We start from the raw sequence: 230,686 nt of genomic DNA, 5'->3' as shown, positions 1-230,686 counted from the left end.
TTTATTTCATTTCGAATTACTTTTACTTTTTTGGAATAATTCAACATTCCATTCCAAATAATTCCTTTATAAGAATTCATTTTTGAGTATCGCAAAGTAGAGGAATGGTATCTTTCGTTTTCTAATAATGCATTACCCTTATACACCGCATTATAAAATTCCAAAGTATATCGATTTGCCATTTGGTTAACATCTGGAAACTGATTTTCTAATTTATAGGTAAAATTCAAACTCTCTGATTTATTAAACTCGTAATCACTATTCCATTGTGGCTGGAGCAATGTTTTTGATACACTGTAATTACCATCAATTTGAGAAGTATTCAAATCATACCAATGCAAATACAGTCCTGGTTTGTTAACCCATTTCCCAATTTTAAATTTATATTCTAGGCCAATATAGGCATCATTTAATCTGTAATTAATAGCATTGCCAAAACCAGCTATGGCAAAATCATTAATAGATCCATCTGTTAAGATTTGTTTTTCGGAAGTATTAAAATTAGATTTTTCAAAATTGTTTCCAATATTGGTATACAAATGATTTGTGTTATTAATAATCCAGTAATGCTTAAAAAGGGCATCAATACTGTTTACTTCAGATTTTTTTACCTGATCAACCGTATAACTTTCATCTTCTATTAATGGAATTAGTCCTTGCAAAAACGGTTCATCAGTAAACCAATTATTTTTTGGTGTAAGTTTAGTATAAGCCTGATTTACGACAAAAGTTGTTGTATTGTGATCATTGTAACTTTTGTGCCATTCTATATATTGTTTGACTGATGCGTTATCAGCTTTATTTATGGTTTCAAAAACGCTTGATCCTAAATTTGTCAAGGAATTTAAAACGCTTTCTAAATCATTCGTATTAGACTGATATTGCCCATTGTAATACCATTTTTCTTTCTTTGTTGGTGAATAATCCAATTTTATATTTCCTAGTCCTAACACCGCAGTATTATCTGCAAGCCGAACCTTTTTTTCATAATCGACAGTACTATTGTTGTTCAAATATTCAACATTATTATCAATTCTGGCAGCAGTAAAAACTTTAGAAACAATTCCAAACCCAGACAGAGTCAGTTTTGATGAAAATTCATGACTAAAATTAAAAGCGCTAAACTGTGATTGAGATTTAAGCATGTCGGTATTGTCTTTAGAAAAAGAGTCTAAATCTGTCAACGCTTTTCTACCGGAAAGAAAACTGCTGAAACCGCCTCCAAACCGCGTTAAATCATCATAAGTAAAAGTGCTTTTTCCGATATTATTTGCATCACCAATAAAACTTAAATTGGTTTTGGGCGCAAAATAAAACAAAGCTGCATGTGCGAGATAAAAACCATTATCTCCTCCTCCAGCCTCTACACCTGCCTGTACATCTCCAAAAACAAATTTCTTTTTATCTTCTTTCAATTTTACATTCATTGCCAAATCATCACTGTCTGACACTTGTTTCATAAAACCAACTTCGTTAAAATGATCAATAACTTCAATTTTATCTAACGCATCGGCAGGAATATTTTCTACAGCTAACTTAGAACCTCCGCCAAAAAAAGATTTCCCCTCAACCAACATTTTGGTGACTTTTTTGCCTTGTACAGTAACGATTCCTTTTTTATCAACCTCAACTCCGGGTAACTTTTCAAGGATTTCTTTCATTTTGCGTTCGTTACCATTAGCAAAACTATTGACATCAAAAGTTAAGGTGTCTTTTTTAATAACAATTGGCTTAAACTCGTGTTTAATTACGATTTCTTTTAAGTTTTCTCCTGTAGATTTTAATTTAAAGTCATAAGAATTAATATTTGAATTAGGCTCCAAAATAAATACCTGATCAAGAAAACCAATATACGAAACCATAATTTCATACTTTACATTAACATCCAACTCTAGACGATATCGCCCTTTGTTATCTGCAATCGAAAATTTTAGACTCGCTTTTTCTTGTAAGGATTTTGCAATAACATTAGCCGATTCTAAGGGTTTATTAGCATCATCAGAAACTACCCCTTCAAATGTTTTGGTTTGGGCGTAAGAAAGTGTGGTTATTAAAAAAACGAGTAGGGTTTTGAGCATAAATTAAAGATAATTTGGAAAATATAAACAACTAACAATTATAATAAGTTTTATTCTTTTCCTTTCGTTTCCTCCCTTTTTTTTGCTAGCAAAACAGCTCCATCGCTGTATTGAAATTTTTTATCGTACTCTTCTTTAGTAACTGTTTTACCATTTGGAAACTTTATATTCTCTTTTTTATCTCTCAACTCAATAGTATTTGCCAAAAAAGTATTACCATGCGAATTAACATACTCCGTGACTTCTAAAATAAGTCCCGGCAAACCGTAAAAGTATTTAGGGCCCAGACTAAAAGGTAAACTTGGAGCAAACCAAGCTACTATTTTAGTACTTCTATTTTTACCAAAGCTATCGATAAAGTTTTCATTAAAAAGCGCTTTGTAACATAAATACCCACCTATGTTTTTAGACTCTGCGGTAATTTCCCAATCTAAAGGAGTAATTTTACTCTCTACTAAAGTACCATCATTTCTTACCGTAATTTGGGCTTTAGCTTCTAAATTAGTATAAACATCGAGTGAAGTAAACGCCATTCTGGATATATTTAGTAATTGAGGATCTGAATCAAGACCTAGCTGATCTATATATTTAAAACTAGCCTTATTTTCACTATACGATAATTGAAATTTTTGATTATTTGCCAATTCAACAGTATTTCCAAAAAGCTTTTTTGCATCTTCGTTTTTAAGCTCATTATTTGAGAAGGAGGTATGGAAATCATATGTAACGATAACAGTTTGCTGAGAGTAAACTATACTTGTGAAAAGTAAACTAAAAAAAAAATATTTCATAATTATATTAAATTAAAAGCTCCAAGTAATAAAACTTGGAGCTTATTATTAATTGGTCTTAATGACACATTGCAATTAAATAAGTAAAAAATGCTGGATCATTAGAACCAGTAGCTTCATAATAATCAATCGCCGCATTTTCGCAAGGGGTTGCTTGGTTCTCAACTTCAACTACTTTAATAACATTTTGTAAAGTTGTTGTTTCTTTCAACTCAGTAGAATTTGCCATTGCAACGCTGCTAAATACTACAACTGCAAAAGCAGTAAAAAATAATTTTTTCATAATAATTTATGGTTTAAATTTATTAAATGTTTTTTGGTTAACCGAAGTAAATTTGAAAAAAAAAAAAAAAAAAATGTAAACCTAAACTTATATAATTAACAAATTTTTAACAAGTATATTAAAAATTAAATCAGGCATATATCTTACAAAATACAGTAATAATAAGTGATGACTACAAATTATAATAAGATTGTTTGCAATATTAAAAATAAGAAAATTCTTAATTATAAACTTTAGACTTTTATTTAAAAATAATTTTAGAATTTCAAATTCAATCCGACAAAGAAATTAATTCCATAAATTATGGATAAACATACCACATATACCATTTTGAATTACATTTCTTATTTAAGATATTATTTGCTAAACTAATAATCATTAAAAACCCATATAGGAAACCATAATTTCATACTTTACGTTAACATCCGACTCTAGACGATATCGCCCTTTGTTATCTGCAATCGAAAATTTTAAACTCGCTTTTTTTCTTGTAAGGGTTTTGCAATGATATTGGTCGATTCTAATGGTTTATCTGCATCATTAGAAACCACCCTTCAAATGTTCTGGCCTGGGTAAGAAAGTGGGGTTATTAAAAAAACGAGTGGGGTTTTGAGCATAAATTAAACATAATTTGGAGTTTTTAAATATTGTAATAACAACTGTATTTTTTTTTATTTTTGTTCCTTCTTTTCCGCTTTCTTTCTTGTCAACAATACAGCTCCAGCACTAGATTGCAATCTACTATTATATTCATCCTCGGTAATTGTTCTCCCTTTTGGGAATTTTATATCCACTGTATCATCTTTCAGTTCTATTCTAGCAGCTAAGTAGGTGGTATTTTTATATTTAAGCTCCAAAATCAAGCCGGGTAATCCATAAAATTGAATAGGCCCATAACCATATGGTAAAATAGGCGCAAACCAAGCCACAATCTCTGTATATTCTTTTTTACCTGATTTTCTACTTATATAAGACTCCTGATAGGTAGCTTTATAGCATAAGTAATTATCAATTTTTTTCGACTCCGTACCAATAACCCAATCTACTCTTGCATTCGTTTTTTCTACTAATTGCCCATCATTTTTCTTTTGAATTTCTCTGTTTTCAATTCTGTCGTAATAAAAGTCAGAAGCAGTAGTCGCCGCAAATCTCGCAATAATATTTTCGCTTTCATTAAAACTTGGGTCAGAACTCAGACTTTCAATATATTCAAAACTAGATCGATTGGTATTAAAACTTAATTTAAACTTCTGGTTGCTGGCATATTCTTTCATTTTTTGTAATCTTTCTTTAAATTTTCCATTATCTTTAAATGAAAGTGAATCCAATTTTATGAGATAATCAATACGTCCAGACTGAGAAAAAAGAGCGTTTGAAACAAAAAGAATTAACAAAACAAAAACTATTTTTTTCATATTTGATATTCATAAGATTTATATAGAATACTACCAAAAAAAGACTGTTTTGGTAGAAATTAAATTCTAAACATTAAATTTATTTCGGAATGTAAGTCGAATTTTTCATAAACTCCTCCTCTGTTAAAACTTTGCCTTCAGGGAATTTAATTAGAATACTTTGCTCTTTCAATTCAATCTTTTTGATAAAATATGTTTTAACTTTTTCTCCTGTTTCAATTAATTCTAATACTAAACCTGGCAATCCATTATAGCTATTAGGGCCAAAAGGAAATGGCAAAGAGGGAGCAAACCAGGCAATTATTGTTTTACTCATTTCTCCATTATAACCTTTGTACTTTTTAATAAATTCAGCTTTATAGCATAGATAATTATCAATAACTTTTGTTTCGTTTGTAATTGTCCAGGATTTAACAGCGTTCTTGTCTTTGATAAGAATTCCATCAACATGTTTGTTAATACTTAGCTGCTTACCCTTATCATAATAATTTTCATGTCCCGATATAATATTGGCAACTCCGTTAATTAACACGTTAGCGCCCTCATTTTCCATCTCATTCGAAAGGTAAAAGTGAGATTGAGTTTCATTAAATTCCAAAATAAAATTATGACTTTCTGCTACTTTTTTGGCTTCAGAAAGGATATCACTTTTTTCACCATTCTTACCTTTATATTCTGGCAGCTGAATACCGTAATAAGCTATACCCGAAGTTTGTGAAAAACCAGCAAAAGAAAAAAAGAAAAGGAGAAAGATATTTCTCATAATTATATGGCTCTTTAAATTTATTTTTTCCATTGGCTAACCAAAGAAAATTTTTTAAAAAAATAAGCTTAAACTTATAAAATTAACAAATTTTTAACAAGTAAAAAACAAGTAAAACACAGAATATATCTTACAAAACATAGCAATACTTGGGGATAAAAACAAATACAATAAAATTGTTTCAAATTTAAAAATAAGAAATTTCTTAATCAAAAACCTGTTTCATTAGTAGTTCACTAAAGCATTTTCCAAAAACAAAAAAGCCTGAAAATTTAAAACTTTCAGGCTTTTTTTCTTTCAAAGATATTTTTTAGAATTTCAAAGTTAATCCGGCTAAGAAATTGATTCCTGCCTGTGGATAATAGTATGGATAGACATCCCACATATACCCGTTTGAAACATATTTCTTATCTAAAATATTATTTACCAATCCTGTAATCATTATTGATTTGAAGACAGATTTTGGTTTAATCTCATAAGACACATTAAGATCGTTTACAAAGTAATCAGCCAATTTTGCTGATGCCAATTCGATATTATTCATGTATTGCTCACCAACGTATTTCTGTAATAGCGAAATGTGCAAACTTTCAAGTGGGCTATAAACAATAATATTTCCTGCAATTACTTCTGGCGAATACGCAATTTTAGTTGTTCCGTAGTTTTGCCCTTCAACAGCCAAATCAACATTTTTATTACTGCTTAATGTGAAGTTTGGTCGCAATATAAATTTCTCTGATAATTTAATAGTTGCATCCACTTCAAAACCTAAACGGTAACTTTTATCAGTATTGGAACGAATTGGTGCACCAACATCGTCTAATGTTCCGGTTAAGATCAACTGATCTTTGTATGCCATATAATAGAAATTCGAATTCAACTGAAATTTCTCCGAATTGAATCTCCATCCCAATTCAAAATCATTTAGTTTTTCCGGTTTTACATTTCCACCTTCGTAATCCGTTCTGTTTGGTTCGCGATTGGCTCTGGCATACGAGAAATAAAGGGTATTCTTTTGATTGATTTCATAATTCAAACCTGCTTTTGGATTAAAGAAATTGAAATTATCATCAACCAAACCAGTGTCTGCACTATTGGATTTGTATTTTACATTTCTATATTGCAAATCACCATAAAAGCTTAATTTTTCTGTAACCTGATAATTGGCTTTCGCGAAAATATTTCCATCTGTTTTAGTTGAGAAATCATCGTAATAATGATCGCCTAACTCCGATTGAGCAGAATTTCTCGCCCAAATTACTTTCCCGAAATGGTCGCCTTCGTATTTATTCCAGCCTCCGCCAAAAATCACGTCCAGTTTTTCATCTTTATATTTTACAGAAAAAGTAGTTCCGTAGAAATCATTGTCCAACCATTTCTGACGAATTAAATCGGTACCCGGCACTAATTCTCCGTTATCATTCTCAACCATTTTGGTAGGTTCGATTGGCCCATATCCTGCAACCGGCTCATCATATTTATAATTTTCATAGTAGCCTTTTCCTTTGGTGTAATGAACTGCTAAGTTTGAGCTCCATTTATCTGAGAATGATTCACTCCAATGCAATTGATAATGATCTTGCTGATAGTTATCTGTTTCATTGTCATAAAAACGAATGTTTCCAGCTTCGTCCGTATACATTCCGGCAGAATTGAAAGTACGGTTTGAGTTTAGGGTTTCAGCATCGATTCCGTTCCAGGATTGGTATGTTTTTTCTGTTCCGCCAAAAACCAATGCCTTAATTAAGGTTGTTTTGCCAACATAAGTTCCCTGTAAAAAATACGATTTCAAATCAGAACTTGCTCTGTCTACATAACCATCTGATTTGATTCTTGACAAACGCCCTGCCAATTCAAAATGATCGTTTAATAAACCTGTACTAAATTTTACTGTGTTTTTTTGAGAATTGAAACTTCCATATGAACTTGAAATTTCACCATTTGCTTTTGAAGCATAATTGTCTGTCAGCATATTTAAACTGGCACCAAAAGCACCAGAGCCATTAGTTGAAGTTCCAACACCACGCTGTAATTGAAGACTTTCTACAGAGGAAGCAAAATCAGGCATATTAACCCAAAATGTTCCCTGACTTTCAGCATCATTGTATGGAATTCCGTTGATGGTAACATTAACACGCGTTGCATCGCTTCCGCGGACGCGAATTCCAGTGTAACCCATTCCGTTACCAGCATCAGAAGTTGTTACAACAGAAGGCATATAATTCATAAGAATTGGGATATCCTGCCCTAAGTTTCTGTATTTGATATCTTTTTTATCCAGATTACTAAACGTAACCGGCGTTTTTGTAGTAACACGAACAGCAGAGACCAAAACCTCATCAAGAGAATTTACTTTGGTAGAATCTTTTTCTTGCTCTTGAGCGAAAGAAAATAGAGAATAGAGTAAAGAAAATAGAGTAAAGAAAATAGATTTGGTTCGTCTAGTTTTTAAAAACTTAGAACCTTTGTAACTTAGTACCTTAATACCTTTAAGAGAAGTTTTCATCCGTAAAAAAATTACGAATAAAAGGGGGAATTATTCTTTTTGTTAAATTAATAAATGTGTTTCTTACGACAAGATATAGTGTGCACGCTAACCATTGTCATTTTTTCCCTTAGCAACATTACTCGCTCAGGTTCTTTGGGTATGATCTCAGCTCGTTATTTAGAGCACCCCTTTGAGACAGTACAAATGTAAACTTAAAAAAACCAAAAATCAAATTCCAAATCTCAAAAAATTAAATTCCAAAAAAAGCAAATTCCAAATTCCAAAAAACTTCATTATCTAGTTTTCAATTGGAATTTGGAATTTTATAAATTAGAATTTAATCTAAGTTTGGCCTTCTTCTTGATTGCTTTATCTCAGAAATATTCTTTTTGTCTTTAATTCGCTTTTTGATTACTGATTTTGGAATCTTAGTTGCTTTTCGAACCTTCGGAACATGCAATCCTTTTTTGATTATATCTAAAAAACGCTTTACAACAATGTCTTTATTTTTAAGCTGACTTCGGTCTTCATCACAATTTAAAATCACAATGTTTTCATTGGTTAAGCGCGGGGCAATATTCACCAATAAAAGTGCTTTTTCTTCTTCAGACAAGGCTTGAGATGTATTCAAATCAAAAGTTAGCACCACTTTTGATGATACTTTATTTACGTTTTGTCCACCGGCACCACTACTTCGAACGGCTTTAAAACTTAATTCTGATATGACTTTTTCAATATCCATTATTGTAGCTGGTGTGGTGCTTTTAATAAATCATTTACCGTTTTCACCGGATTAAAAGTTATTAACGGAACTGCCACAAAAATTGTTAACCAATTGGCCATTGCGCCATTCCATAAACCTGGTAATTCATAACTTTTAACTGCTTTTCCTTCTATACTTTTTTCAACTATAAAACCTGCTTTCTGATCTACAAACTGTAATAAATCAAATTTTTTATTTTTATAATTTTTGATACCACAGACTAAATCAACTGGATTAAAATGGGTAGCCTCTCCCATAATTGCCCGTTGCTTTTTATTTGAAGAATCTACCTGCGAAGCTTCAACGATCTGCAGTGAAATCTTTCCTTGATCATTCATAATCCAAAATGGTCCTCCACCTGGTTCTCCTTCATTTTTAACCATTCCACAAATTCTTATTGGCCTGTCGAGTAAATCCTTAATTTTGATGACTTTATTCTCAAACGTAAATTTGTGAAAATCACTTGTTATTTGGATATTTAATTTTTCAGTTAAAAAAGCAACGATTTCTTCGACATTTTCTTCTTTAACCTCCTGCTTTTCAATCGCTTTTAAATAGTCAAAAACCTTGTGTTGCATCTGAATTAAAACGCCTGCCAAAGCTTTCTTGTACAATGTAATTTTATCAATATGATTCTGAATCACATTATCAATATTTTTAATAAAAATAATATCAGAATTAAGCTTATTTAAATTTTCAATCAATGCACCATGTCCTCCGGGTCTAAAAACTAACATTCCATTTTTATCCCGCACAATTTTATTATTAGTATCAACAGTAATTGAATCTGTACTTTTATTTTGATAAGAATAACCTATATTAATTTGAATTTCCGAAGCTTTTTCTACCTTTCCTTTTAATATTTCAACTTCTTTTTCGAATAGCTGCTGATGTGCCTCAGTAACCGTAAAATGAAGATTAGAAACCTGATTTGATGAAGCATAGTGAAAACATTCATTTAAATGTTCCTCTATCGGATTGGCAATATGGTCTTTATACTTATGAAAAGGCAAAACTGCTTTTGGCTTATTTGCAAAATCAAAATGGTCAGAAGAAAGTAGAAGTTTTATAAAATAATAATTCTTGTAATCTCTCTCCAATGTTTCAAAATCAGGATAAAGTAGATTTAATTCTTTGTGTAATGCTTCAAAAAAAGGAAACTTTTCCATTGCTACAATAAACATAGACAATTCTTTATCTTTTTTCCTGTTGATGTAGGCATTGATAGTTTCTTTTTCAATATCAAAATCATTCAAAAAAGCTCTCAAAAATTTAAACATTCTTGTTGCTGCCCCTGAAGCCGGAACGAATTTTTTTATTTTCAGATTTTCTTTTTGATTGTCGAAGAATCTTGCTTTCTCTTCAAACTCAACTTCTGACAATGACAAAATCCCATTATCAATGGTTGCCGCACTAACTAAATTACATTTTGCTATTCCGTTTTCAAAAATTTCTAATTGCTTTAAAATAGTATCAAAAGAAATTCCATGATTATATATCTGAAGAAAATCTTCAGTTGAAAAACCACGTTCTTTCGCTAAAGCCAAATTAGCTACAATTGAAGTTGCTTTTGCTAAACGACTTTTCTTATTGCCAGAAAGAATAACAAAAGGTTTTTTAGTATCAATTAACGTTTGCTTAAAAACAGAAAACACTGTTTCCCGACCATCTGGTGTATCTCTAATATCATCCTTCTCCCACGGAACATCAATGTCCGTTAGAAAAAACAGATCGTATTCATGTTTTAGTGCTGCTTCGTTTAGCGAAGGATCGCAGAAACCATAATACATTTCAGAAAAAACTTTGGTAACCATTAAGTTGGTATCGCAAAAAAGATATTTTTTAGCAGATGAAAGATTTTTATTTTCCAATGCAACTTGTCCATAAGCGATTGGAAGCATATCATCAGCAACACAAATGTGCTGATTCTTCTCCCACTTTTCTTGTAGATAATCGCGTGCAAATTCAGGAACCCACTCGGTTTCATAGTAATCTGCCAATTGTTTCGCCAAAGTAGTTTTACCTGTACTTTCAGGCCCAAATAAAGCGATTTTTATGATATTTGTTTCTTGTTGTTTAAGATTTTTCTCCATTCTAAATAAGCTGAAATAGCTAAAATTGTAAAAATTAAATATTGAAGCGACAACATCCCTAAGCCACGATAGGCATAAAGAGGCACTACAATAATGTCACCAATAATCCAAAGTGTCCAGTTTTCGATTTTTTTTCTGGCCATGTACCACATTCCGGCAAAAAATATTCCCGATGAAATCATGTCAATATAATTGTCATTTTTAATTTCATAATCGAAATATTTATAAATACCGAAAACTACAAAAACAGTTACAAAAAATAGTACGATTCCGATTATTTTTTCATTAACATTTGTACGAGTAATTGGTAAATTATCTTCTTTAGACCCACCTTTTCCCCATAAATACCATCCGTAAATACTCATAATCGAGAAATATCCATTGATAATCATATCACCAATATAACCCGCAATATATAATAGATAAACTGAAATCACCGTAGCGATTAAACCTGTTGGATATACCCAGATATTCTCTTTTTTTGCAAACCAGACACTTAAAATTCCACAGACAAAAACTAAAAACTCTAGTGCAATATGCCACAACGGCGCATTTTTATAGCTGTCAACAAAAAAATTAATCATTTGGTTGGTTGTTTGGTTATGATTTAGGCTTCAAAAAAATGACTGTCGTTTTCAAAAGCAGTCCCAATAACTACTAAATCAGCACCCGCTTTATAGGCATTTTGAATTCCCTGCAAATCTACAATTCCTCCGCCAACAATTATAGGAATTTCAATATTTTGCGAAATTAACTGTATCATTTCCAGAGGCACTGCATTTTTAGCACCACTTCCAGCCTCTAAATACATTAATTTGTTACCCAACATTTCCCCTGCTTGTGCTGTTGCCAAAACCAAATCAAGGTTTTCACGTTTAAGCGGCTTTGTTTTACTTACGCGGGCTACTGCTGTTTCATTGCCACTTTCTATTAAAATATATCCTGTTGAAATAACTTCAAGATTTGTTCTCTTTAAAATTGGCGCCGCCTGAACCTGATATTCAATCAAATAATCCGGATTTCGCCCAGACAACAAAGACAAAAACAAAATTGCATCTGCCTGCGGAGAAATCTGCGACGGATCGCCCGGAAATATCACAACGGGCAAATTGGTTTTTTGTTTTAATTCAGTAAGTAAATCTTCTAAAATAGTAGCGTGAACTATACTTCCTCCCACAAAAATGTGTGTTGCCGGTGATTGCTTTATTTTAACTAATAAATGATCTAAATTTTCCCATACAATTTTGTCCGGATCTAAAAGTATGGCCAATAATTTTTGCCCCTTCTTTTTCGCTTCCAAAATCTGTTGGTGTATGTTGGATATTTTTTGTTTCATAACGGGCGTAAAAGTAAAAGTTTTTTAATGCAGAAGAACTATTTTGAATGAATTATATTTGTACAATTGCTTTTTAAAACTAAAAAAATGACGGCATGATCGCTCCTGAATTGTTAGAAAAATACGGCGCCTTAAAGAAATCTTTCGATAAAAATGAAATTATTTTTGAAGAAGGAAATTTGCCTACTCATTATTATCAGATTATTTCCGGACAAGTAAAAATGAGTAATTACAATGATGATGGCAGAGAATTTATTCAGGGGATTTTTTATAAAGAACAGTCCTTTGGTGAACCTCCCTTATTTTTAAATCAAAAGTATCCGGCAAATGCTATTGCAGTTGATGATTCAGAAGTTCTTCTTCTTCCTAAAAACAATTTCCTCAAATTACTGGAAGAAAACCCAGCAATAAGCTTGAAAATAATCGAAAATTTAGCACAGCGATTGTATTATAAATCGGTTATGGCGGCTGAAATGTCTACTCAGGAACCGGAGCACAGAGTTTTGAAATTAATTGACCACGGAATCGCCTATTTTAATTTTAAAAAAGATGCTAATGGTTACCATATTAATTTTACCAGACAACAAATTGGAGATTTAACTGGTCTGCGTGTCGAAACTGTAATTAGAACCATAAAAGCTTTAGAGAAAAAAGGTCTTTTGAAGATTATAAACAGAAAAGTATACAGATAAAATAGTTGCTGTTTTATGATTAAAGTCATAAAATGAAGATGTATTGTGCATGTACCTTTGTAGTATAAAAATCTCAATATCATGACACTATATCAAACAACATTCGAAAATTTCAATAAAAATTACATGGGTTCTGCAGCAATGGCTGTAATTGGCCAAAGCTGTTTAGGTGGCGCTGCTGCAATGTACATTCTTTCACACGGAACTTCTATTGGACAAATGATTCAGCTGGCTATTATTGTATTGGCTTGTGTTTTTGCTAATACTTCAATTTTAGCACAGATGAAACATAAAGTAGTTTTTAACCTTATTATTTTAAGCGCTGTATTAAGTGTTTTACTCATATTTCTGAATAGTTTTGTACTATGAAAAAGCAAATAGAAAATAGAACTGATGTCGAATTTTTAGTACATCAGTTCTATGCTAAAATAAGAACTGATAAAGAAATTGGTTTTTATTTTAATACCATGATTAAAGATTGGGATGCTCATCTCGATAAACTGACTGATTTTTGGGAAACCAATTTATTTGCAGTCAAAAAATACAAAGGCAATCCTAATGCCGTGCACAATGAGGTTGATGCTCGTTTTGATGGCAAAATCACTTCAAACGAATTCGGAATCTGGCTTAACTACTGGTTTCAGACTTTAGATGAACATTTTGAAGGCGAAAATGTGGAAACACTAAAGAGACGTGCCCGAAAAATGGGAACTTTTTTATTTGTGAGTATGTTTGAGCATCGAAAAAAAATCGGTGAAACTTCAACTGAAATTTAATTCTACTGATTACTGAGACTGTAACCTGCGACTAAATCTTACTTCTCAAAAGCATAAACCAAAGTAAATTTCCCTTCAAAATTATCAGATTTGATTTCCTCGTAATGCACATTGAAATCTTTAATCAGCTTATCAAAATGTAGACTGGCCTCCGTTTGTTCTTTATCCAAAGAAAAATCTCCAACTCTAATATGGTCTTTAAAGCTGATTCCTTTTTCGTTTCTGATTTTGAAGATCGCTTCTTTTGCACCCCAGATTACAGTAAGTTTTTTAATGTATTCTTCAGAAACATTCGGATTTAAATATTCGAATTCGGTATCAACAAATTTATCAGCGATTTTACGGATTTTTTCGCGCTGTAGTTCCATGTCAATTCCAACCGTTTCATGGCTAATGATAATGGCTGCAAAATGATAGGAATGTGTAATCGAAATATAATTATGACAATCGAAATAAGGTTTTCCGAATTCATCATAATGCAAGTCTTTATCTGTAAAACCCATTTCCTGAATCAGCATACGAACGCTTAAAAAAGCACGCTGATGCAATTGGGATTTCATTCCGTTTAACCTCAACTGTGTTTTTTCTTTCAAAACTACTTTGCTTAATAACTCCTCAAAAGATTCGGTTATTTCCCAAATTAAAAGTTTGGTCGTTTCGTTACACTGTATGGTTTTAAATAAAGGCATTACTTGTTTAATTGTAAATTATAAATGATTAATTGTGAATTATTCTTTCTTTTGGAAACTAAACTTGTAATTTAATGTCTCGTCTTTTTAGCCCTGATGGGAACGGCATCCTTTTTCTGGCTTCTTTAGCCAGGAAAAGATATAGTGGACAGCAGGATTAGCTTCTAAAAAACATTAATCAACTAATCTTCTAAAGATTAAGAAATTAAACATTTCACAAATCTTATAGAAATAGTAAAAATTCCAAAGGTATTCCGTAAATTTGCAAAAATTTTACAATATACAAATATACACTATAAATGAGTACTACAACTACGCCTTATGTGGCTTTCAAAGTAAAAGACATTTCTCTAGCGGCTTGGGGAAGAAAAGAAATTGAACTAGCTGAAGCTGAAATGCCAGGTTTAATGGCACTTCGTGCTGAATACAAAGACGAACAACCACTAAAGGGTGCTCGTATCGCTGGATGTTTGCACATGACGATTCAAACTGCTGTTTTGATCGAAACTTTAATTGCTCTTGGTGCTGAAGTTACTTGGTCTTCTTGTAATATTTTCTCTACTCAGGATCAGGCTGCTGCTGCTATTGCTGCTGCCGGAATTCAGGTTTATGCTTGGAAAGGTCTTGATGAGCAATCATTTGACTGGTGTATTGAGCAAACTTTATTCTTTGGTGAAGACAGAAAACCATTGAACATGATTTTGGATGATGGTGGAGATTTAACTAACATGGTTATTGACCGTTTCCCAGAATTGGTTCCTGGAATCAAAGGTTTATCTGAAGAAACTACAACTGGAGTTCACAGACTTTACGAAAGAGTAAAAGCCGGAACTTTACCAATGCCTGCAATCAACATTAATGACTCTGTTACTAAATCTAAATTTGATAACAAATACGGTTGTAAAGAATCTGCTGTAGATGCTGTACGTCGTGCAACTGACTTAATGTTAGCTGGAAAAAGAGTAATCGTTTGTGGATACGGTGACGTTGGAAAAGGAACTGCTGCTTCTTTTAGAGGTGCTGGATCTATCGTAACAGTTACTGAAATTGACCCAATTTGTGCTTTACAAGCTGCAATGGACGGTTATGAAGTTAAAAAATTAAACACTGTAATTGCTAATGCTGATATCATCATTACAACTACAGGAAATAAAGATATCGTTCTTGGAGAGCACTTCGAGCAAATGAAAGATAAAACTGTTGTTTGTAACATCGGACACTTTGATAACGAAATTGATATGGCCTGGTTGAACAAAAACCACGGTGCATCTAAAATCGAAATCAAACCTCAGGTTGACAAATATACAATCGCTGGAAAAGATATCATCATCTTGGCCGAAGGTCGTTTAGTAAACCTTGGTTGTGCTACAGGTCACCCAAGTTTTGTAATGAGTAACTCCTTTACAAACCAAACTTTGGCACAAATCGAATTATGGAAAAATAGTGCTGCTTACAACAATGACGTTTACATGTTACCAAAACATTTAGATGAAAAAGTTGCTGCTTTACACTTAGCTAAATTAGGAGTTGAATTGGAAACTTTACGTGACGATCAGGCTGCTTATATTGGTGTTCCGGTTGAAGGTCCATTCAAACCAGAATACTACAGATACTAAATTGATTTTAGATTAAAGATTTCTGATTTTAGATTTCTTTAATACCTATTTCAAACCCGACAGGTTTTTTAAACCTGTCGGGTTTTTTGTTTTTATACTCTACTAAAAAAACATTTCTCTCAAAAGATTGCACGTTTACAAATATCTGCTTACTTTTAATAATCAAAATAAGATTCTATTTCTCAAATACTTAAACAGTACAAACTTGAAAAAAACTACTTATTTAATCGTCTTCTTATTTTTACTAAGTCTCCCACAAATTATTTTTTCTCAGGAAAAGAAACCGAAAGTTGTATTAGTATTAAGTGGCGGCGGAGCAAAAGGAGTTGCACATATTCCGCTTTTGCAAAAACTCGATTCCTTACACATTGTTCCCGATCTTATTGTTGGAAACAGTATGGGAAGCATTATTGGAGGTTTGTATGCCATGGGATATTCCGGAGATAGTATCGATAAACTAACCAAAAGTATCCATTGGGATAAAGTACTTGGGGGCGGTCAATCTCTAAGAATGGTAAGCGTTGAAGAAAAACGAGAATTTCAAAGATATTTAGTTGGTATAGGTGTTAAAGATGGAAAACTTAATAGCATTGGTTCTCTTTTAAATGATCAAAATCTAAGAGAATACCTTTCTGAATTAACCTTTCCTGTATATAATGTTAGAGATTTTGACAGTCTTCCAATTCCCTTTCGAGCTATGGCAACCGATTTGGTTGAGGGAAAAGAAGTTATTTTAAGCAAAGGTAGTTTAGCCTATGCAATGCGGGCCAGTATGTCTTTGCCTGCTGTTTTTAAACCAATGGCTTACGAAAAAACAGTATTAGTTGACGGAGGAGTTTTAAATAATTTCCCGACAGATGTTGCCAAACAAATGGGTGCTGATATTATTATTGGGAGCGATGTAGGAGGAGGAATGGAACCAATGGATAAGCTGAATAATCTGATGACTATTTTGATGCAGACCAGTATGTTTCCGAGTAATATTAAGAATCCTGCAAATCGCGATCTTTGTACAATATTGGTTGATCATTTGCCCAACTTACGTTTCTCCACGGCTGATTTTGCAGATAGTGACGAAATCTACAAAGACGGTAAAATAGCAACAAATCAAAATCTTCCGGCTTTAATTGCCTTATCAGAAAAACTAAAAGCGTTTCCGCAACGAACGCACACGTTGCCTGAGATGCCAAAAGAATTTGTCCTGGACACAATTGTTTACAAAAATATAAGTCCTGAGAATATGCCTTTGGTCCTCGGAAGAGCAAACCTTAAAACACATGTAAAATACACCACCAAAGATTTAATAGCTGGAATTAACAGAGCCATGGGTACTAATCTTTTTGATCAGATTACATATAGCTATTTCATAAAAGATAAAGACAAATTAGGAATCACATTATTTGGATTTGAACGCGCCGAAAATCAACTCAACACTTCAATACATTATGACACTTACAGAGGTGTTGGAATAATTTTTAATTACACAGGCCGAAATGTTCTCGCCGATGCCTCCCGTCTTCTTGTAACAATAGATATTGCTGAACAGCCAAAAGCGAGAATCAATTATCAGAAGAATTTTGGGCAATACAGAGAATGGTGGTGGGTATCTGAAGCTTATGGCGCCTTGCTGCGACAAGAAATTTACATAAATGGAAAAGCGTCAGACAACATACTTTATAATGCTTTTGAACTCAATAATGAGGTGAACAAAAATTTAAATTCACTGAAAAGTTATGTAGGTTTTGGTTTAAATTATAGCTACTCTAATCTAAAACCAAAATATGACCGGGAATACAATCCAAACTCCGTCAACATAACCAACTACCACTCTAATAATATTGAATTCAACATGCATTATTCCTATAATGATATGGACAAAGTATTTTTTGCTACAAGCGGAACCATTATAAAAGCAAATGCAGCAAGATCATTTCTTAGTGATGTAGACACCTCTTTTTCTGACGCTGATTTGACAAGTATTTCAGGTTCAACAAATGGCTACACAAAATTGGGTTTTAGTTTTGAAAAGAGAGCACTCTTAAAAAAGAAAATTACAGGAATTGTAGGATTTGATTCTTATTTTATTTTTCAGGACAAACTTAAAGACGATCAAATTCCGTTTTCAGGTTTTGGTTATGCCGCAAAATATTTTTTAGGCGGCATTATTCCGAGCTCTGGCAGCAATCGTTTTTCATTTCCGGGCCTGCATGAAGACGAACTCAATGTTACACAGTACATGGGACTTAAACTCGGTTCTCAAATAAATTTAACCGGAAAAATTTATCTCACTCCACACTTTAATATTGCTAGTGTAGGTTTTGACACTTTTGATGAATATATCGGCCATGTATTTAGCCCAAAAGGAAAGTGGGATGAAAATGATACCCCTAGTCTTGTACTTTCAGGAGGAACAGCGATTTCTTATCAGTCCATTCTAGGCCCAATTCATTTTGACGCTTCCTGGATGAACAACATTAATAAAGTGAGACTATTTTTCAGCGTTGGACTGTCACTCAATCCATAATTAAAACCATTTTCTATTTTAATTAGATTTAAAAAACTATTGGGTTTTGTTTTTAATTTTAAGGCAGGAAACTTAAATTTAATCAGATAATAAACACAATTATTGATTTTAAGGTTTACTTTTGAAATTAAAATCCCCAATACCTAAATCAAATTATGAGAGCACGCCTAGTCTTAATACTACTTATCCTTTTACCCTTTTTTTCAGTAGCGCAATCCAGTATGCAAAGACAAATGCAGGCTAGCAATGCCATGTTCAGACAGCAAAATCAAATGTTTATGCAACAGCAGCAGCAACAGCGCGATATGGCACGTAATCTTAATAATATTCAAACAGCAGAAGAAAAGCTGGCTAATGAAGAAAGAAAACTAAAGAAATTACAAACCAAATCAACAGAAAAAGAAGCCGATTTAAAGGCTAATCTACAAGAATTAGCCAGTCTTGAAAGCAAAGCAAATAACAATACAGATATTAAAAAAGAGATTGAAAAATCTAAAAAGAGAGTTCAAAAATCTGAAGAAAAAGTAGCAAAATCAGAATCTGAATTAGAAAAAAGTTCAAATAAAATTCAAGATTTGCAAAACAAAATTCAGGCTGCAAAAATCCAAAAAGAAGAACTTATCAAAAAACACGAAGAAGAAAAAAGAGTTAAAGAAGAAGAAAAGGCAAAAAAAGAAAAAGAAAAACAGGAAAGAAAAAAATAGTCTTACTACTGATTACAATTTCACAACAATAAAAATATGATTGAAAAAATTTCATGTGAAAAACATGGCTCAAAAGATATGTCTTTTACCTGCATACATATTGCCATGGCTATTGACAATAAAGCAAAAGTTGGTTTTTTCTATTCCGAAGCCGAAGAAGACCTTCCGCAGATTGCCTGGTGTGGAGAATGTGAACAATGGCTTCTTGATAATGGCGAAGAATGGACAGATGTTTTTCAGGCCAACGCCGATTTTAAAATGTTATGCTCTGCTTGTTTTGACGAAGCAAAAAATAAGGAACCTGAAATTCATCTGCGATAAGTAAATTTTCATGAGAAAAAATATCATCTTTTTTATGTTCCTGCTTTTAAGTTGTTCTGTACTGGCTCAAAGTAATGATACCTGGATTTCATTTTGGGACAAAGACACAACCCACCTGGGATTTAAAGATCAAAACGGAAAAATTAAAATAACGCCAAAGTTTACTAGATTAACTTCTGCTCATAAATTTAACGCTATCATAGCTGTAAGCGAAGATGTAAATGATAGCTGGAAAAGTTATTACTTAACCAAATCCGGAAAAATTGTTGGACTTGACAGCTTGTATATTTTTGATAACGGACCAGATTGCGAAAATGAAGGTTTCATTCGTTTCAGAGACCCTAAAACAGATAAAATGGGCATGTTCAACAGCGAAGGAAAAATTGTAATTCCAGCAGCATACAGCAATTTAACAAAAGCCAGAAACGGACTGATTGTCGCGTTAAGAGGTGCTATCAAGAAAAAGTTTGACGACGAACATTACGGCTGGACTGGGGGAAAAGAATTTCTTATTGATACTAACAATAAAGTCTTAGTAGAAAACTTTGAATATGAAAACGATTATGATCTGAACTTTTATTCTTTAGAAAAATCAAAAGAGCGAAGCAAAGATCCTGCAAGAGAAAGTTTTCACGGAATTAACGGTCAGTATTATTCCTTTATTAATTATGATAAAGAATTTAAATTTTGGCTCAAAAACACTTTGCTTTCAGACCTATCCAAAGAGAATTTACTAAAGCATTCTTTTGAGCAAATTACCTATTGGAAAAATCCAAACGGATGGATAAACGAACCAAAAACTACATTTATCGATCAGAATTACACTCTTTTAAAATTAAAATTACAAGAACTAAATTCTGAAAAAACAGATTATTTTATTTCAACTGATGGTTTAAATCAATTTATATTTGAAGCAAAAGAATATGAGAATTATTTTAACAATTGTAATGAATCCAAAGAGTGGCAATATCCAGTTGAAAACATAGTAATAACGTCAAAAGACGGTGAGGATTTTGGTCAGGATCATTTCGAATTTTTAAGAACCGAAAATGGTTTTAAATTAATAAGTATTTCTATGTCAAAAGATAGTCTTAAATAATTCTTTTAGATCTCACTCAAAAACAAAGCTTAACTTTGTAAAAACGTGAAATATGAAAAACTTCTTCTTTCTAGGAATTGCCATACTATTCGAAATCATTGCTACTTCTGCCTTAAAAAAATCGGAGCAGTTTACACAATTAATTCCCAGCATTATTACAATTATAGGCTATCTGGCTGCGTTTTACTTTTTAAGTTTTGCCATGAGAACTATTCCGGTTGGAATTGCCTACGCCATTTGGTCCGGCGTCGGAATTGTTTTGATTACTATTATTGGTGCGGTTTTCTTTAAGCAAATTCCAGATTTACCAGCCATTATTGGATTGGCTTTAATTATGATTGGTGTTGTAGTCATCAATGTTTTTTCTAAAACAACGGTACATTAATTTCTAATTTATTGAAAAAATAGTTTCAAGTTTCAGGTTTCAAGTTAATACAAAACGTTAAACTTGAAACCTGAAACAAAAACAAAGCAAGTTTCGGATTTTATGACTGTCAAACCCTGTCGATATTTGCATTATAAAATTGAAAGAAATGAACACACAGGAAAACATCAATTATAACCGAATTGCCGATGCGATTGATTATATCAAAGCCAATTTTAAAGCGCAGCCTAATCTTGATGAGGTTGCCGAAAAAGTGCATTTAAGTCCGTTTCATTTTCAGCGTTTGTTTACGGAATGGGCTGGCACAAGTCCGAAGAAGTTTTTGCAATATATCAGTGTAGAACATGCTAAAAAAATTCTGAAAGAAGACAATCAGGCAACTTTGTTTGATGCCGCTTTTGATACCGGACTTTCCGGAACGAGCCGTTTACACGATTTATTCGTAAACATCGAAGGTATGACGCCAGCCGAATATAAAAACGGCGGGAAAAATTTAGAAATCAATTTCAGTTTTGCCGAAAGTCCGTTTGGGAATATAATTGTGGCTTCGACCCAAAAAGGGGTTTGTTTTATGGCTTTTGCTGAAAGCGAAGAAATCGGTTTTCACGATTTAAAACATAAATTTCCGAACGCCACATTCTCCCGAAAACTAGATTTAGTACAACAAAATGCCTTGTTTATTTTCCAAAATGACTGGAGTAAATTATCTGAAATCAAACTGCATTTAAAAGGCACCGATTTTCAATTGAAAGTTTGGGAAACGTTACTTAAAATTCCAATGGGACAATTGTCTACTTATGGTTCTATTGCACATCAAATCGAGAAACCAAATGCTTCACGAGCTGTAGGTACAGCCATTGGAAGCAATCCTGTAGCATTTTTAATTCCCTGTCATCGCGTGATTCAATCGTCTGGAACCTTTGGCGGTTATATGTGGGGAAATACTCGAAAAACAGCTATAATTGGCTGGGAAGGCGCACAACTAAATTCAGATCTCTAAACTTAATTCCATGCAAAATATACAATCCAAAATTGCTTCTCAAAATTGGGACAGCATCACCGAATCTATGCACGAAAATGGATTTGCCATCATTCCAAATTTACTTACTATCGAAGAATGCGAAGATTTAAAATTCGATTATGATAATCCAAATTTATATCGAAAAACAGTTGTTATGGAGCGATACCGTTTTGGTTTAGGTGAATACAAATACTTTAATTATCCACTTCCGGATTTAATTCAAAGCATTCGTTCAGCCATTTATCCAAAACTGGCGCCAATTGCAAATGCGTGGATGAAAGTATTAAACATCAATACTATTTTTCCGGAAACACATGAAAAATTGCTCGAACAATGCCACACTAATAATCAACTAAAAGCAACGGTTTTAATTTTAAAATATGGTAAAAGCGGTTTTAATACTTTGCATCAGGATTTATACGGAGCTATTTATTTTCCTATTCAAATCGTAGTTTTCCTAAACGAACCCGATGAAGATTTTACGGGAGGTGAATTTGTCTTAACACAACAAACGCCGAGAGCGCAATCGAAGGCAATTGTTTTGAAACCTAAAAAAGGTGACGTACTGGTTTTTACAACTAATTTCAGGCCCGTAAAAGGAACAAAAGGATATTATCGTGTGAATATGAAACATGGTGTGAGCGAGATTCATTCGGGTGAACGTTATACTTTGGGGATTATTTTTCATGATGCACTATCTTAATAATTTTAATCTCGCAAAGTCGCAGAGTCGCAAAGAATTAAAAAATTCATCGTATCGTTTTAAGTTTTAAAACAATTTGAATAGTGTACAAATACTTACTAATTCTTTAATAGAAACTTTGCGCCTCTGCGACTTTGCGCGATTAATTTTAGCGACCAGATTTTAAATGATTTAATCTGTGGCAAAACCAATCTTTGACGAGACGCACTGCTGTGCGCCTCTACTATAAAAAATGTGGTGAAAATGTGATGAAAAATTCGGGTAAAAAAATTAAAAAGATTATGATTCATCACGATAAAATTCCGGACTCTGATCTTCGAAATAAAATTAAAAATGCGGAAATTTGCTTCGGTGGAAACCGAAAACTAAAAATATACGGAACCTTAAAATGTGCTTCCGGAAAAAGAATGAAACGCGAAAACCGGGTTTTCTTTTTATCTGAAAATGAAGCGAAACAAAATGGTTTCAGGCCTTGCGGACATTGCATGAAAACCGAATATCAAAACTGGAAAAATGGACTTATTTAATCCGCATACAGACAAAAATACAAACCTGCTTCCGAAAGAAGGAACGGTGAATTATTACGGAAAATTATTTTCTCGGGAAGATTCAAATCATTATTTAGAGGTTCTTTTGAATACAATTGAATGGAAAAATGATGAAGCGATTATCTTCGGAAAATTAATTTTAACCAAACGAAAAGTAGCCTGGTATGGCGATTCCGGTTTTGAGTATACATACTCGAATACCACCAAAAAAGCACTTCCGTGGACGAAGGAATTATTAGAATTAAAAGCCATTATTGAAGATAAAACCGGAGAAACTTTCAATTCTTGTCTCCTAAATTTATATCATTCCGGTGAGGAAGGAATGGCCTGGCACAGTGACGCCGAAAAAGATTTAAAGAAAAATGGCGCAATTGGTTCTGTCAGTTTTGGAGCGGAACGTAAGTTTAGTTTCAAACACAAAGAAACCAAAGAAGTTGTTTCCTTAATTCTGGAGCACGGCAGTTTATTAGTAATGAAAGATGAAACACAAACACATTGGCTTCATCGTTTGCCGCCAACAAAAACAACATCAAAACCAAGAGTAAATTTGACTTTTAGAACGATTGTCAGATAGAAATTATTTCTTTTTTGAAATTACATTTTCATAAGATCGTATCAAAGCGTCTTCAAACATTTCGGGTCTTACTTCTGAAAGTTCAACTATCGTCCAGCCTTGTTTTCCCCATTTATTTGGAATTGGATAAAAAATCTTTTGACTAGAAGCACAAAAAACAGATTGATCGATTTCATTTAATTTTAAAACAGCTCTGTTGTTCTTTTCATCAAAAGTGGCAAAGATTTTCTTATTGACACGAAAAGAAGTTTTCTCGAAATGGGGTTCTTCTGTTGCATTCGGAAATGACATCGCTAATTTTCTAAATGTTTCAATTGATATCATAGTATAATCGTTTAACAGACCTAACAGGTTTTAAAAACCTGTTAGGTCTCAATTACCAACCTTGATTTAATCCATTTTTCAGAACTTCATCATATTTTTCTTTATCAAAAGTATACAAATTTGGTGCTTTGTGTGCAACGTTACTTTTCTTTTCGTCCAATTTTGTAAGGATTCCAATATTGGTTATTTTTCGAAGAAAATTTCTTCTGTCCAGTTTTTTATCCAATATCGTTTCATATAATTTTTGAAGTTCTGGAATAGTAAATTTCTCTGGCAATAAGTTGTATCCAACGGGCATTAAGTTCAATTCCATTCTCAAAGTATCTAAAGCTTTATCGAGAATTTCTTTGTGATCTAAAATCAATTCCGGCACTTCTTTATGATCAATCCATTCAATCACTTCGTCTTTATTGGCCGGTTTAGGAATGGTTTTTAAAAAGTCAACCAAGGCATAATAACCAATCGTCACAAAACGACGCATTAGCCATTTCCCTTTTTCTTCTTCAATTTTTAAATACTCCAATATCTTTTTATCAAAATGCTGATCGTTTCGTTTTACTTTTCCGAAAGTTGCAAATTGTCTTAAAAAGATACCCTCTACACCAGTTCTTTCATTTAAAACGGTAACAGCCGCCACATCAATATCCTGATCTACCGGAATAAATCCACCGGGTAAAGACCACATTTCACGATTCGGAATTTTAATCAAAAGAACCTTAAGCTGATTATCATGAAAGCCAAAAATCACACAGTCGATCGACAGTCCGGGCTGATAATTTTCATTATTTTCTATAATGTCTTTTAGCATTCGTTTTTCAATTAAATACCACTTTCTCAGTGTCAAATTATCTTGCAATGTAATTCATTTTTATAAAACGAAAACATTTTTGCTCTAATTCAAAAGAATTAGTACAGAAATAAAGCCCTAATAAAGAAGTGTATGGATCACAATTTTAACTTAAAATTAAAATGCAATATAAAAAAAATAAGTACATTGCGTCATAATAACACATTAATAAAAGCATTTGTTATTACTGAAACACAAAAGTAAGAATAATTCTATTTTTAGTTTCGTCACAAATAAGAAAGTTAATGCAAGAGATATGAATACCAATCCGTTAAAAAATATCAATGAAAAAATTAGAACCAAAATCTGGACCTCATTCGGATTTGTTTCTAAAACGTATCTTTTAGAAGAATCAATTAAATACAGTCAGCAACAGGAAAAGATTTTCAACCAAATGATTGTTGAAACTGAAGCGAAAGACAAAAAGGCAAAACGCGAAGCTTTTGATAAAGCATTATACGCATCTTATAAAGGAATTGGCGCTATGGATTTTATAAATACCGTTTTGAAATAATTCAAAACCTTTATAAAATCCATAACGCCAATTTTTAATTGACTTCTATTTATTGTACTAATTCAAAGTCAGATCTTAGTTTAATATCTGCTGATGAAGCTCCAATCATCACTTCGAAATCTCCTGGTTCAGCAACCCATTCTAATTTATTATTGTAGATAGAAAGTTTCTCTTTGTCAATTGTAAATTCAATTGTTTTAGATTCTCCTGCATTTAATTTTACTTTTTGGAAATCTTTCAATTCTAAAACTGGTCTTACAACAGATCCGAATTTATCTTTCAAATACAACTGCACTACTTCTTCTCCGGCAACTTTTCCAACATTTGATAATTGAAAAGAAACTTTAATCGTTTCGTTGCTTTTAATTTTTGTTGAAGATAATTTCAAGCCTAAATAATCAAATTTTGTATAGCTCAAACCATATCCAAAAGGAAATTTAGGAGAATTTTTTAAATCGATATAAGCTGAAACATAATTTTTTGAATCCTCGTCTTTAGCTGGTCTTCCTGTGCTGAAATGATTGTAATAAATGGGCACCTGACCTACTTCTCTTGGAAAAGTCATAGGCAATTTCCCAGATGGATTATAATCTCCAAATAAAACATTGGCGATTGCAGTTCCTGCTTCAGTTCCTAACCACCAGGTATAAACGATTGCCGGCACATTATCTGCAGTCCAGTTAAAAATAAGAGGTCTTCCTGCATTTACCAAAACCACAACTGGTTTTCCTGTTGCCTGAATCGCTTTTACTAAATCTTCCTGAACACCTGGCAAATGAAGGTCACTTCTGCTTTTTGCTTCACCGCTCATATCACGTCTTTCACCAATGCTCAAAATAACAACATCAGCTTGTTTTGCAGTTGCAACCGCTTCGGCAAAACCATCTTTATTGTCTCCGTCAACTTCACAACCTTTTGCGTATAATAATTTAGTGTTTTTACCCACTTTATTTTGTAAACCATCCCATTGCGAAACGACCCATTTATCATAATTTACTTCAGGTAATTCAACAGACCAAAATCCCATATTGGCTTTGTACTCTTTTACCATTGGTCCAATGAAAGCAATTGTTTTTACGCTTTTAGAAAGTGGTAAAGTTTGGTTTTCATTCTTCAATAAAACGATACTTTTCTCCGCTACTTCAAGTGCCGCCTTTCTGTTTTCAGGATTGCTAAGTGCTTTTTCAGCTCTTTTATCGTCTGAATATCGGTAAGGGTCTTCAAATAAACCTAATTCGAATTTCTTACGAAGAATGCGTTTCACCGCATCATCAACCAAATCAACAGAAACTCTTCCTTCTTTAATCAATTCTGCCAGATTATAACGGTAAGCATTACTTTCCATATCCATATCACTTCCAGCAGTAATTGCTGAATAAGCGGCTTCTTTAAGATCTTTTGAATAACCGTGCGCCACCATTTCTCCAATCGAGCCCCAATCAGAAACTACAAAACCCTGAAAGTTCCATTTTCCTTTTAAGATGTCACGTTGCAAATGAGCATTTCCAGTTGCAGGAACTCCATTTAAATCATTAAATGAATTCATAAACGTTGCTGCTCCAGCATCTAAAGCCGCTTTAAACGGAGGTAAATACGTTTCAAACAACATTCTTTCGCTCATATCAACAGAGTTGTAATCTCTTCCGCCAACAGCAGCGCCATAAGCCGCGAAGTGTTTTACGCAGGCCATAACTGAGTTTAAATCGCCTAGTTTATTTCCCTGAAAACCTTTTACTCTTGCGTATGCAATTTTAGATCCCAGATAAGTATCTTCTCCGGCACCTTCCATAACTCTTCCCCATCTTGGGTCACGCCCAATATCTACCATTGGAGCAAATGTCCAGTGAATACCGCTTGCAGCAGCTTCTGTAGCCGCAACTCTTGCAGCCAGTTCGATTGCTGCTAAATCCCAGCTTGCAGCTTCTGCTAACGGAATTGGGAATGTTGTTTTGTAACCGTGAATAACGTCTTGTCCAAACAGCAACGGAATTTTAAGACGGGACTGCATCGCCAATTCCTGATATTGTCTGGTATATTTTGTTCCGATGATGTTTAACATCGAACCCACTAAACCTGCCTTAATTTCGGCTTGTTTGTTTGGATTAATTGTGATTGGCCCTGTTGCTGAATTATCTCCTGTGTACTGATTAAGCTGTCCAATTTTTTCCTCAATCGTCATTTTTTTCAAGAGATCATTTACTTTCTGATCAATTGTTTGTTGTTGAGCGGCCGCAAAAAGGGACACCATCAACAAAGTAAAAGTGGTTATTTTCTTCATGAATTTAATTTTGATTACCAAACGTAAGTTGCTACTGCACCTGCATTTAAAGTAGTTGAAACTTGTTTTTGATTGTATTTGATATTGAATGTTTCTGTTGCAGTTCCGTCATTTTCAACAAGTAGAACAATTTGTCCTGACGGCGTTTTGAAAGCAACATTATAAAGATTTCCGCTTATATTACTTCCAATTCTAACCGATCCTTCCGGAACAAATTTAGAAGCGTGACCAATAATATAATATCCTACTTCTCTTTTAATATTCTGATTTTTATCAATCATTAAAGCTCCTTTGCAAGTAGAACATCCACCTGGTGTAAAAGGTTTGTAGAATTCATCATTTGCTAATCCCCAGGAAAGTGTAATTTTACTCCAGTTGCGCATGGAACCAATTACTACATTTTTTACACTCCATTTCAAATCAGTTTCAAAATTGGTTCCTGATCCTGTGTATTGTTCTGTAAAATATAAATCTTTGTTTGGATAAGCATCATGAACGGTAGACATCGCGCTGATATCTCCTTCATATAAATGAAATGCAGAACCTGCTATAAAAGGGTTTGCTTTTGCATCTTTTAAAATAGTCAGAGGATATTCTGGTTTATTGCAATTGTGATCATAAATCACAATTTTGGTTTTAATTTTTGCTTTCGCGAAAGCGGGACCTAAATGATTCCCAATGAAATCTGCCTGTTGTTCTGCAAGCATCAATAAACTTGGATTATTTCCCGGATGAAGAGGCTCATTTTGAGGTGTAATCGCATCAATTACAATTCCCTCCGCTTTCATTGCCTGAATATATTTTACAAAATACTCGGCGTAAACCTGATAATATTGAGGTTGCAAGCTTCCTCCTTTTGAACTTCCGTTATCTTTCATCCAAACTGGTGGAGACCATGGAGAACCCATAATTTTTATATCGGGATTTATCGCTAAAATTTCTTTTAAAACAGGTACCACATCTTTTAAATCCGGGCCAAGATTAAATTTTTCTAGTTTTAAATCGGTTTGACCCTCTGGCATATCATCATACGAAAAAACAGTTTCATTCAAATCAGAAGCACCAATGCTGATTCTTAAATAGCTCAAACCGATGGCGTCCTCTTTTCTCGAAAAAAGCTCCTGAAGCAATGCTTCTCTTTTAGCTTTATCCAATTTTAAAATTGCCTGGGCACTTCCTCCTGTCAAAGAAAATCCAAAACCTTCAATGGTTTGAAATTTCTGAGAAGCATCGACTATAATGGTTTGGTTCGAATTCGTTTCTGAATTAAAAACCAAATCATTTTGCTTTAGCAATTTTGATGATTCATCTGTAGTTGTGATCCACGATTGAGCTTTACCAGAATTGGCAGCTGCATTTTTTGAAGATCCACATTTTACCTGAACTGCAATAAGTGGCAGTAAAAGTAAAATTTGGAGTTTTTTCATGCTATTTTTCATATTTAATCAATTTCTATTAAGACAGGTAAGTGATCTGAAGGATATTTTAAATCTTTAGAATCGCTTAGCACTGCGTGTTTTTCTATTTTTAGTCCACTATTTTTAGACACAAAAATGTAATCTATTAATAATGTTACTGGTTGATCCTGTTTAAAACCGTTAAAAGTTCCTGATGGCCCGAATGGTTTTTCTTTAGAAACATCTCTGGTATCATCCATCACTTTTTTAATGGCTAAAATTTGTTTGGTATCAGGTTCCGAATTAAAATCTCCCATTAAAAAAACAGGGTATTTTTTACTGTTAATTGCTGCAATTTTCGAAAGTACCAACTGCACTCCCTTTACTCTTGCTTCTTCACCCATGTGATCCAGATGCAAATTAAAAACCCAAAATGTTTTTTTAGTTTTCAAATCTGTAAAAAGTCCATAGGTACAAACCCGGTTACAAGCTGCATCCCATCCTCTTGACACTACATTTGGTGTTTCTGACAACCAAAATGTATTAGAATCCTGAACTTTAAAACGATCTTTTTTATAATAAATCGTACATGCTTCTCCGGTTCCTGCTTCCTCTCTTCCTATTCCAAACTTGTTGTATTTTGGAAAAGCCGAAGCAATATCAATAACCTGATTTGGTAGTGCTTCCTGAACGCCAAAAATATCCGGACTATAAAATTGTATTTGAGAAGTAAAATAATCCTTTCGGTTTGGCCATGCATTTTCTCCATCTGAAGCCACATCTAAACGAATATTGTAGGTCATAATTTTTAAATTTTGACCATAAAATGAGCCACTTACCAAAAGCAGCATTACTACTAAAACAATTCTATTTATCTTTTTCATGTTTAAAAATTTTAATCTCGTAAAGCTAGGGCTTCCGAGGCTTTACTGAAAAAAATTAATTTAAAACTTATGTTAATTAAATAATTCTTCGCTGATGAAATTAATCAAGACATTTTTTTATCGACGTTTAAAAACCCGATTCTATAATCTTATTTTTTAGCTTCTGAAAAATCTAAATAATTTAGATTAAAACCTCCCTTTTCAAAAACCACCTTAATTTTATTGGTGCCTGCATTCAGCTTTACTCCAGATAACATAACCGTTTTCCATTTGTTATTATCGCCAGTTGCCGGAAGTGTGATGGTTTCTGATTTGTTTCCGTTTTCTGTTTCTAAATGAAGCTTACCTTCAGAACTTTCACTTGAATAACGAATAGCAACTTTGTAATTGTTTTGTTTTTTAACTTCCGAAGTAAACTGCAGCCATTCTCCATCTTCAATAAAAGAAACCTGATAACCGTTTGATCCAGAATCTTTACAAGGCAAAATATCAACACCATCATTTCTCATGATATTTCCTTTATTCCATTGATCAAAAGTTCCGGTTGCTACTTTGTAATTTACAAAATCTTTATCAGAATAGGCATGTCCATTTGTTCCCAGATCATATTGCGTTGCAATAATTTTCCCCGGAATTACATGTTTTTTATATGGTTTAGTGTCATTAGTCTGAACTTGTCTGAACATTGCATCAATAACATCTGGCTTAACCGTTACGTTTACCATTTTATAATTATCTGCCATTTTCATCAATGTTTTTTTGGCGAAATCTTCTGTCGGTTTTTGCCCTCCATCTTTCCAATATTTTAATAAAATATCATATTCAGGAATTTTTGTTACCGAAGTCACCCCAGCAATATTTTCTATTTTTTTCATTGGCCAAAAAGCCCATCCAATATTGTTGGTTTCCATTAGCGTAAGTGCATCTTTGAACCAAACATTAGAATTTTCTCCACTTTCTCCCAACCAAATCGGAATGTTGTATTGCGTTCTGTAATCCAACATTTTTTGGATGGATTCTTTGTCATTGTAATTCCAGTATTTATGGAAACTCAATGCCATATTTTCATCCCATAAAGGAAAAACTCCGTTGTAATTATTTCCCCAGCAATTCCCTTCGATAATTACCATATGATTGGTATCCACTTCACGAATTGCTTTTGTAACTGCAACCAGTAAATCTCTTAGTGGGCCGTTTGAGTTTTCATCACAACCGTTTTTATTGGTTCCGGTAAAATTCCAGTTGGGTTCATTGATAATGTCGTAAGCTCCAATCCATAGATTATCTCTATAACGAGCAGCGAGTTTTTTCCATAAAGCAATCATTTTTTTCTGATTAGCTTCACTATCCCAAAGTGATGGCTTAGTCGTATCATAATCAGAAATTGCCGCATCATTCCCTTGACCTCCCGGAGCTGCATGTAAATCTAAAATCAGATACATTTTGTTTTCGGCACACCATTTTAGTAAATTATCTGTCATGGTGAAACCTTCTTCAATCCAGGTAATTTCGCCATTTTTTTCTTCCTGAATTGATGGTGTGTACAAGTTGTAATGCATTGGCAAACGAACCGAATTGAAACCCCAGGCGGCTAATGAATCGATATCGCGTTTTGTGATACCGTTTGCTCTATATGCCGCATAGAATTCTTTTGTTCCTTTTTCTCCTGCAACTTCCTGAATTTTTTGTTTAATCTGATATTGAGGACTCGCAAAGGACTGTGTTTGTAACATATAGCCTTCCTGAACCATCCATCCGCCTAAGCCAAGACCTCTTAATATTATATTTTTCCCGTTTCCGTCTACGATATTTTGCCCTTCTCTATGCAAAAAACCCTGTCCGAAAGTAGCAACTGAAAGTAAAAGTTGTAATGTTATAAATATTTTTTTCATCTGAAAAATGATTTATTTTCTGTTAAAAATTATCTGATTATTTCCAGGTATAAGTTGCAACTGCTCCTGCATCTAAAGACGTTGTAACCCATTTATTATTGAATTTAATATTGAAGGTTTGAGTTGTTCCTCCATCATTTTCAACAATTAACACTTTTGATCCGGAAGGTGTAATAAAAGCAACGTTTTGAATATCTCCGCTTGAATTACTTCCAATTCTTACTGAACCCATTGGAACAAATTTTGAAGCATGGGCAATGATGTAATACGCAACATTACGCTGAAAAGCCTCACTTGAAGTTATTGTTAAGGCTCCTTTACACATAGAACATCCACCATCTGTATGAGGATTAAAAGCACCGTCATTGGCTAAATTCCACTCAAGCGCATTTTTACTATAATTTCTCATAGAACCAATGATTATATTTCTAAGATGCCATTTTAAATCGCCATCAAAACTGCCTGCAGAAGAAGTCCATTGTTCTGTAAAATATACATTTTTAGTTGGATAAGAATTGTAAACATTCGTAAGAGCGCTAATATCTCCCGCATAAAGGTGAAAGGCAGATCCGTCTACAAATGGATTAGCATCTACATCAGCCAAAATTGCTTTTGGGTAATTAGGATTATCACAGTTATGATCGTATGCAATAATTTTAACTTTAAGATTTGCAGCTTTAAAAGCAGGCCCTAAATTATTTTTAATAAAAGAAGCCTGATCTGCGGCAGACATATACATACTAGGATTATTTCCGTCATGCAAAGGCTCGTTTTGAGGCGTTATGGCATCAATTGTAATTCCCTCAGCCTTCATTTGCTGAATGTATTTTACAAAATACTTCGCATAAACATCATAATATTGAGTCTGTAATTTTCCTCCAATAAAACTGTCCTTGTCTTTCATCCAAACTGGAGCAGACCATGGTGTTGCCATAATCAAAATTTTAGGATTGATTACCAGAATTTCTTTCAACAGAGCAATTACTCCAGCTTTATCTTTAGCTAAACTAAATTTTGCCAAATCTAAATCAGTTTCGCCAGCTGGAAGATCATCATAAGTAAAAGGAACTGCATTTAAATCGGATGCACCAATACTGATCCTAAGATAACTTACGCCTATTGAATTTTCACCTGAACCAAATAATTCCTGTAATAAAGCACTCTTTTTTGATGGAGTTAATTGATTAATCATTTCAGCACTTCCTCCTGTTAAAGTGTAACCAAAACCATCAACAGTCTGATATTTTTGAGCTTCGTTTACTTCAATATTTGTATAAGCGTTAGCAACAGTTCCAAATCCTAAGGTTCCGGATTGCTTTGTTAATAAGACACTTTGATCACCTTTTGTCAACCAAAAATCAACATCGTTTGTTACAACAACTGGTGGTGTTACAGGAGGTGAGACTGGTGGCGGAACTGGATCGGTGGCATCGTTTGATGAAGAGCATTTAACCTGTGCGAATATGGCAATCGCAAAAAATAATGCTTTTATAGTGTTTTTAAAATTTAGTTTCATTTTTCTAGTTTTTAGTTAGTAGTGCTACTAGTATACAATAGTTTGTATAGCATGTGGCGGAATAGTTATAATGGTTTTTAAAGTGTTATTTATTACACTATAAACAACATCCTTATCGGATTGATTCATAACGATAGTTGCAATTTTTCCGTCAGAATTTTTAAAAGACGTACTTAAGAGGGTTTGATCACTGATAGTTTGATTTATTCTTTTGGCATTAGGCTGAATAAATTTTGAAAGATGACCGATATAATAATACATTGGAGTAAAGATCAATTCGTCTTTTGTGGTATCTGCATGGATTGGTGCAAAACAAAAATTCCCAACGTGATTAGGTCCTCCATTTTGGTCTAAAAGTATGTTCCAGTCTGTCCAGCCTACAGTTCCGTTATTGAAATCGTTAATCATGTTAAGGCCATAACGTTCTGCATTTCCCCAAAATTGAAATTTTGTAGGATCAAATCTTTCGACACATCCTTCTGTAAAAAGTAAATTTTTGTTTGGAAAAGCTTTGTGTACATTCCCTACAGATTGAAATTGAGGCGGCCCGCCATTCCAGGTTTCATACCAGTGAAATCCAATTCCCCAGGCATATTTTGAAACTTCAGGGTCTGAGAAAACAAGGTTTGCTCTGGTTTCTAACTGATCGCCGCGATTGTGATCCCAAATAATAATATTTTTAGAACCCAATCCTTCTTTTTCCAAAGTTGGCCCCAGGAAATTTTTCAGAAAATCTCGTTCAGCTTCCGGAGTATAGATACAAGATTCCCATCTTTGCTTGGCCATTGGTTCATTTTGAATCGTCAATCCCCAAACTGGTATACCTTCTTTTTCGTAGGCTTTTATAAATTTGGCATAATAATTTGCCCACGATTGTGCGAACTCAGGCAATAAAACGCCGCCGTGCAAAATATCATTATTGTCTTTCATGAAAGCTGGGGGACTCCAGGGACTTACAAATAAAGTTAATTTCCCGCCGGCAGTTTCAATTGCTTTTTTGAGTAGTGGAATTCTATATTTCCTGTCGTGATCTATATTGAAGGTTTTTAATTCTTTGTCACCCTCAGAAACATAAGTATAGCTGTCGCTGCTAAAATCGCAACTATGAATATTAGTCCTTGCTAAGGAATAACCAATCCCTTTATTTTTATCGTAATAAGCGGTTAAGAATTCCTGTTGTTTTTTAGGAGATAATTTGGCAAAAACTTCAGCACTTGCGTCTGTAATAGCGCCTCCAATTCCTAAAAAAGTCTGATCTGTTTTTTCAGTATCGATAACAATAGATACTGTTGAATTTGTTTGTTGTGAAGCTGAATTCGAAATTAAATTATTAGATAATGATAATCTCAAATTAGTATTTTCGGCCGTAGTATAAACCTGGATTTTTTTGTTTGCTTTGGATGCAGAAACAGTAGTGCTATCCACAACCTTTGATGAAGAACAACTTAATTGCAGAACTAGTATTGGAGCTATTAAAATTCTATTTATGGCTTTCATTGTTACTTTCAAAAAACTATTTAATTTAAAATTCAAGTAAGCGAGGGCCAAAATGGATGATTCAGATCAACCCTCTTACTCTTTATAAAATATTAATATACAAGTGTCTGTATAGCATGCGCCGGAATTTTAACTACTGTTTTTTCAGCAGCTATTATTAAATTATACGTAACTTCTTTGTCAGTTTGGTTCATAACAATAGTTGCCATGGTTCCGTCTGCATTCAAAAATGAAGTACTTAATAAAGCACTTCTGCTCACTGCAGAGCTAACTCTAACCGCATTTAAGTGAATGAATTTTGAAAAATGTCCGATATAATAATAAGAAGGTGTATAAATTAACTCACCGGTTGTAGTGTCGGCATGGATTGGTGAAAAACAAAAATTTCCAACATGATTAGGTCCACCGTTTTGATCCAAAAGAATATTCCAGTCTGTCCATCCGGCAGTTCCATTATTAAAATCATTAATCATAGAAATACCATATCTCTCGCCGTTACCCCAAAATTGATACTTTTTGGCATCAAACTTTTCAACACAACCTTCAGTAAAAAGCAAACCTTTGTCAGGATAAGCTTCATTTACTTTGGCTACATTATCAAACATCGAAGCTCCGCCTGACCAGTTTTCATACCAGTGAAAACCCATTCCCCAAACATATTTTGAAGCTTCAGGATCTGAGTAAATAACATTAGCTCTGTAATTCATTAAATCACGGTTATGATCCCATGCAATAATTTTTACGTCTCCTAATTTTTCTTTTTTCAATGTTGGTCCAAGGAAATTTTTAATAAAATCTCTTTCTGCTTCAGCGGTATATATACAAGATTCCCACGTTTGTACTGCCATTGGCTCATTTTGAGTTGAAGTTCCCCAAATTGGAATTCCTTCTTTCTCGTATGCTTTTATAAACTTGGCATAAAAATTTGCCCAAGTCTGATAATATTCTGGCAATAAAGTTCCGCCTTTTAAAACATTTTTGTTACTTTTCATGAAAGCATTGGGCGACCATGGCGCAACATAAGTTAACAATTTTCCTCCGGCAGTCTGAATCGCCTGTTTTATTAACGGAATGCGATATTGTCTGTCATGATCAATAGAAAAAGTTTTTAAATCTTTATCGCCTTCTTCGATATAAGAGTAGCTTCCACTGCTAAAATCAGAACTTTGTATCGTTGTTCTTAGCAAAGAATAGCCAATTCCTTTATTTTTATCGTAGTAGGCATTTAAGAATTCTGTTTGTTTTTCTTTTGAAAGTTTAGCAAAAATTTCGGCACTTGCGTCAGTAATAGCGCCACCAATTCCCATAAAAGTCTGAAATCTTTTTGATGGTTCTACAAAAACCGATGTTTCGATTTCAAGAGGTTGTTTTGCTGCTGAAAAAGTTAAATTATCTGTAGAAGTAATTCTTAGATTTGAATTTTCAGCGGTAGTATAAACCGTTATTTTTTTTCCATTGGTTGTAAACTCTTTTTTTGTTTTTGGTTGTTGGGCAAAGGCTGCCAACGAAAACAAAAAGCATAGAATTTTGAAACTATTTTTTTTCATTCTTTCCTTATTATTTAAATTCTAAATTGAAGTTTTTCAGAAACTGTTTTTCCGTTTCTATTTGCTTAAGTATTTAAAAAATAGCCCATACTCATAATGATTATGGGCTATTTACAACCAAACTTAAACTTAACTTAATCTTTTTATTTTCCTCTCATCTCAATTTTACTTACCGTAATTCCGTCTTTGGTAAAAGTATTACCACCAGAGCGAATTAGTAAGTAAACCTTTCCAGTTGCAGCAAATTTTACTGTATTTGAAACGGTACCTGTTTTATCATTTTTAACACAACCAACTACAGATAACATACCTGAAAATCCCGCTTTTGCGCAACCATCCCAAGTACTTAGACCCATTACTTTATTGTCTTTATATTCAACACCTGAAGCTGGCGCTGATGTTCCTGCATATACTTCAAACCAGGTTTCATCAGATCCACTTGGAGAAGAAACACGCATATCAATTGTATATTCTTTATCTTTTACAACATCTATTGCCTGATAAATTCCTTCTTGTGCCCAGCCACCTGGAGAATGAATAGTAGCGCTATTATTTTCATAAGACCAAAAAGCGGCACCTGTAGCACTTAAATTTAGTACAGTCCATTTTGCCTGATCTGCTGCAGTTGCAAAAGAACCTCCTTGCACCAAATTACCTTTTAAAGGGTCTGAAGTCGCAACTACAATTTCTTTTGAAGCAGAAGCCTTACCTCCACCGCTACCAATTGCGGTATGCACGATAGTATAAGTTCCAGCATCTGGCAAAGAAATTTCTTCCACCATTTTACCAGCATAATCTCCTGCTCCTGTATCCCATAGTGATTTAAGAACACCTTTTGTCTGAGCGACTAATTGGTATGTATTAACTTTTCCTTCTACGGGAATAATATCAAACGATGCGTCAACATTTGAATTTGTCAATCCATTATCAACAATGGAATCATCTGGCTGACAACTAGTAACTCCTAGTACTGCTGTCATAAAAAACAACAATAAAAATCCTTGTCTTTTCATTAAATTTATTTTCATATGATATTGTCTTAACTAATTAATAAAGTGGATTTTGAACAAGTTTAGTGTTTTCTAAATCTTTTTGCGGAATTGGCCAAACTTCATTTTTGCCTGCAACAAATCCAACATTTGCAAGAACAGTTGCTGCTTTTCCAGTTCTAACTAAATCGAACCAACGGTGTCCTTCACCTGCTAATTCCAAACGTCTCTCATTCATAATAGCATCAATAGAAACTGGCACAGAACCAAGTCCAACTCTAGCTCTTACTGCATCTAATAAAGCTTGTGCTCTTGCTCCTGTTCCGCCTAAAGCTTCTGCTTCCATAAGGTAAGTATCTGCTAAACGAATTGCATAAGTATCTTGTTTGTAATTTAAAGCTTGTGCTCCTCCACCTTGTGAAGTATCAGAGTTTAATGGCATAAACTTCTTTAAGAAATATCCTGTATCCTGATCACCAGGTGCATAATTAGCAGCTCCAGATGCTTTCAGAGCACGCAAATCAACAATTGTAGCATCAAAACGAGGATCTCCTTTTAAAGCATCATATAAACTTTGAGTTATTGGATTAAAGCTCCATCCTGAGATATAATCTGGTAATGATTGATCATTTCTACCATATCCTCTTGGGCCAACCATGATATTTACAGAGTTACCTTCGTCATTTCCGCCTCCCCAGAATCCCCAGTCTGCATTACTTTTGTCTGTATGCATAATTTCGATAATAGATTCTGAGTTTAGCTTGTTACTGATAACCCATAAATCTTCATAATTAGCAAGCAGTTTGTATCCGTACATACTCGTTCCTCCAGGTGTACCATTAACATCGGCAAATTCAGCTGCAGAAAGAGCATTCTTTCCTTCATATAAGTACACTTTACCTAATAAAGCCTGAACAGATCCTTTAGAAAAACGACCTCCTTCTGTTGCATTATTAACTGTGTTTGGCAAAGCAGCTTTTGCTTCAATCAAATCTTTCTCAATTTGAGCATATACTTCTTCTGGTGTCGATTGTGTAATAGTGTATGTCTCTGCTGGTGAAAGAGGAGCTGTAATTAATGGTAAGTTTTTAAAAGTTCTTACCAATTCAAAATAGTAATATCCTCTCATTGCTTTAGCTTCTGCAGCAAAACGAACCTTTTTAGCCTCGTCCATATTTACATCTGGCAATTTCTGCAATAATATATTTGCTCTTGCAATACCTTGAAAAAAGTCTCCCCAGAAACTTCTAGGCATATTAATTTTATCTAAAGTATAATTATCAAAAGCATGAATTCCTGCTCCATCTCCAGGTCCTCCACCTCCGGCATAAAAGTCATCTGAACCTGCATTTAGCATACAGACCATATTTTCAAACCCTTTAGATTGTTTTCCCATGATATCATAAGCCGCAATTAATGCTGAATAGGCTTCTGTTTCATCTTTATAATAGTTGTCTACTAATGGCAATCCTTTTGGATCTACTGTTAAAAAATCTTCACTACAAGAATAGCTAATAATCAGCAATCCAATTGCGATGAATGAATATCTTATATTTTTAATTTTCATGATTCTAAATTTTAAAATTGTAAATTAACCCCTAACATTATAGTTCTAGCTTGTGGATAATATCCTTTATCAATACCTAAAACACCTCCACCAATTTCTGGATCATAACCAGTGTATTTTGTAAATGTCAATAAATTTTCACCAGTCAAATAAAGTCTTGTTTTTGAAAGACCTGCTTTTGAAATAACATCACTAGGTAAGCTATATCCAATTTGAATAGTTTTAATTCTCCAATAATCTCCATCTTCTAAATAAAAATCTGATGGACGTGAGAAGTTTTTATTGTTATCAACTGATGATAAAATTGGGTAAGAATTAGTAGATCCTTCACCTGTCCAACGCCCTAATGCAGAAGTTTGATAGTTAGCATCTGTAATATCCAGACGACGCAATCCCTGGAAAATTTTATTTCCTATCGCTCCCTGAGTAAAGATTAATAAATCAAAGTTTTTATAATCTAAATTAATTGTAAAACCATATGTGTATTTTGGAAGAGGGCTTCCGATAAAAGTTTTATCATCATCGCTAATTTGTCCATCTCCATTAAGATCCTGCCATCTAAAATCACCTGGTCTCGCATCAGGCTGAATTAGACCTCCTGCAGCATTTGTGTAAGCGCTAACTTCTGCTTGATTTTGGAAAATTCCCTGTGTTTTAAATCCATAAAAAGAATTATACGATTGGCCCACTTGCGTTCTTGTAACAGCACCCATATTTTGGAAACTAGCATCTCCGGAAATAAACTGAATACCTTGTCCTAGATTTGTTACTTCGTTTTCTAAGTAAGAAATATTTCCGCTGAAACCAACATTTACCTGACCAATTTTTTTACGGTAAGACAATTCTATATCAATACCTTTATTTTCCATGTCTGCAATGTTTGCAGATGGTCTTCCCGGGCTACCAACGTGACCTGGCAAATCAATATCTTGAAGAATACCACTAGATTTTTTAACATAAAAATCTGTAGTTAAAGACAAATCATTAAAGAAGGTAATATCAAACGCTACGTTAGCCTGACTAGTTTCTTCCCATTTCAAATCCGGATTAGAAGGCGCATTTGGACTATTTCCAATTACAACAGAACCTTGATTTCCGATTGTATAGTTTCTACCTGATCCAATTGTAGGTAAGAATTTGAAATCTCCGATAGCGTCGCTACCTGTAATTCCGTAACCCCCTCTAAATTTCAACTGTGTTACTACTTTGTTTTCTGGCCAAAAATTTTCTTTGGTTGGTACCCATCCTAAAGAAAATGATGGAAAAGTTCCGTATTTATAATTTTGACCAAAACGAGAAGAACCATCACGACGTACAATACCTGTAAGAAGATATTTTTCCTTGTAATCATAATTTAACCTTGCGAATAATGAAGTTACTTTATGCTCGTAACCATCATAAGCAGAAGCAGTAATATCGTCTGTTACAGCACCTGAGTTGAAAGTAGCTTCATCAAAAGTAGTTGCTGGCAAGTTTTTATAAGTAACAGTAGAACCAGAAGTAATGTTATCTACGTAAGCTCCCTGTCCAACCAATACTGAAAAGTTATGATCGTCAATTTGTCTTGTATATGAAACAGTGTTTTCGATATTCCATCCGAAACCTTTGTTTGAATTACGTGTTAAACTATTATTTGGATTAATAGTAGAAGAGTTAAAATAAAATACTGGTGTAAAGCTTTCTGCACCCCAATAGGCTAACTTACCACCTAACGTACTTCTAATTTTTAAACCTTTTACGGCTTCAAGTTCTAAATATGCATTTCCAACAAAATTATCAGACCATCCATAATTTCCTAATCTTGTTTGAATATAAGCCAATGGATTACTCATTTCCTGAGTTACTACTTGAGATACTCCATAAGGATTTCCATTTGGATCTCTCAAAGTATAAGGCTGATTGTATGGATATCCCTTTGCAACATTAGGATCAGTAACGATCGCCGGTGTTGTAGGATCTAAATTAATCGCAGAACTTAATGGACCACCATATTCATTATTCGTATTACCAATTCCAACATTTTTTTCGTGAGAATATCCTAAAGTCTGACCAAAAGTTAATCCTTTCACAATTTTATGAGTCGAATTTAAACGGATGTTTTTTCTATTGTAATTAGAAATAGGAGTTGCCACAATACCTTGTTGATCCAATAAACCAAAAGAAACATAAAATGTAGACACATCATTTCCTCCTGACAAGCTGAATTCGTGACCAGTCTTTTGAGCACTGTCGTTAAAGATCGTACTTTGCCAATCAGTACCAGCACCAAAAGAAGATGGAGATTGATATGGTAATGAATATGGCTTCGTTGCATCAGGAACATATCCATTTGCATATCTTTCGTTCATCAAAGTAGCATATTCCGTTGCATTCAATAAATCTAATTTTCTTGCTGCTGCAGAGAAACCAGTATAACCATTATAGTTTACACTCATTTTACCTGATTTTCCTTTTTTTGTTGTTATAAGAATAACACCGGCAGCTGCCCTTGCACCATAAATTGCTTGTGATGCGGCATCTTTTAAAACCTCCATTGACGCGATATCAGATTGATTTAAATAACCAATTCCTCCTGAATCAACAATAACTCCATCAACAACCCATAGTGGTTCATTATTTCCAAAAGAAGTAATACCCCTTACGCGTATTGTAGAAGAAGACCCTGGTTGCCCTGCATTTGCTGCAATGGTAACCCCAGATACTCTACCTTGAAGAGACTGCTCAACTCTAGTTATAGGCAAATCTTCTAAATCGGAGGCTTTAACACTGGAGATCGCTCCCGTTACAACCGATTTCTTTTGAGTACCATATCCTACAACCACAACTTCGTTCAACGATTGCGATTCAGGTTTTAATTGAACTGTAATTTTTGTTCTTCCGTTTACAGCTTCTGTAACAGTTGCATATCCAATAAAAGTAACTGTTAAAACACCGTTTGAAGGCACTTGGATTTGGAATTTTCCGTCAAAATCTGATGCCGTTGACTTTGTAGTACCTTTCAATAAAATAGTAGCACCTGGAACTGGCATTCCACTCTCATCATTTATCATCCCATTTACTGTGACATCCTGAGCCACAGCTATAACCGAGAATAACAAAGACGAAACACAAAAAATAAGTAATTTTGTTAATTTCATTTTTCTAAAAATTTTGGTTAATTAATTAGTAATTTGATGCAATAATAATGTTATTTTTTTACTATCTACAATTAAAATTCCCTACAAAAACACATCAAAGCAAAATTTACAACATTACAAAAACACATCATTTTTTTTTTAATTTATTAATTTACAGTTAATTAAAAATAAAATTTAAGATGTTATGAAAATGTTAATTACAAAAATAAACACTACAGTTGCTTAAGAATGCTTATTTTTATCAATAAAATACTTTACTACCTCGTTGTAGTGTATTAAAAACAACTTCAATACACTGGAAAACAATTAATTACACGTAATAAATCGAAATAAATTAAAAAAATCATGAAATTGATAAAATCATATTTTATTATTATTTTTTTTACATTATTCACAACACCATTTTTTGGGCAAGTAAAAGGTATTGGCTTGCCTGATGTAAGAAATTACAAGCGAAATGAGTATAAAGGAGGAACTCAAAATTGGAATATTGGGCAGGATAAAAATGGAAACCTATATTTTGCTAACAATAATGGCCTTTTACAATTTGATGGCTCATCATGGAGGAAATATCCTTTGCCTAATTTAACATCTGTACGTTGCTTGAAAATTGATGATTCAGGGAAAATCTATGTAGGCGGTTATAATGAATTTGGCTATTTTCAGCCCAATGAAAAAGGAAAACTTAAATACACATCTTTAGCAAAGAGGGTTGATAAAAGCAAAATCAAAATAATCGACTTTATCTGGAAGATTCATACCTTAAATAACCAAACCATTTTTCAGTCTTTTGCAAGAGCATATATCTTTAAGGATGGAAAACTTACTATTTTAAAAGCTCCAAAACGATTTCAATTCTCATTTGTCGTTAGCAACAAACTCTATTTTCAGGATATAGAAAAGGGTATATTAGAATATCGAAATGGAAAATTATACGCTTTACCCAATACAACCAGTCTTAATAATACCGAGGTCTGGGGAATGTATGCCCTCAATAAAAACAAAACCTTAATTATAACGCTTGAAAAAGGATTATTCATCTACGAAAACAATACGGTAAAACCATGGAATACCGAGGCAAATAACTTTGTCAAAAAAAACAACTCTTTAGGCGGAGTAACAATAAAAAACAACTTTATTGTTTTAAACTCCGTGTTAGATGGTATTGCCATTTGTGATTTCGATGGTAAGATTATCCAACATATCAATCGAAAAAAAGGACTGCAAAACAATACAGTTTTAACATCCTTTATTGACAATAAGAACAACCTATGGCTTGGCCTTGATAATGGTATTGCATTTATAAACGAAGGATCTCCTTTTACCTATTTTGGCTTCAGCTATGACATTAGTACTGTTTACGCCTCAGTAATTCATCAAGGAAATTTATACGTAGCAACAAACCAGGGAGTTTTCTATCATGCCTGGAATGGTAGCTTCAAGGAAGATACTTTTAAGCTTGTCGAAGGGACAACTGCGCAATCCTGGAATGTTCAAATCATTGACAATGAATTAATCTGTTCAAACAACAGAGGTGCATTAGTTATAAAGGGAGGAAGAGTAACGAATACTATCGATTCTAAAGGTTATTTCGGTTTTAAAAATATTCCAAACCGACCTGGCTTTTTTATAGGCTCAAATTATGATGGATTTGCCATTTTTCAAAAAACATCTGCCGGATTAATCTATAAGAATCAGGTTATCGGCTTTGACAAATCATCCAATAGCTTTGAGCTTGATAAATCATTTTTATGGCTAAAAAAAGACGAGTCAATATACAGAATGTCTCTTAGTAATGATTTAACAACATTTTCATCTATCAAAAAAATTGACCGATTAACTCCTCAGTATAAAAACATTGGAAGTATTCAGAAAATTGACAATCAATTATACTTCCAGACGAATAACCATTTTTATAAATACTCTCAGGAGCAGGATTTATTTTATGAGGATAAGAACTTATCTAAATTATTCAAAAATATACCCAATATAAATGCATTGAGTGAAGATTCACAATCGAATTTATGGTATGCATTTGATGAATCTATTGGTGTATTAATGAAGAGAAACAAATACTATACTAATATTGTCGCTCCCTTTTCAAACTTAACAGGGAATTTGGTTAATAATTATTTATCGGTCAACACTATTGACTCTAAGAATATTTTTATCGGATTAACAGATGGATTAGCCCATTACGATTCTGAACTCCTGAACAACTATGTAACAAAACCAAAAGCATTTATTCGAAGCTTTTCTTTTCCGGGTGACACAATTGTGTTAGGAAACAACCAAAATAAAATTGAGAACATTCGAATTCCATATTCGTCAAATCACGTGCGTTTCACATTTTCATCACCTACTTATGAAAACCTTGAAAATGTAGAATTCTCTTATCAACTGGAGCCTTTTGATGACAAATGGAGCAACTGGTCAACTATCTCTATTAAAGAGTACACAAATCTTCGTGAAGGAGATTACAAAATGAACGTAAAAGTTAGAAACAGCTACGGAATTCAATCTGAACCGTCAACACTTTTATTTACCGTTTCTCCGCCTTGGTACAGACACTTTTTGGCACTTATAATTTACTTTGTTTTAATCATCATTGGGATTTATGTTATTTCGAACCGAATCAAAATGAAGATCAGAAAAAATAAATATTATGAAACGATAGAACAAAGAAGACTGTATCTTGAAAAAGAATCAAAAATTAGGCAAGAACAGTATGATCTTGAAAAAGAAATTGAGAAACTGAAAAACGATAAACTTCAGATCAAAATCCTGGCAAAAGACAAAGAATTAGTAAATAACTCTTTGCAGGTTGTAAAGAAAAATAAAATCTTAAACGGCATTATTCACAAACTAAAAGAAATTGACGTTGAGGCCCTCGACGATTCAACAAAATTCCAAGTCAGCAAACTAAATAAGAGCATTGTAAAAGAGGTAAATACAGACAAAAGCTGGAAAGATCTTGAGAAACACATCAAGAACGTTCACTTTGAGTTTTTGAAGCGTTTAAAGGAAAAATACCCAACTATTTCACCACGAGAACTTGACTTGTCAACTTATCTTTTAATGAACATGTCAACCAAAGAAATTGCAGAAATCATGAATATTTCGACTGGCGGAGTTGAGCTGGCAAGATACCGCCTAAGAAAAAAATTAGGATTAAATAAAAAAGAAAACCTAATAGGTTTTCTAATGAGTATATAAAAATCAAAAAGCCATTCGTTCCTACGAATGGCTTTTTATTATGAAATATATTCCAGAGTACGCTCGAGCGCCATTCCCCTGGAACCTTTTATTAAAATGGTACTATCTACAAAATGTATTGTTTTCAAATCGTTTGCAAAATCCTCGAATGTCTCAAAAAAATGAATATTTTCGCTTGCAATCTTATTTTCATAAAACGCCTTTCCAATCAAATAGCAAACTGATCTATTTTGATTTAATAAAGATTCAACGATAATTTTATGTTCTTGCCGACTTTCTTTTCCTAATTCAAACATATCTCCCAAAATCATCGCTTTATTATGACCATCTAATTGAAGGAAATTGGCAATAGCAACCGCCATACTACTCGGATTAGCATTGTAGGCATCAAGAATGATTTGGTTTGATCCCTTTTTTAATAATTGGGATCTGTTATTTTCCGGAATATAGTTTTCGATAGCCTCTTTTACAGCTTCATTATCCACTTTAAAATAACGACCAATGGAAACTGCAGCATTTATATTATTTGAATTATACAGGCCAATTAAATGCGATTCAACAGTAAAATTTTCATAATCTACCACCACAAAAGGATTTGCAGTAATATTTTCAATTTTCACATCAGCTTTATCATTTTTTAAGCCAAAAGTAAATGATTTGATACCTGTAGATTTTTCGACCTGAATTGAATCCTCAAGATTAACGAAAGCCAATTTATCATTCTTGGCTAAATATTGATACATTTCGCTTTTCCCTTCTATTACACCTTCTACACCTCCAAAACCCTCTAAATGCGCTTTCCCAAAATTGGTGATGTATCCATAATCAGGCTGAGCAATTTCACATAAAAATTCAATTTCTTTTTTATGATTCGCTCCCATCTCAACAATTCCAATTTCAGTTTCTGTATTAAAACTTAACAACGTCAATGGAACTCCAATATGATTGTTCAGATTTCCAACTGTCGCTTTCGTTTTGTACTTTTTAGATAAAACTACATTAATAAGCTCTTTTGTTGTTGTCTTTCCATTACTGCCGGTCAGGGCAATAATTGGTAATTTTAAATAAGCACGATGAAATTTTGCTAGTTCCTGTAAAGTCTCTAAACTATCCTGAACAAGAATAGTTCTTTCATCTATAAAATAAGATTCATTATCAATAATAACAAATAAAGCTCCTAACTCAAGTGCTTGTTTAGCAAAAGTGTTTGCATCAAAGTTTTCGCCTTTAATAGCAAAAAAAATGGAATCTTTTTCAATTTTCCTTGTGTCAATTGAAAGAGATTTACATTTTAAAAACAGATTATGAATTTCCTGAATATTCATTTATAAATTTTTTAATAGATCGTAAAAGTAGAAAAAAATAAATACAAAAAATTCCAAATTCCATACTGAAATGTTCAGCTTTTGGAATTTGGAATTTGTGTTATTGAATTCTAAAAAACTTAGTTTCTAGGTGATTTTCTTTTTTCAGCTTTTGAACCTACTCTAGACATTGCACATCTGAATCCAATGTAATCAGTTGCCATATCCTGAGGGAAATATCTTCTTTGAGCCGGATCTAACCAATACGCTCTGTCTCTCCAAGAACCACCTTTGTAAACTCTTACTTTATCATCGATCAAAGTAGTACGCTTACTTGAGTTATCATATTTTCTAGTCATCTGACCTAAACTATCAGTAGTGATATTATGTTTAGGAGAATTATACATTGTTTGATCTGCTTTTGGCCCTGACTCAGAATCTCCAAAGTCAAAATATCTAGAAGATTGTTTATCACCATCTCTATAATTAACATTGTCGCTTGTGCTGAAATTTGTTCTCAAATATGTTTCTTGTTCATCAACCGGAACCTGAGCAATTTCTCCTGGAAGATTTCTTGCTACAACTTTACCGTTACTTAAAGTATCATATTTAATGTTAGCTGTTGAAACGATTTCAATTTTACCGTCTTTACCAATTTTGTTTTTAGCATATTGATTTCCTCTATAGTAGTTAAAATCATTTGCTTCATTATCAATAATAGGTCTGTAAACATCGGCTACCCATTCTGCAACGTTACCAGCCATATCGTATAATCCGAAATCATTTGGCGCATAACTTTTTACAGAGTTTGTAATATCAGCTCCATCATCAGACCAACCTGCAATTCCACCGTAATCACCGTTTCCTTGTTTAAAGTTAGCCAATTGATCTCCTTTGTTTTTACGTTTTGATGAACGTGTATAATCTCCAGACCAAGGATATTTCTTTTGTCCTTTGTAGATATTATATTCTCTTTGTCCTACATCTGCCGCAGCTGCATACTCCCATTCTGCTTCAGTAGGAAGTCTGTACTCAGGTAAAATAACACCTGAAGAACGTTGTGCATACACATTTTTCTCTTCCGGAACTACACCATCTTTTCCAGCTTTAGGTCTTTTACCGCTAGGATTTTTCTTTAAAACCAATTCTTCATTTCCACCATAAGTTGTTGATGGAGAAGCAAGATAAGCTTCTGTATTGAATAAACTTTCAGCACTAACGTCTTGCGTTTTAGCACCTTTTTTAAGATACCCGTCTTTTTCAAGAACAGCTTCGTTTACACGGTCTGTTCTCCATTTACTAAATTCAACTGCCTGAATCCAGTTTACACCAACTACAGGATAGTTTGCATATGAAGGGTGTCTTAAGTAGTTATTAGTCATCGTTTCATTATATCCAAGACGATTTCTCCATACTAAAGTATCTGGCGATGCTCCCTCGTAAATATTCTTGTAATTTTCTTCTGTTGGAGGAAAAACTTTCTTCAACCACTCCAGGTATTCTAAGTACATACCGTTCGTAACTTCAGTTTCATCCATGTAGAATGATTGAACGTGTTGTTGAGTCGGCGTGTTATTCCAATCGTGCATAACATCATCCTGTACTTTACCCATAGTAAATGTACCTCCTTCAACAAAAACTAAACCAGGACCAGCCTGTTGTTTTTTCCCTGCATTTCTGGCAGAAGTTCCATTCTGACTATCTACGTCCCAACCTGTTGCTCGAGAAGCGTGACTGGAACTCGATTTTTTGCTACAACTAGCCGTGCCCAACATCAATACCATTGACATCATTAATTGCAAGGCTACAATTTTGTTTACTTTCATACTCATTCTTAGGTGATAAATTTAGGTGCTGCAATATAATAATTAACATTTAATTAGCAACATCTGTTCTAATAATTTTATTTCACTGTTTTTTTTACCAGAAAATAACCTATAGTTACGAACGCAAAAATATACTTTTTATTATTTACTGTAACATGAAATACTATATTTTTACTTAGTAAAATAATTTAAAAATAATATCTAGTTTTCAACTTATGAAACAGCGCCTAATCTTATCTCTTTTTCTTTTTCCAATTTTGGTATTTTCCCAAATAAATGGGGACTTCACAATAGATTGGAAAACTAAAAAAGAAATGAGTTTTGGAGATTTAAAAATAACCATACCCTATTTTTCAGGCAACAGTTTCAGGTATGATAATTCAAAAAAAAGCATCGCCTTACTACTCAATTTGAACCAAACGGATTATTCCAACTCTTCATCTGTTCAAATTTCCAACATTATTTATGAATCGGTCTTATTATCTGACTTAGGTGATTTATCTCTTGAAAATATCCCGACAAAACCAAATGAAACGTTAAAAATCGCTTCATCAAGAGACAAAAGACAACTTTTTCTTTCTCTTTCTCCTCTTATCAAAGAAGGAAATAGTATTAGACGTATTCGGTCATTCTCATATAATTTAAACAATAGCACATCCAAAAACAGTACTACTTCTATCACACAAAAATCAAATGCCATTCAAAATTCTATATTAGCAAGTGGAGACTGGTATCGTTTTTATGTCGAAAAATCAGGTGTTTATAAAATTTCAAAAGCTTTTTTACAAAGTTTGGGATTTGACGCTTCTAAAACCGACCCAAAAAGAATTAAAATCTATGGAAATGGAGGCAGAATGCTTCCTTTAACGAACAATACTTATTACCCAGATGATTTAACCGAGAATGCTATTCAAATTGTTGGCGAATCCGATGGCATTTTCAACAATGAGGATTATATACTTTTTTATGCCGAAGGAACTGACAACTGGAGCTCCGAAAACCAGACAAACCTCAATTTATTTGACACCAAATCTTATTATTATATAACCGTAAGTGGTGGCGATGGTAAAAGAATTCCTAACCTGAATCAACCTTCTGCAAATACAACACTTGAACTAAACACGTTTGATGACTATCAATTTCACGAAGTTGACCAAACAAACATTGCACACTTAGGACGTCAGTGGTTCGGAGAATCATTTGATATTAATCAGGAACAGGAATTTACATTCGCATTTCCAAACCTCGAAACCTCAGTGCCATTAAAAATTGAAGTCAACACCGCTTCAGCCGCTTACACCCCTACTTCATTTGCAATTACAGCTAACGGACAAAATATCGGCACCATTAACTTCAATGCCTTGGTACAAAGTTCAGAAACCAAATTTTATACCGGAAAACTGCCTGCAAACACTTCGTTTACCGGAGCCGAAAGCGTAAAAATAAAACTTACTTACAATAACAACGGTGTTCCGGGATCGAAAGGATACCTGGATTATATTAATATAATTGCGAAAAGAAAACTTCTGGGAACCGGAAAACAATTTAAGTTTCAATACGATTTAGCTGGCTCTACAGCTGGAATCGTAAATTATACTATTGGAAACGCTATAGGAATTTCTCAAATCTGGGACGTTACAGACCTATATAATGTATCAAAAATAGAAAACGCCAATCAGACTACTTTTAGTTTCAAAGCTTCTTTAGGAGAAATACGAAAATATATCGCCCTTGATCCGGCCGATTATTTTACTCCTTTAAAAGAAAGCCAATCAAAAATTGCCAATCAAAATTTAAAAGGAACCCTATTTAAAAACACACAAAATAGCTTTCAGGATATAGACTATATTATCATTACGCCCAAATCATTAGTTTCCCAAGCCGAAAAACTAGCTAATTTTCATCGCTCCTATTCTAATTTGAACACAAAAGTAATAGTACTAGAAAATATCTATCAGGAGTTTTCTTCTGGAAAGCAGGATATTGCTGCCATTCGAAATTGCATTAAATACATTTACGAAAATGCATCTGCTCCAGAAAAAAGAATAAAATACGTAAATCTTTTTGGCGACGCCTCCTATGATTATAAAGACCGAATTTCGAACAACACCAATGTTGTACCTATATATCACTCCTTAAATAGTAACACAATTGGAGAATCTTCGTTTGCCTCTGATGATTTTTACGGACTTATGGATCCGGACGAAGGAAACGTAATCTCGTTTTTTGGTGGCATTGACATAGCCGTTGGAAGAATGCTTGTTTCAGACAATGCTCAGGCTGGAGAAATGGTCAATAAAGTGTTGGAGTACCATGATACAAAATCGTATGGAAACTGGAGAAATAATTTTGTTTTGGTAAGTGATGACTCAGACCAGAGCTCAGATGCTTCTTTACAGTCCCGTCAAAACAGTTTAGCCGACAATATCGCAACGGAAAAACCATTTTTTAATATAGATAAAATTATTCTGGACTCCTATACACAAGAAGCTTCCGCAGGAGGATCAAGATACCCGAAAGCAAGAAGTGATTTTTTTGATGCTTTTGAAAAAGGAGCTTTAGTATTTAATTATTTAGGGCATGGCGGTGAAGATGGTTTGGCGAGTGAAAGAATTTGGGAAAAATCAGATGGTCAAAACTTAAATAATCAATATAAATATCCCTTATTTATAACTATTACATGTGAATTTTCCAGATTTGATGATCCAACAAGACCAACGGCCGGCGAATATACTTTTTGGAATCCAAAAGGAGGTGCAATTTCTATGCTAACTACCATTCGTGCAATCGGTCAGTTTAATGCCGAAAACTTCAATGATAATTTAAGTAAAAACCTGCTTTCCTACGGCTCAAACCAATACACGACAATTGCTGAAGCACTGCGAATTTCAAAAAACGAAAACCCAAGTTATTCTAGTAATGTGATTTTTTATATTGGAGATCCTGCTTTGATGTTAGCAATTCCGAAACCGAGAATAAATTTAACAAAAGTAAATGATGTTGTGATCTCACAACCAATTCCAGACCTCAAATCGTTGTCAAAAATTAAAATATCAGGCGAAATCACCGATGAAAACAACACTTTATTAAGCAATTATAATGGTGAATTAGCCACTGCGATTTTCGATAAATTAATCACAACTTCAACCTTAAATAACGATGGATATAGTCCTGCAATGTCATTTAAAACTCTTGGTGAGACTATTTTTAGAGGAAACGCAACTGTAAGCAACGGTCAGTTTGAATTTAGTTTTGTTGTTCCAAGGGATATTAGGATCGCTGTCGACTATGGAAAAATCAGCTTTTATTCGAAAAAAAATCAGCTTTTAGAAAACCAATCGGGCTATAGCAGCGTAATTAAAATAGGAGGAATAAATGAAAATGCACCTCAGGACAATATTAGTCCAAAAGTGAAGTTATATATGAACGACGAAACTTTTGTTTCGGGTGGTATTACAAATAGCTCCCCATTTCTTTTGGCGCTATTAGAAGATGAAAATGGAATAAATACTGCCAGTGGAATTGGTCATGATATTGTTGCAATTTTAGATGGAGATGTAAGCAATCCGTATATTTTGAATGATTATTATCAAACAAAATTAGACGATTACACCAACGGAAATCTACGTTTTCCATTACGAGATTTAGCACCGGGAATGCATACGATAAGTTTTACAGCCTGGGATGTTTACAACAATCCGGTAACAAGTGAAATACAATTTGTCGTAGTGGGAGATGAATCATTGACATTAACGCATGTTCTTAATTACCCAAATCCGTTTTCAACCTACACTCAGTTCTGGTTTTCACACAACAGACCTTACGAACCTTTAGATGTTCAGGTCCAGGTAATGACCATAACTGGAAAAGTAGTATGGACAAAAAATCAAATCATTACTACTGAGGGTTTTTTATCTAGAGAGATAACATGGGACGGAAAAGACGATTTTGGAGACCGAATCGGAAAGGGAGTTTACATTTACAAGCTTACAGTTAAATCTAATTTAACAAATAAAAAGGCAGAAAAATACGAAAAGCTTGTCATCTTATAATAATATATATATTTGTACAATAAATACCATTATTCCCATAAATGAAAAAAATATCACTTTTACTAATTTGCTTTTTAATTATTTCATACGCAAAAGCACAAGAACGAGCAATTACCACCGGAGTTCCTTTTTTGCTAGTAGCCGCTGACGCCAGAGCAGCAGGTTTGGCAGATCAGGGTGTAGCAACTTCTGCTGACGCCTTTTCTCAGCAATGGAATCCCGCAAAATATGCTTTTTCAGAAGACAAGCAAGGTCTATCGATCAGTTATACTCCTTATTTAACCGATTTGGCCAACGATATTTCACTTGGTCAGTTAACGTACTACAACAAAATCAACGACAAAAGTGCCTTTGCAGGAAGCTTTCGTTATTTTGGATTTGGAGATATTGAATTAAGAACAACTGGAGATCCAAATGAGGCCGCACGTATAGTATCACCGAATGAATTTGCTTTAGACGGTTCCTATTCTTTGAAATTAAGTGAAAAATTCTCCATGGCTGTTGCAGGGAGATATATTCGCTCCAATTTAAAAATTGCTTCAGAAGATGTTGATGCTTCTGCCGCAGGATCTTTCGCAGTAGATGTTGCCGGATTTTATCAATCAGAAGAAATTGCCTACACTGATTTTAACGGAAGATGGAGAGCAGGTTTTAATATGCAAAATCTGGGACCAAAAATCAGCTATGACAATGATGACATAAGTGCTAACTTTTTACCAGCTAATTTAAGACTTGGCGGAGGTTTTGATTTTATTTTAGACGATTATAACAAAGTAAACCTTAGTGTCGAATTTACCAAATTATTAGTTCCTACTCCTCCGGGGCCTGGAACTCCAGTAGATGCTAATGGAGATGGTGATTTTACTGATCCAGGTGACATTTCGCAAGAACAAGCGAATACTATTAATTACAATAATTATAATGACATAGGATGGGTTGAAGGTATTTTTAAATCTTTTACTGATGCACCAGACGGTTTTAGTGAAGAATTAAAAGAAGTTACCTATAGCGTTTCCGGAGAATACATGTATCAGGATGCTTTTGCAGTTCGTGCCGGTTATTTTCATGAGAGCCCTGAAAAGGGAGCGAGACAATTCTTTTCACTAGGAGCTGGCTTCAAATACAATATTGTAAAAATCGATGTTTCTTATTTATTCTCAACATCAAAAGTTAAAAATCCGTTAGAAAACACACTTCGTTTTTCTTTAACGTTTAACTTTGGCGACAAATACGAAACTTATTAAAGAGATAAAATAAAAAAACAATAACAATCCAAATTTCTATTTTTTAGGAATTTGGATTTTTTTTCCCATAAAAACAATGAAAGAAATAAGTGTTACATCATCATTTGAAGTATATGATAACCTAAAAGAACTTTCTACAGAAATTCAGGATTTAATGAATCAGGCTGTTGAAATTCGTAAAAAAGCCTATGCTCCCTATTCTCAATTTAGAGTTGGCGCTGCATTACTTTTAGATAATGGAAAAATAATTTTAGGATCAAATCAGGAAAACGCAGCGTATCCTTCAGGATTATGCGCAGAACGCGTAGCCATCTTTCACGCAGGAAGTGTTTATCCCGAAGCTAAAATCTTAAAAATGGCAATTACAGCCGCTTCAGATAACAATCAGACAAAAGCTCCGATTCCACCTTGTGGTTCTTGCCGTCAGTCAATTGCAGAATATGAAATCAAACAAGAAACCCCTATAGAAATCTATTTTATGGGCGAAATAGGTGAAGTTTACAAATCAGCATCCCTAAAAAATTTGCTTCCATTTATGTTTGATAAAAAGTTCTTGTAAAAAAAAGCCAAAAAGTAGCGTTTAAATTTTAGTTCTTAAATCTAATGTCTTATTTTTGCATCCCGACCTTTCGGGCGCAAATTTGTGGGAGGAAACTATTTTGCGTTATAGGCAACAATTGATAACACAAACAACTTTAGCAAAAGAAAGAATTCAGATGAAAGAAGTTACAAAAGAAGTATATTTAAAGTGGTACGAAGACATGCTGCTTTGGAGAAAGTTTGAAGACAAACTTGCAGCACTATACATTCAACAAAAAGTTAGAGGTTTTCTACACTTATATAATGGTCAGGAAGCTGTATTAGCGGGCGCTTTGCACGCTATGGATTTGACCAAAGACAAAATGATTACTGCTTACAGAAATCACGTACAGCCAATTGGTATGGGAGTTGATCCTAGACGTGTAATGGCTGAACTTTTAGGAAAAGCAACAGGAACTTCTAAAGGTATGGGAGGTTCTATGCACATTTTCTCTAAAGAACACCGTTTTTACGGAGGTCACGGAATCGTAGGTGGACAAATTCCGGTAGGAGCTGGTTTAGCTTTTGCTGATAAGTATTTTGAAACTGGCGGTGTTACCATGACTTACTTTGGTGATGGAGCTGCAAGACAAGGTTCATTACATGAAGCTTTCAACATGGCTATGCTATGGAAACTTCCAGTTGTATTTATCGTTGAAAACAACGGTTATGCAATGGGAACTTCTGTTGAAAGAACTGCAAACCATACTGATATCTGGAAACTTGGTTTAGGATACGAAATGCCTTGCGGACCAGTTGACGGAATGAATCCTGTAAAAGTTGCTGAAGCAATGACAGAAGCAATTGAAAGAGCTCGTCGTGGAGACGGACCAACTTTCCTTGAAATGAAAACGTACCGTTACAGAGGACACTCTATGTCTGATGCACAATTATACCGTTCTAAAGAAGAGGTTGAAGAGTACAAAAAAATTGACCCAATTACTCAGGTTTTAGATGTAATTATGGATCAAAAATATGCTACAGAAGAAGAAATTGAAGTAATTGACCAAAGAGTTAAAGACTTGGTTGAAGAGTGTGTGAAATTCGCTGAAGAATCTCCATACCCTGATTTACAACAATTATACGATGTAGTATACGCACAAGAAGACTATCCATTCACACCTCATAAACTATAATATATTATGGCGATAAAAGTAACAATGCCTCGTTTGAGCGATACTATGACGGAAGGAACGGTAGCGACTTGGTTAAAAAAAGTAGGCGACAAAATTAGCGAAGGAGATATCCTTGCTGAAATTGAAACAGACAAAGCAACAATGGAGTTCGAATCTTTTAACGAAGGAACTCTTTTACATATTGGAATTCAAGCCGGAGAAACTGCTCCAGTTGATTCATTATTAGCAATTATCGGAAACGAAGGAGAAGACATTTCAGCTTTATTGTCTGGTGGTGACGCTCCTGCCGCTGAAGCACCAAAAGCTGAAACTAAAGAAGCTCCTGCTGAAGCAAAAACTGAAACTGCTGCTCCTGCAAAAGCTGCAACTGAATTACCAAAAGGTGTCATAGTTGTAACTATGCCTCGTTTGAGTGATACAATGACTGAAGGAACTGTAGCAACCTGGTTGAAAAAAGTAGGTGATGCTGTTGCCGAAGGAGATATCTTAGCCGAAATTGAAACTGACAAAGCCACTATGGAGTTTGAGTCTTTCAATGCCGGAACATTATTATACATCGGAATTCAGGAAGGAAATACAGCTCCTGTTGACAGCTTATTAGCTATCATTGGGCCTGCTGGAACTGACATTTCCGGGATTGCCGAAAATTATACTGCCGGAGGTGCTGCACCTGCAAGCGCTCCTGCAACTGAAGAAAAAGCTGCTCCTGCTGCTGAAAAAGCTACTGAAGCTGTTGCTGAAACTTCATCAAATGGAGGAAGAATTTTAGCTTCACCTTTAGCTAAAAAAATCGCTTCTGATAAAGGAATCCAATTAACTCAGGTTAAAGGTTCTGGAGAAAACGGACGTATCGTAAAAAGCGATATCGAAAACTTTACTCCATCTGCGCAAGCTCAGCCTGCCGCAACTTCTGCTGCTAAACCACAAGAAGCCGCTGCTCCTGCTGCACCAAAAGTATTTGTTCCTGCTGGAGAAGTTTTCACAGAAGAGATCAAAAACTCTCAAATGCGTAAAATTATCGCAAAACGTCTTGCTGAATCATTATTTACTGCGCCTCACTATAACTTAGTGATCGAAGTAAGCATGGACGACGCAATGGCAGCAAGAGCGACAATCAATACTGTTCCTGATACAAAAGTATCTTTCAACGATATGGTAATTAAAGCTTGTGCTTTAGCCTTGAAAAAACATCCAAAAATTAACTCTCAATGGAAAGAAGATGCTATCATCATCAACCACCATGTTAATATTGGTGTTGCCGTTGCAGTTGAAGACGGATTAGTAGTTCCTGTATTGAAATTTACAGATGCTATGAGTTTATCTCAAATTGGTGCTTCAGTAAGAGATCTTGCAGGAAGAGCTAAAAACAAAAAATTAGGACCACAAGAAATGGAAGGAAGTACTTTTACAGTATCTAACCTTGGAATGTTTGGTATCACTGAATTCAATTCAATTATCAACCAACCAAACTCTGCTATCCTTTCTGTAGGTGCAATTGTTGAGAAACCAGTAGTTAAAAACGGTCAGATTGTAGTTGGAAACACAATGATGTTATCATTAGCGTGTGACCACAGAACAATTGATGGTGCAACTGGTGCTCAGTTCTTACAAACATTAAAACAATACATCGAAAGCCCGGTTACAATGTTGGCATAAATCTTTGTCAACCTGAGCGAAGTCGAAGGTAATTGATAATTAAATCCCGTTTTGTTTATTCAAAACGGGATTTTTTATTTAATTTCATCCTCAAAATTCAATACTTCATAAAATGAAAAAACTAATCCTTGTAACTTTATTCCTGACAGCAATTGCCTGCCAGAAAAAAGATCAAACCGAAAAACCAGCAGTTGTTGCAGACGAACACACTTTCGCTAAACCAGAACTTGCTGTAGTAAAACATTTAGATCTCGACATCAAAGTTGATTTTGATACGCAAACTATTTCAGGAAAAGCTTCGTGGACAATTGACAATGTAAGTAAAGGAAATGAAATTATCTTCGATGAGAATACATTAAACATTACCAAAGTAACTTTAGGAGATGACGAAAAGGAAACCAAATTTGAATTGGGTACGGCAGTTGAATTTCACGGAAAACCGCTTCATATTACTATTGAACCAAACACTACCAAAGTAAACATTTACTACAGCACAACAAAAGATGCTGTAGCCTTACAATGGTTAAATCCACAACAAACTGCGGATAAAAAGAGTCCTTTCGTTTTCTCTCAGGGAGAAAGTATTTGGTCACGCACCTGGATTCCGTGTCAGGATTCGCCGGGAATTCGTTTTACTTATAATGCAAAAGTTATGGTTCCTAAAGATTTAATGGCTGTTATGAGTGCTTCAGTAAATCCTCAGAAAAAGAACGATACCGGAATTTATACTTTTAAACAAGACAAAGCAATTCCGTCTTATTTGATGGCTATTGCCGTTGGAGATATTGAATTTCAAGCAATAGATAATAGAACAGGCGTTTATGCAGAACCTTCTTTACTAAAAAAAGCAGCCTGGGAGTTTGCTGAATTAGGAAAAATGGTTGGTGCAGCCGAAAAATTATACGGCCCATACCGTTGGGGACGTTATGATGTTTTGGTTTTACCTCCGAGTTTCCCTTACGGCGGAATGGAAAATCCAAACCTGACTTTCTTAACTCCGGGCGTAATTGCAGGCGATCGTTCCTTAACAAGTTTGTTAGCTCACGAATTAGGCCACAGCTGGAGCGGAAACTTAGTTACCAATGCAACCTGGGATGATATTTGGTTAAATGAAGGCTTCACCACTTATGTTGAACACCGAATTGGAGAAGAAATTTTCGGCAAAAAAGAAGCTGAAATGCAAAATGTTTTAACCCGTAAAGATTTGGACGATAATATAGCAGAATATGGCGCAACAAATCCTGATACAAGATTGAAAGTAAGCCTTACTAACAGAAATCCAGATGATGGAATTAGTCAAATTCCGTATGTAAAAGGATATAACTTCTTAAAAGTAATCGAAGCGGCTGTTGGTCGCGAAAAGTTCGATCCGTTTATTAAAAACTATTTTGATGCGCATGCTTTTCAATCTATTACAACAGAAGACTTTGTAAAATACTTAAAAGAAAATCTGATTAAAGATGACAAAGCTTTAGCTGATAAAATCAAATTAGACGATTGGATTTACAAACCAGGAGTTCCATCAAATATTACTGCCGTTTCTTCGGAAGATTTTACTGCAATTGATAATATTCAGAAAAACTGGAGAACGACCGGTGTTAAAGGATTAAGTGAGAAGATAAAATCAACTACAGAAAAACAGCATTTTATAGATTATTTACCTGCTGATATTTCTGTTGAGGAAATGACTGCAATTGATAATGAATTCAGTTTTACTAAAAACGGAAACTTCGTTATCAAACGTCAATGGTTCATTCAGGCGATTCGTCACCAATATAAAACAGCTTATCCAGCAATCGAACAATTTATGATTGCAACGAGCCGAACAGGTTCTTTAATGTCACTTTATAAAGAATTAGTAAAAACTCCAGAAGGAAAAACCTGGGCCAAACAGATTTTTGAAAAAGCAAAATCTGGATATCATGCAACAACTGTTCAGGCTGTTGAAGGTTTATTGAAATAGTTTTTCAGTCACGGTTTACAGTTTGCAATTTAAATCCCCGAATTATCTAGATAATTCGGGGATTTTTTTGTTCCCATTTGCCCTTTTCGACGAAGGAGAAATCACATTAGAAACTCCGTGGCTAAAATCGTCAATCTTTATCGAATACTGGATGCGATTTCTCCTTGTGCCGAAATAACAAACTAAACGAAAACATTGTTATGAAAATGATTGCCCTAGCCCCGATAGAAGTGGAAATCCTTTTGTGGCGGGGTTCGCCGCAAAAGATTGGAACGGATAGCGGGATTAGCTCCTAAAAAAACAACAAGGGAAAATTGTCCATCACATAGCGTTAATTCTCCATGTTCTAAAATCTGTAATCGTCGCACCTTTGTAATGTCAAAAGACAACAAATAAATAACAACATAAAAAATTAAATAAAATGACACGATTAACAGCATTAAACCCAGAAGAAGTAACAGGAAAAACAAAAGATTTATTCAACGCTGTACAAGCTAAACTAGGAGTTGTTCCGAACATGATGAGAACAATGGGAAATTCTCCAGCAGTACTTGAAGGATATTTAAATCTAAGCGGTGCTTTGAGCCACGGAAAATTGAGTGCGAGAACAGGAGAATTAATCGCATTGGCAGTTTCAGAAAGCAACTCATGTGATTACTGTGTTGCCGCTCACACTTTCATTGGAGGAAAACTATTAAAAACTGACGCACAAGTTTTACAAGATGCAAGAACAGGAAGTTCTGCCGATGCAAAAACAGAAGCGATTCTTCAATTTGCCAAAACATTAATAAGTAAAGGCGGATTAGTAAATAATGAAGATGTAGATACATTGAAAATTGCAGGAGTCTCAGACGCTGAACTTGCAGAAACCGTTGCTCACGTTGCTTTGAATGTTTTAACCAACTATTTCAACAATACAGCCAATACAGAAATTGATTTCCCAACAGTTCCAAGTTTAGAATTACAAAACTAATTCAACAAAAAACAAGCTATAAAGATAGTCGTGAATTCTTTCATGACTATCTTTATATTTTAAAAATGTCATTGATTATGAACAATCAGAATGTTTTTACATTAATAAACCCGCGAACCGGAAATCTGGCTTTCAAATTGCTTCCTTTTGGAGACAACAGCCATTTCGATCATTTGCAACGCAATAATTTTTTCTCTTTAATTTGGGTTACCAAAGGAAAAGGAAAGGTAAAAGCCGATTTTGCCGAACATCATTTTGAGGAAAACTCCCTCCTCGCCTTCTCGCCTTACCAACCTTTTATGCTTTGTGTAAGCGAACCAATTGAAGGAATTGCAATTCACTTTCATCCCGATTTTTATTGCATTCACATGCATCAAAAAGAGGTTTCCTGCAGTGGCGTTTTATTTAATAATGTGTATCAGCCGCCATTTGTTAAAATTACAGACGAAGCTTCTTCTACTTTTAAAATGGTTTTAGATCAGATGAAAACGGAAATTCAAAATACTGATTTGGCGCAATATGAATCTTTGGTTTCTTATTTGAAAATCTTTTTGATTACAGCTTCCCGATTAAAAAATCAGCAGTTAGAAGAAATGAAATCGGTTCCAAATTCTAAAGAACCTTTTATTCTTCAAAACTTAAAAGACGCCATTGAAGACAACTTCAAAACCAAACATTCTGCTGGTAATTATGCTGACATGCTGAATATTTCGGCGAAAGCCTTAGCTAAAATATCGAAAAACTATTTCAACAAAACACTAACCGATTTGATTGCCGAGAGAATTATTATTGAAGCCAAAAGAGAATTGTACATGACCAACAAAACGGTAAAAGAAATCGCTTACGAATTAGGTTACGATGACGAACATTATTTCAGCCGATTTTTTAAAACCAATGCTGATGTATCACCACAATTATACAGAGAAACGGTGGGATTTGGAAAAATGGCAGACTAATTTTTGTTCTTAGCTTCTATCCATTTTGCCATGTATTTAGTACTTTTTAAGGTATGATGCTGCAATAAACTTCCCATAAAATTTTGCAGACGGTGACTTTCAGAATCATTCAACAGTGAATTAATTTTTGTTATTAAAGCAGTTGAATATTTGCTTAACTGATAACATTCATTCACGATTGCAACTCCATTTTTTTGAGCTTGTTTCCACAAATTTTCATCATGATATAATTCAACCGCTTTTTTCGCAAATGTTTCAATATCATCTGAAATAAAACCATTCCAGGGTAAATTCGCATACATTGCCTCAGAACCAATTGTTGTAGTTATACTTGGAGTTCCGCATTGCATAGCTTCTAATAATTTTCCTTTTAAGCCCGCTCCAAAACGAATCGGTGCCAAAACTATTCTGGCATTTTTCACCACTTCATTTGCATCTGCTGCTCTTCCCATAATAAAAAAACCATTTTTAGGCTGATGCAATTGCAACACTTTTTGCGAAGGATAAGCGCCATAGACCTCTAAAACAGCTTCTGAAAATTGTTTTTTGATCAAAGGCCAAATCGATTCTTTTAAGTGCTGAACCGTATTCCAATTAGGTTCGTGAAGAAAATTTCCGATGAAAACAAAATTCTTGCGTTCTTCAAATAAAGGTAATTTTAAAAGATCCAGATCGGACATTTCATAGACCAGAAACGGCAAATAATACAATAAATCCGAATCAATTTTAAAAACCTCTTTCAAAACTTTCATTTCAAATTCGGAAATAATAAAAGAGAGATCGCATCTTAAAATACTGGCAATTTCACGTTTTGCTACTTCTTCTGACAATAAATCATTTAACGTAAAAGTTCTGTTTTCTTTGAAAGCTTTTTGTCTTGCAGTTCTTAAACAATGTAAATCTTCAGTATCTAATAATCGAATCGCTTTTGGACAATTTTCAGCCACACGCCAGCCAAATTGCTCTTCAATCATAAAACGATCAAACAAAACAACATCCGGATTTAATTCGATTACAAAATCATCAAAACTGGAATTATTTAATTCAATTGATTTTTTCTCTACTCCAAACTCAGATAAATCAACCATAAAATCACTATCTAACGCCGGACTTGCAAATGTAATTTCAAATCCATTTTGCTTAAAAATAGAAATCAATTGCATCATTCTTCCACCAGCCGCAGACGAATTTGGTTCGGGCCACACAAAACCTATAATTAAAAGTTTTTTTATCTGATTCATTTTATTTGTTTCAAGTTACAAAATAATACTATTTTACGCGGATTTGCACCATATTTGCTGACTTTCGGTCATAAAAAAACACTAATTTTGCAGAATACTTTTTTCTATAAAATTATGTTAGGATTAAAATTAGCTACAGACCCTCGTTGGGTAAATATAGTCGAATCGAATATCGAAGAAATTTTGACGGATCATGCCTGGTGCGAGCAGAAAGCAGCTTCAAACGCAATAAGTTTAGTTACTTATAATTCTGAATTAGAGGAATTAGTAACAGAAATGCTTGTAATTGCAAGAGAAGAATTAGAGCATTTGCAGATGGTTCACGACATTATTAAGAAAAGAGGACTTACGCTGGGGCGCGAAAGAAAAGATCATTATGTAAATGAGCTTTTTAAATTCATGAAGAAAGATGGAAGCCGAAAAGACGCACTTTGCGATCGTTTATTGTTTTCGGCAATGATTGAGGCTCGAAGCTGTGAGCGTTTTAAAGTACTTTCTGAAAATATAAAAGATGAAGAATTAGCCAAATTCTATCGTGATTTAATGATTTCTGAAGCTGGACATTATACTACATTTTTAGGTTTTGCAAGAAAGTATGCTGATAATGTTGATGTTGATAAGCGTTGGAAAGAGTGGATAGAATATGAAGGCTCGATCATTTCGAATTACGGAAAAAACGAAACAGTTCACGGATAATTATTATTTATTCGAATCTTATCTTATTATTTAAATACCTCCATTTGTTATGACAGCAAGTAAAAAGAAATCCGTTTTATTAAAAATAGCTAAATATTTTGGAATAACTTTCGTCGTTATCTTAGGATTACTTTTCTTGCTACCCATAATTTTTGCGGACACCATTAAAGAACAGATTAAAAAAACTGCAAACGAAAAACTAAGCGCTGAACTGAATTATTCAGATGTTTCCGTTTCCTTTTTTCATCATTTTCCTTCATTAACTTTAACTTTAAGCGATCTGAATCTTAACGGATCAGCTCCCTACAAAAATGAGAAATTCATTACTGCAAAAGAGATTTCTTTTGGAATAAATGTTGCCAGTTTAGTTTTTAGTAAAACAGTAAAAATTGACCAAATATACTTATCTGATTCTTTTATTAATGTAAAAGTCAATGCAAACGGAGAAGCAAATTACAACATTTACAAATCTTCATCCCAAGCTTCAAACCCAAAAGACAGCACGGAAACAGCCTTGAAACTGGAACGAATTGAGATTCTAAACAGTAAAATAATTTACGATGATCAATCAACCAAAGTTCATTTTGATGCATTAGGATTTAATTATAAAGGAAAAGGAAATTTAGATAAGGCCGTTTTCGATTTATACTCTGTCGCTAAAATTGAAAAATTAAATATTATTTACGAAGGCGAACCTTATTTAATGAACAAAAAAGTAGATGCCGATTTGATCACTAAAGTAAATGTAAATTCGTTATCCTTCTTCTTCCAACAAAACAACCTTAAAATTAATCAGCTTTTAGTTGATTTTAAAGGGAAATTTGACTTTCTGAAAGATGGGTACAATATGGATTTTGTCATAAAATCAACTAACAGCCACTTGAATGATGTATTTACAGCTTTCCCTCCAAAATATGTAACCTGGCTCTCTAAAACTGAATTAAAAGGAAACACCAACTTACTTTTGACTTTAAAAGGGAACTATATTGCTTCGCAAAAAATAGCACCAGATCTGAATTTAGACGTCAAAATTGATAGTGGGTTTGTGAATTATAATAAAAGTGCTTTTCCCGTTTCAAACTTATATCTGGATTTAAAAACAAAAGTTCCTTCTTTAAATCCTGATCTTGTAATCGTTGACGCGAAAAATTTGTCTTTAAACATAAATAAAGATTATTTAAAATCTAAATTTCACATACAAGGCGTAAACACACCAGATATTAATGGAGTGTTTAAGGCTCAAATTGATCTTGAAAAATTAATGAAAGCACTTGGAATTCCAGATATAGAGTTAAAAGGAAATTTAGTTGGAGATATAAAAACAAACGGGAAATTTGACGCTAAAAACAGACTTTTTCCAGTTACAAAAGGAAGTATTGATTTAGAAAATGGTTATTTAAAAACACCTTATTATCCAAATCCAATTACAAATATTACCATTAAATCTAAAATTGAAAACAACAAAGGAACTTTTGATGATTTGAAAGTAAGCTTAAAGCCAACTCAATTTACATTTGAAGGAAAACCGGTTTTCGTAGAAGCTGATTTAAGCAACTTTGATGATTTAACTTATGATATCAAAGCAAAAGGAGAATTAGACGTCAACAAAATCTACAAAGTTTTCTCTCAAAAAGGACTGGATTTAGATGGTTTTGTAAAAGCGGATTTGGTTTTGAAAGGAAAACAGAGTGATGCAGAGAAAGGAAACTACAGCAAATTACACAACAAAGGAACTCTTGAACTGAGAAATATTGGTATTACGTCTGAATATCTTCCAAAGAAATTCATCATTAAAGAAGGGATTTTCAAAATCAATCAGGATAAAATGTCGTTCAATAACTTTCTGGCTGCTTACGGTCAATCTGATTTCAGAATGAATGGTTACCTGCAAAATGTTTTTAACTATGCAACAACAAATACAGGAGTTTTAAGAGGCTCTTTTAAAGTTACGGCAAGATATATAAACATAGATGAATTCATGTCGAGCACACCGGCAAACACATCCGTTACACAAACAAAAACAGAAACTCCAGCTCCAACAGAAGCAAAACAAACGGGAGTTATCATCATTCCGTCTAATTTGAATTTACAATTGATAGCAAATGCACAAAAAGTATATTTCGATAAATTGATTCTTCAAAATGCTACTGGAAACCTAAACATGAACAAAGGCAAGTTGAGCATGCAGAATACAGGATTCAATTTAATAGGATGCAATGTGGTTATGAATGCCAATTATCAAGCGGTGACGACTCAAAAAGCAAATTTCGACTACAATATTAAGGCTTCTGATTTTGATATTAAACGAGCTTATAATGAAATAGAAGTTTTCAGAAAAATGGCCAGTGCCGCTGAAAAAGCACAAGGTATTGTTTCTCTGGATTATCAATTAAAAGGTCGCTTAAACGGAAATATGGAACCCGTTTATCCATCATTAACCGGTGGCGGAACACTTTCTGTAAAAGACGTAAAAGTTAGAGGGTTAAAAATGTTTAATGCCGTAAGCAAGGAAACAAGTTCTGAGGCAATGAAAAATCCAGATCTTTCTAAAGTTGACATTAAAACAACAATCAAAAACAACATCATGACGGTGGAACGTTTTAAATTTAAGTTTGCCGGCTTTAGACCAAGAATTGAAGGCACAACAAGTTTAGATGGAAAATTGAACTTAAAAATGCGTTTAGGACTTCCTCCATTAGGAATTTTTGGAATTCCGTTAACCGTTACCGGAACGCAAGATAATCCAAAAATAAAAGTGGGACGAAAATCTCAGGATTTGGAAGAAACAAAAGATACCGAAGAATAAAATTCCAATCTCTAAATTCCAAATTCCAATCTTTTATTTTTTGGAATATAAAAATTCTAATATTAGAAACCTGTTCATTGTGAGCAGGTTTTTTTTCTAAATATATTAATGGAGGAAATGAATTTATAATTTTTAATGATCTGCCGTTGGTAGTTATTATTACCTAAAAAGCGTATAACAAACCATATGGACATCCTCAAGCTGATAAAATTATATTAGATTATATACTGCCTTCTATACTAAAGGAATAATTTTTACCGTTTATTAGTTTATATACGCCGATAAATCAATTTCAATTTTATAGTAAAACAAAAAACCCGATCTTTTCAGAACGGGTTTTTTATAATAAGTAATCTAATGATTATGCTTCGAATGGAAGAATAGATACATAAGATTTGTTATCTTTTTTCTTTTGGAACTTAACAACTCCAGCTACTCTTGCGTGTAGTGTGTGATCTTTACTGATGTAAACGTTCTCACCTGGATTATGTTTTGAACCTCTTTGTCTAACGATGATGTTCCCAGCAATAGCAGCTTGTCCACCAAAAATCTTAACGCCTAAACGTTTTGATTCTGATTCTCTACCATTCTTCGAACTACCGACACCTTTCTTGTGAGCCATGACGTATGAGTTTAAATATTGTTATTATTCTTTAGTAGCTTCTTTTTTTGCTTTTGGAGCTGCTGCTTTTTTTGCTTTTGGAGCTGCTTCAACTTCAGTTGCCGGAGCATCTTCTGCTACAACCGCTTTTTTAGCCGCTGCTTTTTTAGTTCCACCTGCTGCAGTAATACCTTCAATTACAATTTGAGTAAGATATTGTCTGTGACCATTTCTCTTTTTGTAACCTTTTCTTCTTTTCTTTTTGAAAACGATTACTTTATCTCCTTTTAAGTGTTGTAACACTTTAGCTTCTACTGAAGCACCTTCTATAGCTGGGGCGCCTAAAGTTACGCTTCCGTTATCGTCTAATAAAAGAACTTTGTCAAATGAAATACTTGAACCTTCTTCGTTAGCCAAACGGTTAACATAAACCTTTAAGTCTTTGCTTACTTTAAATTGTTGCCCTGCTATCTCTACGATTGCATACATACCAAATTGATTTATTGATTTTTAAGGTTGCAAATATACAATTAATAATTTACTGTGCAATCTCTTATTTCAAAAATATTTATTTAACCTTAAAGTCTGTTTTTCAAGGCGTTTTAGCCATATAAAAAAACATTTTTAAAGTAAAAGACTGTTAAAGTATAATCAAAATAGAGAAAGATCTCCGATTCATAATTAAAAAAACTTATTTTTGATGTAACTATAAACAAGTCTTGGCTACCTATTATTTAGGTAAATATAAATTATTAATCTCTATGAAAAATTCAATAATGATGTTAAGTGCTGCACTAATGCTCGGCGGAGTTGCTCATGCTCAAAAAGTAGCTTTTGAAGAATATAATCTGGATAACGGTATGCATGTAATTTTGCATAACGATCCTTCAGCCCCTGTTGTCATTACGTCGGTAATGTATCATGTTGGCTCAAAAGACGAACGCCCTGACCGAACAGGTTTTGCACACTTTTTTGAACATTTGTTATTTGAAGGAACCCAAAATATAAAACGTGGTGAATGGATGAAAATTGTTACTGCAAATGGCGGAGTTAACAATGCCAATACATCTGATGACAGAACTTATTATTACGAAGTTTTTCCATCAAACAGCTTAGAATTGGGTTTATGGATGGAATCTGAAAGATTAATGCATCCAATTATCAATAAAATCGGCGTAGACACTCAGAACGAAGTTGTTAAGGAAGAAAAAAGAATGCGCTACGACAATCAGCCTTATGGAAACATTTTACCTGTTGTTAAAGAGAATATGTTCAAAAATCATCCTTATCGCTGGACTACTATCGGTTCTATGAAAGATTTGGATGCCGCAACTTTAGAAGAATTTCAGGCTTTCAATAAAAAATTCTATACGCCAAATAATGCGGTTTTAGTAGTTGCGGGAGATTTTGATAAAACAAAAACAAAAGAATGGATTCAGAAATATTTTGGTCCAATTCCGAAAGGCGAAGTGGTTAAAAAACAAACTTTTACTGAAGAGCCTATCAATAAAACCATAAAAGCAACTTACGAAGATCCAAATATTCAGATTCCGATGGTAGTCGCCTCTTACAGAACTCCATCAATGAAAACCAGAGATGCAAGAGTTCTAGATCTGATCTCTTCTTATTTGAGTGATGGAAAAAGTTCGAAATTGTACAAAAAAATAGTTGATGATAAAAAAATGGCGCTTCAAATTGGTGCTGTAGGTTTTAGCCAGGAAGACTATGGCATGTACATATTATACGGCCTACCAATGGGAACTTATACAATGGCCGACATTTTAAAAGAAATGGATGAAGAAATTGTAAAAATCCAAACGGACTTGATTTCTGAAAAAAACTATGAAAAATTGCAGAATAAATTCGATAACAACTTTATAAATGCAAATGCAACCGTTGAAGGAATTGCTGAAAACCTCGCTTCTTATTACCTACTTTATGGGGATGTAAATCTGATCAATACAGAAATTGATTTGTACCATTCTATTACAAGAGAAGAAATCAGAGAAGTTGCTAAAAAGTATCTAAATCCGAACCAACGTTTAGTTTTAGAGTACGTTCCCTCAACAAAAGTTCAAAATTAAGAGCGCCAAATCATGAAAAAAATACATACAGTTTTAATCCTTTTATTCCTAACTGGAATTATGCAAGCACAAGATCGTCCACAACCAAAACCAGGCAATTCGCCAGTAGTCAACATCAAAAAACCGCAAACTTTTGTTTTGGCAAACGGCATGAAAGTTCTCGTGGTTGAAAATCATAAACTTCCAAGGGTAAGTTTCAATCTTACTTTAGACAACGCTCCTTTCACGGAAGGAAGCAAAAAAGGTGTTGACGAATTGACCAGCAGTTTAATTGGAAACGGTACTAAAAAAACCACCAAAGAAGCTTTTAATGAAGAAATTGACTTTTACGGAGCTAACATTAATTTTACTTCACAAGGCGCATACGCAAGCGCACTTTCAAAATATTCAGGACGTTTATTAGAACTTTTGGCTGAAGGCGCTTTACAGCCAAATTTTACTCAGGTCGAATTTGATAAAGAAAAAGCAAAATTATTAGAAGGCCTTAAAGCCGATGAAAAAAGTGTTCCTGCAATCGCTAATCGTGTTGTCGATGTTTTAGCTTTTGGAAAAAATCATCCTGCCGGTGAATATCTTTCTGAGGAAACAGTAAAAAATGTTACCCTTGCAGATGTTCAGGCAAACTACGCTACTTACTTTGTTCCCGAAAATGCTTATTTAGTAATTATTGGAGACATTAAATTTAAAGAAACAAAAGAAGCTGTAGAAAAACTTTTTGGAGGCTGGAAAAAACAAGCTGCTCCAAAAAATACTTATCCGGATCCTGTAAATGTTTCTAAACTTCAAATTGATTTTGTTGATGTTCCAAATGCGGTTCAATCTGAAATTTCATTGGTAAATACGGTAAATTTAAAAATGAGCGATCCTGATTTTTTTCCAGCTGTAATTGCAAATCAAATTTTAGGTGGCGATTTCAATAGTTATTTAAACATGAATTTACGTGAAAAACACGCCTGGACATACGGTGCAAGTTCAAGTATTGGAAGCGGAAAATATGTAACTAAATTCAAAGCTTCATCTGCCGTTAGAAATACTGTGACAGATAGTGCTGTTGTACAATTTGTGGAAGAAATTAAAAGAATCAGAACTCAAAAAGTTTCTGAAGATGTTTTAAAAAATGTAAAAGCAGGTTACATTGGACGTTTTGTAATGCAGGTTGAAAAACCTCAGGCTGTTGCGCGTTACGCATTGAACATCGAAACCGAAAAACTTCCGGCCGATTTCTACGAAAAATACATTCAGACTATCAATAATGTTACACCAGATGATATTTACCGTGTAGCCAATAAATATTTCCTTTTGGATAATATGCGAATTATAATTGCCGGTAAAGGTTCTGATGTGATTCCTGGCTTAGAAAAACTTCAAATTCCGATTTACTATTTTGATAAATACGGAAATCCAGTTGAAAAACCAGTTACTAAAAAAGAAGCTCCAACGGGAATTACTGCAAAAACAGTTTTTGAAAATTACATTAAAGCGATTGGAGGAGAAAAAGCAGTTGTAGCTGTAAAAACATTGTCAATGAACGGAACAACTACTGTTCCGCAAGCGCCAGGCCCTTTAACTTTTACCTCTAAGTTAGATTCAAAAGGAAAAATGATGGTTTCGCTTGCTATGGGAACTATGAATTTAATGAAACAAGTGGTAAATGAAAAAGGCGCTTATATCGAACAACAAGGACAACGCAAAAATCTTGAAGGCAATGATCTTATTGAAATGAAAGCCAATGCAGCTCCGTTTGAAGAATTGCAATTACAAAAAAGAACTGATCTTAAAGTTGACGCAATCGAACCAATTAACGGTAGCGATGCTTATGCTATAAAAGACGGAAAAACCACTTATTTCTATGATGTTAAATCAGGTTTAAAAGTAGCCGAATCCAAAGTTCGTGAGCAAGATGGAAAATCATCAACCCAAATAACAAACTTCAATGATTATAAAGAAGTAAAAGGTGTAAAAGTTCCTTTTAATTTAATTCAGAATGTTGGTTTTGAATTGGATATTAAAATGTCTGATATTAAGATAAACGAAGGAGTTTCTGAGGCAGATTTTCTTTAGAAAAAGGTTCTGAGCAGCTAATATACTAAGGTTCTAAGGTTTTTTTATAGGCTTTGTCAAAGTTTGAAACTTTGACAAAGCTTTTTTACTTTTTAGCCGACAAATAAACTCCAATTAAAATAATAAACGCTCCAAAAAACTGAATTGGCGTCAGCATTTCGTTATCTAATAATCCCCAGAAAAAAGCCACTATGGGAATTAAATACGTTACTGATGTTGCGAATACAGGTGATGACATTTGAATCAGTTTAAAGAATAGAACATTCGCGATTCCGGTTCCTAAAACCCCTAAAATCATTACGAAGAAAATTGAATGTTGCGTAGTATCAAAATTTATCCTTTGCGGAATATCGGTTGTACTTAAAATAATTAGCGCAGGCAAAAGCAAAACCGCGAAGTTTCCTGTCGTAATACTTAATGAATTTAAATCCGACAAATATTTCTTAATTAAATTGACATTTATAGCATAACAAAGTGTTGCAATTACAACCAAAAGAACATAGTAATAATTCTGTCCCGGATGTGCTGACGCGCCGCTTAAAACTAAAAGCAAACAGCCAATCAATCCAACAAAAACACCCAAAACTTGCCTCTTTTGAAACTGAATTCCAAAAATAAGAATTCCCAATACCAAAGTATTTAAAGGCGTTAGTGAATTTAAAATAGCCACAATCGAACTATCAACCTCAGTCTCTGCAATTGCAAAAAGATACGCAGGAGTAAAAGTTCCAAAAAGTGAAGTTATAGCAACAAATTTCCATTGACGACGCGAAATTTTCTTCAAACTTTTAAAGCCGATAATCAATAGAAATAAGGCAGCAAAAATAATTCGGAATGAACCTACCTGAATCGCCGTTAACCCTACCAATCCTCTTTTAATTAAAATAAAAGAACTCCCCCAGATTAGCGAAAGAACCAACAAATAAGCCCACTTTAATTGTTTTGCATCCATAAAACGTATTTTACTGCAAATTTGTAATAATTTTACGAACCAACCTCTCAAATTTTATTAATTTTGCAACGAACTTATTGACAAATTTAAAATCTATATAGAATGAAATTCACAAAAATAATAGCAACATTAGCAATCGCTGGTTTAGTATTGGTAAGCTGTAAAAAAGAAGAAGATAAAAATTTAGCGAATATCAAAGCTATAGAAACAGCTCCAAAAGAACACAAAGCAATTGCTGCTGAAAATGTACAAACTGCCAGTTTCGAAATCGAAGGAATGACTTGCGCAATGGGATGTGCAAAAACAATCGAAAAAGAACTAACTAATCTTGACGGAGTAGAAAAAGCAACAGTTGATTTTGACAAAAAAACAGCTACTGTTGTATTTGACAAAACGGTTCAAAACCAGGAAAACTTAACAAAAGTTGTTCAGGCAACCGGAGATGGAAAGACGTATAAAGTTTCGAATATTAAATCGTAATTAAGTCGACTTTGAATAATAAAAAAGGCGTTCAAATTGAACGCCTTTTTTATTATTTCCATTTCAATGTTTCCATCAATCGCTGCATATCATTTTTGATATAACTCGCAGCCGGCATAACCGAATCAAAATTAGGTTTAGCATAAAAATAAACTGATCCTGTTATAAAATGTTTTGTACTATCAGTCACATAAAATTGTGAATTTGTCGCAGCATTTCCATCCACTTGATAAAACATTCCGTAAACCTTTTTTTGATGGTTTAAATACGGTTGTTCTAAAATATCATCTGCTTTAATTACGTGCTCATAAGTTAATTTCTGAGCATCTTTCAGCAACTTTTCGATATTGCCATTTACTGGTTTATAAGTAAGATAAATTGTTGCCTTCATTTTTGGATACGTAATTGCAAAACCACAATTCTTCTCTCCTTTAATAATAGCACCCTCATTCATTTCAAAAGAAAACGGACAATTGTTTTCAAAATTAACATAATTTGCTTCCGGATAATCTAAGCGCAAATAACTTGATGGCTTAGGCAAGACATCATCTTTACAACTTACAATTGTTAATGTTAGCAAAATGATTGTTATCGAAATTATTCTTTTAAACATTTTATTCTATTGTTACTTTTATTTGTTTTATACGCTTTTTATCTACTGTTTCTATTGTAAATACGCAGTTTTCAAAAGCAATTTTTTGATCTTTTTTTGGAAAATTTCCTAAAATTTCCAAAATAAAACCCGCTAATGTTTCAGCCTCTCCTTTATGCGATTCAAATATATCTTCATTAACATCAACAATTCTATAAAAATCTTTCATGTTGATTTTTCCTTCAAAAAGAAAATTCTTCTCATCAATTTGAGAAAAATTTAAATTTTCATCATCAAATTCATCACTGATATCTCCTACTATTTCTTCTATAATATCTTCCAAAGAAACTAATCCGGATGTTCCGCCGTATTCATCAACCACGATCGCCAAATGACTTTTAAGACTCTGAAAATCTTTCAGCAAATTGTCCAGTTTTTTATTCTCAGGAACAAAAAAAGCTTCTCTCATTAATGCTGTCCAGTCAAATTCTTTCTTATCAATATGCGGTAACAAATCTTTAACAAACAAAACGCCTTCAATCTGATCAATATTGTCTCGATAAACCGGAATTCTTGAAAATCCTTTTTCGATTATCTTCGGATAAATAGCTTCAAAAGATTCTGATATTTCCAAACCAAAAATATCAATCCTCGGACTCATAACCTGCTTTGTATCTGTATTTCCAAAGGAAACAATTCCTTCTAATATTTTTTGCTCATCTTTTGATGTTCCTTCAGAATCTGTAAGCTCAAGAGCCTGAGAAAGCTGATTTATTGAAAAACTATTTTTCTGTTTTCCCAATTTATGCTGCAAATATAACGTAACACTACGCATCGGCAAACTAATTGGAGATAGTAATTTATCTAAAAAAGAAATTGGATAGGCCACCCATTTTGCAAATTTTATATTGTTTCTGCTCGCATAAACTTTTGGTAAAACTTCAGCAAAAAATAAAATCAAAAACGTAACAAGAATAACTTCCAGAATAAATTTTAAAACGGGCGAAGTGATATTGTCAAAAATATTCTGTCCTATAAAAGAGAACAGAATCACAACACCTATGTTTAAAAAGTTATTAGCTACTAATAAGGTTGCTAAAAGTTTTTTGGGTTTATCTAAAAGATTAGAAATGATTTTCCCTTTTGAAAGATTCTCTTGTAAGGTTTCATCAATATCTTTTTGAGATAAAGAAAAAAGTGCAACTTCGGCACCTGATACAATTGCCGAAAGAAACAGCAAAATAAATATTCCGACAAAACCAATAATTAAATTGATGTCTAAAGTTGTAGTAAAAAATAAACTGGGCTCTGGGTCCAAATTAAAAAAGATTAGTTAAACAATCAGAAAGGCAAGTCGTTTATAGGCAAGCTTTCGTTCGACGCATCAAAGTTAGTATTTTTTGCGGATTCCTGATCCTGATGTGGCTTATGATTTCCTGTTTCTTTTTTGGTAGTCAAGAAAGTAAACTCCGTTACCTGAATTTCGGTTGTATATTTTGTAGTACCGTCCTCGGCTTGCCATTGACGGGATTTTATACGTCCTTCAACATATATTTTATCACCTTTAGATAAATATTTCTCACAGATTTCGGCCGCTTTATTGCGCACAACTAAATTATGCCATTCTGTTGAAGTTATTTTTTCGTTGGTCGTTTTATTGATATATACTTCATTTGTAGCCAACTGAAAACGACCGATGCAGTTTCCTCCATCAAAATAATGCATTTTCACATCATCGCCCAAATGGCCAATCAGCATCACCTTATTTAAAGTTCCGTTCATAGTTTTTAGTGGTATTTATCCCAAAGATACATTTTTTTAGCAAATTATTTCCTGCTTTTCTATAAAATTATAAATCACAATTGGAAAAGGAAAAGTTTTTAAAACACTGGTATTCACACCATTCACTATTTTTTCATTAATTTTAACTTTCCAAAACTGAATATGGAGATGCTGATGCGAAAGTTTATGAATAACAGTCGTTTCCGCGCACTCCTCTATACCTACTATAGTATAGGAAGGAAAAACATCAAATTGAGCTGCTTTTGAGACCACATCGAAACCAACAATTTCATCTGTCTCCAAAAGAGGAAACTCATATAGATTATGCCAAATCCCTTTTGCTGTCCTTTTTTGAATTAAGGTATTCCCCAAAGCATCTTCTAAAACCAAATAGTTAAAGAAGCGATTGGTGACTTTTACTTTTTTAGATTTCACCGGTAAAGCATCCACTTTCTTTTTTTGCAAAGCGGCACAACTTTCGTTAAAAACACAAATCATACAATTTGGACTTTTAGGCACGCATTGCAAAGCACCAAATTCCATTATCGCCTGATTAAAGATTGCCGGGTTATCTTTTGGCATTAATTCATAAGCCAGTTCCGTAAATTCTTTTTTTGTTGCCGGCAGACCAATATCCGATTCAATATCAAAATATCTCGAAAGCACTCTAAAAACATTTCCGTCAACAACCGGAACAGCTTCATTATAAGAAAAAGAAGCAATTGCGGCAGCAGTATATTCACCAACACCTTTTAATTTTAGCAACGTTGAATAGTTTTCCGGAAAAACGCCATTTAACTCATTTGCTACATATTGAGCCGTTTTATGTAAATTTCGGGCACGAGAATAGTACCCTAATCCCTGCCAAAGTTTCAAAACCTGTTCTTCTGACGCATTTGCCAAATCAAACACTGTAGGAAATTCTTGCGTAAAATTGAAAAAATAAGGCATTCCCTGAGCAACTCGCGTTTGCTGAAGCATAATTTCTGAGAGCCAAATTAGGTAAGGATCGGTCGTTTTTCGCCACGGCAAATCACGCTTGTTCTGTAAATACCAACTTATCAATATGTTATGAAAATCCATTGTAAAATACTTAGAAAACAAAAGTAAATGTTTATGTAATTAAAATTTAACGAATTAGCTTGATTAATTATTTTTTTAATTCCTATATTTGCAAACTCAAAAAAATAGTACATCATTTATAAAATAAAATAGGAAAGAAAATGACGAAAGCAGATATCGTAGCGAAAATTTCAGAGAAACTAGGTCTTGAAAAAGGAGATGTTCAAGCAACAGTAGAAACTTTTATGGAAGAAGTTAAAACTTCACTAGAAACTGGAGACAATGTTTACTTAAGAGGTTTTGGAAGTTTTATCGTAAAAACTAGAGCTGAAAAGACAGGAAGAAACATTTCAAAAAACACAACTATTAAAATTCCTGCACACAACATTCCTGCGTTTAAACCTGCAAAAGTATTTGTAGAAGGAGTTAAAACAAACAACGAAGCAAAATAATACTATTAATTAATCATAAAATCGACACGATATGCCAAGTGGTAAAAAAAGAAAGAGACATAAGGTAGCTACTCACAAACGTAAAAAAAGAGCGAGAGCTAACCGTCACAAAAAGAAAAAGTAGTTTTAAACTACTTTTTTCTTTTTAAAAGTTCATTGAAATTGAGAATTAGTGTTCAGTTATCAGTTTTTAGTACTCAGTTTACTGATTACTTACAACTGCAAACTGCCTGCTGATTTTCCCCGGGTTCAATACCTGTTAAAAATATTGTTTAATCCATCCTTGTAGAAGTTGATGGTTGATGGTTTTTGGTTGATGGTTTTCACCAACAACTGACAACAAACAACCGACAACCAATTCACGGATAAAAATTTACAGTGTGAATAAAGAATTAATCATTAGATCTAGTTCTGAAGCCGTAGATTTTGCCTTATTAAAAGATGGAAAACTAATTGAATTACACAAGGAAGAAGAGAAAAGCAACTTTCAGGTTGGTGATATTTTTATTGCCAAAATACGAAAACCAGTTGCTGGACTTAATGCTGCTTTTGTAAATGTGGGCTTCGAAAAAGATGCCTTTTTACATTATCACGATTTAGGACCTAACTTAGCTTCCCAACTGAAATTCATAAAACTTGTAAGCGCAGGTAAAATAAAAGATTTCTCCCTAAAAACCTTTCAGTTTGAAAAAGAGATTGACAAAGATGGCATCATTACTGATATTTTAAGTGCCAATCAATCTGTTTTAGTTCAAGTTGTTAAAGAACCTATATCGACCAAAGGTCCAAGGATAAGCGCTGAGCTTTCATTGGCAGGAAGATTTATTGTTCTCGTTCCGTTTTCTGACCGTGTTTCTATTTCTCAAAAAATAGAAGATAAAAAAGAAAAGGATCGTCTAAAAAAACTTGTTCTATCGATCAAACCTAAAGGATTTGGTGTTATTGTTCGCACAGTAGCCGAAGGCAAAAACGTAGCCGAATTAGAAAAAGATTTGCAGAACCTGCTTGGCAGATGGACTGCAATGTGTAAAAAATTACCAACTGCTCATCATCCATCAAAAGTATTAGGAGAGCTCAACAGAGCTTCTTCGATATTAAGAGATGTATTTAATGATACCTTCAGCGGTATTCAGATAGATGACGAAGAGTTGTTCCACCAAACGAAGGAATATCTGCAAGAAATTGCACCTTCAAAACAATCGATTGTAAAGTTTTATCAATCAAATGACACTCCAATTTTCGAGAAATACAATATAGAGAGACAAATCAAAACTTCATTCGGACGTACCGTTTCCATGAGTAAAGGCGCCTATCTTATTATTGAACACACTGAAGCTCTTCACGTTATAGACGTAAATAGTGGAAACCGTTCTAATAAGGCGACTAACCAGGAAGATACTGCCATGGAAGTGAATATGATTGCTGCCGCTGAAATTGCCAGACAACTTCGTTTGCGTGATATGGGCGGAATAATCGTAGTTGATTTTATCGATATGTCTAATCCTGAAAACAGGAAAGTCTTGTTCGACTTCTTGCGAGAAGAAATGAGCGACGATAAAGCAAAACATAAAATCTTACCGCCTAGTAAATTTGGTTTAGTTCAAATTACCAGACAACGCGTAAGACCAGAAGTTAATATTAAAACCAGAGAAGAAGACCCAAACAATGAGCATGGCGAAATTGAAGCGCCAATTTTAATCATTGATAAAATCGCACTGGATTTAGACCGACTTTTAAAAACCCACAAAAATGTTGTGCTTAATGTACATCCGTTTGTGGCTGCTTACCTCAGTAAAGGTTTTCCATCCTTACGTTCAAAATGGTTTTTTGAACATAAGAAATGGGTGAAAATCATACCTCGTGACGCTTACACGTACTTAGAATACCATTTCTATGATAAAAAAGGAAATGCTATTTCAGAATAAAACAAAAACCGCCTCTCGAAAGATTGGCGGTTTTTTTATGGATTTTTTTTTCGCCACGAATTCACGAATTATTTTTCACGCAGATTTAAAAAAGATTTGAGCAGATGCACACAGATTTTTTTTTATTAAATCAAATAAAACCTACCTAAATCTGCAACATCTCCGTGAAACAAATTTACCAGATTTAAAAAAGTTTACCACAAATTTTCACTAATTAAATTTGTGTTAATTTGTGTAATTTGTGGTAAAAACACAGCCACAAACTCACAAAATAATTCGTGAATTCGTGGCTATTTTTTTAGCTGCAATTTTCCTGATTTGAAATTTGGGATTTTAAAATTGGAATTTATTTTTCATTTATTCCCTCACAATTTCAATTTTCCTCCTAATTTCATTTCCAAAAACATCTACAACCGTGATATAATGTATTCCCGAAGTTGGCGTAATTGGCAATTCATGAAACGTTTTGGTTGTTGCTTTATAAACATCATCAACATACCAAAACAATTCTTTATCTCTTTCTGAATAAGCTACTTTCAAAATTACAGGCTGCACTTCACTATTAAAATTCTTCGTCAAATAAATTTTACTGTTCGTTTTTGGATAAATAAAATCCATTGTCGTCGCTTGTGTTCCCTGACAATCTTCTTTAAATGGAGGCAAAGGTAAATATTCAATATGCTGACTTTTGTAATACCACGCCATAACAGGAGGCAAAACAAACCAACTTTTGGTTACAATATTATCAACACTTTCACAACTGCTATTTACTTGAAATCGCTCCGTTTTATCTAAATGAACCTTTTTATGATACGGACAAACAGCGGTAGATTTTCCTTTTTTAGAAACCCATTGCTTGATTTTTGGACAATCTTCTTTAGCCAAATAGCCGCTTAGTCGACAAACCTCAACTTCTTCTAAATCTTTATAAGGCGTTTCAAACCACTTTTGTCTCGGCAATAAATTAAAAACATCAAATAAAATTGGCGCCGCGCTGGTCACTCCAGTTAAAGTCGGTCTTCCTTCGCCCGTTGCATTTCCGACCCAGATTCCAACCACATATTTTGAATTGGTTCCAATAGCCCAGGCATCTCGATTTCCAAAACTGGTTCCCGTTTTCCAGGCAATTTTCAACGAACTGTCATAAAACTTCCAGGCTTCGTCTCCTTCTGGCCGGTTCACTTCTTCCATTGCATTATACGTCAGCCAAATTGCTCCCGCTCCCACTATATTCTTCTGATCTGTTTCTGAACCAAAATCATGTTCAAAATCATTTTTATAATTTAATTCTGCAAATTCTTTAGTTCGATACTTCGCTTGATTTTTAACATAATAATTCAACGTTGAAGATAATCCTGCATACGTTCGGCACAAATCCCATAAATTACTTTCGGCACCTCCCAGAATAAGAGATAATCCATAATGATCTGGCGTTTTATTAATATCTCTTAATTTGAATTTTTGCAATTCTTCATAAAACTTATTTACACCAAAATCCTGCAGCATTAAAACTGCCGGAATATTCAAAGATCTTGACAATGCACGATGTGCCGGAACTGCGCCATCAAATGTGAGATTAAAATTCTGCGGTGTATATCCTGCGATTTGTGTTGGTACATCGGCCACTAAAGTATTTGGCAACAATTCGCCGTCGTCCAGCATTCCGGCGTATAAAAGCGGTTTTAGAATACTTCCGGTACTTCTTGGTGCATCAATAATATCGACATCTTTTTGATGGTCTTTATCTGTTGTAGCATTTCCAACATAACTCATAACGTTTCTTTTCGAAACATCAATTACTAAAATCGCCAGATTATTTACTTCATTCTGTCTATATTGATTGTAATAATACTTCGCAATTTGATTGACTCTATTCTGTAGAGCATAATCAATCGTAGTTTTTACGCGAGTTCCTTCTTCATTCTTAGCCACGCGCTGCAATAAATGAGGTGCTATTTGAGGCAAATCATATGGTTTTTGTGGTAATGGCTCATCGATTGATAATTCGTAAGTCTGCTTGTCAATTATACCTTCCTGATGCAATTTCAATAATAATCTATTACGTTTATTCAGTAACTTAATTTGGTTTTTTCCTGGATAAATTAAACTTGGTGCATTTGGTAAAACGGCTAAAGTTGCATTCTCCGCCCATGAAAGTTGATTCGATTGCACTCCAAAATAACGCCATGAAGCCATTTCTAAACCAACGACATTCCCTCCAAAAGGCGCATGAGCCGCATACATTTCTAAAATTTCATTTTTAGAATACCCCAACTCTAGTCGGGTTGCGAGAATAATTTCGATTAATTTTTCAAAATAAGTTCTGCCTTTTCCTTTTCTGGATAAACGAATAACTTGCTGTGTTAATGTACTTCCGCCTCGAACAACTTTTCCGGCTTTTCTGTTTTGTTTAATGGCGTTTACCATTGCCACGGGATTAAATCCGGGATGTTTATAGAAATATTCGTCTTCAAAATAGACAATACATTTTTTGAATTTATCAGGCACACTGTCTTGGGCAGGAAAACGCCATTGTCCGTCATCGGCTATTTTCGCGCCAAGTAATTCTCCTTCTTTGCTTTCAATTACCGTTGAATAAGGCTCTTGAAATAATGTTCGTGGTATAGAGAAATAATAAATCAGCAAGAGCAAAAATGCAATTGCTGACTTTATTTTATTCTTTTTTATCCAATTTATAATGCGTTGTGAGAACGCTATTAATTTATTTTTCAACTTACTGATTATTTAACCGCAAAGTTCGCTAAGTTTTTTCTCCCGCAGATTTAGCAGATTTTGGAGATTTTTTTTATCTGCCCGATCTGCTAAATCTGCGTGAGACTTTATTTTACCACCTCAACCCAGAATCCTTTTGTTCTGGCCAGGAATGTATTATCATACATCGCCTCGCATTGCAACCCTGGCAAATAATAATTCCCAAGATAAGAAGCGTTCAACAAAATTCGGAATACTTTTGTTTCTCCGGCTTTCATTCCAAAATAGAAATTAGTTCTGTCATCACGAATATCAATATAATCTGCAATGTTGTTTGTTGCATCCCCGTAATCGGTAAAACGGGTATTTACAATTTCAAAACCTGAAGGCAGAATTTGCGATAATGCTACATTTTCAACATGTTCATTTCTCTGATTTCTTATCGTCACTTCAGCAATGAATTCAGTTCCCTGACTAATTTTAGAAACATTAATAATGCTTCCTTTTCTGTTTTTGAAAACAATAGAGGCGGAAACATCAGTCTCAATTGCTTTCTCTTGTCCGATTGGCAATATCCCAGTGTTTAAAACACGAACGTAAACCGTGTTATTTTTAATGTTTTTTAGTGTTATGCTATTAGCACCCGTTTGAGCAATCAAACTTCTGTCTGCGATTGTTTTTTGAGTATTTATCGTCTCGCCTTTTCCGTTTTTGCTAAACTGAATATTGATTCCTTTTGGACCGTTACTCACTGCGAATTTAGACATGGCATACAAACAATAAGCCGTGGTTTGCGTGCTCATCCATTGATTGTTTGACATTTGTTTGGCTAATTTTGTAGCCATCACAAATGCTTTTTGTTTTTGCCCCAAAAGCAACATGGTTTCTAAAGCCATTGCTCTGTTTCTTTCGCTTGAACCATAATAGTAATAATTATAGTTACTGGATTCTTCTTCAATTTTGCTATGTAAAAACAAGTTCAATCCAGCTGATTTTTGTCCGGCCAAAACGTACGCCGCCGCTAAACGCAGCTTACTTTCGTTCGAAATTCCTTTGGTTTCTCTCAATCTGTTCATCGAAGATAAATCGGCATTTCCAGCTAAAGCCAACGTGTACAATCTGTAAGCCTGAGCTAAATCATTTCCGTATTTCGCTTCAAAACGCCATTGTTTTGCTTCGCGTTGTTGATACGAAATCCATTTTGATTTGAAATTAATTGGCAACACATATCCTTTTTTCTCTGCTTCAATCAGGAAATGTCCGGCATATGAAGTTCCCCAATCATCTGCAATTGTATTGCCTTGCCAGTAAGCCACTCCTCCATTTGATAATTGAAAACTTCCTAATCTTGTAATTCCGGCTGTTATATTCTTTTGAATAATTCCTTTTCGCGTCGCATCCAAATCAACAACATCATTTAAATACAATTGTGGAAAGACAGAAGAAGTCGTTTGTTCCACACATCCGTGCGGATATTGAATAAGATATTGCAATCTTCCATTCAAATTCATTGTTGGCATTGACGAAACCTCCAATCTTGCTTTATTGCTTCCTGAAACTCCAAAAGTTTTCCATGAAATCATTTTGGTGCTGTTTGGTGGCAGAATTACATCTGTAAAAGTATTCGTAACCGGATTCGGATTCGTCATATCGATTTCAACATCATAAACCGATTTCTCTCTTCCTGAAGTCGCAATAACCTGCACTTTCGCAATTCCGGTTGCAGAACCCACAACCAAATTAAAATAGGCCATTTTTTCATCAGGCGAAGCAAAAGTCAAGGATTGCGTTGCACTTCCCATAACTTTTAATCCGTTGCTTGTTTTAATCTGAATCGAAACATTTTTGATATTATTCTCTGTGGCAAAAACCGTAACCGGAATCGTTACTTTTTCTGAAGGCGAAATTTTTCGTGGTAACGAAGCCAAAACCATCAACGGACTTTTAACAGGAGTTGCTTTTTCAACACTTCCATAAGCGCTTGTGTTCGCATCTCCCGCAACCACCATAGTTCGAACTGAACCAATATATTTTGGTAATTTTAATTGATGTGACTTCGTCTGTCCTTTTTCTAATTTAAACGGACCGTAATACAATACCACAGGTTTAAAACGATTTGCTTTTTTAGCTTTTCCGCCGCCTAAATCCTGGTCTCCACCAATACTGAAAATCTGATTTATTTTTCCACCATATGCTCCAATCACATCATCATAAATATCCCAGGTTTTAACACCTAAAGCTTCACGAACATAAAAACTATCCCACGCATTTGGCGTTTTAAAACGGGTTAAATCAAGCAAACCTTCATCCACAACTGCAATGGTATAGGTCATTTCTTTTCCGGTTTTTTCTCCCACTTTTACCGTAAAAGTTTGCTCTGGTTTTAATACATCCGGCATTGAAAGTGTTGGTACCAAAATGGTATTCTTATCCACCACTTCAATTGGAACAATTCCGTACATACGAATTGGCGAATCATTTTTCGTTGAAGCATGTGGTTGCAATAATGTAATATTGAAATACACGTTCGGAGCCATTGCAGAAGTAATTGGAACTTCAACTTTTGTTTCTCCTTTTTGTGTTTTTGCCCATATGGTCTGTACCACTTTTGATCCGTTTTCGATAGAGATTAAAGCTCTTCCACCTTCACTTGAAGGGAAAGAAATCTGTGCTTTTTCTCCAACAGCATAGTTTTTCTTATCTGTAGAGAAAACCAACATATTGGCGGTTGAAGCATCTCTATTACGCGTTTTTCCAGACCAAATTGGCCAATCAATATTTACAGTTAAAGCTGTTGCATGACCATCTGCATTATCTGAAACACGAATTAAATAACGTCCCCATTCTTCATCGGTTAACGAAAACTGAACACTTCCTTTTCCGCTTGAATCGGTATTGATTACAAATGTTTTATATGAAGTCGTTGCGTTCGAAGAATTATAATTCGATAGATTATCACTTGATGCATCCCACCACCAGCGCCATTCTACTTTATACACTTTTACTTCAAGATTTCTAACCGATTTTGGTCTTCCATTTTCATCAACCGTTACAATATCAAAACGATTGTTGGTTCTGGTTTCCAGCATTCCATATTTATTAGGTTCCGGCGATTTAATTCCGACATAAGTTTTATATGGCGAATAAGTAGTCGAAATTACATCGGTACTAAAATCTCCTCCTTCTTCGTACACTTTTGTAATGAATGAGGCACGAAGCATTCCCGGCGCCTGACCTTGTAATTTTGGCTGAATATTTACAGAAGCCTTTCCGTTTTCATTTAATTTTCCGGAGAAAACATTTATTTCTTCTGTACTGAATTGACGTACTAAATCATCAAAACTAAATTTCTCATACCCTTTAAAAGTGGTGGTTTGCTGAGAAAATTTCGCCTGCATTTCTACATTCAGATTTTTAGCAATGGCACCGTGAAGCCAAGTCACTTCGAGATTACTGGTATTTGGATAAGAAGATGAAAGTGTCTTTCTTGAGAAAGTGTTTTTTATTTTTAAACGATTCGGTTTAATCGTTTCGATTTTGATACTTTTGTAAAATTTAGCGCCACCAACACTTACCATTGCTTCCCAATTTCCTGTTGGCGCATCCTGGCTTGTCGGAACCGTAAAAGCATAATGATTTAATTCATTTGTTTTTTGAACCGTCTGATAAACAGTCTTACCATTTGGATCATTCAATCTAAATTTGATTGGATGTGATTTCGGAAGTTTATTTGATGCATCATTCAAAATGAAAGACAAATACAAATTATCGCCCGGACGCCAAACGCCACGTTCTCCATAAATAAATCCTTTTAAACCTTTTTGCAAAGTTTCGCCGGCAACATCAAAATTACTGACAGACAACGAAAGTCCGTCATCCAGCTTTACGTAAGTGGACTGATTTCCTAAAGAAACAATAGCAAAATAGGCAAATTTATTCAGCTGAAAAGAAGCAATTCCTTCACTACTTGTTGCGGCAGTAGCGATTTTTTGTTGTTGATACGTATACAAATCAACTCTTGCATTTGAAACTGGTTCTGTTGTTACAATATTGTTTACGGCGAATACATACGATTTATTTTCGCCTCTTTTTGCAATTACACCTAAATCTGTTGCCAGAATATTAGTTGCGATTTTAGCATTGTAATAATAAGAACTTGTACAAGGATCCTGGCTTTCTCTCCATTCGTAATCGTCGTAATAATAATCATCGTAAGAGTTCTCACTATAGTTCACATCATTTTCATCGACTTCTTCTTCCTCTTCTTCATTTTGATCAGCCTCTGAAGTTTCGCATTTGTATAGAGAATATTTCTTTTTGTACACGAATTCTACGCGATAGATTGCTCCCGGTTCCGGTGTGATGATTTTAGATAAATCCAAAGCAAAAGTGTTCCATTTAGCTGGGTTTATCAATTTGCTTTCAATTAAATTCAAAGTAGTCTTGGCAATGGGCTGAGCCACTTTCTTGAGATTTTGAGCTCCGTTTAATTCATTGTACTGCAAAAACTGCAGAATGTTATTTTTGTAAATTTTATATACTTTTACATCAACAGCACTTAAGTTTACGGCTTCGAAATTCAGTTTTAAATTATTAGAACTTGGTAAAATAGTTCCGTTTTTAATGAATTTGATGCTTGGTTTGATTTGGTCAAAAGAGATTTTCTCAGTGTAATTCGCATCCATTTTTTTACCGTACTGACTTTCAATTCCCTGAAAAACTTCAATCAATAAATCTCCGGCCAAAATTTGTTCGGGTTCTGCTGTGGTTTCTTCTTCCTGAACCACTTCTACGGCATCGTCGACAACCGCCGCAGCACTATCAACCACAACTGCAGCCGAATCTACTAACGAAACCGCAGTTTCTTCTACTGGAACAGAAACAGTAACTTCCTTTTGAACAGGTGCTTTTTCAGTGTTGAAATACACTTTCAGCAAATTCCCCTGAGTGGAGAATTTTAAATTATTGGTATTCTGGATCGAAACCAAACCTGCAAAATCCTGCCCTTTTTCTAAGGGCTCAGAAAAATTAATCCAAACCGATTGGTTGCTTCCGTCGGGAACTTCAACTTTAACGATTTTAAATTCGTTTATATTCGTAATCGGAACATCGATTTGTCCTTTCTGGTCAATATCAAAATCGCTTCCGTCGTAAATAATCTCCAGATTTGTTGCTTCAGAATAACGCTGAATACTGTCAATTATAAAATGGAATTCTTTTCCGGAACCTGAATTTTTCTCAAATTTAATTTTAAGATTATTCCCCTTTTGATTGGCTTCAACTAACTTTTTAGCGGTTTCAATATCAATATTATCTGCCGTTTTAAGAACGCAGTTTAGGTATTGATATTCTTTGCTGTAGGATTGAATATCAACCGTATTTATCGTAAAATCCTGTTTTATGGTTTTGACCGTAAAATTGAAATCAGAGAGTTCTTTTTCTTTCTCTTTTGGAAGTGTGATGATTTTATCTAAGTTTAAAGTAACCTGATATTCTGTTCCCGGTTTCAACTTTTTTTCCGGAATAAAAGCAATTGTATTTGGGGAAAGTGCCACGACTTTTCCGTCAACACTTGGAGAAATATCAAACAAATCGCTGTCTAAAACCTGATTGGCTTTCCAGTCTTTTTTATCGAAAGCCAAAACCACCCGAATATCAGATTCCGACGAGACTATCCCCCCCGTGAAACTGACTATATACTCTTTAAATAATGAAAAATCGGAATTGAAATCGGCTGCTGATTTTCTGCCGCAAGATTGAAAAATAAAAAACACACAAAACACGAGAACTAATCCTTTTGCTTTCACTTTTATTTAGAGTTAATGGGTTACGAATTTTAAGAAATGACAGAACGTTTTAACATTTTACTATTAAAACCATAACTAGCGAAATGCCAATTATATTGTAGTAAATGTAAAGTATTTTCTGAAATATTTTAAGAGGAAAATTCGCTACTCTAACTATTTAACTTTTGTTGAAGTTTTTAGAAAATGAATTAGTAAAATACTATATTTCACAACGTTTAATAATGTACAAAATGGCAGACCAAAGACATAGATATTCTACTAAAAATGAATTTATTGTAAAAAATAAAGGTGTAATTATATATCTGCTCGGTGTAGTAACATTTATTATTTTGATTGGTTTCATTGATTATTATGTTTTACCAGTTTCAAAAACCACTGATGTAATAACTCACTACAGCATTCAAACGACTGGAAAATCCAAACAAAAAGTTTCTTATCATTATTTTACACAAAAAGGTTTTACATTCTCAACAGCAAAAGAATACATTGAAGATAGTAATATTGAGATTAAAACTTCTTTGTTATTTAAATCGATAACAGAGGTTAAATCAAAGACAAAAAACTATACCAACTTACTTTCCAGCAGCTTAAGCACCAACGGTATCCTGTTTTATTTTTGTCTTGTTCTGCTTTTTTCAATTGGAGTAAGTTTAAAAATACTTATTTCAGAAAAAGGTTTCTCAGAAAATACCTTTTATAATATAATCTGTTTTAATTCCTTTATGATTTTCGTATGTCTCTATATGACTTACTTATTCTGATACAAATAAAAATAGCTTTTTATCAGAATTCTTAAAGCTCTGTTCCAAGTTTAGACAAAACCTTATCCATTTCGGCAAAATGTTCTTTTGTATTGGCGGCATAAAATAATTGATTGTCCTCTATGATTATAATTACATTGTCCTTGTAATTACCATAAAAACTTATTCCGCCAAGCCATTGCTTAAAAGAGAATCCTTTATTTTGAAAATTTTTAGCAATAAATTTTAATTCATGTGGTTCTAATTCGTAAAATGTATTACAAGGATATTCCAATGCATAACCTGCCTGAAGAAAAGCCATTGCAGTAAAAAACTGAGTTAATGTGTCCGTCTCCAATTTCCATTCCTTTCCATCTTCACTTATGTAAACAGGTGGATTAGCTTTTGACAAATCATTTTTATGGATTCCCCAAACGCAAGCTCTCTGATTTTCAGAATAAAATATCAAATGATCAATTTGTTTATAATACTGAAAACGTTCCGGTACAATTAGTAAATCTTGTGTATGATTTAAGTTTTCAATTTTGCCCAATTCAGTATAATAATCAACAAATACCTGTGGAAGTTTGCCAAAAATATCTTTAACAATTTGAATCTCATCAATAGTAAAACCTTTAGGTTCTGTAATGTGATATAGCTCTTTTATTATTGAAAAATCTGTCATTATTTATTTTACCAAAAATTTTACTTTCGCCTTTCTATAAAAAAACGTTTCATTAAATCAGCAGCTTCATTAGCCATAATTCCAGAAACGACTGTAGTTTTGGGATGCAATTTTGTTCCCATAACCGTAAAGCCGCGTTGTTCATCTCGGGCACCAAAAACAATTTTTGAAATCTGACTCCAATACAAAGCGCCTGCACACATTTGACAAGGCTCGAGTGTCACATATAAGGTACAATCTTTTAAATATTTTCCGCCAAGAAAATTCGCTGCAGCCGTTATTGATTGCATCTCGGCATGAGCCGTAACATCGTTCAGTAATTCGGTTAAATTATGACTGCTCGCAATTACTTTATTAGCAACAACTATAACAGCTCCAACAGGAATTTCACCTTTATCAAAGGCTATTTCAGCTTCCTGCAAAGCTTTTTTCATAAAGTATTCGTCGGTAAAGGGATTTATCATAGTTGCAAAAGTACGTTTTTGAAATAATTTTTCCTGAATTAAAAATCTAAAAAACATTGATAAAAACCTTAGATTTTCTCTCTTCTTAATTACTTATCAAAATTAATCGCCTCAAATAAGGTATTTTTTTGAGGCGATTAAAATAATTAATTGCCTCATCTTTTTTGAAAAGGATTTCCGTATTGATTTTTTATTACATTTAAATATTGAAATTCAACATGGAAAGAAAATACAAATTAACGATACCTGAACCTTGTACAGAAAGCTGGGACAAAATGACGCCAAACGAAAATGGTCGTTTTTGTCTAAGTTGTTCAAAGACCGTTATCGATTTCACTTCGATGTTACCTAATGAAGTACAGCATTTTTTCATCCAAAATCAAAACCAAAATATTTGTGGAAGATTTAAAAATTCTCAATTAGAAACCATAACGATTCAAATTCCGAGTCGTGTTCTATATACACAAATTCATTATCACAAAATGTTTTTACTGGCTTTGTTTATTGCAATGGGAACTACGCTGTTTAGTTGCCAGGATAAAAATGGAAATAAACAAAAAATTGATAAAGTAGAAGTTGTTCAAGATGATACTCCAGTAGAACATATTTCTGTTGGTGACCCAAAAATTAATAATTTACACGATACCATTGTACCACCTCCACCGCCTCCAAAAGTTGATCAGGTTAAATTTGTAAAAGGAAAAGCTGAAATAAACAGTGCAAAAAACATTAAACTGAAAACAAATAATTGTGACGAAACAACAAAGCAGAAAACTACTGTTGAAGATTTAGTTTATAATGGAGCCGTTGCAATAGAAACCAATGCAGAATTCCCTGGCGGCATTGAACAATTCTATAACTTTTTTCAAAAGGAATTTAAAAAGCCCGAAGACATGAATACTGTAAATCTCAAAATTAAACTTTCCTTTGTAGTAGAAAGAAACGGTTCTACATCTTTTTTGCAATCTGATCCAATTATCGACAAAACTTTAGAAACAGAAATTATAAAAGTTCTAAGTTTATGTCCTAAATGGCAACCTGCAACATCTAATGGAAAAAAAATAAGAATGCAATATTCCTTACCAATTGTATTGGAATAAGATCTCCGTTAAAAAATTAAATTTAAAACCGTAAATTTGCTTTTTACCTTACAATGAAAAGCAATTTACTCTCCAACATAGTCAACCCTGCCGATTTACGTCTTTTAAAAGAAGAACAGCTTACAGAAGTTGCACAAGAATTACGTCAATTTATAATTGATGTTGTTTCTGTAAAAGAAGGGCATTTAGGCGCTAGTTTAGGTGTTGTTGAATTGACAATTGCATTGCATTATGTTTTTAATACACCTGAAGATTTATTGGTTTGGGATGTTGGACATCAAGCTTACGGACATAAAATTTTGACCGAAAGAAGAGAAAATTTCCATACTAACAGACAAATCGGAGGTATTTCCGGTTTTCCAAAAAGAAGCGAAAGTGTTTACGATACTTTTGGTGTTGGACACTCTTCTACTTCCATTTCTGCGGCTCTTGGAATGGCAATTGCTTCCCAATTAAAAGGTGATTTTAACAAACAACATATAGCAGTTATAGGCGATGCTTCTATTGCTTCGGGAATGGCTTTTGAGGGTTTGAATCATGCTGGAGTTACCGATGCTAATTTACTGGTTATTCTGAATGACAATGCTATCGGAATCGACCCTAGTGTTGGTGCACTTAAACAATATCTTACTGCGGTAAAAGAAGGAAAGAATCCGAAGAAAAATAACATGATCAAGTCTCTGAATTTTGATTATTCAGGTCCAATTGACGGTCATGACCTTCCGAATTTAATCAAAGAATTAAACAGATTAAAAAACATAAAAGGCCCTAAATTCCTTCATATTGTTACTACCAAAGGAAAAGGTTTACAGCAGGCTGAAGAAAATCAGGTAAAATATCACGCTCCCGGGAAATTTGATGCTTCAACTGGAGAATTGCTTTTAAAATCAGAAGAAAATTTACCTCCAAAATATCAGGATGTTTTTGGCCTGACCATTTTAGATTTAGCCAAAAAGAACGAAAAAATCATTGGAATAACACCCGCAATGCCATCGGGAAGTTCCCTAAAATTTATGATGGATGAAATTCCGGAGCGCGCTTTTGATGTTGGAATTGCAGAGCAACATGCCGTAACACTTGCTGCCGGAATGGCGACACAAGGGATGATTGTATATTGCAATATCTATTCGACATTTCTACAGCGCGCCTACGATCAGGTTATTCATGATGTCGCTTTACAAAATCTACCCGTTATTTTTTGTTTAGACAGGGCAGGTTTAGTTGGCGAAGATGGTGCAACCCATCATGGTGTTTTTGATATTGCTTATTTAAGAGCAATTCCAAACATGATTATCTGTGCACCAATCAACGAAATTGCACTTCAAAATATTTTATATACTGCTCAATTAGGATTAAATCATCCTATTGCCATTCGATATCCACGTGGTCGTGGTGTTTTACCAAAATGGGAAGTAGAAAATTTCGGACATTATGAAAAAATTAAAATTGGTGAAGCTAACTGCCTAAAAAACGGCACAAAAATTGCGGTTTTGTCAACAGGAAGCATAGGCAATAATGTTATTGAAGCACTAAATGAATGTTCCAATTCTAACGAGATTGCACATTATGACTTCCTATTTATTAAACCATTAGACAACAATACTTTACACTCTGTTTTTTCTAACTTCAAGAGTATAATTACTATCGAAGAAGCAACAATAAATGGAGGATTTGGAAGTGCTGTTTTAGAGTTTGCTGCAACAAATAATTACAAAAATGATATTCAAATTTTGGGTATTCCTGATGTATTTATTGAGCATGGAACCGTAAATCAGTTGCAACAATTGTGTAAAATTGACGTTAAAAGTTTGGTAAATCTTTTTTCTAACGATTCAAAATAATTATTTTGCACAACCGAAATATTAAAACCAACCTAATGAAATTATTGCGTTCTACCCTTTTGCTGTTACTGCTTTTGTGTACTTCAAATAACTTTGCTCAAATTATCCAAACGACTCTAGATCCAAATCAGTTACCAAAATTGCCATCTAACTGGACTAAGAAAAATCAATTAGGTTTTGACATTTCAGAAATTGCTTTTGTAAACTGGAGTGCCGGGGGAACAAGTTCTATTTCAGGTTTATTTAAAGGTGAATTTGGAAGAACTTATATTAAAGGAAATCATAAATGGGTAAACGAACTTATTGTAAAATATGGCCTAAATAAACAGGATGGTACTGAATTAAGAAAAACAGACGATGCTTTTCAGCTTAACTCCACCTACGGATTTAGAAAAGATACTATTTCAAATTGGTATTATTCAGCCAAATTCAATTTCAACACACAATTTTCAAACGGTTACAATTATCCAAACAGAGATATCGCGATTTCAAAACCTTTTGCACCAGCTTATATCTTTTTAGGAGCCGGAGCTGAAAATTCAAATAAGGCAAAAAACAGAACGTTTTATTTCTCACCAATCACTTTAAAGACTACGTTGGTACTAGACGATTATTTAGCTAATCAGGGATCTTTTGGTGTTAGAAAGGCAGTTTACGCGCCAGATCCTCTTGATCCTACAGCTCAGATATTAATTGAAGAAGGGCAAAAAGTAAAAGCAGAATTTGGTATTTTATTTACTGCATATATGAAAAGTGAGGTTTTTAAAAATATATTCTACGAAAACAGATTAAGCCTTTATACCGATTATTTAAACAAATTCGGAAACGTTGATGTCGATTATGATACACGTTTAGATCTTGTTGTAAATGCGTATGTAAAAGCAAATATTGGTATACATTTAGTTTATGACGATGATATCAAAACCAAAAAAGATGTGGTCGATCCAACTACCGGGACAACAACTCAGGTTAATGATGGACCAAGAGCTCAGCTGAGACAAGTTTTAGGCGTTGGTCTGGTATATGCCTTTCAATAAAAAATCTTATTTCTCAATATTGAGAGAATAAAAAAATCCCCCATAAAGAATGATATTTTTATGGGGGATTTTTATTTTAAACCTGAAAAATTCTATTTAATTATTTTTCCTTCCGTTGATCGTTTCAAATAATTCTAACGCATTTCCATCAGTTAAAAGCGAAACATAATGACAGATATGTAATAAACGCTCGTATAAATTTCCTTTATCTAAATGGTGTTTTTCAGGCAGCATTTTCAAAATTAATTTATCATAATTTGAAGCCGTTCCGTCATATTTATTATTGAAAGCAGTTATGAATTTATCCAATAAGGTTTGGATAATTTGATAACCCACAATTTCTTTCTCAATTACTTCGCGGCTTTGGTATATTTTCTCAACACTTAAGTTGATAATATCATTCATCTGGGCTTTATACTTGCTTTTATCCGTTAATGCATATGGAAATTCTCCACGCAGAATTGCTTCTTCATTTTCAATAAAAACATCAACAGCATCATTAATTAATGCGCCAATTGCCAAAGCACGCAAATAACTGATTCGGTCTTCTTTGGTTTCTAACAATTTATATTTGGCAACTCCAATATTGTCTTTCACCAATTTAATAAGATATTCTAAAGCATAATCTTCAGAAACTAACCCTAGATTTATTCCATCTTCAAAATCGATAATAGTGTAACATATGTCGTCTGCAGCTTCAACTAAATAAGCTAAAGGATGTCTTTCAAAACCAATATCACCATCCTCTTTATTGGCGATCATTCCCATATCATTGGCAACTTCTTCAAAGAATGCTTTATCCGTTTGAAAGAAACCGTATTTTTTGTCTGCAATATTATTTGTTGGTTTCTTAGGAAGACTTTCTTTTGGATATTTCATAAAAGCTCCCAAAGTGGCGTATGAAATTCTAAGTCCGCCTTCAATTCCCGGGCGACTTGCCGTAAGAACCGAAAATCCATTGGCATTTCCTTCAAAGTCAATTAAATCCTGCCATTGCTTTGCAGTCAGTTTATCTTTGTATTTCAATCCATTTCCTATTGAAAAATACTCGCCTATCGCTTTTTCACCAGAATGACCAAAAGGAGGATTCCCAATATCATGCGCCAAAGAGGCCGCCGCAACAATGGCCCCAAAATCATTCATATGATACCCATGAATTTCTTTTAAATAAGGATATTTTTCAAGAATCTTTTTCCCAACTAAACGCCCTAATGAACGCCCAACAACGGAAACTTCCAAACTGTGCGTTAACCTCGTGTGTACGAAATCCGTTTTAGAAAGTGGAATAACCTGAGTTTTATCCTGCAAAGATCGAAACGCAGCCGAAAAGATGATTCGGTCGTAATCTACTTCAAAACCTAAACGGGTATCATCTTGTTCTACACGTAATCTTTTGCTAGTATCGCCTTGGCGTTTTAATGATAAAAGTTGTTCCCAGTTCATTTTTAATTTTATGTTTGTGATTGTTGTCCCGAAGCTTCGGGATAGATTTAGGATCTAACGTCAAAAATACATTTTATTTTAGTATTTTAAAGTCATTAAAACTCCAATGCTGTGCTATGCTTAATTTCTCCCATTACAAAAATACTATTCGTATTTCCGATGTTTTCAATCGTTGATAATTTATTCATTACAAAATCCTGATAACTAGCCATATCTTTAACTAAAATCTTCAGCATAAAATCATAGTCCCCGGCAATATTATAACATTCAATAATTTCAGGAAGCGCTACAATATCTTTTACAAAATTACTTCCCACGTTTTTTGCGTGCTCTTTTAAGCGCACATTACAAAATACAGTCATGCCGCGATTCATTTTATTCTTGTCAAGCAAGGCAACATATTTCGTAATATATCCGTCTCTTTCTAACCTTTTTATACGCTCATAAACTGGCGTAACAGTAAGAAATAATTTACTGGCAAGGTCTTTTGTGTTGATATTTGAATTCTCCTGAAGGTGTTTCAGGATCAATAAATCGGTTTTATCGAGGTTTTCCATAGTAATTTTTACGGCTAAAGGTTCTTTAAAAAGATTTTCACAGTATTATAATCTTTAAAAAACGGTTTTTAAAAGACAATTTACTTAAATAATCGCCAAATATAAGTTATAAAATCTAATACAATAAATTTGTTCAGTAAAAAATACTGAATCAAAAATGAAAACAAATAATTTAGGTTACCCAAGAATTGGAAGCAACAGAGAATTAAAAAAAGCCTCAGAATTGTATTGGGCAGGGCAACTTTCTGTAGACGAATTAATAGAAACCGGAAAAGACATTCGTCGCAGAAACTGGTATTTACAAAAAGAAGCTGGAGTTGATTTAATTCCGTCTAATGATTTTTCTTTTTACGATCAGGTTCTAGATTTGACTTTGACTGTTGGAGCAATTCCGCAACGCTATCAGGAATTTGCCAAAACAAATTCGGCTATCGATTTGTATTTTGCCATGGCAAGAGGCGCGCAAAAAGAGGGACAGGATGTTGTAGCAATGGAAATGACAAAATGGTTCGATACCAACTACCATTACATTGTTCCTGAATTCACGAAAAACCAAAAATTCGAATTGTTTTCTGAAAAAATAATCAATGAATTCAAAGAAGCAAATGCTTTAAAAATTGCTACAAAACCAGTTTTAATTGGACCAATTTCTTATTTGCTTTTAGGAAAAGAAAAAGAAGAAGGTTTTCACCGAATTGATCTTATTGACAGATTACTTCCCGTTTACTTCGAAATTTTCGAAAAGTTACAAGCAGAAAATGTAGAATACATTCAATTAGATGAACCATTTTTAGCTTTGAATTTAACAGACAAAGAGCGTAATACTTTCACGGAAGTGTACAACGAAATCAACATTCGTTATCCGAAAATTAAAATCATTTTAGCGAATTATTTTGATTGTTTTGGAGAAAATTTGGCAACTGCTTTGGCTTTACCAGTTGATACTTTCCATTTAGATTTGGTGCGTTGTCCTTCTCAATTAGATGATATTTTAGAATCAGGACAATTGGCATCAAATGTAAAGCTGTCTTTGGGAGTGGTTGACGGAAGAAATATCTGGAAAAATGATTTTAAAAAATCATTAGAATTGATCCAAAAAGCAATTGATGCTTTAGGAGAAAACAGAATTTTAGTAGCACCATCCTGTTCTTTAATTCATAGTCCGTGCGACTTGGATTTAGAAACTAACGATGCAACCTTAACTCCGGAAATCAAACAATGGCTTGCTTTTGCTAAACAAAAAATCAACGAAATTGTCATATTAAAACAATTGGCTTCCGGAGAAATCGATGTTAAAAACTCTGTTGATTTTGAAAGAAACGTAATCGCAAATGACAATCGTAAAACTTCAAAATTAATTCATAATAATGAAGTAAAAGCGCGTGTTGCCGGAATTACCACTTCTGATGACCAACGTAAAAGCACTTTTGCAACAAGAAGAAAAAGCCAGATTGAAGCTTTAGATTTACCGCTATTCCCAACGACAACAATTGGTTCTTTTCCGCAAACTGTTGAAGTGAGAAGCTGGAGAGCGAAATTCAAAAAAGGAGAATTAACCACAGAACAATACAACGAATTAATCGAAAAAGAAACCGAAGCTACTATTCGTTTTCAGGAAGAAACTGGAATCGATGTTTTGGTTCATGGAGAATTTGAGCGTAATGATATGGTAGAATATTTTGGTGAGCAATTGGCTGGATTTACCTTCACCAAAAATGGCTGGGTTCAGAGTTACGGAAGCCGCTGCGTAAAACCTCCGGTTATTTATGGTGATGTTTCAAGACCAAACCCAATGACGGTAAAATGGTCGAAATATGCACAATCTTTGACACCAAAATGGGTAAAAGGAATGTTGACCGGACCGGTAACTATTTTACAGTGGTCGTTTGTTCGTAACGATCAGCCACGTTCTGAAACTTGTACACAAATTGCATTGGCGATTCGTGATGAAGTCGTAGATCTTGAAAAAGCCGGAATCAAAATTATTCAAATTGACGAGCCTGCCATTCGTGAAGGTTTGCCATTGCGAAAAGAAGAATGGGCCAATTATTTAGATTGGGCTGTAAAAGCGTTCCGAATCTCTGCATCAGGCGTTCAGGACGACACACAAATTCATACCCATATGTGTTACAGCGAATTCAACGATATCATTCAAAATATTACTGATATGGATGCTGATGTTATAACAATTGAATGTTCTCGTTCGCAAATGGAACTTTTAGATGCTTTTGCCAACTTTAAGTATCCAAACGAAATTGGACCTGGTGTTTATGACATTCACTCGCCACGTGTGCCATCAAGTGCCGAAATGGTGCGTTTATTAGAAAAAGCTTCTGCCGTAATTCCGGTAGATCAATTATGGGTAAATCCGGATTGTGGTTTAAAAACACGTCATTGGGATGAAACCAAAAAAGCTTTGATCGAAATGGTTGCCGCCGCTCAGGAAATGCGAGCTGCTGTTGAAAATGGAGTGACTGTCTAATTTTATCTTATTATATTTTTGTTTTTTAGTGTCAACAAGTGGAATCGAAAATTCTTGTAGTTATGATTTAATTTCGATTTCACTTTAGTTGGCATTTTTTTTAGAAGCAGACGTTTTCATTTTCAAAACACGTCCAGTCCCGCTATCCGCTATATCTGTTGTGGTGAACCCCACCACAACAGGATATCGCTTCTATCGGGGCTAAATAAGAATTTTTAGTTTTCATAAGATTTTAGATAGAAACAAAAAAGCATCCGCCACGGCGGATGCTTTTTCAAAATTGAATATAAATCTAAGATTAGAAATTTTTAGAAACTCCAATGTTAAATGTTCTACCAAAATTAAAATCGAAGTTTTTGTATTCTGGACCGTTGTTTTCGTAGTTAATTGTACCGTAGCTTAAACCTCCAATATTAAAGTTTAGACCAAAACCTTTTTTCATGTTGATAAAAAGTGCTGGTGTTACACCAACGTACATACCATCACCTTCAGCAGTTGTAGTAATTGGTCCTGCATAAGTTTTGTCTTTTTCACTTTGATAACCTAATCCTAATTCAGCAAAGAATGAAAAAGTTGGATTCAATGGCATCGTGTAACGTAAAAATGCACCTAATTTAGTTGTGTTAAATTTGTCTTCGTTTGTTCCTTGTTTTGTTTTAGAAGAACCAAAAGAAGCCTCACCTCCTACAGTCCAATTATCGTGAAATTGGTAACCTACTTTAGGAGAAAAATCAAATTCATTGTTTTTTACTTCGTTATTACCAAGAGTTCTTGTTTCTGAAGAATAACCAATACTTCCACCTACTAAGATTGTTCCTTTTTGCGCGTTTGCAAAACTACAGATAGCCAATGCAGCCATCACTAAAATTTTTTTCATAATTTGGGTTTTATTTTATTTAGCAATCCTTTAACAATAACAATGCCGTCAGTAGCGGGCTTTTTAATTTTTTTTATCATTACTTTAAAAGATAAATTTTAGCAATCGAGACTATTTCTGTTTACTTTTGTAGCAAATAAAAAGTCATGTCGATAGAAGTAAACAGTATATCAAAAAGTTACGGAGAGCAAAAAGCTTTAAACGAAATTTCCTTTAAAATTGAGAAGGGAGAAATCGTTGGATTTCTTGGTCCAAATGGAGCAGGAAAATCTACTTTAATGAAAATTTTGACTACTTATTTATTGGCAGATAGCGGCTCAGCCCTTGTAAATAGCCACGATGTCATGACAAATGCAAAAGCAGTGCAGCAATCTATAGGGTACCTGCCGGAGCATAATCCATTGTATTTGGATTTGTATGTTCGTGAGTATTTGGCTTTTAATGCCGATGTTTACAAAGTGCCAAAGTCAAGAATTGAAGAAGTAATTCAACTGACAGGACTGTCAGCTGAAAGTCATAAAAAAATAGGACAATTGTCTAAAGGATATCGCCAGCGTGTGGGACTTGCCAACGCCTTATTGCACAATCCTGATGTTTTGATTTTAGACGAACCAACTACAGGTCTGGATCCGAATCAGTTAATGGAAATTCGAAATGTGATCAAAAATGTTGGAAAAGATAAAACGGTTTTTCTGTCAACCCACATCATGCAGGAAGTAGAAGCCATTTGTGATCGTGTCATTATCATTGATAAAGGACAAATCGTTGCAGATAAAAAATTAGACCATTTAGTTTCAGAAGACAAGGAACAAGTTATAGAAGTTGAATTCGATTATCAGGTTGAAGAACAGCTTTTAGCAAAACTAGAAAATATTACTTCATACAAAAATACCCACGATATGACCTGGGAATTAACCTTTGTCGCTGATAAAGATATGCGCCCTGCTATTTTTGATTTTGCCAATGAAAATGGTTTAAAAACATTACAATTGAATCAGAAGAATAAAAACTTAGAAGCTGTTTTTAGAGAGATTACAAAATAAGTTTTCTGTCTCAGTTTCTAGTTTACAGATAAAAAAGCTCGTTTAAAATATTAAACGAGCTTTTTCTATTTCATTACTTATTTAAACAAGCACTTCTCTCCTTTTTCATTCAGGAATAACTGCTAAATTTTCAAAAACATTAGCAACTAATTCTCAACGGATTAAAAATTAATTACAATTTTTAATCTATTTTTATTTAGACTTAGTATAAATAGTTATATATTTGAGCTTTCAAACTTTAAATACAACATCATGTTATCTGCACTTTATCCTGGTAAAAAATACTTTTTTTCACTTTATAAATACTGTTTTCAGTCTATAGAAAAACTTTCGAATAAAGTAGAAAAAATTGTGTTGCAATAAAAAGAAAAGGGAGAACAGGAGATATGAAAAATATTATAACCTCGATAATGATGGCCTTTTCGGTTTATGGCTATTCACAGACAGAAAAAGAAACCGACAGTGTTGTAGAAACATCCATTACTGTTTTAGACGAAATTGTTATCACTAAAAAGAAAGTACTTTATACACAAAAGTCAGACAAAATGGTTTTTAACGTAGAAAACAGTATTGTTTCTGAAGGCGGAACTGCACTTGATGTATTAAGTCGGGCCCCTGGTGTAGTTGTCTCTCAGGACGGAGAACTTTCTATAAGAGGGCAACAAGGTGTCGGCGTAATGATAAACGGTAAATTGACACAACTTTCGCAGAAAGAATTAGCTAATTATTTGAAATCAACAACCTCATCTAATATCAAGCAAATAGAAGTAATTACAAATCCTTCTTCAAAATATGACGCAACAGGAAAAGCCGGAATTATCAATATCATATTAAAGAAACCGAACTCAGATGGTTTAAAAGGAACTGCATTTACCAATTATGGAAGAGGCCGAAAAAACAGAACCAACTCTGGATTAAATTTGAGTTACAACAAAGATAAATTTGGTATTTTTGGCAACTACAGCTACACTTTTAGAGGAGAAGAAGAACGTAAAGAATTCAATCAAATTCAATATACGGATATCACACGACAAGAGATTGCAACAAAAAATCATCAAAATTCAATTACAGACGAACCGTTAACTTCAAATAATTTTAAAATTGGAACCACTTATGAAGTTTCTCCTAAAACAAATTTAGAAGTTTATATCGACGCAAAGATTGGGCGTTATGAAAACATTGCTGACGGTCGAAATACATTAGTCAACGGTTTAGATCAATTGCTTTTTGATGCTTCAACTTATAATGACAGCAAAGAACAATGGAATGATTACACTTATAGTTTTTCCGGAGTTCACAAATTTAATACCGAAGGAAAAAACATGTCTTTTGACTTTGAATATGAAACTTCAAAATTTAGATCGAATCAATTTCAGAGTGCCCAAAATACAGATCCTTCAAACGCCGAAGCAATTAATGACCGCAGAGGTTTTATTCCTTCTCAATTAAAAGTTTTTACCGGAAAAGTTGATTTTGTAAATCCATTAAAGGAAAAACAATCGCTTGAATGGGGTTTTAAAACAAGTCTCAAAAACAACGACAATCCTTCTGTATACGAATATTACAATAACAATGATTGGATTATAGATCCAAATTCAACGAATCATTTTGAATATAAAGAGCAAATTTATGCCGGGTATGCCAATTATAAATACCAACTCGAAAAGCTTTCTATTCAGGGTGGTATAAGAACAGAATATACTGCTATAAATATTGCGCAAAAAACTTTAAATGAAGAACATAAGAGTGATTATTTAAAATGGTTCCCTAGTGTTTCTATGAAATATGAACTTACTACAGATCATGCTATGCATGTTTCTTATAGTAAAAGAATCAACAGGCCAAGTCAGTTTGATTTGAATCCATTTCGATTTTATGATGATTCGTTTAATTATTCTCAGGGAAATCCAAATTTAATACCTGAAATAACACATACGGCAGAAGTTGGATATGCGTGGAAAAGCAACTTTATGGCTTCATTATATCTTAGTCAGACTAAAGATGTTTTCACAGAAATTTACGTCTATAATCCGGAGAATAATACGACTGTAACTTCGCAAATTAATGTTGACAAATCGTATAATTATGGTTTAAATATTACCAATACAGCCGAATTTAATAAATGGTGGTCCCTAAATACTCTTTTCAATGTTTTTGAAAATAAGTTTATGGGGAATGTCCTAAATTCTGCTACAATAGATCCTATTGTAACTTTGAATTTAAGCCTTCAAAACTCTTTTACAATTACAGATAGCTGGAAAGCCGAAGTTAACGGACAATACCAATCTAAATCTAATCTGGGGATTTATGAGCGTGATGCTTTCTTTGATTTAAGCATTGGAATTTCGAAACAAATTTTAGCCAGCAAAGGCAATATAAAATTGAATGTCACCGATGTTTTCAATACCAATAATTTCAATATCAATTCAGTTACAGGACAAACAAGTATCAACAAACGATACGATCTTGACAACCGAATTGCAACTATCGCATTTACTTATCGAATATAAGCCTTGTTCACTATTTTGATTCTTGTTTTTTTGTTTTTTTTGATGTTAGTAAAGAGCCTGTCTGTTCAACAGGCTCTTTCTTATTAATAGAATCTGACTTTAAAAAATTGTTTTACTAACTGAGTGCTTATTTTTTCTTTTTCTTTCTCCCTAACCAAATATAAAAACCTGTAAGAGGCAGACTGGCGCAAATTAAACTGGCTGTAAAATAAATAATCTTAGTTGGTAATCCGCCAATAGCTCCAACGTGAAGACTGTAATTGGAACGACTTAACCAATCGTGAAATTTTTCATTTCCGATATACTTCCTTGAATTAGGAAGCAGTTCTAATGTTTTTGAATTAAAATACAAATCTCTCCAATTCCCATTTTTCATATCCGTACAAGCGTAAAAATCATCATTGGGTTCATCTGGAAAATTAATAATAACTGCTTCTTTATTTTCCTGTGCTATTTCTTTCCGAACTTTATTAAATATAATATCTGACGCAGTCAACATGTTGTATTTAGATTTAGAAAGACTATCAGTTTTAACTTCTGCTACAACTTCCTTTTTTACTTCTTCATTAGTAAAACCTCCGGTTATCCAGTACGTACTTTCTCGTACCCAATGAAAACTCATTATCAATCCGGTTAGCGCAATTAAAAAAGCTAAAATGAGAGAATAAAATCCTAATACATTATGCAAATCATAGTTCAATCTTTTAAACCTGGCGCTCCACTTAATTTTAAAACTATTATTTACAGCCGTTTTATTCCATTTTTTTGGAAACCAAAGTATAAGTCCGCTGATTAATAAAAAAAAGAAAATTAAAGTAGCCCAGGATGTTATTGTTGTTCCAAGTTCTTCCCCAAGCCATAAATACCGATGCCCTTCATCCATTTCATGAAAAAAATCTTCATGATCTACCATTCCGGTTATTTTTCCATTATAAGGATTTACATAAATCAAAGAATCTGATTCAATGTCGACCTTTATAGTTTTATCTAAACCGTTATACCATAAGCCGTGAATATCTTTTTTTGGTAAAGCTTTTTTGACCGAAGCATAGATCTTAGAAGGTGGTAAAATCTTATCGGCACTTTGCGCTTCTACATTTAACCAGGGTGAAGTCAGTTGTTTTATTTCCTGCTCAAAAACCAAGATACAACCTGTAATCCCCATTATAAGAACAACGATTCCAGAAGCCAATCCAAGCCATAAATGCAGCCAGGCGTTTATTTTACTAAAACGGGATTTAACTTTATTGGGTAGTTTAGGATTTTGTTTTTTAGTCATATTATTTTGAATTTATGGCTGGCCGGCAAATCCAGCGGTTATTAAAAAACCATATAATCAACGGCTTAACAACGCTGATTATATGGTAATTTTTTGAAAGAAAAACTTAGAAAGTAATCCTCTTATTTCTTCTTTAACTTTGTGATTGCAGGTAAATTTACCCCTCCTGTAATTAGAGCTCCTTTTACTGCCACACCTGTATTAACGTCAATTTGGTAAACGCGTCCTTCATCGTTCGTTACAAAACTTTTGTAAGTTTTTCCGTTTTCAGTAAAAGCACTTCCAAAACCAAAATAGTTATCTCCCGCATGGTCAGGTAGTCCCGTAACTGGTGTAATTGCTTTTGAACTAAGATCTACAATTGCAGATTTAAATTTAAATGTTCCATAGTTTAAGAAACTCCAGTTTCCTTGTGCTGCATCAATATCTGCTGGCATATAGTTAATTAACACTTTTTCTCCACCAACTGGATAAGCTGACAAAACTTTTCCTTTAAGAGCGCTTGCTTCAATATCTAAGAAGTAAGTAGTATCAAATTCTGATTCTCCTTTTTTAATTCTAAGAATTCCCGAGTGAGAAGCTGTTGCTGTATAACCTGCTGTACGTGAATTAGAAGAGAATGTATAAATGTCTCCTGATTCTGTTTGAACCATTCCTGTATTAGTATAATACTGTCCAATAGCTGTTGTACGAGTGTCTGTAATAGTTTTAACATACGTTAAAGAAGGATAGTCGTAAACTTTTACAACTGCATTTTCCTGATAAAGTTTCCAGGCAGCATCACGCTCAAATGTAGATACAAATAATTTGTTACCTGATACATTAACACTTGTAGGCCATAAAAAATGACCATTAGGCAAAACAAAATCATCAAATTTACGATTTGTGATACTTGATGTTGCAGGATCGTATATAATTAACTCATTTTGTGTCGAACTAGCATCCCAAGGAGAATTAATCAAGACTAATTTATTATCATCGGTAGTACCATATGCATAAGTATCTCCTGTAAAAACATTCTTGCTTTTTACTAAAATACCATCAGAATTAAGATAGTAACCTACAGAACCTTCTTCTTCTCCGCTAAGAGCAAAAAATGTATTAGCAACTGGTACACCAGCACTTGCAGGTTGTTCAATACCTTTTCCAATCATATTTATAGTTCCAGACAAAAGTTCGTCTGTTGATTCAAACTGCCAAATATAAGTATCAAAATCGGTTGTTTGGTATGCAAGTACATAACTTACATCTGCTGGGTTTTCTACCGGTGCAGCATCATCATCACTGCTACATGAAAATGTAACTGCTGATAGTATGAATAAAGCCAAAAGTGTTTTAGTTTTAGTTATCATTGTTTTAAATTTAAAAATTATTAATTAGTTTATAAAATATCTGAATTTGATTGTAAATGACCTTCCTGGTTTTTGAATCATAAAGTAGTCATATACCTTTGCGTTTGTAATATTGTTACATTCTAAACCTAAATTATATTTCCCTTTTCCAAAACCATAAGCGGCAGCTATACTTTGTGTAAATTGTTCTGGTATTGTTCTTCTGCTACTTGGATCACCATTTTTGGTTGATTTTAAATAATATTCTCCTACATAATTGGCAAATAGATTAAGGCTTAGATTATCATCAGAAGTTCTAATATTTTTAAAATTGAATCCTAAATTGGCATTACCGTAAAAAATGGGAACATTAGCAATTTGTGACCCTTTGTAGTCGTTGGGAATATTAGTCCCTGGTGGATCAAAATTACTTTGGTCAATAGATTTTTGCTGAGTTGCATTTATTTCAAAAGTTAACCATTTCATATATCCATAATGAAATGAACCATCAAAACCTGTGACCCTTACATCTGCCAAATTCTTATAAATAGACTTGGCATCCTGTGGTACATTCTGTATAAAGTTCTTCGCATTTCTGTAAATAAAATTCCCCTGAAAACCGAATGAATGTTTATTATAAAATTTCTTATAACTAAATCCTGCGTTAAAATTATCGCTTTCTTCAGGATCCAATCCTATTGCCGGATAAACAGTTAAGCCGTCTCCTAACATTTCTTCAGAAGTTGGCAAACGAAAAGCATGTTCGTAAGATGCCTTTAATTGTATTTCTCCAGTTAAAAAATAAGCCAACGCTGTTCCATAACCCCAATCATCAAATGAATCATTCAAGACATTATATTGTTTTTCTTCTGCATAGTCATCCACGACATCAATCATTTTACTTTTTAAAAAGTATTTTTTACCAAATGCGATGAAAGATAATTTTCGATCAAATGCTGCAAGGTTATATGAAAGTCCTAAAATATTCTTATTCAAAGTAGGCGATCCTGGTTTAACCTCCTCTACCCTGTATTGTTCTTCTTCTGTACGTTTTAGATTATTAACTGAATAATTAAAAGCCAAGTACTGATCCTCGTTCAAATCGTATTTAAAATTAGTATTCGCCTGAAATGAATTATCATCATACACATAAATAGTTTTTTCACGGTTAATTTCTCCACTACTATTTAAAACACTATATGTGCGGCTACCATCCCATTTATATCTGTATGAAGAAGTATCTACAGAACGGCTATTAACAATATTATAAGAAGCAACTAAATTGACAGACAAATTTTTAGTAAAAAGACTTTCTTTTTTATATTTAATAGAAGAGACAAAAGCCTGACTGTCTTTAAAAGCATCTCCTACAACTCTTTGCATTGTACTCCCGTTTTGTATCTCTTTTTCGTTTGCAGAAAACATCATTCCTAAAACAAGATAATCAGCGTATTTCTTTCCTTTTACCCCAGCTTCTGCAATAATTGCTCCCGATTTATAACCATCATGAAAATGTTTATAGGGCTGTACGGGACCAAAATTTCCATTTTTATCAGCGACGCTAACATCTACTTTATAGCTGTTGTCTGAATAATTACCAAAAGCATTTATATTAGCGACAAAGCCATTTTTTCCACTAAAACGAGTATTAACAGCTAACTTATGTGTATTAAAAGATCCAAAACTATAGGAAGCATCAACATAACGTTTTACCGATTGGTTCGTTATTATATTTATAGCACCACCAAGAGCATCACTACCTAATTCTACCGGAACAACTCCTTTGTAAACTTCGATACGCTCAGCCAAATTGACTGGAATATTATTTAAGGTAAAAGAGGATCCATAACTATCAATTGGAATACCATCCATAAAAAACTTCACCTGATTTCCTGAAAATCCATTCAATGAAAAATTGAAATCAGACCCCATTCCTCCAGTCTCTCGAACACGAACTCCTGTTGTTCTGTTTAAGACCTGATTTAAATCTTGCGAAGTGTTATGAATTATTTTTAAATCAACAGCCGTAACATTAAAAGCTTGCTCACGAACACGCTCAACTTTAGATTTTCCAGTTACCTGTACCTCTTCCAGAGCAGCCATATCTTCATCAATACTTATTGTTGCAGCAGTATGATTAGATTGTAGATTAATTTTGATTTGTTTTGGTTTATACCCAATGTAGGTAACCGACAACACGTAATCACCTGGCTCAGCATTTAGTTCATATTCTCCCTTTTCATTTGTCAATGCTGAATAACCCGTCCCCTTTAATGCCACAGACACACTTTCTGCAGGCTGGCCATTTTGTGTTAAAACAACTCCATTTAATTTTACTTTGCTTTTTTGTGAAAAACCCTGAATCGAAGCTAAAAGAACCAATATCAGGAGTAATATTTTTTTTATATGCATTATTTTAATATTAATTGAAATAAAATTTTGCACAAAAATAAGCCCTGCAGAGAGCTTTTCCAAAACTATTTTTAATTATTCTAAATAAAAACAATTATTAACTTTTAAAAACACATATTCGCAAAAAACTTTTTATTTTTTAAGATATAATTAAATCTACCTTAAGATTTGCTTAATATTTTGAATCTAAAAAGTTAAAAAGCAATGTTCAATTTTAATAAAAACTAGTTTTTTGTAATAAAAAAAGCCGCTTACAATGTAAACGGCTTTTCAAAAATTTCTTGCTTTATCTTAAATTTCCAGATCCAAAATAGTTTCTTTCATTTCATCCATTACGATTCTAATATCTTTTTCTGTTGTGCGCCAGTTCACAAATGAAGCTCGTATTCCTTTTCGATTTTGGTAAACTGTTGGCGTCATGAATACTTTTCCTTTATCATTTAGAAGCGTCAAAAACGCGCTTACTTTTTCCTGATTGTGATTTCCTTTCAAAGTAAAGCAAACATTATTTAACCGAATTGGAGCCAGCAATTCAAAATTACCGTCTTCGATCAATTCATTTCCAAAATGTAATGCCATTGCGGCACTGTTTTCAACAATATCACAAAATCCTTCCTTTCCATATGCTAACAACGAGAACCAAACCGGCAGAGCTCTTAAACGTCTTGAATTTTCAGGCAATACATTCAGGTAATTAAAATTCTCTAACGGATTCCCTAAATAGGGTGCATTCGAATTCTGGAAAGTTTCTATTTGCAAACTAGTATGCTCTTTTTTAATCAAATAAAAAGCACTTTCATAAGGTACGTTTAACCATTTATGACAATCAATTGTAATACTATCCGCGCCTTCCCAGCCTTCAACAAAATGTTTGAATTTTTCTGAAACGGCAGCAAATCCTCCAAAAGCAGCGTCAATATGCCACCAGAAATTATACTTTTCTTTTAGCCTTGAAATAGCTTCAAAATCATCAAAATCAGCTGTATTTACAGTTCCGGCACTTGAAATTAAAATGAATGGTTTTCCGTTTAAATTTTGAATATTTTTTTCTAAATCGGCAATATCGATAGCTTCGCGATTACCTTCAATTGTTTTTAGTGTGGTATAATTATTACTTCCAATTCCTAACATTGCCAAAGATTTTATCGATGATGAATGTGGTGTTGCTGTCAGAATATTGATTGACTCTGAAATTCCATTTTTAGCAAAATCTTTTCCAAATTGCTTTCCAAACCATTGTCTGGCTACTCCCAGGCAAGTGAAGTTCGACATAGTTGCTCCGGTTACAAATCCGCCTAAAAAAGTATCTGGTAATTGTAGTAGTTGCAGCAATAAATGAATCGTTTCAAATTCTATTAAAGCAGAAACTCCCCCTTGTGCTTTTATTGCCTGTGTATTTTGATCATAAACTGTAGCCAGCCAATCGCCTACAATTGAAGCCGGCGTTGATCCCCCAGTCACAAATCCCCAATATCTTGGACCTGGTGAACTAACCAATAAAGGAGCCAATCTTTCATTAAATTCTTCTAACGCAGCCAATGAACCCAAACCTAATTCGTTTAGTTCCCTAGTTGGATCAATTGAATTTTTAGTGGAAGTTGGAACATTTTCAAGATTATTCAGAAAATCTATTCCTTGTTGTTTTGTTCTGTCAAGAATAGTCGACAGATTATTTAAATCGTTTTTTAATATTGAATTCATTACGTATAATTTGAAGTAATTGAAATTTTATTTTACCATTTGGTCTTTTCAGAAAACCGCGAAATCATCATCGAACAAATCAAATCGCCATTTACGTTTAATAAAGTCGCAATTGGATCAACTAATGTTCCCAAGATCATAGCGACAGGCAAAGCTTGTTCCATTGGCAATCCATAAACGGTTATGGCCAAAACTTCTCCAATGTAACCTCCATTCGGAATTCCGCCTTCTACAATTGACACGATTACAGTAATTCCTAAAGCCAAAAGTATCGTTGATGGTGATGTAAAATCTTTCCCAAACATGGCAAAAAGAACCGTTATTTTTAAAATGGAAGACATGCTTGATCCGTCTTTGTGCAAAGGCGCACCAAGCGGAATAACTAAATTGCGAACATGTTTTGGTATGTTCATCTTTTCAGCCGCCTCCAAATTTGCAGGAATCGTCGCGATACTACTGCAGGTTCCTACTGCGGTTAAAGCCGGCGTAATATTGTTGCTCCAAAATACGATGAAAGCTCTTTTCCCTCCGGCAACTATCGCATATAAACTAAAAAACACAAAGAAGTAAAAAATACAGGCGCCGTAATAAACTCCCAATGGTTTGGCATAAACACCAAATAACTGCGGTCCAAAAACACCAACCTGATACGCAAAATAAGCACCCAAACCAATTGGTGCCAATTTCATAATCATATTCAAAAGCTGTTTCATGACTTCATTTCCTGAATCCAAAAAACTTCTGAAAGCACTTCCTTTTTCTCTCGACTGCAAACTGGCAAACCCAATTAAAAAAGAAAATATAATTAATGCCAACATGCTTTTTCGGGACAGCAATTCGAAGAAATCATTTACGGTCAGCAATTGCGCTATCTGATCTCCAATACTTCCTGATTGAATATTTTCTATCGGAACTTTAGAAAGTATAATATTTTGATGAATAGGAAAAAGATAAACTGCCAAAATCATGACAATTGCAGAAATAAGGATGGTCGCCAGAAAAACGGCGATCATAATAATAAACAATTTTCCTAATTTTTCTGTTCGTTCTAAATTGGCAATAGAAGAAGCAATGGTAAAAAATATAAGCGGAATAATAGCGGTAAAAAGCAAATTCAGAAAAATATCTCCAAGCGGTTTTATAACCAGCACATCTTTACCATAAAATAACCCTAAAATACTGCCAAGAATAATACCGCCTAGAAGTAATAAAATGCTGCTATAACTTTTGAGAAAATTGATTTTTTTAACCTCCATATTATAAAAAGTATTAGGATTTGCCGAAATGGAAACTTGAAATAAAAATCACTTAAATTACTTAAAAAAAGAGTTCAAAAACTATTTTTCCAAAACAATTGTAGTAAAATCCCGATCGACTAATTCGCCTGTTTTCGTTTTGACCTTTTCGGTTAAAGTTTCTTTGTATAAGATTTTAAAAGCTGTTTTCTGGACTAATTGCTCTACTTTTTCGGTACTGTAAAGTTCAAATTCGAATTTGGTAAAAGGCAATTGTTTCATAAAACTTTCTTCTGCAAAAGTGATGCAGAAAACGCCATTTGGCTTTAAAACTCGATATATTTCTGAAAGTAACTTTTCTGGTTCCTGCCAGAAATAAATGGTATTAACCGTGAACATTTTGTCAAAAAAGGCATCCTGAAACGGAACTGCGTTTCCGTCATAAAGTGAAAAGAAAGCTTGCTTTTGGGACACAAAATTCCTGTTGATCTGGCGCGCTTCCTGAAACATTAATTCAGACATTTCAAGGCCGTAGTATTTTAGGTTTTCAGCTTGTTCGAATATCAATTCGACATGTCCCGCATTTCCATGACCTAATTCTAAAATGGAATTTCCGGCTTTTATATTTAGATTCTGAACAGAATGACGCGTCATGTTGATGTTGGTTTCATGCATCATGTTGGCCATTTCTATCCCTTTTTCTCCTGTTGGATGTTTTAACTGGGAGGCGATTGCTTGTAATTCTTCTTTTTCCATAAAACTAAAATTAAATTCCAATTAAAAAATTTCAAATTCCAAGCTTGTTGGTCATTGCGAGGAACGAAGCAACCGCACTAACGGACTCAACGTCATGTTTGTCATTCCGAGGAACGAGGAATCCCCGTAAGAAGCTCGACAAAGATTGTCCACTTTTCTGTTTGGAGTTACTTGTGGGGATTCCTCGTTCCTCGGAATGACATACTGTGAGTTATTACAGTATGTTTAAACAAAATCCCTAAAAAATCTGACTCGCGATCTGGCGAATATTTTCAGATTTACCCATTGAATAATAATGCAAAACCGGAACTCCGGCCGCTTTTAATTCAAGAGATTGCTGAATCGCCCACTCGATTCCGACTTGTTTGATTTCAGCATTATTTTTACATTTATCGACAGCATCAATTAAATCTTCTGGTAAATCGATTCTGAAAATCTGTGGTAAAATTTGTAAGTGTCTTTGAACAGCAATGGGCTTAATTCCAGGAATAATCGGAATTGTGATACCTATTTCTCTTGCTTTTGCAACAAATTCAAAATATTTAGCATTATCAAAAAACATTTGTGTTACCACGTAATCAGCACCTGCATCTACTTTTTCTTTCAGCCTTTTTAAATCTGATTGTAAAGATGGTGATTCTAAATGTTTCTCCGGATAACCCGCAACACCAATACAAAAATCAGCTTTATTGTCAACATCCATAACTTCATGCAGGTATTTTCCGCAATTCAGGTTATTGATTTGTTTTACCAAATCGATAGCAAAATGATTCCCGCCTAATTTAGGAACAAAAGATTGTTCGTCTTTCATAGCATCTCCACGAAGTGCCATCACATTATTGATTCCCAAATATTGACAATCTACTAACATGTATTCTGTTTCTTCCTGAGTGAAACCTCCGCAAAGCAAATGCGGTACAGTATCTACATTGTATTTATGCTTTATAGAAGCGCAGATTCCAAGCGTTCCCGGACGCATACGAGTCAATTTTTTATCTAAAAGTCCATTTCCTTTATCAATATAAATATACTCTTCACGAGAAGTCGTTACATCAATAAACGGCGGTTTAAACTCCATCAACGGATCAATATTATCGTATAATTCCTGAATACTTTTCCCTTTTTGAGGCGGAATAAGTTCAAATGAGAATAATGTATTTCCTTTGGCGTTTTCTATATGTTCTGTTACTTTCATTACTTATTAGTTGATAGTTTTTGGTTGATGGTTGATCGTTTATTTGCAACTTGAAAATAGCAACCTCAACTATATTAATTTTTTATAGTAGTTAATAAACCCGTTTAATAACTTTTTGCAAGTTTGAATCTGTTCAAGCGCAACATTAAAATTATTTTCATCAATATATTTTTGATCAAATGCCAAATAATATTGGGTTTCTAACTCATACAATGAACCCCTTGATATATGAAGAAAATGTATTGTATCTTTTGAGGTTTGTCTCCCGCAGCCTTCAGCTATATTTGAAGGTACTGAAATTGCTGCTCTTCTCATTTGATTAGTTAATCCAAATAATTCTTCTTTGGGAAACAATTTAGAAGAATCATATAATAAATTCACTAATTTTCGAGCTTCCAGCCAAACTCCTAATTTACTGTATTCCATTCTTTTGGTTAATAATTTTTGGTTGTAAGTTGATAGTTATTGAGCTATTATCTAACAACCAAAAACTATCAACCATCAACTATATTTTAATCTGCTATATTAGGGTTTAACCATTTGCTTGCATATTCAGTTGAGACGCTGCGTCGTTTTGCGTAATCTACCACCTGATCTTCTTTTATTTTTCCGAGTCCGAAATACCTGCTTTTCGGATTTCCAAAATAATATCCAGAAACAGAGGAAGCTGGCCACATCGCCATACTTTCTGTCAAGGTTACTCCAATTTCTTCAGCTACATTCAAAAGTTTCCAAATCGTTGGTTTTTCTAAGTGATCAGGACAAGCCGGATAGCCTGGCGCCGGACGAATTCCTTTATAATTTTCTTTAATCAATTCTTCGTTGGTTAAAGACTCTTCTCTATCATAACCCCAGAATTCTTTACGAACTCTTTCGTGAAGATATTCGGCGAAAGCCTCAGCAAAACGATCGGCCAATGCCTTAACCATAATCGAATTATAATCATCCAAATCCTTTTCAAATTCTGCTGCCCATTCGTCAACACCAAAACCGGTTGTCACACAAAAAGCTCCCATATAATCTTCAATTCCGCTTTCTTTTGGCAGAATAAAATCAGACAATGCAATATTCGGCGCGCCTTTTGTTTTTTGTGATTGCTGACGAAGCGTTAAGAATTTCTCCAAAACTTTTCCGTTTTCATCACGCAATTCGATATCGTCATCATCAACCTGATTCGCAGGAAAAATTCCGTAAATACCTTTTGCTTGTAGTTTTTTCTCAGCCAAAATTACTTTAAGCATCGCCTGAGCATCTGCAAAAAGAGAAGTTGCTTCTTTACCCACAACCTCATCCGTTAAAATTGCAGGATATTTTCCGTGCAATTCCCAGGTTTGAAAAAATGGCGTCCAATCGATATACGGAACCAAAACATCCAGATCAACCTCAACAGTTTGTTTTCCAATAAATTTTGGTTTTGTTGGAGTATATTCACTCCAGTCTAATTGCATTTTATTTTTACGCGCATCTTCAATACTTAAGAAGTTTTTATCTCTTGAACGATTTAAAAACGTTTCTCTAAACGAATCATATTCTGCACGAATATCGCTTGCATATATTTTACGGTTATGATCTAATAGATTTCCTGCCACAGTAACGGCACGTGAAGCATCGTTTACGTGAATTACAGTTTCTCTATATTGCGGCGCGATTTTCACGGCAGTATGCGCACGTGAAGTTGTTGCCCCACCAATCATAATCGGGATTTTAATTCCTTGTTTGTCTAATTCTTTGGCCAGATATACCATTTCGTCAAGCGAAGGTGTGATCAGTCCGCTTAGTCCAATAATATCAACATTATGTTCAATCGCAGCCGCAATGATTTTTTCCGGAGGCACCATAACACCAAGATCTACAATCTCGTAATTGTTACAAGCCAAAACCACCGAAACAATATTTTTACCAATATCATGAACGTCGCCTTTTACAGTAGCCATCAAAATTTTTCCGTTTCCTTGTTTGTCTCCGGCTTGTTTGCTTGCTTCGATATAAGGCAATAAATAAGCAACGGCTTTTTTCATTACACGCGCCGATTTTACAACCTGTGGCAAGAACATTTTTCCGCTTCCGAATAAATCTCCCACGACATTCATTCCCGTCATCAAATTGATTTCGATAACTTCAATTGGTTTTGTTGCTGCCAAACGCGCTTCTTCTACATCTTCTTCAATAAAAGCGTCAACCCCTTTTACCAATGAATGCGTAATTCTTTCCTGAACCGTTCCTAAACGCCATTCCTGAATCGCTTTTTCATCTGATTTTACTTCGCCTTTTACGTTCTCCGCAAAATCTAAAAGTCGTTCTGTCGCGTCATCGCGTCTGTTTAAAATTACGTCTTCAACATGTTCTAATAAATCTTTCGGAATATCATCGTAAATTGAAAGCATCTCTGGATTCACGATTCCCATCGTCATTCCGTTCTTAATCGCGTGGTATAAAAACACCGAGTGCATCGCTTCACGAACGTGATCATTTCCTCTAAAAGAAAACGAAACGTTACTCACACCACCACTAATATGTGCGTGTGGCAAGTTATCACGAACCCATTTTGTTCCTCTAAAAAAGTCCAAAGCATTTAAGCGATGTTCTTCCATTCCGGTTGCAACGGGAAAAATATTTAAATCAAAAATGATATCCTGTGGAGGAAAACCCACTTTGTTAACCAAAATATCATACGAACGCTGACAAATTTCGACTCTTCGATCGTAATTATCGGCCTGACCCACTTCGTCAAAAGCCATAATGATTGCCGCCGCTCCGTAACGTTTGATTAATTTGGCGTGATGAATAAAGGCTTCTTCGCCTTCTTTCAACGAAATCGAGTTTACAACGCTTTTTCCTTGCACTACTTTCAGACCCGCTTCAATGATTTCCCATTTCGAGCTGTCAATCATAATCGGCACTCTCGAAATATCCGGTTCTGATGCAATTAAATTCAGGAATTTTGTCATTGCCTGAACACCATCAAGCATTCCTTCATCCATATTAATATCGATGATCTGTGCTCCACCTTCTACTTGTTGTCTTGCAATATCAAGCGCCTCGTCATATTTCTCTTCCTTGATCAGGCGAAGGAATTTTCGCGAACCTGTTACATTCGTACGTTCCCCAACGTTTACAAAAACACTTTCGGGCGTAATAATCAACGGTTCTAATCCTGCTAATACAAGGTCTCTTCTTTTTTCTGCCATTTTTTTTTAAGTTACTAAGGCCCTAAGATTCTAAGGTTCTAAGTTTTTTTATTCTTTGTTTTCCTGCAAGGTTTTCGAAACCTTGTGGGTATATTCGTTTTTAATAATCTTATTTTGGGCGTGTCCCAAGGGCCGGGCTATCCGTTACAAGTCCTCGACCTATTCGTTATCACTCATGGTCTGTGGGCTATCCACTTCTATCCCTCACGCGGTATCGGTTTCAAAAGACGATTTATTTTTTCACGATTTCAATTGTCGTTTTGAAATAAATTTTTCAAATCTTTGAACCAATTTTATATTTCGTTCCTACGGAACTCTTGTTTTGTGTCGTTTATCATTTTCAACGGAATAAATTCCGTTGCTACCAACATTTCGTTCCTCCGGAACTTTTTTAAAGAGATTTTCACTCTATGTCTTCTTTTAAGGTTTTCAAAACCTTGCACGTTTGTTATTAATTTTTAATCAATAAAAACATGTTTCTCAAACCCTCCATAAAACACCTTTTCTATCCAGTTCTTAAATTCTAAATTGGTCGTAATATGATATATCTTACCATTACTTTCTATTTTGAATTTTTCGTTATTGTCAATCTTGCTTTTAATAATTTTTAATTGAGACACACAATATAAATATGGACTCATGGTATCGTACCAATTAGAATTTAAAAATGCGTTAAAAACTTCTCCGTTTTCTGAATACACTATGTGCTCTGCTGTTTCCATCAAATAGTTTAAACTTTAAACCAAACTACTAAAATTTATACCTACAAGGTTTTGAAAACCTTGCATGAAACGTTACACTAATACCGGCGCCACACGTGGCTTATAACCCTTCGCAACATCAGCAATCAATCTAATATGATCCGGAGTTGTTCCGCAACAACCGCCGATGATGTTGATTAAATTATCGTCTAAATATTCTTTGATTAGCGCCTGGGTTTGTTCTGGCGTTTCATCATATTGTCCGAACGCATTTGGTAAACCTGCATTTGGGTGTGCTGAAACGTTGAACTGTGTATGCTGAGATAATGTTTTCAAATACGGTTTCAATAAATCGGCTCCAAGAGCGCAATTGAAACCTACACTTAATAACGGAATATGTGATACTGAAATCAGAAAAGCTTCAACTGTTTGACCAGAAAGTGTTCTTCCTGAAGCATCGGTAATCGTTCCTGAAACCATGATTGGAATATCAAGATTGCGTTCTTCTTTTACTTCTTCGATCGCGAAAAGTGCCGCTTTCGCATTTAAGGTATCAAAGATTGTTTCTACCAATAATAAATCACAGCCACCATCCATTAAAGCTTCGACTTGTTGTTTGTAGGCGATACGCAAATCATCAAAAGTTACGGCTCTGTAACCCGGATCGTTTACGTCTGGCGACATACTTGCTGTTCTGTTTGTCGGTCCGATTGAACCGGCTACAAAACGTGGCTTGTCTGGATTTTTAGCGGTGAATTCATCCGCTACCTGACGGGCAATTTTAGCCGATTCGTAGTTTAATTCGTAAACCAAATCTTCCAGGAAATAGTCGGCCATACCGATCGTAGTTCCTGAAAAAGTATTGGTTTCTACAATGTCAGCGCCGGCATCAAAATACGCAGCGTGAACATCGCGGATCGCTTGTGGTTGTGTTATGGATAGTAAATCGTTGTTTCCTTTTAACGGATGTGGAAAATCTTTGAAACGCTCTCCCCTGAAATCTTCTTCTGAGAAATTATAGCGCTGCAACATTGTTCCCATTGCTCCATCAAGGATTAGGATATTTTTTTTAATTGCTTCCTGAATTGTTATTGCCATGTTGTTTGCCTTTTGCCACGAAGACGCTAAGACACTAAGCTTTTTTTTAATTTTTATTATCTTCATACCTAACAGGTTTTGAAAACCTGTTAGGATACGCGGTTTGATTCACATTGATTCCAAGAATTCACTATTGTCAGCTAATTAGCCCCGATTGAAGTGGAAATCCTTTTGCTTTTTTCTTTAAAAAGCAAAAGATTGCAACGAAAAGCGGGAACGATGATGGCATAAATGCGCCAATAATTCGCTCATTAAACTGTGAATTCAGTAAAATAATATTGTAAGGTTGTCAGGAAAAGTTGAGGAAATACTTTATGTATTTGTGTTATCTATCTTTAATACTATGAATTAGTGTAAAGTAGAATTTAGCACCTTCTTTATGATAAAGGGTTGCTAAGGTTTCATCGGGTCTATCCCTCCGCCTTTCGTGATAACTTTCAATAAATTTAGGAACGGTGCAAAGGTATGAAATAGGGTTGCGATTTGCAAATGTTTTTTTGAAGGTTCTGAGGGACTTAGTTGCTAAAGTTCTAAGGTTTTTTTTTAAGGTACTGAGGTTCTAAGATACTAAGGGGCTAAGTTTGGCTTTTGTTTTTCAAATATAGCCCGCGGTTTCAACCACGGGGAACGTATTGTGATAATTCGTTTGTGTTGTGATCCTGTATATGATTATACGTTGTGTCTATACGTTGCGTTCCAGTGGTTGAAACCACTGGCTATGTTTTAAATATCTACAATAAAAATTGTTTAGAACCTTCGTTTAAATTCTAATAATACCTTTTTAACAAAGCCCCGGCGGAGCGTCATGTTTATAGCAAACAATTATACGTTTAACCAAAGCTCCAGCGGAGCGACACGATTTTTATAAATAATTACATGTCGCCCCGCTGGGGCTTTTTTTCATTAGGCATCTTTCATTCTATAAACATTGCATCCCTACGGGATTTAAAAAAAAAACAATTAGTATTGTTTGTTGAATAATGCCCCAGCGAAGCATCATATTTATAGTTTATGTTTTTTCAAATATAGCCCGCGGTTTCAACCGTGGGAGACGGTTCGTGATTATATATTAATATACGCGTTGTGATCATCCACCACAACAGCGTTGCAATTTACGTTGTGTCTATACGTTGTGTTCCAGTGGTTGAAACCACTGGCTATGTTTTAAATATCTACAATAAAAATTGTTTAGAACCTTCATTTAAATTCTAATAATACCTTTTTAACAAAGCTCTGGCGGAGCGTCATGTTTATAGCAAACAATTATACGTTTAACCAAAGCTCCAGCGGAGCGACATAATCTTTATAAATAATTACATGTCGCCCTGCTGGGGCTTTTTTTCATTAGGCATCCTTATTCTATAAACATGGTATCCCTATGGGATTAAAAAAGCCCAAACTTTACAAGTTTGGGCTTTTTAAAAAATATTAGAACCTTAGTATCTTAGTGTTTTAGCAACTTAGACAATCGCTTTCACAACCGCTTTCGGTGCTTCTTTACGAGTTCCGTCGAAACCGTCTACTCCAGAAACTGTTGTATATTTCAATACGTATTTTTTACCTGGATTGATAATTTGGTAGGCCGCCTGGCACATTAAAGTTGCTTCGTGGAAACCACAAAGAATCAATTTTAATTTTCCTGGGTATGTATTTACGTCTCCAATGGCGAAGATTCCCGGAATATTAGTCTGGTAATCTAAGGCGTTGTTTACTTTGATTGCATTTTTCTCGATATCTAATCCCCAGTCTCCAATTGGACCTAATTTTGGTGTTAATCCGAAAAGTGGAATAAAGAAATCGGTTTCTATTTTACGGTGTGCGCCATTTTCTTCGATATCTAACGATTCAACATGCTCAGCACCATTGATTCCGATTACTTCTGCTGGTGTAATTAATTTAATTTTTCCGGCAGTTTTTAATTCCTGTACTTTTTCTACAGAATCAAGAGCTCCTCTGAATTCATTTCTTCTGTGAATCAAAGTTACTTCTGAAGCTACATTCGCTAAAAAGATACTCCAGTCTAAAGCTGAATCTCCTCCTCCTGCAATTACAACTCTTTTATCTCTGAATTTCTCCGGATTTTTGATGAAGTACTTTACTCCTTTATCTTCGTAAAACTCGATATCTTCAATAAGTGGCTTGCGTGGCTCAAAACTTCCTAAACCTCCAGCGATAGCGATAACCGGCGCGTGAAATTTAGTTCCCTTATTTGATGTTACAATAAAACTTCCGTCTTCTTGCTTGTCGATCGTTTCAGCTCTTTCTCCTAATGTATAACCTGGCTCAAACTGCTTAATTTGTTCTTGTAAGTTATCAATTAAATCTCCTGCTAAAACTTCAGGAAAACCAGGGATATCATAAATAGGCTTTTTTGGATACAATTCTGAAAGTTGTCCTCCTGCTTGTGGTAAAGCATCTAAAATATGACATTTTAATTTCAATAGTCCTGCCTCGAAAACGGCAAATAAACCTGTAGGGCCTGCTCCAATTATAAGTATATCTGTTTTAATCATTATGGTTGTTGTTTATAATCATTCTTAATAATACAAAGAAACGAATAATTTATTCTACTGCCAATGATTTTTGTCATTGATTTCTTTGCCTAATTTTCCATCGGGTTAATCCCGAAGCTACAATATAATTCGTCCCTCCGGGACTTTTTGTTTTTCTTTATTCTTTACTCTTTATTCTTTATTCTTTAATGAATTGGTTATTTCATTCATTCTTTTAACCTTTTCTTCAAAATCGCCTTTTAAAGTTTTCCGGTATTCGTTTAGGTTTTCTACCATTTGGTTGATGTCTTCCGGAATTACCTCTTCGAAAAACTCCCGCAATCTTTTGGCTGTTGTTGGCGATTTTCCGTTGGTCGAAATGGCGATTTTCACATTCCCTTTTGTCACGATTCCGCCTAAATAATAATCACATAAATCTGGCGTATCGGCTATATTGCAAATCAAATAACGCTTTCGGGATAAATCGTATACTCTTTTGTTGACTTTTAAATCATCGGTACAAGCGATTACCATATGGCGCTTTTTAAGCATTTTCTTTTTGAACTTCGATTCCGTCAATTTAATTGAAGGATGATTCTCTGCCAAAACTTTAATTTCTAAATGAAAGTCGGGCGCTACGACCTCAACATTGGCATTTGGACTTGACTTTAGCAAAAAAGAAAGCTTCTCTAATCCGACATTTCCTCCACCCACAATCAACACATTCAGATTGTGAAGCTTTAGGAATATTGGATATAATTCATTCTGTTCCATTTCATTTAATTTTATCCAATCAAAATTAGATGATTTATATTTTATCGAACGATTTCTTTTGATAGAAATTCTTCGTAAAAGCCTTTTAATTTGTTGCTCTCCCTTACAACTTCTCCGAGAACAATAATTGCGGGCGAACTCAGTTCTTTCTCTTTTACAATTTCTAAAATTGAATTTACTGTCCCAACTCCAACTTTTTCTTCTGAAGTTGTTCCGTTTTGAATGATCGCTACGGGCAAATCTCCTTTGTCTTCTTTTTGAAACAAATCGATAATTTGAGGCAATTTGTGCATTCCCATCAAAATAACAACTGTTGCTGATGATTGTGCGGCTAGCGCTACATCGGCAGATAATTTTCTATCAGAAGTTGTGCCTGTAATCGCCCAGAAACTTTCTGAAACGCCTCTTTTTGTAATTGAAATTCCCAGACTTGCCGGAACTGCTACTACTGAAGAAATTCCAGGAACGACAACGGTCTCGATTCCGAAGCTTTCAATAAATTCTATTTCTTCGCTTCCACGCCCAAAAATAAACGGATCCCCGCCTTTTAAACGAACCACATTTCCGTAAGTCAGCGCGTTATCAACAATTAATTGATTGATCTGATCTTGCGTATAAGCGTGATTCCCAATTTTTTTACCAACAAAAATTCTAATTGCGTTTTTGGGTGTGTAAGCTAGTATTTCTTCATTGGCCAATGCATCATACAAAACCACATTCGCTTCAGCCAATGCTTTTGCGCCTTTCAGCGTAAGCAAATCCGGATCGCCGGGACCTGCACCGACTAAAGTTACTTTGGGTTTTATTGTATTATGCATTTGCTAATTCTTGAGCTCTATATTTTTCAATTGTATCAAAAAATGCAATTCCTTCTTGAATGTATTGTTTTGCAAAAGCTTCTGAAGGCTCATTTTGATTGATTTGATACACTAATTCTTTAAACGATGTTGCCAATTCGATTTTACCTGTTACGATAAAAACGTTGTCAAACAAATCCACAATTCCTGCGTGATTGTTTGTTTTTTCATTTTCTGAAAGTAATAAAGCTTTAGCTCCATTTACAAACCCAGCGTAAGCATGATAAATAGCATCTGACCATTTTCCTTCGTCGAAAGATTCTTGTGCGAAAGTCAATTTATCTTTGGCTTCTAATAATAAAGTAGCCACTAAATCGATCACAACACCGGCACATTCTCCAACTCCAACTGCTTTTACGTAGTTATCAGCGTTACCCCAGTCTACAAAATCAGCTTCTGTTAAATTGGTTACATCTGCGAAAGGTTTCAAAATCTCATAAAAATATTTCTCTCCTTTTTGGTCGTAATAGTTTAAGAATTTTTCTCCGTTTGCATTTGCATCAAAATCGTTTAAGATCGTACGCAAAGCATCTGGACCTCTACGGCTTGGAATTTTGATTACTTTATCTGCAAAACGTCCTTCGCCATTTCCTAATCTTCCTCCACCTAATAATACCTGCAAAGCCGGAGCCACTAATTTTCCAGAATTGATAGACATTCCCTGAAAACCAATTGCTGACATGTTATGTTGTCCACAAGCATTCATACAACCAGAAATTTTAATTTCGATTTCACGGTTGTTTAAATACTGCGGATATTCAGCATTTATTACTCTTTCTAATTCTTCTGCAATACCGGTACTACTTGCAATCCCCAAGTTGCAAGTATCAGTACCGGGACATGCCGTAATATCTACAGTAGAATTATAACCTAAATGAACAAAGTCTAATTTGGCTAATTCCTGATAAAAGAAAGGAAGATTCTCTTCTTTTACGTGACGTATTACAATATTTTGACGCAATGAAAAACGTAATTCATTTGCTGCGTAATTTTTAATTAAAGCGGCTAATAATCTGGCTTTATCAGTATAAAAATCTCCCAATAAAACTTTGATTCCAATCGCATAATAACCTGCTTGTTTCTGAGCAATTACATTTGAATTTTTCCAGGCTTCATAAGCTTTAGTATCTTCAATTGTAACTTGCGGAACTTCTAATAAAGGTTCAGCAATTGGTCCGTCAAAAGCGGTTGTATCAATTTCGTATGTTTCAAAAGCGATTGCTTTTTTCTCTTTTTCAACCAAATCAAGGAAAACATCTCTTCCCATTTCTTTGATTAAGAATTTCATACGTGCTTTCATTCTTTTTGCACGCTCGCCATATCGGTCAAAAATACGGATGATTCCTTCTGCTGTCGGGATGATTTCGTTTGCAGGAACAAATTCTGAAAGTAATTCAGCATGCGCTGGCTGAGATCCTAAACCTCCACCAAACATGATTTTGAAACCTCTTTGTCCGTCAACAATTTTTGGAATAAATCCTAAATCGTGTAAATAACTCAAAGCGGTATCTTCATCAGATGATGAGAACGAAATTTTGAATTTACGTCCCATTTCCTGACAAATCGGGTTTCTTAATAAATATTGAAACAAAGCATGTGCATAAGGCGAAACATCAAATGGTTCGTTTACATCTACCCCAGCCAATTCGCTTCCTGTAATATTACGAACGGTGTTTCCACAAGCTTCACGCAAAGTCACATCATCTTTTGCCAAATTTGCCCAAAGTTCAGGAGTTCTATCTAAACTCACATAGTGAATTTGAATATCCTGACGTGTTGTAATGTGCAAACGTCCTGTAGAATATTCATCAGAAACTTTAGTAATACGTACCAATTGCTCGCTGGTTACTTTACCGTAAGGCAATTTAATACGAATCATTTGAACGCCTTCCTGACGTTGTCCGTAAATTCCACGCGCTAAACGAAGACTACGAAAACGCTCATCATCAATTTTTCCTCCACGGAATAAATGAATCTTTTTTTCTAAATCGATAATCTCTTTTTGAACTATCGGATTTTCTATTTCTGTTCTAAAACTTTCCATTTCTCTTTAGTTGTTGGTTGTTAGTTGTTGGTTGTTGGTTTGCTGGCTGAATAACTATCAACTAAAAACCATCAACTATCAACTAGCGAATGAATCCTACTCCTGCTGTTGTGTTTGTTGCGGTATCAATTAAGATGAATGCTCCGTTTGATTTATTATCGTTGTAGGCATCAAAATATAAAGGCTTGCTTAATTTGATACTTACTTCTCCAATTTCGTTAATCGCTAATTGAGATGCTTCTTTGGTTCCTGAATAGTCTGTTGAAATTGTATTTTTGATACTTTCTACTTTTGCCAAAACTCTGTTGGTATTGTGCTGGATCAGGTATTTTGTTCCTGCAACCAATTTTTTGCTGTCCATCCAACAAACAGTTGTTGAGATTTCTTTTTCAATTTTTGGAAGTTCTGATGATTTTACAATCATATCGCCTCTTGTCACATTGATATCATTTTCTAATTCGATTGTGATAGACGAACCTGCAACAGCTTCATCAAATGTTTTATCGAAAAAGTGAATTTTAGTCACTTTTGATTCGGTTAAAGAAGGAAGAACCGTTACCGCATCTCCAACTTTAATTGAGTTTCCGTATAATTTTCCAGCGTAACCTCTAAAATCGTGGTACTCTTCTGTTTTCGGACGAATTACGGTTTGAACCGGGAAACGTGCTTTTCCTGCTTCAAAAACATCTGAAGAATGTAATCCTTCTAAATGTTCCAATACAGTTTGACCTGTGTACCAAGGCATATCTTTTGATTGATCAACGACGTTTCCACCGTTGATCGCGCTTAACGGAATGTAACTTACGTTTTGCTCTTTGAAAGTACTTTTAGCATTCAATGCCTGGAAATCAGCTTTGATTTTGTTGTATACTTCTTCAGAATAATCAACTAAATCCATTTTATTAATCGCAACGATTACCTCTTTTACTCTCAATAAATTATTGATAAAAAAGTGACGGTATGTTTGCTCAATTACTCCTTTTCTGGCATCAATTAAAATGATAGAAACCTGAGAAGTCGAAGCTCCTGTAACCATGTTTCTTGTATATTCTACGTGACCCGGAGTATCGGCGATAATGTAACTTTTCTTTGCAGTCGAAAAATAAATATGTGCAACGTCAATTGTAATTCCTTGCTCCCTTTCTGCTACTAATCCGTCAGTTGCTAAAGAGAAATCCAAATAATCGTACCCTTTTTGTTTACTGCTTTTTTCGATTGCTTCAATTTTATCTGTAGTCAATGATTTTGTATCGTACAATAATCTTCCGATCAAAGTACTTTTTCCGTCATCTACACTTCCTGCTGTTGCTATTTTTAAAACTTCCATTCTAATATTTTTGTTTCAAGTTTAAATTTTTGTTTCAAGTTTCAGGTTTCTTCCCTTTGAACTAAAATTTAAAACTGTATGTTTTTGTTTTTCTGATTTTGACTTTAATTACGTTCCGAATTGCATTAATAATTTACAATTCACAATTAATAATTAATTAAAAGTACCCTTGTTGTTTTCTTTTCTCCATTGCAGCTTCAGAACGTTTGTCGTCGATTCTGGCTCCTCTTTCAGAAATAGTTGAAGTTCTGATTTCTCCAACAACTTCCTGGATTGTTGCTGCGTACGATTCAACAGCGGCTGTACAACTCATATCTCCAACGGTTCTGAAGCGAACAATTCGTTCTTCGATTTGTTCGTCTTCTTCCTGATACACAAAAGGAGAATGCGACCAGATTAAACCGTCTCTCAAAAAAACTTTTCTTTTATGTGAAAAATAGATTGATGGAATCTCGATGTGTTCTTTTTCGATATAGCTCCAAACATCTAATTCTGTCCAGTTTGAAATTGGGAAAACACGAACGTTTTGACCATTTTCTATTTTTCCATTCAAAATATCAAACAATTCCGGACGTTGATTTTTTTCATCCCATTGACCAAAATCGTCACGAACTGAAAAAATACGTTCTTTAGCTCTTGCTTTTTCTTCATCACGACGCGCACCACCAATACAAGCATCAAACTTAAATTCTTCAATTGCATCTAAAAGTGTGATCGTCTGCAAGCTGTTTCTACTAGAATATTTTCCAGTTTCTTCAACCACTTTTCCTTCATCAATAGCATCCTGAACATTACGAACAATTAACTCTAATCCTAATTCTTCAACCAATTTATCTCTAAAAGCAATTGTTTCAGGAAAATTATGTCCCGTATCAACATGCAAAAGAGGAAACGGAATCTTTGCAGGGAAAAAGGCTTTTTGTGCCAAACGCACTAATGTTATAGAATCTTTTCCTCCAGAGAAAAGTAAAACCGGTTTATCAAACTGTGAAATTACTTCTCTGAAAATGTATATTGCTTCACTCTCTAAAGCGTTTGTTTTTAATACTGAACTCATTGTGTTTTTTTGTTTCAAGTTTCAAATTTCAGGTTGCAAGTTTTGTGGTGTACTCTGAAATTTTCAACTATTGTTTTATTCTATTCTCTTGATTCTTGGCTCTTGCCTCTATTCTCTTTATTCTATTCTCTTTACTCTTTTTTAGCGCTATGCAATCCACATTCTTTGTGGCTTGATTCCCACCACCATCTTCCGGCTCTGATATCTTCTCCCGGAAAAATTGCTCTTGTACATGGTGCGCATCCTATACTTACGAAACCTTGTTTGTGCAATGCATTTTGAGGAACATTGTTTTCTGATAAATAGGTTTCAACTTCTTCTAAAGACCATTTTAATAATGGATTGAATTTGATGATTTCAAAACCTCCGTCGTATTCAAAAAGATTTAAATCTTGTCTGTTTTCCGATTGCTCCGCTCTTAAACCTGTGATCCAAACTGAGTTTCCTGCTAAAGCTTTTCTTAACGGAACTACTTTTCGGATGAAACAACATTCTTTTCTATTCTCAACCGAATCATAAAAACTGTTCGGACCTTTTTCTTTTAATAAATTTTCTACTGCTGTTGCTTCTGGAAAATAAACCTCAATTGGTCTTTTATATTTTTTTAATGTCTTATGAAAAACATCATACGTTTCCTGAAACAATCTTCCGGTATCCAGCGTGAAAATGGTAATATCAGTATTGCTTTTTGCAATGAAATCTGTGATTACCTGATCTTCCTGACCAAAAGAAGTCGAAAAAATTACTTTCCCCGGATATTCTTTAGCTAAAAAAACTAAAGTTTCATCAAGCGAAAAATCTTTCGTCTTATCTAATAATGTTTGTATAACTGTCGCGCTCATATTCTTTTTTCCTTTCTAAAAAATTGATTACAATAATTTAGATAATGTTTTCAAACTCAATAATATTATTAAAACTCCAACTGCAATCATCATTGGTTTTCTTTTGATTTTATTTACCAAATAAGCTCCTAATGGCGCTGCAATTACACCTCCTAAAATCAAACCTATAATAACCTGCCAACCGTGGATTCCTCCAAAAAGCATGAAAGTAATTCCGCTTGCAAATGATACTGCAAATTCAGCTGCGTTTACTGATCCAATCGTGTAACGAGGATTTCTCCCTCTTCCTAACAATGTAGAAGTTACTATTGGTCCCCAGCCTCCGCCACCAACGGCATCCATAAAACCGCCAAAAGTGGCTAGAAATCCTAATTTTTTAGTTTTCTTTTTTATAATACTTTTTTTCAATGCTTTTCTTATAATGATGATCGCTAAAATGATCATATAAACTGCAATAAATGGCTTTATAACATCTCCATTAATTACATCAGACAATAAATAAGCTCCTGTAATGGATCCTAAAACTCCCGGAATCAATAAATGCTTTACCAGTTTTTTATTGATATTCCCGAAACGGTGATGCGAAATTGCCGATACTCCTGTTGTAAACATTTCGGCAACGTGAACTCCTGTACTGCTAACTACCGGTGGAACTCCATAAGCCAATAAAAATGAAGTTGAAGTTGCTCCGTAACCCATTCCTAACGTTCCGTCTACCAACTGAGCAAATACACCAATAAAGAAAAAAACTAAAAACTCCTGATTAAATCCCGAAACAAAACCATTCCATGAAAATTCAGCATGATGATTATAAACCAACACAGTCAGTAAACCTACCAACAAAACTACAGGTATAATAACCCATAATTTTTCTTTTAAAGACGTATCAGACTTAACCTCAACACTATTTAACTTCAGTTCTTTCTCCATATTTCCATTATTCTTTTCAAAAAATCCATTACCCTATCGGGTTAGTAGATTACTTTGCAAAAATACTACTTATTTCTAAATATCAAAACAATATTTTTATTTTTTTAACCCTCTAAGAACCCTTTAATTACATCTTAGCGAGATATTTATAGTCGGAGCCGATTATTTTAACAAATAATACGTTATTTCAATGTATTCAAACAATAAATACACTTGGAATATTTGTTTTATAAAATACATTTTTAAAGTCTACCATTTCCATAGGATAATTATAAAAATGTTGTTATTTTTACGGCAAATTTTTATTATGGATTTTCAAATCGGTCTTGTTATAGCGGGTTTACTCGTTGGTTTTGTGGTGGGGTTGACAGGTGTTGGCGGCGGTTCTTTAATGACTCCTATTTTATTGTATTTTGGAATTCCTCCAACAACAGCCGTTGGTACCGATTTATTGTATGCCGCATTTACCAAAATGGGAGGCGTATTTGTGCATCATAAAAAAAGCAATATCAATTGGCAGATAACGGGCTGGCTTACCTTAGGCAGTGTTCCCGCAGCTTTACTTACCTTATGGATTTTACATAGCATTAAAACTGATATTTCTACTATAAATGCTGTAATCAAATACAGTTTAGGCTGGGCACTTCTTTTTACATCAATAGCTATTTTATTCAAAAAGAAACTTTTAGTTTTCTCTCAAAAACATGCCGGAGACAAATTTCATAGCGAAAGTCGCACTCAAAATATGCTAACTATAGGAATTGGTGTTTTACTTGGAGCAACGGTTACACTTACTTCAATTGGCGCTGGAGCGTTAGGAACTGTGACTTTATTTTTTCTTTATCCGCTTTTGCCAACACCTCGTTTGGTTGGAACCGAGATTGCTCATGCCGTTCCTTTAACGCTTGTTGCCGGAATTGGGCATGCTTCAATGGGAAATTTAGATTTAGGGTTACTAGGGCAATTATTGATGGGATCACTTCCCGGAATTTTTATAGGAAGTATGCTGAGTGGGAAAGTACCCGATTTATTTCTGAGAAATGCTATTGCAGTAATGCTATTTTTGGCAGGTTATAAATTAGTTTTCTAAAAGAAGAAATCCTCAAAATATAAAAAAGACCTTTTCAAATTAATGAAAAGGTCTTTTTTATTATGATTTGTTGTTAGCAGAAACGCTTAAAAAGCAATATCTGCCAATGAATTACTTTCAAGAATTTTAAGTGTATTATCTCTAACCTCAGTCATTAAACGTCTGGCAGCACAAGTTGATTCATCATCACAATCATCGCATTTTTCATAAAAATTATGACTGGCGCAAGGCAATAATGCAATTGGGCCTTCAAGAATTCTATAGACTTTAGCCATGCTAATATCTTTTGGATCTTTGATCAGATAATATCCACCGCCTTTTCCTTTTTTTGCTCCAAGAAAACCAGAGTTCCGAAGTAATAACAAAATACTCTCTAGGAATTTAATCGAAATATGTTCGCTTTTGGCAATTTCAGCAATTTGTACCGGTTCGTTGTTCTCGCGTCTGGCTAAATAAGTTAAAGCTTTAATCCCGTATTTTGTTTTCTTTGAAAGCACGTGTATAATTTTAGATTGTTGAGTTAGATTTTAGATTTTTTACACATCTAAAAAAAATCAACATATTTTCCTGTACAAAAATATACTTTTTGAACGAGAATAATAATATAATGAGCAACTATATTCTACTAAATTAGTATAGTTTAAATTAATTCAGTTTCAGGAACACCAATTAAGTTAAAATCATGGAAAGATTTTACACTTTCATCCAATCCTTTTTTACTTACCACATAGGTGTCAGAAATAGAATCATGCCAGCCTCTTGAACCTCCTAAAAAAGTTAAAGCATCAAAAGGGATGTAGCGACATAAACTTCTTTTAAAAATTGTTCCAAAGCTTGGTTTTTCTCCATTTTCATCTACAACAACAGAACCTGTAATAAATTTACCTATAGATCGTCCAAACAATCCTTCCATAACAGTGTAATAAATAATAGATACTGTAATCGCTACAACATTCCATCCTAAATCTCCCAGACTGTCAACCCAAAGACCTAGTGCAGTCATTCCAAATACATTGGTCAAAATTCCTAATACAATGCCAATTGCAAATAAAACAATAAAAAAAGAGAAAAGATCAATAATGTAATTTAAAAAACGAGTCCCACTGGACACCAATAATGTATCATCTAAAATGTAAGTAGAATTACTCATAAGCGATAAAGGTTGATTAAGGTTAAGTATATATTTTTGATTTAGTTATGAACAAAAATATACTTTTTACCGAAACAATTATAAAAACAAAAAACGATTTTTTAACAGTAATAAATTTACAGTCAAAAAATCGTTTTTTGCTTTTTAAATTTCCTTAGAAATTAAAGAAGCATTTTTTTCTTTAATATAAAAATCATGGCTTTGTCCCTGAAGAATCGTATTCGCAATTTTTAAGTCGGCAAACCATTTACAAAGTGGCTTGTTTGGATCATTTTCTCCAAAGTACACTTTAATTTCACAATTTGGAACTTCTGTTTCATATCGTAATCGGGTTGATGAAACAGCAAATAAATGTGTTGTTTTTAATCCTTGTAAAGAAGCTTTCCAGGCAATTGTCCCTCCAATGCTAAATCCCAAAACTGTTATTTTATCAGTTTCTAATTTTAATAAAGTTTCAACTGCTTTATCAATTCCTCCATTGAGAAATTGTTTGTGAATATCGGCTTCCGCAAGATTGGAAGCATCAATATTAGCTAATTCAAGAACATCATAATACTGAATCTCAAATTTAGAACGCAATGTATTTGTGTAGTAGTTTATCCATTCCGGATGTTGCCCTCCAAATAAATCGGACAGGATGAGTAGTTTCGGTTTAACCATACCATAAAAATATGATTTTAGATACCAGATTCAAAATCTAATATCTAAAATCATAAATCTAAAATTCCTTAAGAAAGTGCCTGATCTAAATCGGCAATTACATCTTTCACTGTTTCTAAACCTACAGAAACACGTACTAAACCTTCTGTAATTCCAACTGCAAGCTTTTCTTCAACAGACAATTTACTGTGTGTTGTTGAGGCTGGATGCGTTACAATGGTTTTTACGTCTCCAATGTTTGCGGAAAGGGAACATAATTTAATTTTGTCCAAAAATTTTCTACCTGCTTCAAGACCGCCTTTAATTTCAATTGCAATAATATTACCGCCTAAAAGCATTTGTTTTTTGGCAATCTCATATTTTGGATGTGATTTCAAAAATGGGTATTTCACACTTGCTACATTGGGATGTGCTTCTAAAAACTCAGCCACTTTTAAAGCATTTTCGCAATGTTTGTCAACGCGAACAGCCAAAGTTTCTAAACTTTTTGACAAAACCCACGCATTAAATGGTGACATTGCCGGTCCTGTATTTCTTGAAAATAAATATATTTTACGAATCAATTCAGCATCTCCTACTGCAACTCCGCCTAATACACGACCTTGTCCGTCTATCAGTTTTGTCGCCGAGTGAATTACGATATGTGCACCGTATTTAATTGGTTGTTGAATGTATGGCGTAGCAAAACAGTTATCAATTATTAAAATCAAATTATGCTTTTTTGCAATTTGTCCCAATAATTCTAAATCAATTACATCTACACCAGGATTTGTTGGTGTTTCTGCATATAAAATTTTGGTGTTTGGCTTAATGAAACTTTCAATCGTTTCTGGCTGATTAATATCAAAATAAGAAGTTTCGATTTTCCATTTTGGAAAATAGGTCATGAATAAAGCGTGAGTTGATCCAAAGACGCTTCCCGCAGAAACAATGTGATCTCCAGATTCCAACAATCCTGCAAACGTAGAATATATCGCCGCCATTCCGGTTGCAAAAGCATAACCCGCTTCGGCACCTTCCATTGCACAAACTTTGTCTACAAATTCTGTAGTATTTGGGTTGCTAAAACGAGAATAAATATTACGTACTTTTTCTTCTGTGAAAGAAGCTCTCATATCTTCTGCATCCTCAAATACAAAACTTGATGATAAATACAACGGAGTGGAATGTTCCTGAAATTGTGTTTTTTCTAAATGTGTACGGATGGCTTGGGTTTCAAAACCAAATTCTTGTTCGTTCATTTTAATTTTTTGTTTTTTTGTTTCAAGTTTCAGGTTTCAAGTTTGTACCTGAGTAAAAACATGATTTGAAACTTAAACAAGTGAGTCTTTTTAGCCAATCTAAAAATTATCTAATTCTCTAATTGACTCATTTTCTAATTTATAGTATTTCGTTGTTCAAGACAACTTTATATTTAATGGTAGCAGTTGGTTCAACTGTTTTGGCAACTGAGCAATATTTCTCAAAAGAAAGTTCTGCGGCACGTTGTGCTTTTTCTGGATTGATATCTCCTTCTAAATAAAAGACCACATCGATTTCTTTAAAAGGTTTTGCTTCTCCAATTTGAACACGTTCGCCTTCAACCTCAGCGTTAAAGGATGTTATTTCCTGGCGTTGTTTCTTCAAGATCGAAATCATATCAATCGCGCTGCAACCTGCAACACCCATTAATACTAATTCCATTGGACTTGCACCTAAATCGCTTCCGCCAAATTCAGCTCTGCTATCAACATCAACTACATGACCTCTTTCATTTTTTAGTTTGAAATGAAACGCGTCGTTTACTCTGTTTAAGGTTACTTTCATTGTGTGTTATTTTTTTTTGTTTTTTTATTATCCACAATCTTGTCATTTCGATCCCTAGTCTTCGGGAGAGAAATCACACGCATGAATCGACAAAGATTGGAATTTCGTTGTGGAGTCACTTGCGGGGATTCCTCCTTCGTCGGAATGACAAACTGGAATCGATTTAGAAACTCAGTAAATCTAAAATCTGAACTCTAAAATCTTTTTTATCCTTTATCAGATAATCTTAAAATATCTCCAAAAACTCCTCTCGCTGTAACTGCAGAACCTGCACCGGCTCCCTGAATTACAATTGGACGATCTCCGTAAGATTCTGTATAAATTTCGAAGAAAGAATCTGAACCTTTCAATCCGCCTAGCGCCGTATCAGAAGGAACTGAAACTAATTTTACTTCCAGATTTCCTTTGTCGTTTTGCAAATCTCCAGACAATTCACCAATGTATCTTAATACGTGATTTGGCTTTTGATCTGCTTTTATTTTATCATAAATTGGATCGAATTCTTTTAGTTTCGTTAAGAAATCAGAAACATTTCCTTCTCTTAAATGTTCCGGAATTAAATTCTGAATAGAGATTTCTTCAAACTCATTTTGCAAATCTAATTCTCTGGCTAAAATCAATAGTTTTCTTCCCACATCATTTCCGCATAAATCTTCACGCGGATCTGGTTCTGTGTATCCGTTATCAATTGCTTCCTTTAAAATTTCGCTAAACGGAACGTCTTTTGCAGAGAAATTATTGAATAAATAACTCAACGTTCCAGAGAAAACTCCTTTTATTTTTGTGATATTTTCACCTGAAAGATGTAATAATTTTATGGTATCAATTAATGGCAATCCAGCACCAACATTGGTTTCATACAAATAATTCTTCTGGTTTTCTGCCAAAGCTTTTCTTAGTTCTTTATAGAAACCATAGCTTAATGTATTAGCCACTTTATTCGAAGAAATCAAATCGAAACTGCCTTCTACAAGCGGGATATAATTTTCTACGAAAGATGCACTTGCCGTATTATCAATAGCAATTAAATTCTCTAAATGATGTTGGTTTGCATAGGCGATAATATCCTGAATGGTATAAGCGAGACCTTCTTTTTCAATCTCTGTTTTCCAGTTTGAAGTTACGCCGTTTTTATTTAAAAGTAATTTTTTAGAATTAGCAATCGCAAAAACATTCAGCTTAACATCTTTTCTTTTTTCAATAGCTGCAGCCGATTCTAAAATTTGGTTGATTAATGTTCCGCCCACTAAACCGTGACCAATAATGGCAATGTTGATTTTTTTAGAAACTCCAAAAATCTCACCGTGAATTACGTTTAAAGCTTTATTCAGTTCTGATTTTTTAACCACCAAACTCACGTTTTTACCCGTAACGGTGTTGTTAAATAAAATCGGAACAATTTTATTTTTAATTAAAGCAGTGTAAGGTTTATGAAAAGTACTCAAATCCTGACCAATAATCGAAATTACAGATACGTTATCTGTTACCGTAATTTGGTTTACATCTTTAGAATAAAAATCATTTTCAAACTCTTTTTCTAATTCAACCATAGCCGTTGTAGCTTTATCAGTTGCTACAACTAATCCAATTCCTCTTTCTGAAGAACCTTGCGAAATAATACTCACACTGATATTATTATCGCCCATTACTTTAAAAATTCTGGCATCAACACCAGATTTACCAAGTAATCCGCGACCTTCCAAATTCACCAAAGAAACATTTTCTAAAACAGAAAGTGTTTTGATTCCTTCTTTAGTAGAGTCAGAAGTAATTAAAGTTCCGCGGTTTTCATGATTGAATGTATTCAAAATACGAAGCGGAATATTCTTCTCCAATAAAGGAATAATAGTTTTAGCATGAAGAATTGTTGCGCCAAAATTTGCTAATTCATTCGCTTCGTTAAACGAAAGAAATTCAATTTTTTTAGCATCTGCAACCAAATCAGGATTTGCTGTATAAATTCCGTCAACGTGTGTAAAGTTCTGTAACTCTTCGGCATTTAAATAATTAGCAATCAACGAAGCCGTATAATTACTACCGTTTCTTCCTAAAGTTGTCGTATCATTATTGTTGTTTGAACCGATAAAACCCGTTACAATATTAACGGTTGATCCATTATGTTCTTTGAAATAATTGATCACATTTTTCTTCGAAAGCTGCTCTAAAGGCTGTGCATCTCCAAATTTTGAATCGGTTTTTAGTAATTCTCTTGAATCAACAAAATTCGCAGGAATTCCTTTTTCTTTCAGAATTGCTGTCAATAATTTAGCCGAAAGCAATTCACCTTTAGATAAAATCTGATCTTTAATTTTATTGCTGTAATCGCCAATTAAGCTTACACCTTCAAAAAGTTTATCTAAAATATTGAACTCTTCAGACAAATCAACCTCAGGATAGTCTGAAATTTGATAGGTTTTAAAGTTTTCTAACAAGATTTTATAATTACCGTTTTTAGCAGCAATTTTCAAAATATATTCTAATTCATCTGTAGCATCTCCACGAGCCGAAACTACGACTGCGATGTTTTCGCCCTGATTTACTTTATCTGAAATTATAGAAACAACTTTATTAAGTCCTTCCCCGTTTGATAATGATTTACCTCCAAATTTTAATATTTTCATTTTATTTTGCTATTGTTTCTGCCTTAAAAATATCGGCAAGTAAATGATCTAATTGTTTGTACTCTATTAAAAAAGCGTCATGTCCGTGTACCGAATCTATTTCGCTGTAAAAAACATTTTCTTTGAACTTTTTTAATTCCTGATAGGTTTCTTTATTCTCTCTGGCAGTAAAAAACAAATCCGAATTGATTCCGATAATATGAATAGCTGCATTTGTTTTAGACATTAAAGTTTCAAAATCGGCACTATTTCTTGTAATATCTATGGTTTTAAGCAATTGATTCATCAATTTATATGAAGCTAATTGATATCTCTTTTGCAATTTATCTCCGTGATGTGCCAACCAACTTTCTATATTAAAAATGGAAAGATTTTCGTTGACCGTACGCTGAAATTTTTCTTTGAATGATTCGGGAGATCTGTAACACAACATGGCATGAATCCTGGCATCTTCAATTGGTTTTGACGAATTGTTCAGGATTTGTTCCTGTAAAAAACAATTAGCAATCATCCAGTCTGTCGATTTCCAATCGGTTGCAATTGGTATCAAATTTTGAGTAATATTAGGTTCTAAAGCCAGCATTTCCCATGCAACTCCTCCTCCAACAGAACCTCCAATAATGGTATGCACCTGATCTATAGCTAAGCTTTCAAGTCCTATTATAAAAATTCGCGCAATATCTCTGGTCGTAAAATCCTGATACTTTTCAATTAAAAAAGAATCTGCTCCGTTACCCGGAACATTAAATGCCAATACGGTATATCTGTTGGTATCAATTGTCTTTCCTGCTCCAATTAAGTCATTCCACCAGCCATTTTCTCCGGTAACCTGAGCATTTCCTGTTAGAGCATGATTAACCAAAACAATAGGCGCGCTATGTAGAGCTAAACCCGCAACGGTAAAACTTAAAGGTAACGAATGATATAGTGCACCATTTTCGGTGGTGAAATTTTGTATGCTAATAGGGTTTGGTATATTTTCCAATTTTCAAATCTATTGTATTATTGATTTGTATCTGGAAATATTAGAAAGAAAAGTCTAGAGTGAAACTAGAAAAATTCTTGTTGTTATCTTTCCACGTTTGGGCGTGGTAGAATGCAGCACCTTCTTCGCTTTACCGAAGGGTTGCTAAGGATTCATCGGGTCTAATCCCTCGTCCTTTCTTTATAACATTTCAATACGTTTTTGAACTTAAAGGTGCAAATTAACTACTAATTTCTTAAACAAACAAATTTTATCGAAACTGATTCCGCAATTTGTTAAATATAATTCAAACTAAAACTAGTATACGCAAAAATTTACCGAACTAAAAGCCCAGTAAAATTAAGCAGGTATTCCCCTATTTTATGATACTTTTCGATTTAGATAAAAAGCGTTTCATTTTCTTTTGAATACATCAAAAACAATAAAGAGTTCGGTTCTTTTTTATCTGTTTTTTTATCCGTTTCGGTTATTCCGAATCTTGGATCGATTAATTCATTTTTTGGAGGAGGATTATTCCTTTTACTTCTGTTTTTCAATGTTGAAAATGTCTTTGATAAGTAGTTTAATGTGCTCATGATATTTAAGTTTAGTTTAGTTTGTGTATTATTATCTTTATTATTCGTTTACTATTGTGTTAACCAGCAGGATGAAATAAAAAAACCCTTTTGGATTAGTGTACCAAAAGGGTTTAAGTTTTTCAAACTCATATATTCTTTTGGAATCAACAGACGCATACGCAAATAAATGCGACAGTGAACATCTTGTTCATCTGTAGGGATTTATTCATCTGTGATTTATTTGTTATTTTAAATTCTTGCATTTTCATATAAAATTAAAAAGCCTCCTAAAATTATTGGGAGGCTTTGCATATAATATTGTTGTTTTCTTACAATTTAAGCAAAAGACATCCCAACGGTATTAACCGAAATGGCGCAAAACATTTTATAGACATTTAAGTTCATTGATTTAGTAGCTTTTGGGTTTAACAAATATGCAAATATTATTTTAATTACACAAATAATTTTAAGGAAATTACGACAAATAATCGACAAAAAAACGCATTTTAGCGATATAAAACATCTTACAAAAGTTTTGTCTCATAAAAACAAAGTAAAAACTTACAAAAAATACAGTTTTACTTTTAATATCTCCACAAATCAGTTTATCAAAGAACTTAAAAAAAACAATTGAGGTGTCCAGTTCTTAAAGCCAGACCGCTTCTTTATTTTTAATTTTCTCTGACACTTTTAATATATCGGTAATAATTCCTCTTGAGATTGCCTGTTTACAAGGAGATGCACTCTGAATGACAATAGGAACTTTAGCATAAGATTGTGTATAAATCTCAAAAATCGAATCAGAACCTTTTAATTGGCCAATGGCAGATGAAACAGGTTCTGAAATCAATTTAACTTCTAACCGATTGCGCTCCACATCAAATTCACCCACATATCTTAAAACATGATTATCTGCCTGAGTGATTTTTGCAATTTTAAAGGATCTGTCAATTGCTTCTTTATTAAGAATTCCATTTTTCTCTAAATGTTCTTCTTTAATAAGAGGATCAATTTTTATATCTGATAATTCAAAATCTTTCCCAATTTCCCTTGTCAAAATCAGTAATTTTCTGGCAGTATCATTTCCTGACAAATCTTCCTTAAAAGTAGAGCGCATTAATCCTAAAAGACTTGCATCTTTTAATATAGAAGAGAAAGAAGCTTCTTCTGTAGAAAACCGATTAAAAACATAACTCAGATTATCTGAGAAAACGCCACGGATCTTCGTTATTTTTTCTCCTGAATAATACAAATCTCTCAAAGTCTGCAAAACCGGAAAACCAGTATCTACTGAAGTTTCATATAAAAACTCTTTATCATACTTTTTAAGATTCTCGCGGATCTCTTTATAAAGATCAATTGGTAATGTATTAGCTTTTTTATTTACCGCTACAATATTAAATCCGTTTTCAATCAACGTATTATAATGACCAATCAATTCGTCGCTGGCCGTTGCATCAACCGCAATCAGATTTTCGAATTCATTTTCTTTAGCAAATTCGACGATATCTTTTACTTTAAAAGGAACGGCCAATTCTCTAAAGTTGGTTTCCCAGGCATATCCAACGCCTTCTTTCTCGAAAAAAGCAACAGTAGAATTGGTGATAATCGGAAAATGAAAGTCAATATTTTTACTCTGAAGAAAAAATTCCTGACTTTCTATAATCTGATTGATCAAAGTACTTCCGATATTCCCAATTCCAAAAAGGATAATATTTATTTTAAGCTTTGACATAATTTATATATTAGATGAAATTGATAAAAAATCACCTCTAGCAACACCACATCGCTAAAGGCAATTTTTCAAACAAAAAACAAAAAAACCTAATTCTAATTTTTATTAATACTGTATTGTGATAGCGTTACGCTGGCAAAAACGGTTTGTAAATCTGCAATCAAATCTTCGATATCTTCAATTCCAACAGAAAGTCGCACCAAATCTTTTGAAACTCCTGTTTCTAATTGCTCGTCATCAGACAATTGTTGATGAGTAGTACTTGCCGGATGAATAATTAATGATTTTGTATCGCCAATATTCGCAAGCAATGAGAACAATTTAGTTTCATCAACTACTTTTTTAGCCGCATCAAAACCACCTTTTAATCCAAAAGTGATAATTCCGCTTTGACCTTCTGGCAAATATTGCTGCGCGAGATCATAATATTTATTCGATTTTAAGCCTGGATAATTCACCCAAACGACCTCATCTTGTTTCTCCAACCATTCGGCCAAAGCCAAAGCATTTTCACTGTGTTTCTTAATTCGGATTGGCAATGTTTCTAATCCCTGAATAATTTGGAAAGCGTTAAACGGACTCAAAGCCGAACCAAAATCACGCAATCCTTCAATTCTTGCTTTTGCAATAAAAGCTGCATTTCCTAAAGCTTCGTGGTATACTAAACCATGATATCCTGCAGAAGGCTCTGTGAATTCAGGAAATTTCCCGTTAGACCAGTCAAAAGTTCCGGCATCGATAATCGCGCCTCCTAATGAAGTTCCGTTTCCAGCAATATATTTAGTTAAAGAATGAATTACGATATTGGCTCCGTGCTCAATTGGTTTTAGCAGATAAGAAGTTGCAACCGTATTATCTACAATAAAAGGCACTTTGAAGTTTTTGGCTTCCGCCGAAATCGCTTTCAAATCCAATACATCTAATTTTGGATTCCCTAATGATTCTACGAAGAAAGCTCTGGTGTTTTCTTTTGCTGCTTTGGTAAAGTTTTCTGGTTTTGAAGGATCTACAAATGTTGTTGTAATTCCCAATCTTGGCAAAGTCACTTTCAATAGATTATATGTTCCTCCATATAAACTGTTTGATGCTACAATATGATCGCCAGCTTTTAGCAAGGTCAAAAACGTTGTAGCGATTGCAGATGCTCCAGAAGCTGTCACAACTGCTGCAATTCCACCTTCAAGTGCTGCAAGCCGTTGTTCTAAAACATCATTTGTTGGATTGTTTAATCTGGTGTAGATAAATCCAGCTTCAGCAAGACCAAATAAATTGGCAGCGTGATCTGCATTATTAAAGACATATGAAGATGTCTGGTAAATTGGTACCGCTCTGGTTCCTGCATTTTTTGTTACGTCGTGTCCTGCATGTAGTGCGTTTGTTGCAAATTTTTGTGTGCTCATGATTTCTTAATTTTAGGTATTGTTAGTACTATTATATATTGTTATTGAAATTGTTTCGTTGAAATTCAAATTTGATATTTTCTAAACAAAGAGATCTTCTTCTTCAAGATTATACATATGAAATAATAAAGACTTTTGACCTTTTATATATTGTGCAGGATCATACTTTACAGCTTCACTTGTTGGTTCTTCAGATTTATTATTATTTTTTTGAGATTCTGTTCTCAATAAGTACTGAAATGCGATTGTATTTATATCTAATGTGTTCATGATTTAAAATTTAAAATGTTGAAATAAAAAAAGCCCTTCCGGATGGCGACCAAAAGGGCTTATAGTTTAACTATAACAAAGATTGTATCTTTTACTTTTGGCAACAGCAAGGTTGGATGCACATTTGCATCATACTAAAACACATCATATTTGTTCTTGCTATTGTTTTCATTTTATTTTATTTAAAATTAATTCTTTTTTTTTAAACTCGACTAGTTCGATAGAGTAAATGTAATAAGTATTTTTCGAACCACCAAACTAAATTTTCATATTTAACATTAAAATTTTATCATTACGAGTAATATCAATTTATTAGACATAATAAAATTTTGATTTTACTTCACTTTCGAATAAAAAAAAACCTCTGCAGTTACGCAGAGGTTCTATATATAGGTTTGAAAATAAACTACAATAGTGTCTCTGCGGAAGGCTCCGGCATCATACAAGACATATTGCAAACTGTAAATTTCATTTTTCTTTTATTTTGATCCGGCAAATGTCTGAACAATTTTTTAATCTTCCAAACAAAAAGTAAATTAATTTCCATTACCCTATCAGATTAGTATGTTTATGTTAAATTTCTGCTTATAAAAATAAAAAAAGTTGAACTTTAATTTGCAAATCAAAATGGTTTTGTACTTTTGCACGCGAATACAGAGGAAAAATTTGAACTGATTGCAACCTCTTCATAATGAAATGGTTCGTTATGAATACTGAAAGATTGATTTCAGTAGTAAAAAATGCTAAAGCAGAAACTCTCCTTTAGCCCTTTTAGCAATTATTTTTCCTCGCTTAATTTTAATTTAATAATTATTATGGCTTATTTATTTACGTCAGAATCTGTTAGTGAAGGGCATCCAGACAAAGTTGCAGATCAAATTTCGGATGCATTAATTGATAACTTCTTGGCATTTGATGCTGACTCAAAAGTAGCATGTGAAACTTTAGTTACAACTGGTCAGGTAATTTTGGCTGGAGAAGTAAAATCGAATACCTATCTTGATGTGCAACAAATTGCTCGTGAAGTAATCCGTAAAATTGGATATACAAAAAGCGAGTACATGTTTGAAGCAAATTCTTGTGGAATTTTATCAGCAATTCACGAACAATCTGCTGATATCAATCAAGGTGTAGACAGAGCTAAGCCAGAAGAACAAGGTGCAGGTGACCAGGGAATGATGTTTGGTTATGCAACTAACGAAACTGAAAACTTCATGCCATTGGCACTTGATTTATCTCATAAATTATTACAGGAGTTAGCTATTTTAAGACGTGAAAATAAGGAAATAACTTATTTACGCCCAGATGCTAAATCTCAGGTAACTTTAGAATATAGCGACGATAACAAACCAACTCGTATTGATGCGATTGTAATTTCAACTCAACACGATGATTTTGATGAGGAAGCTACAATGTTGGCTAAAATCAAAAAAGATATTATCGAAATCCTGATTCCAAGAATTATCGCTAAAAATCCAGCTCACGCGCATTTATTCAATGATAAAATCAACTACCATATTAACCCAACAGGAAAATTCGTTATTGGAGGACCTCACGGAGATACTGGTTTAACAGGAAGAAAAATCATTGTTGATACTTACGGTGGAAAAGGAGCTCACGGTGGTGGTGCTTTCTCTGGAAAAGATCCAAGTAAAGTAGACAGAAGTGCTGCTTATGCTACACGTCATATTGCTAAAAACTTAGTTGCTGCAGGTGTTGCTGACGAAATCTTAGTACAGGTTTCTTACGCAATTGGAGTTGCGGAGCCAATGGGTATTTTTATTGATACTTACGGAACTTCTAAAGTAAACTTAACTAACGGTGAAATTGCTAAAAAAGTAGAAGCTATTTTTGATATGCGTCCTTACTTTATCGAGCAACGTTTAAAATTAAGAAATCCTATTTATAGCGAAACTGCTGCTTACGGACACATGGGACGTAAACCAGAAGTAGTAACTAAAACTTTTTCTGCTCCGGGAGGGCATTCAAAAACAGTTACCGTTGAGTTATTTACCTGGGAGAAACTTGATTTTGTTGACAAAGTAAAAGCTGCTTTCGGATTGTAATTTAATCTGAAACTTTATATACAAAAAGAGGCTGTCTATTCATTTAGACAGCCTCTTTTTTTGATTCGGAATAATTAATATGTTCCGTCCTGCATCTTTGTTAAGGTCTCTTTGATTTCGATGGCTGTTTCTTCTTCGACCTCAGCATTTAGATATTTCACAGCTAATGTTTGGGTTTCGACAGCTTTTTGTTTTTGTCCGTCTTTATAATACAATTGTGCCAGAGTGTCTAAATAATAAGGATTGTTCTTAGTTACCGCCAAACTATACTCAGACCAGCCAATTGCAGATTTTAAAAAGTTAGCATTACCAGGTTTTAAAACTACTGTCCATGCAGCTTCATTACATAAGTTCGAATGGTATTCTTTAAATGCATTCCATCCATTGTATGAGTAATCAGAATTTGGATCTAAAGTCGCGTACATTTCATCTAATCGTTCAATTGCGCTTCCTTTATCTGTTGCCAGATTAGTATTGAAATAACTGCTAAATTCTTTTAAATAACTAGTATTCGAACCGTCTTTATCTTCTGCTTCACCTAAATAGGCAAAGTAATTTCTATAACATTCAAAGTTTCCTTTTCCGGCAGCAATTAGTTTTTTATAAACAGCTATTGTCTTGTCCTTATTCGCTGCTCCTGAAACTCCATCTGCTTCTATATAGGTATTTTGTTGCAATGCAGCAGTAATTTCAGCAATTACATTTCCAATCAAATGTGTTTCTCCTACTTTCTCATTAAAAGTCACTCTTTGCGTTTCTATAGCATCAGCATGTTTAATCAAATAATCAATAGATAAAAAATCAGTATCAGTTAACACTTTATCTTCATTGAAAAATTGCTTGTGAAATCCTTGATTTTTAATTTCTTTCAGAATTGTTTCTACCAGATACATATTGGGTTTTGCATCTTTTTGATGCGCTTCAATTAGTTTTTTCCAGGTTTGAGAAACTGTTTTTTTATCTAGCGTCACTTTTACAAGCTTAAAATCTTCAGGATTCTCCGAACTTGCTTCAGCATAATCATAATCGTAAGGCAATTCGAGAACCGCAGCTTTATTAAAAGCCATAATCAAATCGGCATCCGTTGCTTTTTTATTTTTAACTGCTTTATCAAAAGAAAGTAAGGCATTTACCCGCTGCGCTTTTTTATAAAATCCGTCATAATAATTGAACTGAGCTTGTTTCTCCGTCAACTTAGATTTTGAAGTTGCTAAAACAGCTCCATTTTCATTTAATATAATTATGCTTGGACTATCTGTTATTTTATTGGTTTTCAGCCATTTTTTATCTTCGGCGGAAGCCAAATAATAATTAAAAAGATCGTATTCAGCGTGATATGCATCATACATAGTATATCCAACCTGCGTTTCCTGCTCTTTAATAAAAGTATCAAAATCAGCTTTCGCCGATGGATTTTTACTGTCAACATACACAACCAAAAGTTTATTTTTAGTTGATGAAATAGCGCTTTTTAAATTATTTTCGATCTTAAACTTAAAATCAAATTTAGTTGAAGGATAAGAATCTACAACAACCGCAGTACTATCAACCGCTACATTTTCTGTACCAAAATCATCACTTACCAATGCTTCTTTTCCCGGATAAGTCCAGTTTGAAATAGTCTGACTTTCAACTGGAACTACTTTAGAAACTGTAGCCTGAGGCGTATCTTTTTCATTTAAAAAAACCAATGGATTTTTTCCTTTTTGCTCAGAAATTCTCAACTCATTTGTTTTTTGATCAAAAAAACCGGCAATATTTAAATCGTTTACAGCAGCTAATTGATAGTTAATAGTCACTTCAGAAACATATTTTGGTAGCGCAAATTTTGACAATTTACTTTCGCCATTGTAATCCTCATAAACTAAATACAAATAATCTGCTTTATCAATTTCAAATTCTAAATTGGTCTGAATCCATTCCGGGTCGACTTTAGTTCTGATATCGGTTATTTTTTGATATTGAACAGGATTGTTTGAATTTTGCGTTCCGATATAAAACGAATAATAAGACGGATCCAAAAATTTAATTTTAACTTTCTGCGCTTTTTTATCACTTTTAAAAGCAACTTCAAAAGCATTCTCTGATTTTACTTTTTGCGAAAATAAAAGTGAATCCCCTTTAATTTCATACTCTCCTGAATAAAAAACCAACTCGTATTTATTATCCTCTAATAAATTCAATTTTATTTTTTCTCCTTTATTTGTAGACAGATAAGTCCCTTTCTGAATACCTTTTGTCTGAGAAAACGAAACAAATATTACACAAAAAACGGATAAGAAACTCCAGATAAAATTACGCATGCTTAAAATTTTGGTTATTAATATTGCGTGCAAAGATATCGCATTGCTCATTAAACAAATCACAAAAAAGAATAATTTGTAATTAAAATACTATAAATTATATCTCATTGAAAAGATGATATAGCGAGGCTGCACAGTGTATTGAGAAACACGCGTAGAGAATTGTGAGAAGCTATCATCGTTCAGATATGTTGTATTCAACAAATTTGTCGCCGAAACTTTATACTCCCACTTGCTGTCTTTTTTTTGATAAATTAAACTGGCACTTAAAAAATCATATTCGTTATCAACTGTTTTATTAGAACTATAATAATGATAGAATTCATATTCTGACACAAATGAGAAGCTATTCCAGAAGTAATAATCTAATCTTGCAAAAGGCTTATCTGTATAATACGTTGAACCACTGTATTGATTGATTAATGCATTATAGCCGACTTCTAAATTCGGAAAGTTTTTATAATTTGTTGAAGCTCTAACGGTGTAACTCTGGGTAAAACTTTCTGTAGTGGCCAAAACATTATTCTGAATATTATTGAATTTTGACCAATTGAAACTTGCAACTGCCGATGCTTTGTAATTCTTCAAAAAAGAGCGTCCGTAACTTCCCATTCCGGAAAAAGTTTCATCTGCCAAATTAGAATTATAAGGCACTGAAGATTGATTGATTCCATCAAAATCAGCTTTGGTTTTGATAGCGTCTACTTTTTTAGTATAGGTTGCATTGGCAAAAATGTTCTCAAAATTGAACATATTATATTTAAAGTAACGCAGCGAATGCACTTGCGATGTTGCATTTTCTAAAAATCGATTTCCTCTAAATAAACTACTGTAATCAGATAAAACATAACCTGCTGCCAACTGATTTATATCTGTAAAATCATTTGATAAAGAAAAATTATAAGTCAGTGTTTCTGATTTTTTGATCTGATATAAGGCGAAAAAATCAGGCAACACTTTTGTAAAATTTTGAGAATAATCTGTTCCCAGCTGCGTATTTGTCATCGAATAAGAATGCAAGCTAATACCAGGTGTCAGAGTAAATTTTCCTGATAAGATCTTATAATGAAAACCTAAAAAAGTATCATTAAAATTATAATTAACCTGATTGTTATTTTGTGGATCATTCAAATCATTTCTATCACCATTATCCAGCATTTGAAAAATATGAGAATTGAAATCCTGATACGAATAGGTATTTCCTAAAGTAATATTAATGTTACTTTTTGGCGTCACCATATAATAGTAATCCAGCTTAGCATCGAGCTTGTTTGTTTTCACAAAACGATCCTGATTCAAATCATTTCGTTGCTGACCTGTAATATATCCAGACAAATCAAAAGGCTGCGAACGTAAATTAGCATTATAAAACGGATTTTCGTCCTGATATAAATGCTGCATCTCAAAAGCAAAAATATTTTTATCACTTTGTGTATAATACAAACTCAAATTTTGATTTACCGATGTTGGATTCTGCTTTTTATTTGTCAAAATGGTTTCAACAGACGAAATATCATTTACAACCGATTCACGCAACAAATCAGTGTCTTCATCTTGTTTAGATAATTTGGTTAAGATGTCATAATCAAACTGAAATTTATCATTTGGTTTATACGTCGAACTCAATTTAAAAAGCCCCAAATTATTCTTTTGGTGTGTTAGTTCATCTCGTTTCTGTTGATCACCCGAATCTAAAATCGTAGTCTGAGATTTGGTTTCTAAATCTGTTTTTGACGCAGAAAGTATTCCGAAACCACTAATATTCCAAGCTTTTGTAACGGAATAAGCAAAATTGGTAGCGCCAAACTTCGTTTCAATTTCTTTCGCTCGGTTATTTCTTAAAAGTGAAATTCCTAAATCATTTGATGAAACATTAAAATTGCTTCCACCCTTTTTCATCATATTTTTAAATCCTCCCGTGAACTTAAAATAATCCTGAGCGGTCAGGGGCAATTCGCCAATATTATTAAAATTGGTAATTAAATTAATGGAGTATTTTGGGCTGTAATAAAACAATTTCGGGTTAATAATATAACGACTGTCGAGTTCTGCAACCCCAATTCCGGCCGTTGCATCACCAAACCAAAAGTTCTTTTTACCTTCTTTCAGTTTAATATTCATGGCCACATTATCCTGATCGTTTTCTAAACCTTTTAAAGCACCAACTTCATTGTAATTTCGTAAAACCTGAATTTTATCAATGGCATCTGCGGGAATATTTTTAACCCCAAGTTTGGTATCACCATCAAAGAAATCTTTTCCTTCAACCATTAATTTACTGACTTTCTTCCCTTCAACTTCAATTTCTCCATCGGCATTTACCTCAACCCCTGGTAATTTTTTCAATACATCTTCCAGCTTTTTTTCTGTTCCGGATTTAAAAGAATCTGCATTATAAACAATGGTATCTCCTTTTATTGAAACTGGCATTTCGCGAACAATTTCGACACCTTCAAGTTCAATTCCTGAGCCATCCATGACAATATTCTGAACTATATTTTCAGTGCTGGTTGAGATTGAAATTTCTTTAGATTTCATTCCGAGATAACTTACTTTAACCGTATAAGCAGTATTTGGTTTTAAAGTAAGCTGAAATTTTCCTTTATCGTTGGTAATTCCGTAGGAGTCCATTGCTTTTGTCCCATTGTTAACCGCCATAATATTGGCCATTTCCAAAGGGTTTTTCTGTTCGTCCTGAATAAAACCATCAAAACGTACCGTTTGGGCAAAGGATATATACGTCATCAAAAAAATGACAAAAAAGAGTATATTTTTCATGGAAAAAATCTATTGTGAAATGCAAAAAAAATTAACGTCTAATCATTACCGGACCACCACCCGGACCACCTTCACGGCCACGATTCATTTCTCTAAATTCTTCCATCTTTTTAATTACAGTTTCATCGTAATCTTTTTGAGAAATCACTTTACCTTTTGTAGGCGCTTTTATTTCGACTTTGTCTTTAGCATTTAAAACAATCTTCGAACATAAAATTGTTGTTCTTCCATCGTTCACCTCTAAAATCAAACCCGGTAAGCCCCAATAGCTTTCAGGACCTTGATTAACTGGAATTTCCGGAGAATACCACGCGGTTATGATAATCTCTTTTGGAATTTCAAAATTGTCTGCAAAATTAGTTTTTGTTTCTCCTGAAGTTTTCTTGCTATCTTCTTTTTTATCTTCAGCCTTTTTTTCGTTCTCATTTTTAGGTCTGAAATTTCTAAAATCGGTTTTACTTGCTTCTTTTACAGCTGTTGCTTTATAACAAGTGTAACCACCAATTTGTTTGGTTTCCGATTCCATTTTCCAATTTAATTTTGGAAGAGAATCTATAACCAGAAACTCTTTTCCCATAAACTCTTTGTCAACTGTATATGATTTGCTCTTCACATCTTTATAAAAAGTGCCTCCACCACCCATAAAGGAATTCATCATGATACGCATTCCTCCACCTTGTTGACCCGGAGTTTCTAACTTTTCTTCTTCTTTATAAATAGATGCCGATTTATCGAAATTTAAAATAAAGGTTTTCTCCAACATTTTTTTCATTCGCTCTTCCATGCTTTTCTGCATTTCCGGCGTAATATCTCTATTTGCACGCATTCCATCCATTTTAGGCGCCTGCGTTTTTGACTCATAAACCGCCATTCCCTGAAAATCTTTTTGCGCATGCATTTGAGTAAATGCTAGCACTAAAGACATATATAAAAATATTTTTTTCATTTCATTTTCTTTTAAATTGAGTTCATTATAAGAACTTACTCTCAAATGTATTATTAATTTTAAAATACAAAAAATTAAATATATCAATTCGTATAACCTATCGACGAAATCAACTGTTATTTAGATTGTTGTAATTATGAAAAGGTTTAAAGGCAAAAACAAACTAAATATGCCATTTACTCTATTTCATACTATAGTTTTTCGTAATTTGGCTTCTTTGAAACCCATTTCTTATGAAGAAAACAGTGCGCAAAATTTTAATTCTACTTTTTATCGCTTGTTCATTTTCTGCTATTTCTGCGCAAAATCAAAAAATAAAGGCTTCTTTAATTTCAAACTTCATAGTTGATATTGATACCTTTTTGGGTTATGATTCTTTTGGATTTTCTTATTATATAAAAAATAATGTCTTTAAAAAATATAAGGGAAATGAGATCTTTGAGTATAAAAATGTTTCATTGGGAAATATTACAAAAGTCGACATTCTTAATCCTCTTAAAATAGTTTTATTCTATGAAGATTTTAATACCGTTGTTTTGTTAGACAATCAATTAAACAAGATGACAGAAATTAATTTTTCTCAGAATAATACTCCCATTGTTGTACCAGCAATTGGCATGTCAACCCAAAATCAATTATGGATTTTCAATACTTTGAATCAACAAATTGGTCTTTTTGATTATTTGAAAAATGAATACAAAACAGTTTCCACCCCTTTAACAGAAGCTATAAAATATTATCACACGGACTTTAATACCTTTTTTTGGATTGATAAAAAAAACAATTGGTTCTCTTGTGATATTTTTGGAAAAACCACGGCTTTAGGAAAAGTTCCTGACTTTGATAAAATTGAAATTTTAAACGATCATCAATATATTTTCAGCAAAGCTAATTTGTTGTATTTTAAAGACATTAGCAGTGCAAATTCAGCTACAGTTTCTGAAATTGAAATTTTACAAAAAAGCTTTGATAAATTCTGTTACAAAGACCAAATTTTATCTATTTTTACAACTAAAGAAATCACCAATTATAAAATCGTAACACCGTAATGCACATAGCAATAGCAGGAAACATAGGCGCTGGAAAAACAACTTTGACTAAATTATTGGCCAAACATTTTAAATGGGAACCCCATTATGAAGATGTTGTTGACAATCCTTACTTAGATGATTTTTACCACCAAATGGAGCGTTGGTCGTTTAATTTGCAGATTTATTTCTTAAACAGCAGGTTTCGTCAGGTGCAACAAATTCGCGAAAGCGGAAAAAAAATCATTCAGGACAGAACGATTTATGAGGATGCTTACATCTTTGCTCCCAACTTGTATTCTATGGGTTTAATGACAAGTCGTGATTTCGAAAATTACACTTCTTTATTTGAATTGATGGAATCATTGGTAAAAGCTCCTGATTTATTGATTTACCTGAGAAGTTCTATTCCGAATTTAGTGGGTCAGATTCATAAACGCGGACGCGAATACGAGAATTCAATTTCGATTGATTATTTAAGCAGATTGAATGAAAGATATGAAGCCTGGATTCAGACTTATAACAAAGGAAAACTTTTGATTATAGATGTTGACAATATTAACTTCGTTGATAATCCAGAAGATTTAGGAAACATCATTAATAGAATTGATGCTGAATTGAACGGATTGTTTTAGTGTTCGAAATATACATTATAAAAAAATGCCTCTAAAATTAGAGGCATTTTTGTTTTTAAACAATAGTACAATTTTAATTTGTAATTATTTTCTTATTTTTATATTCTCTTCTTAAAAACATTTCCCAAATTGGGAAAATATACCTATATTTGCCTTACGTTTATGAGAATAATAGCTAAAAGAACATTACAAAATTTTTGGGAGCGTTTTCCAAATTCGAAACAACAATTATTATCGTGGTATCAGGTTTTTGATAAAAATAACTTTGAGAATTCAAATACGGTCAGATCAATGTTTGGATCGGCCGATTTTGTTGGGAATAATAAAGTAATATTTAATATTTGCGGAAATCATTATCGTTTAATCGTCAAAATTAATTACAACACACAGATTGTCTACATTTTATTTGTTGGCACTCATAATGAGTATGACAATTTAAAAGATATTAAAACATTGTAAAATGGAAATAAGACCAATTAAAACAGAACACGACTATGAATTAGCCTTAGAAAGAGTAAACATTCTTTTTGATGCTAAACCTAATACAGAAGAAGGAGATGAATTAGATATTTTGGTAACACTTATTGAAAAATATGAGAAGATAAACTATCCCATTCCTGACCCAGACCCTATCGAAGCCATTAAATTTATGATGGAACAAAATGGACTTACTGATGCTGATTTAGGTGTTCTATTAAATAGCCGCTCAAGAGTGTCAGAACTTTTTAAACGCAAAAGAGCTTTAACAATAAAGCAAATTAGAATTTTAACCGAAGAACTTCACATTCCAGCATCAATTTTAATAAAAGAATATGCTTTAGACTTATAAACAAAAATGCCTCTAAAATTTAGAGGCATTTTCTATTTATAACTAACAATGATTTTTTTTATTTAGCAGCTTCAATCTTTGCTTTTACTTCTGCTTCAGTTCCTTCGTAAACTTCAGTTGTGGTTTTTCCGTTTTCAGTTTTTGTTACGGTTCCAACGGTAACACCGTTTGTGGTAGACAAATTAACCTCAACACGTTTTTTACTATATTTAGAAGTATCAAAACAGTCTGTTCTTTGATTAGCATATTTTCCGTTTGCATCATAATGTGCCAAACATTTTGCTGTTTCTTCAGCAGTACATCCTTTTTCTTTGCACATTTTAATACATTCTTCTTTTGTCATTCCAGATAAATCGCCACATTTAGACACTCCGCCTGCATGCATTTCCATTTTACAGCACGATCCTTTTTCAGCCATAGTTGAAGAAGAATGTCCTTCTCCCAAAATTGGAGCAATTACAAGGCCTATTAAACACGTCAATTTAATCAAAATATTCATTGAAGGCCCAGAAGTATCTTTAAACGGATCACCAACAGTATCGCCGGTTACAGCAGCTTTGTGTGCATCCGAACCTTTGTACGTCATTTCGCCATTGATCATAACTCCAGCTTCAAAAGATTTTTTAGCATTATCCCAGGCTCCTCCGGCATTGTTTTGAAAAACAGCCCAAAGTACACCAGAAACAGTAACTCCAGCCATATATCCTCCTAACATTTCAGCAATTAACTGATTGTTATCTGCATAAACTAATTTACCTAATAACACAATTGCAATTGGGAAACCAATTGTCAAAATACCTGGTAACATCATTTCGCGTAAAGCAGCTTTTGTAGAAATTTCAACACATTTTCCATATTCAGGTTTTCCGGTTCCTTCCATGATTCCAGGAATTTCCTTAAACTGACGACGTACTTCATATACCATATCCATTGCAGCTTTTCCAACAGAATTCATAGCCAGAGCTGAAAAAACTACCGGAATCATTCCACCGACAAATAACATCGCTAAAACTGGCGCTTTAAAAATATTGATTCCGTCAATTCCTGTAAACGTTACATAGGCAGCAAACAAAGCCAGTGAAGTTAATGCTGCTGATGCAATTGCAAAACCTTTTCCTGTTGCTGCAGTAGTGTTTCCTACTGAATCTAAAATATCTGTTCTGGTACGCACTTCTTTTGGTAATTCACTCATTTCTGCGATTCCTCCGGCATTATCTGAGATTGGCCCAAAAGCATCAATCGCTAACTGCATTGCTGTAGTTGCCATCATTGCTGAAGCAGCTAATGCAACTCCATAAAATCCTGCCAAAGCATAAGAAATCCAGATTGCCGCAGCGAATAATAAAACGGTCGGAAAGGTAGAAATCATTCCGGTTGCCAAACCTGCAATTACGTTTGTCCCAGCTCCAGTAGATGATTTTTGTACAATTGCCATAACTGGTTTTGTCCCTAATCCCGTATAATATTCCGTTACTGATGAAATAGCTCCACCAACTACTAATCCAACTAATGTGGCATAGAAAACACGCATTGATGAAATATCTTTAGATCCTTCTCCGAAGAAACTCATTTGCATAGTTTCTGGTAACATATGTTGTACTAAGAAGAAGCAAGCTATTGCGGTTAGAGCAATTGAAAGCCAGTTTCCTATGTTCAATGCTTTTTGCACTTGTGCTTCTTTAGCATTATCATCAGATATTCTTACAACTAGAGTTCCAATAATCGAAAATAAGATTCCGAAACCGGCAATTGCCATCGGAAGTAAAATTGGCCCAATTCCTCCAAAAGCGTCTTGAATTGAGCCGCCCATATCTTTAATAACATAATTTCCTAAAACCATTGCGGCCAAAACTGTTGCTACGTACGAACCAAATAAATCAGCTCCCATTCCGGCAACGTCACCCACATTATCTCCAACATTATCAGCAATTGTTGCTGGATTACGAGGATCATCTTCTGGAATTCCAGCTTCTACTTTACCTACTAAGTCAGCACCAACGTCAGCAGCTTTCGTGTAGATTCCCCCACCAACTCTGGCGAATAATGCGATTGATTCTGCTCCAAGTGAAAATCCTGCTAAAGTTTCCAAAACAATTGTCATCGTTTCAGTATCCTTCCAAACCCCGCCTGATAAAATATTAAAGAAAATTATAAAGAAACCTGTTAAGCCTAAAACTGCTAAACCTGCAACGCCAAGTCCCATTACAGTTCCACCGCCAAAAGATACTTTCAAGGCTTGCGGCAAACTCGTACGAGCGGCTTGTGTGGTTCTTACGTTTGTTTTAGTTGCTATTTTCATACCTATATTACCAGCGTAAGCTGAAAATAATGCTCCAAATATGAATGCAACTACTATTAATAAATGCGTTTTAACCCCAGGAATAAAAGTAATACCAGCTAAAGCAATACTGGCGATAATTACAAAAATGGTTAATAATTTATATTCAGCTTTTAAAAAAGCGAGGGCGCCTTCATAAATATAATCTGAAATCTCTTTCATTTTTCCGTCGCCTGCATCTTGTTTTAAAACCCAAGCTCTTTTTATTCCCATGAAAAGTAATCCTAAAATTGCCATAACAATTGGCAAGTAAATCATAAATGCATTCATAATGTTTTAGTGGTTTTGGTTAATAGTCAACAAACTAACTAAAACGAATTTAAACAAAAAAGCAATACTCCTAACGGAGTATTGCTTTTTTTATAATAGAATAGGGTAAAAATTATTTAATACTAAATAATCCCTCTGGTTTGTTTTCGATATCATTAAAACGTTTAGTACACTCAGCAATAATTGCAAATGCTTCGTTTACGTCTCCCCAACCTTCAACATCTACTTGTTTGTTTTCAAGATCTTTGTAAACCTGGAAGAAATGCTCGATTTCTTTCAATAAGTGTCCGTTAATATCAGATAAATCATTTAATGAATTCCAGATTGGATCTGAAACTGGTACACAGATAATTTTTTCATCTGGTCCTTTATCATCTGCCATGTGGAAAACACCAATTGGCTTTACTTCTATAACACATCCAGGGAAAGTAGGTTCATTTATCAAAACCAATACATCAAGAGGATCACCGTCAAGAGCTAAAGTTTCTGGAATAAATCCGTAATCAGCAGGATACATCATTGAAGAGAACAACATTCTGTCAAAACGCATTCTTTTGATTTCAAAATCGTACTCATATTTATTTCTGCTTCCTCTTGGTATTTCGATCAATACATCGAAAGTCGTTAGTTTGTCTGCGGTCATTTTCGTTTTTTATTATTTCTATAAATTCGATTGCAAAAGTAACTAAAGAATCCTTTTTTACAATAAAAAACTGCATTAATCTACACACTTTTCTGTTAAATAACAAACAGTTAATATGTAATTTTTCTATTTCGTTTGTTTAAATAATAATGCCACAATAAATAGGTCGCATAAGATCGATAGGGACTCCATTGTTTAGCATGGATTTCCATTTCGTTTTTGTCGTGAATATCCAATAATTCTTTGATCGTATTTACAACTGCAATATCGCCTAACGGAATCAAATCTGGCTCTTGCAAACAAAACATTAAGTAAATATCAATAGTCCAATTTCCAATTCCTTTTAACTTAATAAGTTCTTCCCTGACTTGTTTTGCCGATTTTGAAGCCAGACTTTCAATGTCTAATTCCTTATTTAAAATAGCTTCAGCCAAAATTTTAATGTATTTTGTTTTTTGTCGACTTACACCTAACGCCCGAAATTCTTCATCTGACAAAATCGACATAGTTTCAGGATTACAAATTGTATAGGCTTTGATTTTTAAAAATGTGGCTTTCGCCGAATCAATAGAAACTTGTTGTTCGAGTATTAGCAATACCAAAGTTTCAAAACCCTGAGGACGTTTTGGAATTGGCGGTAAACCATATTTGTTGATGATTTCCTGAAATATTGGATTTTTAGTTGATAGAAAATCGATTGCTTCTTGCATTACTCTGGCTTTAAATCTATTCCAAAATTAAATAAAAAAGAATCTCGAAAAGTCGCAGAGGCGCAAAGTTTTTTACACGCAGATTCTGCAGATTTAAACAGATTGGCGCAGATTTTATAATTTCAGTTTAAAACAAATCTGCTTAAATCTGCGTGAAATACTATCGCATAAACAAAAACGCCAAGTTGCAAAGAAATAAACTTAGCGACTTGGTGTCTTTGTGGCAATAATTTTATTTTTAGAAATAGAATCCGAAAGATCCTTTTACTGCAAATTTATTGGCATCTGGTGTATTCAGATAACTTCCTCTCCAAGAGAAATCAATTCTGAAAACCTTGAAGATATTTCCAATTCCTGCGTTGTATTCCCAGTACACATTTTCTGGTGCGTTATAAGGCTGATCGGAAGCGTTGATGGCTCTGTTTGCGTCAGAAATAGTTCCATATACTCCTTTTACACCCACAAATTCTCTCCAATTTAATTTTCTCATAAATGGAATTCTGGCAAATAACCTTCCTCCAAAATCATGATTCCATTGTAAGGTCGTATATTGGTCTGTTATGAATTCGTAGAAATTCAGGTTACTAAACGTATTTTCAATTGTAAAGTAAGTCTGGTTACCCGGAATAACACTCATTAATCCTAACGGAATTGTTCCAAAAGTCTTACCTGTTTCTAAGATAATATTAGATCTTCCTAAAGGCCCGATTATAATAGGTTGTTTATAGTAAATCTGTATTTTTTCATAAGCAAAGTCGCTATTAAAAACACCTTTTAAACCATAACTAAAGTTCACAAAGAAATGACTAAATGGGCTATCTACAAGATCTCTTTCTACTCCAAAACCAATAGTTTTACGGTTTGGCATAAACTCAAACTGAATATTAGCTTCAGATTGTGTTACCGCGCTTGCTACAACTCCTGCAGGATTTGAAGCGCTTGGTAATGTAGTATAATAATCTAAACTAAAAGTAGGCGAAGCCGATTCTAAAGTTCTATAAGAAAGTCCTGCCTGAACAACAAAATTCTTCTTAGGTTCCATTTCAACAGAAATATTACTCAAATTAATATTGGTTAATTTCCCGTTACTTCCTGTTGTAAACAATGCAGAAGAAGCAAAACTTCGTCCTAAAATATCATTTGTCGTGGTTAAACTGGCACCAATTTGTTCGATGTCCCGCCTGTTTCCTCCAGAAATGATGACTCTTTTTTTCTTGTCAACCATCCATTTTCCTGAAACGCCATATTTGAATTTACTATCATCAAAACCATAGGCTGTATAAGCTTGTATACGCCATGGATCGTTTGGTCCAAAATAGGTTCTTCCTCCCACTCTAATTCTCAGACCTTCGACTTCATTATACCCGAATGTAGAAAAAATTGGTCCATAATCGAAGTTTTTGAACTCCACATAACCACTTCCTAAAATAGAGACCAGATTATATATTTGCTTGAATCGCTTGACGGTCTGCAAAGTATCGAGCATTTTATAAATACCCAATTCGTCTTTATTTAATTTCTCAAAACGATTCTCCTCCCAAAATTCATCAGGTCGGTCATAAACCGCATTGTCTATATAATTGACTTCTTCTTTGTAAAACTTCTCAGGTTTTTGAATATTGAATTTATGATTTCTATATAATGTCGTTCGTTTTCCATAAACTCCCTTCGATTTTTCCTTTTTATTCAAAGCAAAATCAGACATCATATAATCGCGGGTCAGCAGAAAAACTGAATCATTTTCTACATCAAATTCCTGTTCGATATAAATATCTTTTACCCAGTTAATATTGGCACTTTTAGTAACGCCCATATTAATTTTCTTGATAGCAAAAGTGGTATCGTTTACCCAAAAATCTCCTTTAAATGTTAATTCGTTTTTTCGTCTTGGATAAAAAACAATATTATAACACCATTTTTTATCGATATAAGCACTGTCTTTTAAGACATAATTATATACATCAATTCCTGTTTTTGAAAGTGGACTTGTAAAACTTTTATCAAAAAAAGTAAGGTGATTATCGTAAATATTATAATCTGAATAAAGATCTTTCACAAAAGATAAAATCTGTTGATTTCCATTGAACCCAGAGGTTTTACTTCCGGCAATATTCTCTTTTATTTTCTTTAATTTATTGTCACCATATACATCATACACAGATTCATTGATGAAAATTGGCAGGTATGTTTTTCCTGTAACATCAGAAGTATCCACATGATTAAAAACAAACTCCATTCCTTTAAAGAGCTTATTTTTCATAAAAGCACTGTCAATCGTGTTCATATCAAACTCGATTTTTTCGTACTTCTGCATTTGATACTGATTGAATTGGTACAAACCGTTTTTACGTTTTCGTTCCCAAATTTTTCTCAAAATATCTAGTGCAGGGTTATTTTTTTTTGATGTCTTTCCTGTAAAAATTACAACTTCGTTTAATGCTTCAGCTTCGCTTAAAACAATTTTAAAATTATAATTAACTGTTTTTTCCAAAGGAATTTCTTTATCTGAAAATCCTGCTGAAGTGACTAATAATGCCGTATACGTTTTTGGCGACTCTAAATAAAAACGGCCATCCTCATTTGAAACTATTCCGGTATTTGAACCCTTAAAAACAATATTAGCAAACGGAACAGGCTGATTCAATTTATCCAAAACAATTCCGCTCACTTTAGTTTGTGCAGTAGCAATATTCGCAAGTGCAAATACAAAAAACAGGCTGAGTAAAATTATTTTCTTTATCATGTGGCAAAAAAAAACTTCATCAATTAATATGACTGATGAAGTTTTATAAGTATTGTTTATTTGACTATTTGTACATTACTTTCTTTACTGCTTTTACTACATCAGCTGCATTTGGCAACCAGTCTTTTAGTAAAACAGGAGAGTAAGGTGCAGGAGTATCTGCTGTTGTAATACGCTGAATTGGCGCATCAAGAAAATCAAAAGCTTGTTCCTGAACGATATAAGTGATTTCAGATGAAATACTTGCAAATGGCCAAGCTTCTTCTAAAATTACCAAACGATTTGTTTTCTTAACTGATTTTAAGATTGCTTCGTTATCCATCGGACGAACAGTTCTTAAATCGATAATCTCACATGAAATTCCTTCTTTAGCTAATTCATCAGCAGCGATAAAAGCTTCTTTGATGATTTTTCCAAAAGAAACAATAGTAACATCTGTTCCTTCACGTTTAACATCAGCAACTCCTAGTGGAATTGTGTATTCTCCATCTGGTACTTCACCTTTATCACCATACATTTGCTCAGATTCCATAAAAATTACAGGATCATTATCACGAATTGCAGATTTTAAAAGTCCTTTTGCATCATAAGGTGTAGAAGGAACTACAACTTTAAGACCAGGAGTATTAGCAAACCAGTTTTCTAAAGCTTGAGAGTGAGTTGCTCCTAATTGACCTGCAGAAGCAGTTGGTCCACGAAAAACAATTGGCACATTAAATTGACCACCAGTCATTTGACGCATTTTAGCAGCGTTATTTATAATTTGATCAATACCTACTAAACAGAAGTTGAAAGTCATGTACTCAACAATAGGACGACAACCGTTCATTGCTGATCCTACTGCAATTCCTGTAAAACCAAGCTCAGCAATTGGAGTATCGATTACTCTTTTTTCACCAAACTCAGCAAGCATTCCTTTTGAAGCTTTATATGCTCCATTGTATTCTGCAACTTCTTCGCCCATTAAATATATGGATTCATCGTGACGCATTTCTTCGCTCATCGCTTCACAAATGGCCTCTCTAAATTGTATTGTTCTCATATTTATATTGTATGTTGAATTTTCTGAAGAGCAAAAATAAATATTTTAAATAACTTAAAAGCATAAATTGAATTTAAAATCACACGAACTTCGCCCTCTTCTTTCGCTTTTAACGTTTAAAATTTTATTGTGATATTTACGAAATCGATATAATTGTGATTTTTCTACCCGTAAAACATTTTTCAGACAAACCCTGCCTTATTTGTTTAATTCTGATTTCATCGGATTCTATCTTCAAACGGAACAAAGCAAAAATTAGTACACACAGACCTAGAATTTAACAGTTGCCCCACAAAGTACCATTGCAAAATTCCTAAGAATCAGAGTGCATAACTGAATTTTCACTTTCAAATTCTAATAAAAACACTTTCAAATTCCATAATCTGCGAAAACGTAATAGTTTTTAAAAAATATTATGCATGCATAGTATATTATTCCGATTTTAATTTCTAAATTTGTCAAACCATATTATAAATATCAAAATATATACTTATGAAAATATTAGTTTGCATCAGCCATGTGCCTGATACTACTTCAAAAATTAACTTCTCCAATGGTGATTCAGAATTTGATACCAATGGTGTACAATATGTAATTAATCCTAATGACGAGTTTGGTTTAACACGTGCAATTTGGTTTCAGGAACAACAAGGAGCGACTGTAACTGTTGTTAATGTTGGAGGACCTGATACAGAGCCAACTTTACGTAAAGCACTGGCAATTGGTGCAAACGAAGCGATTCGTGTAAACGCTAATCCAACTGATGGTTTTTTTGTTGCAAAACAATTAGCAGAAGTTATTAAAAATGGTGGTTATGATCTAGTAATTGCCGGAAAAGAATCTTTAGATTATAATGGTGGAATGGTTCCTGGAATGATTGCAGGAATTTTAGGTTCAAACTTCTTAAACTCTTGTACTTCATTAACAGTAGAAGGAAATAATGTAAAAGCAGTTCGTGAAATCGATGGTGGAAAAGAAACTGTAAGCACTACTTTGCCTTTAATTATTGGTGGACAAAAAGGTCTTGTTGAAGAGAAAGATTTACGTATTCCAAACATGAGAGGAATTATGACAGCAAGAACAAAAGCTTTAACTATTCTTGAGCCAGTTGACGCTCCAGTAAATACAAAAGCGGTGAAATTTGAAAAACCAGCTCCTAAATCAGCAGTGAAATTAGTTTCTCCAGATAATTTAGATGAGTTAGTTAATTTATTACACAACGAAGCGAAAGTAATCTAGTAACCGTTCTCAGTCTCGGTTTTCAGCCTTCAGTCTACAACTTGAAACCTGAAACCTGAAACCTGAAACTAACAACCTTTAAACAAAAACATTATGTCAATATTAATATATGCAGAATCTGCAGAAGGAAAATTTAAAAAAGTTGCTTTTGAATTAGCTTCTTATGCTAAGAAAGTAGCAGAATCATTAGGAACTACTGTAACGGCTTTAACTGTAAACATCAGTGATGTAAGCGAGTTATCTAAATACGGAGTTGATAAAGTTCTAAAAGTAAACAACGATAAATTAGCAGGTTTTACAGCTAAGGCTTACGCCGATGTTATCAAACAAGCTGCTGAAAAAGAAGGAACAAAATTAGTTTTACTTTCTTCTACAACAGATAGCATTTATCTTTCATCATTAGTTGCAGTAGCATTAAACGCAGGTTTTGCTTCAAATGTTGTTGGATTACCATTAAGCACTTCACCTTTTCAGGTAAAAAGAAATGCTTTCTCAAACAAAGCTTTCAACATTACTGAAATCAGTACAGATGTAAAAGTTCTTGGTTTAGCTAAAAACTCTTACGGAATTTTCGAAAGTGCAGGATCTGCAACTGAAGAAGATTTCAACCCATCAATTGGAGACAATGATTTTGGTGTAAAAGTAGAATCTGTAGAAAAAGTAACAGGAAAAGTTTCTATCGCTGATGCTGATATCGTAGTTTCTGGAGGACGTGGGTTAAAAGGACCTGAAAACTGGGGATTAGTTGAAGATTTAGCTGCAGTATTAGGTGCAGCAACAGCATGCTCTAAACCAGTTTCAGATTTAGGATGGAGACCTCATAGCGAACACGTTGGACAAACAGGAAAACCAGTAGCAACAAACTTATATATTGCAATTGGAATTTCTGGGGCGATTCAGCATATTGCCGGAATCAACTCTTCAAAAGTAAAAGTAGTAATCAATAGTGATCCTGAAGCTCCTTTCTTTAAGGTGGCTGATTATGGTATTGTTGGTGATGCGTTTGAAATCGTTCCTAAATTAACAGAGAAATTAAAAGCTTTTAAAGCACAACATTCTTAATTTAAAATTCTCTATCAAAATATAGCTGCCTAAAAACAAGATAATCGTATCTTTGTTTTAGGTAGCTTTTTTGTTCCATATTTTTTGATTAAAATTGCACCTTTATTTTTCAATCAAAAAAAGTATTAAAATGAGGCATTAAATGCCCTTTTTTACCCATATATATGAGTCTAGTAAAATTGTCCATAAAAGGAATTTCATACAGTCAAACTCAAAATGGCGCTTATGCCTTAATTTTGAATGAAGTTGATGGTGAAAGAAAATTACCAATTGTTATTGGTGCTTTTGAAGCCCAATCGATTGCTATTGCCTTAGAAAAAGAAATAAAACCTCCTCGCCCATTAACACACGATTTATTCAAAAACTTTGCTGAAAGATTTGATATTGTTGTAAAACAAGTCATCATTCACAAATTGGTAGATGGTGTTTTCTATTCAAGTTTAATATGCGAAAGAGACAAAATCGAAGAAATTATTGATGCCAGAACTTCTGATGCAATTGCACTTGCTTTGCGTTTTAATGCTCCGATTTTTACTTATAAGAACATTCTGGACAAAGCCGGAATTTATTTAAAATCAAATACTGCAGACACCGATTCTGGCGCTCAGGAAATTGACGATGTTCTTTCTAATCCTGAGACTTTTGGCCACGAAGAAGAAAGCAATCAATCTGGCGATGTATATGCGAAACATACATTACAGGAATTAAATGAACTTTTAGATCAGGCCGTTTCTCAGGAAGATTATGAGAAAGCCGCTAAAATTAGAGACGAAATTTCGAAAAGATAATTTTAAACTGTAAGCCATAAGCTTTAGGCTATAAGCTTAAAGCACAAAATATAAAAACAAGCTATAAGTTATTAGGGAACTGCCTAAAGCCTATAGCCTAAAGCTTAAAGCAATCATGAAGCAATACTTAGATTTAGTAAAACATGTTTTAGAAACCGGTTGCCAAAAAGGAGACCGAACAGGAACAGGAACAAAAAGTGTTTTTGGTTACCAAATGCGTTTTGATTTAAGTGAAGGTTTCCCCATGGTTACAACCAAAAAACTACATTTAAAATCGATCATTTACGAACTCCTTTGGTTTTTAAAAGGTGATACTAATATTAAATACCTGCAAGATAACGGTGTGAAAATTTGGGATGCCTGGGCAGATTCAAATGGCGATTTAGGTCCTGTTTACGGTCATCAATGGCGCAATTGGAATAGCGAAGAAATTGATCAGATCTCTGAATTGATTACAGAACTAAAAACGAATCCAAATAGTCGCAGAATGCTGGTTTCCGCCTGGAATCCATCTGTTTTACCAGATACGAAAAAATCATTCGAAGAAAACGTAGCAAACAACAAGGCAGCTTTACCTCCTTGCCATGCCTTTTTTCAATTTTATGTTTCGAGTCCCGATATTGAAAAAGGCGAGACAAAAGGCAAACTTTCTTGTCAATTATATCAACGAAGCGCTGATATATTCTTAGGAGTTCCTTTTAACATTGCTTCTTATGCATTGTTAACTATGATGATCGCTCAGGTTTGTGATTTAGAGGCAGGCGAATTTATACACACTTTTGGAGATGCACATATTTACAACAATCATATTGAACAATTGGAGTTGCAATTAAGCCGCGAGCCAAAACCATTACCAAAAATGATTTTAAATCCGGATATCAAAAATATTTTTGATTTTGACTATAATGACTTCACGCTTTTAGATTATGAACCACATGCTGGCATAAAAGGAAGTGTTGCTGTATAATAAAAAAAATCCGCTTGTATGAGCGGATTTTTTTATACAACTAAAACACTATTTTCACTTCCTGCAAAATCATTCCATTTATAAGAATCAGCTTCAGGATCATTCACGTACAATCCGTCAATTACATATTTAAACTCATAAATAGCATCCTTCACTAAGTCGTAAGTTGCTTTAAAAGTTCCGTTTTTTAACTTGCTTAAAGCACCTTCTTCCGGATTCCAATTATTAAAATCCCCCACTACAGCAGCCGAATTTGCATCTTTAGCCTCTACAGAAAAAGTAACTTTACACACTGGTTTTGTTTTGATAAATTGTTTCTTTAAAGACATAACTATTTAGTTTTTAGATTTATACACCTAAATTACAGAAATTCAGCTGAACATTCAACAACCTAGTAATCGATTTATGATAATATCAAAAACAGTATGTCTTTTTAATTACATTAATAATTTAAAGCATAAATAATTTCGTGTTTCTTATTTAGCATTACCTTGAGCACAAATATTATATGATCAAAAACACCATGAATTCAAAATAAATTTTAACTTTATAACCTCATTATTCATTAATTGTCTTATGGAAAAAGAAGTGCACGAACAATACGAATACGCCCGAAGAAGACTTAGGCAAAAGAAAATCCTATATTTTCACTTTGTACTTTTTCTCTTAGGCAGTTTATTTTTATTTATTGCAAACAGATTTTTTGGTTTTGGCGCTAACACAGATCAAAACTGGTGTATTTGGGGCATTACGATATGGTTTTTTCTCTTCATTTTACACTTTATCAAAGTCTATATTACTGACCGATTTATGAATAAAAAATGGGAAAGAGAACAAATTGACAGACTTGTTGCTTTGCAGCAAAAAAGAATCAGTCAATTAGAGTCCAAAATAAATGAGGATACTGATAATAAAATTTAGTTTTAGAATACCATGATTATAATGATAGCGGCAGTTGCCGAAAATAATGCTCTTGGAAAAAATAATGAGTTAGTTTGGCATTTGCCAAATGATTTCAAAAGATTCAAATCGCTTACAACCAATCATCACATTATTATGGGAAGAAAAACTTTTGAAAGTTTCCCGAAACCATTACCAAACAGAGTTCATGTTGTAATAACACGTCAAAAGGATTATAATCCTGAAGGCTGTATTCTTGTAGACAGTATTGAAAAAGCGATTGCTATTTGCCCTGAAAATGAAGATTCTTATATTATTGGCGGAGGCGAGATTTATAATTTAGGAATGGAGCATGCTGATATACTTGAAATAACCAAAGTCCATCACAGCTTTGATGCTGATGCGTATTTCCCTGAAATTGATAAAACGGACTGGCAGTTAGTAGAATCTGAAGAAAATTTTAGAGATGAAAAACATCTTTACGATTATACTTACGAAACTTACATTAGACGTTAAATAAAAAAAACATCCTCTTTTGAAGGATGTTTTTTAAAACGATTGATTTTTTTCGATCTGACTCTTTCAGGAAGTAGTTTTTGTAAAAATCACAAATGTTTAAAACACTTGAATTAACTGAATAACATTAAAGTTATTTGAGAATAAATCCCAAAAAGAGCCCTTAATAACAAATACCACTAAGATATTAAAGGCAAGAAAATTAAAATTTCCAAAAACAAATTTAATCCTAAGAACGTATTTTGCACTTATTTAAAAAATAGTATTGTGATTTAAAAAACAATACTTTCAAAACTACTTACAAGAACAAATGAGATTACCAGTGCAAAGAAGTATTCATTTGATTTAAGTCATTTTATTCTATCAATCATTAAAATTTCATCATTTTATCTTTAGCAAAAGTGGCCATAAATCAAGCATTGCACAATACCCACATTTAGTGATTTTATAAAAATACCTGCTTTTGGTGAGAGTCAAAAACCCTGCTCAGGTGTTTTCTAAAAAGTTTATTCTAAAACATTTGATTTACAAATTAAAAAACGCAATTACAGTTAACACAGTTTGTATTATATTTGCGTAAATAAAAAAAATGTCTGAAAAAATAACCCCATATAAAGACTCTTCTTTAGGTAAAAAAGAACAGGTTGCCCAAATGTTTGACAACATCTCTGGGAACTACGACAATTTGAATCGTGTAATCTCCTTTGGAATCGATATTAAATGGAGAAAAAAAGTATTAAAAATAGTATCTGATACTAACCCTAAAATTATTCTTGATATTGCAACAGGAACTGGCGATTTAGCCATTTTAATGGCGCAGACAAAAGCCGAGAAAATTATTGGTCTGGATATTTCAGCAGGAATGCTTGAAGTTGGAAAAAAGAAAGTTGCAGATAAAAACCTTTCTCCTATTATTGATTTAGTTTTAGGCGACTCCGAAAACATTCCATTTGAAGATAATTATTTCGATGCTATTACAGTTGGTTTTGGAGTTCGAAATTTTGAAAACCTGGAAAAAGGTTTTTCTGAAATCTTAAGAGTTTTAAAACCAGGCGGTGTATTTGTTATTTTAGAAACTTCAGTACCGGATAAAACTCCCTATAAACAAGGTTACAGATTTTACAGCAAAAATATACTGCCGATAATTGGAAAATTATTTTCAAAAGATAATTCAGCTTATGGCTATTTATCAGAATCTGCAGCTGTTTTTCCTTATGGAGAAGCTTTAAACAATATTTTGAGAAAAATTGGGTTTATAGATGTTGTGGCAATGCCTCAAACTTTTGGAGTTGCAACCATTTATTCTGCTTCTAAAAAATAGTATGAAAAAAACAGTAATCTTACTTTTATTAGTCTTATCGACAAAAGGATATTCGCAATTTGCTAAAAGTATGTTTAGCAAGGACCCTATAATCAATCTTGAAAACTGGCAAAAACAACGTCTGTATTTTGGTTATTATCTGGGTTTTAATAGTTTTGATTTTAAATTTGACTACAAGAATCCCGGTCCGGATGTTCAGGTAAAAAAGACTACTGGTTTTAATGTTGGTGTTGTTGCCGATTTAAGATTGCAGGAATATATTAATTTACGTTTTGAACCAGGTTTATATTATACAAAACGTGATTTGTATTATCCAAACATGGCTTTAGAGAAAGATTACTTAAGAGAAGTAAACAGTACTTACATTCACTTTCCGTTGTTATTAAAATTCTCGTCGCTACGTACCGGAAATATTCGTCCGTATTTAGTAGGCGGAATGTCGGCTACATTAAACTTATCAAGCAATTCAAAATCGCAAGATGATAACTTTGAAGGGAAGTTTAGGGTTAAACCCTGGACCGCTGCCTACGAAATAGGTTTTGGAATTGATATTTTCTCTGAATATTTTATTTTCTCACCTTCAATCAGAGGTATGTTTGGAATTACAGATGAGTTAATTCGTGATAACCCTGCCAAAGGACCAAGCCCATGGACTGACAATATTGACTCTATGAAATCGAGAGCAATTTTAATAAATTTCACTTTTCATTAAAACAAATCCTTAACTATTTCGTTTAAATTCACTAAGAATAATTGCAGTTGCGGTAGCTACATTTAAACTTTCCGTTTTTTGTAGTTCTCCAAATCTTGGAATTGAGATTCGGCTGGTTACTATTTTTTCAATTTCTGCTGAAATACCATTGGCTTCATTACCCATAATAATGATTCCGTTTTGAGGCAGATCACACTGATAAATATTATCACCGTCCATAAAAGTTCCAAAAACCGGTAATTTTGTTTGTGTGATAAAAGTTTTCAAATCAATATAATTAACATTTACTCTGGCAATAGAACCCATTGTAGCCTGTACTACTTTTGGATTATAAATATCTACTGTTTCCTTAGAGCAAATGATTTGTTTGATACCAAACCAATCGCAAAGACGTAAAATTGTTCCTAAATTTCCTGGATCTCTAATATCATCTAACGCAATGATTAATCCAGAGTCGATTATTTTATTTTCGGCAGGGATTTTGAATACAGCCAAACAAGAATTTGGAGTTGCCAAAGCACTTATTTTTTTAAGTTCCTGCTCATTAATAAGCGTACGTTTTGAAGACTGAACACTTTCAAAATCATTTAAAGTTGTGTATAAATGCTCTAATTCAAAATTGGATTGCAACAATTCCTGAATTACCTTTACTCCTTCGGCAAAAAATAATTGATTTGCGAAACGCTGCTTTTTTTGATGTAAACCTGTTATAAGTTTTATTTGGTTTTTACTAACCATAAAATAATGTACTTTTGAATTAAATATTTAAAAACACTTGAAAAATAATTCCACAAAAATAATAGCATTTATTCTAATAGCAATATTTATTTGCGCTTGTAATGCTGTAAAAAGAGTTCCTGATGGAAAAAAGCTTCTTGTAAAAAATAATATTCTTGTAAATGGAAAAAGTACCAACGATGAAACTGCATCAAATCAGATGTATCAAAAACCAAATGGTACTTTATTAGGTTACAAATTACGCTTGAATTTATACAACTTAGCCAATTTAAATCCTGATTCAACTTATCAGGCCCGATTTAAAAATCATCCTGGCAGATATGAAAATTGGTCAAAAGTGCTTTCTGCAAAACAAGTAGATCGTCTTGGACAATCATTCTTATATAAAGGTATACATGATTTTCTAAAAAACACTGGTGAACCACCGGTTATTATTGATACCACGAAAACAAAAAAAACATTATTACGTTTAAAATTCTATTATTTCAATAATGGATATTTCAACGTAAAAACAGATTACACTATTGACAGTATTGCTCCCAAAAAGGCAAAAATAAATTACAATATTCTTACCGGGCCGGGTTATACTTTAGATTCCATCAGAACAACTATTTTAACTCCAGCCTTGGATTCTTTATACAAAACGAATCCGGAACCGTCTGTTTTGAAGTCTGGAAATCAATACAAAACTTCGGATTTTGAAGAAGAAAAAAACCGAATAACTACTTATTTTAGAAACCACGGTGCTTATTTCTTCCAACCCACTTATGTTACTTTTGATATAGATACCATTGGCAAAAAAAACAAAGCAGACATTAATCTAAAAATTGGCAACAATAATATTCAGGAAAGAGATTCAAGCAGATCTGAACCTTTTAAATTGTATAAAATAAGCGATGTAAATATTTATACCGATTATTCTGCAGCTAATGCAAAAAGCAAAATAACAGACAGTACAACTTATAAAAACTTTAATCTTTACAGTTACAAAAAACTAAAATATAAACCGCGCGCTATTACAGACGCTATTTTTATTAATAAAGGAAGTACCTATTCTGATACAAGAACAACACTTTCATCACGTTATTTAAACAACCTGAAGATTTTTAATTATCCGTCTATACAATATGAGGTTGATAAAAGGGATTCTACTGCTCAGTCATTAATTGCGAATGTTTATCTAACACCAAGAAAAAAATATAGCTTTGGAGCTACTTTCGACGTAACCCACTCCAATATTCAGGACTTTGGAATCGGAGCAAGTGTTTCAGAGACAATTCGAAATGTTTTTAATCGAGCTGAAACATTAGAAATTTCAGCTCGTGTAAACGTAGGTTCGTCAAAAGACATGGCCAATCCGAATGATAACTTCTTTAATGTTTCAGAATATGGAATTGACACTAAGCTTAATTTTCCGAGAATCTTAATGCCTTTTGGAACAGAAAAAATTATCCCAAAAAGAATGATTCCGTCTACCAGTATTGCTGCAGGTTTCTCAAAGCAACGTAATATTGGTTTGGATAAGGAAAATTTTACCGGTGGATTATCCTATAACTGGTCGCCTAAACGTTTAAATACCGTTAAACTTGAAGTACTGAATGCTCAATTTGTACGTAATTTAAACCCTGACAATTATTTTAATGTTTATACTTCATCATATGATGAATTAAATGGTATTGCAAATGTTTATAATACAACACCAAGCAATGTTGACGAAAATGGAAATCTAATAATTTCTTCAGGAACAACCGGTTTTACTAATGATGTTTTAACCGAAAAGACTGTCTTAACACCTGCAGACGAACAATATCAAGACGTAAAGAGTATTGAAGAACGAAGAGTTCGTCTGACTGAAAATGACTTTATTTTAGCTTCGAGTTACACGTTTACCAAAACAACAAAAAAAGATCTTGCTGATAATAATTTCTATCAATTTAAAGCAAAAATTGAATCCGCGGGAACTTTGTTATCTGCTGTTTCAAATATAGCAAATCTTCAAAAAAACGTGAATGGTAATTATGTAATATTCAACTTAGAATATTCAGAATATCTTAAAACAGAATTCGATTATATTAAACACTGGGATTTTGGAAAAGAAAAAGTTTTGGCTGTTCGAAGCTTTTTCGGAATTGCGATTCCTTTTGGTAACTCAGATTACATTCCGTTTTCACGAAGTTATTATTCCGGAGGATCAAATGATAATCGTGCGTGGCAACCTTACTCACTAGGTCCGGGAAGCACAGATGCTTTAGACGATTTTAATGAGGCGAATATGAAAATTGCATTAAGTGCTGAGTTCCGATTTAAAGTTTTTGGAGATGTTAAGGGAGCTGTCTTTGCCGATGCCGGAAATATCTGGAATGTGCTCGATAATGTTACAGATGAGAAGGCAAAATTTAACAACGTAAACGATTTAGCTGAAATTGCTTTAGGCACAGGATTCGGATTACGATACGATTTAAGCTTTTTTGTTGTTCGATTAGATTTAGGCTTCAAGACCTATAATCCGGCACATGAGAAAGGAGACCGCTGGTTCAAAGAGTACAATTTTGGGCACTCCGTTTTAAATTTTGGAATAAATTATCCTTTCTAATGCTAATTAATTCTTATTTTTGCAACCTAAAAACCTAAAAACAACTAAAAAAAATTACAATGGCACACAATATCAAACCAGGAGTAGCTACAGGAGATCAGGTACAAGAGATTTTTAATTATGCGAAAGAAAAAGGATTTGCACTTCCAGCAGTAAATGTTACGGGGTCAAGCACAATTAATGGAGTTCTTGAAACTGCAGCGAAACTTAATGCGCCAGTTATCATTCAATTTTCAAACGGAGGAGCACAATTTAACGCAGGAAAAGGATTGTCTAACGCAGGCGAAAAAGCAGCAATTGCTGGTGGAATCGCAGGAGCAAAACATATTCACGCTTTGGCAGAAGCTTACGGAGCAACTGTAATCTTACATACTGACCACTGTGCAAAAAAATTATTACCTTGGATTGATGGTTTGTTAGATGCATCTGAAAAGCATTTCGCAGAAACAGGAAAACCATTATTCAGTTCACATATGATCGATTTGTCTGAGGAGCCAATCGAAGAAAACATTGAGATCTGTAAAGAGTATTTAGCAAGAATGAGTAAAATGGGTATGACATTAGAAATCGAGCTAGGTATTACAGGTGGTGAAGAAGATGGTGTAGACAACTCTGATGTTGACAGTTCAAAATTATACACACAACCAGAAGAGGTAGCTTATGCTTACGAAGAACTATCTAAAGTAAGTCCTAAATTTACAATTGCTGCAGCTTTTGGAAACGTTCACGGTGTTTACAAACCAGGAAACGTAAAATTAACTCCAAAAATCTTAAAAAATTCTCAAGATTTCGTTCAAAACAAATTCAACACTGGACATAACCCGGTAGATTTCGTTTTCCACGGAGGTTCAGGTTCTACACTTGAAGAAATCAGAGAAGGAATTAGCTACGGAGTTATCAAAATGAACATTGATACAGATTTACAATTTGCATATACAGAAGGAATCCGTGATTATATGGTTAAAAACCTTGACTATTTAAAATCTCAAATTGGTAACCCAGAAGGTGCTGATGTTCCTAACAAAAAATATTATGACCCAAGAAGATGGGTACGTGAAAGCGAAGTGACATTCAACACAAGACTTGAGCAAGCTTTTGCAGACTTGAATAACGTAAATACACTTTAAATTTTAGATTTCTGAATTTAGATTCCGGACTTCTAAAAAAGCCTGGAATTTAAATTTTGAATCAGATTGAAAATCTAAACTTTAAAATCTACATTCTAAATTAAAAAAAATGGCTTGGTTTAAAAGACACGAAAAAGGAATTACGACCGCGACTGAAGATAAGATGGACGTTCCGAAAGGATTGTGGTACAAATCTCCTACTGGAAAAATTATTGATGCTGACGAATTAGCCAGAAACTTATTTGTTAGCCCTGAAGATGATTTTCACGTTCGAATTGGAAGCGCAACCTATTTTGAAATTTTGTTCGACAATAATGAGTTTGTTGAATTGGATAAAAACATGACATCAAAAGATCCTCTGCATTTTGTGGATACAAAAAAATATGCAGAAAGATTAAAAGATGTAATGGAAAAAACGCATCTTAAAGACGCTGTACGTACAGGAGTTGGAAAATCTAAAGGAAAAGAGCTTGTAATTTGCTGTATGGATTTTGCCTTTATTGGAGGATCTATGGGAGCTGTTGTAGGAGAAAAAATTGCCAGAGGTATTGATCACGCGATCAAAAACAAATTGCCTTTTGTAATGATTTCTAAATCAGGAGGAGCTCGTATGATGGAAGCTGCTTATTCGTTAATGCAATTAGCTAAAACATCAGTAAAATTAGCTCAGTTAGCTGAAGCTAAATTACCTTACATTTCACTTTGTACAGATCCAACAACTGGAGGGACAACTGCATCATATGCAATGTTAGGAGATATTAATATTTCTGAACCAGGTGCTTTGATTGGTTTTGCAGGACCACGTGTTGTTCGCGACACAACTGGTAAAGATTTACCAGAAGGTTTCCAGACTGCTGAGTTTCTTTTAGAGCACGGTTTCCTTGACTTTATCACGCCTAGAAAAGAATTGAAGGATAAGATTAACTTGTACATCGATTTGATTCAAAACAATACAATTAGATAGTTTTAAAACTTCTTAAAACACAAAATCCCAAGGAAAAATATCTCTTGGGATTTTTTTTATATTTTCTCTTGTCCAAAAATAGCAACTATAAATTGTGCATTAATTTTTTGGTCTGCCTTTTTTCAATTCTTTTTCTGCTATTTTAAAAGCTAGCTTCTCACGCCATATAGCATAACGTTCTCTAAAAACTATTTTTATAGCACTATCAACTGCACCATGCATAAATAAACTCCAAACGCTCTCCATTTTTCGTGTGATAGATCGATCCCATGCACGAAGACTCAGACTAAAAGAACCATCAACGTAACGCATCCAATGCCACATTCCGGTTGGCATGAACAAAGTGTCTCCGTGCTCCAGAAAAACTTCATAACCTTCAACGCCTTTCAGAGCTGGAAATTTTTCAAAATCCGGATTGGCAACATCATAATCTTCTAAAGCATAAGTAGTATTTGGAACGCAATAAAGTCTTTTCTTCCATTTATAATCAAACAATATAATATGTTTTCTTCCTCCAAAATGGGTGTGAAAAAGATGCGGTAAATCGATGTCATAATGCAAGAAAGTAAAAGCACTTGAACCGCCAAAAAACATGGCAGGCATGCTTTCGATAAAACCTCCCATTAATTCCTTCGGAACTTTTACATCATTTATTAATTCAGGTCTGTGCTTGAAAAGATTGAAGAAAAAAATACGCAGCTGCGTTGGCTCTCTTTTTATCAAATCCAGGTATTCTCCAAATTTCATTGTGGCAATAAAGGCATTGATTACCTTGGTAGGATCTGCTTTAGAATTATCAACCAGTTTTACCTCAATATCCCCTGCGATTTCCTTAAAATAATCGGTTGTCCATTTTTCTCTGGCAGGCCAGTCTTTTGTTAATCCTTTTATAATTAGAGGCTTTTTTTTATCTAAATAATTCTTTTTAAAATCTTCTCTAGATATAGACTCAACAGTATCGACAGGTTTTAAGTTAAAGCTCATTTATTTACTGATTAAAATTACCTACTAACCAGATAAGCATCTAAATAATTATCTAGTCCTTTAAAAAAATCCACAATTAATAACACAAAAAAACACTACATTCCAGTTCGAATAGCTTCAACCGGATCCAAATTAGCCGCAGAAATTGCCGGAAGAATTCCAGATATTAATCCAATGATGGCTGCTAAAGTAGTTCCCAAAATGATATTACCAAAGCTTAAAACAAATTCAAAGTCAAGCGCTTTTGTCAAAATAAATGCAATCCCCCAAACCATTAAAAGTCCAATTATTCCACCTATTACAGAAAGAATTATAGCTTCAAATAAAAATTGAAATAATATGAAACGGTTTTTTGCTCCAAGTGATTTCTGAATTCCTATTAAATTGGTTCGTTCTTTAACAGAAACAAACATAATATTAGCAATTCCGAAACCTCCTACCAAAAGAGAGAATCCGCTAATAATCCATCCCACAACATTCATCTGACCTAGAATTCCGTCAATAAAATCAGTAAATCCGGAAAGCACATTGATGAAAAAATTATCTATCTCACCCGCTTTCATTCCGCGAATAGCTCTTAGCTTCTGCGCAACTTCAGCTTTATAAGCATCCATGTCAATCCCTTTAACAGGTTTTAAAACAATTACAGGCGTCATAGCATCACTGTCACCATACATTCTTCGTAAAAAATTAGCCGGAAAATACACTGATGTATCATTACTATCTCCAAAAAATCCCGCACCCATTTTAGTCATAACGCCAATAACAGTAAAACGTTGTCCATACAAACGGATACTTTTTCCGACAGGATCATCAGAACCAAAAAGTCCACTCGCAATTTCATATCCTAAAACAATCACGGGAGATCCGGAATTAGATTCAGATTCGGTATAAAATCTTCCTCTATCAAAAGTTAATCCATCAATATCCACCATTTCATAAGAAGAAGGAACCATATTAACATCGGCAACAGTTTTTGAATCATATTTCAAACTTTCTCTATTTACAAAAAGCTGATAGCCGACCTGCTGTGTATTGTTGAGTGAATTTTTTAAAGCGATATATTCATCATATTTTACATTTGGAAACTGCTCTCTTTTCCATTGCGGAATTTCTGATGGTCCAAAGCAAAATTTCATTAAATAAATTGTATTTTTATCTAAGCTGCTCAAATCTTTAGAAATTTTACGATCCAGAGAGTCGACAGCGGCCAAAACAGCAATAATCGAAAAAATACCAATAGTAACACCTAACAGCGACAATAATGTACGCAATTTGTTGTTTCGCAAAGCATTTATGGCAAAGCTCAGACTTTCCTTTAATAATCTTAAATAAAGCAGCATATTTTCGTATTTTTCAATAAAGTAAAATTCAATAAATTAAATTCAAAAACCTAATAAAAGTTAACTTACTCATCAGTAGTTTTTTTTAAGATAATGTTACATTAATTTTCTTTAAAATAATATTTAAAAAAACTACTTTTGCAGTCTGAAAATCATAACTACACAATGAGCACAACTAAAACAATACAATCAGCATTAATATCTGTTTTTTCGAAAGATGGACTAGAGCCAATCGTTAGAAAATTACACGAGCAAAACGTAACACTTTATTCAACTGGAGGAACTGAAGATTTCATAAAAAATCTTGGAATTCCCGTAGTTCCGGTAGAAGATATTACTTCATTTCCTGAAATTCTTGGAGGAAGAGTAAAAACTTTACACCCGAAAATTTTTGGTGGAATTTTAAATCGCCAGGATAACGAAAGCGATGTTCAACAAATGAAGGAATTTGATATTCCGCAGATTGATTTAGTTATTGTTGATTTATATCCTTTTGAAAAAACAGTTGCTTCAGGTGCAAGTGAACAAGATATTATTGAAAAAATTGATATTGGTGGAATTTCACTGATTCGTGCCGGTGCAAAAAACTTCAAAGACACTGTAATCGTAGCTTCAGTAAATGAATATAGTTTACTTTTAGACTTGATCACAGAACAAAACGGAGCAACAACTTTAGAAAACAGAAGATTGTTTGCTACAAAAGCATTCCACGTTTCTTCTCACTATGATGGTGCTATTTTCAATTATTTCAATACAGATGAAACCATCTATAAAGAAAGCATTGCTGATGGACAAGTTTTAAGATACGGAGAGAATCCACACCAAAAAGGATTTTTCTTTGGAGATTTTGACGCTATGTTCAAAAAAGTTCACGGAAAAGAATTATCTTACAACAACTTATTAGACGTTGATGCTGCAGTAAATTTAATTAATGAATTTAAAACTGACGGACCAACATTCGCTATTTTAAAACATAATAATGCTTGTGGTTTAGCTTCAAGAAAAACAATTAGTGAAGCTTATTTAGCAGCTTTGGCTTGCGATCCTACATCTGCTTTTGGTGGAGTTTTGATCGCAAACACTAAAATTGATTTGGCTACTGCACAAGAAATCAATAAATTATTTTGTGAGGTTGTGATTGCGCCAAGTTATGATGATGATGCAATTGCAGTTTTACAAGAAAAGAAAAACAGAATTATATTAGTTCAGAATGAAGTTGAGTTACCTTCAAGACAAGTAAGAACATGTCTTAATGGTTTGTTAATTCAGGATAGAAATAATATTACAGATACTAAAGAGCATTTAAAAACCGTTACTATCACAGAGCCAACCGCACAAGAGATCGAGGATTTAATTTTTGCTTCTAAAATTTGTAAAAACACAAAATCAAATACAATCGTATTTGCTAAAAACGGAACTTTAATTTCATCAGGAACAGGTCAGACATCAAGAGTTGATGCTTTGATGCAGGCTGTTGACAAAGCAAAAGCTTTCGGATTTGATTTGACAGGAGCTTCAATGGCAAGTGATGCATTTTTCCCTTTTCCGGATTGTGTGGAATTAGCTAAAAAAGCTGGAATTACAGCTGTTATTCAGCCAGGAGGATCGATAAAAGATGAATTGAGTATCAATTACTGCAATGAAAATAATCTTGCAATGGTATTTACAGGAACACGTCATTTTAAACATTAATTTGTTTAACTTTGTTCGATAATTATTTATAACATTTTAAACCCCTAAAAAACTTATGGGATTTTTTGATTTCATGACCGAGGATATTGCGATAGACCTTGGTACCGCAAACACTTTAATCATTCATAATGATAAAGTTGTTATTGATAGTCCGTCAATCGTTGCACGTGATAGAATATCAGGCAAAATCATTGCTGTTGGTAAGGAAGCCAATATGATGCAAGGTAAAACGCATGAAAACATAAAGACCATAAGGCCTTTAAAAGATGGTGTAATTGCCGATTTTGATGCTTCAGAAAAAATGATCAATATGTTCATTAAAAGCATTCCGGCATTGAAAAAAAGAATGTTTACTCCGGCGTTACGCATGGTAGTATGTATTCCGTCTGGAATCACTGAGGTTGAGATGAGAGCTGTAAAAGAATCTTGTGAAAGAGTAAACGGAAAAGAAGTTTACCTAATTCATGAGCCAATGGCAGCAGCTATTGGTATTGGTATCGATATCATGCAGCCAAAAGGAAATATGATTGTTGATATTGGAGGTGGTACAACTGAAATTGCTGTAATTGCATTAGGCGGAATTGTATGTGACAAATCTGTAAAAATTGCGGGTGACGTTTTCACAAATGATATTGTGTATTATATGCGTACACAACACAACCTTTTTGTTGGAGAAAGTACTGCTGAAAAAATCAAAATTCAAATTGGAGCTGCTATCGAAGATTTAGATGGTCCTCCAGAAGATATGTCAGTTCAGGGTAGAGATTTACTTACTGGTAAACCAAAACAAGTAGATGTATCATACCGTGAAATTGCAAAAGCATTAGATAAATCAATTCAACGTATCGAAGATGCTGTAATGGAAACTTTATCACAAACTCCTCCTGAATTAGCTGCCGATATCTACAATACAGGTATTTACTTAGCTGGTGGTGGATCTATGTTGAGAGGTCTTGACAAACGTATTTCATTAAAAACAGACTTACCTGTTTACATTGCCGAAGATCCTTTAAGAGCAGTTGTTCGCGGAACTGGAATGGCATTGAAAAACATTGCAAAATTTAAAAGTATCTTAATTAAATAAGATTCAAAATAATAACCAATATTTTTTTTTATTAGAGTCAAATATTCAGATTTGACTCTAATAAAATTGGAAACCAAAAGCATATCCTGAAACAAAATAACCAAACAAGAAATGCAGCAAATTTTTAATTTTATTATAAGAAACAGTAATCGATTGCTGTTTTTGCTGCTTTTAGGTATTTCGTTGGCTCTCTCAATTCAATCGCATTCCTATCACAGAAGCAAAGTAATCAGCTCGGCTAATTTTTTAAGCGGAGGTGTTTATGAAAGAATCAATCATGTGAATGAATATTTGAATTTAAGAACCGAAAATGACGAACTTGTACTTGAAAACGCAAGATTAAAAAGTCTCCTTTTTAACAAAGAGGATACTAGCAAATTACCGTTACCAGATAGTGTAAAAGGTGTAAAACCTGCAGATATTATTGTTTCAAAAGTAATTCACAATTCTTATAACAGACACGAAAACTACATTACATTAAATTCCGGAGCAAATGAAGGAATTAAACCAGATATGGGAGTAATCAATAGTTTAGGAATTATTGGAGTGGTAGACAACACATCACCAAGATATTCAACAGTGATAAGTATTTTGAATATGAAATCACAGATCAATGCTAAGCTAAAAAAATCCAATCACTTTGGTTCATTGACCTGGAATGGAAAAAGCACAGGATTTGTTCAGTTGGAAGATGTTCCAAGACTAGCTTCTGTGAAAAAAGGAGACACCATTGTCACAGGTGGACAATCTGTAATTTTTCCTGAAGGAATTAATATTGGTACAGTGGATATTGTATACAAAAAAGAAGGCACAAGTTATTATGTCATAAAAGTTAAGTTATTCAACGATATGACAAACTTAGGCCACGTATATGTTATCAAGAGTAAAGACAGAGAAGAACTTATTAATTTAGAAAACAAGGAAAAAGATGAATAGCGCATTGTTAGTCAATATTTTTCGATTCATTATGTTACTTGCAATTCAGATTGTTATTTTTAACAACATGAATTTCTTAGGATACATAAGTCCTTTTCCATACATTCTATATATTATTCTTTATCCTGTAAACAGCAATAGATCAGGTTTAATAATTTCAAGTTTTTTGCTTGGTCTTACGATGGATATGTTTTGTAATTCGGGAGGTATTCACGCTACGGCATGTGTTATTCTCGCTTATTACAGGCCTTATATCTTTAAATTTTCATTTGGACTGAGTTACGAGTATCAAACGATAAAGCTAAACGAATCCCTAACACCTGAACGTTTTTCATTCATACTGGTTTCTGTTTTATTACATCATATAATATTATTTACACTCGAAGCGTTTCAATTTAAATTTATTTGGGATATTTTACTCCGAACCCTATTTAGCACCATTTTTACAATAATTATTTCAATCATAATAATCTATCTTATTAAGCCCAATAAACGATGAGAAAAGTTTTGCTGCCCTCCTTAATAATTATCGCAGCATCTTTGCTGTTGATCAGGGTATTTTATCTGCAAATTATTGATGATTCATTTAAATTAAAATCAGAGAATAACGCGATAAAAAAACAGTATGACTATCCTGAAAGAGGTTATATTTATGACAGATATGGTAAATTGTTAGTTGCCAATCAGGCTTCTTATGATATTATGGTTATTCCTCGCGACATTAAAGAAGATCTTAATATTGATGAATTTTGCACTTTATTAAATATTACAAAAGAAGATTACGAGAAAAGAGTTGCCAAAGCAAGGGTTTATAGTCCGCGATTACCTTCTGTATTTTTATCACAACTAAACAAAAGTGAATTTGCTGCTTTTCAGGAGAAAATCAGAAAGTTCGAAGGTTTTTATTTCCAAAAAAGATCACTTCGTGATTACGAAGTAGATTATGGCGCTAACATTTTTGGTTTCATTACTCAGGTAAACGAAAGATTAATTGCAAAAAATCCTTACTATAATAGCGGCGATTTAATAGGACAGCAAGGAGTTGAACAAAGTTACGAAGAAGTTTTACGCGGTATAAAAGGTGTAAAATACATTCAAAAAGATAAATACAATCGAGAAATAGGTTCCTATAAAAATGGAAAATATGATACGATCGCTGTCGCGGGAGAAGATATCAATATTACTATTGATGCTGAACTACAAAAGTACGGCGAAGAATTAATGATCAACAAAAGAGGTGGAATTGTTGCTATTGAGCCAAAAACAGGTGAAATCTTAGCATTAGTAACGGCTCCGTCTTATGATCCGGGAATTATGGTTGGAAGACAAAAATCTAAAAACTACACACTTTTGTATCGCGATTCGATTGCAAAACCTTTATATGACAGAGGTCTTCTGGCAGAATATCCTCCAGGGTCTCCATTTAAAATCTTAACGGGTTTGGTAGCACTTCAGGAAGGCGTAATTGATGAACACACCACTTTTATGTGTCACCATGGTTTTAGCTATGGTAGAGGTCGTTTTATGAAATGCCACGGTTTTGGACCGCATCAATTAAACAATGGTATTTACAATTCATGCAATACCTATTTTGCGCAATCCTACATGTTAACCATCAATAAATACAATAATCCTGGTAAAGCTGTAGATATTTGGAGTGATCACGTTAAAAGTTTTGGGTTAGGTCAGTTTATGGGATATGATTTACCAACTGGTAAAAGAGGAAATATTCCAACTTCTAAAACCTATAAAAAAATATATCCGAATGGCGGATGGAGAAGCACAACGATTGTTTCCAACTCAATTGGTCAGGGAGAAGTTTTAATGACTCCTATACAACTAGCCAATATGATGGCAACAGTTGCCAATCAAGGTTATTATTATACCCCTCATATCATTAAAAAGATTGAAGGTAAAAAAATAGACGCTAAATTTACAACCAAACACGAAACTACTATTGATAAAAAGTATTTCCCACCGGTTATAGCAGGTTTATTTGATGTATATAATAAAGGAACCGCTTATGCGCTTAAAGTAGAAGGAATTGATATTTGCGGAAAAACAGGTACCGCTGAGAACTACGCAAAAATAGACGGTGTTAGGACAAAATTAAAGGATCACTCGATTTTTGTTGCTTTTGCTCCAAAAGACAACCCGAAAATTGCAATAGCCATTATGATTGAAAATGGAGGTTTTGGTGCAACTGTTGCGGGTCCGATCGCCAGTTTAATGATTGAAAAATATCTACGAAAAAAGATCACCAGAACTGATTTAGAAACTAGAGTATTAAACAAAAGTCTAGCTGTTGAATATGCAAAATTAGGAGGTATGAATGAAGCTAGCGCTATTGAAACTACACCTAAAGACTCTGTTTTAAAAGCTAAAATTATTGTTCCAAAGGCAGTAGTTCCGAAAACAGAAATTAAAAAAACAAAAGTAGACACCACTAAAAAGAACTAACAAAGATTATTTCAAATGAAAAATCAAAGTGTAAAAAATAACATCGACTGGATAAGTGTTTTTATCTATACTGCGTTAGTAATATTAGGGTGGCTGAACATTTATTCTTCATCATTATTATCGACAGAAGGAACTTATCAAAAACAACTAATTTTTATTGGTTGTACTATTCCTTTAATATTCGTTGTTCTTTTTGTTGATGGAAAGTTCTATGAAAAATATGCCAGTATTATTTTTGGAGTTTCTCTATTATCATTGGCAGGATTATTTGTATTCGGAAAAACAATTGCCGGCCAAAGATGCTGGTACGCCATAGGCAGCTTTACCTTACAGCCCTCTGAGTTTGCAAAAGCTGCAACTTCATTGGCGTTAGCGAAATATTTAAGCGATACTCAAATAAATCTAAAAGACGTAAACAGGCAAATTCAGGCTTTAGCTATTGTATTTCTACCTGTATTATTGATTTTACCACAACCCGATCCGGGAAGTGCTCTTATTTACAGTATTTTCATAATTGTATTATACAGAGAAGGTTTGCCGTCATGGTATGTATGGACAGGTTTTATAACCATTTTATTATTTGTCCTGACACTCGTTTTAGAGCCTTATGTTGTTATTTTAATAGCCTTTGCGGTTCTTATGATCATTCATTTCAAAGGAAGGGTTGTAGACCGAAACATCATTTTAAGCGGCTTAATATTGCTTGGTATATCAGCCTTTGTTTTTTCTGTAGATTATGTTTTTGATAATGTTTTCAAGCAACACCATAGAGACCGTTTTAATATTTTACTAGGAAAAAGTGTCGACATGAAAGGTATCGGGTACAATACTAATCAGTCGGAAATTGCGATTGGATCCGGGGGCTGGATTGGAAAAGGTTTCTTGGAAGGAACTCAGACCAAAGGAGGATTCGTACCAGAGCAACATACCGATTATATTTTTACAACAGTTGGTGAAGAATGGGGCTTTGCTGGTTCGTTTGTGGTGATTGCACTTTTTGCCGGCCTATTTTTACGGGTTATTTATTTAGCAGAAAGACAAAAAACAAAATTCAGCAGGGTTTACGGCTATTGTGTTGCCGCTATTTTATTCACGCACTTTTTTGTAAACATAGCAATGGTTATCGGAATTTTTCCAACAATTGGAGTACCACTACCCTTCTTTTCTTATGGAGGTTCCGGACTCTGGGGATTTACCATTCTATTGTTTATATTCTTGAAAATGGATGCGAATAAGGTAAATGAATGGTAATCTTAAAAATTCAATTTTAGTAGCCAAAGCTTCGGAATCAAATTCCAATGAAATGATTTTCGAATCCTGAAATTACTAAAAGAACTTAGGTTCTTCCAGATATAAAAAAAGTCCGAAGTTTTAAACTTCGGACTTTTTTTATATCTGGAATGTAGCCTTATATCTTTTCTATTGGTCTTTTCTTTAACAGTTTAAGCAACACAGGAAAGGTAGATATAATTATAATAATTACGATAATATATTCTATGTGATGTTTTAGATCTATTCCTTGCTTTAAAAAGACACCGTATAAATAATGTCCAGAAAAAATTAATATAAAGGACCATAAAAAAGAGCTCAACACATTAAAAAACATAAACTTCTTTTTATCCATAGAAACAATACCCGCTATAATTGGAGCAAAAGTTCTGAAAATTGGTAAAAAACGCGCGTATATGATTGCCTTTCCGCCGTATTTTTCAAAGAAATCTTTTGATTGCAACAAGTACTTCTTTTTAAACCAAAAAGTATCTTCTTTCTTAAATAAATAATAACCGCTTTTAGCACCAAACCAATAACCTGTCATATTTCCTAAAACACCCATAATAGCTACTAGTGTTGAAAGCAAAAAAACATTGATAAAATCACTCGGAATATAAACAACATTTTGAACTAAATCGCGGCTGTATATCCCTGATAAAAAAAGCAAACTGTCTCCGGGAAGAAAAAAACCTGCAAAAAGTCCTGTTTCAGCAAAAACGATAAACAGTACTATGTATAAACCAATTTGAAAACCGCCGATACTTAAAGTTATATAAAATTCAGGGTTGACTAATTGAGTCCAATCAAAATTATTCATAAAATGAGTTTGGTTACATTTATAAGTTTGTGAAAGTAAGAATAATTTAGTTTAACCACAATAAATTACGGCATTTTAAAGATAAATTAACGATAAAGAAAGCCAAGCATTGGCTTGGCTTTCTAAAAAATATTAATCTCTTTCGTACTTACAACATGTATGTAAATTATCGTAATCTGTCTGGGTTGCTTTTACTTCTTTGGTATCGTGACCCACTTTTGCAATTGCTTTGTTTAAATCCTCAGGAGAACTCTTCTCTTCATTCAAAATAACTGTTAACTGATGTGAACTGATATCCCAGCTGGCCGTTTTTACTCCAGGCACACTAAAAGCCGCTTTTTCAATACGTTTTTTACATTGCTCACAATTTCCGTTAACTTCAGTCGTATATTTTAAATTCTTGTTCTTTTTAGTTTGAGCCTGAGCCGAAAAACCTAAAAAAGTGATCATTGCAATTAAAATTAAATTCTTCATTGTATTAATTATTTAGTGTTATTGTAATTGATTTTAAAATTGATATTGTATTTCTTATTTTATTTTGAAGCGTAATCCCGCATAATACATTTGTCCAAAAATTGGTGCGTAAGCTATAGAAGCATCAAAATTTGGTCCAAATGGATCTTCGGCACCTAAAATTGCTTTCTCCTGTTTATAATTTCCAATATTTTCTCCACCAATATATACTTCAAAAACTGGTGAAAAAACTCTTGTAATTTGAACATTCATAACAGCGTATGAAGGCGAAAATTCAGGAAACTGGTCTTCCACCGGATTCGATGCCGTATAAGGTAATTGTTGTTCTCCTGACCAATTAAAAGTATAATCAAACTTCCATTGTTTATCATCATTCATTGGAGTCTCATATTCTAAATTTCCTAAAAAACGATGTTTTGCCTGAAGCGGACGTTGAAAAGTTCCTTTCAAATAATCTGTTTGTATATCATAATATTTGTAGGCCGTTCTCAAATTCAGATTATGAATTAACTCGTAATTGAATTCCACTTGAAAACTATTGGCAAAAGAACTCCCCTTTAAATTATAAAACAAAACATCCTGCGGACTTTGCATTAAATCGACAACGGCCTGATTTTGGAAATCGGTTCTGTAAAAATCAAAACCAGCTTCGGCATTTTTATTAAAAAGTTTAAACTTCTGCGAAAAACTAACGCCGTAATTCCAGGCAATTTCAGGATTCAAGCCGTAAATTTTTCCATTATTATCTAATATTGAAAACGTTCTGGAACTTGCAAACAACTGTTGATTCTCTGCAAAAATATTTGCAGAACGTTTTCCTCTTCCGGCAGAAAAACGAATCACCCCATTCTCCCAAGGATTATAGCGCATGTGCAAACGAGGCGTTACAAAAAATCCCAGTCGATTATGGTTATCTACTCTCGAACCTAATATCAAACTGAAATTATCTGTATTATCATAGGTATACTCAAAGAATGCACCTACCGAATTATCAATTCGGCTATAATCTGTCACGTTCACAAATTCCTGATACTGATCGTAGGTAAAATTTAAACCTGTCGAGAATTTATGTTTCGTATTATTTATAATCGAATTGAAAATTAAATTCGAATAAAAACTATTCTGCTTAATGTCATAAAGATTTAATCCGAAATAAGAATTTTGATTATGACTATTAAAGGCGTTTTGAAAACCTATACTCTGATAAGGCATATCTTTAAAAACATAACCAATTTTAGTCGACACCTCAAAACGTTCAGTGTTTATTTCTGACCCCCAATGGTTGGTTGTTCCGCGATCTCTGTCTTTATCAAAATCAACTTCACCTGTTTGTTTTTTATCATTCATATATCTGAAATTGATAAAACTCACCAACCCACTTTCGGGATCATAATATTGATATCGGTTTAAAACATTGATTTGTTTCCCTAATGGATTATCCAAAAATCCGTCATTATTCATATCGTTTTTGGCAACGCGGGTATTTCCGTGAACAAATAAGCTCGTCGCCCATTTATCGGATATTTTTTTATTGAAGTGTGTATTCAATTCAAAACGGGCATCCGTAGATCCATAAGCATTTAGGAAAAACGGAATATCGCTCAGCGGCTTTAAAAGTTCCGTATTTATTTGGCCCGAAATACTTTCATAACCGTTAATAACACTCCCCGCTCCTTTTGTAATTTGTACACTTTCGATCCAGGTCCCAGGTGTAAATGATAACCCATATGCCTGAGAAGCGCCACGAACTGAAGGAATGTTTTCTTCCGTAATCATTAAATACGGACTTGTTAAACCAAGCATTTTTATTTGTTTGGTTCCTGTCAGAGCATCAGAAAAATTAACATCGATTGATGGGTTTGTCTCGAAACTTTCAGCCAGGTTACAGCAAGCTGCTTTTAACAATTCTTTGCTTGTAATTACGGTTGTATTGGATGTAAGTGTATAGGATTTTTTTATTCCTTTTTGCTTTTTAGTAACTTTTACTTCCTGTAAATCTTCTTGTGAAAAAACAGATACTGAAAGCAAAATCATACCAAAGAGCATGATATTTTTTTGCATAAAAAATGATTTTAATAGTAATTAGAAAACTGTTTTTCAAAGTTTATCTTCAAATCGAAAACTAAAACAGCACACCTCAAGCCACAAAAAGACTTGATTCTAAAACATTAAAATCAGGAGTAAAAAATATATTGATTGTATAATTTGAATAAAGGGGGCGCATTCGCATCAGAATAATACGAAATAATTTGATTGCTTTTAAAATTCGGAACAGACAAAAAAGCAATGGGTTGATATTCCTGAATTACTGCAGGAAAAGCAATTTGAAAAAAGAAAAATTTGAAAGTAGCATTATCCGATTTCTTTTCGATGTGTACTACTTTGTCTTTACAACAAGATGATTTTTTCTCAGTTGACCCACAACAGCTTTTTTCTGGAGCAGCCGCAGCAGATGTATTCAAGGAAAGAGAAGCTATTTCTCCTCCGCAGTAATGCACATCAAAAGCGAACCCAATGTTGGAAACCAACAATAGGAAAGCTAAAAATAATCCTGTGCACTTTTTTAAATTCATACTGCAAAACTATTTAAAAAACGGCAGAAAAGATTTAATGAAATGTTATTTTTTAAAATTTAGTTGCTGATAATAGAATGCAGGAATGAAAAGCAAAACAAATATGGGCTGAATAATAAATCTTCGTACATAAAAAAGCAGCCAGTTTGCGTCAGGAAAATAATTCAAAAGCACAAAAATGAACACGAAGAGTATTACCATAAAAAATACATAGAGAAAAGTACTAAACCTTAAAATCTCTTTATCCCGAAACAAGATATAGATAAGTATCAATGATAAAACAGTATTTAAAAAATATCGCAGAAAGAGTCCGCAGAAAAGTTTAAAAAAGTCAACTTGAGGAATTGGTGAAGTTTTATAATTCATCTCAAAATACTCTAGAAACGGATCATAAAACAATTCCCTTTCAAAGGTTCTGATTAATCCAAAACATAACACTATAAATATTGTGGTTATAATTTTAACCTTATGCTTCATTAAATTACTTTGCATATTTTGAAAATTTATTAACCCAAAATACCCATAAGGTAAAAACCAATCCGTAAATAATTAACGGGAATAAAACGCCGTGCAAAATATGCACATTTTCAGGAAAATAGAATAATAAAACGGTCAAAACTGCAATCCGAATAACATTTAAAAGATATATTAAAACGCTACCCGTTATTATAAAAAGTACAGTCGTTTTTAATTTTCCGGAAAAAGCAATAATAAATGAGACGAACAAAATAATAACACTTATTGCATTGCAGCCTTCTACAATTCTAATGGTGTATTTTTTATTATACCAAACTTCAAAATAGGGATGGAATAAGTTTTTTTGAATACTAATATCACAATTTAAAAACCGCATTAGCTGCTCAACATTATGACTAACAATAGCCGTTAATCCATCAACATCATTGGCCGCAAAATTATTTAAATAAAACTTATAAAGTAAAGTCAATACAATATAAGCCGAAAAGAAGGTACCTATAAAAACAAGAAAAGGCTTAAATTGTATTAAATATTTTTTCAAGAGATTTTTTTTTCAAATTTATGTATTTTTTGAGACTAGCTTTAAATACTTTTGTATAAAAATTTTTACATCATGACATTTCAGGATTTACAACCAAAAATAAGCGCTATTGTTACTGATAACAACGCAGAAAGAGACGAAAAATTATTGGCAATATGTCAGTTATTAAACGAAAATATAGAATACTATAACTGGGTTGGTTTTTATTTTGCGAATCACGAAAACAAAACCTTACACTTAGGTCCTTATGTTGGAGCAGAAACTGACCATACTGTAATTCCTTTTGGAAAAGGCATTTGTGGACAAGTTGCAGAAAGCAATGCTAATTTTGTTGTTCCGGACGTAGCTGCTCAGGACAATTACATCGCTTGTAGCTTTACAGTAAAATCTGAAATTGTAGTTCCTTTATTTGTAAATGGAGTGAATATTGGCCAGATTGATATCGATAGTCATGTTATTGATCCGTTTACCGAAGCTGATGAAAGATTTTTGGAATTTGTAAATCAAGAGGTTGCCAAATTGTACTAAAAATAATACATTTGCGCATCTTGGCTTAACAGATTTATGAAACCATTTTTACATACACTATTTTTTCTTTTACTTTCGACTAAATTATTCGCGCAATCTCTTTCAGAAAGCAAAGTAACTTTTCTTGATTCCTGCTGGGTGGAAGGCTCTGCTGAAAACTACAAGTACATTAGAATTGTTGAAGATTATTATACAGATAAGAAATCATATCTCTACAAAGAATACTACAAATCCAAAGTATTAAAATCTATTGGAACAACTTTAGACAGAGATATTATTAAAAAAGACGGCCAATTTATTTCTTATTATGAAAATGGCAACAAACAGTCTAATGTAAATTTTGCAAAGACAAAAAAATCAGGAAAAGAATTCAACTGGTATGAAAATGGAAATATAAAATCTGAAATTGAATATTTTGAAAACAAAAATGGAGATATTGAATACAAAATCAATAACTTCTGGAATTCCAAAAAAGAACAAACAATTGCAGACGGAAACGGAGATTATGCTGACACAGAAGAATATTCAGAAGAAAGCGGAAAAGTAAAAAATGGCTTTCCAGATGGTATCTGGAAAGGAAAAAATCTAAAAACGAAATCCACTTTCACTGAAAACTATGAAAATGGAAAATTAGTTTCGGGAGTTACAATAGATTCTTTAAGTATTGAGCATCCCTATACGGTAAAAAATCAACCTCCAAGTCCGAAAAAAGGTATTAATTCCTTTTATAGCTATATTGGAAAATCAATGTATATTCCTATTGAAGCCAGAAACAAAGTTTACGGAAAGATGTACTTAACTTTTATAGTAGACAAAGAAGGGAATTTGGTTGAGCCAAAAATAATTAAAGGACTTGGCTATGGTTTGGACGAAAGTGCCATTAGTGTAATTAAGGGTGCAAAAAAATGGATTCCGGGAACAATTAGAGGTGTCCCTGTACGAGTTTTATATTCACTTCCTATAACAATTGCAAAAAATGGGTACTAAAAAATTTATTTTTCGAAAAAAAAGTATTATTTTTGCACCCGTCTTACAAAGGATGTACGACATACATAAAAATCATTAAATAATATTGGAATGTATTTAACTAAAGAAAAGAAAGAAGAGATTTTCGCTCAACACGGTGCTGCAACAAACACTGGAAGCGCAGAAGGTCAGATTGCATTGTTCACTTACAGAATTTCACACTTAACTGAGCACTTGAAAAAAAATCGTCACGATTACAACACTGAGCGTTCACTTGTACTATTAGTAGGTAAAAGAAGAGCTTTGTTGGATTACTTGAAAAAGAAAGAGATCAACAGATATCGTGAGATTATCAAAGTATTGAATATCAGAAAATAATCAATATAGGAAAGAGGTGCGAAAGTGCCTCTTTTTTTATTTTAAATTAAAAATCACATTTTTAGATTTTTAACTTTACAAACGCATAAATATTGATTTTTGAAATTGATATTGACATTAAAAAAAGTTTGGTTTTTCATTGGGTTTTAGAAACAACAACTACACACACAACAACTACAACACAACTAAAACCCATTGTATAACCAATAAGGAAAAATTATGATTCCACAATTATTTGTAGAAAAGATCGATTTAGGTGATGGCAGAAGCATCACAATCGAGACGGGTCGTTTAGCTAAACAAGCAGACGGTTCGGTAGTAGTAAGAATGGGCGACACGATGATACTTGCAACAGCAGTATCTGCACGTAGCGCTAACCCAAATGTTGATTTTTTACCGTTAACGGTAGATTATCGCGAAAAATTTGCTGCAGCTGGTCGTTTCCCAGGAGGTTTCTTCAAAAGAGAAGCTCGTCCAAGCGATAGTGAAGTATTAACAATGAGATTAGTAGACCGTGTTTTACGTCCGCTTTTCCCAGACGATTACCATGCTGAAACACAAGTTATGATTCAATTAATGTCTCATGACGAAGAAGTTATGCCAGACGCATTAGCTGGTTTAGCTGCATCTGCAGCATTAGCTGTTTCAGATATTCCTTTTTATAACTTAATTTCTGAAGTACGTGTTGCACGTATTGATGGAAAATTTGTAATTAACCCAAGCAGAACAGAATTAGAAAAATCAGACATCGATATGATGATTGGAGCTTCTTTAGACTCTGTTGCTATGGTTGAAGGAGAGATGAAAGAAATTTCAGAGGCTGAAATGGTTGAGGCAATTAAATTTGCTCACGAAGCTATTAAAGTTCAAATTCAGGCGCAATTGCGTTTGCAAGCTGCTTTTGGTAAAAAAGAAATTCGTACTTACGAAGGTGAGAAAGAAAACGAAGAAATTTACAAAAAAGTAAAAGCTGCAGCATACGATAAAATTTATGCTATTGCAAAAGTTGGTTCAGCTAAACACGAAAGAACTGCTGCATTTGCTGAAGTAAAAGAAGAAGTAAAAGCTTTATTTACTGAAGAAGAATTGGCTGCTGATGGTGATTTAGTTTCTAAATATTTCTACAAAACTAACAAAGAAGCTGTTCGTAATGTAGTATTAGAATTAGGTGTTCGTTTAGATGGTAGAAAAACAACAGATATTAGACCAATCTGGTGTGAAACTGATTACTTACCAAGAGTTCACGGTTCTTCTTTATTTACACGTGGAGAAACTCAAGCATTGGCAACAGTAACTTTAGGAACATCTAGAGAAGCTAACCAAATTGATTCTCCATCTGAACAAGGTGAAGAGAAATTCTACTTACACTATAACTTCCCTCCTTTCTCTACTGGTGAAGCAAAACCACTAAGAGGAACTTCAAGAAGAGAAGTTGGTCACGGAAACTTAGCTCAAAGAGCTTTAAAAAATATGATTCCTGCAGATTGCCCTTATACAATTCGTATTGTTTCTGAAGTTTTAGAATCTAATGGTTCTTCTTCTATGGCAACAGTTTGTGCTGGAACAATGGCTTTGATGGATGCTGGAGTTCAAATGGTAAAACCAGTTTCTGGAATTGCTATGGGATTAATCACTGACGGTGAGAAATTTGCTGTATTGTCTGATATTTTAGGTGATGAAGATCACTTAGGAGATATGGACTTTAAAGTAACTGGAACTGCTGACGGTATTACAGCTTGTCAAATGGACATCAAAATTGATGGTTTACGTTACGACATTATGGAGCAAGCTTTAGGGCAAGCACGTGAAGGACGTTTACACATCTTAGGAAAATTAACTGAGACTATCGCTGCTCCAAGAGCTGACGTAAAAGCTCATGCACCAAAAATCATTACCAGAACTATTCCTGGAAACTTTATTGGAGCATTAATTGGACCTGGTGGAAAAGTAATTCAGGAATTACAAAAAGCTACAGGAACTACTATTGTAATCAACGAAGTTGATGAGCAGGGTGTTATCGAAATCTTAGGTACAGATCCTGCCGGAATTGAAGCAGTATTGGCTAAAATTAAGTCAATCACTTTTAAACCACAAATGGGAGAAGCTTACGAAGTAAAAGTAATTAAAATGTTAGATTTCGGAGCTGTAGTTGAATACACTGCTGCACCAGGAAACGAGGTTTTATTACACGTATCTGAACTAGCTTGGGAACGTACTGAAAACGTTACTGATGTTGTAAACATGGGTGATGTATTTGAAGTGAAATATCTTGGTGTTGATCCTAAGACAAAGAAAGAAAAAGTGTCAAGAAAAGCGCTTTTACAAAGACCTCCACGTGAGGAGAAAAAAGAGTAATCAGATCTTAGTTTACTAAAGGTTTATTCATAGAAAACCCCAATTCATTTATTTGAATTGGGGTTTTTCGTTTAAAAGAATAAATATTTTATTACAATTTAACATTTCGGACTATACTTTGTTATATTTTTTTTAATACTTTTGAAATCACCAAAATAAATTAATCAAACCGTACAATCCTTTGAAAAATTATCAAAAAAAGTTAACAATCCTAACATTCTTTGGATTATTACTAAACATTTGCTCAATACACAGTCAAACAAGCAAGGAAATAGAAGTGTTTAATTTGTATGACAAAACTGTAGGAAAAGAAAATCTAGACATCAACAACGGAATATTATATACTGACCCTTTCCGGACTTCAGACGGTCATATCTATTATATCGATGATAAATTTGAAAAAGGTTCATTGTCTTATGAAGGACAGACATACTACGAAACTGCTCTTAAATATGACATATACAGAGATATTTTGATTTTGAATCCGCATGGCGCTTCCGATTTATTAGGAATAAGTGTTATCAAAGAAAAAGTCCAGTCTTTTTCAATCTATAACCAAAAATTTGTCAATCTAAACAAGGAGCAATTCAATTTACCCAATTTCACCTCGGGTTATTATGAAATTGCAGAAAATAGCAATGACTTTGTTTTTTACATCAAGTACAGCAAATTAATGCAGAAAAAAGTTAGGGAAGACGGAATTTATTACCAGTTCAAACCAAGCAGTACTTATTACTTATCATATCAAAAAAACTTATACAAAGTAGATACAAAAGGCGAAATACTAAAAATATTTCCAGACCTAAAAAAACAAATAAATGAGTTTTATTTAATGAATAGAGATATTAGAAAATCTGATCCTAATCAATTCATGAAAAATCTGATGAAATATATTAATAACTCTCTTTCAAATCAAAATAAATAAGACTAATGAAAAAAATTATACTCGCCTTAATTATTTTACTGTCCTTTAATTTTTCATTCGCTCAGGATTCAAATGAAAAACTAACTATAACTTTTAAAGATCAAAATTTAGTAACAGCAATAAAAACAATTGAATCCTCCACATCTTATAAATTTTACTTTGATCCAACTTGGATTGAATCAAACAAAATTTTAATTTCCGAAAATTTCAACAATGCAACAATTGATGAAATATTAAATAAACTTTTAGCCAAAACAGATTTAAATTATGTTGTCTTAAAAAACAAAGTAATCTTAACTCTAAACAATACTATTCACGAAAAGTTACCGGGTAACTTTTTTACAGATGCACCTCCCGAAACTGTAAATGATCAAAACGATGATTCAGAAAATCCAATTTTTTACAAACAATTAGATACTTTAAGTAACTATAGTGTAACAAAAAAATCGGCAGTCGTTTTTATAGGAAAAGAAAACAAGGACATCACGAAAAAGAATTTCACACTGACTGGTACCATTAAAAATGAAGAAACTGGTAAGCCAGAGCCAAACATATTTTTAAAGGTAAAAAATAAAAACATCAGCACTTCTACTGATTTAGACGGACATTACAGCTTACAATTACCAAGAGGAGTAAACGTTGTTGAAATAAAATCTTTAAGCCACAAAGAAATTACAAAAACGGTTATTGTATATGATAACGGTAATTTAGACATCGATATTAATGAGAAATCAAATCAACTGGATGAAGTTGTAATTAAGAAAAAAGGACAAAAAACTACAGAAACCGTTATATCAGGATTGGTCTCCATTGACATTGAAGGAATGAAAAATGTTCCATTAATTCTTGGAGAAAGAGATATACTAAAGGTAGCAACAACATTTCCCGGTATTAAAACCACTGGAGAAGGATCTGCAGGTTTTAACGTAAGAGGTGGTAAAGAAGATCAAAACTTAATTCTTCTTGACAATGCTGTCCTTTATAACCCACAGCACTTTTTAGGTTTTTTCTCTGCAATAAACCCTTATACAGCAAAAAAGGCAGATATTTACAAAGGAAGCATTCCAGCTGATTTTGGAGGAAGACTTTCCTCTGTATTTGACATTACGACAAAGAATGGGAATCCAGAAAAATTCTCTGGAGAAGGTGCTATAGGCCCTGTTACCTCAAACTTAAGTTTTGGCCTCCCAATACAAAAAAATAAATCAAGCATTCTTTTTGGTGCCAGAGCAACTTACTCGGACTGGATATTAAAAACTTTAGACGACGAAAACCTTAAAAACAGCCAGGCTGGTTTTTATGACGGGATTCTGAAATACAACAATGCTATCAATAAAAACAATAATTTAGAAGCTACATTGTATTACAGCCACGATCGTTTTAGCGTTAGTTCAGACTCTATTTACAAATACAGCAATAGGTTGGCTTCTGTAAAATGGGATCATACATTTAGTAAGAGACATAAATCTGCTCTTCTTTTTACAAACAGCGAATACAAATTCAACATTGATTATGATACTGACGATATCAATTCATTTGATTTTGGCTATAAGATTAACGAATCGCAATTGCAATTAAAATTCAATTATGCTTTTAATGAAAAACATAATTTTTCTTACGGAATTGCAAGCAAATTATATAACATTTCTCCAGGATACCAACATCCTACTAACCCAAATGCTACATTAGTCCCTACTGATATAGCAAAAGAAAAGGCACTGGAATCTGCTGTTTATTTTGGTGACAATTATAAATTAAGCGAAAAATTACTTGTTGATTTAGGTGTTCGATATTCTTTTTATGCTTCATTAGGAGAATCTGATGTGAATTTTTATCAGGAAGGATTACCTTTGAATGACGCAACAGTAATTAGAACAGAACATTACGGCAACAATGAGGTTGTAAAAACATACGGAGGATTTGAACCTCGTTTAGCTGCGAGATATTTCTTTGCTGAAGATTTTTCTATAAAAGCAAGTTATGACATGACAAGACAATACATTCATCTTTTGTCTAGTAACGTTACACAATCGCCAACTGATACCTGGAAATTATCAGATGCAAATGTAAAACCTCAAAGCGCGCAACAGGTATCCTTAGGATTATACAAAAATCTTAAAGATGAAGAATATGAATTGAGTCTGGAAGGTTATTACAAAAGATCTAAAAACATTCTCGATTATAAAGTTGGAGCACAATTATTATTAAATGAAAATGTAGAAACTGAACTTTTACAAGGTGAAGGAAAGGCCTACGGAATTGAGTTCTTAGTTAAGAAACAAGTAGGGAAACTAAACGGCTGGATTGGATACACCTATTCCAGATCTCTTATAAAATTAGATAGCCAATTTAACGAAGAAAAGGTAAATGGAGGTAAATATTTCGCATCAAATTTTGACAAACCTCATGACTTTAGTGCTGTCTTAAATTATAAATTTACAAAGAGATATAGTTTCTCAACCAACTTTTTATACCAGACCGGAAGACCAATTACATTCCCTATTGGTACATATAATTATGGAGGAGCGGAATACACTCTTTATAGCGACAGAAATAAATACAGAATTCCAGATTACATTCGTTTAGATATCGGAATCAACATTGAAGGAAACCATAAGATAAAAAAACTAGCTCATAGTTTCTGGAATATATCTGTATTCAATGTATTAGGCCGCAACAACCCGTATTCAATTTATTTTGTAACAGATCCTAGCGGTAAAGTGAAGGGATATAAAACATCTATTTTTTCTATTCCTGTTCCTAGTATTACTTATAACTTTAAATTTTAATTTCCCAACGGATTCAAAAATCATGAAAACAATATATAAAAATAAATACGCCCTCCTTCTATTACTGAGTCTTTTTTTGAGCAGCTGCACAGAGACTTATGTATTACAATCAGATACTTATGAAGAAGCTCTGGTTGTTGAGGCAACTATAACTAATGAATTAAAAAAGCAAGAAGTTAAACTATCTAAAACTGCTAAACTTGAAGATGACGGTGTTGTAAATGAAACTGGAGCTACAGTAACAGTTAAAGACGACCAAGGAACTGTATTTAATTTTAAAGAAGATAACGGCATCTATGTATCAGAAGCCGACTTTCAAGCTGTGCCTAACAGAATTTATACTTTAGAAATAAAAACCAAGGACGGTAAAGTATACCAATCGTCAAACGAAACCCTTACTACTGAAAATCAAATTGAAAGCGTTATTCCTACAGTTGTTACAGACAGCAAAGAAGGAAGAGGGGTTCAAATTAGAGTAAACAACTATGATCCGAGCAATACTTCAAAATACTACAGATACGAGTATGAAGAGACCTACAAAATTATTGCGCCTGTATACCGTCAGGAAAAATTGGTAGTTACAGGCCCTCAAACAGTTGGACTAGAGCCTAACGATCCTAATACCAGAGTGTGTTACAGTACTAAAGCCTCAAATGATATCATCTTAACCACTACAACAAATTTGCAAGAAGATCGCGTTAACTTTCCTGTTCGTTTTATCAGTGATCAAAATTATATCATCAGCCATCGTTACAGCATCCTGGTGAAGCAATACGTGCAAAATTTAGAATCCTATACCTTCCGTAAAACGATGAAAGAAATTTCTAGTTCGGCTAGTGTATTATCTCCTAAACAGCCAGGTTTTATCAACGGAAATTTAAAATGTGTTTCTAATACTGGTGAAAAAGTAATTGGCTTTTTTGAAGTTTCATCTTTTTCATCAAAAAGAATATTTTTTAATTACTCTGATTTATTTCCTGGAGAAACACTTCCGCCATACTATACAGATTGCACAGAAGAAGAATTTAAATTTTGCTTTGGCTTTAGTATGCCTACTCCCTGTCGTGGAAATGTTTTAATTGATAGAGTTAATTCTCATACTATTACATATAAATACAATATAGAATCCAGTTTTTATTACATGGTTCCTGTAGAATGTGGCGATTGCACTTCCTTTTCATCTAACCAAATACCTTCATTTTGGACAAATTAAAACACCTTATATTATTGTTTGTATTAATTAATACGCAATTAACCAGCGCACAATCGATCGTTGCTTTAGACGAAACGGTATTTATTCATGCAAATGCAACTACCTTTGTTTCAGGAGAGAGCTTATTGTACAAAATATATTGTCTGAAATCTTCAGACAAAACGCCGAGTATCATTAGCAAAATTGCTTACATTGAACTTGTTGACAGTGATAAAAATTCGGTTTTTAAAACTAAAGTCGCCTTAGAAAATTCTTATGGGCAAGGAGACTATTTCATACCAACAAATTTAAAAACAGGAAATTACAAACTGATTGGCTATACTGATTGGATGCTAAACAAGTCAACCGCAGATTTTTTTCAAATAGACATTACAATCATTAATCCGTTTAAGACAAGCGAAAAAGAAACTGTATCAAATGCGACACCCAACAGCAGCAGCAATATAGCCACGAACGGAAACCAATCGACTCCAACAGAAAAGAGCATTACTAATGAGAATGTAAAATTCAATCTTAACAAAAAAAGCTTTGGCAATCGCGAATTAGTATCTTTAAAAATCGAACCTGTCAATCCAGTTTTTAAAGACGGGAGTTACTCCTTATCTGTTAGAAAAATAGACAATTTGCCGGCTCAAAATCAAATTGCAGCGGCCAATTTTTCATCTTTCAGTAAAAACAATACAGTTGCACTTTTGAGTCCGGATTCTAATATTATTTTACCTGAAATTAGAGGTGAAGTTATTTCTGGTAAAATTGCTTCAATAAATGGTAGTGATAAAGTCGAAAATATTACAGTTGCACTATCACTTCCTGGCAAATCATTTGCTTTTAAAGCAGTTAAAACAGACAGTAATGGAAAGTTCATTTTTAGCATAGACAAAGCAAATTACAACAATGCCATTACAGTACAAATTATTGATGATAACGCATCTCGTTATACTCTTTCGGTAGATGAATTGCCTAAAATAGATTATTCTAAATTAACATTTAATGCAGATTCTCCGTTATCTTATGTAATAAAAGAAAGCCTGGTAAACAGATCAATATCAAGCCAAATAGAAAATGCTTACTATCACAAAAAAACAGATAACATTGTCAAAGCACCAAGCTATGATCCATTTTATTATCCGATAGCAAAAGAATATGTTTTAGATGATTATACACGATTTAAAACCTTAAAAGAAACTATAACTGAAGTTGCGACAGAAATATATCATAAGCAAAAAGACGACAAAGTTTATTTGCACGTAAATGATCCTAGTGTTTTCCCACAACTACCAGAAGCTGCATTAGTACTTGTTGATGGATTATATTTGGAAAATCAGAACGAATTGATGACCTACAACATGAAAAATGTATATAAAATCGAATTAATTGTAGGACGATATTATGTTGGGGCGAAATCATTTAACGGAGTAATTATTTTTTCTACTTTCGACAAAGATTTCAAAAGCACTCAAAAGGCAAGCTCAATTGTAAATACTTCCATACTAAGACCACAGTTAAAAAAAATATATAATAAAATTGATTATACTAATATTGCTGACAACGAAAGAATTCCAGATTTTAGAAACCAATTGTTTTGGAATCCAGAAGTAAAACTAAACAATGAAAGCAATAATACATTCTATACTTCTGATAATTCAGGTTTATTTGAAATTGTCCTTGAAGGATTTACAAAAAATGGCTTACCAGTTTCTTTAAAAGAAATAATTGAAGTAAAAGATTCCTTAGTAAATTAAAAGCTTAAGAAAATCAATAAAATTCCCGTTTCAAAATTTTTGAAACGGGAATTTTTATTTTTTTTTCAAATTATTGTAACCTTTTTGAAACTTCTTACGTATAACCATTTGTACACTTTAAAAATAAGGAGACAAGAAAATGAGACAACTTAAAATCACCAAGCAGGTAACCAATCGTGAAACTGCATCGTTAGATAAATATCTACAAGAAATCGGAAAAGTTGACCTAATTACCGCTGATGAAGAGGTAGAATTAGCACAAAGAATAAAGGCTGGTGATCAAAGAGCTTTAGAAAAACTTACAAAAGCCAACCTACGTTTCGTAGTATCGGTTGCTAAACAATATCAAAATCAAGGATTAACGCTTCCTGATTTAATTAACGAAGGAAACTTAGGATTAATTAAAGCCGCTCAACGTTTTGATGAAACACGTGGTTTCAAATTTATCTCTTACGCAGTTTGGTGGATTCGTCAATCTATCCTTCAGGCTTTGGCAGAACAATCCCGTATTGTTCGTTTACCATTAAACAAAATTGGTTCTATCAATAAAATCAACAAAATGTATGCGTTATTAGAGCAATCTAATGAGCGTCCGCCTTCTGCTGAAGAAATTGCAAAAGAACTTGACATGACTGTAAATGACGTAAAAGAGTCTATGAAAAACTCTGGTCGTCACTTATCAATGGATGCACCTCTTGTTGAAGGAGAAGATTCTAACCTTTATGACGTTTTACGTTCAGGTGAATCTCCAAACCCAGACAGAGAATTAATTCATGAATCATTACGTACTGAAATTGAACGTTCATTAGAAACATTAACTCCAAGAGAAGCTGATGTAGTTCGTTTATACTTTGGCCTTGGTGATCAGCACCCAATGACATTAGAAGAAATTGGAGAAACTTTCGACTTAACTCGTGAACGTGTACGTCAGATTAAAGAAAAAGCAATCCGCAGATTAAAACATACTTCAAGAAGTAAAATTCTTAAAACTTATTTGGGATAAAACCCCACAAAATCCAATATTAGAAATTCCAAATCCCAATTATTTTATTGGAATTTGGAATTTATTGCGAAACTGCCTATATTGGACCGTAAAGCAAACAACAGTTTGATTGACTGTTCGTTTTTTGATTGATGATTGAAACTCCGGCTGATTACCGGAGTTTTTTATTTGCTACTATTTTCTACCACAAAGTTCATAAAGTTTTTTTCTATTGAAATGTTGAAAGCACAAAGTTCACAAAGCTTTCTGACCTTATAATTTCAACAAGCTTATAAAAAATCTTTGCGGCCTTTGTGTAAATCTTTGCGGCCTTTGCGGTTAAATTTCAATCTAAATAATAAAAAATTTATCTTTGCCAAAATAACACACAACTACACAAAATGAAGAATACACTTATTGCTCCTTCTGTTCTTGCAGCCGATTTTGCCAATCTACAACGTGATATCGAAATGATCAATAACAGTCAGGCTGATTGGTTTCACATTGATATTATGGACGGAGTTTTTGTGCCGAATATCTCTTTTGGAATGCCGGTTCTAGAAGCGATTTCAAGACACGCTAAAAAAACAATCGACGTACATTTAATGATAATTGATCCAGACCGCTACATTAAAACTTTTGCTGATTTAGGTGCCAATATTCTAACTGTACATTATGAAGCTTGCACACACTTGCACAGAACACTACAGGCTATTAAGGCTGAAGGAATGAAAGCAGGAGTTGCAATCAATCCTCACACGAATATTGATTTATTAGAAGATGTTATCAACGACATTGACTTAGTACTTATTATGAGTGTGAATCCTGGTTTTGGAGGGCAGTCATTCATTGAAAACACTTATACTAAGGTAGAGAAACTAAAAGCTTTGATTACTCGTAAAAATGCATCGACTATTATTGAAATTGATGGCGGCGTAACTAGTAAAAATGCTAAACAACTAGTAGAAGCCGGAGCAGATGTTTTAGTCGCTGGAAGTTTTGTTTTTAAAGCCGAAAATCCAACTCAGACTATTGCAGAATTAAAAGTCCTTACTACTTTTTAAGTTTTTTAAATTTGGGAAGAAATCAATTCCGGTCATTTTTTCCAAAGTTTCAATTGGAACAACGAAATCATAAATTGACTTATCGCTATCTTCATTCGGAACTAAAAAGGAAATTGCTTTATGCTCCTTTCCAGATTTAGCCAAAATGATTTTATAAAAATACTTAGGGACAGCAACTTTTTCTGTCCCTATTTTTTTGTCTGAATCTTTCAGAATCCCACCTGTTACGACATAAATATCGTTATACTTTTCAGCCCAATAACGGGTTTTCTGCTCTAATCTATTCCAGATTCCGCTATTAAAATCATGCTTTTGGGGTGAAATATTTGAGGTATAAAATGTATCTGTATAGGCATCCTTATTAAACTCCATATCACCAGCCGGACAAAGATGCCCTTTGTCATAGCCAGACTTTTTATAGTTTCTCCAATCTGCAGAACCGGTTACTACTTTTGGATCTTCAATAAAATAAGGCCTTTTAAAATCATTATTTGTGAGATATTCCTTCTTTAATTCATAGGCAACCCATTCGGCTTGTTCAAATTTCTCATTATACGAAAGTGTATAGTATTTATGCTTTACAATTTGTTTAGTCGTTGACGTTGGCAAATAAGCAAAAGTATAAATTGAATCTGCATGGGTCTGATTGGTGACAAAATTTGATTCCGTTTCTTTTAAATCCTTATTGGCAGTGCTTTCTGTTATTTCTTTTTTACAGGAAACAGAAATCAAAACGATCAAACCTAATAAAATACAATTTCTCATCTACACAATATCTTTAGTTTATTAAACTTACAAAAAAAGCGCTCCAAAAAATAAACTTTTTTGGAGCGCTTAATAACAATATATTTTCTAAAATTAAGATTTAACTAATTTATCTTTTTTCATTTTAGGACTAACGCTGTTCTTTACCAAACCTTTAGTTTGTAAATCATCCAAAACATTTAATGCTTCTTCAACATAAACGTCTTTAGCTAACGCCTGATGCCATGCTTCTCTTTTTTCTTTTAGTGTTGCATCGCTGTTCATCTCAAGCTCTTCATAAGGCAAAGATTTAAAGACTAAATTGTTTTTGTAATCTGAAATTGGCTTATATTTTTTACCTTCATTTTCAACTTGCTCTTGAGTCGCCTTAAAACTATTAATATTTAAACTATAGGTATTTTCTTTGTTTTTAACATCAATCCATTTAGCATTATCCTCAATTAATTTAAACTGAGCATTACCTGCAATTCTACTTCTGCTGTTTGCAATCGCCTGATTAAATTTCTCATTTGAAGTCCAGGTATTATAATCAGCAGGATCTATTTTATCCCATGGCATTGCGTTATCAATATCACGTTCACCCATTTTTAAGTAAGCATAACGATCTGGCATTACCACGTCACTATGGACACCCTCTAACTGAGTTGATCCACCATTGATTCTGTAGAATTTTTGTCCGGTAATTTTCAAAGCGCCTAAATCACCATAATTAGCATTACGAACAAACTGATTTAAATCTAAAACGTTTTGTACAGTACCTTTTCCGTAAGTTTGTTTACTTCCAATAATTACTCCACGCTTGTAATCCTGAATTGCAGCAGCCAAAATCTCTGAAGCCGAAGCTGAGAAACTGTTTACCATAATCACTAGTGGTCCGTCCCATTCGATTTTTTTATCTTTATCGTATAAAACTTCTTTCTTTTTACCAGCAGATTTCACCTGAACAATTGGTCCTTCTTCAATAAACAAACCAGCAATATCAACTACCGTAGATAAAGATCCACCACCATCATCACGAACATCAAGAACGATTCCGTTAATATCTTCTTTTTTCAATCTTTCTACTTCAAGAGCAATATCTTTTCCGGCATCGCGGCCATCTTTATTTTCAAAATCAATATAGAATTTAGGCAAGTAGATAACACCGTATTTCAATCCATTTCTTTCTACAATACTTGATTTAGCGTATGTTTCTTCAATTTCAACTACATCTCTGATAATTGAAATTACTTTAATAGTACCATCTACTTTTTTAACTGTAAGTTTTACTTCGGTTCCTTTGTGACCTTTAATTTTTTTCACAACATCATCCAAACGCATACCTACAACATCCACAGGCTCCTCGTTTCCTTGTGCTACCTTCAAAATTAAATCTCCAGCTTCAAGCTGTTTTCCTTTCCATGCTGGTCCTCCAGAAATCAACTCATCGATTTGAGTAAAATCATTTTTCTTAGTTAATCTAGCTCCAATACCTTCTAATTTCCCACTAATGTTTACATCAAAACGGTCTTTTTCTTCAGGTGCAAAATAACTTGTGTGCGGGTCAAAACGCGTCATGATTGAATTTACGTAAACAGAAAACCAATCTTCTTTGTTTAGATCTTTAATTAAACTGAAATTATCATCCAAAGATTTTAAAGAACTCTCACGAGTTTCTTTTTCTAAAGTTTCAAAAGATTTTGCTTTGTAAGCAGGATCTGTTTTCTTTTTATCTTCTTCTAATTTTTGTTTTGTAACAAGAGATGAAAGTGTAGATAATTTAATCTGTTTTCTCCATCTTTCGTTAATCTCCGTTGCATTTTTAGCATAAGGAATATGCTCATAATCTGCATTAAAAGTCTCATCAACATTGTAATTGAAAGGTTGTGCCAAAATCGTTTTGTAACGTTTTTTGCTCTCTTCCATTCTCTTCATCAATCTGGTATAAGTCAAATTGAAAAACGTCAGATCCTTATTCAAAAACTGGTCATCTAATTGCAGCTCATATTGCTTAAATTCATCAATATCAGACTGTAAAAAGAACCTTTTTGAAGGATCTAAAGCATCAATATAATCTTTAAAAATTCCTTTAGAGAACTCATCATTTATTTCTGCAGGACTGTAATGTCCTTTTTCAATAACAAATGCAAGTAATTCTAAAAGTGTTTTATCTCTATTTGGGTCCGGATCTTCTGACTTATCTGCATTTATTTTAAAAGCAAATAAGGTTAATGACAAGCATAATACGGCTATAAGTATTTTATAATTTCTTTTCATAAATTTAATAATAGCATTCATCAATTTTTTAATCTAAGTTACGGTAAAAACTGTGCCATGAAAGCCAAGTTCACTATAATTTTTTGTTAAAGATATAAAAATGTTTAATGCACGAAAACGTTCTTTAATTTAGTTGACAATTTTTATTTATTTGTTAGTATTCTACCAAAATCTGTTACTACATTTGCTTTAACAAGCTTTAATTTTGACAATTCACAAATGACATCCACGCATGAAAAATGAAAAACCTTTGATATTAGTTACTAATGACGACGGAATTTTAGCACCCGGAATCAGAGCTTTAATCAGTGTTATGGAAACGATTGGCGAAGTAATCGTGGTTGCCCCGGACAAACCTCAAAGTGCAATGGGACATGCGATAACCATCAACAATACTTTATTTCTGGACAAAATTTCAAAAGAAAATGCAAAAACTACTGAATACAGTTGTTCGGGAACACCGGTAGATTGTGTTAAACTGGCCGTAAATGAAATCCTGCACCGAAAACCCGATCTGTGCGTTTCAGGAATCAATCACGGTTCAAATTCTTCTATAAATGTAATTTATTCAGGAACAATGAGCGCCGCAGTTGAAGCAGGAATTGAAGGCATTCAGGCTATTGGTTTTTCTTTATTAGATTTTGACTGGAACGCCGATTTCGAACAAATTAAATCATTTGTCAAAAAAATTACTCTTGAAACACTTGCCAATAAATTACCGGCCGGAGTAGTTTTAAATGTTAATTTTCCGAAATTAAAAGAAAAAGAAATAAAAGGAATTAAAATTTGTCGTCAGGCAAAAGCTTATTATGCTCAAAAATTTGACAAACGCCAAACACCTTACGGAAAAGATTATTACTGGCTGACAGGAAAATTCACAAACGAAGATAAAGGCGAAGACACTGATGAATGGGCTCTTGAAAATGGTTACATTTCAGTCGTTCCCGTACAATTTGATTTAACAGCACATCATACTATGCAACAACTTAATACCTGGAAATTAAATGAATAAAAAAGACATTGTTATTGGTTTTGTTATCGGAATTTTTACTGCACTTCTTGGCAGTTATTTGTTTATCACATTCTTTACCACTTTTGATCTTTCGTCCGGAATTCAGACCATCAAACACTATGGTTATTTAGGAAAAATAATCACTTTAGGCACTCTTTTAGATCTTGCTGTATTTTTAATTTTATTAAAAAGAGATAAAGAATTAATGGCTAGAGGTGTTGTTTTGGCCGTGATTGTCTTAGCAATTTCGACTTTGTTTATTTAAATCTTATCTTTGCATTGCAAAAATAATTTCTGTGTTTAAAACAGAAACTACTGTCAAAAAAAATCATATGAAATATTACATCATAGCTGGTGAAGCTTCCGGAGACTTACATGGTTCTAATTTAATGAAAGCATTATATGAGGAAGATCCTCAGGCAGAAATTAGATTTTGGGGAGGTGATTTGATGCAAAAAGCCGGAGGAACTTTAGTTAAACACTATCGCGAATTGGCTTTCATGGGTTTTGTTGAAGTTATTTTTAATCTGAAAACCATTTTAAGCAATATTACTTTTTGCAAAAAAGATATTTTAAACTTCAAACCTGACGTTATCATATTTATTGATTATCCTGGTTTTAATATGCGTATTGCAAAATGGGCTAAAGAGCTGAATTACAAAACACACTACTATATTTCACCTCAGATCTGGGCCTGGAAAGAAAACAGAATAAAAGCCATCAAACAAGATGTCGACAAAATGTTTGTGATTTTGCCTTTTGAGAAAAGCTTTTATGAAGACAAACATAACTTTCCAGTAGATTTTGTTGGACATCCTTTGATTGATGCTATCCAGAATCAGCCTCCTTTTGATGAAGCCGTTTTTAGAAAAGAAAATCAATTGGGAGACAAACCTATTATCGCACTTTTACCTGGAAGCCGCAAACAGGAAATTACTAAAATGCTTAGTGTAATGCTTAGTGTTGTTTACGACTTTAAGGATTATGAATTTGTAATTGCAGGTGCACCAAGTCAGGAATACGATTTTTATAAGCAATTTATTTCTAACGAAAATATCGCATTTGTTTCGAATAAAACTTATGATTTATTACGTTCTTCTACCGCTGCTTTGGTAACTTCAGGAACTGCAACTCTAGAAACCGCTCTTTTTAAAGTACCTGAAGTGGTTTGTTATAAAGGAAGCAATATCTCTTATCAAATTGCAAAACGAATTATTACGCTAAAATACATTTCTTTAGTCAATTTAATTATGGATCAGGAAGTTGTAACGGAACTAATTCAGGCTGATTGCAACACGAAACGTATTAAAGAGGAACTTCAAAAATTACTTGAACCTCAGTATCGCGAAAAACTTCTTAAAAATTATGATATTTTAGAGCAAAAATTAGGAGGAGTTGGCGCCAGTAAAAAAACGGCTAAACTAATTGTAGCTGATTTAAAACAACTTTAAATTTTTCTTGTTTTGAAAAAAATACTCCTTTTTCTTCTGCTAACTCTTGCTTTTACATCTTGTAAATCAACTTCAAATGCAGTAAGTAAAAAAGAAACAAAACGAGAAAATAAATACATTGTCAATCATTTAATTGAAAATGCAACTGATAATATTGGAGTAAAATACAAAGCTGGCGGAACTACAAAAAGCGGATTTGATTGCTCAGGATTAGTATTTACTTCTTTTGAATCTGAAAACATAAAACTACCCAGAAGTTCTTATGAACAATCTAAAGTTGGAAAAATAATCAATATTGATGATGCTCAAAAAGGCGATTTAATTTTCTTCAAAACCAATAAAAGCAAACAAATCAATCATGTTGGATTAATTACGGAAGTAAAATCAGACGAGATAAAATTTATCCATTCTTCAACTTCAAAAGGTGTCATAATTTCGTCGACAAAAGAGCCGTATTACAAAAATTCTTTTGCTCAGATTAACAGAGTTGTTGATTAATTAAAATATATTATTTTTCTTACAAATTTTTAATACTTTTATACAATGAAAGTATTAGATTTCCCTTTGGCTAAAATAACTTTTAGCTTCGTTTTTGGTATTATAGGAGCATATTACTGGATACCCCCGATTACAATTTCAGTATTATATCTTTTCGTCGGTTTATTATTTCTTTCCATTTTTTACCTTTTCTCAAAAAAGAATAAAAACCTAAATATATTCTTCGGATTAAGCACTTTTTATACTTCGTTCTTTATCGGTGTAATAGCTTTGTCAATCAATACAGATTCTCTTCAAGAGTCAAATTATATCCATTACAAAAATGCGTTTGAAAGCCCGCATTATATTAGTATAACCATCAGAGAAAAATCAAAAGGCAATGATTATAATGATCAATATATTGGTCTTATAAATCACATTGATAATAAATACTACTCTGGCAGAATCATTGTAAATGTAGCAAAGGATAGCATTAAGAATTCTTTATTTGTTGGAAACAGTATTCGTGTAAAAACTATTTTGCAACACAATAGCCTTCCAAAAAATCCAAATCAATTTGATTATGGAAAATATCTCGCTAACAAACAAATCTATGCTCAAATTTATACTTCAAAATTAAATATTGCCGTCAATACAAAGATCAAAAAAGATATCTGGTTTTATACGTCGCACTTACATTCGAGGATTATTTATAATCTGGAAAAGGCAAAATTCAACAAAACCGAAATGAACGTTGCACTAGCTTTAATTTTAGGTCAAAAACAAGAAATTTCATCAGAAATTAAACAAGATTATCAATATTCTGGGGTTACACATGTCTTGTCTGTTTCAGGGCTGCATGTTGGTTTTATAATGTTGTTTATATTATTCATTCTAAAACCTATTCAGAATACAAAAAAAGGCTCACTACTAAAATTAAGTACCATTATTATTTCATTGGCACTTTTTGCAATAGTTTCGGGACTCTCGCCGCCAGTATTACGATCTGTAGTCATGTTTTCGTTTTTAGCAATAGGAAGTCATCTGCATAGAAACAGCAATACCTATCACACTTTACTGGTTTCTATCTTACTGATATTACTCTTTGAACCTTATTTTTTATTTGACGCCCGATTCCAATTAAGTTATATCGCATTATTTTCGATCCTTTGGCTGCAGCCATTATTGAAAAACATTTGGCTCCCGAAAAACAAAATAGTAAAATATATCTGGGAAGCTCTTACCGTCTCATTCGCAGCTCAAATTGGTACATTCCCAATTTGCCTCTATTATTTTCATCAGTTTCCGGCACTCTTTTTTGTGACCAATATTCTAATTCTACCCGTGTTATCTTTTATAATGATAGTTGGCATCGTGGTAATGCTTATTTCGGTATTTATAAGCTGCCCCATAATTATAATTAAAATTTTTGAAAAAAGCATTTTTCTATTAAATCAGATTATTCATTATGTGGCTTCTTTCGAATCATTTGTAATTAAAAACATAAGTTTTAATTGCTATCACTTAATTTCTTTTTATTTGTTCTTAGTAGCAAGTATCATTTGGTTAAAAAAACCTGATCATAACAAACGTATTATTGTACTTGTCACTATAATTCTGGTTCAGATTTCTTTCATTCAAACTAAAAGAGAAATCGAAAGCAAGCATGAACTTATTGTTTTTCATTCCAAGAAAAAAACCTTAATTACGGAAAGAAGAGGTAAAAACACGATACTTTTCACAAATAATCTGCAATACGAAAAAGAATCAAAAAACGACGCTTTACAAGTCTATTTAGTTGCCAATTTTGGAGTTTTGAAATCGATAAATAAAATTAAAAATGTATTATTTTTTGATGGGAAGAAAATTTTGCTGATAGACAGTTCCGGTACCTACCCTAAGAAAATTAAACCAGATATCCTGATATTGATAGCGTCTCCAAAAATAAACGCAGATCGCGTATTAGAAGACTTACATCCAAAGATAGTTATAGGAGATGGTACAAACTCGTATTCATTTCAACAACAATGGAAAACTTCCTGCTATAAAAAAAGAGTCCCTTTTCACTCTACAAATGAAAAGGGATTCTATAGATTAAACTAAAAAAATAATTAAAATATTATTCACTTGGATGTAAAAGTGCATTCGATTCTGCTATCCATGCTTTTGCTCCACCTGGCTTATAGGCAATTTTTCCCAAAGCACTAAAAGTAGTTTTGGTTTTACGGATTGATGCCAGTGCAAAACAAACTTCAGGCAGTTCTTCAACGCCAAAAGCATTTTTAAGTTTTACGTTTTGTTCTCTATCACTATCTGAAGCAGATGAATCAGACAAATCAAGCTTCACTAAAATGACGTTATCACGTGACCAAACAGCAAAGTCTGGTGTTTTGAAGATTTCATTTTGAAGATTTTCCGGTACACCTGAGGCAGTGAATAAAATTAACATTGGTTTTCTCTGTTCATTACTAATTGCGATTGCATCAGTCATATTAGTTCTCCAAACTAAATTCTGAGCATGCGTAAAAAATGAACCTAAAAAAAATAGTAGGATAAGTAATTTTTTGGTCATATTATCTTGGTTTTGGTTAGATTAGTACGACGAAATTAACATAATATTTTAATTTTCCAATTTTAATTAATACAAAAAATACATTATGTGTTTTTTTACTTATAAATAAATATTAAATCAACAATTTGAAACAAAATTAAAGACACCTTTTCTTACTAAACAAAAAAAATCCCCATACATAGTATAGGGATTTCACATGTTTTATTAAAAAAATTATCTATTAAGATTTTTTCGGATTTACAATTCCATTAGCAACTGCTAACCATGCTGTTGGACCACCAGCAACATAACCTGTTTGTCCCAGACCTTTAAAATTTACTTTTCCGTCTATTGCTTCTGCACTTGTAAAATAGATCGTAGGAAACCCCTGAATTCCGAAAGCTTGTTGCAATTCGTTATTCTGATTTTTTATTTCCGGAGCCTGAGGTGTTCTTCTCGGGTAATCCAATTCAACTAAAACTACATTTTCAGCTGCCCATTTTGTAAATTCAGGCGTTTTTAAAACTTCATTTTGCAAACGAATACACCATCCACACCAATCGCTTCCTGTAAAAAACATCAACATTGGCTTATGTACCTTATTACTTTCAGTAATAGCTTCTCTTACATCTGTATACCATTTTAGCTCCTGTGCCTGTATTGAAAAAACACCAGTTAAAAACAAGGTAATCAAAAATATTTTTTTCATGCTGCATTAATTTTCTACAAATTTAAACAAAATATCTATTGCTAAATGTCGCCTATTTTACTTCTTGCATTAATTTTTTGATTAACGGCATAGCAATTATTAAAACAACACCGGCAATTACTGCATAAATTGCCAATTGATAATATCCATCAGTATAAGCAATCAACTTAGACATTAAAGTAGTTCCAGTATTTGCATCTGACATTTCAGCTCCTAATTTACCTGCAGCAAACTGACCGAATGCGCTTGATAAAAACCATAATCCCATCATCATTCCAAACAATCGCTTAGGAGATAGTTTAGTAATTACAGACATTCCGATTGGCCCAATGCATAATTCTCCAAGCGTATATAAAAGGTATCCTAAAGCAAAAACATCTAGAGAACTTAATCCATCTTTATTTACAAAAAATCTGGCAGCATAAAAAATAAAGAATCCTGCAGCCAGTAAAAGAAATGACAAACCAAATTTAATAATCGTATTTGGCTCAATTTTTCGCTTAGCCATATATATCCATAGGAATCCAACTAATGGGCTAAAAATAATAACATATAATGAGTTTATACTATTATTTACCACATTTGGATCAATGTTAAAAAACAACAATTTAGTAGATAAATTATCTTTTGCAAACAAGGACAACGAACCACCTGATTGTTCTGAGATAGCCATAAACATAAAATATGCAAAAATAAAGATAAATGCCGCCAACAGCTTAAGCTGTTGCTTGCTCTCTTTAATCATTATTAATTCATATAAAAAATATACTAAAGCCAAAATCCCTATCGTATACATAAAATACTCTGTATAATCAGAATTTATAACCATTATGTAAACAAACGGAATTATAACTATAGAACCTGCATAAACTGCGATTTCGTAAAGATTTCGTTTTTTAGCTGTCTGTTTTTCTAATGGAGAATTTCCAATTGGGGCAAGATATTTTTTCGTCAAAAGAAAAGTTGCAACACCAATAATCATAACAATTGCTGCGGAAAGGAAACATAAACTCCAGGAATAGTTTTTTCCTAAATAAATAGGAATAGCACCTCCCAGCATTCCGCCAATATTGATTCCCGCGTAAAACAATCCGTAACCTGCGTCACGGCGTCCATCATTTTCGTGATACAACTCCCCAACCATTGAAGAAACATTTGGCTTAAAAAAACCAGTTCCAATAATAGAAAGTGTTATACCATAATAAAAGAAATCATGCGGATTTGCAGCAATCAGTAAATTACCCAAAATCATAACGATCCCTCCAAAAAGAAGAGACTTCTTAAAACCTAAAACTTTATCAGCAAAAATTCCCCCAATAAATGTAAAAGCATAAACAAATGCCTGCACAGCACCATATTGAAGATTTGCTTTCCCTTCAACCAAACCTAATTGATCTACCATGAAAACTGCTAAAACACCTCTCATTCCGTAGAAGCAAAAACGCTCCCACATTTCAACCAAAAACAAGTACCACAATTGCTTTGGGTAATTCCCTTCAAAATTTTGTATTTGTTCTAGAGTAATTGTATTGTTTTCCATATTATCTAACACCGTGCATCATTTTTTTCAAGAACGGAGTCAAAGCAAACAATATAATTGCCGCGATACCAGTAAGAACCACAAATACCATAAAGAACTCATATAAGTTATGAATTTCAAATCCGGCAAAAAAGTGGTTATGAGCACTAATTTGGTGTTGATCCAATAAAGCTAATTGCTCAGGAGTTGGTGTAATTTTGTTGTCTAAAACTGCCTGAAGATCGATACCTAATTCTTTTGCTTTTGCAAATTTATCTCCAGTTGCAGGCAAGATAGAACCTAAAGTCCCTCCTAAAGCATAACCAGAAGCATTTGACAAAAAGAATACTCCATATAATAATGATGCAAAACGTTTTGGAGATAATTTACCTACCAATGACAAACCAATTGGAGACAAACATAACTCAGCACATGTATTTAAGAAATATAATAAGATAAGCCATTTTACCAATAACAAACCAGAAGTTCCAATGTAAGAAACCTGAGTCGCAATCATGAAGAAACTAATCGAGATTATCACTAGTCCTGCAGCCAATTTTACCGGAGAAATAGGCTCTCTGTCTTTTGCTCTAAGAGTATCCCATAAAATACTAAAAGGAACCGCCATAATTACAACAAATAGTCCATTAAAAATCTGAACCATTGATGGAGGCATTAGAAAACCAAAGAAGTTTCTGTCTGTTTGATTATCTGCAATAAAAGTTAACGACGAACCAGCTTGCTCAAAAGCCGCCCAGAAGAAAATAATAAAGAACGAAACGATATAAATTACAATAATTCTGTCTCTTTCAATTTTAGTCAATGAAGTGTCAGAAATAATTAATCCTGCCAATGACAATCCACTAGAATAAATCAAAGTATAAATCAAATTCTGACCTACAACATAATGAAAAAAGAATCCTAATGCAATAAATGCTAGTCCTGCAATTACCAAAGCTTTATTTGAAAAATTAGCTTTTTGCGCCTCTCCTTCTTCAAAGTCTGATGCTTCATTTTTAGAAGGCAAACCTCCCAATGGTCTTCCCTCAGGAGAAACCACATATTTGTTTTTCAAAAAGTAAAAAAGAACTGTTCCGATAAGCATAGCTAAAGAAGCTGCCATGAATCCCCATCTAAAAGCATGGATATCTCTAATACCACCAGCATCCTTAACATCTCCCAACAAAGGACAAATCGACTGACCTAAGAAAGCCCCGATATTGATTCCCATATAGAAAATAGTAAAAGCACTATCTAATTTTGTTTTCTCTTGTTTAGGATATAAACTTCCCACCATACTCGAAATGTTTGGCTTGAAGAATCCGTTACCAAAAACAATAACTCCTAAGGCAGAGTACATAATAATTTTAGCCAAAGGCAAATTACTTTCAAAAATACTTCCGCTGGTAAATAACAACATTTGTCCTGCTGCCATTAATAATCCACCCAATAATATACAATTTCTATTTCCTAAAAAACGATCTGCTACAAAACCACCCAACATTGGCGTTAAATAACAAAGCCCAAGGAAACCACCATAAATCAATGAAGCTTCTTCTTCCTTCATTAATAATGAGTTCACAAGAAATAAAGTCAATAAAGCTCGCATTCCATAAAAATTGAATCTCTCCCACATCTCCGTTCCAAACAATACCCAAAGTCCTTTTGGATGCGCAGTTTTTACTTGAGTTTCTCCCATCTTATTCATTATTTGTTTAAGGTTAATAAAGTTATTCTATAAATTTTCTTTGATAAAATTAGTCATTTTATTATAAAGCTGAATTCTGGTCTTTCCGCCAAAAATACCATGATTTTTATCCGGATAGATTTGAGACTCAAACTGTTTGTTTGCCTGAATCAAAGCCTCCATCATTTGCATAGAGTTTTGAACATGAACGTTATCATCTGCTGATCCGTGAATCAATAAAAACTTACCTTTTAATTTATCAACGTGATTTATTGGAGAATTTTGATCATAACCACTTGCATTTTCCTGTGGAGTCTGCATGTATCTTTCTGTGTAAACGCTGTCATAAAAACGCCAGTTCGTTACCGGAGCAACTGCAATTGCCATTTTGAAAACATCATTTCCTTGAAAGATACAGTTTGAAGACATAAAACCTCCATAACTCCATCCGAAGATTCCAATTCTTGAAGCATCAACATACGGATAAGCTCCAATCACTTTTGCAGCATCAATCTGATCTTCAACTTCATATTTCCCAAGTTCTTTTTGAGTAACTTTTTTGAAATCAGCACCTTTAAAACCAGTTCCTCTACCATCTACACAAGCAACAATATAACCTTGTTGAGTAAGCGATATAAACCAATAATCATCAGAATTATTCCAATCGTTGTTTACTTGTTGAGATCCAGGACCAGAATATTGGTACATGAAAACAGGATATTTTTTTGAAGGATCAAAATCTTTTGGCTTTAAAATCCATGCATTAAGCTCATTCCCTTTAGCTGTTTTTAAAACAAAGAATTCTTTTGCAGGAAGATTATATGCCTTTAATTTATCAGCAAGAGCCTGGTTGTTTTCGATAACCTGAATTTCTTTTCCGGTTTTTGCCTCATTTAAAGTATATGTTGTAGGCTGTAAATTACTTGAGAAAGTAGTAATGAAATATTGAAAATTAGGACTAAAAGTTGCTGCGCTTGTTCCAACTTTTGAAGTTAAACGTAATTTATTTTTTCCGTCTAAACCAATTCTGTAAATATCTCTGTTGATTGAACCATTTTCTGTAGATTGATAGAAGATAGTTTTAGTTTTTTCGTCGAAGCCATAGTATGAAACAACTTCCCAGTTCCCTTTTGTAACCTGATTTTTAAGTTTTCCGGTTTTATCGTAAACATAAATATGATTAAAACCGTCTTTTTCACTTGTCCAGATAAAACTATTATCCTTTAAGAAAGTCAAATTATCTGTAACATCAACGTAAGCTTTGTCTTTTTCATTTAAAACTACTTTTGCAGCAGCTGTCGTTCCGTCTACAAATAGTAAATCAAGATTATCCTGGTGGCGATTTAAAACCTGAGCTGACAATACATTATTATCATTTGTCCATTGTAACCTTGCAATATAGAAGTCATTATAATTTCCTAAATCAACTTTTTTAGTTGCATTTGCAGCAGCATCATATATATGCAATGAAACTACTGAATTTTTTTCTCCTGCTTTTGGATATTTAAATGTTTCAACTGTTGGATATAAATCTTTTTTAAAGATTGACATTGAAAATTCAGGAACTGCACTTTCGTCGAAACGAATATAAGCTAATTTTTTACTGTCTTTACTCCAGTCAAAAGCACGTACAAATGCAAACTCTTCTTCATATACCCAATCCGTAATACCGTTAATTACGGCATTTTTCTTTCCGTCTGTAGTAACTGCTGTTATTTTTTTAGAAGCTAAATCGTATACATAAAGATTATTTTCTCTGGCATAAGCAATTTTAGTTCCGTCAGGCGAAAAAGTTGGTTCCTGAACCTGAAAATCAAAAAGTTTTATTAGTGATTTTGAAGTAATATCATATAAAAAATAATCTGCCGTAAAAGAGTGACGGAAGATTCTATTGGTATTACAAGCAATTAGAATTTTCTTTTCTGAGGCATCAAAAGTATAACTGTCAATTCCAGTCGAAAGTTCCTTATGATTTTTTGTATCTATCAAATTAGATACTTTTTTTAAGGTTGCAAAATCATACAAATCAATCTGCATGCTTTTACTAGCCTGATCAACATTCAAAACAGTGTATTGATCTGTATTTTTTAAGGATTGCAATTCATCCATTCCTTTTGCCCGGAATGTCCCGCCATAAATGTTTTCGACAGTAATTTTTTGTTGTCCAAAGACAGTAGCGACTAAAAATAAAAGTACTACCGTTATTTTACTTGTATTCATTATAATTATTTTAAATATAAAAAGAGCCCAATTTTAGTAAAAAAAATAAACATAATACACATTTTAAGTGTTAAATGTTAAAAAAAATAACGATTGCGTACTTTTCAAACTTTAAATAGATTGCAAACAAAACTCTTAAATTGGTATCTTTGTCAGCACATTATTATTTAATATACTGAGAATGAACAACGCTGTTGCCGGATTTTCGAAATTATCCAAAAAAGAAAAAATAGACTGGATCGCAAATGAGTATTTTTCAACTCCTGAAGAAGCCCTAAATATTATAAGAAATTACTGGAATTCAGACGACAAGCTTCAACAATTGCATGATGAATTCATCGAAAACACCATCACAAACTTCTATATTCCGCTCGGAGTTGCTCCTAATTTTTTAATCAACGGAAAATATAAAACGATTCCAATGGCGATTGAAGAAAGTTCCGTTGTTGCAGCAGCTTCAAAATCAGCAAAATATTGGTCTACACGTGGCGGATTTAAAACAACTATAATTAATACAGAAAAGATTGGCCAGGTACATTTTACATTCAATGGAGACGCCGATAAACTACAATCTTTCTTTGATCAAATAAAATCAAAATTCTTTACTGACACGCAAAGCATTACCAAAAATATGCAGCAACGCGGAGGTGGAATTTTAGACATCAAACTCAAAGACAAAAGAAGTTTACTTGAAAATTATTTTCAACTGCATGCTACTTTTGAAACGAAAGATAGCATGGGAGCCAACTTCATAAACTCCTGTCTGGAACAATTTGCTACGACTCTAAAAGAAGAATTTCAGCAGTCTGATCTCTTTTCAGATGACGAAAGTATTAAAGTAATTATGAGCATTTTGTCCAATTATGTCCCTAATTGCCTTGTAAGAGCTGAAGTTTCCTGCTCTATTGAGGATTTAGCCGAAAAACATATTACTAATCCGCAGGATTTCGCAGAACGTTTTGTTCAGGCGGTTCAAATTGCAGAAGTTGAGCCTTTTAGAGCCGTAACCCACAATAAAGGTATTATGAACGGGGTTGATGCCGTGATTCTGGCTACAGGAAATGACTTCAGAGCGGTTGAAGCAGGTGTTCACGCTTATGCTTCTCGAAATGGTCAATACTCGAGTTTATCACATGCCAAAATAGAAAACGGAATATTCACTTTCTGGTTAGAGATTCCACTTGCTCTAGGAACTGTTGGCGGACTTACTTCTTTACATCCCTTGGTAAAATTATGTTTAGAAATGCTTGAAAAACCTTCGGCACAAGAATTAATGGAAATTGTTGCCGTTGCTGGACTGGCACAAAATTTTGCTGCATTACGCTCGTTAACGACAACAGGAATTCAGGAAGGACATATGAAAATGCACTTAAATAACATCATTAATCAATTTGAAGCCACTGATGAAGAACGTCATTTAATTAAGGCACATTTCAAGAAAAATACCGTATCTCATAGTGCAGTAGTTGAATTTATTGAAAACATAAGAAAATAACTGGATCGAAAAATTCCAAATATTAAAATTTAAATAAATTCCAAATTCCAACCCTACAGTAATTGGACTTTGGACTCGAGCACTAGCGAACAGGCGAAGCAATTTTAAAAATATTTGAATTTCCTTGAAATAAATATAGAATGAAAACAACCTTTTACAGCAATGGAAAACTTTTAATAACGGGAGAATATTTAGTTTTAGATGGAGCAAGAGCTTTTGCTTTACCCACAAAATTCGGTCAAAACTTAATCGTAAAAGAAGGGCAAAATCAGGAAATTATTTGGAAAAGCTATAATTATGATGACCAACTCTGGTTTGAAGATGTTATTTATTTTTCTGAAATCATAAACAATGTAGAAGCAAAAACAGAAACCGTTAAAACGACATTGATTACTATATTACATGAAGCCTATCTTTTAAATGCCGATTTCATAAATAAAAGTGAAGGATATGAAATTAGTACTCATCTTACATTTCCGAAAAACTGGGGATTAGGCACATCTTCAACACTATTAAACAATATAGCACAATGGACCAAAATTGATGCTTATACACTGCTTAAAAACAGTTTTGGAGGCAGTGGATATGATATTGCGTGTGCTCAAAACAACACACCAATTGTCTATCGACTTGAAAAAAGTTTGCCAATCGTTGAAAAGGTAGCATTTAATCCTGAATTTACTAAAAACATATTCTTTGTTTACCTTAACAAGAAACAAAGCAGTAAAGTAGCGATCACCGCTTATTACAATAATAAAAATGAAAATTTATCTGAAAACATTCAGGATAACAATAAGATCACCAAAGCTATTCTCGAAGCAAAAACACTTAACGAGTTTGCTCATTTTGTGGAAAAACACGAAATTCATTTAAGCAATATTCTTGAACTGGCAACAATTAAAGAAATCGCTTTTCCAGATTTTAATGGCGTGGTGAAAAGTCTTGGTGCCTGGGGTGGTGATTTTGTTATGGCAATTTCAAAAGAAAATCCAAAGGAATATTTTATAAGAAAAGGATACGAAACGATCCTGACTTATGATGAAATGATTTTGCAATCTTAAAATCTCAACAATTATTCTAAAAACAAAAAAGTGAATTTAATAATTCACTTTTTTGTTTTTAATATCTTTTGTCTCTAAACGACGAACCTTTTGACTTTCCTGCTCATTAGATTCAATTAGCGTATTATGCAAACGCTCTGCCATTTTTTCTATGCTATTATTAATGGAATCATATACCAATTCCATTCTTCGATGTTTCTCTTCTTTTACCGCTTTTAAGACATCTTCAACAAAAGTCTTATCGTACTTTTCAGCAACCGAATCACGAGTATTAGTTAGCCTGATAACATAATCGTTACTTAAAATAGTCACTTTAAAATGCTGTTCTTCGTTACTTAAATAGTACTTGCCTCCTAGCTCATCGACATTAATGTCGGTACTGCTCACTTTTAAAAGTTCCGTTATTATTCCATAAATATGGTTCTCTATTTTGGAATATACTCTAGGCTTTCTTTTAAAAAAGTTAAACACAAAAAACATTAAACACTTGATTATTAAGGTAATTTTTTGTCATTTTTCCACACATTTTAGTTAACATTCATTAAATCAAATCTAATTTCCTAAAACGAAAATTCGAGCAAATTAACTGTTAAATTTTTAAAATCACAAATTTTTCAAATTATATTTCGATTATTCCTATATAATTAAACAAAAAAATAAAAGTAATGATACTAATAACATATAAAATCAAAAAACCCGAAACATTAAAATGTTTCGGGTTTCATATGATAATTAAATACTAAATATTAGTAGTTAAATTGCAGTCTGTTATCTTCTATTTTAGCACTGTTTTTCAAAGCTGGTAAAATTCTGCTTCCATCAGATGCGCTTTGAGCTTTTACTTTAGCAACATATTCTGCATGGTTAGCAATTGCCGGAGCTTTTACAGTACTGATATTTTTTACAACATATACACCAGTATTACCTTCAATTGGAGCAGAAAGTTTGTTTGCAGTTAAAGCAAACGCATTTCCAACAACTTTTGGCTCTTGTCCAACTCCACCAGGTAAAACTGGATTATCCATAGTAACGTTTGTGGCTTGTTGAACAGCTACACCAGCACTTTTAGCAATAGCTTCAAGGCTTGATCCTGTCATTTTAGCTTTTAACATTTCAGCTTTTTTCTTGTTTTTCAAGATTGGTTCAACATATGGTCTAGCTAAAGTTACAGATACTAAACCAGATTTGTTTTCACTTTTATACTGAGCAATTACGTGACCAATATTAGCCAATTCAAAACGTTTTACATCTCCAATACTAGTTTCTTTATCAAATGCCCATCTTACGATGTTACGTTGGTTTCCTAATGGACCAAACGCTTCATCCATAGCTTTTGCAGTAACCGGAGCAGCAACTTTTAAACCTAATTCTTTTGCTGTAGCAGCAAAATCTTTATCAGCAGCATCCATTTCAAATTTAGTCGCCAATGTAAATACTTTATCAGAAGTAGCTTCAGATGGCTCAATTTTTTGAGCAATTGTAGCTAAACGAATTCCGTCTTGTTTATCAGTGATTTTAATAATGTGAAATCCAAAAGGAGTTTCTACCAAACCAACTTTTCCAATTCCGTTACTGAATACAAAATCATTGAAAGGTTTTACCATTTGGTTTGGACCAAAATATCCTAAATCACCACCTTGTTGTGCAGATGAATCATCAGAACTTGTAAAAGCCAACATCATGAAGCTATCAGGATTAGCCTGAACCTGAGCTAAAATTTCTTCAGCTTTAGCTTTAGCCTCTTCTTTAGTTCTTTTTTCTTTTTGGTTTGGAGTTTGAGATCCTTCGTAACCAATTAAGATATGACTAGCTTTTGCGTTTACTCCAGCTTTAAATCCTAAAGATTTAGAGATAGCATAGTATCTTCCAAAAACATAAGGTCCGTAAATTGCACCGGCTGGTAAGCTGAATAATTTATCAGCGTCTACCGCAGGCAAGCTATTTTTAGGTACATAAGTAGAATCGTAAGGAACATCAGAATTTGCGTTTACAAATTCAGCTACGTTAGTTGCATTTCTAAAACCAGCCAAAGTATCATTTTTACCAGTCTTAGCATTGTAAACAACGCTTCCGTTTAATAATCCAGTGATTTTAGCTTTAATTTCAGCTTCATCTTCTTTTGAAGCTTTGTCTTCAACTAAAACATATTGAATTTCACGAGTTTCATCCGCTTTGAATTTCTTCTCGTTTTTCTTCATATAATCAACAATTTCATCATCCGAAATTTTAACTTCACTATCTTTAATAGAAGAATACAATGCACCAGCATAAGCAAAGTTTACTTTGTTAGCTTCCATTTCGTATTTCAACTTTCCTTCACTAGCAGTTGTGTAAAGTCCAGATTTAACTAAAGTGTTGTAAATTTGATATTTTGCGTTTAATTCAGCATCTTTTTCTTTTTCAGAAATATATTGTGCTGCTTCAGGATTTGTTTTGAAATACTCTTTAAATTTCACAACATCAAACATACCTGCTGCATTTAAGAACATCGGGTTTTTTCCAATGTTAGGATCAGCTTTCAAAACTTCAAGTAAGTGTTTTTCACCAACTCTCAATCCTAATTTATCAAACTGAGCTGATAATAATGCGATTGAAACTTCTTGATCCCAAACTCTGTTTGCAGCTTCAGTGGAAGTTATCCCTTGCCCACTTTTTTCAACATTACTAACTTTAATTCTAAAGTCTTCAAATGAAATATCTTTTCCGTCGATGCTTCCCACATCCTTTGAACTTTGACTAAATGTCCCTTTACCGATTAGATCTTGTATTATAAATGCAAATAATGCAAGTGCAATAACTCCTATCAATAAAGCGGAACGCTGTCTAATTTTTGCTAAAACTGCCATTTTTATTATCGTTAATTTTATATTCAGTTTGCGAAAATACAATTATCTAGTTAATAACAATACAACTAGCAATTTATTTTGCACAATTTTTTTAATTAATAAAAGAAATCACTCTTTTATAGTCATTTTTACTAATTCAATTTTCTTATTTGTAGCTTCTTCTATCACAAAATGATACTGATCTATTACAATTTCTTCGCCTTTCTGAGGAATTTCCTTGGTAAAATTGACAATAAAACCTCCAAGAGTACCGTAGGAGTCTTCTTCAGGAATCATCAGTTTATAAGTCTCATTCAAATATTCCACATCTAATCTTGTAGAAAACAAATACTTACCCTCACCCAATTCCTGCTCAATTAGTTCTTCATCTAAATCATGCTCATCTTCAATTTCCCCAAAGAGCTCCTCCACAATATCCTCTATTGTAACAATTCCGGAAGTCCCTCCATATTCATCTAAAACAACGGCAACATTTTTTCTCTTTTTAATCAAGATGTTTAAAGCATCTTTTATCAAAATAGTTTCAGGAACAAACTCCACTGTCATCAAAACTGATTTAATTGTTTTTGGCTTTTTAAACAAATCAAATGAATGCACATATCCCACAATATCATCAAGGGAGTTTTGACTTACTACGATTTTAGAATAGCCTGTTTCTATGAAAAGCGCTTTTAAATCTGAAATACTGTCAAACAAATCAATATCAACAATTTCTGTCCGTGGCGTCATAATATCACGCGCTTTTACACCTGAAAACTCCAGAGCATTTTGAAAAATCTGAATTTCAGAATCCACTTCGTCATCATCTTCAACTGAATTCATTTGTTCGGTGATATAATTTCCCAGCTCCACTTTACTAAAATACAATTGCACCTGATCTCCTTCTGTTTTAAAAAATTTTCTCAAAACAAAGTCAGAAATCCAGATAAAAAAAGTAGAGATGTAATAAAATAATCTATAAAACAAATAAGCAGGAACAGCCAAAATCTTAATTAATGAATTGGCATAGATCTGAAAAAAAACTTTCGGAAGAAACTCCGCCGTAATTAAAACTATAAAGGTTGAAATAACAGTCTGAATCAACAAACTAGTTATATCTGAAAAATGATAACCTAACTTGGTGATACATCTTAAAACTACATCACCCATAAAAAAACCATAAATTACCAAGGCAACATTGTTACCAATTAGCATTGCGGCAATAAATTTTGAGGGATTTTCGGTAAGTTTCGTTAGAATTTGAGACGCAAAATTATCTTGTTTTTTTTCTATCCCAAGATAAATTTTGTTCGAGGAAATAAAGGCTATTTCCATTCCTGAAAAAAAGGCTGATAGTATTAAACAAAGTATTATAATACTAATTTCCATTTTTACTGTTTTTTATTACGATCATCAAATTTCTTGACAAATTTTCTCCTGAAGAAAAACATAAAAACTGCCATTCCGGCAATTATAAAGCTCAAAGCATAATTTTCACTACCTTCATTTAGCTTGATGATTCCATCGTAAATAAAGTAAACCGCAAATGCGATATAAACGTATTGTGTATATTTTAAGTAACCCATAATTATTTTATTCGTTGGCCTCTAATTCGCCTGTTATTCGTTGTGAATTTATCACCTTAAAATCTTTACTAAAATCAATTCCCTGACCGTTTGACACTCCTTTAGCATCGGTAAGTTTGAATTTTCTTTCCGTGTAAAACCATTCGTTTTTCTGATCAAAATACAGCTGTTCTGTTTCGAGCATCTGACCTGTTTCTGAAGTGATTTTTACTTTTCCCTGCAAATCTATAATACCTGTTTGCTTATAAGAAACAGCATAATTTGCTTTTATAAAAGTACGCTTTTGTTTTTTATCATACAGTGTAACATCAATTCCTTTTGGGAATTCAGTAAATGGAAATTCAAGATTAGAATAATCCAGCATTTTTCGACTTATAAGCACTCCTGTAATGCGTCCGGAATCTGTATATTTTATGTTAACTGTATCAGCATCACTTCCTGGAACAAATTCTGAAAAGTTAATCTTTTGAACTTCCTTAAAATTACTTTCGCATCCAAAAAACAGTGTCACAGCAAGAACTGTGACAGCGTTTATAATATATTTCTTTGGTAAATTCATTTGCCAAATGTAGTAAATTGTAATGAGCTTAAAAAAACATAAAAGCTTATGTTTAGTTGAATTTACTTTTCACGAACCATCTGTCGTTAAAAGAGAAGCTTAAACTAAAGTTGAAGTAATTTTCCTGAATTAAGCCAGCAGCCGTAGTTCCTCTTTTACCAAATTCAAGACCTAAATTCACATTTGAAAATTGTCCGGTAATTGGAAAACCAGCCCCCAATGTCATTCCGACATCATTAATTGATTGATTATTAATTATTAAACCAATTTTTTCATATTTCAAACCGGCTCTATAGGTAATTCTACTAAAGTAACTTGAAAACGACGTATAATTTGGAATATAATAACCACCAACTGCATATTTAGAATATTTCTCGTAACGCACATCATCACTAGAGTTATAGTAATTCGCATATCGCCCATCGCCCTGAAAAGCTAACGTAGTACCTACTAACCATTTTCTTGCTTGTCCAACACCAACACCAATCGTTAATTTGTTTGGTAATTTCAAATCCGTTTCTGTTGACGGATATTCATAAGGATCAGGATCTCCAGAAACTGAAATAATTCTCTCATTACTAGATTTTAAAGTACTTGCAAAAGTATAGCTCAAACTAGTAAACAAACTCATTTTCTTGTAAATCTTTCTCTGATACATCGTACCAAGATTAAAATTTAAACCAGACAACTCAGATTGATTTGTTTCACGCGTTGCACTTGCAACGTCTGTAATTCCCTCAACACTCGTTGTAGTAATTTGTCCAAAATTATATTGTGCATCAGCTCCAATATTCCAATTTGGTAAAATTTTATATCCTAAACCAAAGAATACCTTATTGACCCCTCCTTTTCCTTCGTACTGAGTATTTGTTGCACCAGTGACATCAGTATTGTTATTTAAAATTTTATATCCAACAGAAGACAATGGAATCAAACCAAAAGCAGCTCCAAATTTACCCATCGGGATTCCCAATGCTAAATAATCAAAAGTAGCTCTTTGTGCTTTGGCTGATTCATCACTACTCTTTAATGTAGATGTTCCAAAACTTCCTCCAACTGTAAATGTAGTCTGCATTAAACTAGCATAACTTGAAGGATTATCAATATTCAAGTGAATACTATCTTGTTCTACTGATACCCCACCCATAGATCGATTTTCGAGTGTCCCTTTAAATCTTGCGTCACCAATTCCGTAAAAAGAATAAGGAGAAGCTGTACCTTGTTGAGCAAATGAAACGAACGAGATAAGTAAACAAGCACTTATTATAATTTTTTTAATCATTGTCGATTTTATATTGAAATGTTTGGTTCAAACTTTCCAGAAGGAAATTTGAATTGGCAAATATGGTATTTTTTAATCGTTTAGCCAAAAATTCTGCATCACCTCCCGTTAAAATTATTATAAAATTTGAAAAGTTCTCCCGATATTCATCGATAAAACCATCAATCTCATAGACGAACCCGTTGACTACTCCGGAATGAATCGCTTCTTTAGTAGAGTTACCAATATAAGACTCAGGAGCATCTAAGGCCAACAAAGGCAGTTTAGCCGTGTAATTATGTAATGCTTCATAACGCAATCGCAAGCCAGGTGAGATCGCTCCACCAAGATAATTATCATTTTCGTCGATAAAATCATAGGTTATGCAAGTTCCGGCATCAATTACTAATCTATTTTGTTTTGGGAATTGTAAAGTAGCTCCGGCCGCTAAAACCATTCGATCAATTCCTAATGTTTTTGGTGTTGCATATTTATTTATGAAAGGAAAAATATCTTCATGTGTTAAAAAATGAATTTTTAACTGATCTTCGAATGTTAAAAAAGACTGTTTTTCGATGTTTCCGACTGAAGCAACAACCAAATCGGTGCAGTTTTGAAATTTTTCTAAAATTATTTTAATTTTTTTTTCGAGTTTATTTTTCTCAAAAACAAAATTTTCAAGAACAGTACTCCCCTCAAAGACAGCTGCTTTAATTCGAGTGTTTCCTACATCAACCGTTAAAATCATGTTTGTTTTTTTATCAAGGCGAAGATACGAATTGATTTTTTTAAAAAAATGTTTTGGATAAACGAAAAATGATTCTATCTTTGCACCCGCAATGAGCACAACACGGTACCTTAGCTCAGATGGTAGAGCAATGGACTGAAAATCCATGTGTCCCTGGTTCGATCCCTGGAGGTACCACGTTTAAAACCCGAATAGAAATATTCGGGTTTTTTGTTTTTAATACTTTGAGGGAAATTTTGAAATTCCAATTTTTTAAATTCCAAATTCCAATTCGACCTAACCGCAAGGAACGTTAAGATTTACGCAAAGCGCGCAAGTCTTTTTTCTGCTGTGTTTGCAGTATCTTTATAAAGTTCGCAAAGCTTTGTACTGATCTGCCTTTGTCAACTCTGTGTTTCTATGGCATTCGTAAATAAAAAACTCCATATTCCAATAAACTTAACCGCTAGGAAAGCTAAGATTTACGCAAAAGGATCGCAAGGTTAAATTTCATTTTTTTTAAATTCCAAATTCCAATTAATACATTTCAATTATAGCACAAGTTTCAACCTTGTGGGTATTGACGAACGAATTCTGGTACACATATTAATACATGTATTCTATCTATTTACATACGAGTCCCAACTGTTGAAACCGTTGGCTATGTCTTGGTTATGTAAAATCCATTTTAATTTTTGCAGAAAAACATAGCGCCCTTTTCGCAAATCTTAACGTTCCTTTCAGTTAAATTTGCTCGGTTTGAAACTTAAATACTACTAAAAAGTGTAAAGTCAACAATTAAGCTGTTTTTGTTAAAAAAGTATTAACTAAATAAAAAAATATCTTATATATTCGTAAAATCATACATTAATTTTTTATTTCTTATTAAAAATACATAGCATTTTATGAGTAAAACTTCTACTAAAGGCATTTGGAAAGTGATTTCGGCTTCCTCAATGGGAACTATGATTGAATGGTATGATTTCTATATTTTTGGCAGTTTGGCTGTTGTTATTTCAACCAAATTCTTTCCCAGTGACAATCCAACAGCTGCATTTTTATCGACTTTAGCGACTTTTGCTGCAGGATTTGTAGTCCGCCCTTTTGGAGCCTTGTTTTTTGGAAGACTTGGGGACATTATTGGAAGAAAATATACTTTTATGGCTACCTTATTATTAATGGGTGGCTCTACCTTTTTAATAGGATGTATTCCTAGTTATGAAACTATAGGTTTTTTAGCTCCTTTATTAGTTTTAATTTTACGTTTATTACAAGGACTTGCGCTTGGTGGCGAATATGGTGGTGCAGCGACTTATGTTGCAGAGCATGCGCCTGCTGGAGAAAAAGGATATTGGACTTCCTGGATTCAAACCACTGCAACTGTTGGTTTATTTATCTCTTTAATGGTCATATTGGCGACTAAAAATATTCTTTCAGCAGAAGACTTCGATAATTGGGGATGGCGTGTTCCGTTTTGGGTTTCTATCGTTATGGTTGGCGTTTCTTATTTGATTCGAAAAAACATGGATGAATCTCCTGTATTTGCAAAAGCCAAAAAAGAAGGAACAACAAGTGCAAATCCCTTAAAAGAAAGCTTCGGAAACAGATATAATTTAAAATTTGTTTTATTGGCTCTTTTTGGCGCTACAATGGGACAAGGAGTTGTTTGGTATACAGGGCAATTTTACGCCATGAGCTTTATGAAAACCGTTATGAATGTAGATTCTTCGCAAGTGGATGGCCTTTTAGGGATTGCACTTTTAATAGGAACTCCATTTTTTATTGTTTTTGGATGGTTAAGCGATAAAGTGGGTAGAAAATATATTATGATGCTCGGAATGTTACTCGCGATTTTATCTTACAGATCGATTTACAAAGAAATGTACAACACCACCAATGTGAGTTACAAAACTGAAATCGTTGAAAAAACAAGCAAAAATATTGAAACAACTAAAAACAATGATATAATTACAACAATTTCTAAAACCTTTACAGACGGAACTTCGTATACAGAAAAGAAAACAGATTTTGCGAATAAAAAAGAATCTCAAAGCACTATTTCGATCAAAATAAATTCTGAAGATGAATGGAAATTAATTTTCTGGGTTTTTATTCAGGTACTATTTGTAACAATGGTTTATGGGCCAATTGCCGCATTTTTAGTAGAAATGTTCCCAACAAAAATCAGATACACTTCGATGTCGCTGCCTTACCATGTTGGAAATGGAATTTTTGGAGGTTTGCTTCCTGCGATTTCAACCTACTTTGTAACACATGCGAAAGCAAATGGAAAACCTGAATTTTATCTTGATGGACTTTGGTATCCTATTATTATCGCATCAGTATGCTTTGTAATTGGAATGGTTTACATTGACAACAAAAACAAAACGAATCACCTTTAATACCTACATAGAATATGAATACAATTAAAAGAATTTTAGGTGTTTTGTGGGTTATACTCTCCATTGCCGCTGCTTATTTTTGTGTGTTTGAATTTGGCTTACCCAAGTTTTTATCAGACAAACAAGATGATTTGGTCTTCGGAATTATTATCCTATTTATCCTCACCCCATTAATCGTTTTAGGCTTGGGAACGTTTGGTTATTTTTCTATGATTGGAGAATACGATCAGAAAAAATAAACCAAATCAACTTAAAATTGAAAGGGCTGTCAAAAAAATTGACAGCCCTTTCTCATTACTAAACTAACCAAACATTCCTTAATTAGGAAATACTTTTATTTTATTTCTTAATAAATTTCATTACCTGAACTTTATTATTTTCATCTATTGCCTTTACAACATATAATCCTGTTTTTAATTCGCTAACACCATATTGAAAATCTGTATTTCCATTTGGAGAAAAGCTTTTTACCAATTGGCCTGATATGGCATAAACATGTACTTTTGTCGGAGCAATATTTAAGGTAAAATGATTTAAAACCGGATTTGGATATAAATTAACTGAATTCTCTTTTTCAAATTCCGGGATTGCCAGATTGGCTGTTTTGTTTCCATAAATTCTATATTCTCCCGGCGCTAAATTGATTGTAGCGTTAACATCAGTTACATTCATAGAAGTATTATCCATTAAATTATACCATGTCCCGGTGTATTGAAAACCAGTGGCTACATTTTTTGCTGTTACATCAAAATTGGCCAGAATCAGTACGTCTTTTAATTGTGTTACAGCAAGATTACTGTTTGTGATTTTTACATTTACCGTTAAAGTATTGGCATTCGCCATTGTGGCGGTACCTAAAAATACTGGCTCCGTTACTTTAAGATTAATCATTTTAGCCCAATCGTAATAAATTTTATTTCGATTCGTATTTCCTAACCAATTTTCTGCCCATTGTGGCTGTGGTTTCGTATCTAATTTACAATCGCCGGAAAGCGTTCCCGAAGCATCATTTACGCTTCCATCTTTACAGGTAAAAATAGATTCATCCCAACCTAATTCACCAAAATGCCAAATCATTTTTGGCCCTGGAATCAATAATGAAACTGCTCCAATTGCAGACATTCTTGACAATGCCGTATTCAATGTTTTTACATTATATGTTCCTGAAGAATTTCCATATTGTACATTTTTATACATCAAACGTTCCTCGTCATGACTTTCTGCATAACCCATTAAACGATTTGCTGTAAAACCACGGCTCGAACTCATCATTCTCGAAATATTATTCTCTGTAGGGTACCCCATTGACAATTGATTGTATTGATCTGTCATTTTACCCCACATCATAATACCTTTACTTGGTGTTTCAGCGATTTTGTAGTTTGCCCATTCCTGCTCTTCGGCATCAGATCCTAAATGTTCGAAAATTGTATAATGTGTAGGATCAAGACTCCAGGAATAATCAGCATATTTTTTCAAAATATCAACCCTATCTTGTTGGTATCTGTTTGTACAAGCCTCATCTGCTGCTGTACAAACCTGAGTAAACCCTTTAGTTAAGTCCCAACGGAATCCATCAATTTTATACTCTTCAATCCATTGCTTAACCACACGCTCAACATAATATTGCGTTTTTAACGATTGATGATTAAAATCCTCCCCAACACTATAACTATGTTTTGCTACTGTATTGAAATATGGATTTTCTGCTGTTGGCGAACCAAAACCATCTCCATCAGCATCATTCATCCACATTCTCACCATCGGATTTCTTCCAAAAGCATGATTTAAAGCGACGTCTAGAATAACTGCAATTCCGTTTTGATGACATAAATCGATAAGCTCTTTTAATTTATCAGAAGTACCGTAAAATTTATCTAAAGCCATGTGGAACGAAGTATTGTAACCCCAGCTCTCATTGCCCTCAAATTCCATTACTGGCATTAGTTCGATTGCATTTATTTTAAGTGTTTTAAAATATTCTATTTTATCAATTAAACTTTGGTAGTTTCTTGCAGCATCAAAATCACGTACTAAAACTTCATACACAACCAATTTATCTTTTTCTGGTTTTGTAAAATTTGTTACCTGCCAATTGTAAGGAGTTTGTCCCGTTTTAAGAACTGTAACCTCAAAATTTTGCCCTGCCGGATAAACTGGAATATTTGGATATGAAGCCGCAGGAATTCCAGCATCATCATAAGGTGACAAAACCAAAGTTGAATAAGGATCTGCCGTTTTTACCATTGAAGGAGAGTTTGCAAGCGGAGTTGCATCAACTACCCAATATTGATATGTATTATTTTCTCCAGAAACTAATCCCGTTAATTCTAGCCAAAATTTCCCAGATGTTGGATCCTTCTTCATCGCATAAGCCGAAGAAGGCTGCCAATTGTTAAAACTTCCGGCAACGTATACAAAATCTTTTAAAGGCGCATCTAAAACTAAAGTTGCTTTTGTAGCATCAGTTGCATTGTAATTAATTCCATCTACCAACCCTGAAGGCATAGCTTCAGAAACAGTATTTGGATTTACAATTACATTAAATTTTTTCGTAACTGTTGTTGCTCCTTGCGTTACATTCAATTCATAACTTTGGTTATCTATAATATTGGTATGATTAAATGTATATGAAGAAACACCTGCACTTGTATTAATTATCGTTCCATTCGATTTTAGCGTATAAGTAGCAACCCCATTTGTATTTGTAGCTGAAATATTAAAACTCCCTCCACTTGAAACAATTGTATTACTATCTTCTGCAGGAGCAGTCAATGTTACTTGAAAAGAACCAACATTAAGAAAAAAATCAGTACATGATGGCGCTAATTTTAATGTTTGCGATCCGTTTGCATTTCTGAACACAAGACCCATTTTGGTTGCCGCAGTTTGTTGAGCCGATGATAATCCAAAATATACACTTGGTGTAATTGTAATACTCCAAGTACCATTTCCGTTTTTTGTCATCACTCCAACTCCATCATCAAGACCCCAATTTCCTTTCGTGGTCTGCCATGGATTCGCTTCAGTTCCTATTCCCGAATGCATATACACCTTCGCAGGACTACTTCCCATTGTATTACATGTACTTGAAGTAAAAGAAGCTGTAATAGTTATAGGTTCATTAACCTGAAATACGGCTGGCGAAACTGTTATTTGCTGAGAATTTGCAACAATTGATAATAAAAAGAAAAATAATAGTAATGTTTTTTTCATAATTTTAACTTTTTGATATGCGAAATAGGATAATTATAAAGATAATTTATTAATAAACATCTTAATTATAACGTTTTCGAAATTATCTTCGCAAACGTTGTAGTGTTTAAAACTTTATTTAAATTTTAAGGGTTATTCCTTATAAAAACAAAAGGGCTATCTAAATTTGATAGCCCTTTTTATTTAATATATCATTTATAAGTTACAATGTAACAACCGCAGTTCCATCAATATTTACAATTAATGTTGGTTTTGCACCAGCAGTAACACTAAAGTTAGCTCCTGTTCCTCCATCACCAACAAAAAGTAAATCACCTACGTTGAATGTCCATCCACCATCAGTTCCATTGATATAAACACCAGTGTTTCTAGATCTAAATTTCATTTCTCCAGGTGTAATATCTGTTCCTGCGTATGACCATTTATTAGTTGCAAAATCATAACCCATTGCACTTTCATCATTCCATCCGCCAGCAGTAGCAGCACCGATAACACCCCATTGCATTTTGATAACTTTAACTTTCATAGCATCCATGTCAACACGTACATAATACAATCCTGATCCATCAGCTTCAGCAACTTTAAGATCACTGCTTCCTCCTGAATTAGTTAAAGCATATTCTTGTCCTCCTGAAACAGCTGCAACAGCTCCATCAGTACCGTAATTACCATTATCCCATGTTTTTCCGTCACCAGTGAATTTGAATCCTTCTCCAGCAGCAACTTTAACAAAACCTTCAAAAAGTTTAGTTGTTCCGTCTCCAATATATTTTAAAGCAATACCGTTTTTCTCATCCCATGCTGATTGTCCATAATAAGCTTGTGGAGCACCAACTAAGAATAATTTAGGAACAATAACAGTAATATCTTCAAAAGCATTAATTTTCATTAATTGAGGTAAAGAATATCCTATTGATTGTGATTTATCAGCAATTGCTTTTACTCTAACATCAACTTCTGCTAAAGCTCCAAATCCTAAAGATGCTTTTCCATTAGCTACAAGTGTAGCATTCAATCTTGTTAACGCACTGTTTAAATCTCCAAACGTAAAGCTTTTTGTAGGTGTTGAAACACTTTCAGCAAATACATTTACAGCATCAGAAAAATCACTTCCAGCAGGAGCAATTTGAATGTAATAAGAAACTGGACCATTATATTCTAACTCTGCTGCTGACCATTTAAAAGTTCCCGCCTCAGTAGCCTCGTTAAAATCTTGTTCAACTACAAATTCAGCTGGTGCCGGTAATGCTTCTAAAACAGGCAATGTTGTTATTTTTTCTGTACCATTTACAATGATATCCGGATCATCATCACTACATGAAGTTATAGTAAATGCAAGTAGTCCTAGTAATAAAAAAGTTAATTTTTTCATTTTGATTTATATTTTTATATTATTAATATCCTGGGTTTTGTGGCAATAAATTTTTATTTGCATTAATCGCATATTGAGGAATTGGGAACAATCTGTGGTTAGCATCAGTATCTGATTTCTCCCACCAAATGTTTTCAAATTTACCGTTACGGATCAAATCCTGACGACGGTGTCCTTCCCACATCATTTCTCTACCTCTTTCTGCTAAAATATCATTCAATGTGTATCCACTTGTTTGAGCAATACCTGCTCTGCCTTTAATTTCATTAACTAAAGCATCACCAGCACCAGCACCATTTAACCAAACTAGAGCCTCCGCTTTCATTAACTTAACATCAGCCAGTCTGAAAAGAGGGAAATCATTACTTAAATTATCTCTAGCACCTGCTGCAATTTCCCATTTTACTGGTCTTGCACCGGCCATTCTAATTTGCTCTTGTGTATTAGTTCCTAATGACATTTGCAGATTTGGAATATTAGCTGTAAAAACTAAACTTGCATTTCCTGACTTAGGATCCTGAATATTATCGCCAGCTTTTGTTTTTTGTTGTCCAACAAGGATTCCTGCTAACCTTTTATCTCCAGAAGGAAACGAATTATAATGTGCTTCTAAAGTTGCGAATCCATTCCATGGAGCTGTACTCATATTGAAAGTCTGTTGAGATAAGTCAATTAAAGTACGCATATGAAGATTGAAACCTTTGTAAGTATCCTGATCATAAGCAATTGTATAGATATTTTCTTTACAATTTTCATTTTGAGTTGCAAATGGTGCTAAAGGATTAGCTTCTAAAGAATACCCTAATGCTAATACCTTATCACAAGCTGCAATAGCTTTTTCCCACATTGCTGTTCCGGTATAAACTTTTGCATTTAAATACAATTTAGCCAAAAGTGTATATCCCATACCTTGAGTAATATCACTTCTTACAACACCATCATCGCCTTGTTTTGGCAATAACGCAACATTATCTTCTACATCTTTAACAATGGCAGCAAAAACTTCTGCTCTTGGAGTTTTAGAAGGAAATTCTTCAGCCCCTGTAAAAGTTGTTGGAAAAGGAACATCTCCAAAATTATCTATAGCTAGATAGTAATAATAAGCTCTTGAAACTTTTACCTGAGCTAAAACTTTTGCTACCCTTGGATTTGCGGCAGAAGCTGGTGTTAAAGTTTCAATTGCATAATTTGCCTGAGGCACTGCAGAATAAATCATTCCATATAATTGAGTGACAGCTTCAGTTTGGGGTCCCCAAGTATGTCTTGATAAAGCTCTCCATTTTCCACCATCATCCCAGTCAGCTCCCCTTGTAGGACAAACTGCCTCGTCAGAAGTTAATTCCTGAGTAAACCACCATCCTCCACCGTCAAGCATTCCTTGTGTCTTAGCAAAAACAGGTGTAGCAAGATTGATAGCTTGTTCTGTAGTTTCAGGATATTGTTCTCCTGTCAAATACTCGCTATTTGTTGTATCTAAATCAGTACAAGAAAAAGCTAAAAAGCTTAAACCTAATACCGTTATTTTATTTTTTAGTTTCATGATTTTTGTATTAAAATGAAAGATTCAAACCAAATGTTAAGGTTCTTGTTTTAGGATAGTTGTTGTAATTATCTATTCCAAAAAAGATTTCTTTATTGTCTTTTCCTCCAGAAAAATTAACCTCAGGATCCGCACCACCATAATTCGTTAAGGTAAATACATTGTTCATAGAAGCATAAAAACGAAGTTTTGAAATTGCAGAAGCAAATGACGGGTTTACAAAAGTGTAACCTAAGTTAATATTGTCTAACTTAATAAAACTTGCATCTTCAATGTAATATGACAAAGCGCTATAAGCTCCCTGAATTCCAGCATCATTCAAAATTAATGCTTCATTGTTTACACTTCTGGTTCCAACCTGATCAGGATTTCCAAAAACCTGATTCGTCGCATTGTAAACATCATTTCCAACAACGGCTCTAAATGACATACTCATATCCCAGTTTTTGTATTTAAGATAGTTACTCCATCCCATTTCAAAATCTGGTAAAGCATTACCAATTACTTTTTTGTGATCATCAGAATTAGCTACATCTTCTAAATAGTGTAATTGATCGTCATTTCCTTTGATCAACCACTTCCCATTAGATACTCCAGCGTACTCATATCCGAAAAACGTACCTAATTTATAACCCGCCTGCATTCTTTGTGTTGGTACACC

General features: G+C 33.6%; 185 protein-coding genes, 1 tRNA gene and 2 riboswitches (2 of these 188 running past the window's edge). Of the genes, 80 read left to right on the top strand and 106 right to left on the bottom strand.

Annotation, left to right across the window (positions count from 1 at the left end; all coding sequences use genetic code 11):
* The 10 genes from BUA98_RS05060 to BUA98_RS05015 all read right to left on the bottom strand — a co-directional run.
* Positions 1–2,078 carry the 5' portion of a TonB-dependent receptor gene (locus BUA98_RS05060; protein ID WP_072970493.1) on the bottom strand. 592 nt of this gene lie to the left of the window's left edge, so only the first 2,078 of its 2,670 coding nucleotides appear in the window; it begins with the start codon at positions 2,076–2,078; its stop codon lies beyond the left edge, outside the window.
* A 50-nt stretch (positions 2,079–2,128) separates the two neighbouring features.
* Complete coding sequence (locus tag BUA98_RS05055; protein ID WP_072970492.1) at positions 2,129–2,869, bottom strand: GLPGLI family protein; 741 nt, start codon at positions 2,867–2,869, stop codon at positions 2,129–2,131.
* Between the two features lie 58 nt (positions 2,870–2,927).
* Positions 2,928–3,152 (bottom strand): hypothetical protein, encoded by a 225-nt coding sequence (locus tag BUA98_RS05050; RefSeq protein WP_072970491.1) that lies wholly within the window; start codon positions 3,150–3,152, stop codon positions 2,928–2,930.
* 671 nt (positions 3,153–3,823) lie between these two features.
* Positions 3,824–4,567, bottom strand: a complete 744-nt coding sequence (locus BUA98_RS05045; protein WP_072970490.1) for a GLPGLI family protein — start codon at positions 4,565–4,567, stop codon at positions 3,824–3,826.
* Between the two features lie 79 nt (positions 4,568–4,646).
* Positions 4,647–5,330, bottom strand: coding sequence for a GLPGLI family protein (locus tag BUA98_RS05040; RefSeq protein WP_159433449.1), 684 nt, complete (start codon positions 5,328–5,330; stop codon positions 4,647–4,649).
* A 310-nt stretch (positions 5,331–5,640) separates the two neighbouring features.
* Entirely contained in the window at positions 5,641–7,836 is a 2,196-nt protein-coding gene (locus BUA98_RS05035; protein ID WP_072970488.1) for a TonB-dependent receptor, read from the bottom strand.
* A gap of 319 nt (positions 7,837–8,155) precedes the next feature.
* Positions 8,156–8,560, bottom strand: coding sequence for an alternative ribosome rescue aminoacyl-tRNA hydrolase ArfB (arfB, locus tag BUA98_RS05030; protein ID WP_072970487.1), 405 nt, complete (start codon positions 8,558–8,560; stop codon positions 8,156–8,158).
* A complete protein-coding gene (locus BUA98_RS05025) occupies positions 8,560–10,674 on the bottom strand; it encodes a DUF4301 family protein (RefSeq protein WP_072970486.1) in 2,115 nt (704 codons plus the stop codon). The genes arfB and BUA98_RS05025 overlap by 1 nt, the downstream gene beginning before the upstream one ends.
* The gene (pnuC, locus tag BUA98_RS05020) at positions 10,635–11,258 is read right to left on the bottom strand and encodes a nicotinamide riboside transporter PnuC (RefSeq protein WP_072970485.1); all 624 of its coding nucleotides are present in this window, start codon (positions 11,256–11,258) and stop codon (positions 10,635–10,637) included. Before pnuC ends, BUA98_RS05025 begins: the two co-directional genes overlap by 40 nt.
* 23 nt (positions 11,259–11,281) lie before the next feature.
* Positions 11,282–12,010 (bottom strand): phosphoglycerol geranylgeranyltransferase, encoded by a 729-nt coding sequence (locus BUA98_RS05015; protein WP_072970484.1) that lies wholly within the window; start codon positions 12,008–12,010, stop codon positions 11,282–11,284.
* 95 nt (positions 12,011–12,105) lie between these two features.
* Here BUA98_RS05015 and BUA98_RS05010 point away from each other — a divergent pair, with 95 nt between their 5' ends.
* From BUA98_RS05010 to BUA98_RS05000, 3 genes are all read left to right on the top strand, one after another.
* Positions 12,106–12,702, top strand: a complete 597-nt coding sequence (locus tag BUA98_RS05010) for a Crp/Fnr family transcriptional regulator (RefSeq protein ID WP_072970483.1) — start codon at positions 12,106–12,108, stop codon at positions 12,700–12,702.
* 81 nt (positions 12,703–12,783) lie between these two features.
* Positions 12,784–13,071 carry a hypothetical protein gene (locus BUA98_RS05005; protein WP_072970482.1) on the top strand — a complete coding sequence of 96 codons (288 nt, stop codon included), beginning with the start codon at positions 12,784–12,786 and terminating at the stop codon, positions 13,069–13,071.
* Entirely contained in the window at positions 13,068–13,478 is a 411-nt protein-coding gene (locus tag BUA98_RS05000) for a group III truncated hemoglobin (protein ID WP_072970481.1), read from the top strand. The genes BUA98_RS05005 and BUA98_RS05000 overlap by 4 nt, the downstream gene beginning before the upstream one ends.
* Before the next feature lie 38 nt (positions 13,479–13,516).
* On the opposite strand, the gene BUA98_RS04995 is transcribed toward BUA98_RS05000, so the two are convergent.
* The gene (locus BUA98_RS04995) at positions 13,517–14,167 is read right to left on the bottom strand and encodes a 4'-phosphopantetheinyl transferase family protein (RefSeq protein ID WP_072970480.1); all 651 of its coding nucleotides are present in this window, start codon (positions 14,165–14,167) and stop codon (positions 13,517–13,519) included.
* A gap of 299 nt (positions 14,168–14,466) precedes the next feature.
* Here BUA98_RS04995 and ahcY point away from each other — a divergent pair, with 299 nt between their 5' ends.
* The 10 genes from ahcY (at position 14,467) to BUA98_RS04945 (ending at position 23,662) form a co-directional block, all read left to right on the top strand.
* Positions 14,467–15,783 carry an adenosylhomocysteinase gene (ahcY, locus tag BUA98_RS04990; protein WP_072970479.1) on the top strand — a complete coding sequence of 439 codons (1,317 nt, stop codon included), beginning with the start codon at positions 14,467–14,469 and terminating at the stop codon, positions 15,781–15,783.
* A 205-nt stretch (positions 15,784–15,988) separates the two neighbouring features.
* The gene (locus BUA98_RS04985) at positions 15,989–18,307 is read left to right on the top strand and encodes a patatin-like phospholipase family protein (protein WP_072970478.1); all 2,319 of its coding nucleotides are present in this window, start codon (positions 15,989–15,991) and stop codon (positions 18,305–18,307) included.
* Positions 18,308–18,585: 278 nt separating this feature from the next.
* Positions 18,586–19,011: a hypothetical protein gene (locus BUA98_RS04980; RefSeq protein ID WP_139256991.1), complete on the top strand. Its 426-nt coding sequence runs from the start codon at positions 18,586–18,588 to the stop codon at positions 19,009–19,011.
* A gap of 78 nt (positions 19,012–19,089) precedes the next feature.
* On the top strand, positions 19,090–19,332 hold the full coding sequence (locus BUA98_RS04975) for a hypothetical protein (protein ID WP_244279168.1): 243 nt from the start codon (positions 19,090–19,092) through the stop codon (positions 19,330–19,332).
* A gap of 10 nt (positions 19,333–19,342) precedes the next feature.
* Complete coding sequence (locus BUA98_RS04970) at positions 19,343–20,431, top strand: WG repeat-containing protein (RefSeq protein ID WP_086065154.1); 1,089 nt, start codon at positions 19,343–19,345, stop codon at positions 20,429–20,431.
* A gap of 52 nt (positions 20,432–20,483) precedes the next feature.
* Positions 20,484–20,816, top strand: coding sequence for a DMT family transporter (locus BUA98_RS04965; RefSeq protein ID WP_072970474.1), 333 nt, complete (start codon positions 20,484–20,486; stop codon positions 20,814–20,816).
* Between the two features lie 148 nt (positions 20,817–20,964).
* The gene (locus BUA98_RS04960) at positions 20,965–21,816 is read left to right on the top strand and encodes a methylated-DNA--[protein]-cysteine S-methyltransferase (RefSeq protein WP_072970473.1); all 852 of its coding nucleotides are present in this window, start codon (positions 20,965–20,967) and stop codon (positions 21,814–21,816) included.
* Positions 21,817–21,826: 10 nt separating this feature from the next.
* Complete coding sequence (locus BUA98_RS04955; protein WP_072970472.1) at positions 21,827–22,540, top strand: 2OG-Fe(II) oxygenase; 714 nt, start codon at positions 21,827–21,829, stop codon at positions 22,538–22,540.
* Positions 22,541–22,821: 281 nt separating this feature from the next.
* Entirely contained in the window at positions 22,822–23,067 is a 246-nt protein-coding gene (locus tag BUA98_RS04950; protein ID WP_072970616.1) for an Ada metal-binding domain-containing protein, read from the top strand.
* Positions 23,054–23,662: an alpha-ketoglutarate-dependent dioxygenase AlkB family protein gene (locus BUA98_RS04945; protein WP_072970471.1), complete on the top strand. Its 609-nt coding sequence runs from the start codon at positions 23,054–23,056 to the stop codon at positions 23,660–23,662. The genes BUA98_RS04950 and BUA98_RS04945 overlap by 14 nt, the downstream gene beginning before the upstream one ends.
* 3 nt (positions 23,663–23,665) lie before the next feature.
* On the opposite strand, the gene BUA98_RS04940 is transcribed toward BUA98_RS04945, so the two are convergent.
* Positions 23,666–23,986, bottom strand: coding sequence for an MmcQ/YjbR family DNA-binding protein (locus tag BUA98_RS04940; protein ID WP_072970470.1), 321 nt, complete (start codon positions 23,984–23,986; stop codon positions 23,666–23,668).
* Between the two features lie 52 nt (positions 23,987–24,038).
* Positions 24,039–24,794 (bottom strand): NUDIX hydrolase, encoded by a 756-nt coding sequence (locus BUA98_RS04935; RefSeq protein ID WP_072970615.1) that lies wholly within the window; start codon positions 24,792–24,794, stop codon positions 24,039–24,041.
* Between the two features lie 295 nt (positions 24,795–25,089).
* Here BUA98_RS04935 and BUA98_RS04930 point away from each other — a divergent pair, with 295 nt between their 5' ends.
* Complete coding sequence (locus BUA98_RS04930; RefSeq protein ID WP_072970469.1) at positions 25,090–25,347, top strand: hypothetical protein; 258 nt, start codon at positions 25,090–25,092, stop codon at positions 25,345–25,347.
* A gap of 49 nt (positions 25,348–25,396) precedes the next feature.
* Here the strand turns inward: BUA98_RS04930 and BUA98_RS04925 are convergent, their stop codons facing one another.
* The 10 genes from BUA98_RS04925 to BUA98_RS04880 form a co-directional block, all read right to left on the bottom strand.
* Positions 25,397–27,625: a glycoside hydrolase family 3 N-terminal domain-containing protein gene (locus BUA98_RS04925; protein WP_072970614.1), complete on the bottom strand. Its 2,229-nt coding sequence runs from the start codon at positions 27,623–27,625 to the stop codon at positions 25,397–25,399.
* Positions 27,626–27,639: 14 nt separating this feature from the next.
* Positions 27,640–29,064 carry a glycoside hydrolase family 30 protein gene (locus BUA98_RS04920; protein ID WP_072970468.1) on the bottom strand — a complete coding sequence of 475 codons (1,425 nt, stop codon included), beginning with the start codon at positions 29,062–29,064 and terminating at the stop codon, positions 27,640–27,642.
* Positions 29,065–29,066: 2 nt separating this feature from the next.
* Positions 29,067–29,906, bottom strand: coding sequence for an endonuclease/exonuclease/phosphatase family protein (locus BUA98_RS04915; protein ID WP_072970467.1), 840 nt, complete (start codon positions 29,904–29,906; stop codon positions 29,067–29,069).
* A gap of 149 nt (positions 29,907–30,055) precedes the next feature.
* Positions 30,056–31,798: a cellulase family glycosylhydrolase gene (locus tag BUA98_RS04910; protein ID WP_072970466.1), complete on the bottom strand. Its 1,743-nt coding sequence runs from the start codon at positions 31,796–31,798 to the stop codon at positions 30,056–30,058.
* A 37-nt stretch (positions 31,799–31,835) separates the two neighbouring features.
* Positions 31,836–33,314: a glycoside hydrolase family 30 protein gene (locus BUA98_RS04905; RefSeq protein WP_072970465.1), complete on the bottom strand. Its 1,479-nt coding sequence runs from the start codon at positions 33,312–33,314 to the stop codon at positions 31,836–31,838.
* 27 nt (positions 33,315–33,341) lie between these two features.
* The gene (locus BUA98_RS04900; protein ID WP_072970464.1) at positions 33,342–34,811 is read right to left on the bottom strand and encodes a glycoside hydrolase family 30 protein; all 1,470 of its coding nucleotides are present in this window, start codon (positions 34,809–34,811) and stop codon (positions 33,342–33,344) included.
* Positions 34,812–34,903: 92 nt separating this feature from the next.
* Positions 34,904–36,358 carry a glycoside hydrolase family 30 protein gene (locus BUA98_RS04895; protein WP_072970463.1) on the bottom strand — a complete coding sequence of 485 codons (1,455 nt, stop codon included), beginning with the start codon at positions 36,356–36,358 and terminating at the stop codon, positions 34,904–34,906.
* Between the two features lie 143 nt (positions 36,359–36,501).
* The gene (locus BUA98_RS04890; RefSeq protein WP_072970462.1) at positions 36,502–37,386 is read right to left on the bottom strand and encodes a hypothetical protein; all 885 of its coding nucleotides are present in this window, start codon (positions 37,384–37,386) and stop codon (positions 36,502–36,504) included.
* Positions 37,387–37,405: 19 nt separating this feature from the next.
* The gene (locus BUA98_RS04885; protein ID WP_072970461.1) at positions 37,406–38,914 is read right to left on the bottom strand and encodes a RagB/SusD family nutrient uptake outer membrane protein; all 1,509 of its coding nucleotides are present in this window, start codon (positions 38,912–38,914) and stop codon (positions 37,406–37,408) included.
* An 11-nt stretch (positions 38,915–38,925) separates the two neighbouring features.
* Positions 38,926–42,051 (bottom strand): SusC/RagA family TonB-linked outer membrane protein, encoded by a 3,126-nt coding sequence (locus tag BUA98_RS04880; RefSeq protein ID WP_072970460.1) that lies wholly within the window; start codon positions 42,049–42,051, stop codon positions 38,926–38,928.
* A 345-nt stretch (positions 42,052–42,396) separates the two neighbouring features.
* On the opposite strand from BUA98_RS04880, the gene BUA98_RS04875 reads away from it, so the two are divergent.
* On the top strand, positions 42,397–45,267 hold the full coding sequence (locus BUA98_RS04875) for a triple tyrosine motif-containing protein (protein ID WP_072970459.1): 2,871 nt from the start codon (positions 42,397–42,399) through the stop codon (positions 45,265–45,267).
* Between the two features lie 38 nt (positions 45,268–45,305).
* Here the strand turns inward: BUA98_RS04875 and BUA98_RS04870 are convergent, their stop codons facing one another.
* Complete coding sequence (locus BUA98_RS04870) at positions 45,306–46,592, bottom strand: UDP-N-acetylmuramoyl-tripeptide--D-alanyl-D-alanine ligase (RefSeq protein WP_072970458.1); 1,287 nt, start codon at positions 46,590–46,592, stop codon at positions 45,306–45,308.
* Between the two features lie 119 nt (positions 46,593–46,711).
* Entirely contained in the window at positions 46,712–48,397 is a 1,686-nt protein-coding gene (gldJ, locus tag BUA98_RS04865) for a gliding motility lipoprotein GldJ (RefSeq protein WP_072970457.1), read from the bottom strand.
* Positions 48,398–48,612: 215 nt separating this feature from the next.
* On the opposite strand from gldJ, the gene porU reads away from it, so the two are divergent.
* The 8 genes from porU to BUA98_RS04825 all read left to right on the top strand — a co-directional run bounded on the left by porU (position 48,613) and on the right by BUA98_RS04825 (position 60,956).
* Entirely contained in the window at positions 48,613–52,449 is a 3,837-nt protein-coding gene (gene porU / locus BUA98_RS04860; RefSeq protein WP_072970456.1) for a type IX secretion system sortase PorU, read from the top strand.
* Between the two features lie 41 nt (positions 52,450–52,490).
* On the top strand, positions 52,491–53,693 hold the full coding sequence (gene porV, locus BUA98_RS04855) for a type IX secretion system outer membrane channel protein PorV (RefSeq protein WP_072970455.1): 1,203 nt from the start codon (positions 52,491–52,493) through the stop codon (positions 53,691–53,693).
* Positions 53,694–53,769: 76 nt separating this feature from the next.
* Positions 53,770–54,252: a cytidine deaminase gene (gene cdd, locus BUA98_RS04850; RefSeq protein ID WP_072970454.1), complete on the top strand. Its 483-nt coding sequence runs from the start codon at positions 53,770–53,772 to the stop codon at positions 54,250–54,252.
* A 157-nt stretch (positions 54,253–54,409) separates the two neighbouring features.
* Positions 54,410–55,408, top strand: coding sequence for a pyruvate dehydrogenase (acetyl-transferring) E1 component subunit alpha (gene pdhA, locus BUA98_RS04845; RefSeq protein ID WP_072970613.1), 999 nt, complete (start codon positions 54,410–54,412; stop codon positions 55,406–55,408).
* 6 nt (positions 55,409–55,414) lie between these two features.
* On the top strand, positions 55,415–57,064 hold the full coding sequence (locus BUA98_RS04840) for a pyruvate dehydrogenase complex dihydrolipoamide acetyltransferase (RefSeq protein WP_072970453.1): 1,650 nt from the start codon (positions 55,415–55,417) through the stop codon (positions 57,062–57,064).
* Between the two features lie 112 nt (positions 57,065–57,176).
* Positions 57,177–59,027, top strand: a complete 1,851-nt coding sequence (locus tag BUA98_RS04835) for a hydrolase/aminopeptidase (protein ID WP_072970452.1) — start codon at positions 57,177–57,179, stop codon at positions 59,025–59,027.
* Positions 59,028–59,448: 421 nt separating this feature from the next.
* On the top strand, positions 59,449–60,000 hold the full coding sequence (locus tag BUA98_RS04830; protein ID WP_072970451.1) for a carboxymuconolactone decarboxylase family protein: 552 nt from the start codon (positions 59,449–59,451) through the stop codon (positions 59,998–60,000).
* A 77-nt stretch (positions 60,001–60,077) separates the two neighbouring features.
* Positions 60,078–60,956, top strand: coding sequence for a helix-turn-helix domain-containing protein (locus BUA98_RS04825; RefSeq protein ID WP_072970450.1), 879 nt, complete (start codon positions 60,078–60,080; stop codon positions 60,954–60,956).
* On the opposite strand, the gene BUA98_RS04820 is transcribed toward BUA98_RS04825, so the two are convergent.
* Complete coding sequence (locus tag BUA98_RS04820) at positions 60,953–62,197, bottom strand: glycosyltransferase (protein WP_072970449.1); 1,245 nt, start codon at positions 62,195–62,197, stop codon at positions 60,953–60,955. The genes BUA98_RS04825 and BUA98_RS04820 overlap by 4 nt on opposite strands.
* Before the next feature lie 114 nt (positions 62,198–62,311).
* Here BUA98_RS04820 and miaE point away from each other — a divergent pair, with 114 nt between their 5' ends.
* Together miaE and BUA98_RS04810 are read left to right on the top strand one after the other, a co-directional pair.
* Positions 62,312–62,893, top strand: coding sequence for a MiaE family protein (gene miaE, locus BUA98_RS04815; RefSeq protein ID WP_072970448.1), 582 nt, complete (start codon positions 62,312–62,314; stop codon positions 62,891–62,893).
* 49 nt (positions 62,894–62,942) lie between these two features.
* Positions 62,943–65,699, top strand: a complete 2,757-nt coding sequence (locus tag BUA98_RS04810; RefSeq protein WP_072970447.1) for an AsmA family protein — start codon at positions 62,943–62,945, stop codon at positions 65,697–65,699.
* A gap of 361 nt (positions 65,700–66,060) precedes the next feature.
* On the opposite strand, the gene rpmA is transcribed toward BUA98_RS04810, so the two are convergent.
* Both rpmA and rplU read right to left on the bottom strand, forming a co-directional pair.
* Positions 66,061–66,321, bottom strand: a complete 261-nt coding sequence (rpmA, locus tag BUA98_RS04805) for a 50S ribosomal protein L27 (protein WP_017497241.1) — start codon at positions 66,319–66,321, stop codon at positions 66,061–66,063.
* 24 nt (positions 66,322–66,345) lie between these two features.
* Positions 66,346–66,789: a 50S ribosomal protein L21 gene (rplU, locus tag BUA98_RS04800; protein WP_026983809.1), complete on the bottom strand. Its 444-nt coding sequence runs from the start codon at positions 66,787–66,789 to the stop codon at positions 66,346–66,348.
* A gap of 272 nt (positions 66,790–67,061) precedes the next feature.
* On the opposite strand from rplU, the gene BUA98_RS04795 reads away from it, so the two are divergent.
* Both BUA98_RS04795 and BUA98_RS04790 read left to right on the top strand, forming a co-directional pair.
* Positions 67,062–68,384 (top strand): M16 family metallopeptidase, encoded by a 1,323-nt coding sequence (locus tag BUA98_RS04795; protein WP_072970612.1) that lies wholly within the window; start codon positions 67,062–67,064, stop codon positions 68,382–68,384.
* 12 nt (positions 68,385–68,396) lie between these two features.
* On the top strand, positions 68,397–70,445 hold the full coding sequence (locus tag BUA98_RS04790) for an insulinase family protein (RefSeq protein ID WP_072970446.1): 2,049 nt from the start codon (positions 68,397–68,399) through the stop codon (positions 70,443–70,445).
* Between the two features lie 85 nt (positions 70,446–70,530).
* On the opposite strand, the gene BUA98_RS04785 is transcribed toward BUA98_RS04790, so the two are convergent.
* Entirely contained in the window at positions 70,531–71,397 is an 867-nt protein-coding gene (locus BUA98_RS04785; RefSeq protein ID WP_072970445.1) for a DMT family transporter, read from the bottom strand.
* Between the two features lie 102 nt (positions 71,398–71,499).
* On the opposite strand from BUA98_RS04785, the gene BUA98_RS04780 reads away from it, so the two are divergent.
* Positions 71,500–71,877 carry a heavy-metal-associated domain-containing protein gene (locus BUA98_RS04780; protein ID WP_072970444.1) on the top strand — a complete coding sequence of 126 codons (378 nt, stop codon included), beginning with the start codon at positions 71,500–71,502 and terminating at the stop codon, positions 71,875–71,877.
* Between the two features lie 52 nt (positions 71,878–71,929).
* On the opposite strand, the gene gldD is transcribed toward BUA98_RS04780, so the two are convergent.
* From gldD to mutY, 4 genes are read right to left on the bottom strand one after another with little or no spacing between them, the layout of a single operon-like run.
* Positions 71,930–72,490, bottom strand: a complete 561-nt coding sequence (gldD, locus tag BUA98_RS04775; RefSeq protein WP_072970443.1) for a gliding motility lipoprotein GldD — start codon at positions 72,488–72,490, stop codon at positions 71,930–71,932.
* Position 72,491: 1 nt separating this feature from the next.
* On the bottom strand, positions 72,492–73,787 hold the full coding sequence (locus BUA98_RS04770; protein WP_072970442.1) for a gliding motility-associated protein GldE: 1,296 nt from the start codon (positions 73,785–73,787) through the stop codon (positions 72,492–72,494).
* Between the two features lie 23 nt (positions 73,788–73,810).
* Positions 73,811–74,251: a single-stranded DNA-binding protein gene (locus tag BUA98_RS04765; protein ID WP_026983816.1), complete on the bottom strand. Its 441-nt coding sequence runs from the start codon at positions 74,249–74,251 to the stop codon at positions 73,811–73,813.
* A 36-nt stretch (positions 74,252–74,287) separates the two neighbouring features.
* Positions 74,288–75,334 carry an A/G-specific adenine glycosylase gene (mutY, locus tag BUA98_RS04760; protein ID WP_072970441.1) on the bottom strand — a complete coding sequence of 349 codons (1,047 nt, stop codon included), beginning with the start codon at positions 75,332–75,334 and terminating at the stop codon, positions 74,288–74,290.
* Positions 75,335–75,474: 140 nt separating this feature from the next.
* Between mutY and BUA98_RS04755 the strand changes: the two genes are divergently transcribed.
* Together BUA98_RS04755 and BUA98_RS04750 are read left to right on the top strand one after the other, a co-directional pair.
* Positions 75,475–75,765: an HU family DNA-binding protein gene (locus BUA98_RS04755; protein WP_007805026.1), complete on the top strand. Its 291-nt coding sequence runs from the start codon at positions 75,475–75,477 to the stop codon at positions 75,763–75,765.
* A 380-nt stretch (positions 75,766–76,145) separates the two neighbouring features.
* Complete coding sequence (locus BUA98_RS04750; RefSeq protein WP_056190510.1) at positions 76,146–77,690, top strand: Rne/Rng family ribonuclease; 1,545 nt, start codon at positions 76,146–76,148, stop codon at positions 77,688–77,690.
* Positions 77,691–78,047: 357 nt separating this feature from the next.
* Here the strand turns inward: BUA98_RS04750 and pbpC are convergent, their stop codons facing one another.
* Positions 78,048–80,423 (bottom strand): penicillin-binding protein 1C, encoded by a 2,376-nt coding sequence (gene pbpC, locus BUA98_RS04745; protein ID WP_072970440.1) that lies wholly within the window; start codon positions 80,421–80,423, stop codon positions 78,048–78,050.
* A gap of 107 nt (positions 80,424–80,530) precedes the next feature.
* Positions 80,531–86,209 (bottom strand): alpha-2-macroglobulin family protein, encoded by a 5,679-nt coding sequence (locus tag BUA98_RS04740; RefSeq protein WP_072970439.1) that lies wholly within the window; start codon positions 86,207–86,209, stop codon positions 80,531–80,533.
* A gap of 230 nt (positions 86,210–86,439) precedes the next feature.
* On the opposite strand from BUA98_RS04740, the gene BUA98_RS04735 reads away from it, so the two are divergent.
* Positions 86,440–86,970: a hypothetical protein gene (locus tag BUA98_RS04735; protein WP_139256990.1), complete on the top strand. Its 531-nt coding sequence runs from the start codon at positions 86,440–86,442 to the stop codon at positions 86,968–86,970.
* Between the two features lie 31 nt (positions 86,971–87,001).
* Here BUA98_RS04735 and BUA98_RS04730 read toward each other — a convergent pair whose 3' ends face one another.
* The gene (locus BUA98_RS04730; RefSeq protein WP_072970437.1) at positions 87,002–87,634 is read right to left on the bottom strand and encodes a hypothetical protein; all 633 of its coding nucleotides are present in this window, start codon (positions 87,632–87,634) and stop codon (positions 87,002–87,004) included.
* A gap of 20 nt (positions 87,635–87,654) precedes the next feature.
* The gene (locus BUA98_RS04725; RefSeq protein WP_072970611.1) at positions 87,655–88,098 is read right to left on the bottom strand and encodes a nucleoside deaminase; all 444 of its coding nucleotides are present in this window, start codon (positions 88,096–88,098) and stop codon (positions 87,655–87,657) included.
* 218 nt (positions 88,099–88,316) lie between these two features.
* On the opposite strand from BUA98_RS04725, the gene BUA98_RS04720 reads away from it, so the two are divergent.
* Genes BUA98_RS04720 through BUA98_RS04710 form a run of 3 tightly spaced genes read left to right on the top strand, consistent with a single transcriptional unit; the run spans position 88,317 to position 92,076 of the window.
* Complete coding sequence (locus tag BUA98_RS04720) at positions 88,317–89,198, top strand: hypothetical protein (protein WP_086065150.1); 882 nt, start codon at positions 88,317–88,319, stop codon at positions 89,196–89,198.
* A 53-nt stretch (positions 89,199–89,251) separates the two neighbouring features.
* On the top strand, positions 89,252–91,039 hold the full coding sequence (locus BUA98_RS04715; protein ID WP_072970436.1) for a 1-deoxy-D-xylulose-5-phosphate synthase: 1,788 nt from the start codon (positions 89,252–89,254) through the stop codon (positions 91,037–91,039).
* Between the two features lie 35 nt (positions 91,040–91,074).
* Positions 91,075–92,076 carry a DUF3078 domain-containing protein gene (locus tag BUA98_RS04710; protein WP_072970435.1) on the top strand — a complete coding sequence of 334 codons (1,002 nt, stop codon included), beginning with the start codon at positions 91,075–91,077 and terminating at the stop codon, positions 92,074–92,076.
* 96 nt (positions 92,077–92,172) lie between these two features.
* On the opposite strand, the gene BUA98_RS04705 is transcribed toward BUA98_RS04710, so the two are convergent.
* Positions 92,173–93,519, bottom strand: a complete 1,347-nt coding sequence (locus tag BUA98_RS04705) for a deoxyguanosinetriphosphate triphosphohydrolase (protein ID WP_072970434.1) — start codon at positions 93,517–93,519, stop codon at positions 92,173–92,175.
* A gap of 95 nt (positions 93,520–93,614) precedes the next feature.
* Positions 93,615–94,076 carry an Lrp/AsnC family transcriptional regulator gene (locus BUA98_RS04700; RefSeq protein ID WP_056190279.1) on the bottom strand — a complete coding sequence of 154 codons (462 nt, stop codon included), beginning with the start codon at positions 94,074–94,076 and terminating at the stop codon, positions 93,615–93,617.
* Positions 94,077–94,233: 157 nt separating this feature from the next.
* On the opposite strand from BUA98_RS04700, the gene metE reads away from it, so the two are divergent.
* Positions 94,234–96,558, top strand: coding sequence for a 5-methyltetrahydropteroyltriglutamate--homocysteine S-methyltransferase (gene metE / locus BUA98_RS04695; RefSeq protein ID WP_072970433.1), 2,325 nt, complete (start codon positions 94,234–94,236; stop codon positions 96,556–96,558).
* A 298-nt stretch (positions 96,559–96,856) separates the two neighbouring features.
* Here the strand turns inward: metE and BUA98_RS04690 are convergent, their stop codons facing one another.
* Positions 96,857–97,435, bottom strand: a complete 579-nt coding sequence (locus BUA98_RS04690) for an outer membrane beta-barrel protein (protein ID WP_072970432.1) — start codon at positions 97,433–97,435, stop codon at positions 96,857–96,859.
* Between the two features lie 146 nt (positions 97,436–97,581).
* On the opposite strand from BUA98_RS04690, the gene gldA reads away from it, so the two are divergent.
* Together gldA and BUA98_RS04680 are read left to right on the top strand one after the other, a co-directional pair.
* On the top strand, positions 97,582–98,478 hold the full coding sequence (gldA, locus tag BUA98_RS04685; RefSeq protein ID WP_072970431.1) for a gliding motility-associated ABC transporter ATP-binding subunit GldA: 897 nt from the start codon (positions 97,582–97,584) through the stop codon (positions 98,476–98,478).
* Between the two features lie 386 nt (positions 98,479–98,864).
* Positions 98,865–100,988 carry an outer membrane beta-barrel family protein gene (locus BUA98_RS04680; RefSeq protein ID WP_072970430.1) on the top strand — a complete coding sequence of 708 codons (2,124 nt, stop codon included), beginning with the start codon at positions 98,865–98,867 and terminating at the stop codon, positions 100,986–100,988.
* A 127-nt stretch (positions 100,989–101,115) separates the two neighbouring features.
* Here the strand turns inward: BUA98_RS04680 and BUA98_RS04675 are convergent, their stop codons facing one another.
* The 19 genes from BUA98_RS04675 to BUA98_RS04585 all read right to left on the bottom strand — a co-directional run bounded on the left by BUA98_RS04675 (position 101,116) and on the right by BUA98_RS04585 (position 126,207).
* Positions 101,116–102,267 carry a PepSY-associated TM helix domain-containing protein gene (locus tag BUA98_RS04675; RefSeq protein ID WP_072970429.1) on the bottom strand — a complete coding sequence of 384 codons (1,152 nt, stop codon included), beginning with the start codon at positions 102,265–102,267 and terminating at the stop codon, positions 101,116–101,118.
* 122 nt (positions 102,268–102,389) lie between these two features.
* Positions 102,390–103,619 (bottom strand): DUF4374 domain-containing protein, encoded by a 1,230-nt coding sequence (locus BUA98_RS04670; protein WP_072970428.1) that lies wholly within the window; start codon positions 103,617–103,619, stop codon positions 102,390–102,392.
* A 24-nt stretch (positions 103,620–103,643) separates the two neighbouring features.
* Positions 103,644–106,010, bottom strand: coding sequence for a TonB-dependent receptor (locus tag BUA98_RS04665; protein WP_072970427.1), 2,367 nt, complete (start codon positions 106,008–106,010; stop codon positions 103,644–103,646).
* 291 nt (positions 106,011–106,301) lie between these two features.
* Entirely contained in the window at positions 106,302–107,711 is a 1,410-nt protein-coding gene (locus tag BUA98_RS04660; protein WP_072970426.1) for a pyridoxal phosphate-dependent decarboxylase family protein, read from the bottom strand.
* A gap of 32 nt (positions 107,712–107,743) precedes the next feature.
* On the bottom strand, positions 107,744–108,967 hold the full coding sequence (locus BUA98_RS04655; protein ID WP_072970425.1) for a dicarboxylate/amino acid:cation symporter: 1,224 nt from the start codon (positions 108,965–108,967) through the stop codon (positions 107,744–107,746).
* Between the two features lie 81 nt (positions 108,968–109,048).
* Positions 109,049–109,702 (bottom strand): class I SAM-dependent methyltransferase, encoded by a 654-nt coding sequence (locus BUA98_RS04650; protein WP_072970424.1) that lies wholly within the window; start codon positions 109,700–109,702, stop codon positions 109,049–109,051.
* 238 nt (positions 109,703–109,940) lie between these two features.
* On the bottom strand, positions 109,941–110,897 hold the full coding sequence (metF, locus tag BUA98_RS04645; RefSeq protein ID WP_072970423.1) for a methylenetetrahydrofolate reductase [NAD(P)H]: 957 nt from the start codon (positions 110,895–110,897) through the stop codon (positions 109,941–109,943).
* 69 nt (positions 110,898–110,966) lie between these two features.
* Complete coding sequence (locus tag BUA98_RS04640) at positions 110,967–111,323, bottom strand: four helix bundle protein (RefSeq protein ID WP_072970422.1); 357 nt, start codon at positions 111,321–111,323, stop codon at positions 110,967–110,969.
* An 86-nt stretch (positions 111,324–111,409) separates the two neighbouring features.
* On the bottom strand, positions 111,410–114,085 hold the full coding sequence (gene metH, locus BUA98_RS04635) for a methionine synthase (RefSeq protein ID WP_072970421.1): 2,676 nt from the start codon (positions 114,083–114,085) through the stop codon (positions 111,410–111,412).
* 458 nt (positions 114,086–114,543) lie between these two features.
* Positions 114,544–114,807 (bottom strand): hypothetical protein, encoded by a 264-nt coding sequence (locus BUA98_RS04630; RefSeq protein ID WP_072970420.1) that lies wholly within the window; start codon positions 114,805–114,807, stop codon positions 114,544–114,546.
* 72 nt (positions 114,808–114,879) lie between these two features.
* Positions 114,880–115,884, bottom strand: coding sequence for a homocysteine S-methyltransferase family protein (locus BUA98_RS04625; protein ID WP_072970609.1), 1,005 nt, complete (start codon positions 115,882–115,884; stop codon positions 114,880–114,882).
* A gap of 322 nt (positions 115,885–116,206) precedes the next feature.
* Positions 116,207–116,321: riboswitch (SAM riboswitch) on the bottom strand.
* A gap of 1,023 nt (positions 116,322–117,344) precedes the next feature.
* Positions 117,345–118,397, bottom strand: coding sequence for an NAD(P)/FAD-dependent oxidoreductase (locus BUA98_RS04620; RefSeq protein WP_072970419.1), 1,053 nt, complete (start codon positions 118,395–118,397; stop codon positions 117,345–117,347).
* A 171-nt stretch (positions 118,398–118,568) separates the two neighbouring features.
* A complete protein-coding gene (locus BUA98_RS04615) occupies positions 118,569–119,150 on the bottom strand; it encodes a precorrin-2 dehydrogenase/sirohydrochlorin ferrochelatase family protein (protein ID WP_065449298.1) in 582 nt (193 codons plus the stop codon).
* A gap of 41 nt (positions 119,151–119,191) precedes the next feature.
* Positions 119,192–119,968: a uroporphyrinogen-III C-methyltransferase gene (gene cobA, locus BUA98_RS04610; RefSeq protein ID WP_072970418.1), complete on the bottom strand. Its 777-nt coding sequence runs from the start codon at positions 119,966–119,968 to the stop codon at positions 119,192–119,194.
* On the bottom strand, positions 119,961–122,051 hold the full coding sequence (locus tag BUA98_RS04605) for a HEPN domain-containing protein (protein WP_072970417.1): 2,091 nt from the start codon (positions 122,049–122,051) through the stop codon (positions 119,961–119,963). The genes cobA and BUA98_RS04605 overlap by 8 nt, the downstream gene beginning before the upstream one ends.
* 82 nt (positions 122,052–122,133) lie before the next feature.
* On the bottom strand, positions 122,134–123,378 hold the full coding sequence (locus tag BUA98_RS04600) for a sulfate adenylyltransferase subunit 1 (protein WP_072970416.1): 1,245 nt from the start codon (positions 123,376–123,378) through the stop codon (positions 122,134–122,136).
* Positions 123,379–123,535: 157 nt separating this feature from the next.
* Positions 123,536–124,435 (bottom strand): sulfate adenylyltransferase subunit CysD, encoded by a 900-nt coding sequence (gene cysD, locus BUA98_RS04595; RefSeq protein ID WP_072970415.1) that lies wholly within the window; start codon positions 124,433–124,435, stop codon positions 123,536–123,538.
* A 131-nt stretch (positions 124,436–124,566) separates the two neighbouring features.
* Positions 124,567–125,277: a phosphoadenylyl-sulfate reductase gene (locus BUA98_RS04590; protein ID WP_072970414.1), complete on the bottom strand. Its 711-nt coding sequence runs from the start codon at positions 125,275–125,277 to the stop codon at positions 124,567–124,569.
* 27 nt (positions 125,278–125,304) lie between these two features.
* The gene (locus BUA98_RS04585) at positions 125,305–126,207 is read right to left on the bottom strand and encodes a sulfite exporter TauE/SafE family protein (RefSeq protein ID WP_072970413.1); all 903 of its coding nucleotides are present in this window, start codon (positions 126,205–126,207) and stop codon (positions 125,305–125,307) included.
* Between the two features lie 307 nt (positions 126,208–126,514).
* Here BUA98_RS04585 and BUA98_RS04580 point away from each other — a divergent pair, with 307 nt between their 5' ends.
* Positions 126,515–127,297, top strand: coding sequence for a sulfite exporter TauE/SafE family protein (locus BUA98_RS04580; RefSeq protein WP_072970412.1), 783 nt, complete (start codon positions 126,515–126,517; stop codon positions 127,295–127,297).
* 86 nt (positions 127,298–127,383) lie between these two features.
* Here BUA98_RS04580 and BUA98_RS04575 read toward each other — a convergent pair whose 3' ends face one another.
* The 11 genes from BUA98_RS04575 to BUA98_RS04525 form a co-directional block, all read right to left on the bottom strand.
* Complete coding sequence (locus BUA98_RS04575) at positions 127,384–127,794, bottom strand: RrF2 family transcriptional regulator (RefSeq protein ID WP_012023576.1); 411 nt, start codon at positions 127,792–127,794, stop codon at positions 127,384–127,386.
* Between the two features lie 143 nt (positions 127,795–127,937).
* Complete coding sequence (locus BUA98_RS04570; protein WP_072970411.1) at positions 127,938–128,447, bottom strand: RDD family protein; 510 nt, start codon at positions 128,445–128,447, stop codon at positions 127,938–127,940.
* 144 nt (positions 128,448–128,591) lie between these two features.
* A complete protein-coding gene (locus BUA98_RS04565) occupies positions 128,592–129,107 on the bottom strand; it encodes a hypothetical protein (protein WP_072970410.1) in 516 nt (171 codons plus the stop codon).
* Positions 129,108–129,175: 68 nt separating this feature from the next.
* The gene (locus BUA98_RS04560; protein ID WP_026983849.1) at positions 129,176–130,348 is read right to left on the bottom strand and encodes a trans-sulfuration enzyme family protein; all 1,173 of its coding nucleotides are present in this window, start codon (positions 130,346–130,348) and stop codon (positions 129,176–129,178) included.
* Positions 130,349–130,487: 139 nt separating this feature from the next.
* A complete protein-coding gene (locus BUA98_RS04555; protein ID WP_072970409.1) occupies positions 130,488–130,913 on the bottom strand; it encodes an OsmC family protein in 426 nt (141 codons plus the stop codon).
* 206 nt (positions 130,914–131,119) lie between these two features.
* A complete protein-coding gene (thrA, locus tag BUA98_RS04550) occupies positions 131,120–133,534 on the bottom strand; it encodes a bifunctional aspartate kinase/homoserine dehydrogenase I (protein WP_072970408.1) in 2,415 nt (804 codons plus the stop codon).
* Position 133,535: 1 nt separating this feature from the next.
* On the bottom strand, positions 133,536–134,519 hold the full coding sequence (locus tag BUA98_RS04545) for an alpha/beta fold hydrolase (protein WP_072970407.1): 984 nt from the start codon (positions 134,517–134,519) through the stop codon (positions 133,536–133,538).
* A gap of 80 nt (positions 134,520–134,599) precedes the next feature.
* Positions 134,600–134,708, bottom strand: a riboswitch (SAM riboswitch).
* Between the two features lie 188 nt (positions 134,709–134,896).
* Positions 134,897–135,094, bottom strand: coding sequence for a hypothetical protein (locus tag BUA98_RS04540; protein ID WP_072970406.1), 198 nt, complete (start codon positions 135,092–135,094; stop codon positions 134,897–134,899).
* Between the two features lie 628 nt (positions 135,095–135,722).
* Positions 135,723–136,811 (bottom strand): homoserine dehydrogenase family protein, encoded by a 1,089-nt coding sequence (locus BUA98_RS04535; RefSeq protein ID WP_072970405.1) that lies wholly within the window; start codon positions 136,809–136,811, stop codon positions 135,723–135,725.
* A gap of 95 nt (positions 136,812–136,906) precedes the next feature.
* Positions 136,907–138,211 (bottom strand): O-acetylhomoserine aminocarboxypropyltransferase/cysteine synthase family protein, encoded by a 1,305-nt coding sequence (locus BUA98_RS04530; protein WP_072970404.1) that lies wholly within the window; start codon positions 138,209–138,211, stop codon positions 136,907–136,909.
* Positions 138,212–138,292: 81 nt separating this feature from the next.
* Complete coding sequence (locus BUA98_RS04525) at positions 138,293–138,481, bottom strand: hypothetical protein (protein WP_072970403.1); 189 nt, start codon at positions 138,479–138,481, stop codon at positions 138,293–138,295.
* 815 nt (positions 138,482–139,296) lie between these two features.
* On the opposite strand from BUA98_RS04525, the gene metK reads away from it, so the two are divergent.
* Positions 139,297–140,547 carry a methionine adenosyltransferase gene (metK, locus tag BUA98_RS04520; protein WP_072970402.1) on the top strand — a complete coding sequence of 417 codons (1,251 nt, stop codon included), beginning with the start codon at positions 139,297–139,299 and terminating at the stop codon, positions 140,545–140,547.
* A 74-nt stretch (positions 140,548–140,621) separates the two neighbouring features.
* Here the strand turns inward: metK and BUA98_RS04515 are convergent, their stop codons facing one another.
* The 3 genes from BUA98_RS04515 to BUA98_RS04505 all read right to left on the bottom strand — a co-directional run bounded on the left by BUA98_RS04515 (position 140,622) and on the right by BUA98_RS04505 (position 146,574).
* Positions 140,622–142,850 (bottom strand): hypothetical protein, encoded by a 2,229-nt coding sequence (locus tag BUA98_RS04515; protein WP_072970401.1) that lies wholly within the window; start codon positions 142,848–142,850, stop codon positions 140,622–140,624.
* A 90-nt stretch (positions 142,851–142,940) separates the two neighbouring features.
* A complete protein-coding gene (locus BUA98_RS04510) occupies positions 142,941–145,628 on the bottom strand; it encodes a carboxypeptidase-like regulatory domain-containing protein (protein ID WP_072970400.1) in 2,688 nt (895 codons plus the stop codon).
* A gap of 31 nt (positions 145,629–145,659) precedes the next feature.
* The gene (locus BUA98_RS04505; RefSeq protein WP_072970608.1) at positions 145,660–146,574 is read right to left on the bottom strand and encodes a GLPGLI family protein; all 915 of its coding nucleotides are present in this window, start codon (positions 146,572–146,574) and stop codon (positions 145,660–145,662) included.
* A 233-nt stretch (positions 146,575–146,807) separates the two neighbouring features.
* Between BUA98_RS04505 and BUA98_RS04500 the strand changes: the two genes are divergently transcribed.
* The 4 genes from BUA98_RS04500 (at position 146,808) to BUA98_RS04485 (ending at position 149,066) form a co-directional block, all read left to right on the top strand.
* Entirely contained in the window at positions 146,808–147,623 is an 816-nt protein-coding gene (locus BUA98_RS04500) for a hypothetical protein (protein WP_072970399.1), read from the top strand.
* A complete protein-coding gene (locus tag BUA98_RS04495) occupies positions 147,623–148,237 on the top strand; it encodes a deoxynucleoside kinase (RefSeq protein ID WP_072970398.1) in 615 nt (204 codons plus the stop codon). The genes BUA98_RS04500 and BUA98_RS04495 overlap by 1 nt, the downstream gene beginning before the upstream one ends.
* A gap of 162 nt (positions 148,238–148,399) precedes the next feature.
* Complete coding sequence (locus BUA98_RS04490) at positions 148,400–148,696, top strand: type II toxin-antitoxin system HigB family toxin (protein WP_072970397.1); 297 nt, start codon at positions 148,400–148,402, stop codon at positions 148,694–148,696.
* A 1-nt stretch (position 148,697) separates the two neighbouring features.
* Complete coding sequence (locus BUA98_RS04485) at positions 148,698–149,066, top strand: helix-turn-helix domain-containing protein (RefSeq protein WP_072970396.1); 369 nt, start codon at positions 148,698–148,700, stop codon at positions 149,064–149,066.
* Between the two features lie 58 nt (positions 149,067–149,124).
* Here the strand turns inward: BUA98_RS04485 and BUA98_RS04480 are convergent, their stop codons facing one another.
* The 5 genes from BUA98_RS04480 to BUA98_RS04460 all read right to left on the bottom strand — a co-directional run bounded on the left by BUA98_RS04480 (position 149,125) and on the right by BUA98_RS04460 (position 156,812).
* Complete coding sequence (locus BUA98_RS04480) at positions 149,125–151,674, bottom strand: sodium-translocating pyrophosphatase (RefSeq protein WP_072970395.1); 2,550 nt, start codon at positions 151,672–151,674, stop codon at positions 149,125–149,127.
* A 112-nt stretch (positions 151,675–151,786) separates the two neighbouring features.
* Complete coding sequence (locus tag BUA98_RS04475) at positions 151,787–152,317, bottom strand: inorganic diphosphatase (protein WP_026983866.1); 531 nt, start codon at positions 152,315–152,317, stop codon at positions 151,787–151,789.
* Positions 152,318–152,427: 110 nt separating this feature from the next.
* Positions 152,428–153,027, bottom strand: a complete 600-nt coding sequence (locus BUA98_RS04470) for a DNA-3-methyladenine glycosylase family protein (RefSeq protein ID WP_072970394.1) — start codon at positions 153,025–153,027, stop codon at positions 152,428–152,430.
* Between the two features lie 238 nt (positions 153,028–153,265).
* Positions 153,266–155,767 carry a DUF5686 family protein gene (locus tag BUA98_RS04465; protein ID WP_072970607.1) on the bottom strand — a complete coding sequence of 834 codons (2,502 nt, stop codon included), beginning with the start codon at positions 155,765–155,767 and terminating at the stop codon, positions 153,266–153,268.
* Between the two features lie 67 nt (positions 155,768–155,834).
* Positions 155,835–156,812: a pyruvate dehydrogenase complex E1 component subunit beta gene (locus BUA98_RS04460; protein ID WP_026983869.1), complete on the bottom strand. Its 978-nt coding sequence runs from the start codon at positions 156,810–156,812 to the stop codon at positions 155,835–155,837.
* Between the two features lie 492 nt (positions 156,813–157,304).
* Between BUA98_RS04460 and BUA98_RS04455 the strand changes: the two genes are divergently transcribed.
* From BUA98_RS04455 to BUA98_RS04440, 4 genes are all read left to right on the top strand, one after another.
* The gene (locus tag BUA98_RS04455) at positions 157,305–158,051 is read left to right on the top strand and encodes an electron transfer flavoprotein subunit beta/FixA family protein (RefSeq protein WP_072970393.1); all 747 of its coding nucleotides are present in this window, start codon (positions 157,305–157,307) and stop codon (positions 158,049–158,051) included.
* Positions 158,052–158,144: 93 nt separating this feature from the next.
* On the top strand, positions 158,145–159,113 hold the full coding sequence (locus BUA98_RS04450) for an electron transfer flavoprotein subunit alpha/FixB family protein (RefSeq protein WP_072970392.1): 969 nt from the start codon (positions 158,145–158,147) through the stop codon (positions 159,111–159,113).
* Between the two features lie 164 nt (positions 159,114–159,277).
* On the top strand, positions 159,278–159,901 hold the full coding sequence (locus BUA98_RS04445) for a bifunctional nuclease family protein (protein ID WP_056190192.1): 624 nt from the start codon (positions 159,278–159,280) through the stop codon (positions 159,899–159,901).
* A 115-nt stretch (positions 159,902–160,016) separates the two neighbouring features.
* Positions 160,017–160,868: a thymidylate synthase gene (locus BUA98_RS04440; protein ID WP_072970391.1), complete on the top strand. Its 852-nt coding sequence runs from the start codon at positions 160,017–160,019 to the stop codon at positions 160,866–160,868.
* Between the two features lie 32 nt (positions 160,869–160,900).
* On the opposite strand, the gene BUA98_RS04435 is transcribed toward BUA98_RS04440, so the two are convergent.
* Positions 160,901–161,197 (bottom strand): isoamylase early set domain-containing protein, encoded by a 297-nt coding sequence (locus BUA98_RS04435; RefSeq protein ID WP_026983875.1) that lies wholly within the window; start codon positions 161,195–161,197, stop codon positions 160,901–160,903.
* Positions 161,198–161,444: 247 nt separating this feature from the next.
* Here BUA98_RS04435 and BUA98_RS04430 point away from each other — a divergent pair, with 247 nt between their 5' ends.
* The 4 genes from BUA98_RS04430 (at position 161,445) to porT (ending at position 164,317) form a co-directional block, all read left to right on the top strand.
* Positions 161,445–161,789 (top strand): 2TM domain-containing protein, encoded by a 345-nt coding sequence (locus BUA98_RS04430; protein ID WP_072970390.1) that lies wholly within the window; start codon positions 161,445–161,447, stop codon positions 161,787–161,789.
* Positions 161,790–161,801: 12 nt separating this feature from the next.
* Complete coding sequence (locus tag BUA98_RS04425; protein ID WP_072970389.1) at positions 161,802–162,284, top strand: dihydrofolate reductase; 483 nt, start codon at positions 161,802–161,804, stop codon at positions 162,282–162,284.
* 589 nt (positions 162,285–162,873) lie between these two features.
* Complete coding sequence (gene ubiE, locus BUA98_RS04420) at positions 162,874–163,605, top strand: bifunctional demethylmenaquinone methyltransferase/2-methoxy-6-polyprenyl-1,4-benzoquinol methylase UbiE (RefSeq protein ID WP_072970388.1); 732 nt, start codon at positions 162,874–162,876, stop codon at positions 163,603–163,605.
* A gap of 1 nt (position 163,606) precedes the next feature.
* The gene (gene porT / locus BUA98_RS04415) at positions 163,607–164,317 is read left to right on the top strand and encodes a type IX secretion/gliding motility protein PorT/SprT (RefSeq protein ID WP_072970387.1); all 711 of its coding nucleotides are present in this window, start codon (positions 163,607–163,609) and stop codon (positions 164,315–164,317) included.
* Between the two features lie 9 nt (positions 164,318–164,326).
* Here porT and BUA98_RS04410 read toward each other — a convergent pair whose 3' ends face one another.
* On the bottom strand, positions 164,327–165,055 hold the full coding sequence (locus BUA98_RS04410; RefSeq protein WP_072970386.1) for a TrmH family RNA methyltransferase: 729 nt from the start codon (positions 165,053–165,055) through the stop codon (positions 164,327–164,329).
* A 37-nt stretch (positions 165,056–165,092) separates the two neighbouring features.
* On the opposite strand from BUA98_RS04410, the gene tamL reads away from it, so the two are divergent.
* The 3 genes from tamL (at position 165,093) to accD (ending at position 169,739) form a co-directional block, all read left to right on the top strand.
* On the top strand, positions 165,093–167,648 hold the full coding sequence (gene tamL, locus BUA98_RS04405; RefSeq protein ID WP_086065147.1) for a translocation and assembly module lipoprotein TamL: 2,556 nt from the start codon (positions 165,093–165,095) through the stop codon (positions 167,646–167,648).
* Between the two features lie 59 nt (positions 167,649–167,707).
* Positions 167,708–168,775, top strand: a complete 1,068-nt coding sequence (gene fbaA / locus BUA98_RS04400; RefSeq protein ID WP_072970385.1) for a class II fructose-bisphosphate aldolase — start codon at positions 167,708–167,710, stop codon at positions 168,773–168,775.
* A 109-nt stretch (positions 168,776–168,884) separates the two neighbouring features.
* Positions 168,885–169,739: an acetyl-CoA carboxylase, carboxyltransferase subunit beta gene (gene accD / locus BUA98_RS04395; RefSeq protein ID WP_029271807.1), complete on the top strand. Its 855-nt coding sequence runs from the start codon at positions 168,885–168,887 to the stop codon at positions 169,737–169,739.
* Positions 169,740–169,838: 99 nt separating this feature from the next.
* On the opposite strand, the gene BUA98_RS04390 is transcribed toward accD, so the two are convergent.
* Both BUA98_RS04390 and BUA98_RS04385 read right to left on the bottom strand, forming a co-directional pair.
* A complete protein-coding gene (locus tag BUA98_RS04390; protein ID WP_072970384.1) occupies positions 169,839–170,723 on the bottom strand; it encodes a cupin-like domain-containing protein in 885 nt (294 codons plus the stop codon).
* 95 nt (positions 170,724–170,818) lie between these two features.
* Positions 170,819–172,066, bottom strand: coding sequence for an ABC transporter permease (locus BUA98_RS04385; RefSeq protein WP_072970383.1), 1,248 nt, complete (start codon positions 172,064–172,066; stop codon positions 170,819–170,821).
* Positions 172,067–172,231: 165 nt separating this feature from the next.
* On the opposite strand from BUA98_RS04385, the gene purH reads away from it, so the two are divergent.
* The 6 genes from purH to rodA all read left to right on the top strand — a co-directional run bounded on the left by purH (position 172,232) and on the right by rodA (position 179,489).
* Positions 172,232–173,758, top strand: coding sequence for a bifunctional phosphoribosylaminoimidazolecarboxamide formyltransferase/IMP cyclohydrolase (purH, locus tag BUA98_RS04380; protein ID WP_072970382.1), 1,527 nt, complete (start codon positions 172,232–172,234; stop codon positions 173,756–173,758).
* A 55-nt stretch (positions 173,759–173,813) separates the two neighbouring features.
* The gene (locus tag BUA98_RS04375; RefSeq protein WP_026983887.1) at positions 173,814–174,842 is read left to right on the top strand and encodes a rod shape-determining protein; all 1,029 of its coding nucleotides are present in this window, start codon (positions 173,814–173,816) and stop codon (positions 174,840–174,842) included.
* A gap of 111 nt (positions 174,843–174,953) precedes the next feature.
* The gene (gene mreC, locus BUA98_RS04370) at positions 174,954–175,778 is read left to right on the top strand and encodes a rod shape-determining protein MreC (RefSeq protein WP_072970381.1); all 825 of its coding nucleotides are present in this window, start codon (positions 174,954–174,956) and stop codon (positions 175,776–175,778) included.
* Positions 175,771–176,277 (top strand): hypothetical protein, encoded by a 507-nt coding sequence (locus BUA98_RS22510; protein ID WP_026983889.1) that lies wholly within the window; start codon positions 175,771–175,773, stop codon positions 176,275–176,277. Before mreC ends, BUA98_RS22510 begins: the two co-directional genes overlap by 8 nt.
* Positions 176,274–178,238 (top strand): penicillin-binding protein 2, encoded by a 1,965-nt coding sequence (mrdA, locus tag BUA98_RS04360; protein ID WP_072970380.1) that lies wholly within the window; start codon positions 176,274–176,276, stop codon positions 178,236–178,238. Before BUA98_RS22510 ends, mrdA begins: the two co-directional genes overlap by 4 nt.
* A 15-nt stretch (positions 178,239–178,253) precedes the next feature.
* The gene (gene rodA, locus BUA98_RS04355) at positions 178,254–179,489 is read left to right on the top strand and encodes a rod shape-determining protein RodA (protein WP_072970379.1); all 1,236 of its coding nucleotides are present in this window, start codon (positions 178,254–178,256) and stop codon (positions 179,487–179,489) included.
* A 157-nt stretch (positions 179,490–179,646) separates the two neighbouring features.
* On the opposite strand, the gene BUA98_RS04350 is transcribed toward rodA, so the two are convergent.
* The 6 genes from BUA98_RS04350 to xrtF all read right to left on the bottom strand — a co-directional run bounded on the left by BUA98_RS04350 (position 179,647) and on the right by xrtF (position 184,392).
* Positions 179,647–180,327 (bottom strand): DedA family protein, encoded by a 681-nt coding sequence (locus tag BUA98_RS04350; protein WP_072970378.1) that lies wholly within the window; start codon positions 180,325–180,327, stop codon positions 179,647–179,649.
* A 132-nt stretch (positions 180,328–180,459) separates the two neighbouring features.
* Positions 180,460–180,801 carry a heavy-metal-associated domain-containing protein gene (locus BUA98_RS04345; protein ID WP_072970377.1) on the bottom strand — a complete coding sequence of 114 codons (342 nt, stop codon included), beginning with the start codon at positions 180,799–180,801 and terminating at the stop codon, positions 180,460–180,462.
* A 54-nt stretch (positions 180,802–180,855) separates the two neighbouring features.
* Positions 180,856–182,862 (bottom strand): TonB-dependent receptor plug domain-containing protein, encoded by a 2,007-nt coding sequence (locus BUA98_RS04340; protein WP_072970376.1) that lies wholly within the window; start codon positions 182,860–182,862, stop codon positions 180,856–180,858.
* Between the two features lie 113 nt (positions 182,863–182,975).
* Positions 182,976–183,374, bottom strand: a complete 399-nt coding sequence (locus tag BUA98_RS04335) for an HYC_CC_PP family protein (RefSeq protein ID WP_072970375.1) — start codon at positions 183,372–183,374, stop codon at positions 182,976–182,978.
* Positions 183,375–183,419: 45 nt separating this feature from the next.
* Positions 183,420–183,866 (bottom strand): exosortase F system-associated membrane protein, encoded by a 447-nt coding sequence (locus BUA98_RS04330; protein WP_072970374.1) that lies wholly within the window; start codon positions 183,864–183,866, stop codon positions 183,420–183,422.
* Positions 183,856–184,392, bottom strand: a complete 537-nt coding sequence (gene xrtF / locus BUA98_RS04325) for an exosortase family protein XrtF (protein ID WP_072970373.1) — start codon at positions 184,390–184,392, stop codon at positions 183,856–183,858. Before xrtF ends, BUA98_RS04330 begins: the two co-directional genes overlap by 11 nt.
* A gap of 72 nt (positions 184,393–184,464) precedes the next feature.
* On the opposite strand from xrtF, the gene BUA98_RS04320 reads away from it, so the two are divergent.
* The 10 genes from BUA98_RS04320 (at position 184,465) to rpe (ending at position 197,334) form a co-directional block, all read left to right on the top strand.
* Complete coding sequence (locus tag BUA98_RS04320) at positions 184,465–184,920, top strand: GAF domain-containing protein (protein WP_072970372.1); 456 nt, start codon at positions 184,465–184,467, stop codon at positions 184,918–184,920.
* 36 nt (positions 184,921–184,956) lie between these two features.
* The gene (locus BUA98_RS04315) at positions 184,957–185,907 is read left to right on the top strand and encodes an energy transducer TonB (protein WP_072970371.1); all 951 of its coding nucleotides are present in this window, start codon (positions 184,957–184,959) and stop codon (positions 185,905–185,907) included.
* A gap of 90 nt (positions 185,908–185,997) precedes the next feature.
* On the top strand, positions 185,998–186,264 hold the full coding sequence (gene rpsO, locus BUA98_RS04310; protein WP_026983900.1) for a 30S ribosomal protein S15: 267 nt from the start codon (positions 185,998–186,000) through the stop codon (positions 186,262–186,264).
* Positions 186,265–186,483: 219 nt separating this feature from the next.
* A complete protein-coding gene (locus BUA98_RS04305) occupies positions 186,484–188,619 on the top strand; it encodes a polyribonucleotide nucleotidyltransferase (protein WP_072970370.1) in 2,136 nt (711 codons plus the stop codon).
* 181 nt (positions 188,620–188,800) lie between these two features.
* Entirely contained in the window at positions 188,801–189,544 is a 744-nt protein-coding gene (locus BUA98_RS04300) for a hypothetical protein (RefSeq protein ID WP_072970369.1), read from the top strand.
* 5 nt (positions 189,545–189,549) lie between these two features.
* On the top strand, positions 189,550–192,333 hold the full coding sequence (locus BUA98_RS04295; RefSeq protein ID WP_072970368.1) for a TonB-dependent receptor: 2,784 nt from the start codon (positions 189,550–189,552) through the stop codon (positions 192,331–192,333).
* A gap of 22 nt (positions 192,334–192,355) precedes the next feature.
* Positions 192,356–193,546, top strand: a complete 1,191-nt coding sequence (locus tag BUA98_RS04290) for a DUF4249 domain-containing protein (protein WP_072970367.1) — start codon at positions 192,356–192,358, stop codon at positions 193,544–193,546.
* The gene (locus BUA98_RS04285; protein ID WP_072970366.1) at positions 193,534–195,288 is read left to right on the top strand and encodes a hypothetical protein; all 1,755 of its coding nucleotides are present in this window, start codon (positions 193,534–193,536) and stop codon (positions 195,286–195,288) included. The genes BUA98_RS04290 and BUA98_RS04285 overlap by 13 nt, the downstream gene beginning before the upstream one ends.
* Positions 195,289–195,427: 139 nt before the next feature.
* Positions 195,428–196,291, top strand: coding sequence for a sigma-70 family RNA polymerase sigma factor (locus tag BUA98_RS04280; protein WP_007804760.1), 864 nt, complete (start codon positions 195,428–195,430; stop codon positions 196,289–196,291).
* Positions 196,292–196,671: 380 nt separating this feature from the next.
* Entirely contained in the window at positions 196,672–197,334 is a 663-nt protein-coding gene (gene rpe / locus BUA98_RS04275; RefSeq protein ID WP_072970365.1) for a ribulose-phosphate 3-epimerase, read from the top strand.
* Here the strand turns inward: rpe and BUA98_RS04270 are convergent.
* Positions 197,311–198,099 carry a DNA/RNA non-specific endonuclease gene (locus tag BUA98_RS04270; RefSeq protein WP_072970364.1) on the bottom strand — a complete coding sequence of 263 codons (789 nt, stop codon included), beginning with the start codon at positions 198,097–198,099 and terminating at the stop codon, positions 197,311–197,313. The genes rpe and BUA98_RS04270 overlap by 24 nt on opposite strands.
* 93 nt (positions 198,100–198,192) lie before the next feature.
* Positions 198,193–200,376 (bottom strand): carboxy terminal-processing peptidase, encoded by a 2,184-nt coding sequence (locus BUA98_RS04265; RefSeq protein WP_072970363.1) that lies wholly within the window; start codon positions 200,374–200,376, stop codon positions 198,193–198,195.
* 211 nt (positions 200,377–200,587) lie between these two features.
* On the opposite strand from BUA98_RS04265, the gene surE reads away from it, so the two are divergent.
* The 5 genes from surE to BUA98_RS04240 all read left to right on the top strand — a co-directional run bounded on the left by surE (position 200,588) and on the right by BUA98_RS04240 (position 205,398).
* The gene (gene surE / locus BUA98_RS04260; protein WP_072970362.1) at positions 200,588–201,367 is read left to right on the top strand and encodes a 5'/3'-nucleotidase SurE; all 780 of its coding nucleotides are present in this window, start codon (positions 200,588–200,590) and stop codon (positions 201,365–201,367) included.
* Complete coding sequence (locus tag BUA98_RS04255) at positions 201,360–201,632, top strand: hypothetical protein (RefSeq protein WP_072970361.1); 273 nt, start codon at positions 201,360–201,362, stop codon at positions 201,630–201,632. Before surE ends, BUA98_RS04255 begins: the two co-directional genes overlap by 8 nt.
* Positions 201,633–201,699: 67 nt before the next feature.
* The gene (gene lpxB / locus BUA98_RS04250; RefSeq protein ID WP_072970605.1) at positions 201,700–202,818 is read left to right on the top strand and encodes a lipid-A-disaccharide synthase; all 1,119 of its coding nucleotides are present in this window, start codon (positions 201,700–201,702) and stop codon (positions 202,816–202,818) included.
* A gap of 12 nt (positions 202,819–202,830) precedes the next feature.
* Positions 202,831–203,316 (top strand): C40 family peptidase, encoded by a 486-nt coding sequence (locus BUA98_RS04245; RefSeq protein WP_072970360.1) that lies wholly within the window; start codon positions 202,831–202,833, stop codon positions 203,314–203,316.
* Between the two features lie 45 nt (positions 203,317–203,361).
* Positions 203,362–205,398, top strand: coding sequence for a ComEC/Rec2 family competence protein (locus BUA98_RS04240; RefSeq protein ID WP_072970359.1), 2,037 nt, complete (start codon positions 203,362–203,364; stop codon positions 205,396–205,398).
* Positions 205,399–205,414: 16 nt separating this feature from the next.
* Here the strand turns inward: BUA98_RS04240 and BUA98_RS04235 are convergent, their stop codons facing one another.
* The 5 genes from BUA98_RS04235 to BUA98_RS04215 all read right to left on the bottom strand — a co-directional run bounded on the left by BUA98_RS04235 (position 205,415) and on the right by BUA98_RS04215 (position 211,981).
* The gene (locus tag BUA98_RS04235; RefSeq protein WP_072970358.1) at positions 205,415–205,867 is read right to left on the bottom strand and encodes a hypothetical protein; all 453 of its coding nucleotides are present in this window, start codon (positions 205,865–205,867) and stop codon (positions 205,415–205,417) included.
* 220 nt (positions 205,868–206,087) lie between these two features.
* Positions 206,088–206,555 (bottom strand): thioredoxin family protein, encoded by a 468-nt coding sequence (locus BUA98_RS04230; protein ID WP_072970357.1) that lies wholly within the window; start codon positions 206,553–206,555, stop codon positions 206,088–206,090.
* A gap of 52 nt (positions 206,556–206,607) precedes the next feature.
* Positions 206,608–208,095: a peptide MFS transporter gene (locus BUA98_RS04225; RefSeq protein WP_072970356.1), complete on the bottom strand. Its 1,488-nt coding sequence runs from the start codon at positions 208,093–208,095 to the stop codon at positions 206,608–206,610.
* Position 208,096: 1 nt separating this feature from the next.
* Positions 208,097–209,773, bottom strand: a complete 1,677-nt coding sequence (locus BUA98_RS04220; protein WP_072970604.1) for a peptide MFS transporter — start codon at positions 209,771–209,773, stop codon at positions 208,097–208,099.
* 36 nt (positions 209,774–209,809) lie between these two features.
* Entirely contained in the window at positions 209,810–211,981 is a 2,172-nt protein-coding gene (locus BUA98_RS04215) for a S9 family peptidase (protein ID WP_072970355.1), read from the bottom strand.
* A gap of 181 nt (positions 211,982–212,162) precedes the next feature.
* On the opposite strand from BUA98_RS04215, the gene BUA98_RS04210 reads away from it, so the two are divergent.
* Complete coding sequence (locus BUA98_RS04210) at positions 212,163–213,476, top strand: hydroxymethylglutaryl-CoA reductase, degradative (RefSeq protein ID WP_072970354.1); 1,314 nt, start codon at positions 212,163–212,165, stop codon at positions 213,474–213,476.
* 140 nt (positions 213,477–213,616) lie between these two features.
* A complete protein-coding gene (locus BUA98_RS04205; RefSeq protein ID WP_072970353.1) occupies positions 213,617–214,537 on the top strand; it encodes a GYDIA family GHMP kinase in 921 nt (306 codons plus the stop codon).
* Positions 214,538–214,573: 36 nt separating this feature from the next.
* On the opposite strand, the gene BUA98_RS04200 is transcribed toward BUA98_RS04205, so the two are convergent.
* From BUA98_RS04200 to BUA98_RS04170, 7 genes are all read right to left on the bottom strand, one after another.
* A complete protein-coding gene (locus BUA98_RS04200) occupies positions 214,574–214,924 on the bottom strand; it encodes a hypothetical protein (RefSeq protein WP_244279166.1) in 351 nt (116 codons plus the stop codon).
* A gap of 359 nt (positions 214,925–215,283) precedes the next feature.
* Positions 215,284–217,383 carry a peptidylprolyl isomerase gene (locus BUA98_RS04195; protein ID WP_072970351.1) on the bottom strand — a complete coding sequence of 700 codons (2,100 nt, stop codon included), beginning with the start codon at positions 217,381–217,383 and terminating at the stop codon, positions 215,284–215,286.
* Positions 217,384–217,491: 108 nt separating this feature from the next.
* Positions 217,492–218,751 (bottom strand): hemolysin family protein, encoded by a 1,260-nt coding sequence (locus BUA98_RS04190; protein WP_072970350.1) that lies wholly within the window; start codon positions 218,749–218,751, stop codon positions 217,492–217,494.
* Positions 218,752–218,753: 2 nt separating this feature from the next.
* Complete coding sequence (locus tag BUA98_RS04185) at positions 218,754–218,948, bottom strand: hypothetical protein (protein WP_072970349.1); 195 nt, start codon at positions 218,946–218,948, stop codon at positions 218,754–218,756.
* 7 nt (positions 218,949–218,955) lie between these two features.
* On the bottom strand, positions 218,956–219,507 hold the full coding sequence (lptC, locus tag BUA98_RS04180; protein ID WP_072970348.1) for an LPS export ABC transporter periplasmic protein LptC: 552 nt from the start codon (positions 219,505–219,507) through the stop codon (positions 218,956–218,958).
* A 52-nt stretch (positions 219,508–219,559) separates the two neighbouring features.
* Positions 219,560–220,789, bottom strand: a complete 1,230-nt coding sequence (locus BUA98_RS04175; RefSeq protein ID WP_072970347.1) for a BamG family beta-barrel-assembly machinery protein — start codon at positions 220,787–220,789, stop codon at positions 219,560–219,562.
* Positions 220,782–221,516, bottom strand: a complete 735-nt coding sequence (locus BUA98_RS04170; RefSeq protein ID WP_072970603.1) for a type III pantothenate kinase — start codon at positions 221,514–221,516, stop codon at positions 220,782–220,784. Before BUA98_RS04170 ends, BUA98_RS04175 begins: the two co-directional genes overlap by 8 nt.
* Before the next feature lie 104 nt (positions 221,517–221,620).
* On the opposite strand from BUA98_RS04170, the gene BUA98_RS04165 reads away from it, so the two are divergent.
* The 3 genes from BUA98_RS04165 (at position 221,621) to BUA98_RS04155 (ending at position 224,136) form a co-directional block, all read left to right on the top strand.
* Positions 221,621–221,693, top strand: a tRNA-Phe gene (locus tag BUA98_RS04165).
* A 707-nt stretch (positions 221,694–222,400) separates the two neighbouring features.
* Positions 222,401–223,897, top strand: a complete 1,497-nt coding sequence (locus tag BUA98_RS04160) for an MFS transporter (RefSeq protein ID WP_072970346.1) — start codon at positions 222,401–222,403, stop codon at positions 223,895–223,897.
* 14 nt (positions 223,898–223,911) lie between these two features.
* Positions 223,912–224,136, top strand: a complete 225-nt coding sequence (locus BUA98_RS04155) for a DUF6814 family protein (protein WP_072970345.1) — start codon at positions 223,912–223,914, stop codon at positions 224,134–224,136.
* Positions 224,137–224,236: 100 nt separating this feature from the next.
* Here the strand turns inward: BUA98_RS04155 and BUA98_RS04150 are convergent, their stop codons facing one another.
* From BUA98_RS04150 to BUA98_RS04135, 4 genes are all read right to left on the bottom strand, one after another.
* Positions 224,237–227,113, bottom strand: coding sequence for an alpha-amylase family glycosyl hydrolase (locus tag BUA98_RS04150; RefSeq protein ID WP_072970344.1), 2,877 nt, complete (start codon positions 227,111–227,113; stop codon positions 224,237–224,239).
* A 202-nt stretch (positions 227,114–227,315) separates the two neighbouring features.
* Positions 227,316–228,485, bottom strand: a complete 1,170-nt coding sequence (locus BUA98_RS04145) for a SusE domain-containing protein (protein WP_072970343.1) — start codon at positions 228,483–228,485, stop codon at positions 227,316–227,318.
* 22 nt (positions 228,486–228,507) lie between these two features.
* On the bottom strand, positions 228,508–230,025 hold the full coding sequence (locus BUA98_RS04140) for a RagB/SusD family nutrient uptake outer membrane protein (protein WP_072970342.1): 1,518 nt from the start codon (positions 230,023–230,025) through the stop codon (positions 228,508–228,510).
* Positions 230,026–230,035: 10 nt separating this feature from the next.
* A protein-coding gene (locus BUA98_RS04135) for a SusC/RagA family TonB-linked outer membrane protein (RefSeq protein ID WP_072970341.1) crosses the window boundary here: on the bottom strand, positions 230,036–230,686 show its final stretch. The gene runs 2,322 nt beyond the window's last position; 651 of the gene's 2,973 nt are visible here — the last part of the coding sequence; its start codon lies off the right edge, out of view; the stop codon is at positions 230,036–230,038.

Origin of the sequence: Flavobacterium saccharophilum, from assembly GCF_900142735.1 — a bacterium.
In the GTDB taxonomy this organism is placed as follows: domain Bacteria; phylum Bacteroidota; class Bacteroidia; order Flavobacteriales; family Flavobacteriaceae; genus Flavobacterium; species Flavobacterium saccharophilum.
The sequence above is the reverse complement of the archived record's forward strand: the minus strand, read 5'-3'. Positions and strand labels throughout refer to the sequence as shown.

What these genes read in the sequence shown, in the direction of transcription:
- arfB (WP_072970487.1), bottom strand. Translation starts at nt 8,560, where the DNA reads ATGGATATTGAAAAAGTCATATCAGAATTAAGTTTTAAAGCCGTTCGA.
- BUA98_RS04625 (WP_072970609.1), bottom strand. Translation starts at nt 115,884, where the DNA reads ATGGCAATAACAATTCAGGAAGCAATTAAAAAAAATATCCTAATCCTT.
- BUA98_RS04725 (WP_072970611.1), bottom strand. Translation starts at nt 88,098, where the DNA reads ATGATAAATCCCTTTACCGACGAATACTTTATGAAAAAAGCTTTGCAG.
- BUA98_RS04615 (WP_065449298.1), bottom strand. Translation starts at nt 119,150, where the DNA reads ATGGAACAGAATGAATTATATCCAATATTCCTAAAGCTTCACAATCTG.
- BUA98_RS04530 (WP_072970404.1), bottom strand. Translation starts at nt 138,211, where the DNA reads ATGAGCACACAAAAATTTGCAACAAACGCACTACATGCAGGACACGAC.
- BUA98_RS05045 (WP_072970490.1), bottom strand. Translation starts at nt 4,567, where the DNA reads ATGAAAAAAATAGTTTTTGTTTTGTTAATTCTTTTTGTTTCAAACGCT.
- BUA98_RS04680 (WP_072970430.1), top strand. Translation starts at nt 98,865, where the DNA reads ATGAAAAATATTATAACCTCGATAATGATGGCCTTTTCGGTTTATGGC.
- BUA98_RS04450 (WP_072970392.1), top strand. Translation starts at nt 158,145, where the DNA reads ATGTCAATATTAATATATGCAGAATCTGCAGAAGGAAAATTTAAAAAA.
- BUA98_RS04430 (WP_072970390.1), top strand. Translation starts at nt 161,445, where the DNA reads ATGGAAAAAGAAGTGCACGAACAATACGAATACGCCCGAAGAAGACTT.
- BUA98_RS04320 (WP_072970372.1), top strand. Translation starts at nt 184,465, where the DNA reads ATGACATTTCAGGATTTACAACCAAAAATAAGCGCTATTGTTACTGAT.
- BUA98_RS04940 (WP_072970470.1), bottom strand. Translation starts at nt 23,986, where the DNA reads ATGATATCAATTGAAACATTTAGAAAATTAGCGATGTCATTTCCGAAT.
- BUA98_RS04570 (WP_072970411.1), bottom strand. Translation starts at nt 128,447, where the DNA reads ATGAGTAATTCTACTTACATTTTAGATGATACATTATTGGTGTCCAGT.
- BUA98_RS04295 (WP_072970368.1), top strand. Translation starts at nt 189,550, where the DNA reads ATGAAAAAAATTATACTCGCCTTAATTATTTTACTGTCCTTTAATTTT.
- porT (WP_072970387.1), top strand. Translation starts at nt 163,607, where the DNA reads ATGAAAAAAACAGTAATCTTACTTTTATTAGTCTTATCGACAAAAGGA.
- BUA98_RS04435 (WP_026983875.1), bottom strand. Translation starts at nt 161,197, where the DNA reads ATGTCTTTAAAGAAACAATTTATCAAAACAAAACCAGTGTGTAAAGTT.
- BUA98_RS05055 (WP_072970492.1), bottom strand. Translation starts at nt 2,869, where the DNA reads ATGAAATATTTTTTTTTTAGTTTACTTTTCACAAGTATAGTTTACTCT.
- BUA98_RS04240 (WP_072970359.1), top strand. Translation starts at nt 203,362, where the DNA reads ATGAAAGTATTAGATTTCCCTTTGGCTAAAATAACTTTTAGCTTCGTT.
- BUA98_RS04825 (WP_072970450.1), top strand. Translation starts at nt 60,078, where the DNA reads ATGAACAATCAGAATGTTTTTACATTAATAAACCCGCGAACCGGAAAT.
- BUA98_RS04690 (WP_072970432.1), bottom strand. Translation starts at nt 97,435, where the DNA reads ATGAAAAAAATTTTAGTGATGGCTGCATTGGCTATCTGTAGTTTTGCA.
- BUA98_RS05040 (WP_159433449.1), bottom strand. Translation starts at nt 5,330, where the DNA reads ATGAGAAATATCTTTCTCCTTTTCTTTTTTTCTTTTGCTGGTTTTTCA.
- mrdA (WP_072970380.1), top strand. Translation starts at nt 176,274, where the DNA reads ATGAGAAAAGTTTTGCTGCCCTCCTTAATAATTATCGCAGCATCTTTG.
- BUA98_RS04190 (WP_072970350.1), bottom strand. Translation starts at nt 218,751, where the DNA reads ATGGAAATTAGTATTATAATACTTTGTTTAATACTATCAGCCTTTTTT.
- BUA98_RS04710 (WP_072970435.1), top strand. Translation starts at nt 91,075, where the DNA reads ATGAAATTATTGCGTTCTACCCTTTTGCTGTTACTGCTTTTGTGTACT.
- BUA98_RS04215 (WP_072970355.1), bottom strand. Translation starts at nt 211,981, where the DNA reads ATGAATACAAGTAAAATAACGGTAGTACTTTTATTTTTAGTCGCTACT.
- BUA98_RS04765 (WP_026983816.1), bottom strand. Translation starts at nt 74,251, where the DNA reads ATGAACGGAACTTTAAATAAGGTGATGCTGATTGGCCATTTGGGCGAT.
- BUA98_RS04500 (WP_072970399.1), top strand. Translation starts at nt 146,808, where the DNA reads ATGAAGAAAACAGTGCGCAAAATTTTAATTCTACTTTTTATCGCTTGT.
- BUA98_RS04345 (WP_072970377.1), bottom strand. Translation starts at nt 180,801, where the DNA reads ATGAAGAATTTAATTTTAATTGCAATGATCACTTTTTTAGGTTTTTCG.
- BUA98_RS04835 (WP_072970452.1), top strand. Translation starts at nt 57,177, where the DNA reads ATGAAAAAACTAATCCTTGTAACTTTATTCCTGACAGCAATTGCCTGC.
- BUA98_RS04630 (WP_072970420.1), bottom strand. Translation starts at nt 114,807, where the DNA reads ATGGAAACAGCAGAGCACATAGTGTATTCAGAAAACGGAGAAGTTTTT.
- BUA98_RS04910 (WP_072970466.1), bottom strand. Translation starts at nt 31,798, where the DNA reads ATGAAAAAAATATTTATAACATTACAACTTTTACTTTCAGTTGCTACT.
- gldA (WP_072970431.1), top strand. Translation starts at nt 97,582, where the DNA reads ATGTCGATAGAAGTAAACAGTATATCAAAAAGTTACGGAGAGCAAAAA.
- thrA (WP_072970408.1), bottom strand. Translation starts at nt 133,534, where the DNA reads ATGAAAATATTAAAATTTGGAGGTAAATCATTATCAAACGGGGAAGGA.
- BUA98_RS04560 (WP_026983849.1), bottom strand. Translation starts at nt 130,348, where the DNA reads ATGAACGAACAAGAATTTGGTTTTGAAACCCAAGCCATCCGTACACAT.
- BUA98_RS04810 (WP_072970447.1), top strand. Translation starts at nt 62,943, where the DNA reads ATGACAGCAAGTAAAAAGAAATCCGTTTTATTAAAAATAGCTAAATAT.
- BUA98_RS04930 (WP_072970469.1), top strand. Translation starts at nt 25,090, where the DNA reads ATGAATACCAATCCGTTAAAAAATATCAATGAAAAAATTAGAACCAAA.
- BUA98_RS04185 (WP_072970349.1), bottom strand. Translation starts at nt 218,948, where the DNA reads ATGGGTTACTTAAAATATACACAATACGTTTATATCGCATTTGCGGTT.
- BUA98_RS04455 (WP_072970393.1), top strand. Translation starts at nt 157,305, where the DNA reads ATGAAAATATTAGTTTGCATCAGCCATGTGCCTGATACTACTTCAAAA.
- BUA98_RS04210 (WP_072970354.1), top strand. Translation starts at nt 212,163, where the DNA reads ATGAACAACGCTGTTGCCGGATTTTCGAAATTATCCAAAAAAGAAAAA.
- BUA98_RS04650 (WP_072970424.1), bottom strand. Translation starts at nt 109,702, where the DNA reads ATGGAAAAAGAAGAATTACAAGCAATCGCCTCCCAGTTAAAACATCCA.
- BUA98_RS04785 (WP_072970445.1), bottom strand. Translation starts at nt 71,397, where the DNA reads ATGGATGCAAAACAATTAAAGTGGGCTTATTTGTTGGTTCTTTCGCTA.
- BUA98_RS04535 (WP_072970405.1), bottom strand. Translation starts at nt 136,811, where the DNA reads ATGTCAAAGCTTAAAATAAATATTATCCTTTTTGGAATTGGGAATATC.
- BUA98_RS04490 (WP_072970397.1), top strand. Translation starts at nt 148,400, where the DNA reads ATGAGAATAATAGCTAAAAGAACATTACAAAATTTTTGGGAGCGTTTT.
- BUA98_RS04315 (WP_072970371.1), top strand. Translation starts at nt 184,957, where the DNA reads ATGAAACCATTTTTACATACACTATTTTTTCTTTTACTTTCGACTAAA.
- BUA98_RS04375 (WP_026983887.1), top strand. Translation starts at nt 173,814, where the DNA reads ATGGGATTTTTTGATTTCATGACCGAGGATATTGCGATAGACCTTGGT.
- BUA98_RS04700 (WP_056190279.1), bottom strand. Translation starts at nt 94,076, where the DNA reads ATGGAAAACCTCGATAAAACCGATTTATTGATCCTGAAACACCTTCAG.
- rpe (WP_072970365.1), top strand. Translation starts at nt 196,672, where the DNA reads ATGAAGAATACACTTATTGCTCCTTCTGTTCTTGCAGCCGATTTTGCC.
- BUA98_RS04960 (WP_072970473.1), top strand. Translation starts at nt 20,965, where the DNA reads ATGAACACACAGGAAAACATCAATTATAACCGAATTGCCGATGCGATT.
- rodA (WP_072970379.1), top strand. Translation starts at nt 178,254, where the DNA reads ATGAAAAATCAAAGTGTAAAAAATAACATCGACTGGATAAGTGTTTTT.
- BUA98_RS04900 (WP_072970464.1), bottom strand. Translation starts at nt 34,811, where the DNA reads ATGAAAGCCATAAATAGAATTTTAATAGCTCCAATACTAGTTCTGCAA.
- gldD (WP_072970443.1), bottom strand. Translation starts at nt 72,490, where the DNA reads ATGTTTAAAAGAATAATTTCGATAACAATCATTTTGCTAACATTAACA.
- BUA98_RS05015 (WP_072970484.1), bottom strand. Translation starts at nt 12,010, where the DNA reads ATGAAACAAAAAATATCCAACATACACCAACAGATTTTGGAAGCGAAA.
- BUA98_RS04390 (WP_072970384.1), bottom strand. Translation starts at nt 170,723, where the DNA reads ATGAGCTTTAACTTAAAACCTGTCGATACTGTTGAGTCTATATCTAGA.
- BUA98_RS04485 (WP_072970396.1), top strand. Translation starts at nt 148,698, where the DNA reads ATGGAAATAAGACCAATTAAAACAGAACACGACTATGAATTAGCCTTA.
- BUA98_RS04915 (WP_072970467.1), bottom strand. Translation starts at nt 29,906, where the DNA reads ATGAAAAAGATAAATAGAATTGTTTTAGTAGTAATGCTGCTTTTGGTA.
- BUA98_RS04585 (WP_072970413.1), bottom strand. Translation starts at nt 126,207, where the DNA reads ATGGAGAAAGAACTGAAGTTAAATAGTGTTGAGGTTAAGTCTGATACG.
- BUA98_RS04975 (WP_244279168.1), top strand. Translation starts at nt 19,090, where the DNA reads ATGTCTTTTACCTGCATACATATTGCCATGGCTATTGACAATAAAGCA.
- BUA98_RS04330 (WP_072970374.1), bottom strand. Translation starts at nt 183,866, where the DNA reads ATGCAAAGTAATTTAATGAAGCATAAGGTTAAAATTATAACCACAATA.
- BUA98_RS22510 (WP_026983889.1), top strand. Translation starts at nt 175,771, where the DNA reads ATGAATAGCGCATTGTTAGTCAATATTTTTCGATTCATTATGTTACTT.
- BUA98_RS04830 (WP_072970451.1), top strand. Translation starts at nt 59,449, where the DNA reads ATGACACGATTAACAGCATTAAACCCAGAAGAAGTAACAGGAAAAACA.
- BUA98_RS04565 (WP_072970410.1), bottom strand. Translation starts at nt 129,107, where the DNA reads ATGGTTAAACCGAAACTACTCATCCTGTCCGATTTATTTGGAGGGCAA.
- BUA98_RS04290 (WP_072970367.1), top strand. Translation starts at nt 192,356, where the DNA reads ATGAAAACAATATATAAAAATAAATACGCCCTCCTTCTATTACTGAGT.
- BUA98_RS04385 (WP_072970383.1), bottom strand. Translation starts at nt 172,066, where the DNA reads ATGCTGCTTTATTTAAGATTATTAAAGGAAAGTCTGAGCTTTGCCATA.
- BUA98_RS04175 (WP_072970347.1), bottom strand. Translation starts at nt 220,789, where the DNA reads ATGATTAAAAAAATTATAATAAGTGCTTGTTTACTTATCTCGTTCGTT.
- ahcY (WP_072970479.1), top strand. Translation starts at nt 14,467, where the DNA reads ATGAGTACTACAACTACGCCTTATGTGGCTTTCAAAGTAAAAGACATT.
- lpxB (WP_072970605.1), top strand. Translation starts at nt 201,700, where the DNA reads ATGAAATATTACATCATAGCTGGTGAAGCTTCCGGAGACTTACATGGT.
- BUA98_RS04205 (WP_072970353.1), top strand. Translation starts at nt 213,617, where the DNA reads ATGAAAACAACCTTTTACAGCAATGGAAAACTTTTAATAACGGGAGAA.
- cdd (WP_072970454.1), top strand. Translation starts at nt 53,770, where the DNA reads ATGAAAGAAATAAGTGTTACATCATCATTTGAAGTATATGATAACCTA.
- BUA98_RS04505 (WP_072970608.1), bottom strand. Translation starts at nt 146,574, where the DNA reads ATGAAAAAAATATTTTTATATATGTCTTTAGTGCTAGCATTTACTCAA.
- mreC (WP_072970381.1), top strand. Translation starts at nt 174,954, where the DNA reads ATGCAGCAAATTTTTAATTTTATTATAAGAAACAGTAATCGATTGCTG.
- BUA98_RS04885 (WP_072970461.1), bottom strand. Translation starts at nt 38,914, where the DNA reads ATGAAAATTAAAAATATAAGATATTCATTCATCGCAATTGGATTGCTG.
- BUA98_RS04220 (WP_072970604.1), bottom strand. Translation starts at nt 209,773, where the DNA reads ATGGGAGAAACTCAAGTAAAAACTGCGCATCCAAAAGGACTTTGGGTA.
- BUA98_RS04925 (WP_072970614.1), bottom strand. Translation starts at nt 27,625, where the DNA reads ATGAAGAAAATAACCACTTTTACTTTGTTGATGGTGTCCCTTTTTGCG.
- purH (WP_072970382.1), top strand. Translation starts at nt 172,232, where the DNA reads ATGAGCACAACTAAAACAATACAATCAGCATTAATATCTGTTTTTTCG.
- BUA98_RS04235 (WP_072970358.1), bottom strand. Translation starts at nt 205,867, where the DNA reads ATGACCAAAAAATTACTTATCCTACTATTTTTTTTAGGTTCATTTTTT.
- BUA98_RS04305 (WP_072970370.1), top strand. Translation starts at nt 186,484, where the DNA reads ATGATTCCACAATTATTTGTAGAAAAGATCGATTTAGGTGATGGCAGA.
- BUA98_RS04425 (WP_072970389.1), top strand. Translation starts at nt 161,802, where the DNA reads ATGATTATAATGATAGCGGCAGTTGCCGAAAATAATGCTCTTGGAAAA.
- BUA98_RS04715 (WP_072970436.1), top strand. Translation starts at nt 89,252, where the DNA reads ATGAAAAGCAATTTACTCTCCAACATAGTCAACCCTGCCGATTTACGT.
- BUA98_RS04195 (WP_072970351.1), bottom strand. Translation starts at nt 217,383, where the DNA reads ATGGCAGTTTTAGCAAAAATTAGACAGCGTTCCGCTTTATTGATAGGA.
- BUA98_RS04640 (WP_072970422.1), bottom strand. Translation starts at nt 111,323, where the DNA reads ATGGAATACAGTAAATTAGGAGTTTGGCTGGAAGCTCGAAAATTAGTG.
- BUA98_RS04155 (WP_072970345.1), top strand. Translation starts at nt 223,912, where the DNA reads ATGAATACAATTAAAAGAATTTTAGGTGTTTTGTGGGTTATACTCTCC.
- BUA98_RS04675 (WP_072970429.1), bottom strand. Translation starts at nt 102,267, where the DNA reads ATGACTAAAAAACAAAATCCTAAACTACCCAATAAAGTTAAATCCCGT.
- BUA98_RS04280 (WP_007804760.1), top strand. Translation starts at nt 195,428, where the DNA reads ATGAGACAACTTAAAATCACCAAGCAGGTAACCAATCGTGAAACTGCA.
- BUA98_RS04820 (WP_072970449.1), bottom strand. Translation starts at nt 62,197, where the DNA reads ATGAATCAGATAAAAAAACTTTTAATTATAGGTTTTGTGTGGCCCGAA.
- BUA98_RS04230 (WP_072970357.1), bottom strand. Translation starts at nt 206,555, where the DNA reads ATGAAAAAAATATTTTTGATTACCTTGTTTTTAACTGGTGTTTTTTCA.
- BUA98_RS04755 (WP_007805026.1), top strand. Translation starts at nt 75,475, where the DNA reads ATGACGAAAGCAGATATCGTAGCGAAAATTTCAGAGAAACTAGGTCTT.
- BUA98_RS04410 (WP_072970386.1), bottom strand. Translation starts at nt 165,055, where the DNA reads ATGGTTAGTAAAAACCAAATAAAACTTATAACAGGTTTACATCAAAAA.
- BUA98_RS04460 (WP_026983869.1), bottom strand. Translation starts at nt 156,812, where the DNA reads ATGAGAACAATACAATTTAGAGAGGCCATTTGTGAAGCGATGAGCGAA.
- BUA98_RS04270 (WP_072970364.1), bottom strand. Translation starts at nt 198,099, where the DNA reads ATGAGAAATTGTATTTTATTAGGTTTGATCGTTTTGATTTCTGTTTCC.
- BUA98_RS04655 (WP_072970425.1), bottom strand. Translation starts at nt 108,967, where the DNA reads ATGGAGGTTAAAAAAATCAATTTTCTCAAAAGTTATAGCAGCATTTTA.
- metF (WP_072970423.1), bottom strand. Translation starts at nt 110,897, where the DNA reads ATGAAAGTAACAGAACATATAGAAAACGCCAAAGGAAATACATTATTC.
- BUA98_RS04150 (WP_072970344.1), bottom strand. Translation starts at nt 227,113, where the DNA reads ATGAAAAAAACATTACTATTATTTTTCTTTTTATTATCAATTGTTGCA.
- cysD (WP_072970415.1), bottom strand. Translation starts at nt 124,435, where the DNA reads ATGAGTTCAGTATTAAAAACAAACGCTTTAGAGAGTGAAGCAATATAC.
- BUA98_RS04170 (WP_072970603.1), bottom strand. Translation starts at nt 221,516, where the DNA reads ATGATTTTAACGGTTGATGTAGGAAACACTCGAATTAAAGCAGCTGTC.
- BUA98_RS04935 (WP_072970615.1), bottom strand. Translation starts at nt 24,794, where the DNA reads ATGCTAAAAGACATTATAGAAAATAATGAAAATTATCAGCCCGGACTG.
- BUA98_RS04540 (WP_072970406.1), bottom strand. Translation starts at nt 135,094, where the DNA reads ATGAGCACATTAAACTACTTATCAAAGACATTTTCAACATTGAAAAAC.
- BUA98_RS04970 (WP_086065154.1), top strand. Translation starts at nt 19,343, where the DNA reads ATGAGAAAAAATATCATCTTTTTTATGTTCCTGCTTTTAAGTTGTTCT.
- BUA98_RS04580 (WP_072970412.1), top strand. Translation starts at nt 126,515, where the DNA reads ATGGATTTTCAAATCGGTCTTGTTATAGCGGGTTTACTCGTTGGTTTT.
- pdhA (WP_072970613.1), top strand. Translation starts at nt 54,410, where the DNA reads ATGAAAGAAGTTACAAAAGAAGTATATTTAAAGTGGTACGAAGACATG.
- porV (WP_072970455.1), top strand. Translation starts at nt 52,491, where the DNA reads ATGAAAAAAATATCACTTTTACTAATTTGCTTTTTAATTATTTCATAC.
- BUA98_RS04905 (WP_072970465.1), bottom strand. Translation starts at nt 33,314, where the DNA reads ATGAAACTAAATTTTAAAAACACTATAAAAGCATTATTTTTTGCGATT.
- BUA98_RS04920 (WP_072970468.1), bottom strand. Translation starts at nt 29,064, where the DNA reads ATGAAAAATAGCATGAAAAAACTCCAAATTTTACTTTTACTGCCACTT.
- lptC (WP_072970348.1), bottom strand. Translation starts at nt 219,507, where the DNA reads ATGAATTTACCAAAGAAATATATTATAAACGCTGTCACAGTTCTTGCT.
- BUA98_RS04880 (WP_072970460.1), bottom strand. Translation starts at nt 42,051, where the DNA reads ATGAAATTAACAAAATTACTTATTTTTTGTGTTTCGTCTTTGTTATTC.
- BUA98_RS04495 (WP_072970398.1), top strand. Translation starts at nt 147,623, where the DNA reads ATGCACATAGCAATAGCAGGAAACATAGGCGCTGGAAAAACAACTTTG.
- BUA98_RS05035 (WP_072970488.1), bottom strand. Translation starts at nt 7,836, where the DNA reads ATGAAAACTTCTCTTAAAGGTATTAAGGTACTAAGTTACAAAGGTTCT.
- fbaA (WP_072970385.1), top strand. Translation starts at nt 167,708, where the DNA reads ATGGCACACAATATCAAACCAGGAGTAGCTACAGGAGATCAGGTACAA.
- BUA98_RS04510 (WP_072970400.1), bottom strand. Translation starts at nt 145,628, where the DNA reads ATGAAAAATATACTCTTTTTTGTCATTTTTTTGATGACGTATATATCC.
- metK (WP_072970402.1), top strand. Translation starts at nt 139,297, where the DNA reads ATGGCTTATTTATTTACGTCAGAATCTGTTAGTGAAGGGCATCCAGAC.
- BUA98_RS04670 (WP_072970428.1), bottom strand. Translation starts at nt 103,619, where the DNA reads ATGATAACTAAAACTAAAACACTTTTGGCTTTATTCATACTATCAGCA.
- metH (WP_072970421.1), bottom strand. Translation starts at nt 114,085, where the DNA reads ATGGCAGAAAAAAGAAGAGACCTTGTATTAGCAGGATTAGAACCGTTG.
- BUA98_RS04515 (WP_072970401.1), bottom strand. Translation starts at nt 142,850, where the DNA reads ATGCGTAATTTTATCTGGAGTTTCTTATCCGTTTTTTGTGTAATATTT.
- BUA98_RS04225 (WP_072970356.1), bottom strand. Translation starts at nt 208,095, where the DNA reads ATGGAAAACAATACAATTACTCTAGAACAAATACAAAATTTTGAAGGG.
- BUA98_RS04480 (WP_072970395.1), bottom strand. Translation starts at nt 151,674, where the DNA reads ATGAATGCATTTATGATTTACTTGCCAATTGTTATGGCAATTTTAGGA.
- ubiE (WP_072970388.1), top strand. Translation starts at nt 162,874, where the DNA reads ATGTCTGAAAAAATAACCCCATATAAAGACTCTTCTTTAGGTAAAAAA.
- miaE (WP_072970448.1), top strand. Translation starts at nt 62,312, where the DNA reads ATGTTAGGATTAAAATTAGCTACAGACCCTCGTTGGGTAAATATAGTC.
- BUA98_RS04445 (WP_056190192.1), top strand. Translation starts at nt 159,278, where the DNA reads ATGAGTCTAGTAAAATTGTCCATAAAAGGAATTTCATACAGTCAAACT.
- BUA98_RS04265 (WP_072970363.1), bottom strand. Translation starts at nt 200,376, where the DNA reads ATGAATGCTATTATTAAATTTATGAAAAGAAATTATAAAATACTTATA.
- rpsO (WP_026983900.1), top strand. Translation starts at nt 185,998, where the DNA reads ATGTATTTAACTAAAGAAAAGAAAGAAGAGATTTTCGCTCAACACGGT.
- BUA98_RS04525 (WP_072970403.1), bottom strand. Translation starts at nt 138,481, where the DNA reads ATGAACACATTAGATATAAATACAATCGCATTTCAGTACTTATTGAGA.
- BUA98_RS04335 (WP_072970375.1), bottom strand. Translation starts at nt 183,374, where the DNA reads ATGAATTTAAAAAAGTGCACAGGATTATTTTTAGCTTTCCTATTGTTG.
- BUA98_RS05050 (WP_072970491.1), bottom strand. Translation starts at nt 3,152, where the DNA reads ATGAAAAAATTATTTTTTACTGCTTTTGCAGTTGTAGTATTTAGCAGC.
- mutY (WP_072970441.1), bottom strand. Translation starts at nt 75,334, where the DNA reads ATGGATTTTCATAACATATTGATAAGTTGGTATTTACAGAACAAGCGT.
- accD (WP_029271807.1), top strand. Translation starts at nt 168,885, where the DNA reads ATGGCTTGGTTTAAAAGACACGAAAAAGGAATTACGACCGCGACTGAA.
- BUA98_RS04965 (WP_072970474.1), top strand. Translation starts at nt 20,484, where the DNA reads ATGAAAAACTTCTTCTTTCTAGGAATTGCCATACTATTCGAAATCATT.
- BUA98_RS04590 (WP_072970414.1), bottom strand. Translation starts at nt 125,277, where the DNA reads ATGAGCGCGACAGTTATACAAACATTATTAGATAAGACGAAAGATTTT.
- BUA98_RS04790 (WP_072970446.1), top strand. Translation starts at nt 68,397, where the DNA reads ATGAAAAAAATACATACAGTTTTAATCCTTTTATTCCTAACTGGAATT.
- BUA98_RS04735 (WP_139256990.1), top strand. Translation starts at nt 86,440, where the DNA reads ATGGCAGACCAAAGACATAGATATTCTACTAAAAATGAATTTATTGTA.
- BUA98_RS04340 (WP_072970376.1), bottom strand. Translation starts at nt 182,862, where the DNA reads ATGCAAAAAAATATCATGCTCTTTGGTATGATTTTGCTTTCAGTATCT.
- BUA98_RS04890 (WP_072970462.1), bottom strand. Translation starts at nt 37,386, where the DNA reads ATGAAAATAAATTTAATGAAAAGACAAGGATTTTTATTGTTGTTTTTT.
- BUA98_RS04660 (WP_072970426.1), bottom strand. Translation starts at nt 107,711, where the DNA reads ATGAATTCAATATTAAAAAACGATTTAAATAATCTGTCGACTATTCTT.
- BUA98_RS04955 (WP_072970472.1), top strand. Translation starts at nt 21,827, where the DNA reads ATGCAAAATATACAATCCAAAATTGCTTCTCAAAATTGGGACAGCATC.
- BUA98_RS05000 (WP_072970481.1), top strand. Translation starts at nt 13,068, where the DNA reads ATGAAAAAGCAAATAGAAAATAGAACTGATGTCGAATTTTTAGTACAT.
- gldJ (WP_072970457.1), bottom strand. Translation starts at nt 48,397, where the DNA reads ATGAAAGTAAACAAAATTGTAGCCTTGCAATTAATGATGTCAATGGTA.
- BUA98_RS04995 (WP_072970480.1), bottom strand. Translation starts at nt 14,167, where the DNA reads ATGCCTTTATTTAAAACCATACAGTGTAACGAAACGACCAAACTTTTA.
- BUA98_RS04980 (WP_139256991.1), top strand. Translation starts at nt 18,586, where the DNA reads ATGCAACAGCAGCAGCAACAGCGCGATATGGCACGTAATCTTAATAAT.
- BUA98_RS04555 (WP_072970409.1), bottom strand. Translation starts at nt 130,913, where the DNA reads ATGAAAGTAACCTTAAACAGAGTAAACGACGCGTTTCATTTCAAACTA.
- BUA98_RS04440 (WP_072970391.1), top strand. Translation starts at nt 160,017, where the DNA reads ATGAAGCAATACTTAGATTTAGTAAAACATGTTTTAGAAACCGGTTGC.
- BUA98_RS04945 (WP_072970471.1), top strand. Translation starts at nt 23,054, where the DNA reads ATGGACTTATTTAATCCGCATACAGACAAAAATACAAACCTGCTTCCG.
- BUA98_RS04620 (WP_072970419.1), bottom strand. Translation starts at nt 118,397, where the DNA reads ATGATTAAAACAGATATACTTATAATTGGAGCAGGCCCTACAGGTTTA.
- BUA98_RS04255 (WP_072970361.1), top strand. Translation starts at nt 201,360, where the DNA reads ATGAATAAAAAAGACATTGTTATTGGTTTTGTTATCGGAATTTTTACT.
- cobA (WP_072970418.1), bottom strand. Translation starts at nt 119,968, where the DNA reads ATGCATAATACAATAAAACCCAAAGTAACTTTAGTCGGTGCAGGTCCC.
- BUA98_RS05025 (WP_072970486.1), bottom strand. Translation starts at nt 10,674, where the DNA reads ATGGAGAAAAATCTTAAACAACAAGAAACAAATATCATAAAAATCGCT.
- surE (WP_072970362.1), top strand. Translation starts at nt 200,588, where the DNA reads ATGAAAAATGAAAAACCTTTGATATTAGTTACTAATGACGACGGAATT.
- BUA98_RS04160 (WP_072970346.1), top strand. Translation starts at nt 222,401, where the DNA reads ATGAGTAAAACTTCTACTAAAGGCATTTGGAAAGTGATTTCGGCTTCC.
- BUA98_RS04350 (WP_072970378.1), bottom strand. Translation starts at nt 180,327, where the DNA reads ATGAATAATTTTGATTGGACTCAATTAGTCAACCCTGAATTTTATATA.
- BUA98_RS04605 (WP_072970417.1), bottom strand. Translation starts at nt 122,051, where the DNA reads ATGGAAAGTTTTAGAACAGAAATAGAAAATCCGATAGTTCAAAAAGAG.
- BUA98_RS04950 (WP_072970616.1), top strand. Translation starts at nt 22,822, where the DNA reads ATGATTCATCACGATAAAATTCCGGACTCTGATCTTCGAAATAAAATT.
- porU (WP_072970456.1), top strand. Translation starts at nt 48,613, where the DNA reads ATGAAACAGCGCCTAATCTTATCTCTTTTTCTTTTTCCAATTTTGGTA.
- pnuC (WP_072970485.1), bottom strand. Translation starts at nt 11,258, where the DNA reads ATGATTAATTTTTTTGTTGACAGCTATAAAAATGCGCCGTTGTGGCAT.
- BUA98_RS04720 (WP_086065150.1), top strand. Translation starts at nt 88,317, where the DNA reads ATGGAAAGAAAATACAAATTAACGATACCTGAACCTTGTACAGAAAGC.
- BUA98_RS04895 (WP_072970463.1), bottom strand. Translation starts at nt 36,358, where the DNA reads ATGAAAAAAAATAGTTTCAAAATTCTATGCTTTTTGTTTTCGTTGGCA.
- BUA98_RS04840 (WP_072970453.1), top strand. Translation starts at nt 55,415, where the DNA reads ATGGCGATAAAAGTAACAATGCCTCGTTTGAGCGATACTATGACGGAA.
- BUA98_RS04705 (WP_072970434.1), bottom strand. Translation starts at nt 93,519, where the DNA reads ATGAACTGGGAACAACTTTTATCATTAAAACGCCAAGGCGATACTAGC.
- BUA98_RS05005 (WP_072970482.1), top strand. Translation starts at nt 12,784, where the DNA reads ATGACACTATATCAAACAACATTCGAAAATTTCAATAAAAATTACATG.
- rplU (WP_026983809.1), bottom strand. Translation starts at nt 66,789, where the DNA reads ATGTATGCAATCGTAGAGATAGCAGGGCAACAATTTAAAGTAAGCAAA.
- metE (WP_072970433.1), top strand. Translation starts at nt 94,234, where the DNA reads ATGAAAACAAATAATTTAGGTTACCCAAGAATTGGAAGCAACAGAGAA.
- BUA98_RS04475 (WP_026983866.1), bottom strand. Translation starts at nt 152,317, where the DNA reads ATGACCGCAGACAAACTAACGACTTTCGATGTATTGATCGAAATACCA.
- BUA98_RS04795 (WP_072970612.1), top strand. Translation starts at nt 67,062, where the DNA reads ATGAAAAATTCAATAATGATGTTAAGTGCTGCACTAATGCTCGGCGGA.
- BUA98_RS04870 (WP_072970458.1), bottom strand. Translation starts at nt 46,592, where the DNA reads ATGAATATTCAGGAAATTCATAATCTGTTTTTAAAATGTAAATCTCTT.
- BUA98_RS04665 (WP_072970427.1), bottom strand. Translation starts at nt 106,010, where the DNA reads ATGCATATAAAAAAAATATTACTCCTGATATTGGTTCTTTTAGCTTCG.
- BUA98_RS05010 (WP_072970483.1), top strand. Translation starts at nt 12,106, where the DNA reads ATGATCGCTCCTGAATTGTTAGAAAAATACGGCGCCTTAAAGAAATCT.
- BUA98_RS04730 (WP_072970437.1), bottom strand. Translation starts at nt 87,634, where the DNA reads ATGACAGATTTTTCAATAATAAAAGAGCTATATCACATTACAGAACCT.
- BUA98_RS04875 (WP_072970459.1), top strand. Translation starts at nt 42,397, where the DNA reads ATGAAATTGATAAAATCATATTTTATTATTATTTTTTTTACATTATTC.
- rpmA (WP_017497241.1), bottom strand. Translation starts at nt 66,321, where the DNA reads ATGGCTCACAAGAAAGGTGTCGGTAGTTCGAAGAATGGTAGAGAATCA.
- BUA98_RS04600 (WP_072970416.1), bottom strand. Translation starts at nt 123,378, where the DNA reads ATGGAAGTTTTAAAAATAGCAACAGCAGGAAGTGTAGATGACGGAAAA.
- BUA98_RS04145 (WP_072970343.1), bottom strand. Translation starts at nt 228,485, where the DNA reads ATGAAAAAATTAACTTTTTTATTACTAGGACTACTTGCATTTACTATA.
- BUA98_RS04780 (WP_072970444.1), top strand. Translation starts at nt 71,500, where the DNA reads ATGAAATTCACAAAAATAATAGCAACATTAGCAATCGCTGGTTTAGTA.
- BUA98_RS04470 (WP_072970394.1), bottom strand. Translation starts at nt 153,027, where the DNA reads ATGCAAGAAGCAATCGATTTTCTATCAACTAAAAATCCAATATTTCAG.
- BUA98_RS04140 (WP_072970342.1), bottom strand. Translation starts at nt 230,025, where the DNA reads ATGAAACTAAAAAATAAAATAACGGTATTAGGTTTAAGCTTTTTAGCT.